Consider the following 219,311-nt stretch of genomic DNA (forward strand, 5'->3'; position numbering starts at 1 on the left):
GATCAAGACGGCGAAGGCGCCCATCGAGGCGACCATCAGCCTTCGGCGCAGCGAATAGGGCCGACGCCCGCTTGCATGGGCCGGGATGGCGCCGGAAGGCCGCGCCCGGCTCATCGCCGCCATCCGGCGGGAAGCCGCGCCGCGTTGACTACAGCCGCCCTCGGCTGCCGATCCGGTTTCGTCTCGCCCATCGTCAGTCGTCGCGAATGCTGGCGATGTAGCCGAGACCGCGGATCGTGCGGATCGCGACGGGCGAGCCGTCCAGCTTCTTGCGCAGCCGGGTCATCGTCTGTTCGACGGCATTGAGGCTCGGCGCCTCGTCGAAGCTGTAGATCCGGTCGGCGACCTCGTCCTTGGTCAGCACCCGCCCGAGCTGGCCGAGGAAGAGCTCCAGCACCTGCACCTCGCGGTGGCGCAGCTCGAGATCGACGCCGGCGAGCAGCGCGCGCCGCGCCCCGCGATCGAACTCGAAGGCGCCCTGGACGAAGACGTTGCTGGCCTCGCCCGAGCGCCGCCTGACCAGCGCCCGGCAGCGCGCCGATATCTCCCGGAAGTCGAACGGCTTCACCATGTAGTCGTCGGCCCCGACATCGAGCCCGACGATCCGGTCGTCGATCTCCGAGCGGGCCGTCAGCACCAGCACCGGCGTGCGGTCGCCCCTCGCGCGCATCGCCCGCAGCACGTCGTAGCCGTTCATCGAGGGAAGATTGATGTCGAGGATCACCACGTCGAAGCTGGCGTGACGCAACAGCGCTTCCGCCTCGGCACCGTCGGTTTCGAGGTCGATCGCATGGCCCTCGCCGCGGAACCGTTCGAGAAGGGCTTCGGAGAGGTCGCGGCTGTCTTCGACAAGGAGAATCCGCATGGTCGAAAAGGCTTAGCCGGGCGGCAAGCGTTTGAGAAGCGCGGGAATGTGACGCGCCGCAGCATGTCCTGCGCCAAGCATCGGTGTCAGCTTCGTGTCAGTTTCGGGTCAAGTCGCCGTCAGTGCCGGCTTCTAAGTGCACGGTGGGAGAGGAATGGTGCTGCCCTAGATCACGGATTGCACTTGCATGGACGGCACGGTGGAAAAACCAGCGGCCGGACCTGGCGGACATCTCTCGCCAAACTGGAAAATCGATGGGAGGACCCTCAATGACATTTGCCAAGACCGCATCCGCTCTGCTGCTGACGAGCTTCCTCGTCTCCCCGGCCTTCGCCCAGGAGATCGACCGGCCGGAATGCGTGGCCCCGGCCAAGCCGGGCGGCGGCTTCGACCTCACTTGCCGCATCGCCCAGCAGGGTCTTGAGAAGCAGTTCGACGGCCCGATGCAGGTGACCTTCATGCCCGGCGGCATCGGCGCCGTGGCGATCAACCTGTTCAACACCACCCGCACGGACGATCCGAACGCCATCGTCGCCTTCTCGTCCGGCTCGCTGCTCAACATGGCCACCGGCAAATACGGCCAGTGGGGCGCCGGTGACGTCCGGTTCCTGGCGACCGCAGGCACCGACTACGGCGCCGTGATCGTCCGCGACGACAGCCCCTACAAGACCCTCAAGGACGTCATGGACGCCCTGAAGGAGAATCCGGGCGGCGTAGTCATGGGCGCCGGCGGCTCGGTCGGCTCGCAGGACTGGATGAAGGCCGCGATCCTGATGAAGTCGGAGGATCTCGATCCGCGCCAGATGCGCTACGTCGCCTTCGACGGCGGCGGCGACGCGATCGCCGGCCTGCTCGGCGGTTCGATCCAGGTCTATACCGGCGACGTCGGCGAGATGGTGTCGCATCTCGGCACCGGCGAGATGCGCATCCTCGCCGCCATGAGCGACGAGCGTCTTCCCGCGCCCTTCGCCGACATCCCGACCGCCAAGGAAGCCGGCTACGACGCCGTCTGGCCGATCGTTCGCGGCTACTACATGGGCAAGAACGTGCCGGACGAGGCCTACAACAAGTGGGTCGAGGCCTTCCAGGCGGCCTACAAGACCGACGAATGGGCCGCTCTCGTCAAGGACAAGGGCCTTCTCCCGCTCGACCTCTCCGGCAAGGAGATGGACGCCGACATGAAGAAGCGCGTCGAGCGCATGACCGGGATCGCCAAGGAAGCCGGTCTGATCCAGTAGTCCTCCCGGACTGATGCAGGGGCTGTGCCGGTCGTCCGACGATCGGCGCAGCCCGTGCCGCGTCATCATTCCGCCTTCACCCGCGAGGCGTCGTCCGCCCGGTGCGGCGGCGCTCTTTGCGCATCGTTCTCGGAGCATTTCATGGCCGACCGGATTTTTGCCGGCGTGCTTCTCCTGGTGGCGATCGGCTATACGATCATCGCCTTCACGGTGATTCACGCCCCGTTCCAATATGACCCGCTCGGGCCCGAGAGCTGGCCGCGCATCCTCGGCATCGTCGCGATCCCCTGCATCCTGTTCGTCCTCGCCAAACCCGACGTCGCCAGCCTCGGCGTGCCGGCGAAGACCTGGGGCCGCCTCGCCGCACTCGTGATGATGCTGTTCGCCTATGCCTATCTGTTCCAGCCGCTCGGCTTCATCCTCGCCACCTTCGCCTTCTGCATGGCGCTGTCGCTGATGCTCGGTTCGAGGCTGTTGCCGGCCCTCGCCTTCAGCGCCGGGATCGGCGTCGCCGGATATTTTCTCTGCACCAAGCTGCTCGAACTCAACCTGCCGGCTGGCGTCCTGACGATCTTTAGGTGAGCTGAACCATGGACGCTGTATTCTCCGGTCTTGCTTCCGGCTTCGAAGTCGCGCTCGACCCCTTCAATCTCTTCCTGGTGCTCGGCGGCTGCTTCGTCGGCACGTTGATCGGCGCGCTGCCGGGCATCGGCCCGATCAACGGTGTGGCGATCCTCTTGCCCATCGCCTACGGCCTCGGCTTCAAGCCGGAATCGGCGATCATCCTTCTCGCCGGCATCTATTACGGCGCCGAATATGGCGGCCGCATCTCCTCGATCCTGCTCAACGTGCCGGGCGACGCCGGCGCGGTGATGACCACCCTCGACGGCAACCCGATGGCGCGCAACGGCGAGGCGGGCAAGGCCCTGTCGCTGTCCGCCGTCGCGTCCTTCGTCGGTGGCACCTTCTCGGTCATCCTGATGAGCTTCTTCGGCCCGGCGCTGGCCTCCTACGCGATCCACTTCTCGCCGTCGGACTACGTGGCGCTGATGGTCTTCGCCTTCGCCTCGCTGGCTTCGCTGGTCGGCTCGAACCCGGTGAAGACCCTGCTGGCCGCCCTCATCGGACTGATGCTCGCCTCGATCGGCATCGACGCCAATACCGGCGTCGCGCGCTACACCTTCGGCATTCCCGACATCCTCGCCGGCATCGACTTCCTGGTGGTGGTGATCGGCCTCTTCGGCATGGCCGAGCTGATCCATCTCGTCGAGCAGCAGGCCGCCGGCACGCTGAAGACACTGAAGATCGACAAGAGCTTCGTCACGCTGAAGGATCTCGCCTTCGTCAAGTGGACGATCCTGCGCGGCTCGCTGATCGGCTTCTTCATCGGCATCCTGCCGGGCACCGGCGCCTCCGTCGCCTCGGCCGTCGCCTATGGCACGGAGAAGCGCTCGGCCCGCGACTCCTCGAAATTCGGCCAGGGCGACATGCGCGGGCTTGCAGCGCCCGAGGCGGCCAACAACGCGTCGGCCGGCGGCGCCATGGTGCCGATGCTGACCCTCGGCATTCCCGGCTCCGGCACCACCGCGATCCTGCTGGGCGCGCTGCTGCTGTTCAACGTCACGCCCGGTCCGCTGATGTTCCAGCAGCGCCCGGAGATCGCCTGGGGCCTGATCGCCTCGATGTATATCGGCAACGTGGCGCTTCTGATCATCAACCTGCCGCTGGTCGGGCTGTTTGCCCGCATGCTGACGATCCCGCAGCAGTTCCTGACCCCGCTGATCGCGGTCCTCGCCTTCATCGGCGTCTATTCGGTCGTCTCCAATCCGCACGATCTCTACATGATCACCGCGCTCGGCGTCTTCGGCTGGTTCCTGCGCAAGCTCGACTTCTCGCTTGCACCGGTGATTCTCGGCTTCGTGCTCGGCGGCCTATTCGAGGACAATCTGCGCCGCGCCCTGTCGATTTCCGGTGGCGACTGGACGATCCTCGTGACGTCCTGGAACAGCGTCGCGCTCTACGTGCTGGCGCTGCTGGTCGTCGCCGTGCCGGTCGTGGTCGGTCGGCGCCGGCGCGCCCGGGCAGAGGACGCATCACCGAAGGCGCCTGCATGATTGCTGCATACCGGCCGGTGTTTCTGGCCATCGGCGCCGCGCTCTGCGGCGCCGCTCTGTTTCAGGCCCTCGGCGTTCCCGCCGGGCCGCTCGTCGGCTCCACTGTCGCCGTCACGGCGCTCTCGGCCGCCGGCCTGTCGCCGAAAGTCCCGCCGACGCTGCGCAATCTCGGCTTCACCGCCATCGGCGTGACGCTCGGTGCCGGCGTCACCACGCATTTCCTCACCGACGTGCTGCGCTTTCCCTTGAGCCTTCTCGCACTGACGATCACCATGATTGCGGTGATGCTGATCTCGTCGACGGTGCTGAAGCGGTTCTTCGGCGCTTCGGGCGGCACCGCCGTCCTCGCCACCTCGCCGGGCGCCCTCTCCTACAGCCTGTCGCTCGCGGCCGATCGCCCGGCAGCGCAGATCGACATTCCCTTCGTCATGGTGCTGCAGAGCCTCAGGCTTTTGGTCATCACCATCGCGCTGCCGCCGCTCGTCGCGCTGGTCGAGGCGGGCAGCGGCGGCCACGGCATCGCTCTCGCCAGCCATGCGCTGAGCTTTCCGGTCAGCATCGTCCTGATCGCGATCGCCGCCGCGGGTGGCTACCTGTTCGATCGGCTCAGCATTCCCGCCGCCTTTCTTCTCGCCGGCGTCGTCATCAGCGGACTGGGACACGGGGTCGGCTGGCTGGAAGGCCGCCCCTCGCCGATCCTGACCTTCATCGGCTTCTCGCTGGCCGGCGCCGTCATCGGCGCGAGATTCGCCTCGGTCACGCGGGCGCAGCTGCGCGACCTCTTCGTCGCCGGCCTGGTGGTCACGACGATCGCCCTGGCGCTCTCCGGTCTCGTCAGCTTCTTCGTCGCGGAGCTTCTCGGCCTGCCCTTCGGCCAGGTCTGGGTGTCCTTCGCGCCGGGCGGCGTCGAGGGGATGAGCGCCATGGCCCTGTCGCTCGGCTACGACCCGGCCTATGTCGCGACCCACCACATCTTCCGGCTGCTGTTGCTGATCGCCATCCTGCCGACCTTCATGCGTGCGCCCCAGCCTGATCCGTAGGAAATCGACCTCGGCTGCTCGCTGAAACAGCGTGAGCTCGGGGCTTCAGTCTCCGGATGTGCTGGAAAGAGCCTTGGCGAGCAGGATGAGCTGGCGGTCGCGCTCCGCATTGAGCGCGTCGACGCTTCTGCCACCCGCCTCGTCGAGCGTCTCCGCAATCAGCTTTTCGCGAAGCGGCCTGTCCAGCGTCGGGGTCCCGAGATCCTCCCAGCGCCGTTGCTGGCTGTCGCCCAGATGATCGAGATAGTGGCGGATGCCGCCCTCGCCTCCCCCGAGATGATAGGCCATGTGCGGACCGACCGTCGCCCATCTGCGGCCGGGACCGTCGCGGACCGCCGCGTCGATGTCGGCGGCGGACGCCACTCCCTCGGCGACGAGATGCACCGCCTCGCGGTAGAGCGCTGCGCTGAGGCGGCCGGCGATATGACCCTGCACCGCCTTCTTCAGCCGCACCGGCGACTTCCCGAGAGAGCCATAGAACGCCACCACGCGGTCGAGCACCGCCGGGTCGGTCATCGGCCCGCCGGACACTTCGACCAATGGCAGGAGATGCGGCGGGTTGAAGGGATGGCCGGCAACGCAGCGCTCCGGATGGGCACAGGCAGTCTGGATGTCGCCGATCAGCAGTGCCGAGGTCGAGGAGGCGAGAATGGCGTTTGGCGAGACGAAGCGCTCGATCTCGGCAAAGAGCGCGCGCTTCACGTCGAGCTTTTCCGGCGCGTTCTCCTGAACCAGCTGGATGTCGGCAAGGTCGGGGCCAGGCGAGGCGGCAAAGCGCAGCCGATCGAGCTCCGGCTCGCCAGCCGCCTGGCCGAGTTCCTGAAGGGCCGGCCACATCGAACGGATCGTCGCGACGAGCCTGTCTCTGGCGCCGGCTGCGGGGTCGATCGCGACGACGTCCAGCCCGCGGGCGAGAAACGCCGCCGCCCAGCCCGCGCCGATCAGGCCCGAACCGATCACCGCCACCCGTTCGATCGGCTGCTCCGCCAGCAGCTGTACGGACTGCGTCATGGGCGCACCTCGCCGGTCTTTGCTCGTGACAGTGCGACGGCGGCGCTCGACGTGCCGGCCATCGCCTTGGCCTTCTGGCCGCCTGCGAAGAAGGCGGCGGCAAAGACGCCGGCTGCGACGATGGGCAGGCCGACGATCGGCACGAAGGCGAGCGCGATGACCAGGAGATAGATGGCGATGTCGAGGACGCGCTGGCCGAACAGCGGCATCCGGCCGAGCAGGCAGGGAATCGCGATCGTCAGGACGAGCCCGGTCATCACCGCGTCCACCACCGCCATCGCACCGCCATTCCCGATCATGCCGGGATAGAGCAGCAGAAGGAACGGCACGACATAGGTCATCGCGCCGAGCCGCACCGCCTCGCGCGCGGCCGGCAGCCAGTTGGTCTGGGCGATGCCGGCGGCGACGAAGACGGCGACGCAGACCGGCGGCGTGATCACCGAGATCGTCGCGAAATAGAAGACGAACATATGCGCGGCGAGCGGCTCGACGCCGACGGAGGTCAGCGCCGGCGCAAGCACCGCGGCGACGAGCACATAGGCCGCAGTGGTCGGCAGGCCCATGCCGATGATCAGGCAGATGACGCCGACGATGAGCGCGATCAGGACCATCGAATTGCCGGCGATGGCGACGATCAGCGACGACAGGGTCACGCCGATGCCGGTGAGGTTGATCATCGCGACGAGGATCTGCGCACCGGCAAGCAGCACGCCGATGATGACGAGGCCGCGGCCGGCATCGTCGAGCGAGGCGACGAGCTGGTGGCCCATCCGTTTCAGCGGGATTTGGCCGAGGCTGACGGCGAGATAGGCGACGAACAGGCCGGCGATCCCGTAGAAGGCGGCGGTCTGCACGGAGCGGCCGGCGAAGATGCCGAAGAACAGCCCGCCAAGCGCCGCAACGATCGGCAGGACGCGCCGCCATTTCACGATCGTCGCCCAGCTCGGGATCTCGCTCTCGTCGACGATGCGCATGTTGCGCCGGACCGAGACGACGTGGACCGTCATGAACACCGACAGATAGAAGAACAGCGCCGGGAGGACCGCCGCGACCATCACGTCCACATACGAGATGCCGAGGATCTCGGCCATGACGAAGGCCGCCGCTCCCATGATCGGCGGTGCCAGCTGGCCGCCGGTGGACGCCACCGCCTCGACCGCGGCGGCAAAGGGCGCCGGATAGTTCAGCCGCTTCATCAGGGGAATGGTGAAGTTGCCGGTGGTCGCGACATTGGCGACGGCGCTGCCGGAGACCATTCCGAAGAGGCCCGAAGCGATGGTCGCCATCTTCGCCGCGCCGCCCGGGCTCTTGCCGCCGAGCCGCATGGCGAGATCCATGAAGGTCTGGCCACCGCCGGTGTTGAGGAGAAACGCGCCGAAGAGCACGAAGGCGGCGATCACCGTCGCCGCGACGCTGGTAAGCGAGCCCCAGATGCCAAGATCGCCGAGGAACAGCGTCTCGGTGACGAAATAGGCGTCGAACTGCCGGTGACCGAGGACGCCGGGAATGAGGTGCCCGAACAGCGCATAGGCGAGGCCCACGACGACGAGGGCCGGAAAGATGACGCCGACGACCCGCCGGCCGACCTCCAGGACGACGACGACAAGGCCGATCGTCATGGCGAGGTCATAGCCCGTCGCCCAGGGCAGGCTGTTCATGATCTCGTCGTAGTGGAGAACGATATAGCCGCAGGCGATCCAGGCGACGATCGCGGCGCCGAGGTCGAAGACCATGCCGGGAACGCGGAAGCGCGTGTCCTTGCCGAGCGGATAGAGAAGCAGGCCGAGCGTGATCACCAGCGCCAGGAAGACCGCGCGCTGGACGAGACTCTCGAACGGCCCGAAGGCCGAGGTGTAGAGAACGAATAGCCCCGTCAGAACGGCGAGGATCCTGGCTGCCGTGTCGCGCATCGCTCCGCCTCCCGAAGATGTCTGAAGTTTTGCCGCCAGGCGGCGGCAGCACCCGGCCGGAGGAGTTCCCCGGCCGGGTGCATCGGTCTTACTGCGCTTCCGGCAGAAGCCGTTCGGGGATGTCGATCCCCTGCTCCTTGAAGTAGCGCGCGGCCCCCGGATGCAGCGGGACGGTGGCATATTGCATGGTCAGCTTGGCGAGATCGACGCCCTTCAGCGAGGCGAGCGCGTTGGCCTGGACGGTCTTGTCCTCCATCGCGGCCTTGGTGATCTGGTAGGCCGTCTCCTCGTCCATGTCGGGGCTGGCGGAGACGGCGAGCGCGAAGCTCCAGGTCTTGTAGGGGGCAATCCCCTCGCCAGCCTTCTCGATGTCGACGACGGAGATGTCCTTCATCTTCTGCTTCAGCGTTTCCGCCTGCTCGTCGGACAAAGAGACGACCGTGATCGGCGTGAAGGTGTTGATGTCGAGCGACGATGCGTCGAGCTTCTCGCCGGCCCCGGACTTCACATAGCCGACGAGCCGGTTGTCCTTGACCTGGTCGACGACGTCGGTCGTCGAGCCGCGGACATAGTCCGGCTCGATGCCGAGGGTCTTGAACACGGCTTCGGCAGTCGCCTCGGTCGCCGAACCGCGGATGCCCGGATTGAAGCGCTTGCCGGCGAGGTCTTCGAGCGTCGAGACTTCGGCATCCTTGCGTATCACCACGTTCTGCGGCGCCGGCGAATAGACGAAGAGGATCGGCGCCTCCTGCGCATGGCCGTCGAATTCCTGCGTGCCCTCCCAGGCATGCTGGACGACGTTGGTGGTGACGAGGCCGAGATCGACCTGGCCGCGCTGCATGCGCCGCAGATTGTCGAGCGTCGCGCCGGTCTCGGCGACCGAGCTGGTGACGCCGGGCACCTTGTCGTTGATCAGCTGGCCGAGCGCGACGAAATAGCCGTACTGGCTCGACGAGGCCGAGGTCGAGCCGATCAGGAGCCGCTTGTTCTGGGCGCTTGCCGGGCTGGCGAGCGCCAGCGAAAGGGCCGCCAGCGCGACGGCGAAGATGGTGCGTTTCATGGTTTCTCCTCCCTGAGATGGTCGATCTGTCCGATCGTTTCCGCCCCGACCTCGATCTCCAGTTCGAGCAGGCGGAACGACAGGCTTTTTCCATGGCCGTCGAGGTTGAGGCTGGCATTGACGCCGCCACCCAGAACCGCATCGATCACGAAATTGAGGGCGCCGAGGCGCGGCAGTTCATAGCGGACGATCCCGGCCGGCCGGCGCTCGGCGAAGAGCTCGCGCACCCGCTCGACGGTCACGGCCCGGGCGATCAGCGGGTAGAATTCCGGCCGGTAGGCGATGACCGAAACATTCAGCCGATCGCCCTTGTCGCCGGCCCTTCCATGGGCAATCGCATGAAGCAGAATCGTGTGGCTGCGCGTGCCGACCGTATCCATCAGGCGCTCCCGAGGAACTGGAGCGACGGCGAGACGAATTGGCGCGGAACCAGCACCGAACCCGTCGAGATCCGCGAGCGAACGCTGGTCCGCACGCCGGCGCCGCCGGCCGGCCCGCACGTATAGAGCGCACCGACCTCGTAGACGGCAGCTTCCACGGCGGCTCGTTCCACTGCTGCGACCGCGACCCGCAACCGGACGTCCGAGGTCGGCGGCAGACGTGCCTCCTCGGCGATGAAGCGCCCGTCGTCGTCGGCGAACAGGCTGGCAGACCCGATCAGATCGGCGCGCAGTCTCAGCGCCGGGTCGACACGCCGGCGAATGGTCTCCATCGCAGCCTTCGCCCTGGCAAGGGCGTTCGGTCCGGCATAGGAAATCTCGCCTTCCCCGATGTAGCCGCCGTCGTAGCAGACGGTGGCCTTGAGCGTCTCCGGCCGTGGCTTGCCGCGCGCCCCCGCCACCTGGACACGGTCTCGGCCGATCTGCGAGACCTCCACCGCGGTCAGATCGAGGACGACGTCCGGAGTCAGATAGGCCGACGGATCGTGGATCTCGTAGAGCAGCTGTTCCTTGACCGTCCGCGCGTTGACGCAGCCGCCGGTCGCTTCCGGCTTGGTGATCACCAGGGATCCGTCGCCACTGACCTCGCAGATCGGAAAACCGATCGCCTCGAGCCCGTCGACGTCCTTGAAGCCGGGGTCGCAGTAATAACCGCCGGTCACCTGCGCTCCGCATTCGAGGAGATGGCCCGCCATGGTGGCCGCGGCGATCCGGTCGTGATCGTCGAAATCCCAGCCGAAATGCGAAACGATCGGCCCGACGGCGAGCGCCGGATCGGCGACCCTGCCGGTGACGACCACGTCGGCACCCCCGGTCAGCGCGGCGGCGATCTCGCGGGCGCCGAGATAGGCGTTGGCGCTGATCACCCGCTCGCCGGCCGGAACGCCCGTTGCCAGAAGCGCGGCAAGATCGGCGTCGTCGCGGCCGGAAACGAGATCGTCGCCGGAGACGATGGCGATCTTCGGCACGCGGCAGCCAAGCCGGTCCGCAAGGCCGGCAATGGCTCTCGCCGCGCCCTCGGGATCGGCACAGCCGAAATTGCCGACGATGGCGATCCGGTGATCGAGACAGTTTTTCAGAACGGGAGCAAGACGGTCGACGAGATGGGCGTCGTAGCCGATCCGGCCGGCCTTGCGTTCGAGCTGCGCCAGGGCGAGCGTGCGCTCCGCCAGCGTCTCGAACATCAGGCACGCCGGACCGCCCGCCTCGGCAAGCGCCGCGACGACGGGAACGGCGGCATCGAGCCGGTCACCGCCAAAGCCTGCACCACAGCCGATCCGAAAGACGGATTGCGCCACCGGTCTCCTCCCATGCCCGCTCGGGCGATCGGCCCGAACGTCTCCTCGCTTTCAACCTCGCGCGAGCTGGTCTATTTGTCGAATTGAATGATCAAATAGTTCGATTTGCTGAATCAATGACCATGCAGATGCGTCAGGTGCGCGCCTTTCTCGAACTGTCCGAAACACTGAGCTTCAGCGAGGCGTCGAGCCGGGTCGGCCTGTCACAGCCGGCCTTCAGCCTGTCCATCCAGAAGCTCGAGGAAGCGCTCGGAACGAGACTCTTCGACCGGACGTCCCGCACCGTCTCGCTGACCCGCGAAGGCGAGGCCTTTCTGCCGCTGGCACGACGCCTCGCAGCCACCTGGGACGAGACGGTCGAGGAGATGGCCGATCTCGTCGCGGTCCGCCGCGGGCGCGTCGCGCTCGCCGCGTTGCCCTCGCTCGCCGCGCGCATCCTGCCCGATGCCGTCGCCCGCTTCGCCGCCTCGCATCCGGACGTCTCCATCCGCATCGCCGACGTTCTGCACGGCACCGTCGTCGATCTCGTCCTTGCCGGCCGGGTCGACTACGGCTTTTCGGTCGAACCGGAGAGCCAGGACGAGCTGAGTTTCACGCCCCTGGTCAGCGACAGGTTCGTCGCGGTCCTGCGCGACGACGACTCGCTGGCAGGTCGCGCCCGCCTGACATGGAATGATCTCCTGTCCGAGCCGCTGATTTCGATGACCGGCATCACCAGCGTCCGTCGCCGCCTCGATGCCGCGCTGGCGGGCCGGAAGGCGCCGCGCCTCGTCGGCGAAGTCAATCAGCTGGCAACGGTCTCGGGCCTCGTCCTTGCCGGCCTCGGCGTCTCGGCGTTGCCAGCGCTCTGCCTACCGGTGGTGATGCGGCCCGGGCTCACATGGCGGCCTCTCGACGAGCCGGTAGCCGAGCGCACTCTCGGCCTCGTCCACCGCCGCAAGCAGAGCTTTTCGCTGGCCGCCAGGGCTTTTCTCAGTGAGCTTCGCAGCCTGCCGGACAGCCCGATGCTCTCCGGTCTCGGCGACGAGATCCGGTTCGAGCCGTTTCCAGGCAGCGCTTGACGATCCACCGGCGCGTGGGCGACTTGCGGAGAGGACCGCGGCGCTCGCCGCACCGGCAATCACGGCCGACGCAAAGGACCTCGCCATGGCAAAACGACCGATCGACCTCGACGAAACCGCCCTCACCCCGGCCCAGCAGGTGGTCTTCGACGCCATCGCCTCCGGCCCGCGCGGCATCGTCGAAGGTCCGCTGAGGGTCTGGCTGCAATCGCCGGAGCTTGCCGAGAAAGCGCAGGCGCTCGGCGCTTTCTGCCGATACGGCACGCGCCTGCCGCCGAAACTCTCCGAACTTGCGATCCTCGTCACCGGCGCATTCTGGCGCTCCGGCTTCGAATGGGCGGTGCATGCGCCGATCGCGGTCAGGGAAGGATTGTCCTCTACAGTCGTCGAGGCGATCAGGATCGGCGAGCGGCCGGAATTTTCAGATCCGGCCGAGGCGGCAGTCTACGATTTTGCCGACGAACTCCACCGCGAGCATCGCGTCACTGACGCGACCTATGCCAGGATCACCGGCCTCTTCGGCGAGGAGGGAGCAGTCGAGCTGACCGGGATCCTCGGCTATTACACGCTGATTTCTATGACGATCAACGCCTTCGCGGTTCCCCTGCCCGACGGTGCGGCGGATCCGTTCTGAGCGTCGGCGAAGGGCGTTTGCCGTGCAGGACTCGAGCCTGCGTGGCTCGAGCCCCTCTGGTAACGGCGATCGCAACAACGATCCGGCTCAGTCGGAATTTGTCGACAGCCGGCGTGATCGGCGTATACACCTCGTCCATGGACACCGACCTTCCCGCCTCAGGATCACGGCCACAGATCAACCAGTCCGGCAAGGCCTATCGCGCGGTCTACGAGCTGATCCGCCGGCGGGAGCTGCGCGGCGGCGAGGTCATCATCGAGACCAAGCTCGCCGATACGCTTGGGCTGTCGCGGACCCCCTTGCGCGAGGCCCTGCAGCGGCTCGAGGGCGAAGGCCTGATCGTCAAGGAGGCGGGCCGCTCCTTTGCCGTGCGGCATGTGGATCTCGCCGAATATCTGCACAGCCTGAAGGTCCGCGAGATCCTCGAAGGCGAGGCCGCGGCACTGGCCGCGGGACAGGTGCCGAAGGGTCTCCTGGGCGATGCCCGGGCAGAGATCGAGGCGCTCGGCGATGCCTCCGGCCAGCACACCTATGCCCACTGGCAGTCGGACGACCATGTCCACGGCCTTTATATCGACGCCTGCGGCAATCCGATCCTCGCAAAGATCATCCGCTCGCTCCGGGTGACGACCCGGCTCTTCGAGGTCGCCCGGCTCGCCGATCGCGTCGCCCCCGACAATGCCGAGCACCTCGCCATCATCGACGCGCTGGAGGCCGAGGAGGCCAGGCGCGCCAAGCGCGCCGCGCAGACCCATATCCGAAGCCTCCTGCGCTTTTCCCTGAAAAGCGTCTCCTGAACATCAGGAACGCGCCGAGGCCGGAGCGGCTTCGCCGGCTCCGATCGCGACCCCGGCCAGGGCTCAGTGCCGTAGGATCTTCGAGACGAACTCCCGGGTCCGCGTCTCCTGCGGCGTCTCGAAGACCTCGCCCGGCGTCCCCGTCTCGACGATGCGGCCATCCGCCATGAACACCACGCGCGATGAAAGTTCGCGCACGAAGCCCATTTCGTGGCTGACGATCAGCATGGTCATGCCCTCGGCAGCGAGCAGCCGGATCGTATCGAGCACTTCGCTGACGAGTTCGGGATCGAGCGAGGCGGTCACCTCGTCGAGAAGCAGGATCTCCGGCTTCAGCGCCAGCGCCCGGGCGATCGCCACGCGCTGCTGCTGGCCCCCGGAGAGCTCGTCGGGATAGGCGTTTAACTTTTCCCCGAGGCCGACCTTTCGCAGCAGCTCCTTTGCCTCCTCGCGCACCTCGCCCTTCGCCCGCTTCTTGATCTTCACTGGCGCGATGGTGACGTTCTCGAGCACCGTCATGTTCTGGAAGAGGTTGAACTGCTGGAAGACGATCGCCAGGCGGTCGCGGACGGCACGGACCTCGGCCGCCTTCCCGAAATCGACGGGGCGACCGTCGATCGCGATGGTGCCGGCGGTCGGCTTCAGGAGACCGACGAGGACGCGCAGGAGCGTGCTTTTGCCGGAGCCGGACGGGCCGATCAGGCCGATGATCTCGCCCTTCTCGACGGCGAGCGACACCGATTTCAGCACCGCCAGCTTGCCGTAGGTCGCGCTAAGATTGTCGATTGCGAGTTGCGGCAAGTCTGGCCTCCAGGCGCGCGCCGATGAGCGACAGCGGATATGACAGTAGGAAGTAGAACAGAAGCACGGTCCCGAAGCTGAGCGTTGCGGAGAAGCCGCGATTGTTCAGCACCTTGCCGGCGAAGGTCAGTTCGGTGACGCCGATCTGCGAGGCGAGCGCGGTGTCCTTGATGAACAGCACGAAGAAGCCGAAGGCCGGCGGCAGGATGATGCGCCAGGCCTGCGGCAGGATCACATGGAAGATGGTCTGGCCGAGGGAGAAGTTCATCGCCGCTGCCGCATCCCATTGATTGTGATGCACGGAGAGAAGGCCGCTGCGGATGATCTCGGCGAGATAGGCCGCGGCGATGAGGAAGACGCTCATTGCCGCGATCGCAAAGAGCGGCCACTCGTTGCCGCTCATCTGCGAGACGAAGAACACCAGCATCAAGGTGACGAGGAACGGCACGCGGCGGAAGAACTCGGTGACGACGATCGCCAGGATCCGCACCGGCAGCAGGACGCCGCCGCGGGTCATCCGCGTCACCGCAAGAACGAAGCCGACCAGCGCCCCGAACACCGAACCCGTCACCGACAGAGCCAGCGTCGTCAGCGCCGCCTCGACGAAGAAGCGCAGGTTCCAGTAGGTGAAGAAGCGCGGCGCTTCCTCGACGAGGCGGTCCCACATCATAGGATCCGCATCCTCGCCCGAAAGGCCAGCCGCCCGATCAGCGCCAGAGCCAGCGTCGCGGCGAAGGTGATGACCACGTAGAACACCGCGACGAGGGAGAAGATCTCCACCGAGCGGAACGTCTCGGCATTGACGTTGAAGGCGCGACCGGTCAGCTCCTCGACGCCGAAGACGGCGGCCATGGACGTGCCGAGGGTCATCAGGATGTACTGGTTGGCCAGCGGCGGAAACAGCACCTTGGCGATATGCGGCAGGATCACGTAGCGGATCTGCTGCCAGCGCGAGAAGCCGAGCACCTCGGCCGCCTCCATCTCCGTCTGGCGCCGCGACAGGAAGCCGGCGCGCTGGATCTCGGTGAGATACGCCCCGGCATTCAGCGTCATGCCGATCAGCACCGCCTGATACGAGCTGAGCAGGATGCCGGCGTCCGGCAGTGCGAAATAGAGGAAATAGATCTGGACGAGCTGCGGCGTGTTGGTGAAGGCCGTGACATAAACCTTCACCAGGACCCGCAGCGGCCGCGGCCCGAAAGCTGTGACCGATGCGAAACCGGTCCCGATGACGAGACCGCCGCAGAACGAAAGGAAGGCGATCTGCAACGACAACAGCGCGCCGCCGGCAAAGTAGCCGAGATAGGGCAGCACCTGCCCATATTGCAGCGTGTAGTTCATCGCCTGCGCATCGCCCTGGTCGCTTTCACCGTGACGGAACGGACAGACCGTCCCGTCGCCCGGCTGCCTCAGAAATACGGGTTCAGCGGGATCGGATAGGTCATGTCGAGGCCGAACCACTTCTTCCACAATTCGCCCCGCTTGCCGGAGCGCTCGAGCTCGAAGGCGGCGATGTCGAGCCAGTCCTTCAGCGAGGAATTGCCCTTGGCAACGCCCATGCAGTCATAGTCGACATCGACGGGCATCGAGGTCACCTGCCATTCGACGCCGGTGTAGGTCTTGGTATAGGAGCCGAGATAGTCGACGACGTCGATGATCGTGTTGCCGCGGCCCTGCGCCAGCGCGCGCACCGCATCCGGATAGTTGTCGAGCAGGGTCAGCTGCGCCTTCGGCAGCGTCTCCTTGATGAAGCTGACGGGCGTCGTGCCGCGCACCTCGACGAGCTTGGTGTCCGGCGTATTGAGTTCGTTCCAGCTCTTCGGCTTGGTGCCACCGGTCTGCAGGACGCTGAGGCCCTCGGTATAAACCGGCACCGTGAAGTCGATGACCTTGGCGCGCTCGGAATTGCGGGTCATGCCGCCGAGGACGAAGTCGACGCGGTCCGAGGTGACGAAGGGGATGCGGTCGGGCGAACCGACCGACACGACTTCGAGCTTCACCCCCAGCTTGTCGGCGATCTCCTTCGCATATTCGACGTCGAAGCCGGAGATCTCGTTCTTGTCGTCATAGGTCCCGAGCGGCGGCAGCGTCGGGTTCACGCCGACCCGGATGCTTCCCGACTTGATGATGGCGTCGAGGCTGCGGGCCTCGGAGGGCGGGGCGGCGAGCAGCGCGGTGGCCAGAAACCCCGCGGCTGCGACCCAGGCGGACTTCAGCATGTCGATCGATCCTTTGCTCGAGGGAGATGTCGGGCGTCTTCAAGGCGGTTCCCGTCGGCGACGAGCTTGCACCGACTGTCTATAGACTGTATACAAAATTGCGACTTGTAAAGCGGGATATCCGAGTTTCCATCGCAACGCACATACCCCCTTCCTCACCCATTCCGGCTGCTGTCGGCATTCCGGTGCAGCGCCAGGGGCGGCGGCCGGCGGCCTGACGCGGGCCGCCGCGAAAGGGGATGGTGCCGCGGAAAGACTGGTGCGATCCGAGCATATCGAACGACAGGAAGACAGTGCCCACACAGCCCATCCGAGAGCGCCTCAGGGGAATCCACGCCGCGACCGTCACCCCGCTGACGGCGGCCTTCGCCGTGGACGAGGCGGCGCTTGCCGACCATGTCGCGCCGCTCGCGAGAACCCCCGGCATCCGCGGTCTGCTTGTCAACGGTCATGCGGGCGAGAATTTCACGCTGCCACGCGGCGAAAAGGCCAAGGCACTCGGCATCGTGCGCGAAACGGTCCCCGCCGACTGCCTGATCGTCGCCGGGGTCAACGCCGAATCGAGCCTCGATGCCGCCGACCAGGCGCGGGACGCCGAAGCCATGGGCGCCGATGCGATCCTGGTGTTTCCGCCGAACAGCTGGGCGCTCACCCAGGACCCGGACGTGATCCTCGCCCATCACCGGATCGTCGAGACCGCGACCGGCCTGCCGATCCTGCTCTACCAGGCGCCGGTCGGCGCCGGGCGAATGGCCTATGCCAAAGGGGTGATCGAGGCGCTGATCGCCTCGCCGCGGGTCGTCGGGGTGAAGGAAGGCAGCTGGGAAATCGCCACCTATGAGGAGAACGCCCGGCTGATCCGCGCGCGCCGCCCGGACATCGCCGTGCTCGGTTCGGGCGACGAGCATCTCCTGACGAGCTATCTGATCGGCACCGACGGCAGCCAAGTGAGCCTTGCGGCCGTGGTGCCGGAGCAGATCGTCGCGCTCTTCGCGGCGGCGGAGGCACAGGATTGGGCGCGCGCCCGGGCTGTCCACGAGGCGCTCTATCCCCTCGCCGCGGCCGTCTATCGCCGTGCGCCGACCGGACGGGCGACCGCGCGGCTGAAGACCTGCCTGAAGCTGCTCGGGCGGCTGGCGAGCGACCGGGTCTGCCCGCCGATGGTCTCGCCCTCGCCGGCCGAAATCGCCGAACTCGAGGCGGCGCTCGCCGTCGCCCGAGCCGCTTGAAGCGCGCCCGGCCGTTCCGATCCGCCGTTGCAGCGCCGCTTGCCTGAGGCGGGCAAGCGGCAGCGCCTGCGCCAAAACGGTTGCCGCCTGCTTCCGGAGGGCTGAGAGACGGGTTTCGGCCGCTTCCGGGCTCCCAACGATTCGATTGCATCGACATAGGACCACGACATGACCAAGCTCAAGATCACCGCCGGCCCGTTCACCTTCGACGCACGGCTGGAGACCGAAAAGGCGCCGCAGACCTGCGCGGCCTTCCAGAAGGTGCTGCCCTTCGAAAGTCAGATCGTCCATGTCCGCTGGAGCGGCGAAGGCGTCTGGATCCCGCTCGGCGACACCGACTTTTCCGTCGGCTACGAGAACCACACGAGCTACCCGGCGCCGGGCCAGATCATCCTCTATCCCGGCGGCATCAGCGAAACCGAGATCCTGCTCGCCTATGGCGGCGTGCACTTCGCCTCGAAGATGGGCCAGCTCGCCGGCAATCATTTCATCACCCTGACCTCCGATCTCGACAAGCTCGCCGAACTCGGCCCCTACGTCCTCTACAAGGGTGCCCAGCCGATCCGCTTCGAACTCGCCGAAGCGGCCTGACGACGATGGCGCCGGTGGCCGATCCAACGCGGGACTTCGACGTCGTCATCGTCGGTGCCGGCATCGCCGGGCTCGCCGCCGCGCGCCGCCTCAGGCATCGCAGGCTGCTCGTCCTGGAAGCGTCGGAGAGGGTGGGCGGGCGCATCCTGTCGGAGCCCCGCGGCGACTACTGGCTGAATTTCGGCGCCCATCTCTTCGGCGACGACGCATCTCCCGCCGGCCGGCTGGCCGGGGAGATGGGGCTCGAAGCCCTGCCGATCCCGGGCGATCGCGCCGGCCTTGCCTTCCATGGCCGCATCATCGCCGGCGCGAGGGCCGAGACCTATCCGCTCCGCCTGCCGCTCGGCCTTTCCGGCCGGGCGTCGCTGGTGAAGATGGGACTGAGGCTGCGCAGCGGCGTGAAACGGCTGCTGGACGTGCAGCGCGCCGTTCAGGGCGAAAGCGCGGCGGCACGGCGGATGCGTCAGCTCGGCTTCGACAACAGCCGCACGCTCGCCGACCTTGTCGGGCCGCTGCATCCGGACGTCGAACTGATGCTGACGACGATCACCGAGCGCACCTCGGCCGCGCCGTCCGCGATGGCCGCCGGATATGGCCTCACCTCATTCGCGCAGGTGTGGAGCAAGCATTCCTTCGGCCGCAACCTTTTCGGCGGCTCGGCCAGTCTGCCACAGGCGATCGCGGCGGATCTCGGGGCAAGGGTGTCGCTCGGGGCGACGGTCGAGACGGTCCAGGCGACCGGAGACGGGGTCGTGGTGAGCTATCGCCAGGGCGGCGAAACGCACCGGGTCACGGCCCGGCAGGCGATCGTCGCGGCGCCGGCGGATGTCGCCGCAGCCATCATCAGCGGGATCGCCGACGAGACCCTCGCGGCCCTGAGGCAGATCCGCTACGGCCCGTTCCTTTCGGCCGCCGTCGCGACCGCCGAGACCGGGCCGATGCCCTATGACGACATCTACGCCCTGGCGACACCCGGCCTATCCTTCGGGGTCTTCTTCAATCAGGCGAGCACGCTGCGCTTCGGTCCGCGTCGCCCGGGCGGCGGCCTGATGCTGTTTCGCGGGGCGGCCGGCGCCGCCGAACTGATGCGCGGCTCCGACCAGGACATCGAGGCGGCGTTCCTCGCCGATCTCGACCGGCTCTATCCGGGCACCCGGACCATCGTGCGCGAGATCCGCGTCCAGCGATGGGTGAAGGGCGCACCCTACGCCTTCGTCGGCCGCGCCGCCCTCCAGCCGGCGCTCACAAGGGCGAACGGGCCGGTCCATCTGGCCGGCGACTATCTGGAATTTCCCTGCATGGATGCGGCGATCGCCACCGGCGAAGAGGCGGCCGGGCGCGTCGAGGCAGCACTCGGGCCGGGCGTAGCGCAGGAAATGGCAACGGACAGGCCCTGAACGGACGGGGCCCGGCTCGGACTACAGTGTCGGCCCGCCCACACCTCTCGACGCACAGCCCGCCCGCACGAAAAGGGGCGCCGGATCGCTCCGACGCCCCCCTTTTTCTGATGCCGCTCGCGGGTTCTCAAGGCGCGACCGGCAGCGATCCGATCGGATCGCGCCTCAGAAGTCGTAGCGGATGCCGGCGACGCCCTTGTAGTTCTGGTAGTCGTCCTCGCCGAACTGGGCGTTGAACTTGGCAAAGCCGCTGGCGCCGGTCTCGCCGGTCTTCATCAGGTTCACCCCGGCCGACACCTCGCCGATGGTCTGGTCGATCTTCTCCGCCGCGACCACCTCGAGGCCGTTGCTGACCACCTTGGCGGTGTTGTCGCCGAGGAACTCCTGCCAGACGCTGACACCGAGGAACGGTTCGACCCGGACGCTGGCGGCGTCGAAGGAGGTCCCGACCCGCAGGCCGAGACGGCCGCGCAGGCTCTCGCCGTCGTCGAACGCGACGGTCTCGCCGAAGATGCCGAGGTCGTCGATGTTGCTGCTGACATAGGACAAGGTCGCGCCGGGCTCGATGAAGACGTTGCCGGCGAGCGCGTAGCGATAGCCCGCGTCGATCGTGGCGCCGACGGAGGTGAAGTCGGTGTCCTGATCCTCGACGAAGATGCCCGAGACCGACTTGTAGTTCGCCGTACCGATCTGGGCGATCAGCGCCGCGTCGACGAAAAGGCCGCCATTCAGATAGTTGGCATAGGCGCCGACGACACCGGCATCGTACTCGACCTCGGTCTGCGACCCGTCGAAGGTGAGGTCGGAGTTCACATAGCCGCCGAGCGCACCGAGGACGAAGCTGCCCTCGCCCGCCTGCCAGGCCGTGTCGACACCGCCGAGGAAGCCGTAGGTGTCCTGGTCCTTCCGGATGTCGAAGGCGAGGTTCTTGTTGAGGAGGACGAATTCCTGCCTCTGATCGCTGTGCCGGGTGGAGGCGCCGAGCGCCTTCGCCCAGATCCCCGGCCCGCTCGACGTCACCGGGCATGCAGGGTCCTTCAGACCGCTCACGCAGGGTTCGCCGAGGGCGCCGCGAAGATCGGCGGTGCGGTCCTGCCAGACGCCGGCAGTGTCGTGCCACATCTGCTGGGCGCCGGTGACGATCCCCGGCAGTTCGAAGAAGGTCTGGTTCGGCGCGCTCGCCAGCACCCAGTCCTTGTTCGCCTCGTCGAGGAAGATGTCGAAGCTGAACAGACCCTTGTCGATCGGCCCGCCATTCAGCACGAAGGCGTCGTCGTCGGTCTGATCGAGGAAGCTCGCAAAGATCACGCCTTGCGGATTGAAGCCGGCCGGCACGTCGGCGAGGAGGTCGTTGACGTTAACGCCGGTGGTCTCGCGGAAGTTCTCGGCGGTGAGGAGATCGGCAAGATCGGCGCCGCTTTCATCGCCGAGTTCGGCATCGATGGCCAGCGTGCTGTCGGCGCTGTCAGCCGCGCCGACGAAGTCGCCATCGATATTGGTGGTGCCGAAGGCGCCGTCACCGAGCTGCATGTTGAGCAGGCCGCCGGCATTGTTGAAGGTCTCGAGGCCGAAGAAGTTGGTGACTTCGAAGGCGTTGACGACGCCGGTATTGTTGACCACGTCCTCGTCGCCGCCGAAGAGGTTGTCGCCGCCGACATTCCACAGGCCGCTGTTGTCGAGGGTCGCGCCGTCGGCGGCGTTGAGCTCGACATTGCCGATCAGGATGCCGGCGTTGTCGAAGGTGATGTCGGCACCCGTCGAGGACGCGAAGACGACCCGCTCGAAGACCCCTGCGATGGCCTCCTGATCGGCGACATTGGTCTGGATGAGACCGGTGTTGTCGATGGCGACCGCGCCCTCGGCATCGGCTTCGATGGCGATGTCGCCCTGGATCAGCGCAGTGCCGGCCTCCGTCGAGAGGTTTGCGATGGCGATGGTCCCGCCCGCTTCGGCATGAACGCCGACACGCCCGCCCTTGACCGTGGCGGTGTTGGCGACGGCGACGTTGCCGAGGGCGGCAGATGCGTCGATGCCGGCCTCGAGGCCGTCGATGGATCCGTCATTCGTCACGGCGACGTTGCCGGTGCCGTTCGCGGAGGCGAGGACGCCGTTTTCCGCGCCTTCGATCGTCGCGCCGGCAAGGTTGTCGATCGCGACGTTGCCAGCTCCGTCGGATTCGGCGTCGATGCCGTTGCCGAGCGCGGTGATCGTGCCGGCATTGGCCGCGGCGACGTTGCCGTCGCCATTGGCGTCGAGCTCGAAGCCGTTGTCGCCGGCATCGATGGTCGCTCCGGCAAGATTGGCGACGATGAGGTCGCCGATGCCGTCGGTCGCAGCGTCGATGCCGTCTGCGCCAGCGAGGATCGTGCCGGCATTGGTCGCCGTCACGGCGCCGTCGCCATTGGCATCCGCCTCGATGCCGTCCGCACCGGCATCGATGACGGCGCCGGCGAGGTTTTCGGCGACGATGTCACCGGCACCGTCCGTTGCGAGATCCATCCCGTCGTCACCGGCGAGGATCGTGCCGGCATTGGTCGCCGCTACGCTGCCGTCGCCGTTGGCATCCGCCTCGATGCCGTCTCCATCGACATCGATGACCGCGCCGGCGAGGTTTTCGGCGACGATGTCACCGTCACCGTCCGTTGCGAGATCCATCCCGTCGTCACCGGCGAGGATCGTGCCGGCATTGGTCGCCGCTACGCTGCCGTCGCCGTTGGCATCCGCCTCGATGCCATCTCCCTCGACATCGATGACCGCGCCGGCGAGGTTTTCGGCGACGATGTCACCGTCACCGTCCGTTGCGAGATCCATCCCGTCGTCACCGGCGAGGATGGTGCCGGCATTGGTCGCCGCTACGCTGCCGTCGCCAGTCGCCTCAGCCACGATACCGTCCCCACCGGCGTCGATGAGCGCGGCGGCAAGGTTGTCGGCGATGATGTTGCCGGCTCCGGACGTCGCCGCGTTGATGCCGTCGCTGCCGGCGGTGATCGACCCGCCATTCGTCGCGGTGACGGTTCCGTCGACGGCGCTGCCGCGCAGGCCGACCAGCCCTGCAACGATGAAGCCGCCGTCCTCGTTTTCGATCGTCACCGCCCCGAAGCCACCGGTCGCTGCGGCGATGCCATCGCTGTCGGCGGTGATCAGGCCGCCGGCGAAATTCGTCGCGGTGACGTTGCCGGCCGTGCCGCGAAGATCCATGCCGTTCGCGCCGACGTCGATCTCGCCGCGGTTCTCCGCCACGATCTCGCCGGCGCCTGCGGCCTCGGCATCGATGCCGTTGTTGGCGGCAAGGACGGTGCCGGCGTTCGTCGCTGTGATGTTGCCGTTGCCATTGGCTCCGAGCTCGAAGCCGTTGTCTCCGGCATCGATCGTCGCCCCGGCGAGGTTGTCGGCAACGATATTGCCGGCACCCGCGGTCTCGGCGTCGATGCCGTCCGCGCCGGCGACGATGGTGCCGGCATTGGCCGCCGTCACGCTGCCTTCGCCATTGGCGTCGAGCTCGAAACCGTCGCTTCCGGCCTCGATCGTCGCCCCGGCGAGGTTGTCGGCGACGATATTGCCGGCACCCTCGGTCTCGGCGTCGACGCCGTCAATGCCGGCGAGGACCGTGCCGGCATTGGTCGCGGAAACGTTGCCGTCGCCATTGGCATCGAGCTCGAAGCCGTTGTCGTCGACATCCATCGTCGCGCCGGCAAGGTTGGTGGCGGTCACATCGCCATTGCCGTTTGTCGCGGCGTCGATGCCGTCGTCACCGGCGAGGATCGTGCCCGCATTGGTGGCCGTCACGGCGCCGTCGCCACTGGCATCGGCCTCGATCCCGTAACCATCGGCGTCGATGACGGCCCCGGCAAGATTGTCCGCGACGATGTCGCCGTCTTCCGAGGACAGGTCCATGCCGTCGTCGCCGGCCTCGATCGTGCCGGCATTCGTCGCCGTGACAGTGCCGTCATTGGCCGCATCGCCGACGAGGCCGTCGCCGCCCGCCGTGATGGTCTGGTCGGGATCGTTCTGGACGATGACGTCGCCATCGGTGGATGCGGCGTCGATGCCATTGCCGCCGGCCGTGATCGTTCCGGCATTGATCGCCGTGACGTCGCCGCCGGCATCCACCGTGATGCCGTTGTCGTCGGCCTCGATGGTGGCGCCGTCGAGATTTTCGGCGATCACGTCGCCACTGACGGTCGAAAGCACCATGCCGTCGTTGCCTGCGAGGATCGTGCCGGCGTTCGCCGTCCTGACGTCGCCGCCGTCGGTGCCGAGCGCAAAGCCGTTGCCGTCGGCATCGATCAGCGCTTCGGCGAGATTCATCGCGACGATGTCGCCGGCTTCCGTATCCGCATTGATCCCGTCTTCGCCGGCAAGAATCGTCCCCGCATTCGCAGCCGTGATCGCGCCGTTGCCGGAGACATCGGCCTCGATGCCGTTGTCGTCGGCGTCGATGACGCCCCCGGCGACGTTCTCGGCGACGATGTCGCCGTCGACGGAGGAGAGATCCATGCCGTCGTCGCCAGCGGTGATCGTGCCGGCATTGGTGGCGGTTACGGTGCCGTCGGCCGCCGCGTCCGCCACGATGCCGTCGCCGCCGGCGTCGATCGTGTCGCCGGCATTGTTCACGGCGACGATGTCGCCGCCGGCCGCTGACAGATCCATGCCGTCCGCTTCGGCGGTGATTGTACCGTCATTCGTGGCGGTGACGTTGCCGGTGCCGGTCGCATCCGCATGGATACCGTCTTCGTCGGCCTGGATCCGGGCATGGGAGAGGTTCTTGGCGACGATGTCGCCGGCGCCGGCCGTCGCGAGATTCATGCCGTTGTTGCCAGCATAGATCGTGCCGTCATTCGCCGCGGTCACCTGGCCGGCGCCATTGGCCGAAAGATCGAAGCCGTCGCCGCCGACATCAATCAGCGAGCCGCGCAGATTGTCCGCGGTGATCGAGCCGTCGCCGAGGGTCAGAGCGAAGATGCCGTCGTCGCCGGCATTAATCGTTCCCTCGTTGGCGGCGATGATCTTGCCGTCGCCGGTGGTCTGAAGGTTGAAGCCGTCACCGCCGGCATCGAACTGGCCGGCGTTGATGGTGGCGCCGGCAAAGTTCGTCGCGGTGAGATTGCCGTCGACGCTCGCTGCGGTGGCGCCGTTGGCCCCGGCATTGATCGTGCCGGCATTGGTGACGATCGCGGTTCCGGCGCCGGTGGTGGTCGCCAGCATGCCGTCCGCCGTCGTCGAGGCGAGCGTCCCACCGTCGAGGTTGCGCGCCGCGACATTGCCGCCGGCCGCAGTCGCGACCATGCCCTCGGCATTGGCATTGACGGTGCCGCCATTGCCGAGCTGGACGTTGCCGAGCCCGATGGCGGTGGCGTCGATGCCGCGATTGGCGTTGGAGGTAATGGTGCCGCCGGAGGCGTTCGTCACCGTGATGTTGCCGTCGACGGAGTCGGCGACGATGCCCGTGTCGAAACTCGTGATCAGGCCACCATTGGTCGCCGTGATGATGCCCGCGGCGGTGACGCCGAGGTCGAAGCCGTTGCCGGTGGTCGCGAAGATCGATCCGCCCGAAAGGTTGTTGGCGGAAATGTTGCCGCCGCCGATGGCGTCCGCTTCGATGCCGCTGTCGGCCGCGGTGATCGTGCCGCCGTTCACCGCCGAGATGATGCCGGTGCCGACCGTCGTCAGCTTGAAGCCGTCGCCACCGGCGTTCTGCTGGCCGGCGGTGATCGTGCCGCCTGCCAGATTCGTGGCGGTGATGTTGCCATTGCCGTTGGCGACGGCTTCGACGCCGTTGTCGCCGGCGATGATGACGCCGCCATTGGTGGCGGAGATCAGGCCGTTGCCGGCGCTCACCGCCTCGATGCCGTCGTCGGCGGCGTTGATCGTGCCCTGATTGCTGGCAATGACATTGCCGTTGCCGCCGGCCGAAAGCTGGAAGCCGTCGCCGGTCGCATTGGCCTGACCCGCATTGATCACGCCGCCCTGGAGCTGGGCGACCGAGACGCTGCCGTCGCCGAGCGTCACCGCCCTGACGCCGGATGCACCGGCGGTGACCGAACCGGCGGTGGTGACGGTGACGCTGCCGGCCCCGGCGGCGGCCAGGTCGAAGCCGTCGCCGTTCACATTGGCCTGGCCGGCATTGATCGTCGCGCCCTGGAGATGGTTGACCGAAATATTGCCGTCGACGCTTACCGCATTGACGCCGTCGTCGGCGGCAAGGATCGTCCCGCCATTGGTGACGGTGACGAGCCCGGCCGCGGCCGCCGACAGCGACAGGCCGTCGCCGTCGACATTGTTCTGGCCGGCGGTGATCTGGCCGCCGAGATATTGCGTGACGGAAACGTTGCCGCCGCCGGTCGCCGCGGCGTTGACGCCGGCCGCCGCCGCGGTGATCGCGCCGCCGGAATTGACGGTGACGCTGCCGGTCCCGTTGGTCGTCAGCTGCATCCCGTCGCCGGTCGCATTGGTCTGGCCGGCATTGATCGTGCCGCCCTGGAGATGGGTGATGGTGATGTTGCCGTCAGCAGCGACGGCATCGATGCCGTCGTCGGCCGCGGTGATGGCTCCGCCATTGATGGCGGTCACGGTGCCTGCCGCTTCGGTCTGCAGCTGCAGGCCGTCGCCGTCGATGCTGTTGAGGCCGGCGACGATGTCGGCGCCGAGGAGCTGCGAGAAGTAGACGTTGCCGCCCCCGGCGACGGCGATGACGCCCTCGCCGCCGGCGCTGATCGAGCCGCCGTTGAGCGCGGTGATGTTGCCGGCCCCCGCGGCCCGCAGCTCCATGCCGTCCTCACCTGCGGTGATGGCGCCGCCGGCAAGGTTGTTGGCGAGGATGTTGCCGTCGACCGCCGAGAGATCCATGCCGTCCTCGCCGGCGGTGATCGTGCCGGCATTGGTGGCGGTGACATTGCCGGCACTCTGCGCAGCCGCGGCAATGCCGTCGCCGCCGACCGTGATGGTATCGCCCGCCCCGTTGTCGACGACGACGTCGCCGGCGGCCGCGGCGAGCGCCATGCCGTTGCCGGCGGCGGTGATCGCGCCTCCATTGTTCGCCGTGACGTTGCCGGCACCGAGGGCGCTGGCATCGATGCCGTCCTCGCCGAGGCTGGCGTCGAGCGTCCCGGCATTCGTCGCGGTGATCGCGCCATCTCCGGTCGCAACGAGGCTGAAGCCGTCCGCGCCGGCCGTGACCGTGGCGCCGGTGCCGTTGGTGACGGTGATGTTGGCGGTTTCGCTGGTGGTCAGCGCGACGCCGTCACCGGCGCCCTCGACGGTCGAACCGGCGGCCGTGTCGAGGAAGATCTCGCCGTTCGACTGGACGTTGAAGGCGTCGCCCTGATTGAGATTGAGGTCGAGATTCTGCACCGTCGCATTGGCGAGAACGTCGATGTCGAAGGTCAGGTTCGCATCCGCATTGACGTCGGCGAAGCCGTCGAGATCCTGGGCGTCGCAGTCAACGTCGATGATGGCGCCATTGTCGTTCCGCACACAATCCGCCAGGGCAGGCGAAGCGAAAACGGCAGCAATGGCGAGCGCGCTGGCGCTCGCGAAGAATGTCCTGGCCATAGTGATCCCCTCTCTTGGCGACCGGACGTTACTTTTGCTGCCGATTTCCCGCTTCAGAGGAACCTATGACAAACTGACCGTAAGCTTGCGTTCCGACTGGCCCTCCCGGCCAATCGCAAGGCAGTGTTACAATTTTGCACCATGTAGTGGCGGCGCGAGCCGGTGCATCAGGGCGACCAGTTCGCTCTGGCGGGAAACGCCCGTCTTGCCGAAGATCCGGGTGAGATGGGTGCGGATCGTTCCCTCGCTGATGCCGAGCGCCTTGGCCGCCTCGATCGAGCTCTGGCCGCTGGCGAGAGCCTCGGCGACACGTTGCTCGGCGGCCGTCAGCTCATAGACCCGGGCGAGGAGCTGGGCCCTCGGCCCGCCGGACTGTTCGCTGGCATCCGAAGTGAGAAGAACGGCAGCGGCGGCGACATCCTCGGGATGATGCTTCACGCCATCATTGATCAGCGGCAGGACGTGGGCGACCGCAAAGCCGGTCTCGATGCTGCCGAGAATGACGGAGGTGTCGGGATTGTCCTTCGGCGACGCTGCGGCCGACCGGATGGCCGCGATCAGCGCATCCCCCTGCCGGGGGCGGACGGCGCCGAGGCGGCCTTCCCGCTCGTGAATGAACCGCGGATGGGCGAAGTGGCTTCGCGCCGCCTTGTTCGCCTCGAGGATCGCGCCGGTGCGGGTTACGAGGATCGTCGGGGTCGACAGGTTGCGGACGATCGAGCGCAGGCCATGGGTCCAGGATTTCTGCATCTCGAACAGCCGCGACAGGGCGAGCGCCCGACTGAGATGCGGCTGCAGCAGCGTCGCCATGGCGATCTCGTCGTCGCCGAAGGGACCATGGCTCTCGCGCCGGCCGAAGCAGATCGCGCCGCTCCGCCCGTCGTCGGTCGCGAACGGGATCTGCATGATGTCGACGAGCCCCTGGGTCTTCAGCCAGTCGAGATGCGACGGGCTGTCGACGTAGCGCTCGCGCGGGACGTCGCGGGAGAGAAGCCGCGGCGTCGCGTGGGGCAGCGAGGCGAAGAGCTCGCTCGTCACCACCATGACCTCCCCCGGCCGCGACGGAGCGGCGGCGTCCGCGCCGTTGATCCGGAAGCAGCGATGGAGCGCGATGGTCTGGGTGACGGGATCGAGGATGTAGAGAAAGGCGCAGGTGAAGCGTCCGCGCCGGCAGACCCTGTCGAGGGCGAGCCGCCATTTGCGCGGCGACGTTGCACAATCGTAGATCTCGGCGACGAGTTCGCCGAACTCGTCCGGGCGGAAGGCCGCGAAGGGTGCGGCGGGGCCGGCCTCGCCCGCGGAGGGGTCTTGGTTACGCATGGATACAGTCCAGAACAATCGGGGTTGCGTGCGCCGCTTCGAACCATCGCGACGACGGGGAGCCCCGTTTCCTCGGAAAGAGACCCGCGCCGCATTGCCGATGTAGCCAATCCGAACCGCCCGCCCGTGTGATCTGCAGCACTCTCCGGACGGTCCGGTCAGCCGCCGACTGGAGGAGATCGGGTCGCTCCTATTAATACAACCATACTTTTTTGACAGCTCAAAGGAACCTCGGGTGCTGCGCATTCCATCCACTGAGATTGCAAAGGAAGGCCCCCGGCGGAGGCTCGATGACAATGTGCCGCATTCCCCGTAAAGCCTTCTCGCCGCAGCAGAGAAGACCGATCGGACGCCGACACCCAGCAGCAAAGATCGGCCCCACGGACAAGGCAGGGCCGCAAGGCCGATCGCGTGTCGTTGCAACCGGCCGGCGTCCCATCTTGCAAAGAGAGTTAAGAGGAGATGACCGCCTCCACCTCCAAAGGACCGGCGATTCTGCTACGGTCTTGTTCTGGCCATGCGTGGATGCTGGAAGTCACCGGACAGCTTTCTGGAGCACACGAAGATGGCTCGACCATCCGGCCGCCGGACCGTTCCCTCGCCCGGCGCGCTTACCCTTGTTGCGATGGGTCTCGCCGTCGCTGCCATCGTTTTTCAGAGCCAGCCCGCGGCGGCCCATCCGCATGTCTTCGTGACCGCGTCAGTGCAGTTCGTCGGGGACGAGAACGGCGACCTCGCCGCGATCAGGAGCGGCTGGGTGTTCGACGAGATGTTCTCGTCCTCGCTGCTCTTCGACTTCGACGAGAATGCCGACGGCAAGCTCGACGAGGAGGAACTGAACGCGGTGGCAGGCACGGTGCTTGGCTCGGCAAAGGACTATCAGTTCTTCACCTTCCTGAAGGAGGCCGGCGTGCCGGTGGAGCTGTCGCCGCCAGACCGGTTCCGCGCGCGCTTCGAGAAGGGCCACCTCGTCATCTTCACGCAGATGCATCCGGCGGCGCAGGTGAAGCTCGCCGGCGCTGAGCTGACGCTGTCGATCTACGATCCGAGCTACTACGTCTCCTTCGACGTCGGCCGCAACGAACAGGTCGGGCTGACCGACCTTCCCGCCGCCTGCCGCGCGACGCTCGACGCCACCCATCCGGACGAGGGCGCGACTGCCTGGATGAAGCAGGTCGCCGGCCTCGGCAAGTCGCAGAGCATTCCTGCCGACGGCATAAACTATGCCGAACTCCTGTCGACGCGGATCGCCCTCGACTGCCGCTGAACCCGTCATGCGGGATCCCTGCGATGGCAGGGTCCAGCCAGCGTAACGTCAGAACTGGTAGGTCACGGTCGCCCTGACGCTGCGCCCCGGCTCGGTGTAGTAGTCCTTCGGTCGGCTGGCGCTGTCGGGTATGTCGAGCGTGTCGTAATAGGTCTCGTCGAAGACGTTGTAGAGCCCGGCCTGAAGCTTCAGGTTCTCGACCTGCGTCGGCCGCCACCAGGCGGTCAAATCGACCAGCGCATAGCCCGGCGTCTCAGAGATCTCGTTCTCGACGTCGCGCCGCGCCGCGGCGAGGGTCAGATAGGCGTCGGCGCCCCAGACGCCGTTGCCGTAGCCGAAGTTGAGGATGCCCTTGGCGGCGGGAATGGTGTTCAGATGCTCGTCGGTGTCGAGATCGCGGCCCTGGTAGCTCGCCAGCGACAGGGCGCTGTGCCAGACATCGGTCATCTGCCATTTCGCATTCGCCTCGATGCCGTAGATCTCGACATTCGCCCGGTTGAAGGAGCGGGTGATGCCGAACGGATAGTCGCCAGGGGAAAGGCCGACCTCCGAGGGATCGACGGATTCGGTGTCGATGAAGTTCTTGTATCGGTTGTAGAAGGCAGAGACGCCCCAGTCGAAACCGGCCTGTTCCGCCCGCAGACCGACCTCGTAGCCGTTGCTCGTCTCGGCCTCGAGATCGGGATTGCCGATGGAAAGATAGGTGCCGGGCCCGCCATAGCTGAGATAGAGCTCGGTCGCCGACGGGGCGCGGAAGCCCTGTGCCCACTGGGCATAGACCGTCGCCCGTTCGGTGACGTCGAACTCGGCCCGCAGCTTCGGCGAGACGGCGCTGTCGCTCGACGCATCCGGCAGGCCCCGATAGGTGGGGTTGAGGGTGAAGGCCTCGGTCTCCTGCGGGTTCTCTTCGTAGTAGTCGAAGCGCAGGCCCGGAGTGAGCCGGAACCGGTCGGTCAGCGAGATCTCGTCCTCGACGAACAGCCCGACGCTCGCGCCGTGGACTTCGGGCATGTCGGCCTGGTTGGTGTGCAGGAAATTGCAGTTGTAATAGTACCAGTAGTAGTATGGCCCCGGCGGGCAGGTGTCCTCGCCGCTCGCCATCTGGCTGGTGCGGTTGCCGTAGACCTCGCCACCGAGGCTGAGCTTGTGGTCCAGCCCGGCAAGGTCGAAATGCTTCATGACGCTGCCGTTGACGCCGAAGGTCGTCTCCTCGATGTCGCTGAGGCGGGAATAGGCACCGGCCGGCTCTGACAGGCGCTCGCCGTCGAAATCCTCCGAAAGCTCCTGGCGCTGCCAGTAGACGACCGCATCGGCAGCATCGAGCCAGGCATCGGCGCCCGCGCCGAGTTCGTAGTGTCCGGAGATCCTCTCGCGCTTTTCGACCTTGTCGCGGTAGGCCGAACCCGCCTCATAGGTCGCAGTCGACGCCGAGAACTCGTCGATATTCTCGTCACGGTCGTAGATCTCGCCGGTAATGCCGAAGACCTGATCGACGCCGACATGCTGGCGAAGCTTCACGAGCAGGTTCTTCCGGTCGTAGTCGAGCGGATCGGGCTCGCTTCTCTCGCTGCCATAGCCGCCGACATCGCCCCGGTTGTCGCGCTCCTCCCCGAAGCGATAGCCGCCTTCGAGAAGCATGTAGGTGTCGCCGAGCCTGGCCGCGAGCGCCTGGTCGATGCCGAAGCTCTGGTCCTCGCTGTTGTAGGTGCCGCGCGTCAGCCCGCCGAAGGTCTTGTCGCCGGGCAGCAGATCCTCCGGGTTCAGCGTGCGCACAGCGACGACGCCGCCAAGGGCCCCGGCGCCGAAGACGCTGGAATCGCTGCCCTTGACGATGTCGAGCGACGACAGCGTGTCGAAGTCGAAGGTCGTGCCGCCGCCGTTGACGCCGCGGGCGCCGTCGTCCAGCCAGGGCAGGCGAACGCCGTCGATGGTGGTCAGCACCCGATTGGAATCGAGCCCGCGAATGATGAAGCTGCCATTCAGCGCATTGTAGCCGACGCCGGGATCGATGCGGTCGATGTCCTGCGGATCGAAGACCTCGGCCGCGTCGAGTTCGGCGCGGGTGACGCGCTCGGTGAGCACGGTTTCGGCGCGGGTCGCGGTCTGGTTTTCCGGCGCATCGCCGTCGCCCTCCCCGCCGATATAGACCGGCTCGAGCAGGATCGAACCGTCGCCGGTGACGCTCGCCTGTTGAGCGTTTGCGGAAATTCCCAGTGCAAGTGAAATTGCAATGCCGGACGCAGCGCCGGCCAGGTGGCGCAGATGACGAGCCATGACGAGTCCCCCTCGGTCGATGTGAGATGACGGACCTGGCTGGCTTGCGCGATGCGCGCGGTCTGGCTTGCTAACGTCCCCGGATGGCGGCGGAACCCCCTTGGTCGTCGCCGCTGCCATTGACCTCCCTATTTAATATGATAATCAGAGTCAACTTATATCACTCTGAAAACGCTAGAGAATTATAGGTCTTCTAAAGTGCAAGACGACGCCGGCGATGCCATTGCCGAAGCCGCGACCCCAATGCCGGACGGCAGGCTGGTCCTGCGGGCCGACCGCCTGTTCGGAACGCGGCAGGAGGTCGAGATCCATGTCGGCGCCATCGTCTATCGTCTGCGGCTGACCAAGGCCGGCAAACTCATCCTCACCAAGTGAAGCTCCCGCGATGAAAACAGCCACACCCTTCCGTTCCGCCCTCGCCACGGCATGGTCCGTTCTTCTGGCAGCGCTTCTGGCACTGACGGCCCTCGCCGGCCCCGCCGACGCCGAAAGCCCCGCCCCCCGGCGGATCGTCGCCATCGGCGGCGCCGTCACCGAGACGCTTTACGCCCTCGGCGCAAAGGACCGGATCGTCGCGGTCGACACCACGGCGGTCTATCCGCCAGAGGCGCGGCGGAAGCCGAATGTCGGCTATATGCGCGCCCTGTCGGCCGAGGGCGTTCTGGCTCAGTCCCCCGATCTCGTGCTGATGGAGGACGGCGCCGGCCCGCCGCAGGCGATCGAGCTCCTCGAGGCCTCGGGCGTTGCGATCACGACAGTGCCGAAGGGCCAGAGTCTCGCGACGATCGGCGAGAAGATCGCCGTCATCGCCGATGCGGTTGGCGAGGCCGAAAAGGGCAAGGAACTCGCCGCCGGCATCGAACGGGACCTGCAGCGCCTCGAGAGCGATCTTGCGAAAATCGGCGAGCGCAAGCGCGTCCTCTTCCTGCTGTCGATCGTCGACGGCCGGCCGATGGCGGCAGGCTCCGGCACCGCTGCCGACGCGATGATCGGCCTTGCCGGCGGGGTGAACGTCTTTGCCGGGACGACGGGCTACAAGACCCTCTCGACGGAGGTCGCGACCGAACTCGCCCCGGACGTCGTGGTGATGATGACCGGCGCCGGACCGGGCCATGGCAGCGCCGATCCGTTTGCGATCTTGGCACTGAAGGCGACGCCTGCCGGCCAGAGGAATGCGATCATCAGGATGGACGGCGCCTATCTCCTCGGCTTCGGCCCCCGCGTCGCGAACGCCGCACGGGACTTTGCCGCGCGGCTCTATCCGGGCGAGATCGCGCCGGTGCAATGACCGACCTTTCGGAAACGACCGTATCCCCCCGCTCGCTCGGCGATCGCTCGCATGACCAGGCGGTCGCGATCGCGATCCTGGCGGCGGCCGTCGTCGTCGCCGGCATCGTCGCGCTCGGCGTCGGGCCGGCGTCGCTCCCCCCGTCGCGTGTCGTCGCCATCCTCGCCGCAGGGCCGCAGGCGACGGATTATCCCTTGGGCGAAACCGTCATCGTCTGGCAGATCCGCCTGCCGCGGGTCCTTTTGGGCGGCCTGATCGGCGCGGCCCTCGCTCTGGCTGGCGCGGTGATGCAGGGGCTGTTCCGCAATCCCCTCGCCGATCCCGGCATCGTCGGCGTCTCGTCCGGAGCGGCGCTCGGCGCGGTGGCGATGATCGTTCTTGGCTCGGGCCTCCTGTCGCCTTTCGCCATGCTGCTCGGCGCCTTCGCCCTTCCCGCCGCGGCATTTGCGGGTGCTCTCGCCGCGACCGTCGTTCTCTATGTCATCGCAACACGCGACGGTATGACCTCGGTCGCCACCATGCTCCTCGCGGGCATCGCGCTTGCCGCCTTCGCCGCCGCGATCACCGGCTTCCTGATCTTTCGGAGCGACGACACCCAGCTCCGCGACATCACCTTCTGGACCCTCGGCGGCCTCGGCGGCACGACCTGGGAGAAGCTCGCCGCGACGGGACCGATCATGCTGGCGGTGCTCGTTGCGGCGCCGTTCCTCGCGCGCGGGCTCGACGCCCTGGCGCTCGGCGAGGCGGAGGCCTTTCACATGGGACTGAAGGTCGAGAGGCTGAAGCGGCTGGCGATCTTCCTCGTCGCCGCGGCGACCGGCGCAGCGGTCGCGGTGTCGGGGATCATCGGCTTTGTCGGCATCGTCGTCCCGCATCTCTTGCGGCTCGCGGTCGGCGCCGATCATCGCTTCCTGCTGCCGGCGTCGGCATTCGGCGGAGCGCTGCTGCTGCTCCTCGCCGACATGGCGGCACGCACCCTCGTCGCGCCGGCGGAACTGCCGATCGGCATCATCACCGCCGCGCTCGGCGCGCCGTTCTTCCTGTGGCTGCTCCTGAAGCGTCGCGACTTCGATGGGGTCTGACGCGATGACTATGGCGCTCGACGGTGTGGAGGTCGTCGCCGGCGGGCGGCGGATCCTCGGTCCGGTTTCGTTCGACCTTGAGCCCGGCAGCCTCACCGCCGTGGTCGGACCCAATGGTGCCGGCAAGTCGACGCTGGTGCGAGCAATGAGCGGCGAGCGGCGGCTCACGGCGGGAAATGTCAGGCTGCATGGCGAGGAGGTCGGGCAGACGTCGCCGGGGCTTCTCGCGGCCCGTCGCGCGGTGCTGCCCCAGGCAACGACGATCGCCTTCCCCTTCACGGTCTTCGAGATCGTCGGCCTCGGCCTGCGGACGCGGCCGGGACTGACCGCGGCAAGGCGCCGGGCGATCGTCGCAGAAGCGCTCGCAGCGGTCGATCTCGGCGATTTCGGTCCCCGCCCCTATCCGCAGCTCTCCGGCGGCGAAAAGCAGCGGGTGCAGCTTGCCCGCGTCCTCTGCCAGATCGGCGCACCGGTGGAAGACGGCCGGTCGAAACTGCTGATCCTCGACGAGCCGACATCGAGCCTCGACGTGCGCCACCAGATCGACGTTCTGGCGATCGCCCGGCGGTTTGCCGACGAGGGCGGCACCGTCGTCGCCGTGCTCCACGATCTCAATCTGGCGGCGGGCTTTTCCGACCGGATGATCGTGCTCGATTCGGGACTTGTCGTCGCCGACGGCGATCCGGCGGAGCTGTTGCCGTCGGATGTGCTGCCCCGGACCTTCGGGGCCAAGATGGCGGTGCTGCATCCGCCGGGATGGCGCTCGCCGGTGGTCCTGCCGGAGATCCTCGGGCGAGCCCGGGTCGATCAGCGGCCCCGATCCGGATCGCCGGGGTGAAAAACAGCACCCCGGCCATCCGGCATGCGTCTGTTACTTGGCCGCGGAGATGACGACCTCGATGAGAACGTCCTTGCCGAGTTCGGCGACGCCGATGGTCGCGCGGGTCGGCAGGTGCTCGGCCGGGATCCATTCGAGCCAGGCTTCGTTCATGCCGTCCTTCTGGGCAAAGTCGGAAATGTAGATCATCGCGGTCAGGAGCTTCTCTTTCGAGGAGCCGACCTTGGCCAGGAGATCGTCGAGCTTGGCGCAGATCTCGGCGGTCTGACCCTTCATGTCCTTGGATTTGTCGTCGGCGACGAGGCCGCCGAAATAGAGGACGCCGTTGTGCTCGACGACGCGGTGATTGATCTTGGTCTGGATGTGGCGGGTGATCACGCGGAAATTCCTTGGCTATGCGTGGGAGATGATCCGGAGGCGCCTGCCTCCGGGGCGAAACGGGTGATCGAGAACGGCGCGATCGGCGCATTGGTGCGGCCGGTGGCGATGAGTTCGCCCATGATCTCGCCGACGCCCGGCCCGAGCTGGAAGCCATGGGAGGAAAAGCCGAAGGCGTGGTAGGCGCCCTCTTCCGTCGAGGACGGCGAGATCACCGGAATGCCGTCCGGCATGCGGCCCTCGATGCCGGCCCAGGAGCGCACGATCGTCGCGCCGCGCATGATCGGAAAGACCGCCATCGCCGTCGCGGCGGTCTGGCGCAGCTCCGAGAAGATCAATTCCGAAACGTTGGTTTCGGGGTTCGGCCGGCCGCGCCGTCCTCCGCCGATGACGACCGTGCCGTTCTGCATCTGCTTGAAGGAGAGCGGTCGCGTCTCGTTGCCGACCACCGCCGTGCAGAAGCGCGGCATGCGGGAGGTGACGATCATCATCGGCGCGGTCGCCGCGACCTCGACCGGTTCGCCGAGCTGGCGGGCGATCTGGCCGGCCCAGGCGCCGCCGCAATTCAAGAGCTTGCGCGAGGTGAAGACACCGCGCTCGGTCGTCACCTTGAAGTCGCGGCCGACCCGTTCGACGGTCTCGGCCCGGCAGTTCTCCTCGAAGCGCACGCCGAGCGAGCGGGCCTTGCGCTGGAAGGCGAAGGTCGTCTGGTAGGGCAGTGCGAAACCGTCGCCGAGGCTGGCGAGCGCCCCGACGCAGTGATCCGAGACGGCCGGGAGGTGTTCGCGCATCTGGGCACGGTCGAGCACCACCTCGTGGTCGAAGCCCATGGCGCGGAGATCCGCGGCGCGGGCCTTCAGCCGGTCGAGATCCGCCTCGGTCTCGGCCACCTTGATCTGCGGCGCCCGCTGGAAGCCGCAGTCGTCGTCGAGGAGTTCCTCGATGCGGTACCAGATCTCCATCGAGCGCTGGGAGATCGGCACTTCGGCATAGTCGCGGCCGAGCCGGCGCACGCCGCCGGCATTCACGCCGGAGGCATGGCGGGCGACCGTGTCCTTCTCGATCACCACCACCTCGAGCCCGCGCATCGCGGCATGCAGCGCCGCCGAGCAGCCGTGTATGCCCCCGCCAATGACGAGGAGGTCGACCGTGCGGTTTGCCATGGATGGGCCCTTCTCTCTGGCGCGCCGCGGCTATTCGGCGGCTTGCCGCGGTGCCTCTTCGGCGCCGAAGTCGGCGAGTTCGGACAACAGCAGCGGCTTCAGCGGCGGCCGGATGCGGTAGTAGTCGACGCTCGAGGGCTCCTCGCCCTTCGCCGCGGCGATGATCTCGCTGACGGCGAGACCGCACATGCGGCCCTGGCAGGGGCCCATGCCGGCACGCAGGAAGGATTTGACCTGGTTCGGGCCCGGCGCGCCGAGCGCCACCGCCTCGCGGATCTGGCCGGCGGTGATCTCCTCGCAGCGGCAGACCAGCGTCGAATCGGCCGGCGACAGGGTATCCTCGGAGGGTGCGTAGAGCGTCTCGAGCAGCGGGCGGACGGCAGCGTCCTTCCGGAGCGCCGCCTTCAACGTCTCGCGCTCCCCGGAAACCGGCCTGCCGGCCTTCTCCGCAACGCGCATGGCGACGAGGCGGCCGCGCATGGCGGCGGATTTCGCCCCGCCGATGCCGGCGCCGTCGCCGGCAACGAAGACGTTATCGACCGACGTCTCGAAATGCTCGTCGAGAACCGGCAGGAAAGCCCGCTGGCTCTTGTCGAAGCGATGCCGGCAGTTCATCAGCCGGGTGATCTGCTGGTTCGGCACGACACCCTGATGCAGCGCCACATGGGCCGTCTCGATCCGCTGCCGCTTGCCGCCGCTCACAAAGCTGACGGCGCTCGCCGCCGTCTCGCCTTCGATGACGATCTCCTCGGCATCGCGGTGGACCGGCACGCCGGCGCGCTTCACCTCCCGCATCATCGCAAAACCCTTGGCGAGGTAGCGCCAGCCGGGCAGTGCCTTGCCGAGGTGCTTCGCCGCCTCGCGGTAGCGGGCCGCCGGCACCGTCTCGACGATGGCCTTCGGCGGCGTGCGGGCGGCGATCAGCTGGGTGGCCGCCAGCCAGAGCAGCGGGCCGGAGCCGACCATCACGAGATCCTCCATGACGACGCCGGAGGTCTTCAGGAGAATCTGCACCGCGCCGACCGTGGTGACGCCGGGCAGCGTCCAGCCGGGCATCGGCGTCGGCCGCTCGATGGCGCCGGTGGCGACGACGATGGTCGCCGCCTTGACGCTCCTGGAGCCGCCACCCGCGGAGAAGTCGATCTGCTTCTCGCTGTCGATGTTCCAGACGACGGCACCCGGCAGATATTCGGCCGTCGAGGCGCGCAGGCCGGACGCGAGATGCGCGCCGGCCTCGTAGTCCTTGCCGAGGATGCCGCGACGCCCGGAGTCGCTCGCCTCGATGTCGCGATAGATCTGGCCGCCCGGCCGCGGCTGCTCGTCGAGGACGAGGGTCGAAAGCCCCGCTCGGCTCGCCTCTGTCGCGCAGGCCATGCCGGCCGGGCCGGCGCCGATGACGACGACGTCGTATGCCGGAAGGGTGGCGGTCTTCGGTTCGGTCTTCATGCCGCCACCTCGTCGGCCTTCTGGAGGCTCACCGCGATGCCGGGTTCGACCGCGATCATGCAGGCCTGCCGGTTCGGCACGCCGTCGATCTCGACCAGGCATTCGAAGCAGACGCCCATCATGCAGAACGGGCCGCGCGGCGCGCCGGAGACCACCGACTCGCGCGTCGTCGTTTCGCCAGCGGCGATCAGCGCCGCGGCGATGGTCTCGCCGGCACGCGCCGCGATCTCCCGTCCCTCGAAGGTGAAGCGGACCGTCTCGCCGCTCCCGTCAATTCGCTGGGGCATCGAACCTCCTTGCAGAAAATGCCGACAGCTCTTCGCCGAGTTCGCCCTTGGCGATCATCGGCGCGAGCGCCAGTGCGTGGGAACCGGCGAGAGTGACGCCGGAATGGCAGTTGACCGAGAAGATCCCCGGATGGGTCTCGGACTGCTGGTAGATCGGATAGCCGTCCGGGCTCATGATCCTGAGCGCCGCCCATGAGCGGACGATCCGAAGGTCCGTCAGGAACGGGAACATGCGGATCGCCCTTGCGGCGAGCATCGCCATCACGTCCGAGGAGGAGGAGACGTCGAAGCCGACGTCCTCGTGGCTGTCGCCGATCATGATCGAGCCCTCGCCGGTCTGACGGACGACGTGGGTGGGCATGTCGAGGCGCGGCCGGGTGCGCTCGGTGACGAGGATCTGCCCCTTGAGGGGCGCAATCGAGAGGTTCAGCCCGACCTTCTCGCCGAGCGGCTTGTTGCCGAGGCCGGCGGCGAGAACGATGCGCTCGGAACGGAACGTCCCGGCGGGCGTCGTGACCGCGTAGCCGTCGCCGTCACGGCTGATGTCCCTTGCGCCGGCATCGGCGACGATCCTGCCGCCGCGACGCTTCAGCCCGTCATGCAAAGCGCGCAGCAGGTAGAGCGGGCTCGCATGGCCGTCGTGCTCGCAATAGGTGCCGCCGACGACATCCGGCCCGAGGCCCGGCATCATCGCATGCACCTCCTGACGGTCGAGCACCCTGGCACCGTAATTGGCCGCGCCATGAACGTTGTGCAGCCGGGCGATCAGCGCCTTGCGGTTCTCGAGCTCTTCCTCCGACAGGCAGAAATGCAGCCCGCCCGGCTTCTGATAGGCGGTGGAGACGCCGGTCTCGTCCTTCAGCATGGCATCGAGGCCAGGCCAGAGGTCGGCGCTCTTGCGGGTCCAGATCGCATAGTCCGGATAACCGTCGCCCTTCGACTGCACCCAGACGAGGCCGAAATTGCCCCGCGACGCACGGAAGGCGACGTCGCCCTCGTCGAGAACGGTGACGGTGAGGCCCTCGCGGGCCAAACCATAGGCGGTGGCGGCGCCGACGAGGCCGCCGCCGATGACGATCGCATCGCTCTGCATCAGCGCGATCCTTCTCCGATGAGCAGACGGTCGAGCCCGTAGATCCGGTCGACGATCAGCATCAGCGCGACCGTGAACAGGATGGCGACCGTCGAGACCGACGCGACCAGCGGGTCGGTGGTCTGGGTGATGTGGGAAAACAGCTTGACCGGCAGCGTCGTCGTCGCCGGGTTGACGATGAACACCGTGACGGTGAGTTCGTCGAAGCTGGTGATGAAGGCGAGCACCCAACCGCCGACGACGCCGGGGATGATCGCCGGCAGGGTGATCCGCCGGAAGACGGTCCAGTCGCTGGCGCCGAGCGAGGTGGCGGCCCGGGCGATCGACGGGTCGAGACCGGTCACCGAGGCGAGGACGAGGCGCAAAACGAAAGGCACGATGATGACGACGTGGCAGAAGACCAGCCCCCAGAACGTGCCGTTCAGGCCCATCATCGAGAGGAACCGCAGAAAGGCGATGCCGAGCACCACGGTCGGCACCGTCAGCGGCGACAGGAACAGCGCCTGCAGCGCGTCGCGGCCGGCGAAGCGCCCGCTGCCGATGGCGAGCGCCGCCGGAATGCAGATCACGGTCGCGATGGTCGCGGAGGCGACGCCGAGCTGAACGCTCATGATCGCCGCCTCGATGAAGTCCGGATTGTCGAGGATCGCCCGGAACCAGCGCAGCGAGATGCCGCTCGGCGGAAATTCCAGGAAGCCCTCCGGCGTGAAGGAGACGCCGATGACGACCACCAGCGGCGCCAGCATGAAGACCGCGAAGACGATGCTGAAGAGCTTGGCAAAGAGGCCGTTCCGGATCATTGGAACACTCCCGCAAAGCGCTTCTCGACCAGCCGGTTCCAGGCGACCATGATGGCGAGGACGGCGACGAGCAGGATGATCGCGATGGCGGCGCCGAGCGGCCAGTTCAGCGTGTTGAGGAACTCGTCATAGACGGTGGTGGACGCGACCTTCACCCGGCGCCCGCCGAGGATCGCCGGCGTCGCAAACGCGCTCGCCGAAAGCGAGAAGACGATCAGCGAGCCGGAGAGGATGCCGGGCATCGCCTGCGGCAGGACGATCCGGCGGAACACCGTGAATGGCCCCGCCCCGAGGGATTCGGCGGCCTTCTCGGTCGCCGGATCCTGGCGCTGCAGCGCCGCCCAGACGGCGAGGATCATGAACGGCACCATCACGTGCACCAGCGCCAGCACGATGCCGCCCGAGGTGTACATCATCTTGATCGGCCGCTCAATCATGTCGAAGCGCCGCAGTGCCTCGTTGATGACGCCGTTGTTGCCGAGCAGAATCGCCCAGCCGAGGGTCCTGACCACCACCGAGATCAGCAGCGGCCCGAGCACGACGAGGATCATCACCGAGCGCCAGAACGGATGCATCCGCAGCATGAAATAGGCCTGCGGCGTGCCGATCAGCGCCGCGATCACCGTCGTCACCAGCGCGATCATGAAGGTGCGGCCGAAGATCTCGTAGAAATAGGAATCGCTGAGCACGTCGGCATAGTTGCCGAGACCGAAGGTCGGCTTGATGCCGCCATAGAAGTCGAAGCTGTTGAAGGAGAGCACCGCCGTCATGATCAGCGGCGTCACCAGCATGACGAGGAAGAGCACCAGCGCCGGCGCGCTGAGGAGCCATGGACGCGTGCCGATCATTCGGCGCTCTCCGCCGAAAGCACGCGCAGGTGTTCGGCCTGCCAGAAGAGATGCACGGCCTCGCCGACCTCGGGTTCTCGGCGGCCGCTGTTGCGGCGAACGACGAGAAGCTCGCCGAGCCCGGTCTCGACCTTGAACAGCCACTTGTCGCCGAGGAAGATCCGCTCCGATACGCGGCCGGCGACGATGCCCTCGGCCTCGCCGGTGAACTCGATGCGTTCGGGGCGCAGCGAGATCAGCACCGGACCGGGCGTCTCGCCCGAGGCGGGGCCGTCGAGGGTCAGTTCGCGGCAGCGCAGCTTCGTGCCGGCGGCGCCGCCTTCCAGATGCCCGGGAATGGCGTTGCTCTTGCCGAGGAAGGAGGAGACGAAGCCGTTGGCCGGCCGGTCATAGGCGTCGAAGGGCGAGGCTTCCTGGATCAGCCGGCCGCCCTGCATCACCGCGATGCGGTCCGAAAGCGCCATCGCCTCGGACTGGTCGTGGGTGACGAGAAGCGTGGTGACGCCGGCCTCCTGCTGAATGCGGCGAAGTTCCAGCTGCATCTCCTCGCGCAGCTTCGCGTCGAGATTGGAGAGCGGCTCGTCGAGCAGCAGGAGTTCCGGCTCGATGACGAGGGCTCTTGCGAGCGCCACGCGCTGGCGCTGGCCGCCGGACATCTGCCGCGGATAGCGGCCGGAAAGATGCGACAGATGGACGAGATCGAGGGTCTGGGCGATCCGGCGCCTGCGCTCGTCCGCCGGCACCTTGCGCATTTCCAGGCCGAAGCCGACATTCTCCTCGACCGTCATGTGGGGGAAGAGCGCATAGGTCTGGAAGACGATGCCGAGGCCGCGCGCCCGCGCCGGCACCTTGGCGAGATCGCGCCCGTTGAGGAGGATCGTGCCGCCCGACGGCGTCTCGAAGCCGGCGATCATCTGCAGCGTCGTCGTCTTGCCGCAGCCGGAGGGCCCGAGCAGCGAGACGAATTCGCCCTTTTCCACCGACAGCGTGAAGCGATCGACCGCGACGGTCTCGCCGAAGCGCTTGGTCAGATCGCGAAGTTCCAGAATTGCCATGGGGTTCGTTCGTTCCGTCGCGCATTCGCCGCGGGATCGGAGCGGGCCGGAGCCCGCCCCCGTTGATGCTCAGCTAAGAGGTCGCGCTCAGCGCTCGACCTCGCGGGCCCAGCGCTGGGTCCATTCCTGGCGGTTCTGGTTGATCGTGTCCCAGTCGACCTTGACCAGCTTGGAGATCTTCTCCGGGCCGTAGGGCAGCGTCTCGGCGAGTTCCGGCGGCAGCTTGGTCTTCTTGTTGACCGGGCCGGACCCCATGGCATCGCCGAGCTTCACCTGGATCTCCGGGTCGAGGAGATATTTGATGAACTCCTGCGCCGCCTCGGGCGCGTCGCTCTCGACCACCGGGCAGGCGGCGAGCATCAGCGCGACGGCGCCTTCCTTCGGATAGGCGAACTTCGCCGGGAAGCCGGTGTCGGCGAGGGACTTGGTGCGGCCCGAGCCCCAGATCGACAGGGCGATCTCCTTCGACTGAAAGAGCTCCGACATCTTGCCCGAGGACGGCTCGAAGACGAGGACATTGGGCGCGACGTCGTCGGCCATGGCGGTGAAGCCGGGGTCGATGTCCTTCTCGCCGCCACCATTGAGACGGGCCATCATCACCAGGGCATGCAGGCCATAGGTGTTGGAGATCGGCGGGATGGAGAGGATCTGCTCGTATTTCGGATCTTCCAGATCCTTCCAGCTCGACGGCGGCTCCCAGCCCTTCTCCTTGAACCAGTCGGCATTGTAGGTGAAGCCGGTGGCGACGAAGCCGACGCCGATCGAATCCGGGCCGATCTTGGCAAGGTCGTAGATATCGTCGGAGGCGACGTCCTTGGCGAGCGGCGCGCAGAAGCCCAGCGCGTCGGCCTGGTACATCGGGCCGTCGTCGAGGATGACGACGTCGAGTTCCTGGTTGCCCTTCTGGGCCTGCAGCCGGGCGAGGTTCTCGGTCGAGTTGCCGGCGACGAACTGGATCTTGACGTCGTGGGCCTTCTCGAATTCGGGAATGATGAGTTCCTTCATCAGCGTCTCGAAGGACCCGCCGTAGCCGCCGACGGTCAGCGTCTTGGTCTGCGCCTGGGCGCTGACAGCCGCCAGGAGCGAGCCCGCCGCGGCGAGCATGAGGATGTGTTTCTTCATGAAGATCCCTGCCGATACCAGTTTTTGAGCAGGGTCACCTTTTAGGCGTTTCACATTCCATGCAAATGAAATTAAAGGATGGACTCATTCCAATGAGTTATCCGGTCGGGAGCAATGGCACCGCTCAACATCCGTCAGTTGTCCGCCTTCAACGCCGTGATGAAGGCCGGCTCGGTCACCGAGGCGGCGGAGCGGCTGCATGTCAGTCAGCCGGCGGTGACCAAGCTGCTCAAGGGCTTCGAGGAGTCCTGCGGGCTGAGGCTGTTCGAGCGCGGCCAGGGCCGGGTTAAACCGACCAGCGAGGCCCGCCAGCTCTTCGCCGAGACCGAGAAGCTCGAGGCGGGAATGATCCGCGTCGGCAAGCTTGCCGAGTCGATCCGCAATGTCGAACGTGGCGAGGTCTCGACCGTCACCTTCCCGGGGCTGAGCATGCATGTCGCGCCGCAGGCGGCGGCGGCGCTGCTCGACCGCGCGCCGGGTGTCTTCGTCCAGCTGTTCAGCCGCACCTCGCGCAGCATCGAGGATTCGATGGTGACCGGAAAGGCCGATTTCGGCATCAGCCTGCGGCCCTCGACGGCGCCGTCGCTGAATGCCGAAAGGTTCGAGGAGCTCGATTTCGTCGCTGCCCTTCCCGCCCGGCATCCCCTTGCGGCGAAGGAGGTCGTCAGCATCGCCGATCTCGACGGCGAGCGCTTCATCGCGCTTGGTCGTGACGATCTGTCCTATCCGCTGACCGAGGCCGCCTTCCAGCGGGCCGGCGCGCGGATGAACGCCATTGCCGAGGTGCACATGGCGGATGCCGTCTGCGCCATGGTCTCCGCAGGAGCGGGCGTCGCCATTGTGCTGTCGATCACCAATGCCGGCAAGGAGGACAGCCGGCTGGTGTTCCGGCCCCTGCGCGAAGCCTTCACCATGACATCGTGGCTGATCACCCCCCGCGGCGAGCCGATGTCGCTCCTGGCGGTGAGCCTGCTCGACGAGATCAGGCGGCGGGTCCGCCGGCTCCGCAGCCGGACTGACTTGCCGCAGCCGGGCGCCGGATAGCGGAAACGTCGGGTCGAGGACGCGCTGCCTCGAAGGACGGTCAGGCAGCCGGGAGCATCACGAGGTCGTCGCGGTTCCAGCGGAGCTCGACGGGCCTGCCGATCTCGATCGCGGTGCCGCCGCCACGCTGGACGACGGACTTGATCTCCTTGCCCCCGCAGTCGACCACATAGGTGCTGAGGCTGCCGGAGAAGCTCCGGCGCTTGACGACGCCCTGCAGCTGGCCCCCAGCCGTCGCCGCGTCCGGGAGGGCGCTGAGATGGACGCGCTCGGGGCGGATCGCGCAGCGGAAATCGCCGGCGACGGTGCCACCTTCCGGCGGCAGATCGATCGCGAGACCGTTGTCCAGTCGCAGCCTGCCGTTCTCGGCTGTCCCAGAGAGGATGTTCGCCTCGCCGAGGAAGGTTGCGGCGAATTCGCTGGCCGGCCGGTCGTAGATCTCTTCGGGGGCGCCTTCCTGGACGATCCTGCCGTCCTTCAGGATGCCGATCCGGTCGGAGATCGACAACGCCTCTTCCTGATCGTGGGTGACGAAGATGGTGGTGACGCCGACCTCGCGCTGGATGCGCTTGAGTTCGACCTGCATGTCGGTCCTCAGCGCCTTGTCGAGGGCCGAGAGCGGCTCGTCGAGAAGCAGCACGCGTGGTTTGGTCACAATGGCCCTGGCCAGCGCGACGCGCTGGCGCTGGCCGCCGGAAAGCTGGTGCGGCCGGCGCTTGGCGAGGGCCCCGAGTTGCACGAGGTCAAGCGCATCGGCGACCTCGCGGCGGAGGGTCTCGCCCTTCTCGCCGCGCACCTCGAGGCCGAAGGCGACGTTGTCGGCGACACTCATGTTGGGGAACAGGGCGTAGTTCTGGAACACCATGCCGATGCGGCGCTTGTTGACCGGGACGTTCTCCACCGCCTCGCCGTCGATGCGGATCGAGCCCGTGTCTGGAAACTCGAAGCCGGCGATCATCCTCAGAAGCGTCGTCTTGCCGGAACCCGACGGTCCGAGGAGGGCGTAGAAGCCGCCGTCCTCGAAGGCGATCGACACGTCGTCGACGGCCTTGTGGACACCGAAGGTGAGGCTGACGTTCTGAACTTCGACGCGCGCCATTACTGATCGCCTCCAAAGCGGAAAAACCGGGATACGACGAACATCAGGCTCATGGAGAACACGATGATGATCGTCGAGACGGCATTGATTTCGGGTGTGAAGCCCTTGCGGATCGCCGCATAGATCTCGACCGGCAGGGTCGTCTGGCCGGGCGTCGCCAGGAAATAGGAAACGACGAACTGGTCGAAGGAGACGGCGAAGGCGAACAGCCCGCCGGCGACGATGCCCGGCGCGATGCAGGGCAGCGTCACCTTGCGCGTCGTCTGCCAGGCGCTGGCGCCGAGGGAATAGGCGGCGTCCTCGAGGTCCTTCGAAAAGGTCGCCAGCCGCGCCGAGACGACGATGATCACGTAAGGCAAAGCCAGCGCGACATGGCCGAGCAGGATCGCATGCAGCCCGCGGCCGACGCCGGTGCCGAAGAAGAAGATCAGCATCGCCGTGCCTGAGATCAGCCAGGGAATGGCGATCGGCGGGAAGAGCAGCGCCTGCAGCACCCGCTTGCCGGCAAAGTCGTAGCGGAAGAGCGCCAGCGAGGCGGCGGTGCCGAGGATCGTCGCGATGATGGTGGTCATCACGGCGATCTCCAGCGAGTTCAGCGTCGCGGCGATCAGACCGTCATTGTCCGACAGCGCCACGTACCATTCCGTCGTCCATTCGAAGGGCAGCTGGTAGAAGGGCGAGACGTTGAAGGACATCGCCGCCATGATGACCAGCGGCAGATAGAGGAAGACGAGGACGAGGCCGATATAGAAACGGCCGAGCCCCGACAGGAAGGCGGGAGCGCGGATCATGCGGCTTTCCTCAGGACCGGCGCCGAGACGAGCAGGATCACCAGCACGACGGCGAGGAGGATGAAGGACAGAGCGGCGCCGAGCGGCCAGTTGTAGACGGCGGTGAACTGGTCCTCGATGACCGTGCCGTAGAGCGTGCCACCGTGCCCGCCGAGAATGCGCGGCTCCATGAAGGAGCCGACGACGGGGATGAAGATCAGCGCCGAGCCGGCGAGAACGCCCGGCAGCGCCAGCGGCGCGATCACCCGGCGCAGCGTCGTGAAGCGCGAGGCGCCGAGCGAGCGGGCAGCCTCGATCAGCGCGTCGTCGATCGCCTGCAGGCTGAGATAGCAGGTCAGCACCATATAGGGCAGATAGGAGTGGACGAGGCCGATGATGACGGCCGGATAGGAATACATCAGGTCGAAGGTGACCTTGAACGGCAGGATGGCATTCAGCGCCGTATCGAGGATGCCGCCCTCGCGCAGCACCATCGACCAGGAGAACACCCGCACCAGCGAGTTGCTCCAGAACGGCAGAATCACCAGGAGAAAGATCGCCTCGCGGGCGCGGCCCTTGAAGATCTTGGCGAGCACATAGGCCGCCGGAAAGCCGATCAGGACGCAGACCAGCGTGACGATCAGCCCGAGTTCCAGCGAACGCACCAGCAGCGTCGCATAGAGCGGGTCGGAAAAGAACGTCGCGTAGTTGCCGAGCGTCAGCGTCGCCGACTGGCCGCTTGGCGACATCGAGGTCAGCAGCGAGAAATAGACCATGGCCGACAGCGGCAGGAAGATCGCCAGTGTCAGCCAGGCATAGGCGGGCAGGAGAAGCGGCATCGCCTTCACCAGGCCGCTGTCTCGCCTCTTGCCGGTCATTGCCATGATCCTGTTCCCTGCCCCGGAGCGACGTGCGTCCGACGGGACGCCCGAAGGCCGCTCCACCTCTTTGAGCAGACGCATCGTGCCGCCCGAACATCCATTCCGATGTTCGGGCCGGTGCAGCGCCGCTTCCGCCTCATTCGTCGTTCGCCCCGGCCGCTCTTTCGGTCCGCCTGCGGCCGGGGCGAAGCCGCCTCAGTTCGCGCCGACCTTCAGGCTCTGCCAGACCTTGAGATAGTCCTCGCGCTGCTGGTCGGTGATCGGCTCCTGGAACTGGACCCGCTCGGCGACTTCCGGCGCGCCCATGACCTTGCGGTTGAAGCTGTCCTCGGGGAGTGCGGCGACGGCGCGCTTGCTGGCCGAGACCGGAGCGCCGACCGTTTCGTCCCACTCCTTGTAGAACTCCGGCGAGATCATGTAGTTGATGAACTTCTCGGCGCCCTCGACATTGGTCGAGCCGACCGGAATGGCGAAGCTGTCGAGCCAGCCGACGGCCCCTTCCTCGGGCACTGCGAGCGAGACCGGCAGGTTGAACTTGGTCTTCGCCCGGCCGGCCGAGCCGGACCAGTAGGTGCCGAGGTCGATCTGGTTGGAGGCGACCATCTGGTTCCAGTCGTTCTCCGACGACCAGAAGGTGCGGATGTTCGGCAGGAGCTCGGAAAGCGACTGCTTGACCGCGTCCATGTCCTTGACGTCGTTGATGCTCTGCCCGGTGGCGAGCGCCCCCAGCTGGATCGCCTCGACGGCGTCGTCGCGGATCGTCACGCGGCCCTTGTGGTCTTCCTTCCACATCTCCTTGATCGATGTCGGCGCGGTGTCGAAGGCCTTGTCGTTGACGGCGATGGTCGTCAGGCCCCAGGTCCAGGGCACGCCGTAGGTCTTGCCGTCGACATTCAGCATCTTCGACTGGGCCTGCGCCTCGTCGAGATCGCCGTAGTTCTGGATCGTCGCGGTGTCGATCGGCTGGACGAGCTTCTCGCCCAGCGCCTGTTGCATGAAGGCGGCGTTGATCATCACGACGTCGTAGAGGCCGGGATTGGTCCTCAGCTTGGTCAGCATTTCCTGTTCGGAATTGAAGAAGTCGTTGACGACCTTGTCGCCCGTCATCTCCTCGAAGGCCTTCGTGGCGAAGGGCTCGTCGGCGCCGTAGCCCTTCCAGTTGAGGACGTGGAGGTCCTTCGCCATGGCGGAGCTGGCGGTCAGAAGCAGGCCGAGGCCCGCAAGAATTGCCGTGGTCTTGTTCATCGCGTTTTCCTTTCGGCCGTGCTGCCGGTTCAATGAGCCGTTTTCGTCGCGCCGGTTCTCTGCCGGCCTTGGTCCCGATGGGACAGGAAGCGAATGATCTCTTCGTGTGAAGGCCCCGAGGCGCCGCCGGCCCGCGTGACCGAGACGGCGGAGGCGGCATTGGCGTAGCGAACCGCCTCGACCGGCGAGAGGCCGCGGGCGAGCGCTCCGACGAAGGCGCCGAGATGGGTGTCGCCGGCTCCATTGGTGTCGATCGCATCCACCGTGAAGCCCGGCACCGCGACGGGTGCAGCCCCGCGGGCGAGAAGATGCGCGCCCTTCTCGCCGTCGCGCAGAACGATGCCCTCGGCGACCGGCATGCGGCGCGCGAGAATGCCGGCGGCGGCATCGAGGTCGGCTGCGCCGGAGATGATGGCGATCTCGCGCATATTGGCGCTCATCCAGTGCGTCCGGGCGAGGATGCGTTCGAGGGCCTCGGCCGGAACGTCGGCGATCACCGGCGCCGGGTCGAAGATCACGCGGACATCGGGATCGAGCGTCTCGACCAGCGCCAGGATCGCCTCGCGGCAAGCCGGATAGGAGAGGACATAGCCGCTGACGGCGAGCCAGTCGCCGGCCGAGAGCCTGTCCGCAAGGCCGGCGAAACCGTCCGCCCTAGCCTCGGCGCCAGGCCAAGAGATGAAGGAGCGCTCGGCGTCCGGCGTGACGAGAACGGTGCAGTTGCCGCTGTCGATGTCGGCGAGGGGCGGCAGCAGCACTTCGATGCTCTCGGCACTCAGAAACGCCCGCAGCGCGTCGCCGTCCGGCCCGGTACCGAGATGGCCGCCGCAGGCGGTCGCAAGGCCGGTGCGCCGCGCCGCGACCATCATGTTGACGGCGCCGCCCGGCAGCCGCGCAAAGCTGGCGGCCATCAGTTCGGCCGCCCGCTCCGGCAGCGCGGGGACGCGATAGACATAGTCCATCACCGCTCCGCCGAGATGGACGAGCCGCGCCATGGTCAGGCCGCTTCCGTCGTCGGGGCGGCAGCGTTTCGCAGGGCGAGCAGGCCTTTCGCGAGGTCGCCGGCGTGCCCGAGGTCGAAGCCGCGCAGTTCGGCGATCCTGTCGGCGGGAAGCTCCGACTGGCCGGTCGCGGCGCCGGCCATCGCTCCGGCAATCGCGCCGATCGTATCGGTGTCGCCGCCGAGATTGGCGGAGATCACCGCCGCGCGCCAGGGATCGCCATTGGCGGCGGCGACCACGGCGAAGGCTGCCGGGATCGATTCCTGCGAGGCGACGGAGGTGCCGACGAGATCGACGATCGCCGAGATCGCCTCCTGCTCGTTGGCCCCCGAGACGAGCCCCCTCGCCCATTCGATCCGGGCGGCGATGTCCGGCCCCGCCGACCAGGCGCCGACATGGCGGGCGGCGCGGGCCGCCTCGATGCCGCGCTCGGCGGCGTCGTTCCAGGCGTGACCGTCGATCGCCGCGCTGATCGCGGCGGCGACGGCGGCCGCCGAGGAAATCGCGATCGTCGTCGCATGGGTGGCCGCGCAGGTCTCCTCGATGCGCGCGACGAGCCGCTCGAGCGGATCGACCGGCGTCGCGATGGCGACCGGCGCGATGCGCATCGCCGCGCCGTTGGTCGTTCCCTCGCGGCCGGCCTCCTGGGCCGGCGTGCCGGAGCGGATCAGATCGATCGCCCGCTTGGTCGAGGGGCCGAGGAGGTCGTAGCTGCCCCGCGCCTTGACATCGATCTCCCAGGCAAGCAGCCGCTCGACCCAGGCCGCGTGATCGAAGCGCTCGGGGCTTGCCAGCAGCTGCTCGGCGAGAAGCAGCGTCTGCTCGGTGTCGTCGGTGATCATCCCGGCGGGCAGGCCACGCGAGACCGGATGGTCGTCGGTCGGCGTCACGAAACGATCGACATGGCCGTAGCCGCGGCGGATCTCGTCGGCGGACAGAAGCTGCGTCGGCATGCCGAGCGCGTCGCCGAGCGCCCCGCCGACAAGCGCCCCCATGGCGCGATCGAATTGCCGGTCTTCAGTTGCGGCCATGTTCTAGAACTCTCGATGCAATGCGAAATGGGACGGGTTGAGCAGGCTGGTGATGTGTTCCATCACACGCCCCTCCTGCGTGCGAATGACACGGCGGGTGCGCAGGAACATCGTCCCCGGCTCGCAGCGCATGATCTCGGCCTCTTCGGCGGCGAGCGCGACGACGTCGATCCACTCCTCGCCATGGTCCGGAAAGAGCCCGGCCTCGCGCAAGGTCGCGTGAAGCGAGCCGTCCCGCAGCCCCTTGACCGGAAGGTTCTCGATCTCCGGCATCATCGGGATCCGCGAATGCTCGATCGAGATCGCATGGCCGTCGCGGGCGTCGGTGCGGGCGCGGTCGAGGGCGATGAATTCGCTGCCGTCGAGGCCGAGCTTTTCGGCCAGCGCCGCGTCCTCGACGATCTCGAGCCGCAGCGTCCGGGTGACGGCGTTGGCGCCGGCCTTTTCCAGCGCCTTGGTCCAGCCCGCCTCGTCGGCGACGACATTGCCGTCGAAGGTCACGAAGGAACCGATGCCGACGCTGGTCTTGATGAGGCCGCGCCTGGACAGTTCGCTGAGGCTCTTGCGGACGGTCGAGCGGCTGACCGAAAAGCGCCGCACCAGCTGGTTCTCGCTCTGCAGCTGATCGCCATGGGCGAGCTGGCCTGAGCGGATCTCCCGTTCGAGAATCCGGACGATCTTTTCCGGCTTGCCGGCCGCTATCGCAGAAGAATCCTCGGATCTTGCCACTGTCTGGACCTGTCCATCAAACCTGTCTGTACCTGTATCTTTCCGAAATTCGACGACCGTGTCAATGGCCTGATCGACGGCCCGAGCCGGAGCGCAGTTTATATTTTCCCCGGACGGTGGGGCATCCGGGTCAGGCTCGATATTCGGCAGGCTGGGTCGTCTCATCTGAACGGTCTGACGGGAACGGAACGGCCTGCGGAGAGCGGGCCGAACGGCCGGCACGCCCCCGAAACGCTGATGCCGCCCTTCGGCAAGCGTTCAGAGCGTGTCGAGAAACGTCCCGATCGCCGCGACGAGACTTCGCGTCAGGGCCTGGGCCTCGCCCGGGCAACTGGAGGTGCTCGCGGTGAATGTCCGGTCCGGATCTTCGAAGCGTTGCCGGGCGACAAGCTGGCTGCCGAAGCGCAGCCCGTGCTGGCGGGGTGCTCCCGGCACCGGGCAGCGCCCGACGAGGATGTCAGCAGCTTCCAGCTCGGCCATGATCCGTCTGGTCATATCGAGGTCGCCGACGGGAACCACGACCTGATGGGTCCTGGCGGGTTCGTCCGGCAGCAGCACCGGCAGCCCGGCAGCGACGAAGTTGCGCTTCAGCCGGTCGGCGAGGTCGACCGTCAAAGCCGCATAGGCGCCGGTCTCGGCAAATTCGGCGAGGACGCCGCAGAGCGGGCCGAGCCGCGCGGCGTTCTGATTGGCGAGCAGCGCCATATCGAGGAAATCGGCAAAGCGCGCGCCGTGGCTTTCGTCGCGGCCGAGGACGATCGCCCCGGTCGGGCCGGCGAGGGTCTTGTAGGTCGAGGTCGTCATCAGGTCGACGCCGGCCTCGAACGGATTCGCAAAGACGCCGCCGGCGATGAGGCCCGCGACATGCGAGGCATCGTAGAGCGACAGGGCGCCGACGTCCCGGCAGGCCGAGACCACCGGTTCGAGATCGTCCGGGCCGAGGATGACGCTCCGGCCGAGAACGACGAGGGCCGGCCGTAGCCGCCGGATGTCCCTCGCTGCCGCCTCGCTGTCGAGCCGCTGGCAACCCGTATCGAAGGGCAGATCCTCGACCGCCAGCCCGAGCACGGTCGGCGTGCCGCCCCGTCGCTGGCTGAGATGGCCGCCGTCGGCGGCGGCGGGGGCGAGGACGAGATCGCCCCGCGCGGCGAAACAGGCGAAGGCGGCGAGATTGGCGATGGTGCAGCTCGGCAGCCGGCAGTCGGCCCAGCCTGCCTTGAAGACCTTGCAGGCCAGCCGCGAAGCGAGCGCCTCCAGCGAAGCGACGAAATCGCTGCCAGGCTGCTCCTTATCCTCGGGCGGCCCCATCGCCGGCATCAGGCTGAGGGCCGGATCGAAGGCGGCGGCGATGTCGGCGGTCAGGATGTTCGCGCCGGCATAAAGGATCAGGCGCTCCTCCCGCAGCCCGCGGGCATGGCGGGCGACCCTCGCGGCGAGTTCCGCCTTGAGGCCGTCGCCGCCGAGCCCGTCGAGATCGTCGAAGAGGTCCGTCCGCGTCACGGACCGGATCGGGGAGACGCAGCGCGAACCGCTCCGCTTTCGACCATGCGGCCGATCTCCTCCTCCGAATAGCCGCTCTCGGAAAGGATCTCGCGGCTGTGCTCGCCGAGCAGCGGCGCGTGCCGCCCGACCTTTCCGGGTGTCTCGGAAAACTTGATCGGCAGGCCGATCGCCTTCACCTCACCCGCCACCGGATGCGTCGTCTCGACGATCATCTCGCGGGCGAGCGCCTGCGGGTCGGCATGCATCTCGCGGATACTCAGCACCGGCCCGGCGGGAACGCCGGCCGCCTCGAGGCGGGCGAGCCAGGCCTCGGAGGTGTCCTTGACGAAGTACTCGTTGAGGATCGCCTCGAGCGCCGGCAGATTGATCATCCGGCCGTGATTGGTCAGGAAGCGTTCGTCGTCCTTGAGCTCCTCGGCACCGATCACCGTCAGCATCCGCTCCCAGTTCTTCTGGTTCGCGGCACCGAGATTGATCCAGCCGTCGCTGGTGCGAAACGCCTGGTAGGGCGCGTTGAGGGGATGGGCCGAGCCGAGCGGCTCCGGCGAATTGCCCGTCGCAAAGGCGATCGCCGATTGCCAGTAGGTATGGGTGATCCCGGCCTCGAAGAGCGAGGTGTCGACCTTCTGCCCCTCGCCGGTCTTCAGCTTCCGTGTATAGGCGGCGACGCAGCCGAGGGCGCCGAGAATGCCGGCGGTGATGTCGGAGACCGGCGCGCCGGATTTCACCGGCGGGCGCCCTGGCCCCTCGCCGGTGATTGACATCAGCCCGCTCATGCCCTGGGCGATCAGGTCGAAGCCGCCGCGCGAGGCATAGGGGCCGGTGCGGCCGAAGCCGGAGATCTCGCAATAGATGAGGCCCGGATTGACCTTCTTCAGCTCCTCATAGCCGAGGCCGAGCTTCTCCATCGTCCCCATGCGGTAGTTCTCGATGACGACGTCGGCGCTCTCCAGCATGCGCCTCAGCGCCGCCTTGCCATCCTCGCTCTTGAGGTCGATGACGATGCCGCGCTTATTGCGGTTCATCATCATGAAGGCGGCGGATTCGCCCTTAATGTCCGGCGGCAGGAAGCGGCGGGTATCGTCGCCCTCGGGCTTTTCCACCTTGACGACGTCGGCCCCCATGTCGGCGAGCATCATGCCGCAGACCGGGCCGGCCATGATGTGGGCGAGCTCGACGACCTTCATGCCGGCGAGCGGTCCGAAGCTCTCCGCCATCACCTGCCGCTCCACTGAGGCTTGCGCTTGCCGAGAAAGGCCTCGAGCCCCTCCTTGAAGTCCTCGCTCATATAGGCGGCGAGCACGAGGTCGCGGTCGCTGGCCGAGGCGCCCTCGGTGCGCAGGCGCCGCAGCGCCTCCTTGGTGGTGCGAAGGGTGATCGGCGCGTGGCCGGTCAGCGTCGTCGCGAGCTCTGCCGCCCGGGCGATCAGCGCCGGATGATCGGCGACGATATCGGAGATCAGCCCGACCGCCTTCGCCTCCTCGGCCCCGACCAGCCGGGCGGTGAAGATGACGTCCTTGACCCGCCCCGCCCCCATCAGGGCGGAAAGCCGCGAGAGATTGGCGATCGACAGGCAGTTGCCGAGGGTGCGGGCGATCGGGAAGCCGAAGCGCAGATCGGCGGTGGCGATGCGGATGTCGCAGGCCGCCGCGATACCGGCCCCGCCGCCGGTGCAGGCGCCGGAAATCGCCGCGATGGTGGGGATCGGGCATGCCTCGACCGCACTGAGGACGGTGTCGATCCGGTGTTCGTAGTCGAGCGCGTCCTGATCCGTCGAAAAGCCGCGGAACTGGGTCATGTCGGTACCCGCCGCAAAGGCCTTCTCGCCGGCGCCGGTGACGACGAGGCATCTGACGTCGCCCGGCTCCCGGCAGATCCCGGCCAGCCGGTCGTACATCGCGAAGGTCAGGGCGTTGCGTGCCTGCGGCCGGTTGAGGGTGATCCAGCCGACGCCGTCCCTCGCCTCGTAGAGAAGTTCCGTCTCGGACATCGCATCACCTGTAGAAGAAGTCGACGAGGAACATCGGGATTGCCGGCACATAGGTGCAGAGCATCAGCACGAAGAGAAGCACGCCGACGAAGGGCAGGTTCCACTTCGACACCTCCCATATGTTCGCCTTGGCGATCGAACAGGCGGTGATCAGCACCGAGGCCACCGGCGGGGTTTGCTGGCCGATGGCAAGGTTGAGCGTCACCACCAGGCCGAAATGCACCGGGTCGATGCCGGCCTGATTGATCAGCGGCACGATGATCGGGACGACGAGGATGATCGCCGCCGAGGAATGCAGGAAGAAGCCGATCACCAGGAAGAAGATGTTGAGGATCAGAAGGATCAGGTACTGATTGGTCGTCAGGTCCAGGATCGCCGAGGCAAGCGCCTGCGGCACCCGCGCCGTCGTCAGGTAGGAGCCCATCAGGATCGAGGCTGCCACCAGCAGCATCACCACGGCGGTCTGGATGCCGCCTTCGAGGGTCGCTTCCTTCAGCTGCTTCCAGTCGATCTCGCGATACCAGAGGCCGACGAGGATCGCCGCGACGACGGCAAGGCCCGCACCCTCCGTCGCGGTGACGACGCCGCCGAAGATGCCGCCGAGGATGATCACCGGCAGGGCGAAGCAGGGCAGCGCCTCGACGAAACTCTTGCGCAGCCGCGCCAGATTGAAGGCGGCCTCGGTCGGAAAATCGTAGCGCCGGGCGAAGTAGTAGGCGGTGCCCATCAGTCCGGCGGCGCCGATCAGGCCCGGCACGACGCCGGCGACGAAGAGCTGCTCGATCGACGCGCCGGAAGCGACGCCGTAGAGGATCATCGGGATCGATGGCGGGATGATGATCGCCAGCGAGGCCGCCGAGGAGGTCACCGCCGCGGCGAACGGCGCCGGATAGCCGCGCTTCTTCATTTCCGGAATGAGGATCGAGCCGATCGCCGCGACGTCGGCGACGGCCGAGCCGGAGATCTCGGCGAAAAACAGCGAGACGCCGATATTGACCATCGACAGGCCGCCGCGAACGAAGCCGACGATCGCCGAGACGAAGGCGATGAGCCGCCTGGTGATGCCGGTGGCGTTCATGATCGCGCCGGCGAAGACGAACATCGGGATGGCGATCAGCGAGAAGCTCTTGGCCCCGGCATACATGTCGAGCGCGATGGTGACGAGCGCGCCGGTGCCGTCGGTGATCGCGATGGCGAGCACCGCCGAGAGGGCGAGCGCCACGGCGATCGGCACGTTGATGCAAACCATCGCGACGAGGGCGAGGAAGATCGCGAGCAGCATCAGCCCTGCCCTCCGTTCGAGGAAGGTCGTTCGGGCGTCGCGTCATGCGCCATCACCGCGTGCTCCGTCGAATGGCCGGACATCACCAGCCGCCAGTAGTCCGGCAGGCTGAGAAGCTCGCAGACGATGAACAGGACGGCGCCGATCGGAATGACCGACTGGGTCAGCGAGACCGGCACCCAGGTGAGGCTGACGAGGGTCTCGCCCTGAAGGATCGTCAGCACCGTGTAGCCCGCCCAGGCGAGTAGGGCGAAAAAGAACAGCACGAGGAACTCGGCGACGATCACCGCGACCTTGCGGGCCGGGATCGGCAGCGACAGGAGCACGTCGTCGAAGCCGATATGGCCGCGTTTCAGGGCGGCGAGTGCCGCGCCGTAATAGGTGATCCAGGCGAGCAGGACCGAAGCCACCTCGTCATACCAGGAGAGCGACGCCCCCGCCTTGCGATAGATCACCGCGACGATGACGACCGTCGTCAGCACCACCATCAGGCCGATCACCACCCAGGTGAGGATCTCTCCCAGAAACTTCGCCGCTTGGCGCACAAATCCCTCCCACGCCCCCGACGATGGGGGCGGCTGCCGTCCTCGATCGTCCCGATTGCCGGCGGGGCGCCCCTCCCGGACAGCCCCGCCGCGATAGTCCCGCAGATCGCCGGGCAGCGCCAGCATGGCGCGGCCCGGACGCCGTCTGCGTCAGGAGCCCTTGGCGAGCGCCTGGATGTCGTCGATCAGCTTCTGGCCGCCCTCGACCTCTTCGCCGAACTGCTTGTAGATCGGCTTCGAAGCCTCGATGAAGGCGTCCTTGTCGGCCTCGTTGACCGCCGTGTCGGCGGCCTCGATCTTGCTGACCAGATCCTCGTCCATCTGGGCCGAGGTCTTGTAGGCGAAGTCGCTCGACTTGGTGGCGCAGTCCTGCACCGCCGTCTTCACCTCGTCGTCCCAGCCGTCCCAGTTGCGCGAGGAGGTGGCGAGGAAGGCCGGCGAATAGACGTGGCCGGTCATCGAGAGGTACTTCTGCACCTCCTGGAACTTGCCGGAATAGATCTGGGCGAGCGGGTTTTCCTGGCCGTCGATGACGCCGGTCTTCAGCGCGGTGAAGACCTCCGAGAAGGACATCGGCGTCGGGTTGGCGCCGTAGCTCTGGAACATCTTGACGCGCCATTCGCCCTTCGGGGTGCGCAGCTTGACGCCCTTCAGATCCGCCGGGACGTTGATCGGCCGGACATTGTTGGTGATGTTGCGGAAGCCGTTCTCCCAGAAGCCGAGGATCTGGTAGCCCTTCTCCTTGGCCGCATCGACGAAGGTGCCGCGCATCTTGTCGCGCACCCGCCGCATGTGGTCGCGGTCCTTGATCAGATAGGGCATCTCGAAGACGCCGAAGGTCGGCGACACCGAGCTCATGATCGACGACGGCAGCGAGAACGCGATCTGCCCGAGCTTCAGCTTCTGCAGCATCTCCTCGTCACTACCGAGCTGCGACGAGCCATAGGTCTCGACGGTGGCGACACCGGTATCGTTGACGCATTTGGCGAAGTTGTTGGCGGTCGCCTCGTAGAGCGAGCCGGGATCGCCGACATGGCCGAGCTTCAGGGTCGGCCCGGCCTCGGCGGCCGTGGCGGAAAGCGCGAGCGCCGCGGCGCCCAGCATCAGTTTGCGCAGTTTCATGGTCTTCCTCCCAGGTTTCGTTGATCGAAGGGCGGCTCCTCTTCCGCCCGTCCTTGCTTCTATTCGGCCGCCTGACGCGCCTCCTTCGCGGTTGCCGAGACGAGCACCGCCATGGCAGCGTCGACACCACCCTTTTGATGCGGAACGCCGCTGGCCTCCAGCCCCATCTCGACGCCTCCCAGCGTTCCGATCAGGGTGAGATCGTTGAAGTCGCCGAGATGGCCGATCCGGAAGATCTTGTCGGCGAGCTTCGACAGGCCGGCACCGAGCGACATGTCGAAGCGCTCAAGGATCGTCTTTCGCAGCGCGTCGGCGCCCGTCTCGCCGGGCATCAGCACGGCGGTCAGCGACCCGGAGTGATGGGCCGGCTCGGCGCACAGCACCTCGAGGCCCCAGGCCTCGACGGCCGCCCGCGTCGCCGCCCCGTGCCGCTGGTGGCGGGCAAAGACGTTGGCAAGGCCCTCCTCGTGCAGCATTTCGATCGCGGCATCGAGGCCGTAGAGGAGATTGGTCGCCGGCGTGAAGGGAAAGAAGCCCTTGTCGTTCATCGCCAGCATCTCGTCCCAGGCCCAGTAGGACCTTGCCAGAGAGGCGGTCTTCGAGGCTTCGATCGCCTTGTTCGAAATGGCGTTGAAGGAGAGCCCCGGCGGCAGCATCAGCCCCTTCTGCGAGCCGCCGACGGTGACGTCGACGCCCCAGGCGTCGTGGCGGTAGTCGAGCGAGCCGAGCGAGGAGATGGTGTCGACCATCAGGAGCGCCGGATGGCCCGCCGCGTCGATCGCCTTGCGCACCTCGCCGATCTGCGACACGCAGCCGGTGGAGGTCTCGTTGTGGACGACGCAGACCGCCTTGATCTCGTGGCCGGCATCCTTCTTCAGCCGCTCGCCGATCGCGGCGGAATCGGCACCGTGACGCCAGTCGCCGGCGATGAACTCGGTTTTCAGTCCGAGTTTTTCGGCAAGCTTCTTCCACAGGCTGGCGAAGTGGCCGGTCTCGTACATCAGGACGAGATCGCCCGGCGACAGCGTGTTGACGAGGGCGGCCTCCCAGGCGCCGGTGCCGGAGGCCGGATAGATGATCACCGGATTTTCGGTCTGGAAGATCGTCCTGATTCCGGTGAGGACGCGCTTCGCCATCGCCTGGAATTCCGGGCCGCGATGATCCATCGTCGGCATGTCCATGGCCCGCAGCACGCGGTCCGGCACGTTGGTGGGGCCGGGGATCTGCAGGAAGTGGCGGCCGGCATGATAGGTCACGTGAGCGTCTCCCGTTCACCGCGCAGCGCCCCTCTCGAACGCCCGCTGGTCGTCTCGCGCTCTTGTCGGCGCGCTGGTTTTCGGCTCCAATTGGATTATGAATTCATTATTCAGTCAAGCAGCTAGAACAAAAACTGCGTCTCGGGAGGGCGTGAACTGATGTCGGAAACGATCCGCCCCGGCCTGTCCCGGCGGCTTTCGCGGGAGATTGCCGGCGAGGTCCTGTTCGACCGGTTTTCCCGGGGCCGCTATGCCACGGATGCCTCGATCTACCAGATGATGCCGGCCGGCGTGGTCGTCGCGAAGGGCGCCGACGACGTCGCCGCGGCGCTCGACGCCGCCCGGGAGGAAGGCATCGCCCTGACCATGCGCGGCGGCGGCACCTCGCAATGCGGCCAGACGGTCAATTCCGGCCTGATCGTCGACACGTCGAAGCACATGAACCGGCTGATCGAGCTCGACGTTGCCGGCCGGCGCGCGCTGGTCGAGCCGGGCATCGTCCTCGACGATCTCAACCGGCTCCTGAAACCGCACGGCCTGTGGTTCCCGGTCGACGTCTCCACCGCCTCGCGTGCGACGATCGGCGGCATGGCGGGCAACAATTCCTGCGGCTCGCGCTCGCTGCGCTACGGCACCATGCGCGACAACGTCATCGCCATCGACGCGATTCTCGCCGACGGCACGAAGGGCCGATTCGCGACGCTGGAGCAGGCGGCGCGGGGCGAGCCGCCGCGCGACCTGATCACCGCCATGCTGGCGCTCGGCCGGCGCGAAGCCGAAGAGATCGCCGCGCGCTTTCCGAAGGTGCAGCGCCGGGTCGGCGGCTACAATCTCGATGCCCTCGTCGAGGACGATGCACCGGTCAATCTCGCCCATCTGCTCGTCGGCTCGGAGGGAACGCTCGGCATCTCGACCGCCGTCGAGATCAGGCTGTCGCCGCTGCCGAAAGCGTCGAAGCTTCTCGGCGTCTGCCATTTTCCGACCTTCCGGGCGGCGATGGAGGCGGCGCAGCACATCGTCGCGCTGAAGCCGACCTCGGTCGAACTGGTGGATTCGACGATGATCGGCCTTGCCCGCGACATCCCGATGTTCCGGCCGACCCTCGAGGCCTTCGTCGAAGGCCGGCCGGCGGCGCTGCTCCTCACCGAATTTGCCGACGAGCCGGAGGAGAACGCCGAAAGCATCGAGCGGCTCGAAGCGGTGATGAGCGATCTCGGCTACGGCTTTTCGCGAGGCGGAGCCCATGAGGGCGGCGTCGTGACGGTGTCCGATCCAAAACTCCAGAGCGCCATCGCCGAACTGCGGGCCGCCGGCCTCAACATCATGATGTCGATGAAGGAGGCGGGAAAGCCGGTCTCCTTCGTCGAGGACTGCGCCGTGCCGCTGGAGCATCTTGCCGACTACACAGACAGGCTGACCGCGATCTTCGAGGGGCACGGGACCCGCGGCACCTGGTACGCCCACGCCTCGGAAGGCTGCCTGCACGTGCGCCCGGTCCTGAACGTCAAGCTCGAGAACGACGTCAGGACCATGCGGGCGATCGCCGAGGAGGCCTTCGCCATGGTCCGCGAATACAAGGGCTCGCATTCCGGCGAGCATGGCGACGGCATCGTGCGCTCGGAGTTCCACGAGGCGATGTTCGGCGCCCGGATCGTCGGCGCTTTCAAGGAGGTGAAGACCGCCTTCGATCCGTCGAACCTCCTCAATCCCGGCAAGATCGTCGATCCGCCGAAGATGGATGACCGCAGCCTGATGCGCTATCCGCCGGGCTATGCCGGCGAAGACTTTGCCACCGTCTTCGACTGGTCGTCCTGGACCGGTTCGGCCGGCGGTTTCCAGGGCGCCGTCGAGATGTGCAACAACAACGGCGCCTGCCGGAAATCCGCCGGCGCGGTGATGTGCCCGAGCTACCGCGTCACCCGTAACGAGCGGGACGTCACCCGCGGCCGGGCGAACACCCTCAGGCTGGCGATCTCCGGCCAGCTCGGGCCGGAAGCGCTCCATTCCGACGAGATGGCCGAGACGCTGAAACTCTGCGTCTCCTGCAAGGCCTGCCGGCGGGAATGCCCGACCGGCGTCGACATGGCGAAGATGAAGGCCGAGGTCCTCTATCAGCGCGGCAGGAAGCGCGGCTTTTCGGCCAAGGACCGGCTGATCGCCAACCTGCCGCTGACGGCGCCGCTCGCCGCCCGGATCGGCGGTGCCCTCGGCCTGCGCGACAAGGTCGGCACCTTCGCCGGCCTCTCGGAAAAGCTGTTCGGCTTCTCCGCCAGGCGCTCGCTGCCGAAATTCCGGCGCGATCATTTTCGCGACGCGGAGGGCGACGTTCCGGCCGGTGCTCGGGCGCACGGCACCGCCGAGGGCTCGGCCGAAAAGCCCGGCGTCGTCCTTCTCGCCGACACCTTCGGGCGCTGGTTCGATCCGCAGACCCTGCGGGCCGCGGTCAAGGTGCTGGGCGCGGCCAGATACGCCGTCGAAACCGCCCGCCCCCTCTCCGGCAGGCGGCCGCTCTGCTGCGGCCGCACCTATGTCGCGAGCGGCATGGCCGACCGCGCGAAAGAGGAGGCCGAGCGGACCATCGCCGCATTGCTTCCGCATGTTCGGGCCGGCCGGCTGATCGTCGGTCTCGAACCCTCCTGCCTCTTGACGCTGCGCGACGAGTTTCCCGCCCTCGTCCCCGGTAAGGAGTCCGCGGAAATTGCATCCGCAGCGCTGCTCTTCGAGGAGTTCCTCGCCCGCGAGATCAAGGCTGAGCGGCTGTCGCTGCCGCTGGCGCCGCTCGGCCGCAAAGCCTATCTTCACGGCCATTGCCACCAGAAGGCCTTCGGCGCCATGCCGGCCGTCGAGGCAGCGCTGCGGCTGATCCCGGACATCGACCTCGTCACGATCGAAAGCTCGTGCTGCGGCATGGCCGGCGCCTTCGGCTACGACGCCGAGACGATCGACGTGTCGCTGGCGATGGGCGAGGCCTCGCTGTTGCCGGCGGTGCGCGCCGCGCCCGAAGATGCGCTGATCGTCGCGGACGGCACCTCCTGCCGCCACCAGATCCACGACGGCGCAGATCGCCAGGCGGTGCATGTCGCCGAGGTGCTCGCCGGCGCTTTGGCGTCCGGCGATGGTTGAGGCTAAGACTTTTCGCGGGGCAGCCCACGGGTCTGCCGCCGCTCGCCGGCCGCCCCCGAACCGCGCGGATTGAACGTCAAATGGCAGACACAGCGATGAGCCTACTCGATCTCGAAAAACCCCTGGTTCGCCCGGCGCTGTCGGTGGAGATCACCGACCGGATGCGGCGGATGATCATGGAGGGGGAGCTGAAGCCCGGCGAAAAGGTGCCGGAAAAGGCCCTGACCGAGCATTTCGGCGTCTCCCGCACGCCGATCCGCGAAGCGGTGAAGATCCTTGCCCATGAAGGCCTCGTCGAACTCGTGCAGAACCGCGGCGCCATCGTCGCGCCTCAGACGGCCGACGAGCTGCGCGAGCTCTTCCCCGTCATCGCTGCGCTGGAAGGCGCGGCCGGCGAGCTCGCCGCGGGCCATGCGAGCGACGCGGCGATCGCGGCGCTCGGCGAGCGCTGCGTCGCGATGCGGGCGGCCTATGAATCCGGCGACCGGCCGACCTATTTCGACATCAACCAGCAGATCCATGCCGGCATCCTGAAGGCCGCCGGCAATCCGACCATCATGCGTCACCATGCGGCGCTGGCGAGCCGTGTCTTCCGGGCGCGCTACCAGGCCAATCTCTCAGGCGACCGCTGGCATGCCGCGACGCTGGAGCACGAGGCGATCCAGGCGGCGCTCGAGGCACGCGACGGCAAGCGGCTCGGCGAGTTGATGCGCGAACACCTCATGCACAAGCTGGAATCTTTGACGCGCACTCTCCTTCCCGAATGACGGCAGGGTTTTGCCAACAAATTCCGTTGTCGCCTCCGCCACCGGATGGCAGACCACGCAGATGACCATCCTCGCCTATTTCGGGGCGGCCATCGCCGAGATCGCCGGATGTTTCGGCTTCTGGGCGTGGCTGCGGCTCGGCCGGACAGCTTTGTGGCTGGTCCCGGCCGCGGCCTCGCTCTGCCTGTTCGCCTATCTCCTGACACTCGTCGAGGCGGACCAGGCGGGCCGCGCCTATGCCGCCTATGGGGGCGTCTATATCGCCGCCTCGCTCGGCTGGCTCTGGCTGATCGAGGGCAGCCGGCCCGACCGCTGGGACCTTTGCGGCGCGGCGATCTGCCTTGCCGGCGCCGCCGTCATCATCTGGGGACCGCGCGGCGCGTAACAAAGGCTCACCAGAAGTCCCGGTGGACCTCGGCCGATTCCGCCTCGATCAGAGGGCCCACGACCTCGACCTGCCGCTGGCCGGCGGCGAACACCGTTCGGCAGGGAAGGTCCATCGTGAGGTTTTCCGGATTCGGGCCAATCAGTTCCTTCAGGCCCTTTTCGCCGAGGCCGTAGACGACCCGCCCGAGCCCCGCCCAATAGGCGGAGCCGGCGCACATCGCGCAGGGCTCGGCATTGGCGACCATCGTGCAGCGCGACAGGAACGCCGCGTCATAGGCCAGCGAGGCGTCGGTCATCAGGTTGCGCTCGGCATGGCCGGTCCTGTCGCCCCTGGTGCCGCCGGTGTTCATCGCCTCCATCAGCTTCTCGCCGTTGGGCCCGAGAAGGATCGCGGCAAAGGGATGATCGCCCCGCTCGCGGCTCTTCCAGGCGAGCGCGATGGTCTCGCGGACCCATTCGACGTCGGATTTTCCGGCCATGTGATCGATCGCCCTTTCGCGCTCCGATTCCCTTTTCCGCAGGGTGCAGGCGGCTTACCCCGGCCGCAATGGCCCGACGCGATGAAGATTTGCGCGCTGCTGCTTCATCATTGAGCATTTAGCAATCGCGCCCCGCAAGCGGCGCCCCGAGAGGCCGACGGAGCCGCCCCCGATGCGGCTGGCACGGCCTTTGCATCGTCACCGCCGAGTAGAAGCGGTCAGGCGGTTTCCGCCGGGACATTGCTCAGTTGGGCGTACCGACACCGGTCCGTGGCCCGCTGATCCGCTTTTGCCGCGATCCACGGACAACGCCCACTCTGATGCCACAAGGCGCGCCGCTCCGGCCCGCCCAAACGGAGCTGAAGGGCATGGCACGAAACGATCTTCTCCCGCGTCTCATCGGCGGTCTTTTCGCCGGCTGCGCGCTTCTTGCCGCCGGCAGCGCCAGCGCCGCCGACAAGGTCGCCTACCAGCTCGACTGGCTGCCCGGCGGCGACAAGGCGCCGATCTATGTCTGCGTCGACAAGGGGTTCTGCGCCGATGCCGGGCTCGACGTCTCGATCGTCCCGGGCCGCGGCTCCTCCGAGGCGATCACCAAGATCGCCACCGGTGCGTCGGATATCGGCTCCGCCGACATCGGCGCGCTGATGGCCGCCCGCGTCAACGAGAGCGTGCCGGTCATCGCCGTCATGTCGATCTTCAACAAGGGCCCGCACGCCTTCTACACGCTGGAGGGCAGCGGCGTCGAAACCATCACCGACGTCAAGGGCAAGACGGTCGCGACCTCGCCCTTCACCTCCTCCAACGTCTTCCTGCCGCTGGTCCTCAAGGATGTCGGCCTCACCGAGGACGACATCACCCTCACCAAGGCCGATCCCGGCGCCCTCGGCCCGATGCTGATGACCGGCGCCAGCGACGTCATCATCGCCTGGATGACCGACGTCTCCCGCTATACCGGCCAAGCGAAGAATGCCGGCAAGACGATCAAGGTGTTTCCCTGGTCGGCGGCCGGGCTCGAGCTCTATTCGGCATCGCTGATCGCCAATGAGGGCTTCCTGAAGGACCGCCCGGACGTCGCCAGACGCTTCATCGCCGCCTTCAGGAAATCCGTCGAGTTCTGCATCGCCAATCCGCAGGAAGCCGCCGAGTCGGTCTCCCACATCGTGCCGGAGCTCACCGCCGAGAACGTCCTCGGCTCGCTCAAGGACACGCTCGTCCTCGTCGACAACGACGTCACCGAGAAGGACGGGCTCGGCGTCTTCGAGCCGAAGCGTCTCGCCGCCACCTGGGAGCGGGTTTCCGCCGCCCAGCAGCTCGACAAGGACGTCCTCGATCCCGAGACGGTGGTCGATCGCGCCTTCGTTCCAGGCGCCACCCAGTGACCCCGGCCAACGATCGGCCGGGCGACCCGGCGATCGTCTTCGACGGCCTTGGCCAGGTGTTCCACACCCGGTCGGGCCGCACCCACGCGCTCGACCATGTGGATTTCACCGTGGCGCGGCACCAGTTCGTCGCCGTGCTCGGGCCGTCGGGCTGCGGCAAGTCGACCCTCTTGCGGATGATCGCCGGGCTGCTGCAGCCGACATCGGGCGAGGTCCGCGTCTTCGGCCTCAAGGTCGCCGAGCCGCGCGACGACGTCGGCATCGTCTTCCAGAAGCCGACGCTGCTGCCCTGGGCGAGCGCCGAGGACAACGTCGTCTTCCCGCTCCGCCACAAGACCGGACGGGTCGACGCCGCCGACTGGGAACGGGCCCGCGCACTGCTGACCACGGTCGGTCTCGGCGGCTTCGAAGAGCGGCTGCCGGCAGAGCTTTCCGGCGGCATGCAGCAGCGCGTCGGCATCGCCCGGGCGCTCTTCATGGAGCCGGACATCCTGTTGATGGACGAGCCGTTCTCGGCCCTCGACGCGCTGACCCGCGAGGAGATGGGCTTCGAGCTCGTCCGGGTCTGGGAGGCCCAGCCGAAGACCGTCGTCTTCATCACCCATTCGATCTCCGAGGCGCTGCTCCTCGCCGACCGCATCGTCGTCATGAGCCCGCGCCCGGGCCGGGTGATCGAGGACCTGATCGTTCCCCTCTCCCGGCCGCGCGCCGGCGAGACGGGATTTCAAAACGCCGGAAAGATCCATGAGCTCTCAGGACATCTCCGCAGCCTCCTCGTCCAGCGCGCGGCCTAGGCCGGCGGCAAGGCAACCGGGGCCGGGCTTAGCGGCCCGCGCCCTCGCCGCGCCCGGCCTCGTTCCGGTCGCGACCTTCGTGGCGATCCTCCTCGTCTGGGAGATCGCCTGCCGGGTCTTCGCCATACCCTCCTTCGTGCTGCCGGCGCCGAGCCGCATCGTCGAGGGGTTCGGTGCCGTCAGCCTCGGACGCTGGATCGAACATATCTGGGCGACCCTCAGCGTCGCGCTGATGGGTTTCGCTCTGTCGATCGCCATCGCGATCCCGATCGCCGTCTTGCTGGCGCGCTCCGAGACCCTGTCGCGGGCGCTCTATCCGATCCTCGTCGTCATCCAGTCGACGCCGATCGTCGCGGTCGCGCCCATCATCATCGTCGTGATGGGCGCCGGCGACGCGCCGCGGGTCGCCATCACCTGCCTGATCACCTTCTTCCCGCTCGTCGTCTCCACCACCACCGGCCTGATGGCGACGCCGCCGGAACTCATCGAACTGTCGCGCTCGCTGCGCGCGCCGGCGATCCGCGAGATCACCCAGATCCGCTTGCCCTATGCGGTGCCCTTCATCTTCTCGGCGCTGAAGATCTCGGTCACCCTCGCGGTCATCGGCGCCGTGGTGGCCGAGTTCGTCGCGGCGGAAAAGGGCGTCGGCTACTTCATCCAGTTCTCGACCTCGATGTTCCAGATCCAGCAGGCCTGGTCGGGCCTCGTCGTCCTCGTCCTGATGTCGCTGGCGCTGTTCCAGCTCGTCAATCTGGCGCAGAGGCTGTTCTTCCCCTGGAGCCTGTCGGAGAAGGGCCGATGACGAGCTTCCTCGTCACCGGCGCCGTCGGCATCCTCACCGGTCTTCCCGGCGAGGCGGCGCGCGCTGCCGGCGACATCCGCGTCGAGGCCGGCACCATCACCGAACTCGGCGATCTGGCCGCCCGCCCCGGCGAGCGGATCGTCGACGCCTCCGGCTGCGTCGTCACGCCCGGCCTCGTCAACACCCACCACCATCTCTTCCAGAGCGTGCTCAAGGCCGTGCCCGCCGGCATGAACGAGCCGCTGGCGCCCTGGCTGCGGCTGGTGCCGTACTCCTACTGGCATCTCATCGACGATGAGGCGCTGCGGGTCGCGGCCCGCATCGGCCTCGCCGAGCTGATGCTCTCCGGCGCGACCACCGTCGCCGATCATCACTATTTCTACTCCGACCGCTTCGACTACGATCCGAGCGCCGTCCTTTTCGAGGAAGCCGAGAGGCTGGGCATCCGTTTCGCGCTGCTGCGCGGCGGCGCCACCAAGGCCAGGCGTTTCGACGGGACCGACATGGTGCCGCTGCCGACCGAGAGCTTTTCGGCGATGACGGCCGCCGTCGAGCGCGACGTCGCGCGCTTCCACGATCCGGCGCCGGGTGCCATGCGCCGCGTCGTCTTCGCGCCGACGACGCCGACCTATTCGCTGCACCCCCACGAACTGGTCGAGGCGGCGCGCTTTGCCCGTTCTCTCGGCATCAGGCTGCATTCGCATCTGTCGGAGGATACCGGCTACGCCGCCTTCACCCTTGCCGAATATGGCGCCCGACCGGTGGAGTGGCTGGCCGGCCACGAATGGCTCGGCGACGACGTCTGGTTCGCCCATCTCGTCGACCTGTCCGAGCGCGAGATCGCCCTTCTCGCCGAGACCGGCACCGGCATGGCCCATTGCCCGCAGGCGAACGCTCGGCTCGGCTCGGGGATCGCGCCTGCGCCGGAGCTTGCGGCACGCGGCGGCGCGGTGTCGCTGGCGGTCGACGGCGCGGCAGCCAACGAGGCGGCGGATATGGCGAGCGCGCTCTTTGCGGCCTTTTCGCTGCACCGGGCCGCGAAGGGCGCGAAGGCGGTGCGCACCGAAGAGATCATGCGCTGGGCGACGGCAGGCGGCGCCCAGGTTCTCGGCCTTCCGGCCATCGGCACGATCGCGGTCGGCAAGCAGGCAGACCTTGCCCTCTTCGATATGTCCAACCCCCGCTACCTCGGCCAGCACGACGCGGTTCTGGGGCCCGTCATCTCGGGCGGTCAGGCACAAATCCGCGCAAGTTTCGTCGCCGGCAAGGAGATCGTCGTGGACGGCCGCATCCCCGGCCTCGACCTCGGCGAACTCGGCGCGGCGGCGACCCGCGTCGTCGCGCGCATCAAGCAGCGCGCAAAGAAGGGAGGCGCCCTGGCCGCTTGAGGGTCGCCAGCCCGACAGGATGCATCGGACCCCGGGAGTAGAAGCAGTCAGCGCTCGATCGTCGGCGCCGGTCATTGCTCCTTCGGAACGCGGCGACGGCCGCCTTTGATCGAAACGGAGAACTGAAAATGACGGCAACCGCAACGCCCACCACGCCCTATGGCCTCGCCGAGCTCGAAAAGGAGCGCGGCTTCGGCGGCATGGGCACCACCAAGGCCCGCAACGTCCCGCAGATCGACATGAGCGACTTTGCCGCCCGCAAGGCCGAGATCGCCGATCAGCTCTGGGACGCCTCCACCGAGATCGGCTTCTTCCAGCTCGTCAATCACGGCATCCCGCAGGCGCAGATCGACGAGGCCTTCGCCATGGCCGAGCGCTTCTTCGACCTCAAGGAAGCGACCAAGGCGCAATATCCGCTTCTGAAGGGCACCAATGCCGGCTGGGAATACAAGAGCCAGGTGCGCCCCTCGACCGGCACCGCCGACAACAAGGAGAGCTACCAGATCACCCTGCCCCGCATGGAAAAGCTCTGGCCGACCGGCGAGGAGCTTTCCGGCTTCAAGGTGGTGATGCTGGCCTTCGAGCGCGCCAACTGGGCGCTCGGCATGAAGGTCCTGTCCTGTTTTGCCATGAAGCTCGGCTTTCCCGCCGACTTCTTCACCGACGCCCACGACCCGCTGCAGCCGGACTATCAGTCGACGCTGCGGCTGATCCACTATCTCCCCATGGTCGGCGCCAAGCCCGAGGACTTCACCGGCTGGCGCGCCGGCGCCCACACCGACTTCGACTGCCTGACGCTGCTTCACCAGAAGGTCGGTCAGGGCGGGCTGCAGCTCTGCCCGGGGCGCGAGGCAAGCGGCGAACTCGCATGGACCGATGTCGAGCCGAAGCCCGGCGTCGTCACCTGCAATATCGGCGACATGCTGATGCGCTGGAGCGACGACAGGCTGCAGTCGACGCTGCACCGGGTGCGGATGCCGCGAGAGGACGAGTATCTCGGGCCCCGCTATTCGCTGCCGTTCTTCTGCCAGGCGAACAAGGGCGCGATGATCCAGGGGCCGGAGAAGAAATACCAGCCGATCACCGCCCACGACTACCTGCAGCAGCGGATCGCGGCGAACTTCGCCAAGTGACCCGCGGTGCCCCGCATGGCCGGGCGCCTCGTCGCGCCCGGCAGCCGTCACGCGCTTTCAGCAGAACAGACGCGCTTGCCTGACGTCATCGAGCAGACGCACGAAGCCCGCCGCCTGATGGTCGGCGATCGCCCTGCCCTTTTCGGCGGTCGCGGCGGACGCGTCGCCGACGGTGCCCTTGCCGTTGAGGTCGCTGGCGATCCAGGCATAGGCGTGGGTGCCGGTCGGGCGCAGAAGCTCGAAGTCCCGTTCGAAATCGGTGGCGGTGGAGACGAAATTCTCCGCCTTCGCCATGTCGACCGCCTCCGGCCGGAAATGCAGCATCAGCGAGGTCTCGGCGTCGCCGCCATGGATGCCGTGGCGTTTCTCCAGGTCGTCGATCATTCCCTCGGGCGAGCCGAAGCGCGACCAGGACGTCTTCACCACCAGCATCTTGGCGCGGACGCGGAGCTCGCGGGCGACGATGCCCATGATCTCCTCGTTGCCGCCATGGGAGTTGACCATCACCAGCTTGCGGATTCCGGCCCGGGCGACGGAGAGGCCGAGTTCGCTCCAGGCCTCGATCAGAAGCGCCGGCGGCAGCGTCAGCGTGCCGGGCGCATGGAGATGCTCGTTCGACTTGCCGACCGCCTGGATCGGCAGGATGCGCAGGTCGAGATCGCCCGGCAGCCTCTCGATCACCGTGTGCAGCATGCCGTGATTGATCACGGTGTCGGTGCCGACGGGAAGATGCGGCCCGTGCTGCTCGACCGCGGCGATCGGCAGGACGGCGATCGTCGCCATCGGGTCGAGATTTTCGAAGGCGGTGGTCGGAAAGTCGGACCACCAGACAGGTCGCCGGGCTTGGCTCATTGCGTCTCTCCTCTTGCGCATCCGAAGCGTCCGTCACGCGGCGGCGACTACCTCGATCTCGACCACGAATTCTTCCCTGGCAAAGCCTGTGACGATCATCAGCGTCGAGGCCGGATAGGGCGCCGGAAACAGCCGGTCGCGCACCGCCATGTATGGCTTCAGATGCTCGCGCCCGGTCACATAGGCGTTGATCCGCACGACGTTTGCGAGCGTCATGCCGGCATCGGCGAGGATCGCCGCGACATTGGCGAAACAGCGCTCCGCCTGAGCGCCGCAGCCTTCGGGGATCGTGCCGTCGGCATCGATGCCGAGCTGGCCGGAGAGAAAGACGGTTCGCGCCCCGGGCGGCACTTCGATGCCGTGGGAATAGGCCGCAAACGGCGGATGGATGGTCTCGGCGCGAAGGGTCTTCATCCCGCTCTCCCGGATTGGCTCGACCGAGCCTTAGCCGCTGTGATCACGGAAATAAATGTTGCCGCCGCAATTAAATGCCTTGCAACTGGGCGTGCCTCAAAAATAGACTTTTTGCGGATGCGAGATCGTTCCCACCCCTCGTCGAAACGCGCGCCGACGCGTCGCCGACCTCTGCGAAGGATTGACGACATGATGCCGACTTCCCCTACCCTGACGGCGATCGCCTTCGCCCTGCTTCTCGGCTCCGCCGGGGCTGCCATGGCCGATGACAGCGAGCCGGTCGCCGTCTCCTTCGGCACCAACTGGCTCGCCCAGGCCGAGCACGGAGGCTACTACCAGGCGCTCGCCGACGGCACCTACAAGAAATACGGGCTCGACGTGACGATCCGCCAGGGCGGCCCGCAGGCGGCCAACCGCAACCTCCTGATCGCCGGGCAGATCGACTTCTACATGGGCGGCACCCTCGGCTCCTTCGACGCGGTCAAGCAGGGCGTTCCGCTGATCACCGTCGCGGCGATCTTCCAGAAGGATCCGCAGATGCTGATGGCCCATCCGGACCAGGGCATCGACGATTTCGCCGACCTCGCCAAGCTGCCGACGATCTTCATGGGGAAGGAGGGCTTCATCACCTACTTTTCCTGGATGAAGGCGAATTACGAGGGCTTCTCCGACGCCCAGTTCAAGCCGTACCAGTTCAATCCCGCCCCCTTCATCGCCGACCCGAAGTCGGCCCAGCAGGGCTACATCACCTCCGAACCCTACGAGGTCGAGAAACAGGCCGGCTGGGCGCCGAAGACCTTCCTCCTCGCCGACCAGGGCTTCGATCCCTATTCGACGACGATCGAGACCCAGCGCTCGATGGTCGAGGAGAAGCCCGAGGTGGTCCAGAAGTTCGTCGATGCCACGATCATCGGCTGGTACAACTATCTGAACGGCGACAATTCGGCCGCCAACGAATTGATCAAGAAAGACAATCCGGAAATGACCGACGAGCAGCTCGCCTTCTCGCTGGCGAAGATGAAGGAGACCGGCATCGTCGTCTCCGGCGCCGCCGAGGAGAAGGGCATCGGCTGCATGACCGACGAGCGCTACAAGGACTTCTTCGACAAGATGGTGGCGATCGACGTGGTCGACGCCTCGCTCGACTACAAGAGCGCCTACACCCTCGACTTCGTCTGCAAGGGCGTCGGCATGAAGGCCGCCGGCAAATGACGCCGGCGCTTGCTCGCCCCGCCCGCTGAACCAACCGGAACCCGCCATGTCCAGCGCCGCCGTCGCCGAAAGGCCGGCCGCCAGCACGCGCCAACGGCCCGTGGTCTCGGCCCGCAACGTCTCCAAGCGCTTCTCCAACGGAACGCTGGCCCTGTCGGACATGACGCTCGACATCATGCCGGGGGAGTTCGTCAGCCTGCTCGGCCCGTCGGGCTGCGGCAAGTCGACGGCGCTGCGCATCATTGCCAGCCTCGGCGAGGCGACCACCGGCACGATCGACTGGCCGACCTCGCGGATCGACAGCCGCGGCAAGCCGGCCTCCAGCATCGGCTTCGTCTTCCAGGAGCCGACGCTGATGCCCTGGCGCACGGTGTTTGGCAATGTCTACCTGCCGCTCCGGCTGAAGGGCCAGTCGAAGTCTGCCTCCCGCGAGCGCATCATGGCGGCACTGGAAACCGTCGGGCTCGGGGACTTCGCCAAAGCCTATCCGCGCGAACTCTCGGGCGGCATGAAGATGCGCGTCTCGATCGCCCGCGCCCTCGTCACCGAACCTGCCATCCTGTTGATGGACGAGCCCTTCGGCGCCCTCGACGAGATCACCCGCCAGAAGCTCAATGACGACGTCCTGAGGCTCTGGCACGAGGCCGGCCTCACCGTCGTCTTCGTCACCCATTCCGTCTACGAGGCCGCCTATCTGTCGAGCCGCATCATCGTCATGGGCTCGCGGCCGGGCCGCGTCGTCACCGACATGCCGATCGACAGTCCCTGGCCCCGCGACGAGGGCTTCCGCTCGAGCGAGGACTACGCGGCGCTGAGCCGCAAGGTGTCGGACGCCCTCCAGCATGCGATCCACCAGACGGGAGAAGCCGCATGAGCGATCTTCCCGCCACCAGCGCCGTCGCCGCTCCCGCTGAAGACGAAGCGAAGGAACTCGCCGTTCGCGGCAGGCAGGAGCCCCGCGAGATCAGCGCCAGGGCGGACCTGGTGCTGCGGATCGCCGTTCCGACCTTTGTCCTGCTTTTGACCGTTCTCGCCTGGCAGCTCTATGTCGTTTTCGCCGAGGTGCCGGCCTACATCCTGCCGAGCCCGGTCGCCGTCGCCACAGCGCTCTGGACCGACTGGGGCACGCTCTATCCGGCGCTGCTCGTCACCCTGAAGATCACCTTCACCGCGCTGATCCTGGCGCTCGCCGGCGGCGTCGCGCTCGCGGTGCTGCTGGTCCAGTCGCGCTGGATCGAGCTTGCCCTCTATCCCTATGCGGTGATCATGCAGGTGACGCCGATCGTCGCCATCGCGCCGCTGCTCCTCGTCTACGTCTCCTCGACCCAGACGGCGCTCTTGATCTGCGCCTTCATCGTCGCCTTCTTCCCGATCCTGTCGAACATGGTCCAGGGCCTGAAGAGCGTCGACCACAACCTCCTCAACCTCTTCGACCTGTACGGTGCTTCGCGGATGCAGACGCTGTGGCTTTTGAAGCTGCCGGCCGCGCTACCCTATTTCATGGCGGGGCTGAAGATCGGCGGCGGTCTCGCGCTCATCGCCGCGGTGGTCGCCGAATTTGCCGCCGGCTCGGCGGGCGCCGGTTCCGGCCTCGCCTTCCGCCTGCTCGAATCCCAGTACCGCCTCAACATCCCGCGCCTCTTCGCCGCGCTGATCCTGTTGTCGGTGACCGGCGTCGCGATCTTCGGCCTGACCTCGCTGATCTCCTGGCTTTCGCTCCGCCGCTGGCACGAGAGCGCGCTGAAACGGGAGAACTGAGCCATGAGCATCATCGAGGAAGCAGCGGGGGGCGAACGCCGGCTGCGGAGTGCCACCCTGCCGCAGGCTTTGACGCCGGCAGGCGGCACCGGCCTCAACCTGGTCGACATCGACATTTCGGACGGGCGCATCGCCGCGATCGCCCCGGCCGGCACCCTCCCCGAGCGGCCGGGCGCTGCCCTCCACGATTGCGACGGCGGCCTCGTCTTTCCCGCCTTCATCGACCTCCACACCCATCTCGACAAGGGTCATATCTGGCCGCGCAAACCCAATCCCGACGGCAGCTTCATGAGCGCCCTCAACGCAGTGATGGCCGACCGCGAGGCAAGCTGGAGCGCTGCCGACGTCGAGCGGCGGATGGATTTCGCCTTGCGCTGCGCCTATGCCCACGGCACGGCGGCGATCCGCACCCACATCGATTCCGCCCCGCCCCAGCACGAGATCTCCTGGCCGGTCCTTGGAGCGATGCGCGAGCGCTGGGCCGGCCGGATCGAGTTGCAGGGCGTCGCCCTCCTCGGCCCCGACCACCTTCTCGACCCGGGCCTGCTCGAGCGGGTCGCTTCGACCGCCAGGGCCGCCGGCGGCAGGCTCGGCGGCGCGATCTCGGTCTTCGACAGGGCCAGGGAAGCGATCGCAGCGGCGGTCGAGGCCGCCGGGCGCCACGGGCTCGATCTCGACCTTCATATCGACGAGAGCGAGGAGACCGCCTCGCGCTCGCTGGCGATCCTCGCCGAGACCGTCATTGAGACCGGCTTCTCCGGCAAGGTGGTCGCCGGGCACTGCTGCTCGCTCGCCGTCCACGACGAGACCTTCGCGAGGGAAACCATCGAGCGTGTCGCCGAGGCCGGCATCGCCATCGTCTCGCTGCCGATGTGCAACCTCTACCTCCAGGACCGGCACGGCGAGAACGGCCCGCGCACGCCGCGCTGGCGGGGCGTCACCCTCGTCAACGAGCTGCGCGCGGCCGGCGTCGCGGTCAGCCTCGCCTCGGACAACACCCGCGATCCGTTCTACGCCTATGGCGACCTCGACGGGCTCGAGGTGCTGCGGGAAGCGGCGCGGATCGCCCATCTCGACCATCCCGCCGACGAGGCGTTCTCCTGGGCCCGGGCGGTGACGTCGACGCCCTCTGAGGTCGGCGAGTTTTCCTGGCGCGGCGAGATCGCCGTCGGCGCGCCGGCGGACTGCATCCTCTTTCGCGCCCGCAGCTGGACCGAGCTGATGGCGCGGCCGCAATCCGACCGCATCGTGCTGCGCGCCGGCCGGCCGATCGACCGGACCCTCCCCGACTATCGCGAGCTCGACAACCTGATGGGCGCGCCCCAGCCATGACGAGGACAGCCCCCTTGGACATCGACGCCTTCCGCCGTGATCTCGGCGACATTCCGGTCGAGGACAATCCCAAGCTCGTCCTGCAGAAGAGCCGGGACTTCTACTGGTATTCGCCGGTCCTGAAGCGCCAGCTCGATCATGTGACCGCCGACCTCGTGGTCACTCCGCGGACCATCGACGACGTGGTGACGACCCTCGCCAGCGCCCATCGCCACGGCGTGCCGGTGACGCCGCGCGGTGCCGGGACCGGCAATTACGGCCAGGCGATGCCGCTCTCCGGCGGCGCCGTCCTCAACCTCGCCGGTCTGACCAAAGTCGTCGCGTCGAGCCCGATGACGGTGCGCGCCGAGGCCGGCGCCATCCTTGCCAGGATCGACGAGGAGACACGGGCGGCCCATGGCGCCGAGATGCGCTTCCACCCCTCGACCTATCGCACCGCGACGATCGGCGGCTTCGTCGCCGGCGGCTCGGGCGGCGTCGGATCGATCCGCTGGGGCGGCCTTCGCAACTTCGGCAACATCATCTCGCTGAAGGTGGTGACCTGCGAGGCGAGCCCGCGCATCCTCGACATCGAGGGCACCGACATTCTGAAGGTCGCCCACGCCTACGGCACCAACGGCATCATCGTCGAGGCGGAAGTGCCGCTGACGGCCGGCTACGACTGGGTCGACGTCCTTGCCGGCTTCGACACGATCGAAGACGCCGTGCGCTTTGCCCGCAACGTCGCCCTGCAGGACGGGATGCTGCTGAAGGAGATCGCGCCGATCGCGGCGCCCGTTCCCCACGACTATTTCGTCCGGCACCAGAAGTTCATCCGCAAGGATCAGTCGGTCGTCGTGATGATGGCCGCGCCGCAGGCGATGGCCGCGCTGTCGATCTTCCTCGCCCACGAGAAGGGCGAGATGCTCTACCGTTCTGACGCGGCGAGCGAAGAGGACTTGAAGCGCCTGCCGCCGGCCTACGAGCTCGCCTGGAACCACACGACGCTGCGCGGCCTCAAGGTCGATCCGTCGATCACCTATCTGCAGACGCAATATCCCGATCTGGAGACTCTCAAGAAGATCATCGCGCTCCTCGGCGACGAGATGCCGATGCACAACGAGATGATCCGCTTCGACGGGCGGGTGGTCTTTTCCGGCCTGCCGATCGTGCGCTTCTCCACCGAGGAGCGGCTGGAGGAGATCATCCGGATCCACGAGGACAATGGCTGTCTCGTCTTCAATCCGCACCGCTACACGCTGGAGGAAGGCGGCATGAAGCGCTCCGATCCCGGCCAGCTCGCCTTCAAGCGCGAGGCCGATCCGAAGGGCATCCTCAACCCCGGCAAGATGATCGCCTGGGAGAATCCCGACTTCGACTTCGCCTCCGGCAAGGCCTGGCTGTTCTCCGGCCTGCAGAGCGCGGGGGCGGACTGAGCCGATGCGCGTTCTCGTGGTCCACGCCCATCCGGTCGAGACGAGCTACAGCGCGGCGCTCAACACCATCGTTCTCGACGAACTGGCGAAGGCCGGGCATGCGGTCGATCACCTCAGCCTCTATGGCGAGGGCTTCGATGCCGTCCTCTCCCGCGAGGAGCGGCTCGCCTATCACGATGTCCCGGACAACCTGACCGACGCCATCCGCCCTTACGTCGAGAGGGTCAAGGCGGCGGACGCCCTGGTCTTCGTTTATCCGGTGTGGAACTTCGGCCTGCCGGCGATCCTGAAGGGCTTTTTCGACCGGGTCTTCGTGCCAGGCGTCGCCTTCGAGATGCGCGGCGGCCAGCTGGTACGGGTGCTGCCGCCGAAGAAGAAGATCGCCGTCGTCACCACCTATGGCGGCGACCGGCTGCGGGCGCTTCTGATGGGCGATCCGCCCCGCAAGGTCGCCTGCCGGGTGTTTTGGACGGTGTTCCGCCCGCGCCGCCCCGTCCAGTATCTCGCTCTCTACGACATGAACAACAACGGCCCCGGAAAGCTCGACGCCTTCAAGGCGCGGGTCGCCCGGGCGATGGCGCGGTTCTGAGCCGCGCCGGCGGGATGCGCCGAAAATATCCAAGCCTTAGTTGAAGGACCCTTCACATGCGAAACCCGAGACGACTGCCGGCCCTCATCCTCGCCGCGGCCAGCGCCGCCTTTGCCACTGCCCCGGCCGCCCGGGCCGCCGAGGCGATCACCTTCGGCCTCAACTGGCTCGCCGAGACCGAGCATTGCGGCTTCTACCAGGCGAAGGCCGCCGGGCTCTATGATGAAGCCGGTCTCGACGTGACGCTGGTGCCGGGCGGGCCGGACGCCAATGTCCCGCTGCTGGTCGCCTCCGGCAAGTACCAGCTCGGCATGGGGTCGAGCTTCACGACGCTGAACCTCCTCGCCCAGGACATTCCGGCAAAGACCGTCGCGGCCTTCCTGAAGAAGGACCCGCAGACGCTGGTTGCCCATCCCGGCCAGGGCGTCGAGACGCTGGAGGACCTGAAGGGCAGGACGATCATGATCGCCAAGTTCTCCCAGCAGGAGTTCTGGCAGTTTCTGAAGACCAGATACGGCTTTTCCGACGAGCAGCTGAAACCCTACACCTATTCCGCGGCGCCCTTCCTCGCCGACCCGAAGGCGGTTCAGCAGGGCTACATCACCGAGGACGCCTATCTCCTCGGCAAGGAGATGCCCGAGCCGCCGGTCTCGCTGCTGCTTGCCGACTACGGCTACCAGAACTACGCCTCGACGGTGTTTGGCCGCAGCGACTGGATCGACGCGCACAAGGATGCCGTCAGGGCTTTCGTCGAGGCGACGGCGAAGGGCTACCAGGCCTGCCTCGACGGCAAGGCGAGCGCCGGCGAGGAGGCGATCCTGACCGCCAATCCCGACCACACCAAGGGCCTCTACGACTTCAAGCTGAAGCAGATGAAGGAGCGCAACATGGTGACCGGCGAGGACGGCGGGCCGATCGGCCAGATGACCGACGAGCGATGGAAGGACTTCTTCGACACGATGGTCGCGTCGGGCGTCTACGCGAAAGACCTCGACTACAAGGCCGCCTACGACCTGTCCTTCGTCGACGGCGAATAAGGAGATCTGCCATGGCCGAGATCGCGCTTCCCCTCGTCGACCTCTCCTCCTTCATCGGCGGCGACGCCGCGGCCCGGGCGAACGTCGCCAGGGAGTTCACAAAGGCATTCGAGACGGTCGGTTTTGCCGTCGTCGTCGGCCACGGCATTCCCGAGCCGCTGATCGACGAAACCTATGCCGCGATGACCGCCTTCTTCGACGCGAGCTTCGAGGCAAAGAGCGCCTATACCCCGCCGGAAAAGGCCAAGGGCCGCGGCTATCTGCCAATGGGGATCGAGAGCGTCGGCAAGACGCTCGCCGGCGAGACGCCGCCCGACCTCTGCGAGGCGCTGGTCTTCGGCGCGCCGCACCGCGAGGGCCGGCCGGGCCACCGGCCGAACTTCTATCCGGAACAGCCGCCGGAACTCGCCGGGCTGGTCAAGCGCTACAGCGCCGAGATCCTGAAGCTCAACGCCCATCTGGTGCAGCTGATGGCGCTGGCGCTCGACATGGAGGAGGACGCGCTCGACCCCCTCCACACCGATCCCGCTCTGACCCTGCGCTTCGTCAACTATCCCGACCAGGTGGAGGAGCCGAAGCCCGGCCAGCTTCGCTACGGCGAGCATCACGACTACGGCACACTGACGATCCTCAGGCAGGACGCCGCCCCCGGCGGCCTGGAGATCCGCGATTTCGACGGCGTCTGGAAGGAAGCGACGGTGGTGCCGGGCTCCTTCGTCATCAATGTCGGCGATCTCCTCGCCCGCTGGACCAACGACCGCTGGCGCTCGACGCTGCACCGGGTGTCGAACCCGCCGCGCGGGCTCACCGGCTCGACGAAACGGCTGTCGATGGTCGCCTTCACCGGGCCGAACGAGGACGCCGAGATCACCGTGCTGCCGACCTGCAGAAGCGAGGATGCGCCGGCGAAATATCCGCCGGTCAAAGCGGGCGAATACATCCTGTCGAAGATCGCCGCGAGCCACGAGATCAAGGCGGACTGAGAACGGGGTTTGGCCGACCGTCACGGCCTCAGCGCAGCAGGTCGGCCACGCGCCGGATCTCGCCGGGCGCAAGGCCGCAATCGGCGAGATAGCCCTCGGCGCCGCCCCAGCGCTCGCGCAGCAAGTTGAGCGCCGGGCTCAGCATCTCGACCTTCGCGGCGTAGACCTGATTGGCGGCGGCGCGGCCCGTCGGATCGTGGCTTTCGCGCAGGCGCTTCAAGAGCGCCGCGCCGGCGGTCTCGGTCAGCGCATAATCGGCGAGGATGTCGGTTTCAGAGACCCCCGCGGCACCAAGCACCAGCGCCGCGACGAGACCGGTGCGGTCCTTGCCGGCGGTGCAATGGACGAGCAGCGGCGCCTTGCTTTTCGCGATCGCCCGGAAGACGCTGGCGAAGGCCGGACCGCAGGTCTCGAAGGCGGCAACGTAACGGTCGGCCATCGAGAAGCTTCGGCCCGCCGCCATCGCCGCCAGCGGCTGCAGGCGGGCAAACAGCGGGATGTGCCGGTAGTCGATGCCGGTACGGCCGAGGAGGCGGGCCGGATCGCGGCCGAGTTCGTCCTCGGTGCGCAGGTCGATGACGAGGCCGAGGCCGGTGGCGGCGAGCGCCTCGAGCCCCGCCGCATCGAGGCCGTGCTGGCCGCAGCCACGGAACACCCGGCCAAAGGCGGTGGTGCCGCCGGACGCCACCGCATAGCCGCCGAGATCGCGGATATTGTGGACGCCGCCAAGCGGCAGGAGCCGCGTCATTTCAGTCCCGAGCGCATGAAGCTGTCGATGATCTGCCGGTGCAGGACGAGATAGAGCGCCAGGATCGGCAGCGACGCCAGCGTCGCGGCCGCCATCATCGGTCCCCATTGATTGCCCTCCTGGCTCATGAACATTTCCAGCCCGATCTGCACCACCGCATTCTCGATGTGCCGGGTCAGAAGCAGCGGCCAGAAATACTCGTTCCAGGCCGAGATGAAGGCGAGCACGGTGAGTGCCGCAAGTGCCGGACGCATGTTCGGCGCGACGATCTGCCAGAGGATCCGCGAGGCCCCTGCCCCGTCCATCCGCGCCGCCTCGATCACCTCCTTCGGGAAGGAGCGCATGGCATTGTAAAAAACGATGACGGCGAAGGCGGCGGCGGCATTCGGGATGACGAGGCCGGCGATGGTGTCGCGCAGGCCGAGTTCGGTGGCGAGGACATAGTTCGGGATCATCGTCACCTGGAAGGGCACCAGCCAGGACAGGCCGATCACCGCCTGGGCCAGCTTCACCCCCGGAAACGGCCAGCGGACCAGCGCATAGGCCGCCAGGAGGCCCGTCAGCACCTGCGCGGCGGCGGTGGCCGAAGCCATCAGCGCGGTGTTCCAGAGGATGCGCAGCATCGGGATCGCCTCGAGGACGTAGCCGAAATTCTCGAGCGACGGCGCCTTGGGCCAGAGCGCTGTCGAGAAGATTTCGGTCTCCGGCTTCAGCGCCGTGACGATCATCCAGTAGACCGGGAACAGCGCGAGGACCGACAGGACGATCATCATCGCGTGGACGGGGAGTTGGCGCGGCCTATTCGTCATAGACGGCGAGCCTCTTCATCAGCCGCAGCATGAGGAGCGCGACGGCCGCCAGCGTGACGAAGGTGAGGATGCCGGCGGCGGCACTCCAGCCGGCCGACAGCGTCTTGAAGCCGTAGTCCCACATCAGGAAGAAGACGTTGGTGGTCGATTTCAGCGGCCCGCCGCCGGTCAGGACGTTGACGTAGATGAAGCTCCACTGCGCCCCGAACAGCGCCGTCATCATCGTCAGGAGCAGGATCGTCGGCGACAGCAGCGGCAGCCGGATGTCGCGGATCACCTGCCAGCGGCTGGCGCCGTCCATCCGCGCCGCCTCGATGTAGCTCGGCGCGATGGTCGCATTGGCGGCCGAGAGCAGCAGCGTCGAAAAGCCGATCAGCTTCCAGCCGGTGATCCAGACGAGGGTCCAGAGCGCGATGTCCGGATCCTGCAGGAAGCCCACCGGGCCGAAGCCGAGCACTTCGAGCCCGGCATTGACGAGGCCGTGGGTGTCGTTGAGGAGCCAGCGCCAGAGGATCGCGGCGACCACCGGCGCAACGATCATCGGCACGAAGATCAGCGAGCGGTAGATGCCGCGGGCGCGGCCGGTCATGTCCTGGGTGAGGATCGCGACGGCGAGCGGGATCAGCACCGAAAGCGGCAGCAGCCCGACGATGTAGAGAACGGTGTTCAGCGCCGCCCGGCTCATGTCGGGCAGCGTCAGGAGGTTGCGGTAGTTGTCCCAGCCGACGAAGCGCTGCGGCGAGGTCGGCAGCATGTTCCACTGGTAGAAGGAGAGCTTCGCCGCCTCGATCAGCGGCAGGTAGATCCAGACCAGCGTGATCAGCAGCGCCGGGGCGAGATAGGCCCAGGGCAGCGCTGCCGAGCGGAGCCGCGGCAGGGCAAGTCCGGTGGGAGCAAAGATCTCGGCAATCGCAGTCATGGCAGGTCCCGGGCAAGCGGGCGCTCCAGGGGAGCGCCCGGATCGTTCGGCGGTCAGGACGACGGCATCAGCGGCTGGGCCTGGTCCTGGGCGGCCTTCAGGACGGCGCGCGGATCGCCGTGACCGAAGACCGCCTCGACCACGGCGTCCTTCATCATGTTCTCGACCTGGCGGTAGTTGGGCCCCGGAAAGGCGACGTTCGGCGTCAGGTTCTGCAGCTGTTCGAGGTTCGGCTGCAGCATCGGATGGGCCTCGACATAGCCCTTGAGGTATTTCGGGTCGTCGATGATGTCGAGGCGCAGCGGCAGATAGCCGATCTCGCTGGTGATGATCGTATAGGCCTCCTTGGAGGTCAGATACTTCATCAGCTCCCATGCGGCCCGCTGCTTGACCGGATCCTTCGACAGAAGGAACAGCGCCGAGCCGGAATTGGTCGGCGCGGTCGGCTTGTCGCCGAAGGACGGCATCTTGGCGAGGCGCATCTCGAACTTGCCGGCGGTGGATTTCTCGAAACGCGACATCACCGCGCTGGTGAACAGGAACATGCCGAGTTCGCCTGCCTGGAAGGTGTCCATGTGGCTCGCCGGATCGATCCGCGCGTGCGAGCCCTCGTCCATCGCCTCGCGCAGCATCACCACCGCGTCGGCGGCGCCGTCGTCGGCGAAGGTCAGCTTGTTGCCCTCGCGGACCATGCCACCGTTCGACATGGCGATCGCCTGATAGACGAAGGTGCCGTCGATCGGGCCGTAGGCGCCGGGGAAGAAGCCGCCCTTGCCGGTCTTTTCGTGGATCGCCTTGCCGGCGGCGCGCACCTCGTCCCAGGTCCGCGGCGGATTTTCGGGATCGAGTCCCGCGGCGCGGAACAGATCGGCATTGATGAACAGCACCGGCGTCGAGAAGGTGAAGGCGAGGCCGTAGGTCTTGCCGTCGACCTTGCCGAGGTCGAGGCCCTTCGGCGCCATGCCTCTGGCATGTTCGGCCAGCTCCTCGCCGGCCAGGTCCTCCAGCGCTTCGGCGCCGAGGTCGCGGGCGATGTAGATCAGGTCGCGGAAGACCAGCTGGGCGAGATCCGGCTGGTCGCCGGCGACGAGATCGGCCTGGACGCGGCTGAGGATCTCGTTCGACTGGGCGGCGATCGCATCGACCTTGATCAGCGGATGGGCCTTCATGAAGCCGGCGATCAGCTTTTCCGTCGCCTCCTTGCCGAGGCCGGCGGAAGCCAGATTGTAGTCGTAGAAGCTGATGGTGACCGGCTCGGTGATCTCGCCGGCCATCGTCGCGTGGGCAAGGCGCGGCGCCAGCGGGGCGAGAAGCGCGGCGGCCGAAGCCGTGGCCAGGAAGTCTCTGCGGTTCATGGTCCTGTCTCCTTGGAAGGGCGTCATTCGGCGGCCCTGGCGGCGCGTTCGCGCAGCATCGCCAGCGGATAGCGGTTGAGTTCGGCTCTGTCGGAGGGCAGCGGCACCAGCGCCATGGTGAGGCCGGAGGGCCGGATCGTGCCGATGCCGAAGCCCGCGCCCCGCACCATCCGCAGTTCCTCGGTGGCGAGGATGTCGGTGGCGGCGTGCTGGCCGATGCCGACGACCAGAAGCATGCCGTGCCAGGAGGAGACGCGGTCGTGATGGATGTGGCCGGAAAGGATGCCGACGACGCCCTTGTCCTTCAGCATCGCCGCGAGCTTTGCCGACTGCTCGGGGTTCACCATCCGCCAGGGCGTGCCGCCGTCGTCCTCGCCGAGGGCCGGCGGGTGATGGATCACCAGGAGCTTCGGCAGATCGGTGTGCCTTGCCAGCGCCTCGCCCAGCCAGGCGAACTGCTCCGGCTCGATGCTGCCGCCGATGGCGCCGGGAATGGTGGAATCGATGGTGACGATGTGGATCCCGGCAATCACCGTGTCATGGTCGTAGGGAGCGGAGAGGTCGTCGCTCCGTCCCAGCATCCCTTCGTAGAAGCCTGCCCGGGTATCGTGATTGCCGATCGCATAGACGACAGGCAGCCCGGTCTCCTCCATCACCGCCTTCAGCCGCCGATAGCTCGCCGCTTCGCCGCGGTTCGACAGATCGCCGCTCGCCACGATGAAGGCAGGCGCCGGATCGATGGTGGCGACGAGGGCGAGGATCTCGCCGAGCGTCGCGTCGGTGTCGCTGAAGAGATGGGCATCGTCCGGATCGCCGAGATGGAGGTCGGTCAGATGGACGAATGTCGTCTCGCGTCCCATGCGGGGGCTCCTTGCCTGAGAGTTTCGGCGGCGTCCGGCTCGATCCTCAGACCGGTCTCGGCGTCGAAGAGATGGACGGCCCGCGGCGGGATCGCGACCGCGAAGCTGGTGTCGATCGGCGGCGCGTCGGCATGACGCTGCAGGATGAGGTCGATGCCCTCGCCGCGGGCGTGGACGTGGATCTCGGTGCCGAGATCCTCGACGAGATCGGCGGTGAAGACCGGCCCCCCGCCGGCAGGAGGCATTGGTGCGAGCGCGTCGGGGCGTACGCCGAGATGGACCGCGCGCCCGGCCGCCGCCCGGAAGCGCAGACCGTCGCAGGGGCGCCAGCCACCGACCGCCAGCGTCCCTTCCGCGGTGACCGCGGCATCGATCAGGTTCATCCGCGGTGCGCCGATGAAGCCGGCGACGAAGCGGCTCGCCGGGCGGCGGAAGACGTCTGCGGGCGGGCCGACCTGCTCGACCCTGCCGGCATTCATCACCACCAGCCTATCGGCCATGCCCATCGCCTCCACCTGGTCGTGGGTGACGAAGACCGAGGTGGTGCGCAGCTCGCGGTGGAGGCGCTTGATCTCGCCGCGCATCTGCTGGCGGAGGATGGCGTCGAGATTCGACAAGGGCTCGTCGAACAGGAACACCCGCGGATTGCGGATCATCGCGCGGCCCATGGCGACGCGCTGGCGCTGGCCGCCAGACAGTGCCGCAGGCCGGCGATCGAGCAGCGTCTCGATGTCCAGCATCGCCGCGGTGCTGCGCACGCGGGCCTCCCGCTCGCGTTTCGGCACGCCGGCGACGCGCAGCCCATAGCCGATGTTCTCCGCGACCGTCATATGCGGATAGAGCGCGTAGTTCTGGAACACCATGGCGCAGCCGCGCCGGCCCGGCTCGACACCGTTCATCGGGACGCCGTCGAGGCTGACGGTTCCGGCCGAAACCGCCTCGAGACCGGCGATCATGCGGAGAAGGGTCGACTTGCCGCAGCCGGACGGGCCGAGGATGACGACGAATTCGCCCGAGGCGATCGCAAGGTCGACGCCGCGGACCGCGTGGCTCTCGCCGAAGCGTTTCTCGATTCCCGCAAGTTCGATCGCCGCCATGTGTTCCCCTTTGCGGGGGACCGTCTACGCCGGCTTTGTTGCCTGCTCGCGACGCTTCTCGAACGTTGTTCGAATCGCGGCATCGAGGGTCGGCGGCGCGAACATCGGCGCAATGGCCGCGACGGTCTCGCGGATCAGCGCCTCGGGATCGTCGAGGTCCATGGCATTGCGGGTCAGCACGGCGGTCCGCTCGCGCTGGCGGGTGATCTGGGTCCTGACGCCGAGGGCGCAGCTGAGCCGGAAGCCGATCTCGACCTCGTCGAACCAGGGGGCGATCTCCGCCAGGCAGCGGATGAAGACGCGGTGATGCTCCACCGTCTCGATCACCGGGCGATACTGGTCGGGATGGTGCGACATCACCGACAGGCGATGAAAGAACAGCATCACCGGATAAGCGCTGGCCGGATCGAGGCTCCAGCGGATCGACGCCCCGACGAGGGCGGCGAGCACCTCGTCGATCTCGGGCGGATACGGGCTCGCCCTGTCGCGGGCCCTCTGCAGCGCATCGAGCCGCTCGGCGTTGATGCGCCGGTAGACGAGCTTGGTCGTCTCGGCGACCAGCCCCTCCATCGAGCCGAAATGATAGTTGATCGCGCCGAGATTGGTGCCCGCGACGGCGACGATGCGGCGCACCGACACCTCGCGGAAATCGTCGGCGCTGCAGATCACCTCCTGGCAGGCGGCGATCAGTTTGGTGCGGGCATCCTGCATGGTCTCTTCGGGGCCGGGTGGAACGCCGGATTGTACAGGCTGCGAGGCGTCAGCCGCATGACAGTCTTCGGGCGGGCGTGTCGGGCCCCACCCTCGCAAGGCGCCACGCAGTGGAGACTGCGCGATACGGGAGGGCGATCGTGTGGCCGCGGCTTTGCCGTTGACGGCCCGTGGCCCTGGATGTATCCGGACCCTGCAGCCGAGGCTGCCGTAGGCGTTACCGTCATCCAACGCATCCATGTCGAGAGGGCCCGGGCTCGGAAATCTCGATTGTTCGGATGCAGCGGTCGCCACTCCTTTCGCCCGTCGTTTCGATCCCGACGCCTCCGGCCTTGCCGCCGGACCGTGCGGATCTGCGAGCCGATTGCGGCAACGGCCCCGGCATCCTTCACGCGATGAAGGAAAGTCACGCATGAACATCACAGGCAACACGGTTCTCGTCGCCGGCGGCAGCAGCGGGATCGGCCGCGGCATCGCCGAGACCCTCCACGACCGCGGCAACCGGGTGATCGTCGCCGGCAGACGATCGGGGCAAATGGCGGAGATGGCGCGGCTGAGACCCGGCCTCTCCTGGCTGGAACTCGACGTCACCGACCCGGCCTCGGTGAGCCGCATGGCCCGGCAGCTCTCGGAGGAATTCCCGCAGACCAATGTCGTCTTCGCCAATGCCGGCGTCTCACGCACCGAAGACCTGACCGGCACCGGCTGGACGGCGGAAGCTGCGCAGGCGGTGGTCGAGACCAACATCCTCGGCGTGATCCGGCTGATCGGCGCCCTGATCCCACTGCTGGCGGCCCAGGACCATGCGACGCTGGTCGCGACCGGCTCGGCCCTCGCTTTCGTGCCGCGGGCGGATTTTCCGAGCTATTGCGCCAGCAAGGCATTCCTCCACTCCTGGCTCCTGTCGCTGCGCCATCAGCTTCGCGGGCACAAGATCGAGGTGCTGGAACTCTCGCCGCCCTATGTGCAGACGAGCCTGACGGGCGAGGCGCAGGCCAGCGATCCGCGGGCGATGCCGCTCGCAGGCTATGTCGCCGCGGTGATGGAAAAGCTCGAGGCCGGCGACCATCCGAACGGCGAGATCCTTCTCGACGTCGATCTCCCACGCCGCCATGCGGAGCGTGACGGCCGCTTTGCCGAAGTCTTCGCACGGCTGAACCCGGCCTGACACGAGGGGCGGGCGTCACCGGCACCCGCCCATGGCAACGCCGGCGAAGATGTCTCGGGGGATCCGCGGCTGAACCGCCCGGAGCCTCGACGGACGACCGCCTCACGTCGCTTCGCCGGTCGCTCGGGCGATCCCGCCCGAACCGCCCACCGCGGATCCGGCGGCGAGCGCAATTTCCTTGCATGACTGGTCGATGATATATCATATGTCAAATGATGAAACGGATGGAGAGCCGGTCATGAGCCTCGACCGCACCAACTCGCTGGACAGCCGCCTTCGCGAGAGAGCCCGACAGGTGATCCCCGGCGGCATGTTCGGCCACCTCCACGCCAAGGGCCTGCCCGAGGGCTATCCGCAATTCTTCCGCTCGGGTCAGGGCTGCCGCCTGACCGACGTCGATGGCCGCGAATATCTCGATTTCATGTGCAGCTGGGGGCCGAACGTCCTCGGCCATCGCCATCCGGAGGTCGAGGAGGCGGTGCGCCGCCAGCTCGATCTCGGCGACTGCCTGAACGGGCCGACCGAGCACATGGTGACGCTCGCCGAGCGCTTCGTCGATCTCCTGCCCCATGCCGCCTGGGCGCTGTTCCAGAAGAACGGCACCGACGCCACCACCACCTGCGTGACGCTGTCTCGCGCCAAGACCGGTCGCCGCAAGATCCTCGTCGCGGCCGAGGCCTATCACGGCGCGGTGCCCTGGTGCTCGCCCTCGCTGCTTGGCGTCACCGCCGAGGACCGCGCCCATATCGGCACTTATGTCTATAACGACGTCGCCAGCCTCGAGGCGGCGGTGGAGCGGGCGTCCGGCGATCTTGCGGCGATCCTCGTCTCGCCGTTCAAGCACGACTACGGCAAGGAACAGGCGTTGCCGACGCCGGAATTCGCCGCCGCCGCGCGCCGGCTCGCCGACGCCGAGGATGCGGCGCTCGTCCTCGACGAGGTGCGCTGCGGCTTCCGGCTGTCGATGCAGGGCAGCTGGCACGCCCTCGGCGTCGAGCCTGACCTCTGCTCCTGGAGCAAGGCCATCGCCAACGGCTATCCGCTGGCGGCTGTGACCGGCGGCGAGGCGTTCCGGCAGGCGGCGTCCGAACTCTTCGTCACCGGTTCGTTCTGGTGCGGCGGCGCGGCGATGGCCGCCTCGGTGGCAACGCTCGCCGTGCTGGAGCGCGAGGACGGGCCGGGCCACATGCGAAGGATGGGCCAGCGCCTTCGCGACGGCATCGCGGCGCAGGCGGCGACCCACGGCGTCGACCTCGTCAACAGCGGCCCGCCGCAGATGCCGCTGATCCTCTTTGCCGATGACGTGGACTACCGGAAGGGCGAGTTGTTCGCCCGCGAGACCCTGGCGCGCGGCGTCTACATGCATCCGCGTCACAACATGTTCCTCTCGCTGGCGCATACCGAAGCCGACATCGACGAGGCGCTGGAAGCGACGGACGCCGCCCTTGCGGCGGTGGCGCAGCACGGCGCCTGATGCCGGCCGCGCCGTCCCCGGGGCAATCGGCGGATTTGCCGAATCGGCCTTCGCCCCGCATCGTGGAAGCGGCGCGGCTCGTCCGCCGGCCCGGCCGGGCGCGGCGGGAGGCGGCGGGAGGAGCGGAAGGGCCGGACGAATGTCGAGCGTGAAGGTGATCGGCCTCGAGCCGGTCGGCAGTGCCAGTCTCAGCGACCAGATCTACGGACAGCTGCGGGACGAACTGATGAGCGGCCGGCTGAAGCCGCACCAGCGGCTGCGGATCCGCGACCTTGCCCAGTCTCTCGGGACCAGCGAGACGCCTGTGCGCGAGGCGGTGTTTCAGCTGGTGCGTGACGGCGCGCTGGAGCTGAAGGCGCGGCACTACATCCGCGTCCGTGGCCTGACGCTCGGCGAATATATGGAAAACCGCGACATCCGCCTGCTGCTCGAGCCGCTCGCCGGCGAGCGGGCGATGCCGCTGATCGGTGCCGAGGGCATCGCCGAGCTCGCCGAGATCCATCGCAGCCTGATCGAGGCCGAGGACTCCGGCGACTGGCCGACCGCGATCAACGCGAACTACGCCTTCCATTTCGGCCTCTACCGGCATTCCGGCCTGCCGACGCTGACCGAGGCGCTGGTGCGGCTGTGGCTGCGGCTCGGCCCGATGCTGAACCATCTCTATCCGCATGGCCATCCCCGCTATAGCGGCCGGCACCAGCACGAGAACATCCTCGACGCGCTGCGGCGCAGGGACGGCGCCGATCTCGCCGCGTCGATCCGTGATGACATGCTGGAGGGCGGCCGCGGCTTCGTGCGGCGGCTGGAGGAGATCGAGCAGGACACCGAGTTCGAGGGCGACTGATCGCCGGCAAGTCAGTCCGCCTGGGCCGGCGAGCGGATCGCGGGTAGCTTGGCGCAGCCACCGACCGGCTCGCCATCCTTGCCCAGCCTGAGGGCAACTGCCCAGAATTTTAGCACTCCTTCCGGCAGCGCGAAAAACCACCAGGGGACGCTTGACACGACCCGCCCCGGCAGCCTGATATATTGTGTATCAGCCGAGAGAGGTGAACCCATGACCAGCCCGATCCGCCGCACCGCCCTTGCCCGCCTGCTTCTCGCGACAGCTCTCGCAGCCTCCGTCGGCGGCTTCGCCGGTCCGGCAGCTGCCGCCGAGGACACGCCGATCGTGGTGGCCCGGAACATGGACGTGAACTCGCTCGATCCCGCCCGCGGCTTCTGCGACACCTGCCAGATCTACCTCACCGCCGTCTACGACACGCTGCTGACCCTCGGCGACGACAACAAGACGCTGGTGCCGAAGCTCGCCACGAGCTGGGAGGCGAATGACGACCAGACCGCCTTCACCTTCCACATCGCGCCGAACGCCACCTTCGCCGACGGTTCGCCGGTCACCTCCGAGGACGTCGCCTGGACGCTGCAGCGGCTGAAGAACATCAAGGGCGACCCGTCCTTCCTGATGGACTCCCTCGCCTCGATCGAGACTCCCGACGACAAGACGGTGGTCATCCACACCAGCGAGCCCAATTCGGAGTTCCTCGGCATTCTCGCCGCCTCCTACACCGGCATCATCAACAAGAAGCTCGCCGAGGCGAACGGCGCCACTGCCGGCGAGGACGCGGCCACCGCCGACCAGGCCGATACGTGGTTCTTCGCCAATTCCGCCGGCGGCGGCGCCTACGAGCTCGACAGCTACCGGACCGGCGACGAATTGCGGCTCAAGGCCAATCCGAACTACTGGGACAAGAAGCCGGCGATCTCCGAGGTCATCATCAAGCAGGTCGAGGACGCGGTCACCCAAGCGCAGATGCTGCAGACCGGCGACGCCGACATCGCCATGCAGATCGACCCCGACACCGCCGCGACGATCAGCGATCCGGAGATCGTCGTTGACACCGTGCCGAGCTTCAACTTCCTTTATATCGCCGTCAGCCCCGGCGCGAAGGGCAACAGCGTGCCGCTGACCAAGCCGGTGCGCGAGGCGATCGCCGACGCCATCGACTACGAGGGCATGATCGACTTCACCGTCGGCGGCAAGGGCAAGCTTCAGCCGGTGGCGATCCCCAACGGCTTCCCCGGCACCGACGACCTGCCGATGCCGAAGCAGGACCTCGACAAGGCCAAGTCGCTGCTCGCCGAGGCCGGGCTCTCCGACGGCTTCACCATCGAGGCGCACTATCCGGCGGTGAACGCCTATGGCGTCGACATCTCGCTGATGATGCAGAAGGTGCAGCAGGACCTCTCGCGGGTGAACATCTCGCTGAACCTCACCCCGACGACCTTCGCCGTCTGGCGCGAGGAGGTCGGCGGCGACGGCATTCCGATGACCGCGGTCTACTATGCTCCGGACTATTTCGGCTCGGCCCAGTACGTCCAGTACTTTTCGATGATCCCCGGCCAGCCCTGGGCGAAGCGCGCCGGCGTCGGCAAGGTCGAGGATCTCGGGAATGGCGAGAAGGAAGCCGAGCTGCTGAAGAAAGCGATGGCCTCCTCCGGTGACGCGATGGTCGGGGCCTATCACGACATCGCCTTGCAGATGATCGACGACAAGGTGATCATCCCGCTGGTCAGCCCCGATCTCGTCCTCGCCTCGCGCAAGGGCATCGAGGGCGTGCGCTACAGTGCCTGCTGCAACCTCGCCCTCGGCCAGCTGAGCCGCGACTGAGGGCGCCGACCGCCCGCGACCGACGCAAGGCCCGCGATGACCCGTACGCTCATCCGTCGCATCCTGATGATGCCGTTCCTCGTGCTCGGCATCGTCACGGTCGCCTTCATGCTGTCGCAGATCACCCGCGGCGATCCGCTCGCCGCGCTGATCGGCGAAAGGCAGATGGGCAATCCGACCATCGTCGCCGCCGCCAAGGCGAAATGGGGCCTCGATCGCTCGCTGCCGGAGCGCTACGCCATCTATCTCGGCAATCTCGTCCAGGGCGACATGGGGACCTCCTTCCGCACCCGCCAGCCGGTGGCGAGCGACCTCTCCCGCCGCCTGCCGGCGACTCTCGAACTGGTGGTCGCGGCGGTGCTGATCGGCGGCGTCACCGGCGTCTTTCTCGGCGTCCTCGCCGCGAAATACCGCGACACGATCGTCGACACGGTGGTGCGGCTCCTGGCGCTGACCGGCTCGTCGGTGCCGATGTTCTGGCTGGGGCTCCTCGTCCTCTTCATCTTCTCGGTCCGGCTCGGCATCCTGCCCGGCCCGGGGCGGCTCGACACACGGACGGCGGCGCCGGAATTCGTCACCGGCTTCTTCACCATCGACAGCCTTCTCGCCGGCCAGTTCGCCAAGTTCCGCGAGGCGCTGGCGCATCTCGTCCTGCCGGCCTCGGTTCTCGGCTGGACGGTCACCGGCATCGTCGCGCGGCTGGTGCGCGCCAGCATGATCGACGTGATGTCGCAGGATTTCGTGCTGGCGGCGCGGGCCAAGGGGGCCGGCGCCTGGCGCGTCCTCCTCAATCACGGCCTGCGCAACGCCCTCATCCCGACCCTGACGATCCTCGGCTTCACCTTCGCCTATCTGATCACCGGCGCCGTCCTCACCGAGACGATCTTCTCCTGGCCCGGCATCGGCTCCTATGCCGTCGACGCGGCGCGCTCGCTCGACTATCCCGCGATCATCGGCGTCACCATCGTCGGCGGCTTCGCCTTTCTCATCGCCAACCTTCTGACCGACATCGCCTATGCGATCGTCGATCCGCGGGTGCGGACGGGCGGCGCATGAGCCGGCAGGAGCTGGCCCTGGCGCTTCCGCCCGGCCGTCCGGCGCGGCGCTGGCGCGCCCGCTGGATGTCGGTCCCGGTGCTCTGCGGCCTTGCGGTCGTCGCCGCCTGGCTGATCGTCGGCCTCACCGTCCACCTCTGGGCGCCCTACGACCCGGTGATGCTCGCCGGCCGCCGCCTGCAGCCGCCGAGCGCCGCCCACTGGCTCGGCACCGATGCGCTCGGCCGCGACGTCCTCGTGCGCACCCTCTACGGCGTGCGCTATTCGCTGCCGATCGCCGCCGCGGTGCTGGCAGTCGCCGTCGCCATCGGCTGCGCCCTCGGCGCCGTCGCCGGTTTCTTCGGCACGCTCGTCGACGGCATCATCATGCGCCTCGCCGACATCACCCTGTCCTTCCCGCCGATGCTGCTCGCCATGGCGATCGCCGCATCGCTCGGGCCGGGCCTCGTCAATGCCGGCCTTGCCATGGTGATCGTCTGGTGGCCGATCTATGCCCGCCTGATGCGCGCCCAGGTCTTGAGCATCCGCGCGCTCGATCATGTCGAGGCGGCCGTCGCCGGCGGCGCCAAGCCCGGGCGGGTGCTGATCAAGCACATCGTGCCGCTCTGCTGGAGCCCGATCCTCGTCAATGCGACGATCGACGTCGGCCAGGTCGTGCTCTTGATCGCCGGCCTCAGCTTCATCGGCCTCGGCGCCAAGCCCCCGACGCCGGAATGGGGCCAGATGATCGCCGAAGGCGCCTCGAGCTTCTATCACTGGTGGATCGCCACCGGGCCGGGCGTTGCGATCTTCTCGCTGTCGCTCGCCTTCAGCTTCATCGGCGACGGCATCCGCGACCTCCTCGATCCGCGGACGATGCAGGAATGACGCCGCCCCGGCTTCTCGACATTCGCGGTCTGACGATCACGCTGCCCCAGCGCGACAGGCGGATCACCGCGGTGAGCGGCGTCGATCTCGAGGTCGAGCGCGGCGAGATCCTCGGGCTGGTCGGCGAATCCGGCTCGGGCAAGAGCCTGTCGATGCTGGCGGTGCTCGGCCTCCTGCCGCGCTCGGCGAAGGTCGGCGGGTCGGTCCGGCTCGACGGCGAGGAGATCCTCGGCGCGCCGGAGCGACGGCTGCGCAAGCTGCGCGGCAAGCGCGTCGGCATGGTGTTCCAGGACCCGATGACGGCGCTCGACCCGGTGATGACCGTCGGCGCCCAGCTGATCGAGACCCTGCGCATCCACGAGCCGGGCCTCTCGCGCTCGCTGGCCCGGCGCCGCGCGATCGACCTCCTCGGCCAGGTGGCGATCGCCGCGCCCGAACAGCGCATCGACCAGTATCCGCACGAATTTTCCGGCGGCATGCGCCAGCGCGTCGTCATCGCCATGGCCATCGCCAACGATCCGGAGCTGCTGATCGCCGACGAGCCCACCACGGCGCTCGACGTCACCATCCAGGCGCAGATCGTCGAGCTTCTGGAACGGCTGCGGCGCGAGCGCAATCTCGGCCTGGTGCTGATCACCCACGATCTCGGCCTGATCGCCGGCCTCGCCGACAAGGTGACGATCCTCTATTCCGGCGCGATCGTCGAGCGCGGGCCGGTCTTCGACATCTTCGCCAATTCCCATCATCCCTATACCCGCGGCCTCCTGCGGGCGATGCCGGGCGCCGAGGCGGAGGGCGAGCGGCTCGTTGCCATCCCCGGAACGCCGCCCTCGCCGGCAAGCCGGCCGGAGGGCTGCCCCTTCCATCCGCGCTGCCGGCTGGCGGTGCCGCGCTGCTCTGCCGAGGCTCCGGCCTTCCGCTGGTTCGGCCAGTCGATGGCCGCCTGCCACCTTGCCGAAGAGGCGGCACGAATGGAGCTACGGGAGACGGCCCATGGCGTCTGACAGCGCGGCCGCCCAGCCGGCCGCCCTGCCCGCCGCCGAACCGGTGCTGTCGGTGCGCGGCCTCAGCGTCGCCTTTCCGGTGCGCAAGGGCATCGTCTTCGAGCGCACCGTCGGCGCAGTGCAGGCAGTCGCAGACGTCAGCTTCGATCTTGCCCGCGGCGAGACCCTCGGCCTCGTCGGCGAATCCGGTTGCGGCAAGTCGACCCTTGCCCGCAGCATCCTGCGGCTGGTGGCGCCGACCGGCGGCGAGATCGTCTTCGACGGCACCGATCTGGCGAGCCTCTCGCTCGAGGCGATGCGCGAGCGGCGCCGGCACCTGCAGATCGTCTTCCAGAACCCTTACGCTTCGCTGCATCCGCGCATGACCGCCGGGCAGATCCTCGCCGAACCCTTGCGCAACCTGCCGCTGCCCCAGGCGGAAAAGCAGAAGCGCATCCGCGAGGCGATGCTGCGCGTCGGGCTGCTGCCCGAGCATCTCGAACGCTACCCCTTCGCCTTTTCCGGCGGCCAGCGCCAGCGCATCGGCATCGCCCGCGCGCTGGTGCTCGATCCGCAGGTCATCGTCCTCGACGAGCCGGTCTCGGCCCTCGACGTCTCGATCCAGGCCGGCATCATCAACCTCTTGAAGGACCTGCAGGAGGAGCGCGGCCTCTCCTACCTGTTCATCGCACACAATCTCTCGGTGGTCCGCAACATCTCCCACCGGGTGGCGGTGATGTATCTCGGCAGGATCGTCGAGGTCGCCGACCGTCAGACCCTCTACGACCGTCCGGCGCATCCCTATACGGCGGCGCTGCTCTCGGCGGCGCCGGTCAACGATCCGGTGCGCGAGCGTGCCCGCAGTCGCATCGTCCTCGAGGGCGAGGTGCCCTCGCCGGCGAGCCCCCCCTCCGGCTGCCGCTTCCGCACCCGCTGTCCGCGCGCGCAGGCGCTCTGCGCCGAGGTCGAGCCGGAGCTGACGCCGCGATCCCCCTCGCACCGTTTCGCCTGCCATTTCCCGCTGACAGAAGCCTGAGCCCCGTCGGCCAAGCGCGCGGTCCGGAAACGCCCCTCCCCCGACCGGGCCCCGCGACCACGGGCACCGCATCACGACCCGGCGAGCGGTGCCGCGCCCGCGGGCAACGCATCACGACCCGGCGAGCGGCCCCGCGGCTCGCTTCCTGCGGTCATTCTCGTCAGATATGCTTAGTACCGGCGTGGCCCCTTCCGGCGGCCGCGTCTTTGTTATTGGCAAACGATCGTTCACCGAAGGGATCAAGCCATGCCATTTGCCACCACCAGGGACGGCGTCGAGATTTTCTACAAGGACTGGGGTCCGAAGGACGCGCCGGCGATCATGTTCCACCACGGATGGCCGCTTTCGGCCGACGACTGGGACACGCAGATGCTGTTCTTCCTCGCCAATGGCTACCGGGTCGTCGCCCATGACAGGCGCGGACACGGCCGCTCGTCGCAGGTCTGGGACGGGCACACGATGGACAATTACGCGGCCGACGCCTTCGCCGTGGTCGAGGCGCTCGACCTTCGCGGCGTCGTCCATATTGGCCATTCGACCGGCGGCGGCGAGGTGGCGCGCTATGTCGCGAAATTCGGCGAGCCGGCCGGCCGGGTGGCCAAGGCGGTGCTGGTCAGCGCGGTGCCGCCGCTGATGGTGAAGACCGAGGCGAACCCCGGCGGCCTGCCGATCGAGGTCTTCGACGGCTTCCGCAAGGCGCTCGCCGACAACCGCGCGCAGTTCTTCCTCGACGTGCCGACCGGCCCCTTCTACGGCTACAATCGCGAGGGCGCGAAGATCGATGAGGGCGTCATCCAGAACTGGTGGCGGCAGGGGATGATGGGCAGCGCCAAGGCCCATTACGACGGCATCAAGGCGTTTTCCGAGACCGACCAGAGCGAGGATCTGAAGGCGATCAGCGTGCCGACGCTGGTGCTGCACGGCGAGGACGACCAGATCGTGCCGATCGGCGCCAGTGCGCGGGAATCGATCAAGCTTCTCCCGAGCGGCACGCTGAAGACCTATCCCGGCTTCGGCCACGGCATGCTGACGGTGAACGCCGACATCCTCAACGCCGACCTCCTCGCCTTCGTGAAGAGCTGACGCAGACATCCGGAAGGCGGGCTGCCCGCGGGCGACCCGCCTCCCCTTCGAGCGTGCCCCGTTCGAAATGCCCCGGTCAGGCGTGCGGCGGCAGCGGCGCGCCAGCCGCTTTTGCCGAGAGCCAGTCGCGGGCGCGGTGATAGCGCAGTGAGAGCTGCGGCCCGAAGCCCATGTAGAAGGGTGCCGAGCGCTGAGGCTCCAGCCGCAGCGAGAGCTCCTTCTCCGGGACGCCCATCGCCCATTCGGACAGGATGCCGCCGAGCATCGAGCCGGTCGGCACCCCCCGGCCGGAGAGGCCCGTCAGGCCGACGACGCCGGGCGCGAGGTCGTAGAGCCGCGGCACCGTGCGATACTGCATGTCGAGTTCGCCGAACCAGAGATACTCCCAACGGATCTCCTCGCCAATGTCCGGATGCAGCCATTTGAGCCGATCAGTCAGGACTTGTCGCGTATAGGCGATATCCCGGCCGCGCCGGCCCATTGGGAACATCGAGGCGACGATCCTGCCCTCGTGATTGTACTTGTAGACAAAGATGTCGCCGCGTCCGTCATGCATCGTCGTGTTGCGCGGCAGGACCTTGCGGCGCGTCTCTTCCGACAGGGGTTGCGTCGCGGCGACGAAGACGCGAATGATCTTGAACGTCTGGTCGAGCTTCGGCCAGCCGTCGACCGTGTAGGCGCCCGTCGCGAAGATCACCTTGTCGGCCGATACCGCGCCGTTCGGCGTTGCGACCCGCCATTTGCCCTCCTCGCGCTCGACCGATTTTGCTGGCGAGGCGGTATGGAGCCGGGCCCCTTCCTGGATGACGGCACGGGCGAGCCCCCTCGCATAGCCGAGCGGATTGAGGTGGCCGCCCTCCTCGTGCAGCCAGCCGGCCATCAGGCGCGGCGAGCCGGTGATCTCGCGGGCTTCGTCGGCATCGATCAGTCGTGTCCGGGCACCGACCGCGTTGTATTCGGCGACCTTCTGTTCGAGCGTGCGGTGCGTCGAAGGCTGCAGCGCGCCCATGACATAGCCGTTCTGCTGCCACTCGCAGGCGATCTGATAGTCTCGGATCATCGCCGCGACCCGGTCGTTGGCGCGGGTCTGGCGCTGGATCAGCCGTTCGGCCCAGGGCTCGCCGAGCATACTGCGCAACTCGCCGAGGGAGTAGTGGGTGAAGGTCGGTGTGCAGTGGCCGGCGTTGCGACCGGAGCCGCCGAAGCCGGCTTCCATGGCTTCCAGCACGACGACCGAGACGCCTTGTCTGGCAAGCTCCAGCGCCGTCGTCAGCCCGGTATAGCCGGCTCCGACGATGCAGACGTCGGCGGCAACGGTCTCCTCGAGCTCCCGTGTCTCGGGCGCCTTTTCGGCGGTGGCGTACCAAAGGGAGGTCTCGAAAGGCGAGAAACGGTTCATGGCGTCGCCCTCAGCTGATGTCGCTGCGGGCGTCGAGCGCATCGCGCAAGCCGTCGCCGACGAAGTTGAAGCCGGTCACGGCAAGGGTGATCGCGACGCCCGGCACGATTGCCAGCCAGGGCGCCGAGGCGAGATATTGTTGGGCGCCGTTGAGCATGTTGCCCCAGCTCGGCAGCGGCGGCTGGATGCCGTAGCCGAGGAAGCTGACATAGGCTTCGAGGAGGATCGCCCGCGCCACGGTCAGCGTCGCCGCGACGATGATCGGGCCGACGGCATTCGGCAGGAGCTCGCGGAACATGATCTGGCTGTTCGACAGGCCGAGGGTGCGCGCCGCCATGATGAAGTCGCGGTCGCGCAGCGACTTGATCTCCGCCTCGACGATGCGGGTGATTTCCATCCAGCTCGTCGCCGCGATGATCAGGGTGATCATCATCGGGCTCGGCTTGATGAAGGCGGCGAGCGCCAACAGCAGGAAGATGCTCGGAAACGACAGCATCGCGTCGACGAAGCGCATCAGGACAGCGCCGATCTTGCCGCCGTAATAACCGGCAACGATGCCGATCAGGCTGCCGAAGACCGTCGAGATCAGCATTGCGGCAAAGCCGACGAGAAGCGAGATGCGCCCGGCCATGAACAGCCGTGCGGCAAGATCCCGGCCGAGCGGATCGGTTCCGAAGATATGCGGACCGGAGAAGGGCGGCGAAAAGCGTGCTCGCAAGTCGATATAGAGATCGTCGAAGGGGAGGAGATACGGCCCGAAGACACAGCAAAGCACCAGGACGACGATGATCGCCAGGCCGAACAGCGCCAGCCTGTGGCGCAGGAAGCGCTTGACCGCGCGCCGCTGCCACCAGCGCTGGACGGGGGCGGGATCGACCTTGAAAGCCATGTCGGTCATGTCGCGCCCCCTCAGCCGAGCCTGATGCGCGGATCGATGATCGCCACCGCGATATCCGCCATGAGATTGCCGATGAGGACGAGGATCGCCGACAGCATCAGGAGACCCATCACCACCGGATAGTCGCTGTAACCGAGGCTATCGAGGAACAGCCGGCCCATGCCGGGCCAGGTGAACACCGTCTCCGTCACCAGTGCGCCGCCGAGAATGGTCGGCAGCTGCAGGCCGAGCAGCGTGATCATCGGCACCAGGGCGTTGCGCAGGATGTGGCGCATCAGCACCGCGAAGCGGGTGAGGCCCTTGGCCCGCGCCGTTCGGACGAAGTCCTGGTTCATCACGTCGAGGACGGCCGTGCGCATGTAACGGCTCCAGACGGCGACGTTGACGAGGGCAAGGACGAGGCTCGGCATGATCAGGTGGACGGCATAGTCGAGCATCGAGCCGTCGCCGATCGTGTACATGTTGCCGGCCGGCAGCCAGCCGAGACGCAGCGAGAACAGGTAGATGGCGATCAGGCCGAACCAGAAGGTGGGGATCGACAGCGCCACCATCGCGCCGACCGTCGCGGCATAGTCGAAGACCGAATATCGGCGGATGGCACCGAGAACCCCGACCCAGGTCCCGATCAGCACCGAGATAAGCGTCGAGGTGCCCATCAGGAGAAGCGTCGCCCAGAGATGGCTGCCGATGACCGCGAGCACGGGCTGGTTGTCGCGATAGGAGCGTCCCCAGTCGCCCTGCAGGAGGCGGGTGAACCACTCCCAGTACTGCACGGGAAGCGGGCGATCGAGGCCCATCTGGTGGGCGATGCGGGCGAGCTGCGCCTGCGTCATGCCCGGCGTCAGGGCAAATTGCGACAGCGGCCCGCCGGGCGCGAGGTTCAACACGGCAAAGCCGATCACCGAGACGATGACAAGAAGGATGAGGCTCTGCCAGAGCCGGCCGAACAGAAAGCGCAGCATCGTCGGATTCGCTTCCTCATGGTCCGCCCCGGCGGGCGGACGCCGGGCGGCGGTTGCGAGAATCTGTGCGAAAGCGCCACGGCCGGCAGGTCACCGGCCGCGGCTGCAGGAGCCTACTTGTCCCAGTACCAGGTAGCGACGTCCCAGCTGTCGATGCGCACGTTGATGTTCGGCACGACGCCTTCGACACCTTCCTTGTGGCCACGGACCGTGGCGTACTGGAACATCGGAAGGAACGGCAGGTCGTTGCGCACCACCTCCTGCAGCTTCACATAGACGGACTTGCGCTCCTCGGCGGCGAAGGTGGATCCGCCCTCCTTCAGAAGCTTGCCGACCTCGTCGTTCTCATACTGCCAGGTATTCTGGCCGGCGCCACCCTTGGCGGGGATCGAGGTGGGGGCGAGATAGTTCGACACGTCCGGGTCGGAACCGGTGAGGAAGTTGATGCCGACGACGACGGAATCGAATTTCGACATCATCCAGTAGTCGCCCCACATCACCGCCGGCGGCAGGTTGGAGATCGACATGTCGACGCCGATGTCCTTGAAGGACTGCTGGATGAACTGCTGGGCCTGCTCGCGAATGTGGTTGCCGGCGGTTGTCGAGTTGGTGAAGGCGAGCTTCACCCCGTCCTTCTCGCGGATGCCGTCGCTGCCGGGTGTCCAGCCGGCCTCGTCGAGCAGGCTCTTGGCCTTTTCCGGGTCGTATTCATGCTTCGGCAGGTCGGCATTGTAGTAGGCCGACTGCTGCGGCATGAAGGTCTCGGTCGGCGTCGGCAATCCGTAATAGAGCGCGTCGATGATGGTCTGCTTGTCGAGCGCGTAATAGAGCGCCTGACGGACCTTCGGATCCTGGAACTGTGGTCGACCCATATTGAAGGACAGCGACTCCACCGTCGCGCCGGGGACCACTTCGACGGCTTTGCCCGGAAGGTCCTTGGCCTCCTCGTATTTGTCCGGCGTGATCCACTGCAGCCCGACGACGTCGATGTCGCCGGTCTTGAACTGGGTGTAGAGGACGGTGAGATCGGGAATGTACTTGTAGATCAGCCGTTCGAGATACGGCCCGTCGCCGAAATAGTCCTTGTTGGCGTCGAGGGTGATGTGATCGCCGGCCATGCGCTCGGCCCATTTGAACGGGCCCGTGCCGATCGGGGCGTTGTTGAACGGCGCATTGTTCGGGTCGATGTCGGCAAAAGCGTGCTTCGGCACGATGAAGGTCGCAGCCAGGATCGACGGATAGGGCGCGTAGGGGCTCTTCAGGTCGAAGGTCAGTTCCGTCGGCGAGACGACCTTAATGTTCTCGACGAGCTCGTGGCCGTCGCGCCGCCAGCTCTTGAAGTCGGGATCGACCAGGAGCTCGATGGTGAACTTGACGTCCTCGGCGGTGAAGGGCTCGCCGTCGTGCCATTTGACGCCGTCGCGCAGCTTGATCTTCCAGTGCAGGCCGTCCTTGGAGATGCCACCATTCTCGGCGCTCGGCACTTCCGTCGCCAGCGCCGGCTGGAACTCGCCCTTCTCGTCGACGATGAACAGCGGATCGAAGACGGAGAAGTGGATGCCCTCGTCCACCTCGATATGCGGCATGTGCGGGTTGAAGACGGTCGGCTCCTGCGAGAAACCGACGATCACCTGCCCGGTCGGCTCGGAGGGCGGCGCGGCCAATGCCGAGCCTCGGCCGAGAAGCCCGGGAGCGACGAGGCCCGCAGCCGATGCTCCCATCAGGGTGAGGACGCGCCGCCGCGACGGGCGGAACCACGAGGAGATATGATCGTCTGCCATGTCCTTGATCCTTTCGGTTGCTGAAATTGTCTGCCTTCAGATCCTAGAAGCCGCTGATCGGGCGCACCTTCGAGCCGTCGGTAAAGCGGGAGAAGCGGAACTCGCCCGGGTCGACGACCGGCGTGCGGTTGGTCACGATGTCGGCCATCAGTCGTCCGGCCCCGGGGCCGATGCCGAAGCCGTGGCCGGAAAAGCCGGTGGCGACATGGAAGCCGGGAATCTCGTCGATGGCTGAGATCACCGGGATGGCGTCGGGTGTGACGTCGATCCGGCCGCCCCAGTGCTGCTCGATCTCGGCCTTGGCGAAGGCCGGGAAGGCGCGGCTCAGCTCGGCGAGCGCCTTTTCGGTCATGCGCTTTTCCGGCTTCGGATCGAGCACCCGGCAATATTCGAAGGGGCTCGCCTCATCGAGCGACCATCTTTTCGGCGTGCGGGCCTCCTCGAAGAATCGTGAGGAGAGCCGGAAATTCAGGGAATTCCAGTCCTCGCGCAGCGCCGGGAGAAAGCGCCGGGCGTAGCGGAAGGAGTTCGGCACGATGTCGACGACGTTCTCGTGGCCGCAGGCGATGGTGTAGCCGCCGTCCCTGCGCTTGCGGCAGGCAAAGTCCATCGCCCAGATCGCCTGGTCAGGACCGCCCTCCAGCGGTTTCGTCCTCAAGACAGAGGCCAGCACCGTCAGCTGCGGCAGGTCGAGACCGTAGAGCCCGCAGAAGAGGTTCGACCAAGCGCCACCGGCCAGCACCACCGATGAACAGGCGATGCGGCCGCGCTCGGTGACGACGCCCGACACCCGGCCGCCGCTCGTCTCGACGCCCCTGACGGCGCATTCGGTGAGGATCGCCGCGCCCTTGTCGCGGGCCGCCTCGGCAATCGCCGGGGCGGCGATCTGCGGCTCCGCCCGCCCGTCGGCGGGTGTATAGAGCGCGCCCTTCACCTTGAACTGCGCCTCGGGGAACATCGCCTCGAATTCCGAGGCGCTGAGCATGCGCGCCTCGATCTGCCAGGGTTCGAGATGGCGCATCCAGTTGGTGTAGTTCTGAACGTCCTTGTCGCTCGCGCAGGTGAAGACGATGCCGGAGCGGGCGTAGCCGGTCTCGCGGCCGGTGCGCCGGTCGAGGTCGCGCCAGATGCGCAGGGCCTCGGCCATCAGCGGCACCTCGCGCGGGTCGCGCCGCGAGATGCGCACCCAGCCCCAGTTGCGGCTCGACTGCTCCTGGCCAATTCCGCCCTTCTCGCAAAGCGCGACACTGACACCGCGCTCGGCGAGTTCGAGCGCCGTCGAGACACCGACGATGCCGCCGCCGATGACCACCACATCGACGGCCGCGGGCAGGTCGAGATCGCCATGGACAGGGGTTACGAATGGACCGGGCATCGTCAGTACTGTTCCTCGAGCTGGCAGTTCACGGCGAATTCGGCGACGCTCGCCGTGTTCGACAGGCCGATCAGCATGGCGACGACGTCGGCAAGTTCGGCCGGGTCGGTCATCGCCGCGTCGTCACGATCGGTGATCTGCCGCGCCATGTCGGTGGCAACGAAGCCGGGGCAGACGGCGGTGGCGCGGATGCCCCGGTCGTAGCCCGCCTGGCGGATCGCATGGGACAGCGCCACGGCCGCGAATTTGGTCATCGAGTAGAGACCGGATTTTGCCGATTTCACCCGCTTGCCGGACAGCGAGGCGAGGATGATCACCCGGCCGCGGCCGGTTGCTGCCAGCGGCTCGAAGGCCGCCTTCACCATCCGGCGGGGCGCCTTGACGTTGACGGCGAACATCGCGTCGAGATCGTCGTCCTCGGCCTCGATGACCGACTTCGGGATCATCACGCCGGCATTGGCGACCACCGCGTCGATGCGGCCGAAGCGCTCCGTCACCTCCGCCACCCAGGCGGCCTCGCTCGACGCGAGCGCGTCGTATTCGAAGGGATGCGTGTGCTCCGGATCGACGCCCTCGGGCATCACGGCGTGGCGCATGCCAAGCGAGAGCGCCCAACCATCCTGCGACAGCCGCCGGGCGACGGCGAGGCCGATGCCGCGGCTGGCGCCGGAAATCATCGCGACCGGTCTTTCGCTCACGCCGTCATCCCTTCTGCTGGTTGCTCTTGACGACACGCCAGTAGATCCCGCGCAGAAGATCGATGACCTGGGTGTATTCCTCATCGGAGATGTCGTGGAAGAAGTCCCGGGACTGACGGACGATCGCGCGAACGTCCTCCGCCAGTCTCTCGCCCTTTTCGGTCAGATGCAGCGCCTGGACACGGCCGTCGGCGATGTCGGCCTCGCGGCGGATGAGACCCTGCTTCTCCATGTCGCCGAGGACCCGCGCCATTGCTGAACGGTCCTTCATCGCCGCCGCGGCGATCACCGACGGGCGGATGCCCGGATGCCGGCCGATCAGGAACAAGGCAGTGATCTTGCCGGTCCCGTGCGCGACCTCCATCCCCTCCAGCCGTGCCTCGAGATCGCGGGTCACGGCAAGGTTGAGGGCGCGAACGAAGAAGCTCAGCGTGTCGTCGAGAACGCCGAGATCGACATCTTCGACACGCGTCACCGCAGCGCTCGGATCGCTTTTGCCAGCCGTCATCACGGCTCCGGAAAACTGGAGAAGATGGTGCGCCGGGTGCCCTGCCCGGCTGCGTCTGGATCGATTGCTTTCGACACGAACTATCAAAAATATGATGGACGATGTCAATCAGTTTTGCTGCCTATTTCGGCGTTCTGCGAAATGCTCAGGCTTTGTGCAATGCGGAATCGGAAAGGGCACAGGTCGAGTGAGCAGGCCTGCTCACAAAGGCGGTTCAGCCGCGCGAACAGGCTCCGGCGCAACAGATCGCGCTGCAAAAGCGAACGGCCCGAGGGTCGGCAGGCCTAATCGCGTAGAGGCAGTCGCTTGCAACGGACTTGAACGGTCGGCTTTTGCCGGTCAGGCGGCGTTTTCCCAGCGCCCACCGGGGATCGCCGCGACCAGCGTGCGGGTGTAGTCGTGATGCGGGTTGCGGAAGACCTGCGCCGGCGGGCCCGCCTCCACCATGCGGCCGTTCTGCATGACGACGATCTCGTCACAGATCCGGCTGGCGATGCGCAAATCGTGGGTGATGAAGATCATCGCGAGCTTCATCTCTTCCTGGACCTCGGCGAGGAGATCGAGGATCTGCGCCTGCACCGAGACGTCGAGGGCCGAGACGGCCTCGTCGGCGATGATTAGCTGCGGATCGAACATCAGCGCCCTGGCGATGCCGACGCGCTGCCGCTGGCCGCCGGAAAATTCATGCGGATAGCGCTCGAATGCCGAGGGATCGAGCCCCACCCGCGACAGGAGCCGATGGGCCCGCGACTTCGCCTCTCGAAAGGAGACGCCGTGCGCCATGGGGCCCGAGATCAGGATGCGTCCGACCGTCTGGCGCGGATTGAGCGAAGCGAAGGGATCCTGGAACACCATCTGGATCAGCGGGCGATGGCGGCGGAACTCGGCCTCCGGCATGCCGGCGATCTCCTGGCCGTTGAAGGTGATCGAGCCGCCGTCGGCATCGAGGATCTTCATCAGGAGACGGCCGAGCGTCGATTTGCCAGAGCCGGATTCGCCGACGATACCGACCGTCTCGCCCTTGCGGACGGTGAGGCTGACGTCGTCGACGGCATTGATGGTGCGCGGCGGCTTGAGAAAGGCGCCGGGTAGCCGGAACACCTTCTTCAGACCGTTCGCTTCGATAACCACCGAGGCTTCCTTGGCGGCGAGCGCCTCGGCTTCGCTCATCCGCGGCACCGCGGCGATGAGGCGCTGGGTATAGGGATGGCTCGGGGCGCCGAGAACCTCGCTCGCCGGGCCCTCTTCAACCAGCCGCCCCTTTTCCATGACGATGACCCGGTCGGCGATGTCGGCGACGACCCCGAAATCGTGGGTGATGAACATCACCCCCATGCCTTCCTTGCGCTGGATGTCGCGGATGAGATCGAGGATCTGCGCCTGGGTGGTGACGTCGAGGGCCGTTGTCGGCTCGTCCGCAATCAGCACCGCCGGCTCGAGCGCCAACGCCATGGCGATCATCACCCGCTGGCGTTGGCCGCCCGATAGGCGGAACGGATACTGCTTGCGGATGATCTCCGGGTCGGGGAGGCCGACCTCGGCGAGAAGCTCGAGAACCCGGGCCTTCGGGTCGATCGTCCCGCGCAGCCGGTGCGCGTCGATCACCTCGGCGATCTGGTCGCCGATGGTCATCAGCGGATTGAGCGCCGACAGCGGATCCTGAAAGACGATCGAGACGATCCGCCCGCGCAGGTCCCGCAGCTCGGCGGCGGCCATTCCGAGAAGGTCTTTTCCCCGAAGCAGGATGCGGCCGCCCATGACAGTCAGGGCATCTGGCAGGAGACCCATGATGGCATTGGCGGTGACCGACTTGCCGGAGCCGGATTCGCCGACGATGCAAAGGATCTCGCCGGAGGCGAGGTCGAAGGAGACCTCCTCGACGGCGAAATCGCGATCCATTCCCGCTGGCAGCGATACGGTGAGGTTTTCGACACGCAGCAGCGGTTCGGCTTGGGCTTCCAACATCGCGCTCATTCGGCTCTCGTTTTCCGAGGATCGTCTCAGCTCGCCGATCAAAAGGCAAATTCCGTACCAGCCGCACGGATGTCGGGCGCGGGACTTCGCCGCCTGCACGAACACGCCCGTCGCCAGCGCTTCGTCGCGATCTGCGACGCCAAGGGTGTGCGGCGACGCGGACGTGTGGCGGCCCGCCGGGCAATCTCGATCAGACGAGCCGGCAAGCGGGGGCAGCGGGCTGGCTGTTGCGCTGCAAGATCATGCGGCATCTTGACAAGCTGCCCATCTCCCGCGCAACATCTTCAATAATGGAGCTTATTACCGAATAAAGGAATATGCCATGAAGAAGACCCTGACTTTCGCGCTGGCTGCGGCGCTCGCCGCCATCGCCCCTCCGGCGATGGCCAAGGACGTCATCAACGTCGCCATCGTCGGCGAGCCGGATACGCTCGATCCGATGGTTTCCACCAAGGACGTCGTCTCGATCGTCACCCAGCACGTGGTCGAAACGCTCTACACCTTCGACGGCTCCTGGAACGTTGCGCCCCTCCTCGCCGAGGATCTTCCGAAGATTTCCGACGACGGCAAGACCTACGACATCAAGCTGCGCGAGGGCATCACCTTCTCCGACGGCTCGAAGCTCGATTCCGCCGACGTCGTCGCCTCGCTCGAGCGCTGGATGAAAATCGCCTCGCGCGGCAAGACCGTTGCCGACAAGGTCACCTCGGTGACCGCCAAGGGCCCGAACGCGATCGAGATCAAGATGAGCGCGCCCTATGCGCCGCTGCTGTCGCTTCTCGCCTTCTCCAATTCCGCCGCGGCGATTTATCCCTCGGAGATCATTCCCGAAGGCGACGGCCAGATCGACAAGGTGATCGGCACCGGCCCCTACGAATATGGCGAGCACGTGCCTGACCAGTATCTGCAGCTGGTGCCCTTCAAGGGCTTCGTGCCGCGCGACGAGCCGGCCAATGGCGGCGCCGGCAAACGCGGCCAGGCGCCCGACGAGATCCGCTTCATCCCGGTTCCCGATCCGAACACCCGCGTCGAGGGCCTCGTCTCAGGCCAGTTCGACTTCGCCGACTCCCTGCCTGCCGAAAGCTACGACCGCATCGAACAGAGCGACAAGGCGAAGCCCGTCCTGCTGCAGGATTTCGGCTGGCCGGTCTGGGCGATCAACCACAAGGCCGGCCTCCTCACCGACAGGAAGATCCGCCAGGCGCTGCTGGCCGCCCTGCCCTTCGACGACATGCTGTTCGCAGCCTTCGGCGACGACAAGTTCTTCAAGGTCGACGGCGCGCTCTATCCGGAAGGCTGGGCCTGGCATAGCGAAGAGGGCGCCGACCTCTACAATCAGAACGACCCGTCCAGGGCCGGCGAGCTTCTGGAGGAGGCCGGCTACGACGGCACGCCGCTGCGCATCCTCACCTCGCGGCAATACGAGTTCCACTACAAGATGGCGGAGGTCGCCAAGCAGGCGCTGGAAGCGGCCGGCTTCAAGGTCGAGATGGACGTCGTCGACTGGGCGACCCTCGGCCAGCGGCGCAACGATCCGGCGCTCTGGGACATCTACATCTCCCACTCGCCCTTCCTGCCGGAGCCGGCGCTGACCGACATGTGGTTCCCCTCCTCGCGCATCGGCTGGGCGAACCCCGACAAGGACAAGATCGCCGACGCCTTCGTCTCGGAGACCGATCCGAAGAAGCGCGCGGAGTTGTTCGCCAAGATGCAGAAGGCCAATCTCGAGGATGTCGGCTTTATCAAGGTCGGCAACTTCAATGCCCTTCTCGGCGAGGCAAAGAGCCTTGAGGGCGTGCCGCCCTCGCCCTGGCCGTATTTCTGGAACGCCACGAAGAAGTAGCGTGCGCCGTCGGCGCGGGGTGGGCGGCGTTGGGGCGTCCGCCCACCCCGTGCCGGCCGTGCCAAAACCCTTCTGCAGACACACGGCACCATCTTGCCGGCGGTGCCGCCGACCCGTCCTCGATGCGGCGACACGATGCTGAAATACGTTCTCAATCGCCTGTTCGGCATGGTGGTGGTGCTGTTCCTGGTGCTAACCATCACCTTCGTCATCGTCCGCGTCGCGCCGGGCGATCCGGCGGCGCTGATGCTCGGCCCCGACGCGACGCCGCAGGATGCCGCGGCGCTGCGCATCGAACTCGGCCTCGACCAGCCGATCCTCGTGCAGTACGGAAAATTCCTCCTCAGCGCCGCCGCCGGCGATCTCGGCCAGTCGCTGTTCTTCCACCGGCCGGTGCTGTCGGTGCTCGCAGAAAGGGCCGAGCCGACCGCCTTCCTCGCTCTGTTCTCGCTGATCTTCTCGATCGTCATCGCGGTGCCGATCGGCATCTATGTCGCCTATCGGCGTGGCGGCGCGGCCGACCAGGGAGCCGTCTCGGCGGCGATGCTCGCAGCCTCGGTGCCTTCCTTCTGGACCGGCCTCGTCCTGCAGCGATGGCTCGCCTCCGATCTCGGCTGGTTTCCCGCCTCCGGCTATGGCGGCCCCGGCGCCGGCTTTTTCGACCGCATGGGTTACCTGATCCTGCCGTCGATCGTCCTCGGCATCGTCAATTCGGCCCTGATCCTGCGCTTCACCAGAGCCTCGATGCTCGACGTCCTCGGCGAGGACTACATCCGTACCGCCCGCTCGAAGGGCATGTCGGAGGGCCGCGTCGTCCTCAGGCACGCCCTGAAGAACGCCGCGATCCCGATCGTCACGGTGGTCGGCCTGACCTTCGCGCTGCTCGTCTCCGGCGCCGTCGTCACCGAGCGGGTGTTCAACATTCCCGGCATGGGCAGCCTCGTGGTGGGGGCCGTGCTGCGGCGCGACTATCCGATCATCCAGGGGACGCTGATCGTCGTCGCGGCGCTCTACATCCTGATCAATCTCTGCACCGATCTCCTCTATCTGCTGATCGACAAGCGGGTGCGCTACTGATGGCCGCCGCAACGTTTTCCGACGAACCCGGCCTATTCCGCAGCCTGACGGCCAGGCCGGCGGTGCTCGCAGCCCTCGTCGTCTTCGGGCTGATCCTCGTCGCCGCGCTGCTGGCGCCGTGGATCTCACCGGCCGATCCGGCCCGCATGTCGGTGCGCGCGCGCCTCAGTCCACCCTTCGGCGGGGCCTATCTCCTAGGCGCCGACGCCTTCGGCCGCGACGTCCTCTCGCGCCTGCTCTTTGCCGGGCGGGTGTCGCTGTCGATCGGCCTCGGCGTCGCCGTCGTCTCGACCGCGCTCGGCATCCTCATCGGCCTTGCCGCCGGCTTCTTCCGCAGGCTCGACGCGCCGCTCTCGCGGCTGATCGATGCGATGATGGCGTTTCCCGACATCCTCCTCGCCATCGCCCTCGTCGCGATCCTCGGCGGCTCGATCCTCAACGTCATCCTGGCCCTGTCGATCGTCTACACGCCGCGCATCGCCCGCATCGTCAGGGCGGCGACGCTGGTAATCCGCGAACTGCCCTTCGTCGAGGCCGCCCGGGCGCTCGGCTCGTCGAACCTTTCGATCATGGCCTGGCACGTCCTGCCGAACATCGTCTCGCCGGTGACGGTGCAGGCGACCTTCATCTTCGCCTATGCGATGCTCGCCGAGGCCGGCCTCTCCTTCCTCGGCGTCGGCGTCGATCCGTCGATCCCGACCTGGGGAACCATGGTCAACGAGGGCCGGCAATATCTCGACCAGGCGCTCTACCTCATCCTGTTTCCGGGCATTGCGATCTCGCTCGCCGTCCTCAGCCTGCAGCTGATCGGCGACGGGCTGCGCGATGCGCTCGACCCCCGCCTCGCAAAGGACGTCTGACCTCAAATGGCCTTCACCCTCACCAATTTTCGGCCGATCGGCTTTGCGGCGTCGCCTGCCGCCGTTCATGTCAGCGACGACGGTCTCATCGCCGGTGCGGCGCCTGCCGGCGCCGGGGCGATCGACTGCGGCGGCGCCTTTCTCTCCCCCGGCTGGTGCGATCTCCATGTCCATGTCTGGCACGGCGGCACCGATATCTCCGTGCGCGCCTCGCAGGCCGGGCGTTCGACGGGCGTCACCGCCATGGCCGATGCCGGCAGCGCCGGCGAGGCGAATTTCCACGGCCTGCGCGAATACGTCATCCAACCGGCCTCGGAGACCATCCGGGCCTTCCTCAACATCGGCTCGATCGGCCTCGTCGCCTGCAACCGGGTGCCGGAACTCATCGACATGCGCTCGATCGACGTCGACCGGACGCTGGCGGTGATCGAGGCCAATCGCGACGTCATCTGCGGGGTCAAGGTGCGCGCTTCCGGCGTCATCGTCGGCGGCTGGGGCATCACCCCGGCGAAGATCGCCAAGCGCGTCGCCGAGATCGTCAACCTGCCGCTGATGGTGCATGTCGGCGAGCCGCCGCCGCTGATCGACGAGGTCTTCGACATCCTCACCGAGGGCGACATCGTCACCCATTGCTTCAACGGCAAGAAGGCCGGCTCGATCGCCGACACCGAAAAGCTCTGGGAACATGCGATCCGCCTTGCCGGCGAGGGCATCCGCATGGATGTCGGCCATGGCGCCGCCTCCTTCGACTTCGCCGTCGCCCGCAGGGCGATCGAGCGGGGGCTGAAGCCCTGGTCGATCTCCACCGACCTTCATCTCAACAACATTCGCGGGCCGGTCCACGACATGGCGACGACGATCGCCAAGCTCCTCGCCGTCGGCCTGCCCCTGGAGGACTGCATCGCCGCCGTGACCGCGCGGCCACGCTCGCTGCTCGGTCTTTCCTCCGGTCTGGAAGCCGGCGCCAAGGCCGACTTCACCCTCTTCGATCTCGTCGATTCAAAGGTCGAGGCCGTCGATTCCATGGGCAATTGCCTCAGCCTCGCGACAATGGTGGAGCCGCGCCGCACCGTCATCGGCGCGAGCGTCATGGACGCCGCGCGGCGCTTGCCATGAACAGGGCACCGATCCTCTCCGTCGACGGCCTGCGCGTCGCCTTCCGCTCCCGCGGGCGGCAGGTGACGGCGCTGCGCGACGTCGACTTCTCGATCGAGGCGGGGCGCACCCTCGCCCTCGTCGGCGAGAGCGGATCGGGAAAGTCGGTGACCTCGCTTGCCCTGCTCGGCCTCCTGCCGCCCAACGGCAAGGTGACGGGCGGCCGGGCGACCTACCGCAGCCGCAACGGCGCGACGCTCGACCTTGCCGGCCTCCCGGCAAAGCAGTTTCGCAAGGTGCGCGGCCGCGAAATCGCGATGATCTTCCAGGAGCCGATGTCCTCGCTGAACCCGCTGTTTTCGATCGGCGAGCAGATCGGCGAGATGCTGAAGCTGCACGAGGATCTCGATGCCGCCGCCCGCCGCAGGCGCGTCGTCGAGATGCTCGAACTCGTCGAGATTCCCGCCGCCGCCTCGCGGCTCGACGACTATCCGCATGAGCTTTCCGGCGGCATGCGCCAGCGGGTGATGATCGCCTTGGCTCTCGTCTGCGCGCCGCAGCTTCTCATCGCCGACGAGCCGACGACGGCCCTCGACGTCACCGTCCAGGCGCAAATCCTCGACCTGATGCGACGGCTGCAGCGGGAAATGGGCATGTCGATCCTGTTCATCACCCACGACATGGGCGTCGTCGCCGAAATGGCCGACGACGTCGCGGTGATGTATGCCGGCGCGATCGTCGAGGAGGCTGGCGTCGAGGCGCTGTTCGCCCGGCCGGCCCATCCCTATACGCGCGGGCTGCTTGCCTCGATTCCGCGGCCGGACCGGCCGGAGGGCGAGCGGCTGAAGGCCATTCCCGGCGCCGTGCCGCCGCTTACCGCGCTGCCCCCCGGCTGCGCCTTCGCGCCGCGCTGTCCCCATGCGCTGCCCGCTTGCGATCAGCCGGTGGCGCTCGAAGCGGTGCTGCCGGCCCATCGCGCCGCATGTATCCGGGCAAGCGAGGTGATGGCCGATGCCTGAGCCCCTCACCACCGAAGCCACCGAAGCCGCCCGGGCACTCAGGGCCGAAGCGGCGCTGCTGTCCATCCGCGGCCTGTCGAAGCGCTACCACGCGCCGCGCGGCACGGTTCACGCCGTCGAGAATGTCAGTCTCGACATTCCGCGCGGCTCGATCACCGGCCTCGTCGGCGAGAGCGGTTCCGGCAAGACGACCCTTGGGCGCACGCTTCTGCGTCTCGTCGAACCGAGTGCCGGGTCGATCCGTTTTGCCGGCGAGGAGCTGACGTCCCTATCCGACCGGCAGATGACGGCGATGCGCCGGCGCATGCAGATCATCTTCCAGGACCCGGTATCCTCGCTCAATCCGCGGCTGAAGGTGAAGCACATCGTCGCGGAGGGTCTTCGCGCCCACGGCATCGGCAGCGGCAGCGAGCGGCGCGAACGCGTCGCAGCGCTGCTCGAGGAAGTCGGCCTGTCGCCCGACCAGATGACCCGATATCCGCATGAATTTTCCGGCGGCCAGCGCCAGCGGATCGGAATTGCGCGGGCGCTCGCGCTGGAACCGGAATTCATCGTCGCCGACGAGAGCGTCTCGGCGCTCGACGTGTCGATCCAGGCGCAGGTTCTCAACCTTCTGCTCGACATCCGGGCAAAGCGCGATCTGACAATGCTGTTCATCGCCCACGACCTCTCCGTCGTCGACTATCTCTGCGACCGGATCGCGGTGATGTATCTCGGCAAGATCGTCGAGACCGGGCCTGCCCGCAGGCTGGTCCGCCACCCCGCTCATCCCTACACGCGGGCCCTCCTGTCGGCGGTGCCGCAGCCGGACCCGCTGGCAAGCCGCGACCGCGAGGTGCTCGAAGGCTCGATCCCGAGCCCGCTCGACCCGCCGTCGGGCTGCGTCTTCCGCACCCGCTGCCCGCGCGCGCTGCCCGGTTGCGCCACGGAATTTCCCCCGCCCGTCGCCGCCGGCGACGGGCATATCGCGCATTGTATCAATCTCTGAGGTTCCATGACTTCGATGCCAACCCCGACACGCCAGGACGGCGAGACCCCGGAATCGCGCCTCGTCGCGGCGAAGATCGCGCTGCCCTCGGCGCCGCCGACGCCGATCGGCGCCTTCGCGAATGTTCGCGAGCACCGGGGGCTGCTCTACGTCTCCGGCCAGGGCCCGGTGCTGGAAGACGGCAGCCTGATGCGCGGCAAGGTCGGCGGCGACGTCGAGGCCGAGGTCGCGCGCCAGCATGCCGAGATCGTCGCGCTCAACATCCTTGCCGCGCTGCGCGGCCATTGCGGCAGCCTCGATGCCGTCGGCGGGGTGGTGAAGCTGCTCGGTCTCGTCAATGCGACGCCGGAATTCGACCGCCATTCCTTCGTCATCGACGGCGCCTCGAACCTCCTCGCCGCCGTCTTCGGACCGGCCGGCATCCACGCCCGCTCGTCCTTCGGCGTCGTCTCGCTGCCGAACAACATCACCGTCGAGGTGGAGGCGATCTTCGAGCGTGCCTGATCCCGCCGCCCAGCGACCTGTCGGATCGACGCGCGGATCAGCGGCCGAGCGAGCGCTCCACCGCGGCGGCAGCGCCCCTGACGGCGCTGGCGAGTTCCTCCTGCCGTTCCTCGGCCTTGCGGTCGGGCAGGACGATCGAGATCGTAGCAATGCAGGCGCCGGTCTCGTCGCGGATCGGCGCGGCGATGCAGGCGACGGAATATTCGCTGGCGTTGAACTGCACGGCGAGGCGGTTCTCGAAGTCGTGCCGGGCCTGGGCCGACAGCTTGACCGGATCGGTCTCGGCCATCCCCGTCGCCGACGGGCGGGCCGAACTCGCAAAGGCCGCGTAGCGCTCCTCGTCGCCGAGATGGCCGAGCAGCAGCCGGCCGGACGCCGTCCAGTTCAGCGGCACGCGGGTGCCGACCTTCGAGGCGACCTGGAAGTGTCCCGGCCCCTCCTCCATCGCCACCACTAGCATCATGCCGTCGTCGCGGGCGCAGATCTGCACTGTCTCGCCGGTCGCCGCCACCAGATGCTGCATCTCCTGCTCGGCCTGGACGAAGGCGTCCATCCGCTGGCGATAGACGAGGCCGTAGCGCATCAGCCGGGCGCCGAGCCAGACGGCATTGTCCGGCCCGCGCGACAGCATCTCGCGCTCGACCAGCTCGTCGACAAGCCGGTAGATCGTCGAGATCGGCGCGCCGACGCTTTTCGCAAGGTCGTAGGCCGACATCGGCACGCGCCGCTCCGCCAGCATGTCCATGACCTGCAGCGTCCGGTCGATGCCGCTGGTCCGGCTCCGGGTCGTTTCGCTCATTGCACCCTGTCTTCGATTTTCTTCCGTAATATGGGACGCGGCAGCAGCGTCAAGCCGGCTCTGCCGATCCCCTCCCCTTTGGTCCGGTCGGGATTCCGGCGCTTCTTCGACGATTCCAATCGTTCCTGCCCATCGCCACGTCACCCGAAGATTTTGCCTTGCATTTGGTCTCCCTTGGGATAGCATATCCCCTTATAAGGGAGAATATTCCATTATAACAGAAAACTGAAGAGCAGGTCGGTCAACACGCTTGAAGGGGATACGCAAATGGCGACGATGCGACGGGACTTTCTGAAATTCGGTGCGGTGGGAGCCGCTGCAGCGGGCATCGCGGCAGGAGCGCAAGTGCTATCGGCGCGCGAGGCGGCCGCCCAGTCGGCGCCCGACAGCCTGCTCCGCAAGGTCATCGATCGCGGCAAGGTCCTCGTCGGCACCGGCTCGACCAATGCGCCGTGGCACTTCGAGGACGAATCCGGCAAGCTCGTCGGCATGGACGTTACCATGGGCCACATCCTCGCCAAGGCGCTGTTCGACGATCCCGAAGCCGTCGAGTTCGTCCTCCAGGATCCGGCCCAGCGCATCCCGAACGTCAATACCGGCAAGGTCGATATCGTCGTCCAGTTCATGACCATGAGCGGCCAGCGGGCGCAGCTCGTCAACTTCTCGCGGCCCTATTACGTCGAGGGCGTCGCGCTGATCTCGACGCCGGGCACCGAGAACAACGACTTCGCCAAGCTGAAGGCCGCAGGCTCCGGCGCGAGGGTCGCGGTGCTGCAGAATGTCGGCGCCGAGGACACGGTGCACGAGGTCCTGCCCGAGGCGACGGTCATGCAGCTCGACACCCAGGCCAACGTCCTTCAGGCGGTCGATGCCAAGCGTGCCGATGCGGCGGTGGTCGATCTCTCGACGGTGCGCTGGCTGGTGAAGCGCAATCCCGACCGCTACTTCGATTCCGGCAAGACCTGGCACAGCCAGCTCTATGGCGCGGCGATGAAGCAGGGCGATCTCGACTGGCTGCATTTCGTCGACACGGTCTTCACCATCGCGATGTTCGGCCACGAGACCGAACTCTACGACGCCGCTTTCGAGGAATATTTCGGCGAGACGCCGCCGGCACGCGTGCCGGGCTTTCCGAAGATCTGAGGCCGGACGGCGCGGTGGCGGTGGTTCCGCCGCCGCGCCATGCGGAAGGCGCCGATGGGCTACAGTCTGAACTTCTCCGTCGTCTGGCGAAATTTCGACAAGCTGTGGGGCGGCCTCGTCCTCAGCCTCGAACTCGCCGTCGTCTCGCTGGCGATCGGCGTCGTCATCGGCCTGGTGCTGGCGGTCGTTCATGTCTCCGGCGGCCGTTTCACCCGCATGGCGATTGCCGTCTATGTCGAGGCGTTCCGCAACACGCCGCTGATCCTCCTCGTCTATCTCGTCTTCTACGGCTTGCCGCAGGTGGTCGATCTTCGCTACGACGCCACCACCTCCTTCGTCGCGACGCTCTCGGTCTATGCCGGGGCCTATCTTGTCGAGGTCTTCCGCTCCGGCCTCGAGGCGATCCCGCGCGGCCAGATCGACGCCGGTCGGGCGATCGGGCTGACCCCGGCGCAGCGGCTGTTCCACGTGCGGCTGCCGGCGATGATCCGGATCACGCTGCCTGCCCTGTCGAACACCTTCATCTCGCTGTTCAAGGACACCTCGGTCGCCTCGGTCATCGCGGTCCCGGAGCTCACCTGGGGCGCCCAGTGGATCAATCTCAACACCTTCCGGATCGTCGAGGCCTATCTCATGGCGACGGCGATGTATCTGGCGACCGGCTACGTCATGCTGTTCTCGCTGCGGCTCGTCGAGCGACGCTTCAGGGTGGGGCGCAATGCTTGACGCGATGATCTACGCTTTGCCCTTCCTGCTGGAAGGGCTGTGGATCACGGTGGTGGTCTCGATCCTCACCGTATCGATCTCACTGGTCGCCGGTCTCGCCCTCGGCTGCGCCCTCGTCTACGGGCCGCTGCCGCTCAGGCTGCTGGTGCGGATCTTCTCCGACACCATCCGCGGCATTCCGATCCTCGTCCTGATCTTCTTCGTCTATTACGGCTTCCCGGCCATCGGCATCGATTTCGACTCCTTCTGGGCCGCGGTCACCGCCCTGACGCTGTTCAAGACCGCCCAGGTCATCGAATATGTCCGCGGCGCCGTGGCCTCGATCCCGCGCGGCCAGAGCGAGGCGGCGATGGCGATCGGCCTGACCTTTTCCGAGCGCCTCGTCAGCGTGATCTTCCCGCAGGCGCTGCGCCGCTTCCTGCCGCCCTGGATCAACGGCGTCACCGATGCGGTGAAGGGCTCGGCGCTGGTCTCGCTGCTCGGCGTCACCGACCTGATGTATGCGATCAACCAGGTGATCGGGCGCACCTACGAGGCGATGCCGCTCTACGTTCTCGGGGCGGTCATCTACTTCGTCATCAACTTCTCCCTGTCGACGCTGTCGCGCCGGCTCGAACGCCGCTTCTCCTTCGTGCAGGCCTGATCGATGAACCCACCGCTTCTGACGATCCGCGATCTCAGAAAATCCTTCGGCAAGACCGAGGTGCTGAAATCCGTCGATCTCGATGTCGGCCGCGGCGAGGTCGTCGCCGTGATCGGCCCGTCAGGCAGCGGCAAGACGACTCTGCTTCGCTGCATCAACTTCCTCGAAGCCTATGACGGCGGGTCGATCCGCATCGACGACAGCGAGGTCGGCTACAACGATGCCCGCAAGCGCCGCGGCGAACGGGCGCTGGCGCGCATGCGGGCGGAAACCGGCATGGTGTTCCAGAGCTTCAACCTCTTTCCGCACCTCACCGCAGCGGGCAACATCATGCTCGGCCTCACCAAGGTGCGCCGCAAGAGCCGCTCGGAAGCCCGCGACATCGCCAAGGTCTGGCTCGAGCGCGTCGGCCTCGGCCACAAGGCCGACGCCCTGCCGTCGGAACTGTCCGGCGGCCAGCAGCAGCGCGTCGGCATCGCCCGGGCCGTGGCGATGGAGCCGAAGATCCTGCTCCTCGACGAGATCACCTCGGCGCTGGACCCTGAGCTCGTCGGCGAGGTGCTGGAAGTGGTGCGCGGACTTGCCGCCGAGGGCATGACGATGCTGATGGTGACCCATGAGATCGCCTTTGCCCGCGATGCCTCCTCCCGCCTCGTCTTCATGGCCGACGGCGCGGTCGCGGCGGAGGGCCCGCCGGCCGATCTGATCGCCTCGGCAGAGGCCAATCCACGCCTCAATTCCTTTCTCGCCCGCTTCAGGGCATCGAACTTCTGACAGTCTGGAACATCTGCGATGAGCGCACCCCTCAACCACAATGCCGACTACCGCGCCCGCCACGGCCTTCGCCCGGTGATCAACGTCTCCGGCACGATGACCTCGCTCGGCGCCTCGATCATCCATGACGACGCCATCGCGGCGATGGCCGAGATCGCTCCGCAATGGGTGGAGATGGACGACCTGCAGCGGCGGGCGAGCGCCGTCATCTCCCGCCTCACCGGCGGCGAGACCGGCTTCGTCACCGCCTGCTGCGCCGCCGGCATCACCATGAGCGTCGCCGGCGCGATGACCGGCACCGACATGCTCGCCATCGAGCAACTGCCGAGCCGCACCGACGGCCTGAAGAACGAGGTGATCCTGCAGCTCGGCCATGCGGTGAACTACGGCGCGCCGGTCGACCAGTCGATCCGCCTCGCAGGCGCCACCCCGGTGCTCGCCGGCACGGCGACGCAGGTGATGCCATACCACGTCGAGAACGCGATCAACGACAGGACCGCGGCGCTGCTCTTCGTCGTCAGCCATCATACGGTGCAGTTCGGCCAGCTGAGTCTGGAGGAGGTCGTCGAGATCTGCCGGCCGCGCGGCGTTCCGGTGATCGTCGACGCGGCTTCGGAATACGATCTCACGGGCTTTCTCGCCCGCGGCGCCGACCTCGTCATCTATTCCGGCCACAAGTTCCTTTCCGGCCCGACCAGCGGCATCGTCGCCGGGCGCAAGGATCTCGTGCGCGCCGCCTATCTGCAGAACAAGGGGATCGGCCGGGGCATGAAGGTCGGCAAGGAGTCGATCGCCGGCGTCATGGCGGCGCTGGAGGCGTGGGAAAAGCGCGACCATGCCGGCATCAGGGCCCGCGAACAGGCGGCTCTCGATCTCTGGAAGACCACCGTCGACGCCATGCCCGGCCTTTATGGTAAGATCATGCCGGACCCGACGAACAACCCGCTCGACCGGCTGGAGGTCCACGTCCTGCCGGAAAGCGGCTTCACCGCGACCGGCCTGGCCAAGGCGCTGGCGGCGGGCGATCCGCCGGTCATCGTGCGTGACCACGAGGCCGAACTCGGCTTCTTCTTCCTCGACCCCTGCAATCTCCATCCGGGCGAGGCGGAAATCGTCGCAAAGGCGCTGACGGCGGTGATGAACGCCCCTCGGCCGGAAAACGCCATGGCATTGCCGCGCCACAGCGTCGAGAAGGCGCTGCGCTGGCCCGACTGAACGTCGGGGATGCCGGCGGCGGCAGCGTTCTCTGCCGCCTAGTCCGCCTCGCCGATGTCGGCGATCTTCCGCAAGGTATGCAGCAGCGCCAGGCGCTCGGCCGGATTGAGGGGCCCGAGCGTATCCTCGCTCGAGCGGATGGCGCAGGGGGTCATCGCCGTCAGCGCCTCCCGTCCCGCCTCGGTGATGGTGATGATCACCTTGCGGCCGTCGCCCGGGTCCTTCGACAATGAAATCAGGTCGCGGGCCTTCAGCCGCTCGACGATGCCGCGGATCGTCGCCTGGTCGACGCCGGTCGCCTTGACCAGCTCGACCTGCGATCGGCTGACCCCGTCGTCGAGGGCGCAGAGCGTCGAGAACTGCACCGCCGTCAGCCCCTCGATAGCGGCGTTGCCCTGGAAAATCGCGAGATGCCGCTGATAGGCCCGGCGCAGCAGGTAGCCCACCTGTTCGGTGAAGACATAGTCCATGCCGGCGGTCAGCGACCGGGCGGCCTGCGGACGCGGCGCCAATCCTGAACCGTTCGCCTGTGCCTCACCGTCATGCGCCGGGCCGAAATCGCCAGTTCTGCCGTAGGGATCGTTCGCCATCGCACCGCTCATGGCTCGACGCTTCCGAGCGCCTCGGCCCGCGGCGTGCGGGCGAGCACCAGATAGGCGGCGACCGCAGCCAGGACGACGCCGAGCGCCGAGACGAGATAGCTCGGCGTGAACATCAAGAGCCCGCCGATGAAAATCAGCCCGCGCTCGGCCCGTCCGAGCGTGCGGCGCAGGAACCCCTCCGCGCCGATCGCCAGGAACACCGTGCCGAGGCAGACGGTGACGATCTGGATGATGGTGTTCGCCTCGAGGCCCGGCTCGAGGATGCTCGGCGCATAGACGAAGGCGAAGGGCAGCACGAAGGCGGCGAGCGACAGCTTGCAGGCGCTGAGCGCGATGCCGATCGGATTGGCGTCGGAGATCGCGGCCGCCGCATAGGCGGCGACGGCGACCGGCGGCGTCATCGCCGAGAGGACGGCGAAATACATCAGGAAGAGATGGGCGTTGAGCAGCGGGATGTGGAAGTCGTTGACGAGGGTCGGGCCGATCAGCACCGCCGCGAGGACATAGGCGCTCGGCGTCGGCATGCCGAGGCCGAGAAGGATGGTGACGGCGGCACTGAGGAGCAGCGCGATCGCCATGTTGTCGCCGGCGAGCGCAAAGGTGATGAAGGAGAACTTCATCGCAAGGCCGGTCATGGTGATGCCGCCGATGACGAGGCCCGCGGCCGCGCAGGCGCCGGTGACGCCGAGCATACGGATCGTCGTCGCCGCCAGCCCCTCATAGATGCCGACGGGGCCGAGCCGGTGCCCGGCGCGGAACCACGAGGCGACGACGACCGAGACCGTCGCGAAGACCGCGACGCGGGTCGGCGAATAGCCTTGGACCAGCGCGATGACCAGCACGACCAGCGGCACGATATAGACCCAGCCCTCGCGCAGCGTCGTCGACAGCGGCGGCACCTCCTCGCGGGAAAGGCCGGTCAGAGCGAGACGCTCGGAGCGCAGATGCACCTGCATCATGATGCAGGCATAGTAGAGGATCGCCGGGATGATCGAGGCGACGACGATGGTGATGTAGCTGATGCCGGTATACTCGGCCATGATGAAGGCCGCCGAGCCCATCACCGGCGGCAGGATGCTGCCGCCGGTCGAGGCGGCGACCTCAACGGCCGAGGCGAGCCGCGGCGAATAGTTCAGCCGCTTCATCATCGGGATGGTGATCGAGCCGGTGGTGACGACGTCGGAGGTCGGGCTGCCGGACATGGTGCCGAACAGCGCCGAGGAGATCACCGCGATCTTCGCCGGCCCGCCGTGGGAGCGGCCGGCGATCGCCGCCGCGACGCGGAAGAAGAACTCGCCGCCGCCGGCCTTTTCCAGGAACGTCCCGAACATCACGAACAGGAACACGTAGGTCGCCGCGACGCGCACCGGCACGCCGAACAGGCCGTCGCCGGTGAAGACGTTGACGTCGAGAAAGTGGTTGAGGCTGATATAGCCGTGGCCGAGCGGGCCGGAGATCAGGTGGCCGAAGAGATTGTAGGCGGTAAAGGCGACGACGATCAGCATCAGGAAGACGCCGACGGTCCGCCGGGTGATCTCGAGGGCGAGGAGCACGATCGCCAGCGCAGCGACGGTCTGGACGGTCGTCAGCGGCAGGAACAGGCTGATCCGGGTGGCGATCACCTCGGTCTGCGAGACGAAGTAGCCGGCAGTCACCAGGCTGACCGCCACCAGGGCCCAGTCGTACCAGGGAACGCTGGTCTCGCTCGCATGGGTGCCGGCGCGCACCATGACGAAGGACGGCGGCAGGATCAGGCAGAGGAACACCGCCGTCGCGGCCAGCGCGTCGACCCGGCCGAAGGACGATTCCCACAGGACCCACACCCCGACCGCGGCCGCATAGGCCTTGACGATCATCGCCAGCGGCCCGGCGAGGTCGCGACGCCCGCCGACATTGAACAGGCTGTTGATGAAACCCATCATTGCAGTCGACTCCGAAAGGGCAGCGGGCTCGCCAGTCCTAGCGTCTTGGTGCGAGCGTGTTGATGCTGAGGGGTATGGAGGGGACGGCGGGCAATCCCGCCGTCCCAAGGTCGAAGCAGGCGCCGTGGTTTACTGGCCGGCCGACTTGTAGGCGGCGAGCGCGCCCTCGTGATAGGGCAGGCTCTTTGCCGACTGCATGATCTCGGGCGTCAGCGCCTTCATCGAGGAATGGACGTTCTGCAGCTCGGCGATGTGGTCGAGCAGCGCCTTGGTCAGCTTCTCGACCTTTTCCGGCGAGTCGGACTTCGGCACGATCAGAGCGGCCTGGGCGCCATAGGTCTTGATCTCCTTCTTCTGCCAGTCATAGCTGCCGGCCGGGATCGTGTAGGGGACCGAGCCATAGGTCTCGCTCATGTAGTCGATGACGTCGTCCGGCACCGACAGCAGCCGCAGATTGACGCTCTCGGCGATCGAGCCGATCGAGCCGGTGCCGATGAACATCGCATTGGTCCAGACGTCGCCTCGCCCGTCCTTCATCAGTTCCTCCGCGGTCTGCGAGCCCTGATACTGGATCGAGCCGCCATTCGCCTCGATGTCGGAGAAGCTGATGCCGAGCTTCTTCAGCGACGCCTCGGCGAGGATGCTCGGCAGGATGCCCTTCTTGTTGACGATCAGATTGACCGGAGCGCCCTTGAAGTCGGCGATCGAGTTGATGTTGTGCTCTTCGGCGAACTTGTCGTTCATCAGCCACTGCATCGGCGCCCAGTTGTAGAGCACGGCGACGACGGCGAAGTCCTGCATCGGCTCCTGGAAGGGCGGCTCGCCCTTCGAGGCGATCACCGCCTCGCCGAGATGGACGATCGACATGTCGCAATTGCCCTGGGCCATCTGGACGATGTTGGCAAAGCCGCCGCTCGAGGTCTGATAGGTGACGGCCGAGCCCGGCTCTTCCTTCTTCACCGCGGTGTCGATGCCGGCGCCGAGGAGCGCCCACAGGCCGCCGGGGCTCGCACCGCACAGGGTGTAGTTTTCCGCCTTGGCGGCGCTCGCCGAGAGGCTGGCCGCAACGATGCCCGCAACCACGACCGCGGACTTCAGGATGGAGTTTGGCATGTCGATGAACTTTTCCTGTTGGTGGAGTGACGGCAGACGAGGCAGTGTGCGGGAGGCCCCTGCGGCGGAACGGTGCCGCAGTTTCTCGTCGTGTCACGGTCGGGCTTGCGGAACCTCCCGGGGGTCGAAGCGGATCTGCGGCGGCCTCGAGCCGCCGGAGGCAAGGCTGATGCCGGTGTCAGGCGTCGCCGCGGCGGCGGCCCGCTCGAGGCTGGCGACGTCACCGGCATGGACGACGAACAGGGGATCGCCGGCAAACACCTCGTCGCCCGGAGCGACCTTCAGATCGACGCCGGCCGACTTGTCGTGGGGCGCGCCGGCGCGCCGGGCGATGCCGGCGACATGCCAGCCGTCGACCCTCTCGACGGTCCCGTCACGGGGCGCCCTGACGGTCCTGGTGAACGTGCCGGGCATGACCGGACTGCGGGCGCCCTGAGCCTCGGCGATCTCGTCCAGCTTCTGACGCGCACGGCCCGAAGCAAGGATCGCCCCGGCGGTGGCGCGCGCCTCGGCGAGGCTGCCGTGCTCGGGAGAAAAGCTGAGGATCTCGCTGGCGAAGAACAGCGCCTTTTCCCTGAGATCGGCGGGCGCGTCCGGCGCATTATCGAGCACCTTCATCACGTCGCGCAGTTCCAGCGCCGGCCCGATGCCGTGGCCGATGGCATTGCTGCCGTCGGTGGCAAAGGCCCTGACCGTCATGCCGAGGCCGGCGCCGACCCGCTCGAACACCCGTCCGAGTTCGTTGGCCTCGGCCCTGGTCTTCAGCTTGGCGTTCGGCCCGTAGGGCATGTCGATGACGACATGGGTCGAGCCGGCGGTCCATTTCTTCGACAGGATCGAGGCGACCGACCAGGTGTTGCTGTCGAGGGCGAGCGGCCGGGTGATGGCGTTGACGACGTCGTCGAGGACGGAGTGGTTGAGCCGGCCGTTCCAGGCGATGCAGCCGCCGGTCTGGCGCACGACACGGTCGACATCGGCAAAGGAAAGGTCGATCCGGCAGAGCGCCTCCATCACGTCGGCGGTGCCGGAGGCCGAGGTGATGGCGCGCGACGAGGTCTTCGGCATCAACAGCCCGGCGGCCGCGACGATCGGCACGACGATCAGGGTGATGCGGCTTCCCGGGATGCCGCCGAGCGAATGCTTGTCGACGACGATCGGCGAGCCCCAGTCGATGCGCGGGCCGAAGCGGCAACGCGCCCGGGCCACCGCGATCGCCTCCTCGTCGTCGAGGGACTGGATCGCCTTCAGCAGAAACGCCGCCGTCTCGCCATCCGGATAGCGGCCGTCGACGATGTCGCCGAACAGCGTTTCGTAGTCGTCGGCCTTCAGCCTTGCGCCGGCGATCTTGCGCCTCAGGATCCTGCGGCTGTCCGGCGAGGGCGTCCGGGCGATCGACACCAGCGAGCCGTCGCTGAGGCCGAGCGCCTCGAAGGCCTCGCGCGACAGGCCGATCTCGTCGGCGCGCAGCATGTCGCAGGGCTCGACGAGATCGAGGTCGGCGCGAACGCCGCCGTCGGCATGGGTGACCTCGATCCGCCCTGCCCCGGCGAAGGCGGCGGCATCGACCAGCGGATTGTCCTCGCGCAGATAGGCGGTCCGCCGCGTCCCCGAGGCGATCGGCAGGCGGACGAGCGACAGCCGGGAGGCACGCTGATCGAGGGCCGCGACCAGCCGGGCGACCGCATCCTCCAGGCTGGTGTCGTTGACGATGGTGACGACGTCGCGGCTCGCCGGCAGCGGCTCGGTGATGCGGGCGAGACGCTGCTCGATCTCCTCGGCGCTCTCGCGGCCGCGTGCCTTGAGCCGCTGGCGGACGATCTCGGGCGGCGCGGTGATCTCGACGATGACGAAGCGGTCGACCGTGCCGGCGAGATCGGGAATGGCGCCGCGCGACCCGTTGGCGATGACGTTCCGCCCGGCCGCAAGGTCATCGAGGATGCCGATCGGCAGTCCGTAGCTCAGCCCGTGGGCCTGCCAGTGATGCAGGAACCGGCTGTCTTCCACCATCGCGGCGAAGGTCTCGGCATCCGCCGGCTGGTGGTCCTCGCCGATCCCGGCCGGCCGGGTGATCACCCGGCGGACCTGGACGTAGCGGCCGGACGGGCCGAGCGCCTTCATCGCCTCGGACATCAGCGTGTCCTTGCCGACACCGCTCGGTCCGACGACGTAGAAGAGGGTTCCGGTCTGCATCGCTCGGCTCCGGCCGTTTTCAGGCGGCGTCGTCGAGGCCGATGTCGACGGCCGGCGCCGACTGGAACGGCCGGCTGGTGGACACGAAGTCGACGCCGGTCTCGGCCTTGCCGGCGATCGTGTCGAGCCGGATGCCACCGGATGCCTCGAGCAGCGCCTTGCCGGCGACGATCTCGACAGATTCTGCCATCGCGGCGTTTTCCATATTGTCGAGCATGATGACGTCGGCGCCGGCGGCGAGCGCCTCGCGGACCTGCTCGATGCGGTCGCATTCCACCTCGATCTTGGTCAGCGCCGGAACGTGCTTGCGGGCCATCTCGACGGCCTTGGCGATGCTGCCGCAGACCGAGATGTGGTTGTCCTTGAGCATCACGCCGTTGTCGAGACCGAGCCGGTGGTTCAAGGCACCGCCGCAGACGGCGGCGTGCTTTTCCAGCATGCGCAAGCCGGGCGTGGTCTTGCGGGTGTCAAGCAGCCTGGCCTTGGTGTGGGCGATGGCGTCGACATACTTGGCGGTTTCCGTGGCGATGCCGGAAAGCCGCTGGGCGATGTTGAGCGCGGTACGCTCGGCAGTGAGCAGCGCCTGCCCGGGGCCCGAGACAACGAGCAGCACGGCGCCCTTCTCCACCCGGTCGCCGTCGGCAGCGCGCATCTCGACCCGGCACTCGGGCTCGTAGTGGCGGAAGACTTCCGCCGCGACCTCGATGCCGGCCAGGGTCATCGGCTCGCGGGCGTTCATGTAGAAGGTCGCACGCGAGGCCGGATCGACCATCAGCTGGGCGGTCAGATCGAAGCAGCCGATATCCTCGATCAGCCACTGGTCGATCAGCTTTCGCGCGACAAAACGATCATACATTGAGGGAAGTCTCCGGGACGTTCTTTGACAGGAACGGAAGCTTGCCGCGCCGCCATGACTGGCCGGGGCGAGGCAATGAAAGGATTGCCGCAGAGGCAGATGCGAGGTCGCCGCCGCGATTTTGTGTTGCGGCGCGATCTACAGTGACTACGCTATTAATCCACACGCGAGCGGGAACAGCAAGAGCGATATCTGATCATTCTTTTCGCTTTTGCAGCGCAAAAATCGGTCTTTCTGCGGATTTTGTGTGCTTTCGCACCTTTCAGGTGCAACGGGTCTGAAGATATACCGAGCGTATGCGCTGTATTCTCCGGAGCTTCCGCGTTACTCTCCATTCGCCTTGGCGGTGTCGCCCGGACGTCGTGTCGGCCGGTATCGGCGCCACGCAGCGCCGCCGCCCTGGCGGCGGTCCGGCAAGGCGGGCGGCGACGGTTGGAATCCTTGAAGGAACGCCGTAACCCTGTCCGTGCCGCCGCGCCTCACCGCGGCGGGCCGCCCGACCCGATCGAAAGGACCGCGATGCAGACCGTCTTCGTCAGCACCTGGGCGGAACTCCAGGAGCAGCTGTTCGGCGACATGTGGGACGGCGATCTCGGCCGGTTCCGCTCGCCCTTCCTGTTTCGCGGCGTCGGCCAGCGGGAATTCGACCTGATCCCGTCGCTGAAGCGGCTCGGCGGGCGCTACTGGGAGCTCGAGCGGCACGTCCTCAGGAACTTCCGCAAATACGCCCATCGCAGCACCGTGCCCCACGACGACGACTGGAACTGGCTGGCCCTCGGCCAGCATCACGGCCTGCCCACCCGCCTTCTCGACTGGACCTATTCGCCTTATGTCGCGCTGCACTTTGCGACGGCGGAAGTCTCCCTCTACGATCGCGACGGCGCGATCATCATGGCCAACTACCGGCGCATCGCCCAGTCGCTGCCGCAAGGCCTGCAGCATCCGCTGACGCGCGACGGGTCGCATGTGCTGACGGCCGAACTCCTCCGGGAATATGCCGGCTCGCTGCAGGAGCTCGACCAGAAGTCGGGCCTGCACGGCGCCGAATGGGTGTGCTTCTTCGAGCCGCCCTCCCTCGACGACCGGATCACCAACCAGTTCGCGGTGTTTTCGATGACCTCGACGGCGCGGCTCGATCTGGCTGCCTGGTTCGCCGAACGGCCGGAACTCGCCCGCAAGCTGGTCATCGACCGCCGGCTGAAATGGGAGATCCGCGACAAGCTCGACCAGGCCAACGTCACCGAGCGGGTGCTGTTTCCCGGCCTCGACGGCCTCAGTCGCTGGCTCGCACGCCACTATATGAGTCCCGAAAACGCCCATCTGCGGGCCAACGACGCCGGCTGGAGCGCACAACAGCAGATCCCGCCCAATCAAGACTGATCGGGCAAGACTGATCGGACGAGATCGCGGTGTTTTCACCGGTCGCCGGATTGGCGGCGACCGCGCAGAGCAGACGTGGCGGAAACGTCGTCAGCCGAGGGCGACGGTCATCGGGTCATAGGCATAGACCCAGGCCGGATCTTCCGGCTCCTTCAGCCAGGTATTGGCGTTGGAGATCGTCTGCACCTTGGTGGCGCGCTCGCGTCGCGCCGCTTCATACATGCGGAAGGCGTCGGCATAGCCGGTCTCGCCGGTCTCGGTGAGGCAGCGGCTCAGCACCGCCGCGTCCTCGATCGCCATGCAGGCGCCCTGCGCCATATGCGGGCGCATCGGATGGCAGGCATCGCCGAGGAGGCACAGACGGCCGCGGCTCCACAGGTTCAGCGGGTCGCGGTTCCAGAACGGCCATTTGGTGACCTCTTCCGTCGCGGCGATCAGGGCGTTCACCTCGGGATGCGAATTGCCGAAGATCGCTTCCATTTCCTCGCGGGAGGATTCGACGAAGGGGGCGTCGTGCTCCCAGCCGTCCACCGGCACGCCGGTGACGTAGTAATATTCCGAGCCGTCGCGCTTGGTGTCGTAGGCCATGATGTGGCGGGAGGCTTCCCACCACCATTTGACGCAGGCCTCGAACTCTAGGCCCGAAGCCCGCAGCTTGTCGACATTGACCAGGGCGCGATGGCCGATCCAGCCGGAAAAGCGCGGCTTTTCAGGGCCGAGCAGCTTTTCGCGGATCGCCGAATTGATGCCGTCGGCGCCGATCACCAGGCCGGCGGCGATCTTTTCGCCGTTCTCGAAGGTCAGCAGCACGTCGCCGTCGCGCTCGACGATGTCGGTGAGCTTGTAGCCGAAATGCACCCGGTCCTGCGGCAGCGCCTCGATCTGCACCGCGTGCATGTCGCCGCGATGGATGGTGATGTAGGGCGCGCCGTATTCCTTGAGGGCGAAGTCGCCGAGCCGGATCCGCGACAGATACTCGCCGGTATTGCCGTCGCGCGAGAACCAGTGGTCGGGATGCGAGCCGATCGAGGCAAGCCGGTCCTCGAGGCCGATCTCGCGGAAGATCTTCATCACGTTCGGGCCGATATGGATGCCGGCGCCGAGACGGGTGAATTCGGGCGCCTGCTCGAATGTGTGGACGGAAAAGCCCGCCTGATCGAGAAGCGCCATGGCGGCCGCCCCGCCGAGGCCCGCGCCGATGACCGCGATGTCGACCCGTTCGATGGAAGTCATGGATCCGTCCTGCCGTTGATATTTGTTTGTGTACTAACAATTATGAGAGCCATGTCAAGCCTCGCATGGCACCATCACGATGGATTCGACGCATATCGCGCCCGGACATAGGCGGCGAGGTCGTCGATCTGCTTGTCGCTGAGTTCGCCGGCAAAGCCCGGCATGTCGCGGGTCTTCAGCGACAGTGGCGCCTCGATCCCGTTCCGGATGACGGTTCGCAGCGCCTCGGCGTCGGACGAGCGCACCGCCGGCGATCGCGACAGCGGCACTCGCGCCGCCGTCGCGAGATTGCCGAGCGCCGGCTCGTGGCAGGCGCCGCAGGCGCTGTCGAACAGCCGCTGCGTCGCATCCGGCAGGGCTGCCAACCCGGTGGCCTTCGCCGCAACCGCAGCAGCATCCACCGTCGTCGGCGATGCCTGGCCCTCGGCGCCGCCCTCCGACAGCGAGGCGAGATAGACGGCCATCGCCCGGATGTCGGCGTCCGGCAACTCCTTCAGATTGTCGACGACCTCGGCCATCGGCCCCGACGCTGCGGCGATGTCGCCGGCAATGCCGGTCCGCAGATAGTCGTAGAAGCCCGCCTCGCTCCAGCCGAAGCTCGCGGCGGCAGCGCCCGCGATCGGCGGCGCGTACCAGCCCTTGACCGGCGCGCCGGACAACGCGTCGGCACCGGCCCTTTCGGCGCCGAGGGCGTTTCGCGGGCTGTGGCAGGCGCTGCAATGGCCCGTCGCCTCGACGAGGTAGCGGCCGCGGTTCCAGGCCTCGCTCCTGCTCTCGTACGGCGCGAGCGGCCCTGTCTCCAGGTGCAGCGCGTTCCAGGCGGCATTGAGCGGCCGCAGGTTGAACGGCACGGCCATCTCGGCCGGCGGCGTCTCCTGCCTTACCGGTTCGAGCGTCTGCAGGAAGGCGTAGAGGGCGAACATGTCGTCGCCGCTCATCTTCGCGAAGGAGGTGTAGGGAAAGGCGGGATAGAGATTGCTGCCGTCGCGGGAGATGCCCCTGCGCATCGCCCGGTCGAACGCCGTGTAGCTCCAGCTGCCGAGCCCGGTGTCCTTGTCCGGGGTGATGTTGGAGCTGTAGATCGTCCCGAACGGCGTCTCGACGGCGAGACCGCCGGCATTCGCCGCCCCGCCGGGCACGGTGTGGCATGTCGCGCAATTGCCGGCGGCAAAGACCTCCCTGCCCCTGGCGAGCAGCTCCGGCGAGAAGTTCGACGCCTGCGGCGCATTGGTCGGGGCGATCGCCCGGTGGATCGGCAGCGCCATCGCGGCGGCCGTCAGCGACCCGCCGAGAAGCGCCGCCAGGCCGACGCCCTTCGCCCCGATCCGGCGGCCGTCCCGCGGCCCGAAGAGCCGCTCGCGCCAGCCCTCCTTCCGTGCCGGCCCGGCGATCGCCGCAGGCAGGGCGTCGCCGGTTATGCCGAGCGCGGCACGCATGCGCTCCGGCGTGAACGGCGCCTCGCGCATCCGGACCCCGGTCGCGTCGAAGATGGCGTTGGCGATCGCCGCCGCCGCCGGCACCGCGGCGCTCTCGCCGACACCGAGGGCCGGATCGCCCGAGCGCTCGACCAGCATCGTCTCGATCTCGGGCGTCTCGGGAAAGGTCTGCAGCGGATAGGTCGCCCAGCTCTGCGGCGTGACGGCGATCTCGTCGAAGCTGAGATCTTCCTTCAGAACCCGCCCTGCCGTCTGGTTGACGTTGCCGTGGATCTGGTGGCGCACGCCGTCGGGATTGATGACGAGGCCCTGGTCCTGGCCGACGAAGACGCGGGTGAGCTTCACCTCGCCGGTCTCCATATCGACGGCGACGTCGCAGACCCAGGCGGAGGCCGCCGCGGCGACGCCCGGAAAGGCGCCGTGGACATAGGTCGCGAAGGCGAAGCCCTGGCCATAGGCCATGCGCCCCTCGCGCCGCCGCCGCGGGCCGGTGCGCGGTTGCCAGCTGCCCTTCTCGGCGCTCTCGCGGATGAGATGGGCAGTGCGCGGGTCGTCGATATGGGCGAGCCGGAAGCTTACCGGGTCCTCGCCCGCTTCCGCCGCCAGCTCGTCGACGAAGCATTCGTGGGCGAAGGTGTTGGGCAGCGCCGAGACCCCGCGCATCCAGGCGGCGCGGACGATCGGCGCCATGTCGTGGACGGTGACCCGCTTGTGGGGGATACGGTAGGGCGGGATGATCGTCCGGTCGCCCATGTCGGAGGGGCGCGGCTCCGGCGTGATCCTGCCGGTGAGGAGCAGCGCCAGATTCGGCCCGCGATTGGAAGGATACCAGCTGTCGATGCGGTAGGCGTGGAAGGCGCCGCCCTTCAGGCCGCCCTCGACGTCCATCACCTGCGCGGCGCCCTTCGGCTCCCACAGATGCTCCTGGGACCGCGTCAGCTGCACACGCACCGGACGGCCGACGGCTTCCGAAAGGATCAGCGCGTCGCCGCAGACGTCGTCGGCGCAGTTGCGGCCGTAGCAGCCGGCCGCCTGATAGCGGCGGACGTCGATCCGCTCCTCGGCGAGCTGCATCAGATTGGCAAGGTCGGCGCGCAACATGTGGGGGTTCTGCGAGCCCGACCAGACGATCGGCTCGCCGCCGTTCCAGTCGGCGATCGCGCAGGACGGGCCGATCGAGCCGTGCATGTGATAGGGCCAGACATAGCTGCGCCGCAGCCGTGTGTCGCAGTCGTCGATGGCGCGGGCGAAGTCGCCCGTCGCGTCGCAGATCCGCGGCGTGGAGGGCTGGTCGCGGATGGTGTCCGCAAGGCTCGCCATGTCCGGCAGCGCCGGCGGCATCAGCCATTCGACCGGCAGGCTCTTGGCGATCGCCTGGGCCTGATCGGCGCGGCTTGCGACGACGCCCAGGAAATCGCCTCTGCGCACGACGGCGATGAAGCCCGGCATCTGCCGCACCGCCGCCTCGTCGAAGGAGACGAGGCTGTGACCGATGAAGGCGCCGCTGTCGCGGCCGTGATAGGGCGGCCGGATGACGTGGCCGTGGACCATCGCCTCGACGAAGACGTCGTGGATATAGGGGTGGCTGCCGGTGACCTTGGCCGGCAGGTCGACCCGCGCCGTCGAGCGGCCGACGACCTTGTAGTCCTTCGCCGGCTTGACCGGTGCTTCGAGATCGAGCCGCAGCGCGATGTCCTCGCCGGCGATCAGGCTTTCATAGGCGACCTTCGCCTCGTCCCAGCGCACCTCGCCGCTCTCGAGCGAGACCTCCCGCACCGGCGCGTTCAGCCGCCGCGCGCCGCGGATCATCAGCTCGCGGCGGATCTGGGCGCCGGCGTGGCGCAGCGGCACGGCGGTGATCTGGATCGTCTCCGATGCGATCGTCGGGCCCTGATTCGGCGTCCTCGACGTGTCGCCGAGGATCATCCGCACCCGGTCGAGGGGCAGGTCGAGCTCTTCGGCGACGATCTGCGACAGCGCCGTCTCGATGCCGGTGCCGAGGTCGACATGGCCGTTGAAGCCGACCGCGACGCCGAAGGTGTCGAAGGTCAGGAAAACCTCGCGGCCGCCTGCGGCGTCGCGAAAGACGGTGATGCGTCCGTAGTCGAGGCTCACGCGGATGCCTCGCTGGCCTGGGAAGCAGCCTCGCCCATCAGCTCGGCCGCCCGCAGGACCGAGGCGACGATCTCCTTGTGCGTCCCGCAGCGGCAGAGATTGTGCCGCAGCGCCTCGCGCACCTCCTGCTCGCAAGGGTTCGGATTGGCCTTGAGGAGGGCGACGGTGGTCATGATCATGCCGTTCAGACAATAGCCGCACTGGGCGCCGGCGGCGTCGACGAAACCCTGCTGCACCGGATGGAGGGTGCCGGCCGAGGGGTCGGCGAGGCCTTCCAGCGTGGTGATCGCCGCGCCGTCCGCCTTGGCCGCGCGCAGCACGCAGGCGCGCGCCGGGTCGCCGTCGACGAGAACCGTGCAGGCGCCGCACTGGGCGAGGCCGCAGCCATATTTCGGCCCGGTCACGGCGAGGTCCGAGCGCAGGACGTCGAGCAGCGTCCGGCGGTCGTCGACGAGGAGCTTTCGGGTCTGGCCATTCACGGCGATCTCGATCGCTCGGTCCATGAGGGGCATCCCTGTTGGCGCGTTGGTCCGGCGCACTCGCCGGAACGTCCGGCGAAGATGGCACAAGAAATCACTTGTACACAAACAGTTTTGGCGAGAAAAGAGACAACAGCCCGCCGTGCAAGGATAACGGGCAGGGACAAAGAGGCGACCGCCACGTTCTGCGACGCTTGTCGCATTCTTCCGAACGTGGCAACCAGCGATGACGACGGACAACGAGGAAAGGCCTTGCGACGTGGCGACAAGCAACGGTGGTGACGAGCCCTTCCTTGGCTACGTACTCGACGAGCAAGTCGGCTTTCTGCTGCGCAAGGCCTATCAGCGGCACATGACGATCTTCGCCCGCTCGATGATCGGCGGGCTGACCCCCACCCAGTTCTCGACGCTGTTCCGGCTGTTCGCCGAGCCCGGACCGATTTCCCAGAACGCTCTCGGCCGCCTCGTGGCGATGGACGCCGCGACCACCAAGGGCGTCATCTCGCGGCTGGAAAAGCAGGGCCTGATCACCACCGAGCGCGACACCGAGGACAAGCGGCGCTACGTCCTGCAATCGACCGCCAAGGGCCAGCAACTGATCCGCGAGGCGATCCCGGTGGTCAAGGGAATCACCGAAGCGACCCTCGACCCGTTGACGAAATCCGAGCGCGAGATGTTCCTCAAGCTGCTCGCAAAGCTCTGCTGACAGGGCACGCTGTCCGCCGGATTTCCGTCCGGATGCGACCGCGGCGCCGACGACCGGCATCGGCGCAGAGGATGCCCGGCGCCCGTCCTCGTATCATTCTGCTCGAAATTTCCGCACTTTTCCCACGACGGAGGCGGGAAACAGGCTCTCGATCACCGGCAACCCCTTGATCTGCCTGCAAATGAAAAAAATCTGGGCGCACAACTTGTTTCTATACAAACAATTAGCGTAGCATCGCCGGATCGGAATTTTAGAAGATGGCGCCCATGAAACCGATCCGCATTGGCCAGATCGTGCCGAGTTCCAACGTGACGATGGAGACCGAGATCCCGGCGCTCCTGCGGCTGCGCGAGACGATCGCGCCGGAGCGCTTCACGTTTCATTCGTCCCGCATGCGGATGAAGCACGTGACCAAGGAAGAGCTCGCGGCGATGGACGGCGAGAGCGACCGCTGCGCCCTCGAACTCTCCGATGCCAGGGTCGACGTGATGGGCTATGCCTGCCTCGTCGCGATCATGTCGATGGGCCACGGCTACCACAACCAGTCGGCCAGGCGGCTGCATCAGGTGACGGTGGACAACGGCAATCCGGCTCCGGTCGTCACCTCGGCCGGCGCGCTCTGCGAGGGCATCAAGGCGATCGGCGCGAAGAAGGTCGCGGTGGTCGCGCCCTATATGAAGCCGCTGACCGCCATGGTGGTCGACTACATTGCCAACGAGGGCATCGAGGTCTCGACCTCGCGGGCGCTGGAGATTTCCGACAATCTCGCGGTCGCCGCCCATGACACCGGCAAGCTTCCCGGCATCGTCTCCGAACTCGAGGTCGGCGACGTCGACGCGGTGGTCCTGTCGGCCTGCGTCCAGATGCCGTCGCTCGCCGCCGTCTCGATGGTCGAGGCGATGACCCGCAAGCCGGTCCTGACGGCGGCGATCGCCACGACATGGTCGATGCTGAAGGCGCTCGACCTCGACACCCGCGTTCCCGGCGGCGGCACGCTGCTCTCCGGGCTCTACTGATCGCGGCCGCGCCCCGAGCCCCAGCAAGGAGAACGCCCATGGCCTTCGGCTACAACGTTCACGCCAACGGCATTCGCCAGCATCTGATCCGCTATGCCGGCCCCGGCGAGACGATGCTGCTCATCCCCGGCATCACCTCGCCGGCGGTCACCTGGGGCTTCGTCGCGGAACGGCTGGCGGAACGCTTCGACGTCCATGTCCTCGACGTGCGCGGCCGCGGCCTCTCCCAGGCCGGCGAGCTCGACTATTCGCTGGACGCCATGGCAGCGGACGCCATTGAAGTCGCGAAGGCCGCCGGGCTCGGCAGGCCGGTCGTCCTCGGTCATTCGATGGGCGCCCGCAACGCCATCCGTGCCGCCCGGCTCGCCACGGACGCCTTTGCCGGCCTTGTCCTGGCCGATCCGCCGGTCTCCGGCCCGGGACGGCGGGACTATCCGTCAAAATGGGCCTGGTACGAGGATTCGATCCTGATGGCCGACAAGGGCTGTTCGGCCGAGGACATGAAGGAATTCTGCCCGACATGGACCGAGGAGCAGCGGGCGCTTCGCGCCGAATGGCTGCACACCTGCCAGCTCGACGCCATCGAGACCGCCTTCCAGGGCTTCCACAGCGACGATATCCATCAGGACCTGCCGCGTCTGACCCTGCCGATGCGCCTCGTCGTCGCCGGCGCGGCGCCGGTGATCGGCGAGGCGGACGTCGCCGAGATCCGGCAGCTCGCCCCTTCGATCGAGGTTCGCACCGTCGAGGGTGCCGGGCATATGATCCCCTGGGACAATCTCGACGGCTTCCTCGACGCCGTGATGGATTTTTCGCCCGCCTGACTGGCCGTCCGGCCGCTTCAGAGTTGCAACATCGCCCCGTCCGGGGCCCTTCGACAAGGAAGGACGTAGAGAATGGATCTGTTCAGCTTCACCGAGATCTGCCTGCATCAGCTGAAGATGTCGGGCGTCCATGAAGGCGAGAAGCTCGTCGTCCTGACCCAAGGCTCCGAGCGCCTCGACTACGCCGACGCCTTCATGGCCGCCGGCCAGCGGCTCGGCGCCAGGATGTATCACATGCGCCTTCCCGCCGTGCCGCCGACGGGCGCCTGGGCGGTCGGCCAGACCGGACTTGCGGCGATGCCCGACGCCGTCGACGCGCTGAAGAAAGCCGACATGCTGATCGACTGCATCTTCCTCCTGTTCTCCCCCGAGCAGATGGCGATCCAGGCCGCCGGCACCCGCATCCTCACCGCCGTCGAGCCGCCGGAGCTGCTCGCCCGCATGCTGCCGACCAGGGAGATCCGCGAGAAGGTCGAGATCGGCGGCGAGATGATGGCCAGGGCGAAGGTGATGCGGATCACCTCGCCGCACGGCACCGACGTCACCTACAAGCTCAACACCTATCCGACGATCACCGAATATGCCTGCACCGACGAGCCGGGCCGCTGGGACCACTGGCCCTCGGGCTTCGTCTTCACCGGCGGCGACGACGATGGCGTCGACGGCCAGATCGTCGTCGCGCCCGGCGACATCCTGTTGCCCCAGAACATGTATGTGCGCGATCCGATCACCTACACGATCGAGAAGGGCTGGGTCACCGACATCCGCGGCGGCCTCGATGCCGAACTGGTCAAGAGCTACATGGCGGCCTTCAACGATCCGCGCGGCATGGGCATGAGCCATGTCGGCTGGGGCATGAACCCGCATGCCAAGTGGCACGGCATGGTGCCCGGCGAGTTCCCCGGCGGCATGGGGATGGAGCCGCGCTCCTTCTATGGCAACGTGATGTTCTCCACCGGCCCGAACAACGAGCTCGGCGGCCCCAACGACACGCCCTGCCACCTCGACATCCCGATGCGCGGCTGCTCGCTGTTCCTCGACGACGAGCCGGTGGTCATCGACGGCGACATCGTCGTCAAGGAACTGCAGATGGAGCGCCACTGACGCGTCCTGACCTCGCGCCGCGATCGACCGACGGTCGCGGCGCCATTGCCTCATCCGTGATCTTCGCCAGAGCCGCCGGAACGCCCGCATGACCCAGGAAACCGTCTACAAGGATGCCGGCTTCGGCGCGAACGTGCCGCGCGGGCAAAAGCCTGCGATCCTCGTCGTCGACTACAGCTACGGCTTCACGGATACGCAGTATCCGACCGCTGCCGACATGAGCGCCGAGATCGCCGCGACGCGGAAACTCACTGATTTCGCCCGCAGCGCCGGCATGCCGGTGATCTACACGACCATCGCCTATACGCCGCTCGAGGCCAAAAGCCTGCCCTGGCTGAAGAAGGCGACCGGCATGGCGGCGCTGATGGTCGGCAGCCGCCTCGTCGAGATCGATGCGGCCTGCGGCATGACCGAGAAGGACGCGCTGATCGTCAAGCACGGCGCCTCGGCCTTCTTCGGCACCAATCTCGCGGCGATCCTCACCGGCGCCGGCGTCGATACCCTCGTCGTCACCGGGGCGACGACCTCCGGCTGCGTCAGGGCGAGCGTCGTCGACGCGGTGCAGTCGGGCTTCAACACCCTCGTGCCGGCCGATTGCTGCGCCGACCGGGCAAAAGCCCCGCACGACGCCAATCTCTACGACATCGGCCAGAAATACGCCGACGTCACCGATTCGGCCGACATCCTCGCCTGGCTCGAGAGCCTCGCGAAACGCTAGATTTCTCCGGCCCGGGCGCCGCGCAAGAGCGACGTCCGACGGAATTCACGGAACGCCGGCTCGCCGGCCAGAATAGCCCGGCGCCGGCCCGACCGGCGGAGGGCCAAGCCTTGTCATCCGACACCTTTGAAATCCGCCTCATGGAGGGAACGCCTTGCTGCGAAAGCTCAGTCTGGGACTCATGGTGCTGCTGATCGCAGCCTGCTACTTCGTGCCCTACGGCATGCTCGGAGATGTCGCGAGCTGGAAGGGCGCCTTCCTGTTCTGGACCATCGCCGGCCTCCTGGTGATCGGCGTCAACGCCATGGCCACCGCCAGCTTCGGGGGTGAGGAGAAATGAGCACCACCCTCATCCTCGTCGGCATCGCGATCTACATCGTCGCCTCGCTCGTCGTCGCCTACATGTCGCGGGCCGGGACGGCCTCGACCATGTCGGACTATTTCATCGGCGGCCGCTCGATGGGCGGCCTCGTCTCCGCCCTCTCCTATTCCGCGACAACCTATTCGGCCTTCATGATGGTCGGCCTTGCCGGCCTCACCTACAAGGGCGGCGTCGGCGCCCTCGGTTTCGAGATCGTCTATTTCGCCGGCGTCTCGCTGGTGGCGATCTTCGGCCCGCGCTTCTGGGCCGTCGGCAAGAAATACGGCTTCGTCACGCCGTCCGAAATGCTCGGAGCGCGCTACGGCAGCCGTGCGGTGGCGATCGCCGCGGCGGTCGCCAGCTGCATCTTCCTGATCCCCTATTCGGCGGTGCAGCTCGCCGGCGTCGGCTATCTCCTCTCGGGCATGAGCGGCGGGGCGATCTCCTTCGGTGCCGGCATCGTCGTCGCGACCATCCTCGCCATCGCCTTTTCCTACATTGCCGGCATTCGCTCGGTGATGTGGACCGACAGCCTGCAGGCGGTGGTGATGATCGTCGCCTCGGTCGCGGTGGTGGGCTTCGTCGTCTCCGAACTCGGCGGCTTCTCGGCGCTGTTCGGCGCCGTCGCCGAGCGCAATCCGGCGATGCTGACGGTGCCAGGGCCTGGCCTGTTCTCCTTCACCACCTTCCTCGGCCTGACGATCCCGTGGTTCTTCTTCGCGATCTCCAATCCGCAGGTCTCCCAGCGGCTGTTCATGCCGGCCTCGCTCGGCGCGCTCCGGCGCATGCTGATGATCTTCCTGGTCTTCGGCTTCATCTACACGCTGGTCTCGGTGCTCTGGGGCTTCTCCGCCTTCGTCGCCTTCCCGGACCTTGCCAACGCCGATCTGGCGACCTCGACCCTGCTCGCCTCGGACTATGTCCCGACGGTGCTCGGCGTGATCGTGATGATCGGCATCCTGGCAGCGGCGGTCTCGACGATCGACTCGATCCTCCTGACGCTCTCCTCGATGGTCGCCCGCGACGTCTACGCCAATGTCGGCGCCGGCGGCGACGACCATCGCCAGCTGATGGTCGGCAAGATCATCATCCCGATCATCTCGCTGGTCGCGCTCGGCTTCGCCGCAATGCAGTTCAGCCTCATCGCGGTGCTTGCGGTCGCGGCGTCGACCGGGCTCGTGGTGATCGTGCCGGCGATCGTAGGGGCGTTCTTCTGGAAGCGCGGGACGGCGGCCGGGGCGCTCGCCTCGATCGTCGGCGGCGGCGCCTTCGTCGTCGTGATGTATCTCACCGGCAATGCCATCTTCGGGCTGAATGCCGGCATTCTCGGCTTCCCGGTCGCGGCAATCCTGTTCGTGGCCGTCAGCCTCGCCACGCGCAGCCGCAGCGACCTCGCGGAGGACTTCATCGCCACCGCCGATGCCTCGCTTCGCGGCGGCAAGCCGGTGGGGCGGACGGCCGCCGCCTGAGCCTCGAACGAAAGAAACCCGGCGCCGGCAGGCAAAGCTGACCTGCCGGCGCCGATCATGCGGATCGCGATGTCGGCCGTCTCAGCCGCCGAGGAATTCCGCCAGCCGGCCGAGGCGGGACTGTTCTTCCCGCCTTGCCGCCAGCGCGCCCTCCATGTCGATCGACTGGAAGCGCACCGGCTGATGCGGCTGCAACTGGCCGATCAGGTCCATGTCGGCCGAGATCACCGTGCCGACCATGAAATAGCCGCCGCCCGACACCGCGTCGCGGTGGAGAACGATCGGCTCGGTGCCGCCTGGCACTTGGATCGAACCATAGGGATAGCAGCTGTCGACGATGTTCGACGGATCGGAGCCGGCGCCGAAGGGCGGCTCGCGCGGCACAAAGTCGAGGCTCTTGCCGCCCTTGAAGCGGTAGCCGATGCGATCGGCCTCGGGCGCGACCTTCCAGGTGTCCTCGAAGAACGAGCCCTGCGAATCCTCGGTGATGCGGTGCCAGTAGAGGCCCGGCATCGTCCGCAGCACCGTGCCGCTCGCCGGCGGAATGCGCCGCAGCTCCTCGGGAACGGTGACGCCGAGCTTTGCCGAGCCGGAAGCCGCCGCGAACTTCACCTGGTCGCCGGCCTGAAGCGCCCTGCCCTCGAAGCCGCCGAGGCCGCCGAGCGCGTAGGTGGAACGCGAGCCCTTGATCTCCGGCACGTCGATGCCGCCGGCAATCGCGATATAGATGCGCGCACCGCCCTTCAGCGTGCCGAAGGAGAGCTCCTGCCCGGCCGAAACCGCAAAGGCCGTCCAGCCCGGCTGCTCGACCCCGTCGAGCTTCGGCGCCATCGTCGCGCCGGTGACCGCGACCACGGCATCGGCGGCAAATTTCAGGCTCGGGCCGAGGAACACCGCTTCGAGCCCCGCCGCGCCGTCGGGATTGCCGACCAGCCGGTTGGCGGCGATCAGCGCGAAGCGGTCCATCGCGCCGGAAATCGGCAGGCCGAGATGGTAGAACCCCGGCCGGCCGAGGTCCTGCACCGTCGTCGACAGGCCGGGCTTCACGACTTCGAACATTGCGGCACCGTCAGCCATCGAGCGCCTCCAGGAGCTTGGCGTTGAAGCCTTCGGGATCGGCGTTGAAGGCGTCGAGGGAGAAGTGGGCGGCGGCGATCTTCGGCTGGTAGCGGCCGGACTCGACCTCGGCGAGCGTCGCGTCATAGGTCTCGCGATCGATCGGCTTGAAGCGGATGAGGTCGCCCGGCCGAAACAGGAACAGCTCCTTCAGATAGCTCTGCTCGCCCTTCGGATCGTAGATCGGCATTGGCGTGATGCCGAACATCTGGTAGCCGCCGGCTCCCCGGACCGAATAGACGCAGCCGAAGCAGCCGCCATAGCCGACCGTCTGCTTGGGCGTGTCGGTGCGGGGCCGCAGATATTTCGGCACCTCGATCTGCCGCGAGCGCTCGACCAGTTGGTAGGTGAAGGGAAGCCCCGCAACGAAGCCGACCATCGAGACGAACCACGGCGCGCCGGAATGCGCCGCGATGAAGGATTCGACGCTGTCATAGCCGTTGATCCTGGCGGCATATTCGAGATCGGTCGACTGCGGATCCTGGTGGCGTTCGCGAAACCGCATCAGCGTCTCGTGGGTCCAGGGATCGTTGTAGAGAACCGGCATCTCGATGATGCGCGTGTCGATGGTCTTCTCGGCGTTCTCGGCCACCGCCTCGAAGCCCTTCAGTCTGCCGAGGAGATCGTCGGGGGCGATCACGTCCGGGTCGAACTTCACCTGGAAGGAGGCGTTGGCCGGGCAGATCTCGGTGATCCCGTCGATCTCAGCGTCGCGGATCGCCGTCGTCATCGACAGGCTCTTGAAGAAAGCCTCGAGCGACATTTCCTCGTCGACCTCGACGAAGATGTGCTCGTCACCGCCGAAAGAATAGCGCGTCTTCATCGGACCTCACTCTCTGTTCCGGGTTGTCCCTCTGCGAGCGGACGGCTTTTCAGCCACTCCTCCAGCCAGCCGGTATGGAAGTTGCCGCTCTTGACCGCCGCGGCCGCGGCGAGCGCCAGATGCAGCGGCGCCGTCGTCGGCAGGCCTTCGACCTTCAACTCGCCGAGGGCGCGCGCAAGCCGCGCGATCGCCGCCTCGCGGCTTTCGGCATGGGCGATCAGCTTGCCGAGGAGGGAATCGTAAAAGGGCGGCACCTGATAGCCCGGATAGAGCATCGTATCGAAGCGCACGCCCATGCCGCCCGGCACTTCCAGCGCCGTCACCGTGCCCGGATGCGGGCGGAAGTCGGCGGCCGGATCCTCGGCATTGATGCGCGCCTCGACCGCGTGGCCGGTGAGGCTGATGTCGTCCTGCGAAAGGCCGAGCGGCTCGCCGCCGGCGATGCGGATCATCCAGCGCAACAGATCGACGCCCGTCACCATCTCGGTCACCGGATGCTCGACCTGGATGCGGGTGTTCATCTCGATGAAGAAGAACTCGCCGGTGGTCTCGTCGAAGAGATATTCGAGCGTGCCGGCGCCGCGATAGTTTACCCGCTCGGCGAGCTTCACCGCCGAGGAGCAGAGCGCCTCGCGCTGCTCCGGCGTCAGGCAGGCGGCGGGCGCCTCCTCCCAGACCTTCTGGCGCCGGCGCTGCAGCGAGCATTCGCGTTCGAAAAGATGGATCGCCCGCTCGCCGTCGCCGAGGATCTGCACCTCGACATGCCTCGCGCGTCTGACGAAGCGTTCCAGATAGAGGCCGCCATCGCCGAAGGCGGCCTTCGCCTCGGCGCTCGCCTGCGGGATCAGCGCCGCCAGGTCGCCGGCGTTCTCGGCAATGCGGATGCCCCGCCCGCCGCCGCCGGCCGCCGCCTTGATCATCACCGGATAGCCGACCGCGTCTGCCGCAGCCGCGGCCTCGGCGACATCCTTCACGATGCCCTCGGAGCCCGGAACGGTCGGCACGCCGGCAAGGCCGGCCTCGCGCCGTGCCATCGCCTTGTCGCCCATCTTGCGGATGGTCTCCGGCTTCGGGCCGATGAAGACCAGGCCCGCCGCCTCGACCTTGGCGGCGAAATCGGCGTTTTCGGACAGGAAGCCGTAGCCGGGATGCACCGCATCGCAGCCGGTTTCGAGCGCCGCGGCAATCAGCGCATCGGCGTTGAGATAGGATTTCGACGCATGCGGCGGGCCGACCTTCGCCACCTCGTCGGCGAGCCGCGCGGCCAGCATCGTCTCGTCGGCTGCGCTGACCGCCTGGACCGTCGCGATGCCGAGTTCTTTGGCGGCACGGACGATCCTGACGGCGATCTCGCCGCGATTGGCGACGAAGATCTTTGCGAGCGCCATCGGTCAGCCTTCGAGATCGTAGAGCGGCTGGCCGGCCATCACCGGCTCCTCGTTCTCGACATGGAAGGCGACGAGCGTGCCCGCGGCCTCCGCGACGACGGGGGTGAAGGACTTCATCACCTCGATCAGCCCGACCGTGTCGCCGATCGCCACGGCATCCCCCTCGTTCTTGAAGACCGGCTCCTGCGGTGACGGCGCGCGGTAGAAGGTGCCGGGGATCGGGGCCTCGATGGTCGTCTTGGTCATGCTGTCACCGCCTGTCGACTGGATCGGATGGTCTCGAAGCCTTGCAAAACTTCGTGGCGGCGTAAAATTGCAAATCAGAAAGCCGGCCATCGAAAAAACAGATGGCCCTTTCGGAGCGGTATCCGGGCAGCGCCTGCGACCGCAGGAGGCACTGCTGGCCGTGTGGTTTCAGGGTCCGGGTCGACGCGAAGCCGGCCGCCACGCCGGCTGACGAGGGGAACGGGACGTGTCGATATCTCTGAAGCAGATCCGCTATTTCGTCGCCGCCGCCGAGACCGGCCGGATCAGCCGCGCGGCCGTCGAGCTCAATGTCTCCCAGTCGGCGGTGACGACGGCGATCCAGCAGCTCGAGGCGCTGCTCGGCGCGCCGCTGCTCGAGCGCACGCCGCAGGGCGTCAGGGTGACCATCGAGGGCGGCCGCTTCCTGCCGCAGGCCCGGCAGATCCTCTCCTCCGTCGCCGAGGCGATCCGCAGCCCGCACATGACCGGCGACCGGGTCGTCGGGCGGCTGCGGGTCGGCGTTACCTACACCGTCTCCGGCTATTTCCTGCCGCAGCATCTGACCCGCTTCTACGCCAATTTCCCGGGCGTCGCGCTGGAGCTTTTCGAGGCGCCGCGCACGGTGCTGGAGCAGGCGATCGTCGACGGCGCGCTGGACGTTGCGGTGATGCTGGTCTCGAACCTCGAAAACCGCCGCGAGATCGCCAGCGAGATCCTCGAGCGCTCGCCGCGCCGGCTCTGGCTCGCCCCCGGCCACCCGCTCACCCGCGCCGAGCGGGTCTCGCTCGCCGACATCGAGCCGCATCCGTTCCTGATGCTCACCGTCGACGAGGCGAAGGTGACGGCGATGCGCTACTGGACCGTCGCCGAACTCGAACCGAAGGTGATCTTCCGCACGGCTTCGGTCGAGGCGGTGCGCTCGATGGTCGCCGGCGGCATCGGCGTGACCATCCTCTCCGATCTCGTCTACCGGCCCTGGTCGCTGGACGGCCAGAGGATTGAGACGCGGGTGATCGAGGAGGGCGTGCCGAGCATGGATGTCGGCCTTGCCTGGAAGCGGGACGCGGCGGGCGACGCAGCCTTCGAGGCGTTCTGCGACTTCATGCGCTATGCCGCGGCGGGAGACGCGCCGCATCGCCCCGGCCCCGTCGTCGCATGATTGGCCGTCACAGCGGTTGATTGTCGAAGAAATCCTTGGCGCAGGGCCATCGATTTTGCAGATATCCGGCCGCGATTTATTCAATTTGACGCCGTGTCCCGATCCCGTCCACGCTCCAAACACAAGGATCACAGGCAGTTCCAGCAAGGGGCGGGAGCATTGGGCGTCACCATCAATTGCGATATGGGTGAAGGCTTCAGCCTCTACCAATGCGGCGACGATGCCGGGCTGATGCCCCATGTCGACATCGCCAACGTCGCCTGCGGCTTCCATGCCTCGGACCCTTCGGTGATGCGCGCGACGGTGGCGCTCGCGGCCGAGCACGGCGTCGCGGTCGGCGCCCATCCGTCCTTTCCCGACCGCCAGGGCTTCGGGCGGCGGGAGATGGCCATGGAGAGGGACGAGCTCGCCGCCTGCCTGATCTATCAGATCGGCGCCCTCAAGGGTTTCCTCGACGCCGCGAAATTGCCGCTCAACCACATCAAGCCGCATGGCGCGCTCTATGGCGCGGCGATGCGCCACGAACATGTCGCCAACGCCATCGCCGATGCGGCCGAGGTGTTCGGCGCGCCGCTCCTGTGCATGCGCGGTACGCTGCAGGAGGAGGTCTACAGCGCCCGCGGCGTGCCCTTCCTCGCCGAATATTATGCCGACCTCGACTATGACGGCGCCGGCAAGCTGATCATCACCCGCAAGCACGACGCCCGCGATCCCGACGAGGCGGCGCGGCGGGTGAAGCGGGTGCTTGCCGAGAACAAGGCGACCACCATCGAGGGCACGCTGATCGACATGCGGGCCGATACGATCTGCGTCCATTCCGACACGCCGAACGCCGTGGAACTCGCCAGCGCCGTGCGGCAGGCAGTGCGCGAGGCAGCCTAGATCACGACCGCAGATGGATGGACAAGTCCCCGGCCCATCGCATCCACTGACAGTCAGGGGCCGCAACCAAAAAGCATCCGACACCGGCAAACGGGAGGCAGACGTCCGCGCCGCAATTCTCGACGACAACGGGAGTGAGTGGAAATGCAGTCGAGTTACTCCACCCGCGAACTTGCGCCGCAGCAGCGCCGCCAGGCGTGGCAGAACGCCATTGCGGAAATCTACTTTCCCCTCGAACTCGCCTTCCTCGGTTCGCGGATCTTCGAGGGGACCCTCGAGGCCTGGCGGCTCGGCCCCGTCTCGATCTCGCGCAACTGTTCCAACGGCCTGCTCTATCGTCGCCACGAGCATCACCTTGTCGAGGAGCGCGACGAAAGCTTCCTGATCACCGTGCCGGAGATCTCCGAGGTCCGCTTCGTCCAGGACGGCCAGGACGTCTCCTGCCAGCCCGGCGGCTTCCTCATCGAGCGCAGCCACCTCCCCTATGAGTTCAGCCACCGCGAGCCAGCCTCGCTCTGGGTGCTGAAGGTTCCCCGCGACGTCCTCGAAGCCCGGATCAGCCGGCCGGAGCGGCTGGCGACCCTGCGCTTCGACGCGCGCTCGGGCGCCGGCGCGCTGTTCGTCGACATGCTGCGGATCGCCGTCGCGCGGATCGAGGAGTTCGACGATGCCGCCCGGCATCTCATCGGCGGCCAGCTCGTCGAGCTCCTCGCCGCATCGGTGACGTCCGACAGGCGGGTTCTGTCCGGCAGCTCCAGCCCGGTGAAGAACGCCCATCTCTACCGCGCCGAGGAGATCATCCGCAGCCGCCTCGGCGAGCCTGACCTCACCCCCCAGAGCGTCGCCGACGCCTGCGGCATCTCGCTTCGCTACCTGCAGCAGATCTTCGAGGCGGAAAACACCACCGTCGGCGGCCACATCCGCAGCCAGCGTCTGGCGCTCTGCGACCAGCGGCTGCGCGATCCCCGCTTCCGCGGCTCGATCTCCGAGATCGCCTATGACTGCGGCTTCGGCGACCAGGCGCAGTTCAGCCGCACCTATCGGGCCCGCTTCGGCCGCACGCCGAGCGAAGCGCGCGCCGAAGCCCGCCGCGCCGGCTGATGGCGGGCGGGGCGAAACCCATCCCGGAAAATTCGTTGCCGCAACGCGGTTCCCCGGCATGCTGCGCAGCAAACAGGCACTTTTCGCGGTCGCAAAAATTTCGGGCCGAAGATTCGCTCAAGCACAAGGTTTCGCGCGCCAATCGTCAAGAAGCGCCCCGCAAATCCTGTTTAGCTCGGGTCCATACGCCCCATGGCCGCGGCCGTTCCGCAAGAACGGCGCGGCTCAGCACCGGGAACGAGACCGTGCAGAATCTCCGCGTGGCCGTCGATGTCGGCGGCACCTTCACCGACATGTGCATCATGGACGAGGCGACCGGCCTCATCCGGATCGAGAAGACCTCTTCGACCGCCGATCCGATCGAGGGGATCATGACCGGCGTCGCCAGGGCCGGCATCGACCTTGCCGAAGTCGCGCTGTTCTCCCACGGCACGACGGTGGCGACCAATGCGCTGATCACCCGCCGGCTGCCGCGCACCGCCCTCGTCTCGACCAAGGGCTTTCGCGACGTCATCGAGATCCGCCGGGCCAACAAGGAAGACCTCTGGGACGCCTACAAGGACGTCGTGCGGCCCTACATCCCGCGCCGCGACCGGCTGACGGTGCCCGAGCGCGTCGATGCCGCCGGCACGATCATCGAGCCGCTCGACCTCGATGCCGCCCGGGAGGTCGCCCGGATCCTGAAACGCCGCGGCGTCGAGGCGATCGCCGTCTGCTTCATGAACGCCTATCTCAACGGCGACAACGAGCGGGCGATGCGCGACATCCTCGTCGAGGCGATGCCGAACATCCCGGTCTCGATCTCCTCGCAGGTGCTGCCCGAGATCTTCGAGCACGAGCGCTTCTCGACGACGGTCGTCAATGCCGCGCTGAGCCCGGTGGTGGTCGACTACACCAAGCGGCTGGGGGACCGGCTCGCCGAGGACGGCTACACCCGCGACCTCCTCCTTCTTCACACCGGCGGCGGCGTGATGACGCCGGGAAGCGTCAAGGATTTCGCCGCACGGCTCGCCGGTTCGGGCATCGCCGCCGGCGCCATCGCCAGCCGTCACATCGCCGGCCTTTGCGGCTTTCCCAACGCCATCGGCCTCGACATGGGCGGCACCTCCACCGACGTGTCGCTCGCCTATGAGGGCCAGTCGCGGGTCACCAAGGACTGGTACATCGAATTCGGCTATCCGATCCGCTTCTCCTCGATCGAGGTGATGACCATCGGTGCCGGCGGCGGCTCGCTCGCCTGGACCGACGAGGCAGGCTCGCTGCGCAACGGCCCGCAATCGGCCGGCGCCTATCCCGGCCCCGCCTGCTACGGCAACGGCAACGAGCAGCCGACCAACACCGATGCCAACGTCACCCTCGGCCGGCTCGGCACCAGCCTTGCCGGCGGCTCGGTCAGGCTCGACGCGGGCCTTGCCCGCAAGGCCGTCGAGAGCGGCGTCGCGAAAGCCTTCGACCTCACCGTCGAGGAGGCCGCCGAGGCGATCATCAAGGTCGCCAACGCCAACATGTCGGACGCGGTGCGGCTGATTTCGATCAGCCGCGGCTACGATCCGCGCGACTTCGCCCTCGTCGCCTTCGGCGGTGCCGGCGCGCTGCACGGCGCGGCGGTCGCCCGCGAACTCGCCATCCCCGTCGTCATCGTGCCGACCAATCCCGGCGTCACCTCGGCGCTCGGCTGCCTGCTCGTCGACATGCAGCACGACTTTTCCGAAAACTGCATGATCGAGGCAGCGGCAGCCGATCCGGAGGCGATCGAGGCGCAGTTCGCCCGCATCGAGGCCGAAGCCCTCGACCGCCTGACCCACGAGGGCGTCAGGGCCGAGGACATCGTCTTCCAGCGCTCGATCGACATGATGTATCGCGGCCAGTGGCGCTCCCTCGCCGTCACCGCGCCGAGCCCGATCCGCTCGATCGACGCCTTGGTCGAGGATTTCCACCGCGAGCACGACCGGGAATACAATTTCCGCCGCGACGACACGCCGGTCAGCCTGTTCCGGGTCAATCTGAAGGCGATCGGCGTCGTGCCGAAGGCCGACCTCCTCGTCCACGAGCCGACCGGCGAGAGCCCGCCGCCCGCCGGCAGGCGGACCGTCTGGTTCGACGGCGAGCCGCACGAGACGCCGATCTACGACCGCGCGGTCCTGCCGGCAGGCTTTGCCATCGAAGGTCCGGCGGTCGTCGAACAGGTGGATTCCACCACCGTCGTGCCGCCCTGGGCGAAGGCCGAGGTCGACAAGTATCTCAACATCATCATCCGCGCGAAGGGCTGAGACGATGGCGGCCGAACAGCTCGATCCGGTGACCTTCGAGGTCCTGAAGAACTCCTTCATCACCGCCGTCGACCAGATGGGCGAGCAGGTGCTGAGGACCTGCTATTCCTTCGTGATCTACAATCACGACTTCTCCAGCGGCCTGCACGACGCCAAGGGCGAATGCGCCGCACAGGGCAACCAGGACATCGCCGTCCATGTCGGCACCCTGCATTTCACCTGCCAGGACGTCATGCGCCACTTCGAGGGCGACATGCACGAGGGCGACGTCTACGCCATCAACGACCCCTATGCCGGCGGCACGCATTTTTCCGACGTCCGGCTGGTGCGGCCGATCTTCGCCGACGGCAAGGTCATCGCCTATGCCCAGTCGAACGGCCACTGGTCGGATGTCGGCGGCTCGGTACCGGGCTCCTTCGACGTCTCGGCGCGCGAGATGTTCCGCGAGGGCCTGCGCATCACCCCGGTCCGGCTGTTCTCGAAGAACGAGTTGCACAGGGACGTCGCCGGGCTGATCGCCCACAACACCCGCGATCCGGCCTCGATCATCGGTGACATGCAGGCCCAGGCCCAGGCGACTCGGGTCTGCGAGCGCGAGATCCTCCGGCTCGTCGGCAAATACGGCCGCGATACCATCGAGACCGGGCTTTCGGCGGTGCAGGACTATGTCGAGCGGGCGGTGCGCCAGCGCATCGCCGCAATGCCCGACGGCGAGTGGGAGACGGTGGACTTCATCGACCGCGATCCCGCCGGCGGCGAAGGCATGATCCCGATCCGGATCAAGATGACCATCAAGGGCGACAAGGTCATCTACGACTTCACCGGCAGCCATCCGGTGATCGGCTCGATCTACAATTCCGCCTTCGGCACGACCTTCTCCGGCGTCGCCGCCGGGATGAAGACCTTCTTCCCCGACGTGCCGCTGAATTCCGGCTTCTACCGCGCCTTCGAGATCATCGCCCCGGAAGGCTCGATCGTCGACGCCAGGTGGCCGGTCGCCGTCACCGGCTTCCTGATGCCCTTCGAGAAGATCATGAACTCGATCTACGAGATGTGGTCCAGGCTGATGCCGGAGCGGGCGCTCGCCTGCGCCTTCAACCTCGAATATCTGCTCACCGGCGGCTGGGACGCCAGAGCCGCCGACAAGTCGATCTTCATGTTCTACGACTGGCTGCCCGGCGGCTGGGGCGGTCGCAACGGCAAGGACGGGAACAACTGCACCACCGCCTCCTTCGGCACCGGCATGAACGCCCAGCCGGTGGAGGGCCAGGAGCGGGCCAATCCGATCCTCTGCACCGAGATGGAGATCGTCACAGACTCTCCCGGCCCGGGCAAATGGCGTGGCGGCGCCGGCCTCGTGAAGACCTCGCGCATGCTCGAAAGCGAGGACGTCGTCATCTCCTATATCTGCGACCGCGAGCGAGCCGTCGTCTGGGGCATCGAGGGCGGCCTGCCCTCCATGCCCCACGGCCTGACCCTGACGCGGGCCGGCGGCGACCGCGACGAGCGGCTCGGCGCGATCTTCTCCGACGTCACCATCCGCGAGGGCGACGTCTTCACCCGCCCGACCGCCGGCGGCGGCGGCTTCGGCGATCCGCTCGAGCGCGACCCGAAACGCGTCCTCGAGGACGTCGTCGACGACTATGTCTCGGTCGATCGCGCCGCCAAGGACTATGGCGTCGTCATCCGCACCATCGACGCCGAACTCTGCGAATACGAGATCGACGAGGCCGCGACCGCGGCCCTGCGCGAGGAGATCCGGGCAAGCCGCGTCGCCTGGGCGCGGGTCGACCCCGAAGAGGTCGCCGCCCGCTACCGGTCCGGCGAGATCGACGCCTTCGACGTCATCCGCCGGCACGCCGTGATCCTCGAATGGGACAGCGGCGCGCTGCTGCCGGAATCCACCCGCCAGTTCCGCGAAGTGTTCGAACGACGATCGGTCGGCGAATGGGCGAAGGCCTGAACCCCGCCCTCCCCCCGAATGACATATTACCCGCAACCCCGCGCCCGAGACCCCAGGCCCGAAACCCCCAAGGAAGGACTGCCGAAGATGACCGCCAGACTGACCAGCCGCATCGCCCTTGCCACCGCGACGTCCCTCGCCGTCCTCGCCGCCGCGGCCGGCCCTGCCGCCGCAGAGGATTCCGCGTCCTGGTGGCCCTTCCCCGTCTATGACGCCTCCTCGGGCACGCCGACCGAGGCCGAATACACCCCGCTCGAAAAGGCCGACAAGGCCTACAACATCTGCGTCCTCTTCCCGCACATGAAGGACAGCTTCTGGGTCGCCGTCGCCTACGGCATCGTCACCCAGGCGAAGGCCGAGAACGTCAACATGAACCTCTACGAGGCCGGCGGCTACGAGAACCTGCCGAAGCAGATCTCGCAGTTCGACGACTGCATGGCGAGCGGCGCCGACGCCATCGTCGTCGGGGCGATCTCCGGCGCCGGCCTCACCCAGAAATTCGCCGAGGCGGCGGAGAAGAAGATCCCCGTCGTCGGCGTCACCAACCCGCTGCCGAAGGACGCGCTGCCGGCCGCCAACTATGTCGACTTCGTCGCCATGGGCGGCGTCACCGCCAAGGGCCTCCTCTCGGCGATCGGCGACGAGGAGGCCAATGTCGTGACCTTCCCCGGGCCGGCCGGCTCCGGCTGGGCCGAGGACTTCAACAAGGGCTTCAAGGACACCGTCGAAGGGCACGACAACGTCAAGATCCTCGACGAGAAGTTCGGCGACAGTGGCGTCGCGGTGCAGCTGAAGCTGATCCAGGACGCCCTGCAGACCTATCCCGAGATGAACGTCATCTGGGGTACGGCGCCGACCGCCGAGGCGGCCATCGGCGCGGTCCAGCTCGCCGGGCGGCCGGACATCAAGATCATCTCCTCCTACGAGAACCAGGCGATGCTCGACGCGCTGAACGGCGGCCAGATCCTCGCTTTCGCGACCCAGTATCCGGTCGCCGAGGGCGCCATGGCCATCGACCAGGCGGTGCGGCTGATCGAGGGCAAGGACGTCATGAAGCTCGCCCAGCCGAAGGCCGACGTCATCGACGAGACGACGGCGAAGGACCTCAACATGGACCTCGTCCTCGCTCCCGCCGACTGGAACCCCGAATATTCGGTGAAAGCGAAGTAAGCCGCTTCGCAGTGACATGGCGAACGGGCCCCGGCCCGTTCGCCTCGTCCTTTCAGGAGAAGCAATGGAACCGGCCGCAACCAGCACGACGCCGCGCAACGAGACCGCCGAGCCGCTGCTCGTCCTGTCGGGCGTGACCAAGCGGTTCCCGGGCGTGCTCGCCCTCGACGACGTCGATCTCGACGTCAAGGCGGGCGAATTGCACGTCCTTTTCGGCGAGAACGGCGCCGGCAAGTCGACGCTGATCAACGTCATATCCGGCACCTTCCCGCCGACCAGCGGCAGCTTCCGCTTCGGCGGCGAGGAGATGGCCGAGCTGACGCCGCACAAGGCCCGCGCCATCGGCATCAGCCCGGTGTTCCAGGAATTTTCGCTGGTGCCGAGCCTCACCGTCGAGGAAAACCTGTTTCTCGGCCGCGAGCGCTCGGCCGCCGGCATTCTCGACGCCGGCGGGATGCGCCGCCGGGCCCGCGAGCTGATCGCCGAACTCGGCTTCGACCTCGATCCCAAGGCGCGGGTCGACAAGCTCGACCGCGCCCACCAGCAGATGGCCGAGATCGCCAAGGCGCTCCTCGGCAAGGTCCGCCTGCTGATCCTCGACGAGCCGACCGCCTCGCTCACCGAGCGCGAGACCGGCCGGCTGTTCGAACTCATCGCCAGGCTGAAGAGCCAGGGCGTCGGCATCATCTACGTCTCGCATCGCATGCGCGAGATCCGGGCGCTCGCCGACCGCGTCACCGTGCTTCGCGACGGCCGGCACATCAAGACTCTCGACGCCGCGACCGTCACCGACAGCGAGCTGGTCGAGCTGATGACCGGCCGCAAGATCGACGTCCTGTTCCCGGCGATCACCCACCGACCAGGCGAGGTCGCGATCGCCGTCGAGAAGCTCGCCACCGCCGACGGCCAGGTCGCCGATGTCGACTTCTTCGCCCGGGCCGGCGAGATCACCGGCGTCGCCGGGCTGGTCGGCTGCGGCAAGTCCGAACTCGTCAGGGCCATCTACGGCATCGAGCCGATCGCCTCCGGCAGCGTCACGCTGCGCGGCGAGACGGTCACCGCGCTCGACCCGCGCTCGAGCCTCAGGCGCGGCGTTGCCTATTTCCCCGCCAATCGCGGCGTCGAGGGCCTCGCTTTGTCACGGCCGATCCGCGAGAACGTCTCGATGGCGGCCCTCGACCTTGGCCGCTACCAGCGCCGAGGCATCATCCGCCGCACCGCCGAGCGTTCGCTGATCGGGCCGATCATGGAAACGCTGAAGCTTCGGCCGCCCAATATCGAGCGCGCCGTCGGCAATCTCTCCGGCGGCAACCGCCAGAAGGTCATGCTCGGCCGGGCGATGGCCCGCGACCTCGACATCTTCCTGTTCGACGAGCCGAGCGTCGGCATCGATGTCGGCGCCAAGGTCGAGGTCTACGAATTCATCAAGCGGCTGGTCGAGGCGGGCGCCGCCGTCGTCGTCGTCTCCTCCGAGCTGCCGGAGGTGCTGGCGCTGTCGAACCGGCTCTACGTCATGCATCACGGCCGCATCGCCGCGCTGCTCGAGGGCGAGGCGATGACCGAGCAGAACGTCCTGTCGAGCTTCTTCGAGGAAGAAGCCCGGGAGAAGGCCGCATGAGCACCACCGCGACCCTTCCCGGCGGGCCCGGGCGCCAGTCCGGCCAGGACATTCTCAACCTCGTCCTCACCGTCGGCCTGCTGCCGGTCCTGATGGCGATCGTCATCATCGGCACGTCGCTGATGTCGCCGTATTTCCTCGGCTGGATGAACGTCGTCAACATCCTGCGCATGGCCTCCTTCCTGGCGATCATCGCCTGCGGCCAGGCGATGGTGATCATCGCCGGCGGCTTCGACCTGTCGGTCGGCGCCGTCGTCGCGCTTGCCAGCGTCGTCACAGCGAAGGCCATGGCCGCGGCCGCCTCCGCCATCGGCGGGCCGGACATCCTCGCCATCGTCATCGGCATTGCTGCCGGTCTCGGATCGGGCCTCGCCGTCGGCCTCTTCAACGGGCTCTGCGTCGCCAGGCTGAAGGTGTCCGGCTTCGTCGTCACCCTCGGCACCATGTCGGCGACGGCAGGCATCGGCCTGCTTCTCACCAACGGCATCCCGGTCTACGGCATGCCGAAGGGCTTCGTGCAGGCGATCGGCCGCTCGCAGATCCTCGGCTTCCCGTTGGCAATCTACATCGCCCTCGCCGTCGTCCTCGCCATGGCCTTCGTCCAGCGGCGCACCCTCTTCGGCCGCTACGTCTACGCCATCGGCGGCAATCAGGAGGCCGCCGTCGTCTCCGGCGTCTCGATCCGGCGCCATCTCGTCGGCACCTATGTCCTGTCGGGCGGGCTTGCGGCGACGGTCGGCATCCTCCTCACCGCCCTCGTCGGCTCGGGCCAGGCGAGCCTCGGCGGCGACGCGATGATGCTGCAGTCGATCGCCGCCGCGGTGATCGGCGGCGTCAGCCTGCGCGGCGGCATCGGCCGGGTGGAGGTGGTCGCCGTCGCGGCGCTGTTCCTCACCATCCTCGGCAACGCCCTCAACCTCCTCCACATCGACTCCCGCCTGCAGCCGATCTTCCTCGGCCTGATCATGGTCCTCGCCGTCGCCCTCGACGAGTTCAGCCGCCGGAGAATGTCCCGTGTCTGACGCCGACCTCGCCGCCCCCGCCAAGCCGGCCGCCATCGACGCACGCGGCAGCCGCATCCTGCAGGGCACCGGATGGGCGCGACAGCTTGCCCTGCCGATCGCCCTCGTCCTCCTCCTCGCCGGCTTCGGCCTTGCCGACGACCGGGTGCTGACGACCTACAACCTTCTGAACATCGCCCAGCAGACGAGCTATCTGGCGCTCTTCGCCATGGCCCAGATGGTGGTCATCCTCACCCGCGGCTTCGACCTGTCGCTCGGCCCGACCGTCTCGATGGTCTCCGTCGCAGCGGCCCTCGCCATGGCCGGGATCGGCGGCGCCGATGCCAACGGCATCGTCGCGGTGCTCGCAGCGATCGCCGCCGGCTTCGCGCTCGCCGCCGCATGCGGCCTCTTCAACGGCGTCGTCGTCTCGATCCTCGGCGTCAGCCCGCTGGTCGCGACGCTCGGCAGCATGAACATCGCCATCGGCGTCGCCACCACCATCTCCGACGGCCGGCCGGTCCAGGGCGTCCCTGCGGCCTTCGCCGATCTCTTCTATCGCGGCTCGATCCTCGGGCTGCCGATCGCCATCGTCATCGCGATCCTTGTCGGCGGCGTCCTCGCCTTCGTCCTGTCCCGAACGGTGTTCGGGCGCTCGCTCTACATCATCGGCACCAATCCGCAGGCGGCGGCCGTCGCCGGCATCCCGGTGAAGCGCCTCCTCGTCTACGCCTATGTGCTCTGCTCGGCCCTCGCCGCCCTCGGCGCGCTGATGATGACCGCGCGCACCGGCTCGGGCGAACCCAATCTCGGCGGCACGCTGTCGCTGCAGTCGATCGCGGCAGCCGTCGTCGGCGGCACCAGCCTTGCCGGCGGGAGGGGCGGCGTCGGCTCGGCGGCGCTCGGCGCCCTGTTCATCACCATCCTGTCGAACGGCATGAATCTGACCCGGATCGACGGCTACGTGCAGATGATCGTCCTCGGCGCGATCGTCATTCTCGGCGTCGTGCTCGACCGGCTGCGCCTCGACGGCCGCTGACGGCGAAATCGCCGCCGGGACCGAAGCGTCCGCATCCGACCAGTTCAAGGGAGCCTGGACCATGCGTCCGGAAACACCGCCCGAAATCCTGCTGCCGGCGACCCTCGGCGAGGCGCTGGCGTCGCTTGGCGAGCGGGCCGCGGCGCCGCTTGCCGGCGGCACCTGGGTGATGCGGGCGCCGCTGCGGCGCGAGCCCTTCGCGCCAGCCTATGTCGGCCTGTCGCGGATCCCCGAACTGTCGCTCGTCGAGGTAACGGACGATGCGATCGCGATCGGTGCCGCGGTCACCCACGCCGATCTCGCCAACGCCCTTGCCGGCTTTCCGGAATTTGCCGGGCTGCGTCTGGCGGCCGGCAGCTCCGCCAACCCGGCCGTGCGCTCCGCAGCGACCGTCGGCGGCAATCTCTGCACGGCGGATTTCGCCGCCGCCGACCTGGTCCCGGCGCTCCTCTGCCTCGATGCTACGGTGGAGCTTGCCGGGCCAGCCGGTTCCCGCCTGATCCCGCTCGCCGATTTCCTCGCCCAGCGGACCGGCCTCCTGCCGGGGCATATCCTGACGAAGGTGGTCGTCGCCCGCACCGGCCAGCGCACCGCCCATGCGCGGCTGCCGCTCCGAAAGGCCGGCGACTATCCGGTGGCGATCGTCTCCGTCGCGATGCGGGTCGATGCGATGGAGCGGATCGGGGCAGCGCGGATCGCCGTCGGTTCCGTCGAGGCGACGGCCCGGCGCTGGACCGGGCTGGAGGACGCCCTTTTGGGCGAGCCGCTCGACGGGGCGAGGACCACCGGGATCGCCGGTTCGCTGCTTGCCTCCTTCAACGGCCGCGACGGTGTCGAGGCCCCCGGCTGGTACCGCGTCCGGGTGCTGCCCGCCCTCGCCGGCCGCGCCGTCGCAAGCCTCGTCGCCGCGTGAAGGAAGGGCCCGGCTCCATGACCATCCGACTGACCGTCAATGGCGAGACGCGGGAGTTCGCCGCCGCGCCGATGACGCCGCTCGTCGATGTCCTTCGCGACGGCTTGCATCTCACCGGGGCAAAGCCGGTCTGCCGCGAAGGCTTCTGCGGCGCCTGCATGGTGCTCGTCGATGCTGTCCCGACCGTCGCCTGCCTGACGCCGGTGGCGCTGGTCGAGGGTCGCGACATCGAGACCGTCGAGGGCCTCACTTCGGGCGAGTCGCCGACACCGGTGCAGGCGGCACTGGAAGAGCACGACGCCGTCCAGTGCGGCATGTGCTTCCCCGGCATGGTCGTGGCGCTCACCCACCTCACCACCTCCGGCACCTGCGAGCCGAACCGGGCGGCGGTGAAGGAAGCGCTCGTCGGCAATGTCTGCCGCTGCACCGGCTACGAGCGGATCGTCGACGCCGCCCTCGCCGTGATGGAGGCCGGGCATGAGTGAGACCGCGGAAAAGGCCGTTCAGGACTTTCGCCGCCGCGACGCCCGGGACAAGCTGCTCGGCCGCACCCGCTACACCATCGATCGCGGCGCGGCTGGCATGCTTCACGCCGCGCTGCTGAGGTCCGACGTGCCGAGCGGGCGCATCGCCCGCCTCGACGTCTCGGCCGCGGCGCGCATGCCGGGCGTTCGCGCCGTCGTCACGCACGAGGACGCACCCGGCCGCGCCGGCCTCGGCATCGCCGACCACCCGCTGTTTGCGACCGACGTTGTGCGCTATTGCGGCGAGCCGATCGCCGCCGTCGCGGCCGAGAGCGAGGCCGAGGCTCGGGCGGCCCTTGCCGCGATCACCGTCGATATCGAGCCGCTCCCCGCCGTGCTCGACATGGGAGCGTCCCTCGCGGAGGACGCGCCGCTCGTCCATCCGGGCTGGCAGGGCTACGAGGTCCTGACGCAAGGCGGCGCGCGGGGCGGCAATGTCGCCTGGGAGGCGAGCGTCGATCGCGGCGACGTCGACGCGGCGTTCGCCCGCAGCGACGTGACGGTCGTCGAGAGTTCGTTCCGCGTCGGCCGGCAGAACCACCTCTCCCTCGAGCCGCGCGCCGTCGTCGCAAACTATGAGGACGGCCGCTACCACATCGAGACGTCGACGCAGGTGCCCTGGACGGTCCGCAACACCACCGCCACGCTGCTCGGCGTGCCGGCCTCGGCGATCCGGGTGACGGTGCCGCCGGTCGGCGGCGGCTTCGGGCTGAAGTTCGACTGCGCGCTGGAACCCTTTGCCGCGCTCCTCGCCCGGAAGAGCGGCCGAACCGTCCGCCTGGTCAACAGCCGCGAGGAGGAGATGCTCACCTGCCTGTTCCGGGAAAATGCCGAGATCCGGATCCGCTCGGCGGTCGCCCCGGACGGCTCGATCGCCGGAAGAGAGGCGGTGGTGCTGATGGATTGCGGCGCCTATGGCGGCGAGCAGGTGTTTCTGACGACGATGACCGCCCACACACTCGGCGGAAACTATCGGCTGGGCGCGGTGCGGATCGTCTCGCGCGCCGTCTACACCAATACCGCGCCGAACGGCGCCTTCCGGGCCTGCAACGGCGTCTACAACACCTTCGCGCTGGAGCGGCACACCGACGAGATCGCCGCGGCAATCGGCATGGCGCCGGAGGCGTTCCGCTTCAAGAACGTCATCGGCGACGGCGATCTCGGCGCGACGGGTCAGGTCTTCGAGGGCGACGTGCTGGCGCCAATGCTGGAGAAGATGGCGGCACTGCGCGCCAAGGATCCGTCGCCGCAACTTACCGACGGGCGGCTTTCCGGCCGCGCCACCACCGTCGGAACCTGGTTCGTCTTCACCGGCCCCTCCGCCGCGACCGTCAACATGAATGCCGACGGCAGCGCCACCCTCGTCACCTCCGGCGTCGAGATCGGCTCAGGCTCGATGATGCAGGCGCTGCCGCAGATCGTCGCGGCGACCCTCGGCCTGACGCCGGACAAGGTGGTGGTCCGTGCCGCCGACACCGATGCCGCCGGCTACGACGTCGGCGTCGGCGGCGGCCGCACCACCGTCTCGCTCGGCGCGGCCAGCCGCACGGCGGCGATCGAGGTCCGCACCAAGCTCCTGAAGGTCGCGAGCGACATGCTGGAAGCGGCCGCCGAGGATCTCGTCATCGCCGACGGACGGATCGAGATCGCCGGTGCCAAGGGCTCCGGCGCGACCATCGCCGAGGTCGCCTCCCATGGGCAGATGAGGTTCGGCCCGCTCTCAGGCACCGGCTCCTTCGCCGCCGCCGGAACGCCGGCCATGGCCGGCTGCTGCGCCGGCCATTTCATCGAGGCGCTCGACATCCCGGTCTTCGCCGTCCACGACTGCGACGTCGCCGTCGATCCCCTGACCGGCCATGTCGAGGTGCTCGCCTATCGCGTGGTGCAGGACGTCGGCCGGGCGCTGAACCCCAGCGCCATCTTCGGCCAGATCCAGGGCGGCGTCGTTCAGGGCCTCGGCTACGCCCTCCACGAAGAGGCCGATGTCGGGCCGGACGGCCATATCCGGCAGAAGAGCTTCGAGACCTATCGCGTGCCGCTCGCCGGTGACGTCGTCCCCGTCGCGATCGAACTCCACGAGGGCGCGCCCTCGATCGGCCCGCTCGGCACCAAGGGCGCCGGCGAGGTGCCGATCCTCAATGTCGGCGCCACCGTCGCCTGCGCCGTCGCCAATGCCACCGGCAAGACCGTCAGCGAACTGCCGCTGACGCCGCCGCGGGTGCTGGCGCTGCTCATCGACGAGGCGCAAGCGCCAGTCTTCCCGCACATCCGCGACCGTCACGCCGACAATCTCACAGCACCCGGCCGATAGCGCCGTCAGGGCCGCTGCCCGCCGAACCGCGACACAGGAGGAGCCACGTCATGAACGACATTCCGAACTCGATCGAGGCCCGCGACCGGGCCTACCAGCTGCATCCGCTGGTCGACCTCAGGAAACACGAGACGACCGGCTCGCTGGTGATCGACCGCGGCGAAGGCGTCTATGTCTTCGACATCGAGGGCAAGCGCTATTTCGAGGGGCTCGCCGGCCTGTGGTCGGTCGCGGTCGGCTTCGGCGAAAAGCGCCTCGCCGAGGTCGCCAAGGCGCAGATGGAGAAGCTGCCCTATTATCACATCTTCTCCCACAAGACCCACGGCCCCTCCGTGGAGCTTGCCGAGAAGCTGATCCAGATGGCGCCGGTGCCGATGTCGAAGGTGCATTTCACCTCGTCGGGCTCGGAAGCCAACGACCTCGTCGTCAAGCTCTGCTGGTATCGTTCGAACGCGCTGGGCAGGCCGGACAAGAAGAAGATCATCGGCCGGGTGAAGGGCTATCACGGCGTCACCATCGCCGCCGGCTCGATCACCGGCCTTGCCCGCAACCATGCCAGCTTCGACCTGCCGCTCGACCGCATGCGCCATACCAACTGCCCGGACTACGGCTCGGCCGCCCTCCCCGGCGAGAGCGAGGCGGCGTTTTCGAAGCGCATGGCCGACGATCTGGAAAAGCTGATCCTCGAGGAGGGACCGGACACGGTCGCCGCCTTCTTCGGCGAGCCGGTGATGGCGTCTGGCGGCGTCTATGTGCCGCCGGAAAACTACTGGCAGGAGATCCAGCGGGTCCTGAAGAAATACGACATCCTGCTGGTCGCCGACGAGGTGATCACCGGCTTCGGCCGGACCGGCAACATGTTCGGCTGCCAGACCTACGGCATCAAGCCCGACGTGATGGTGATCTCCAAGCAGATGGCCTCCTCCTACATGCCGATCGCCGGGATCTTGATGAGCGAGGACTTCTACGCGCCGATCGCCGATGAGTCCTCGCGGCTCGGCGTCTTCGGCCACGGCTACACCGCCTCCGGCCACCCGGTGGCGACCGCCGTCGCGCTGGAGAATCTGAAGATCATTGAGGAGCGCGACCTCCTCGGCAATTGCCGGGCGCGGTCGCCGGGCTTCATTGCCCATCTCGACGAACTGTCCCGACACGAGCGGGTTAAAACCTGGCGCGGCGTCGGGCTGCTCGGCGCGCTCGAGCTTCACCCGACCGGCGAGCCGGGCGAGGCCGGCGCGGCGATGGCGGCGGCGGCGCTCGAGGAAGGCGTGATCGCCCGAGCGGTCGGCGATGCCTTCTGCCTCTGCCCGCCGCTGATCATCACCGAGGCCGAGATCGACGAGATGTTCGCCGCCGTCGGCCGGGCGCTTGACCGGCTCGGCTGACCGCGGCGCGGCTTCGCAGCCACAGCACCGGCGCAAAATCGCGATCGATCATCGGTCGCCCCGGCACGGAAATGCAACGCCTTGGAGCGTCCGTGCGGCGTTCGACGGGGCACCGGTGCCGTAAAGCGCCGCTTCGACACAAGTGCCGTGAGGAACGGCGCAGTTGCCGCGGCGCTCCACCTGACGCCGCGTCATCAATGCGAGACTTGAGGGCCCGCGCTATATGGTGCATACGCAGTTTCATATCCGAGGAACTATAAACGAGCGTTACGATGCCCCGTCCGACCAATCGCATCCTCCGGTTCTTTGCGGCGTCTCAGCCGATGACGTTTATCGAAACCGGAACCTTCCACGGCGCCGGCATCAAGGCTGCCCTGATGACCGGGTTCGACCGCGTCGTCAGCATCGAATGCGTGCGTGAATTCCACGACGAGTGCAGCGGCCGGTTCGCGAGCGAGATCGGCGAGAAGAAGGTCGAGCTGCGGCTCGGCGACAGCGCCGAGGAACTGCCCGCGATGGTCCCCTCGATGAAGGGCCCGCGGCTCTACTGGCTGGACGCCCATTTCCAGGGCGTCGACGGCGAGTTCGAAGCCGCGAACTGCCCGCTCACGGCCGAGATCGAAGCGGTGATCGCCAGCCGCCACCCCGACGACGTGATCATGATCGACGACATGCGGCTCTTGCGCAGGCCGGCCGCCTGGCGTGGCCACAAGGTGGAGATCGACGCGGTTCTCGGCCGGCTGATGAACGCCTACACCGACCACGTGGCGCTGTTCCTCGATGCGGCGAACCAGAGCGAGCACACCCGCCGGGACATCTTCACGCTGTTCCCCGCCCATCTCGCCGGCCAGTTCTTCGCGAAGTTCCCCGGCGGCCGGGACGAGGCCGCCATCAAGGCCAAGGCAGAGCGGGAACTCGCCGCGACCGCCTAATCCAGGAGCGCATAGCCGGGCCAGATGGCCCGCATCCGCTCGGCACCGTAGGTTTCGGCCAGATGGTCGTAGATCGGCCGGTAGTGGCGGGCGACGTCCCGGCGCAGATCCTCGTCCACGACGGTCTCGGCCCCGGTCGACGAATTGACCCTGGTCGAGAACTCGGCCTCCTCGTAAGGCAGGCCGACGACCCCGCAGAGGCGCTCGACCTCGCCTCGCGAAAACATCTCCTCGTAAAATCCGACGAAGACCTCGTCCTTGTCGAACGCCTGTTCGATGGACTTAAGGACGTCCGCATACCAGCTCGGCGCCCGGTGCTGCGGCCGCGCACGGGCGTTGATCGTGGCGCTCTTGTCCCGGCGCTTCAGCTTCAGTTCCCTGTAGCGCACGGCCGAGACGAAGCGGTCGACGGGATCGCGCATCAGGAAGACCGGCCTGACCCTGATCCCGCGCGGCGCGAAAGCCTCCTTCAGGCGAAGCATCTGCGCCGGCGGCATGTTCCAGTTCGCCGGCGTCAGGTCGCCGGTGATCCTCGGCCCGTCCTGCCGCGACACCAGCGACGAGAAATAGTCGTAATAGGCGTTGAGATCGGACATGAAGGAGAGCTTGCGCCAGAGATGGTCGTTCCGCCTCAGCGGCTGATCCTGGGTTTCCAGCGCATGCCGGACCATCCGCTTCATGCGCTCGACCTGCCTGGTCTGCTCCCGCCCGAACAGCGCGTCGAAGATGTGGTATTCCTTCTTGGCACCGAAATCGACGACGCCGCTTCGCGAGGCGAGATAGCTGTAGAGCCAGGTGGTGCCGCATCGCGGCGCGCCGAGGCCGAGGATGAAGGTCCGTTCGTTCAAATCGGAAATCCGCCTTGCTGGATTGCGTTCGGTGTCTTCGCCCTGGCCGTGAGCGAACGTCGCGCCCGATGCCCCGAGCGGACAATCAGTCGAGATAGGCATATCCCGGCCAGATCTGCCGCATCCGTTCGCTGCCATAGGTCTCGGCCATGAAGTCGTAGGTCGGTCGGTAATAGTTCGCCGCCCGCACCTTCAGCGCTTCGTCTGCGCCAAGCGTCGCGGTCGATGACGAATTCACCCGGGTCTCGAAGTCGGGCGTGGCATAGGGCAGACCGAGCGTGGCGCAGAGCCTTGCCACCTCCGCCTCGCTGAACAGCGTCTCGTAGAAGCCGACAAAGCCGGTGTTCTCGCCGAAGACGTCCGTGATCCGCTGGAGGATCTCCGGATACCAGCTGCGCGAACGGTATCTCGACGTCTCGGCGCCCTCCTGCCGGAGATCGAGAAGCGGATCGGTGGGGTCGATGTGCCGGCGCTGCACCTCGGTGTGCCGCAGGCTGGAGATCAGCCGCTCCACCGGATCGCGCATCAGGAAGACCGGCACGACCCGGACGCCGCGGCTGGCGAAGGCCTCGGCCAGCGCCGCCATGTGCCTTGCCGGCAGGATCCAGTTGGCTGGCGTCAGGTCGCCCGTCACCTGCGGGCCGCCGGGCCGGGAGATCAGCCCGGAGAAATAGTCCGGATAGGCGTTCGGATCGGAGAGAAAGGCGAGCTTGCGCCAGAGCCGCTGGTTGCGCCGGATCGGATCGTCCTGCGTCATCACCCCTTCGACCGTCTCGCGCAGGGTCTGCAGGCGCTCCTTCGCCCGCTTGCCGTAAAGCGTGTCGAAGTGATGGTATTCCTTGGCAAAACCGAGATCGACCTCGCCCTTGCGGCTCGACAGATAGCTGTGCAGCCAGGTCGTGCCGGAACGCGGCGCGCCCAGGCCGAGGATGAAGACACGGTCGGTCATGTGGCCATGGTCCAGATGAAGGTCCGGTTCGAGAAGCCGATCGGTCGCAAGACGCCGAGACCATCGGGGAGACCGACGATCCATCCCATGGCTAGCATCGGTGCCGGGCTGTCGCCAACCGCTTTGTGGCATCGGCGCGGCGAGGTCCGGCACGGGTCGGGGGGCGGTCACGGCGGCGACCATGGCAGTCCCGGCCGCCCGCGCGGGAGGCCCGTCTCTCGAGGGACGGGCTTCAGCCGATGCGTCTTCAGGCGACGAGGCCGGCCATCGGTCTGACGCCGAGGCTGCCGGGGAAGATGTCGGTGGCAAGGCTGCGCTCGGAAAGGCCGAGATGGTCCTTCAACACGCCCTTCAGCACAGCGCGCAGATCCGTCGTCGGCTTCAGGTCGCGGCCTTCGAAGAGATCGGCCTCGCGCAGTCCCGGCCAGTCGGCGATCACCCGCCCGCCCTTCACCGCGCCGCCCATCAGGAAGGCCGTCGTCGCCGTGCCGTGGTCGGTGCCGCCGCCGCCATTGCCCCAGGCGGTGCGGCCGAATTCGGTGACCACCGCCACCACCGTGTCCTTCCAGGCCGGGCCGAGCGTTTCGGCAAGATCGTCGAGGGCAAGGTCGAGAGCGGAAAGGTTCTTGGCGAGGCGGCCGTTGTCGGCGCCCTCCTGGACATGGGTGTCCCAGCCCTCGTAGCTGATCGCCGCAAGGCGCGGGCCGTCTTCCTCGGCGAGCAGCTTGGCGGCGCCGTTGGCGAGAATGCGGAAGGCTCTGGCCGGCCCCTTCTCGATGTCGAAGGCGGAATTCGCCATCATCCGGTCGGTCTCGAGCCCCTCGGTCAGAAGCTTTGCGAGCTCCTGGTCGCTCTCGCCATAGAGCGAAGCAAGCCGCAGCGCGGTGTCCTCGACGGCCGGCTGGAAGGTCTGCGGCGACCAGGTGAGGGTTCCCGCCGGGCCGGCGAGGATCAAGGGGATCGTCGGGCCGATGGCAAGGCCCGGCTGCGTCCCGACCCGCTCGCCGGCGGGCAGAGCGACGGCGACCCGGTTCAGCCAGCCGTCCTGGGTGCCCGACGGGCCTTCGAGGCCGCTTTCGAGGACGTTCTGGCCGTCGAAATGCGAGCGGCTGCGATAGGGCGTCGCCGCGGCATGGACGACCAGTGCCTCGCCCTTGGCAAAGCGTCCGTGCAGCTTCGGCATGGCGTCGTTGAGGGCAAAGAAGCTGCCGGCCAGAGGCAGGACGTCCTTGCCGCCCTCGCCGAGCGCCAAAGCGCCGCGCAGCGGGCGGTAGTTCGGATCGCCGACCGGCGCGACGGCGGCGAGGCCGTCCAGCGCGCCGCGCAACAGGACGACGACGAAGCGCGGATCGCGGGTGCCGGCAAACCCCGCCTTCGGCATCATCGACCAGGCGGCGAAGACACCGGTTCCAGCCAGGAACCGGCGGCGCGTCAGGGCCGTGTAGTTGCATCGCTCCACGAGGTTACCTCCGCTGGAACTCCGGGCTCATCAGAAGCAGGGCATAGGCCTGCCCCGGGCTTTCTGCCCTGGCGATCGCCTCCCTGGTCGGGGCCGACAGGAGATCGCCGAGCATCGCTTCCGCCACGGCGCGAGGATCGCCCGACTTGCTGCGCGCCCCGAGATATTGCGCGACATCCAGACGGTTGGTCATCGCATCGGCCGCCAGCCAGTAGCGGGAATCGCCGGGAAAGCCGGCGGGCGACGTCGGCCGCCACATGGCCTGGCCGAGCACCGTCAGGGTGCGGCGCACCTCGCCCGCCTTGATGGGAACGTTCAGCGCCCGGGCCGAGGCAAACAGGAACTCCTGCGGGCTGCGCAGCTTGGTGCGCGGCGCCTCCCAGCTCTTCGGCGCGGTGACGAGTTCCTTGGCGAGGGCGAAGAGGTCGCCGTCGCTCGCAAGGTAAACCTTCGCCAGCTGCTCGACGAGTTCTGGCTGCGGCTCGTCGGCGACGAAGGACTGGACGAGCTTGCGGGACAGGTGACGGGCCGTCGCCGGATGGCGGGCGAGATCGGCGATGATCGCCTTCGCCTGATCCTCCCCCTTCTGCGGATAGGTCTTGCCCATCACCGTCACCGGGCCGGGCTCGTGCATCCGCTCGGTAAAGGCGAAGACCCCGACCTTGTCCGGCTGCCGCGGATTGAGCCCGAAGGTCCATCCCGACAGGGCATTGGCGAGGGCCCGCACGTCGTCCTGATCGTAGCCGCCGTCGACGCCGACCGTGTGCAACTCGAGCATCTCGCGGCCGAAATTCTCGTTCAGCCCGAAACGGCTGTTGCGCTCCACCAGCTGGCTGTTGACGCCGAAGGAGATGCGGTTGTCGAGATAGGTCAGCATCGCCGGGTGGCGGGCGACGGCGAGCAGCATGTCCTCGAAGCGGCCGAGGACGTGCGGACGGATCGCCTCGCGCTCATAGGCGCCGGTGGTCGCGAGGGTGATCGCGTTCTTGCCGAGCTCGACCGCGAAATGGTTCGACCAGAAATCGACCAGCCGCTCGAAATAGCCGATCGGGGCGTTCTGGAGCTGCGCCGATTTCGCTGCGAGATCGGCCCGGTAGAAGGCCCCCTGCGGCGGCTTCTTCTCCTCCATGGAGGCCTTCGTCGCACCAGACTTCATCTTCGCCGGCGAGCCGTCCGCCATGGCCCCGCTCTCCATGGCCTGGCTCTCCATGGCCCTGCTTTCCATGGCCATTGCGGAACTGCCGGCATCGTCGGACGACATCGCCGCCTCGCTCGCCTTCTTGCGGGCACGGCCGGACAACCCGGTCGCAGCGAGGCGCTCTGCCCGCGCGGCCTGGAACTCCCGCATGGCCAGAAGGATCTCGGACGCCGGCTTCAAGGTCTTGCCGCGTGCGAGGGGCTTGGGATTTTCGATGTCGCCGAGGAGCGCCGCGAGCGGATCGCGTCCCATGGCATCGGCATCGTCACGCCTGAGACCGAGGCCGAAGCGCGAAGCGGCGAAGGCTGCCGACGGTTTGTTCATCACACATCACCCGGCACGAAAAAAGCGCGCTTGCAGCGGAGCAAAACGAATATTGTCAGTCTGGATTCGCCTGTCAAGCTGACGGTCGATACCTGAAAGATCAAAGACTTAAACCATGCCGGCCGGCGATCCGGCCTTGGAAGCGCCGCGATCGGCGTCCAGCGAGCGGAGACCGCGAACGGCCGTCAGAAGCGATGGCGCGGCGACGCCGGCATCCCGCGCGAACGCCGTCTCGCCGCTCCCCGCACGGGGCGTTCGGGCATCGGTCCTTTCTTTTGAGACGATGGCCCGAAGATGTGCCAAACTCCTTCCCGGCTACGCGTTGGGGTTGCCGGGAACATCTCGGCGCAGCAAGTCTTTTCAAGGGATTCGGCCGCTATTGCCGAATCGTCGCAGACCTCTTGGAACCCTTGCGGGCCATGCATAAGCTAGGTATCTGGAAGAAGTATCGAGTCTCGAAACAGCTGCAATTCAATTGTCACTCCGGCGCAATTAAGCTGACAGTCGACTTGACGATACGACATGATTACGGCCTGCGGCGGCAGGTAGGGAAGCAATGACCAAGCTCAATATCCATTTCGGCTATCCCAAGACCGGAACAACCAGTCTTCAGAACATGCTGGCCAGGTCGAGAAAGTCTCTGGATGCCCACAGAGTTCTGTTCCCCGAGACGATCGACAATCGCCATCGCGTCTTGCAGCTGATCGGGTCTGACGGCACCAATCAGAATCTCAACAAGAGGCTCAACGTTTCATCGAGCGACGAGCGCAAGTCCCGTATCGACAGCTGGGTTGCCGGTCTTGCCGAAGTCGCGGCCGACTACGACAGTGTGATTCTCTCCGAAGAAACTCTGGCGACCCGGGCCCCGGAGGAGCTCGCCGAGATCCATTCCGTGCTCGCCCCGCATTTCAGCGAAGTCCATGTCTATGTCGGATTCCGGCAACATGAGAGCTTTGCCATCAGCGACTACATGCAGCGCGTCAAGGCGACCTTCAATCACGCCTCGTTCCGGCACTATGTGCGCAATCTCGCCAGCAAGGACTTCATGCTGTATTCCCAGGTCCTGGAGAGGTTCGACACGATCTTCGGCCCGGAAAACGTCCATCCGATCGTCTACGACGCCGCCAACAGCCACGACTTCAACAAGAACCTTTTGGCTTCCATGGGTGTCGAGGCCGAATGGCTGGAAACGCCGACCGAGCTCTACAACAAAATGCCGAATATCGAAGTCCTGTTCCTGAAGCAGTTTTTCAATCGTCGCATGGAACAGATGATGAAGGACTTCGACGGCAAGGCCAATGGTGCCGTTCACGACGCGATCATCGACGCACTCGGCACGGTCGTCTCGGCTGCGAAAATCACCCTTCCCACCAAGGCCGATCTTCTGGACTCGATCCCGCGCAATACCAAGCGCCAGTGGGACGACGACTGGACGGCACTGCAGGCCTCGCTGGATTCGCGCTCCTGATCCTTCGGCATTGCTGAGGAAGACCTTCGGCTGTGCCGCCACGCCTCGCCGATCCACGGAACCGGCGGTGTCGCCGATGGCACAGCGCCGTTACGTCAGCGCCGACCGCCGGCGGCATGCCAAAAAGACACTGGATTGCGGCACGAGCCTATGCTTTGTGACGCGGGTACGGGGTTTTCCGTGCGCACCATTCACGCTCCAGAGGAAGGCGACCAATGCCGGTCATTGAGGTTCAAAGTACCGATCGACGGAAGGCCGAGAGCACCTTTCTTCTCAACAACGCCAAGAACGTCCATTCGCAGAACGGCGAAGACGGCATTCTCGGCGCCCTTTACGATCTGATCGGCACCAAGAACAAGTGGTGCGTCGAGTTCGGTGCCTGGGACGGCGTCCATCTCAGCAACACCTGCGACCTGATCCGCTCGCATGGCTGGTACGCCGTGCAGATCGAGGGCAACGGCAAGAAGTTCGAGACCCTCAAGGAGAACTTCAAGGACAACGATCGCGTCCGCCAGATCCACGCCATGGTCGGCTACGAGCCGGGCGTCAACACCCTCGAGGATTACCTCGCGACGACCGAGATCCCGGAGGACTTCGATCTCCTGAGCATCGATATCGACGGCAACGACTGGTACATCTGGGAATCGGTGAAGAAGTACCGACCGCGGGTCGTCGTCATCGAGTTCAACCCGACCGTCCCCAACGAGGTGGTGTTCATCCAGGACAAGGACATGAGCATCAACGAGGGATGCTCGCTGGCCGCGCTGATCAAGCTCGGCAAGGAAAAGGGCTACGAACTCGCCTGCGTCACCAAGGTCAATGGCATCTTCGTGCGCTCGGACGAGTTCCCCAAACTCGGCATCAAGGACAACAGCATCGACGCGATGCATCGGAAGGATGCCGCCTACATCTTCCAGGGCTACAACGGCAAGATCTACCAGACGATGGGCCGCGGCTACTGGCGCCTGCGCAATACCGAGCTCGGCCAGCCGGATTCGCTGCAGATCCTGCCCGAGCGCTCGCGGCAGTATCAGGACCGCGTCAAGACGCCGACCGACGAGGACAAGTGAATTGAAAAAGGCCCGGGCCGCATCGCGGCCCGGACCTTTTCTCTCTGAAATCCGCTCGTCGCCCGCGACGGGCGAAAGCCTCTGCCCTTCGGTCCCAGATCAGGCGTTGGCGGGCTGGTATTCCCGGCTGAAGGTCTCGTAGACGGCGGCGATGCCGTCGTCGAGCGCGATCCTCGGCTGCCAGCCCAGCGCCCGCAGCTTGCCCGCATCCATCAGCTTGCGCGGTGTCCCGTCGGGCTTCGTCAGATCGTGCTTCAGCTCGGCCTTGAGGCCGACCACCCGGCACACCGTCTCGGCAAGCTCGTTGATCGTGACGTCCTCGCCCGAGCCGACATTGACATGGGTGTCGTCGGAATAGTGCTTCATCAGATGGACCAGCGCGTCGGCGCAATCGTCGACATGCAGGAATTCGCGGCGCGGCGTGCCGGAGCCCCAGAGCATCAGCTCGCGCTCGCCGGCGAGCTTGGCCTCGTGCGCCTTGCGGATCAGCGCCGGCAGCACGTGGCTGCCCTTCAGATCGAAATTGTCGCCCGGCCCGTAGAGGTTCGTCGGCATCGCCGAGACGAAGTCCGCGCCATGCTGGCGCCGATAGGCCTGGCAGAGCTTGATGCCGGCGATCTTGGCGATGGCGTACCACTCGTTGGTCGGCTCGAGCGGCCCGGTGAGAAGCGCTTCCTCCTTGATCGGCTGCTCGGCGAATTTCGGATAGATGCAGCTCGATCCGAGGAACAGGAGCTTTTCGACGCCGACCTCGTGGGCCGCCTGGATGATGTTCGCCTCGATCATCAGGTTGTCGTAGAGAAAATCGGCCGGATAGGTGTCGTTGGCAAGGATGCCTCCGACCTTCGCCGCGGCGAGGAAGATCGCGTCGGGGCGCTTCTCGGCGAGCCAGCGCTGCACCGCGTCCTGGCGCTTGAGGTCGACCTCCTGGCGGGAGGCGGTGAGGACCTCGCAGCCCTCCGGGGCCAGCCGGCGCACGATGGCCGAGCCGACCATGCCGCGATGGCCGGCGACCCAGACCCGCTTGCCTTTGAGGTCGTAGAGAAGCTCAGGCATGGACGAGCCCCATATTCGGCTTGTCGCGCGGCTCGACCTCGGCCATCACCTTGAGGTCCTCCCGCACCATCTCGCTGACCAGCGACTGCAGGCTGGTCTCGTGCTGCCAGCCGAGCCTCTCGCGGGCCTTGGCCGGATTTCCGATCAGGAGGTCCACCTCGGTCGGGCGGAAATAGCGCGGATCGACCTCGATGAGCAGCCGCCCGCTGGCGGCGTCGTAGCCCTTCTCCTCGACCCCCTCGCCACGCCACTCGATCTCGACGCCGACCTCGCGGAAGGCCATCTCGACGAAGCTGCGGACGAGATGCGTCTCGCCGGTGGCGAGCACGTAGTCGTCGGGCTCGTCCTGCTGCAGCATCATCCACATGCCGCGGACATAGTCCCGCGCATGGCCCCAGTCGCGCTTGGCGTCGAGATTGCCGAGATAGAGCCGGTCCTGCAGGCCGAGCTTGATCGCCGCGACGGCGCGGGTGATCTTGCGGGTGACGAAGGTCTCGCCGCGCCGCGGGCTCTCGTGGTTGAAGAGGATGCCGTTGGAGGCGTGGATGCCGTAGGCCTCGCGGTAGTTGACGACGATCCAGTAGGCATAGAGCTTCGCCGCGGCGTAGGGGCTGCGCGGATAGAACGGCGTCGTCTCGTCCTGCGGCACGGCCTGCACCTTGCCGTAAAGCTCCGAGGTCGAGGCCTGGTAGAAGCGCGTCTTGTCCTTCAGGCCGAGCAGCCGGATCGCCTCGAGCAGCCGCAGCGTGCCGATGCCGTCGGCATTGGCCGTGTATTCGGCGGTCTCGAAGCTCACCTGCACATGGCTCTGGGCGGCGAGATTGTAGATCTCGTCGGGCTGCGTCTCCTGGACGATGCGGATGAGGTTGGTCGCATCCGTGAGGTCGCCATAATGCAGGATGAAGCGCGGATCCTCCACATGCGGATCCTCGTAGAGATGCTCGACGCGGGCGGTGTTGAACGACGAGGAGCGCCGCTTCAGACCGTGGACCACGTAGCCCTTGCTGAGCAGGAGCTCCGACAGATAGGCGCCGTCCTGACCGGTCACGCCGGTGATGAAGGCGACTTTGCGGCTATCACCCATGGGCTGCACTAAGCTCCTGTTGCCATGTCGATGTCGAAGGGGAAGCCCGCAGAACGGGGCCGTCTCGAGGCGTCGCCGTCGCAGCGGCAGCGATCAGTCCGACACCGTTCGCGGTCAGGGCCGCCAGTTCCGGCATCAAGATACGCAGAAACTTCCGAAGGGGCAGTCACCGTTCGTCGTACCACTGACACGCCACAACTTCGAAAACCGACGTCCCGCCCCGAAGAGACGAGGGGATGCTTCGCCAGCGAACGCGAAGACCTGCCCGATGTCAAACCGTCCGGCATCACCTATCCTCTATCCGCCGCCCCTGCAACCATTGCCCCCGGCGCCTTTCGCCGGTGCCGGGAGCGCCTGCCGCTAGCCCTCGCGGGCCTGGACCTTGGTCTCCCAGGACCTCAGCCTTGCATCCTGAGGCCACTTCTCCTGGGCGCTGGAGAGCGCCTTGCGGGCGGCTGGAATCCGGCCCGCGCTGAGATCGATGCCGACGATCCGCAGGATCGCCCGAATGTCGTCGAGCCCGGCCGCGTCGATATCCGCCACCATCCCGGCCGCAGGCTCGGTCTTGCCGGCCTGGGAGAGATAGTGGGCGTGGAGGATGCGGAGGTCCTCGTCGTCGCCGCCGGACCAGCGCAGCTTCGCGACGGTTTCGGCCGCCTCGGTGAACCGCTTGCGCCAGGCCAGGACGGTGGCGCGCTGCCGGACGAAGACCGGCGCGTCGGAGACGCCGCCTTCCTCGGCAAGGACCGCTTCGGCCTCCTCGTAGCCATGGGCATCGAGCAGGCGCTGGACGAAGAAGGCCCGCAGCAGGGGATGGCCGGGCTCCATCCGGAAGGCCTTGCGGGCGATCGGCACAGCGGCCTCGCGGTCCTTCGTCACAGAGCGCTGGGCGGCGGCATGGGCGGCGATGAAGGGCGACGGCCATTCCCGTGCCGTGAGCGACTCCATGCTCGGCGTGTGGAAGACGTTCGGCCGGCCGAAGAACTCGGGAAGCAGCCGGCCGTTGCGCTCGAAATAGGCCTCGGCGCTGGCGCGGAACTCGGTCTCCGCCGACGGCAGATCGCCCGCCGCGATGAACGCCATGGCGCGCAGGTGACGATAGGTCCAGTTGGTCGGATCGAAGGAGGACGCAGCTTCCAGAAGCTCGATCTTCAGGCCGTTGTCCATCGCGGCGGGAAGCTCGTCCACCGCCCACTGCAGTTCCTTGGCCTTTTCGAGATCGGTGGTGCCGAGTTCGCCCGCCCGCCGGGTCAGGTGGTCGCGCAGGAGGATCGACTGGTAGAAGGTCACCGGATCCTCGATGCCATCGGTGCCGATCGTGTTGGCTAGGTTGGCGAAGGCGGAGTTGCGGGCCAGAAGGACCGAGCATTTCGACATCGACATGATGTCGAAGAAGGACTTCTGCAGCTCGCCCTCGACGCCGAACCGCTCATAGAAGGACTGGATGCCGACGACGACGTCGCCGGTCTCGTAGCGGCGGATGAATGCCCCGTCATTGCTGAACAGGACGATCTGCTTGTTGCGCGCCTTGAAGTCATTGATCAGGCCGTCAGCGACGGCGACCGGCGTGTATTTGCCGTTATAGAGGGCGAGACGGTTCATCCCTTCGAGGATGTCGCCGCGCCGCACATGCAGCCCGACGTCGAAATCCGGAAACCCTGCGGCATGGCGCCAGCGCAGGTCTTCGAGATGGTCGACGAACTCGATCCGGTTCCAGTAATGGGCGAATTTGCGCCGGTTGAACCGCGTCGCGCCGACCGCCGCCATCCGCTTGTAGACGTTGAGCGACAGGCCTTCCGGACCGCCCGGCTGATCGAGCCGCTGCAGCACCTTCTTCGGGATCTCCGGCAGGCGGATCGTGATGTAGCGGCTCTCGTCATATTCGGCGAGGAAGTGCCGGTCGATGAACGACCGGCTGAAGATCTGCTCCGGCCCCTCCACCTGGTGGAAGGTCTTGTCGGTGTAGATTCCCGGCCAGAAGAACTTGAACTCGAAGCCGAGTTCGTCGGCGACGTACATCGCATTGATGACGGCCATGAGCCGGGCGCCCAGACCGTCACGACGGGACGCGACAACAGATTTCGTCATACCCAAGCTCCGCTCACCCTCACGAAATTCCCTACTCACTGCGCGGCCTTGGGACCGTCTCGTGTCGTCTGCTCGTCATCCCCGGCGACGGACCGAAGCCGGCCCGCCCCCACCGGCGCGGCATGGATGCGCCGCGGACCCGGCAGCAGACGCGCCGCCGCCCGATCAGGGATAGGCGACGTGGTTCATGCCCTTCAGGGATTCCACCCGGTAGCCGAGCTCCTTCAAAAGCCCGCGCACGGCCGGCTTGTTGCGGCCGGAGATCTCGATGATCATCGTCGGCCGGTGCTTTTCGAGGAGCGGCTTCATTGTCGACAGCACCTCGAATTCGTGGCCTTCGACGTCGATCTTCAGGGCGCCGAAGCTGCCGAGCTCGACCTCCTTGGCGAAGGTCTGGAACGAGCGGACATAGGCCAGCGTCTTGTCGGCCAGCGGCTTGTTCGTCTTCATGTCGATCGAATTGCCGGTGCCGAGGAAGTCCTGGCCGCGCGGCATGTGCAGGTCGATGACGCTGTCCTCGTTCGACAGGCCGAAGGGATGCAGCTGGATCTTCTTCTCGAGCCCGTTGGCAAGGACGTTGATCTTGGCGCGTTCCACGGTGCGCGGCACGATCTCGAAGGCATGCACCTCGTTGCCGTTCATCGCCGCGACCAGCGAGAACAGGCCGGTATAGGCGCCGATGTCGAGCGCCACCTTGGTCTTGCTGGTCACCTCGTACCAGAGATCGAGAATGTCCTTCTCGTAGTCGCCCATCCAGAAATAGTTCCAGGCGACGACGTCGTCATTGGCGGAGAACATGATCGGCGTCAGCGGACCGACCGGGCAGCCGACGAAGCCGTGGAAGGGAAACTGATGCTTCAGCTTGTTGTGGGCGGCCCGGCGCTCGGCGGGCGGCATCCGCTCGGCGCGAAACGCCTTCTGCCGCTCCAGAGCGAGCCGGTTGCCTTCAAGGATCGCCGGATGCGTCTCGCCGAGATTGGCGAACATCAGCATTGCGCTGGGCTCTTGCGTCATACCTGCTCCAACTCCACTGGCCGCGTCTGCCTACTTGACGAATAGGGCAGGCGCAAGCTTGCAGCGACGCCGGCAGGCCGCATGGGAGAACGGCGTTGCAGGCATCACCCGATTTTCCGTCATCCGCGGCCGAAAAGCCTGCGGCGCGGCCGCGCCGCAGCGGCATGGTTGCGCGGATGGACTGTCGAATTTGTGACAGGCGGAATGTTCATGAGCTAGCCGAAAGATGCGGCATCTGACATGCGGCCGGCGTCGACCAGCCTTCGCAGCTCTTCGCCGTCCGCATGGGCGATGGCGTCGAGGACGCTGAGGCCCGGCAGGAATGATGCGCCATTCTGGTCGTAGGGCAACAGGTCGGGGGCGAGGAACAGAAGCCTGATCCCGGCATCGGCGAAGCTTCGCCCGTCATAGAGCTGCCGGCCGCCCTCCATGTTGAGATATTCGCTCGTGCCGATCTCGCGACAGGCGGCGATGATCCGGTCCTGCCCGGTCAAGGCAGGATCGAGGCGAAGCTCGGAGATGCGCCTGATCGGCGCTCCGACCGCGAGGATTTCGAAGCTGCGCGCCAGAGCGAATTCGGTGAGCCGGGTAAAATCCAGATCCAGATGCTCGAACGCCGCCGCCACCGAAGCGACCAGCCCGAGCGCGCGATTCCGGTGAGGAGCACGGGCATAGCCCTGCTCAATGCGGCGATGGAGTTTCGTCAGTGCCGCCCGTGCCTTCGGATGGAAGCGCCGCTGGCTGATCGGCGCATCGTGGGCGGCAGCCGCCACCGGCAGGGTGAAGAGGCCCCGCTCGGCCCCGGCCCTCAGCGTGTTGCGGTTCATCCAGCCCTGTTCGATGAACGGCACCGTGTCGAGCAGCCAGAACTCGTCAACCTTCCGGGCCAGCTGGAAATAGCCGAGATAGGGAAAGAGATAGGGCTGCATGATCGCGATGCGACGCGGCACTCACGCCTCCTTTCCCGACAACTCCTCGGGCGCGAGGCGCGGCAGCGCGCGCATCTTGCCGACCAGCCGCGACCAGGCCTCGAAGCGGGCCCGCTCGGTCTCCGGCAGTTCCAGATAGGCCGGCTTGTCATGGGGCTCGACCGCAGCAAGCGCCGCATGGAGCGATGCGAAGTCGGGATACGAGCCGAAGGCCGGGAGGCCGGGCCTCGCGCTCTCGTAGCCGAGCGCTGCAAGCAGCGGCCCGGCGACGGCCTCGATGAGAGCGATCTGGTCGTCGTCGAGCGCCGCACGGAACTTGCCGGCATTGTCCGAGAGCAGCGGCTTGCCGAGGTTCGACCACATGGCCGAGCGTCCGGCATCCACCGCCGCCGAGCGGCTGCGCTCGGAAAAGCCCAGCATGTCGGCGGAAAATTCGAGATCGAGATTGCCGCAGACCCGGCGCAGCTCGCTCTCCGGATCCGCCAGCAGATCCTCGTATCTCAGCGCCGCGGCTTTCATTCCGGCTGGACGGCCGGCGAGCGCATCAAGCGATCCGGTCTGGTCCTTGATCCAGCGCTCGGCGGCGCGGACGACGCCGCCGCGCATCACCGGGCCCTTCGTCCAGGAGACCGCCATGTCCCGCGGATCGCGCACCATGAACAGAAACCGCGGCGACGTGGCGGTGCCGAGGATCGCCGGAAGAAAGGCGAAGGCGGAATTCTCCTTCAACAGGACGTGGCGCTTGCCCGCCGCCCGCGCCTCGGCGGCGTAGAGTGCGGCGGCCATCTCCGGAGCGCTGTTGCATTCGGCAAGGCAGGCCGCGCGCTCCGCCTCGGTCCAGGCATCGATCGCCCATGAGCTGATCTTGGCATCGAACAGCTCCAGCGTCGCCTGCCGCAATGCCTTGCTGCCGCGGCGATAGCGGGAGGCGCATTCCATCATGATCCGGAAGAGATGCGCCGCGCCCGGCGCGGCGACGGCGGGATGGGCGTCGAAGATCTTGGCGATCAGATTGCTTCCCGAGCGCTCCGAGCAGAGGAGGATGATCGGCGCGTCGAGAGGGGTCACCGACCCGCCCTCACCATCCGCTGCACCTGGTCGATGATCTCACCATTGGCGACAAGACGCATCTCCGGCGCGTTCGACAGGCTGAAGATCCGGGCATAGAGATCGTCGGCGACGGGTGTCGGCAGCGGATGTGTCGCGGCGGTGCGGAGCGGGCGATAATATTTGCGGAGCGTCACCGGCCCCGCAGCGGCATGGATGTCGACCGGCCAGGGCGCCAGGAAGGCCGTGTGAGCGCGCGGCGAGCGCACCCTCGACAGGCCGCCGAAGGGCTCAATGCCGAGATCGGCATCGATCATCAGCGACTTCATCCGCCGCTCCTGCAACGCATAGAGCCGGCCCCAGTCGGCCATCCGCTCGAGCCGGTCGAGGATCGCCGCGGCGGCAAGATCGCTGAGCTTGGCGTTCTGGGCAGAAGCTGCCGTCGAGGGATCGAGCCGAGCGGAGAAATTCGCCAGATTGCGGATCGTCTCGGCCTGATCTTCATCGCAGACGACAAAACCGCCCTCGCCGACGCCCCAGGGCTTGGTGTGGTGGGCGGAGACGACCTCCAGCGGGGCCTTGTCGAGGAGCGCGCTCTTCGGCCGGTCGAGGAGCCCGGTGGCATTGTCGACGACCAAGGCCTTCCCGGCCCGGCGGCAGAATTTCGCCACCCTGTCCCAGTTCGCCTGCTGGGCGAAGACGTTGGTGTAGACCACGCCGTCATAGCTGTCCCTGGGCAGTGCCTTCAGCGCGTCGAGGTCGAAGCGCCCGTCGGCGTCGCAATCAAGGACCAGCGTTTCCGCGAGCGGACCGATGCCGGCGGAGAAGAAGTTGAAGGCACTGGTCACCCAGCGCGTCGCGCCGCTGGTGACGCGGTGCCAGCCGCAGGAAAGATGCAGCCCCGCGGTGCCGCTCGACACGGCGACGACCCGGCGCGTTTCCGGCAGCCCCATCACCGTTTCCACCGCCCGCTCCAGCAGCCGGACCAGCGGGCCACCATTGGCGTGATGGTTCTCCGCGACCGAGAGCGCCAGGAATTCGCCGAGCCGCGAATGGTCGTAGGTCTTGTTCTCGATGAACGGGATGGGCAATTCCGGCACCGGCGCCAGCACCTCGTCCCGGCGCTTCGGCCCCGACACGCCGGCATCGCGGGCAAGCGCCAAGAGGGCGGTATCGCGGCGGCTCGCTTTCGGCCGAAGGGCCGGCGGCACCCGGGGCGCGACGGCGGGAATCCGCGCCAGGCTTTCGGCGATCTGGCGGCGGTAGAGAACGATCCAGTTGGTCTTCGCCGTCTCCCGGTGGAACGCCGCCATCGCGCCGCCGAGATCGATGAAATGCAGCCGCGCGAACCGCTCCCAGGCCTGGAAGGCCAACCAGGTCGACATCGCGCCGCCGGCGCTGGCGAGCACCACGGGCGGCCGGGGCGCATCCTGCCTGAGTGCGATCGCCGCAAACAGCCGCTCGCGGATGTCGTCGCGATCGAGCCTGGCCTCCTTCGGATGAACGTCGATGACGTCGACGCTGGCCGGCTCCAGCACGTCGATGAAGGCGCGGTTCTGGGCATTGCTCATGACGATCACCTGCCGGCCCTTCAGCGCGTCGAGGAGACGCGCGATGCCGCCGGTGATGATCGCCACCTTCAGCTCGTGGCCGCTGAAGCCTGCAGCGGCGAGATCGGCGAGATGCCCGGCGGGAACGAATGCGCGGATCAGGCTCTCGCAGGTCGCCCGATGCTCCATCGGCGTGCCTTCGATGCGGTCGGCATTCGGCCAGGGTTCGAGGCTCGGCACGAAGCAGAGGCCACGGCGAAGATCCGGCTTGTCGGCCATCCAGGCGAGGAGATCGGCCACCATGCCGCCCTCGGCGAAGCGGCTGCCCTCGATGCCGAGGATCCGGTCGAGTTCGGCGCCGTCGGCGGTCGCGAAATCGGCCCGGCCGATCCCGAGACGCTCCAGCCGTGCGAGGCGCTCCCAGAAGCCGTGGTTGATCTTGCAGAAAGTGAAGGGCGCATCCCCGGCCAGCCCCTCCAGCACTCTGCCATAGCCCGGCTGATCGGCGGTGATCCACGGCACCGACCGAAACTCCTGCGCGACGTCCGGCAGGCGGTTTCCAGGCAGCGGCGGGACCGCGCCCTGCGATGTTCCCGTGATTGACGTTGGAATCAGCTGCATGGATTGCGGTCGTGTCGCCCATTTGGATCGGTCAGGCGGCAAGCTTTCATACCCGCCGGTGGAAGGCAACGCGCGGCTTGCCGGACGATACGGTGCGCCCCGAACGCCAACCGGCGGACCGAGCCGTCCGGCGATCGTCCCGGCGCGCCTGCGTCCGGACGCTGACTTGACACCCGACTCGGAAAAGGGACGCCGAAACAACTGCTGGGACATCGCGAAACTTGGCGGTCTGCGGACTGGACGAGCAGGCCTGCCTTCGTATCTGATGAGCTACACATCGCCGCAGGACAGGCTGGAGCGAATCCCGCCGGTTTCAGGCAGCCCAACCGCGAAGACCAGGCTCGCAGCCCTTGTCTGCTTGGAATCGAGTCGTTGACATAACGGAAATGCCCATGCATGCGGGTTCGCTGCCAGATCGCCGCTCGACGAGCAAATGCCCCGCCAACTTGCGACCCGCCTGATGCCCGAACTTCATCTTCACATCGGATATCCCAAGACCGGCACCACGAGCCTGCAGTCGACCCTTGAGAAATCCCGCAAGTCTCTGGCCGGCCACGGTATTCTGTTTCCCGCGACGATCGACAACCGGCATCGTGTCCTGCAGGCGATCGGCTCGCCAGTCCAGAACAAGAAGATCGACCAGAAGCTGCAGGTCAGCTCGGACAGCGAACGGGCCGACGCCATCCGGAAATGGCTGGATGGTCTGGCCGAGGAAGCGACCTCCTATCACACCGTGATCCTCTCGGAAGAGACGGTGGCCACCCGTCCCCTCGAGGAGATCGCGGCGATCAGGGACAGTCTCGTGCCGCGCTTCGACGAGGTGCATGTCCATGTCGGCTTTCGCGAGCATATCAGCTTCGCCCTCAGCAACTACATGCAGAGGGTCCGGGCGACGTTCTACCATGTGCCGTTCCGGCAATATGCCAACAGCATGGCCGACAAGCCCTTCATGTCCTATTCGACGGTTCTTGCGGCGCTCAGGGAGCAGTTCGGCGCGGCCCGCGTCCACCCGCTCATCTACGATTCGCAGAACAACAGCGCCTATAACGAGACGCTGATGAAAGCGATGGGCGTCGAGGGCGGCACGATCGAACTGGTCGAGGAGGAGTTCCGCAACAAGACCCCCGACATCGGCCTGCTGCGCCTGAAACAGGCGCTGAACCGGCAGTTCGACAGGGTGATTCGGGAGTTCGGCGGCCAGCCGGGCTCGGCGGTGCACGACACGATGGTCGACGCGCTCGCCAACATCGCCATCGCAGCCAAGCTGCCGCTGGCGACGAGGGACGATCTGCTGGACCTCATCCCGCAGCCAACGAAGCGCGCTTGGGCGCGCGACTGGGCGAAGCTTCAGGAAGCGGTGCGCGTCCCGGCCTGAGAGGCCCGGGCCGCAGTCAAAAAGCGGCGCGCGCCCTGCCTACATCATCTTTTCGAGCAGGTTGCGAACGCCCTCATACTCGTTGTCGAGGTCGAGTTCCTTGGCCCGCAGATAGGCCTTCTGCCGCATCTCGAAGGCTTCGCCGGTCCAGTTGTCGACACACCAGCGCAGCGCCTCGAGGTAGCTCGCATGGTCGCGCCAGCCGGCATGCAGGCAGTTGTCGCCGAAATCGCAGTAGAAGCGGTTGCCGACGGCGTCCGGCGTGATCACCAGATGGCCGGCGGCCATCGCCTCGAGACCCGGCAGATAGAGCCCCTCCTCCGCCAGCGGCGTCGCCAGGAAGACCGATGAGTCGCGATAGTTGTCGCGCAGCTTCTCCCAGGTGATGCCGTTGCCGGACTTGATGACGGCGTCGATGATCCCTTCGGCCTCCGCCTGCTCGGCAACATCGCGGCCGAACGGGCCCTTGAACATGTTGAAGTTGACGATCAGCGGATCGTCGCGCTGCGGCGCCTTGTCGAAGGCCTGGAAATCGAAGCCGTGCTCGATCAGGTGCAGCTCGTCGCGGTTCTCGACCAGCGGGTGGACGGCGTCGAAGACTTCCTGGGTGATGCAGACCCGGCGCACCGGCTTCGACAGCAGCCGGAACGAATAGCCGTTGTCGAAGGCCATGTTCGAGACGCGGACATTCTGCAGAAGGTGCAGGAAGGCGAGCGGATTCTTGCCGTTCGATGCGTAGTGCTGGAAGAGGATGCGGTGCGAGGACGGCAGCGTGAACACCACGACGTCGTCGTCGGATGCCTCGAAGCTCGGCAGTTCGCAGACCTCGATCCCCTCCCCATGGGCCTCGAAATAAGGCTTCTGGAACAGCCGCGACGGGTCGGAACTGGTGAAGTTGTTGCAGCAGAACACCACCCGGTGGTCCGCCCGCCGCGCATGGACGGCATAATCGAGGAGCTTGGCGATACCTCCGACCGGCTTGTCGGAGGGGACGAAAAACACGACGCGAGGTTCCATGCTCTCAACCTAAGCCAGCGAACAGCGCCGTGTCGGAGAGTATCCCCTCGTTCCAGGCGGCTGCGTCCTTGAGCGCGGGGGCGTACTCGCCCGAGCGGGCGGCATCCACGAAATGCGAGATCTTCTCGAGCGTCGGCGGCTCGTCGGAGGTCTCGCCGGGAAAGTCGCGCCAGTAATGCACCAGCGCGGTGACGTTGGTGAAGACCGCACACCCTGCCGCGACGGCCTGGATCATCCGCGTCGATGTCGAATAGGGCCGCTCGCTGCGCGGCCGCGACCAGTCGATCGCCGCGTAGCACTGCGACAGGAGCGCCATATGCGCGGTGTAGGACAGCGAATTGACGATCCGGACATTGGGGAGAAGTGAAAGCCGCGAGACGAAGCGGCTCTCGGGATCCTCGTGCCGTTTTTCCGGGGTGAGGAGATAGGCGACGATGTCCGGTCGCTTGCCGAGGAAGTCGCACATCACCTCGAGCAGCGGCGAGTTGTCGGTCCACAGCTGGCTGCTGCCGAAGAACAGCAGCTTGTCGCGCTCGCGCGGCGAGGTCGGCGTCGAAAGCGGGCAGAGCGGGTTGTTCATCACCTGCTCGCGGCGCTCGAAATGCTCCCTGTAGTGCTCGATGGTCTTCGGGCCGTTGACGAAGACGCGCTCGGCCCGCTCCGACATCAGATAGTGGCGATATTTCACCAGATTGACGTTGTCGACGTCCTTGCCGGCTTCCTCGAATTCGAGCTCGCGGGGCGCCAGCACGTCGTAGACGACGGTGTGATTCTGGCGCGCGGCATCGAAGAACGGCTCGAACTCCACCTGGGTGAAGACGAAGGTGGAGCGCGGGATGCGGTTCAGGAAGCGCTCAAGAAAGACATCGTGGATGACGATGAAGTCGGGGCTGGCGTCGAGATTCCAGCCGTCGGCGAGCTGCCGGCTCAGCATGTCGAAGCGCGTCTTCAGCATCAGGTAGTAGACGCGATCGAAATGCTTGCGGGCCTGGTGGGCCAGTTGCTCGGCGCGAAGGCCGGGGGCCCTGACGACGTTCGAGACGCTCGGCGGAAAGGTGTTGCAGACGATATAGCAGTCCATGGCCGCCTTACCCGATCTCGAAGACAAGTGCGCCGACGCGGCCAGCCGGCACCGCGTGGCAGGCCATCGCCTTCGCCAGGGTGACGGGCTTGGGGCATCTCGCCCGCAGCCGCACGGAGATGCTCTCGACGGTCTCCTCCGCCCGCGTCACCGTCGGGACGATGATGAAGCGCGGCAGCGGGTCGAGATCGGTCACCAGATCAATGCTGCCCGCATCGATGCAATGGATGTCGACCGGCAGCTTCTCGGCTGCGGCGCAAAGCGTCTTCGTCGGCTCGATGAGCGAACCGACGAGATGGGTGCAGGCCGGCGTTGCCGCGACGACGGGCGAATAGGGGGTGAGCTGCAGCGGGTGCATCGCCTCGGCGAGCTTCAGGTAGACCGACTTCGGCAGGCCCGCAAAACCGGCCGGCAACGGGCCGTTCATGCCGTCGGCGGCGATGAACTCCTGCGCTTCGCCGGCGCTGCAGAAATAGCGTGCCGCCCAGGGCCGCGCGAAGGTGAAGACGTCCTCGTCGCCATTCGCCGCGACGAGCCGGTCGAACGGCGTCAGCTGCAGGCGGCCCTGATAGAGGTGCATCGTCAGATGCGCCATGTCCACCTGGTTGGTCATGACATAGACCGTCGGCCGGTGGTTCAGGAGGAAGATGTCGTGATCTTGGACGTGCCGCAGTCCGCCGACGACGAAACCCCGCGCGCCGCGAGCCGCCATCTGGACGTTGTCGAGCGCAAAGCTCGGCATCGAGCCGAGAGAGCCTGCGGCCGCACCCACATCCCCGATCTGGACCCAGCCGCCGACGCGACGATCCTCCGATCCCTCGCTGCCTTCCGGCGAGCGCGGTGGTTCAACCTCCCTGAGAAGCGAACCGTCTGGGAAGTCGCCGTTCATCATCTACCTCGTCATGCCCAATCGGTCGCCACCCCTCGTCCAAATCCGGCCGGTCAACGGCCCTTGCCTGCCGCAAGATCTGCGGCAGAGCGGATTTCCTCGGCGCTGAGCGCCCCGATCTTTACGCATGCCGTCAGCAGCAGGACAAGATCATCGGCCGTCAGCTGCCCCAGGAGAAGCTCGCGCAGCTTGTCGGCTTCCGGATTGCTGCGATCCTGCATCCGCCGCATGAACTCGGAGGCCAGAGCGTCGGACGGGACCTTCGCCATCTCCTTCTGCAGGTCGAAGCTGTGAACCAGCCTCTCGCCCTGCAGCTTCACCACGATGTCGCGGTTCGACGACGCGGCCGCCAGCAGCAGGCGCGACGTCGGATCGATGACGGGAATGACGAATTCGCCGATGTCGTCGGATGCTTTGGTCATGCGCTGGCCTTGAGGGTTTCGGCGTCGGTGGAATAGAGGCACAGTTCGCCCCATAACCTTTCGGCATATTCGAGCAACCACGGGCTCACGTCTACGGTGGATTTCGTGGCTTTCTTGTAGATGCTCGGATCGAAGGTCTGCCCGATGGTGATCGGCGTCAGGTCGATGTGGAAGCGCTGGTTCATCAGCGAGGACAGCGAGAAGGTCGGGTCGAGACGCTCCACCTCAATGGCGATGCATTTGTCGCTGTGATGCCTGAGCAGACGCAGGACGTTGCTCATATAGACGCACCAGTTCATGCAGATCGCATCGTGGTTGAAGGCTTCGGCGGCGAGAATGGCGGCGGCCCTCTCCCTTGCCCCGTAGACGTCCTTCAGGCCCCGGCGCACGACGGATTCGATGCAGCCGCGATAATGCCTGAGGCAGATCAGATAGCGCGGATCGGGCAGGACGGAGTTCCAGAAGTCGAGGAGCACGCAGACGCGCGGGTCCTTGAAGCCCCAGAACTCGTATTCCGCGTCCCGCTTGGCGATCATGTCGGAGGCCACCGTCCGCATCTTGCGGGGGATCACCGGCACGAATTCCGAGGACAGGTACCAGCCCTCGTAATTCAGCTGAAGCAGCGCCTGGTTGATCGAGACGAAATCGGTGTCTTCGAAATGACCGTAGATGTTGGTGGTGCTGGCGGCCAGAAGGTTCTCGCCGAGAAACATCGAGGCCGCGTGGCAGTTCTGGGCCATCGCGGACGTGCCGCTGCGGTGATACCCGACGATCAGGATCTGCCGGCTCATATGCTCACCCTCTCGCTCGTCTTCAGCGGGACTGATCGTTGAACACGATTAGGGCGCCCGAGTGGTCGGTCCGCACGTCGTGGATCTTGTAGTCGGAGAGCGCGTGGCGAACCGCAGGGCCTGCATCCCCCGGCGCATAGAAGAGCAGGAACCCCGCCCCGCCTGCCCCGAGCAGCTTGCCGCCCCGTGCCCCTGCAGCCCTTGCCCGCTCGTAGATGGCATCGATCTCCGGTGTCGAGACCGACGAGGAGAAGCGCTTCTTGCGCTCCCAGCCCTCGTGCAGATAGTCGCCGAGGACATCCACGTCGCGGGTGATCTCCAGCGCCAGGTCCTCGGCCTGCTTCGCCATCGTCTTCAGATTGTCGATCAGGGATGGGGAGGCCTCGATATTGCGGCGCTGGCCGGCGAGCTGTGCCGAGGCCGATCGTGAGCCGCCGCAATAGACCAGAAGCAGTCCCTCTTCAACACGCTGGCGCTGGGCCGGCTTGAGAAAGATCGGCTCGACCACGACGGTGTCGTCCGGCATGAAGCGGATCTTCTTCAGGCCGCCGATCGCCGCGCCATACTGGTCCTGCTTGCCGATCGGCTCGCCGAGGCGATTGATTTCCACGTCGCAGGCCATTTCGGCGACACTCGCCTGCGAGCGCTGCCTGCCGGTATAGGCGTCGCAAAGCGTGATCAGCGCCGCGGTGAAGGACGAGGAGGAGCCGAGCCCCGTGCCGGCCGGAATATCGGCCGCGCTCGAGAAGTCGACGCCGGAAATACCATAGGAGCTGAACACCTCCCGGATGATCGGGTGCTGGATCTTCTCGACCGCGTCGACCCGCTCTGTCTGGGAATACTTCACCAGATAGCCGGTATCGAAGAAGTACCGGTGCATCGAGAGATAGAAATACTCCTGGATCGACATCGACACGACGCAGCCGCCATGTTCGCGGTAAAAATAGGCAAGGTCGGTCCCGCCGCCGACGAAGCTGATGCGGAACGGGGAGCGCGAAATGATCATGACGCCTCTTCACAAATGTACCGCCAAGCGTCGACGATATTGGGTGCTACGTGGTCGATTCCGGCCCGCTTCTGGCCGTCGGCCGGCGGCGCGGCGGTGCTGCTGCCGTTTTCCATGAAGATCGTGGTGGCCCCGACGGCCTTGCCCGCCGCCATGTCAGACATGCGGTCGCCGAGGAAGAAAGACGCGGAGAGGTCGATATTCAGCTCTTCGGCCGCCCGATGGAGCATGCCCGGCCTTGGCTTGCGGCAGTCGCAGTCGACCTTAAGCTCCGCAACCTCGCCCGCAAAGCCACGCTCCGGATGGTGCGGGCAGAAATAGACCGCGTCGAGATAGGCGCCCTGCGCGGCCAGCTGCCGCTCGAGCTCGGCATGGACGAGATCGAGATCCTCGAAGCCGAAGAAGCCCTTGGCAAGGTCCGGCTGGTTGGTGATCACCACCGACAGGAATTGCGACGCGTTGATCGCATGGACGACCTCGCCGACGCCGTCGAGAAGTTCCAGCGCCGCCGGCTCGTGGACGCCGTCGATCTCGCGGTTGAGGACACCGTCGCGGTCGAAGAACACCGCCCGCTGGCGGCTGCGCAGCGAACGCTTTTCGACGAGGCCCGTCGTCACCGCCCGCTCGGCCTTCGCCAGCCTGTCGGGCGTGCCGATGTCCTTGATGTATTCGCTGGTCTTGTAGGCGTGCAGTTGCTTGCCGCCGCCGACCGCAAGACCGAAGACGTCCCGCCCCCAGTCCCAGAGATCCGCCCCGTCGGGGATCGCGTCGAAGAGCGTCGGGCGCATGTAGTAGAGACCGGCATTCACCAGGTTGCGGGCGAGAAGCCCCGGCGGATGCGGCTTGGAGCGAAAGGCGGTGATGCGGCCGGCAAGATCCGTCACCACGAGGTCGCTGTCGAAGGGGTGGTCGTTGGGGTGGACGAGCAGTGTCCCGTCGCCGCCATTGGCGCGCCCGGCCTTCACCAGCCGCGCGAGATCGACGTCGAAGACGGTGTCGCCGTAGAGGAGAACGAACTCGTCGCCGAGCAACTCGACCGCTGCAGCCGTGGCGCGGGCGGTGCCGAGCGGCTCGCTCTCGTGGGAATAGGCGATGCTGACGCCGAAGCGGCTGCCGTCGCCGAAATGATCGGCAATGACATTACCGAGATGGCCGGTCAGAAAGACGAGATTGGTGAAACCCTGGTTGCGCAGCACCGCGACGGTGCGTTCGAGCAGCGGCCGGCCGAGGAACTCGACCATCGGCTTCGGACGATCGGTCAGGCCGAGCCGGACGCCGCGGCCGCCGAGCAGGATCGCGACAGGAACGTTTCGAGGAACACCGGACATTTCGCTCTCGCGTCGCCTCTGCATTTCAGGGCGTCCGCGAACGCGGTCGCCCCAACGATCCGCGCAAATCAGCTGCGGCCGTCTCTCTCATTGCCGATCATTTGGACGATTGCGTGGAGGAGCGCCTGATGCGCATCCTCGACCACGCCGTAATTGTCCACCGCCACGTGAAGCGGGATGTCGGCCGTCTCCTTCAGGCGCCCGCCGCCGAAGCCCGACAGACCGATGGTCGAGAGACCCTTCTCCTTCGCCGCGACGACGGCGCGGATGATGTTCTCGCTCTTGCCCGATGAGGACACCGCGATCAAAACGTCGTTCGGCCGCCCCCTCGCGCTGATCTGCCAGGAGAAGGCGTCCTCGAAGCCGAAGTCGTTGGCGACGGCGGTGTAGATCGCGACGTTCTCGGTCAGCGACACCGCCAGGACAGGCTTGTGTTCGGGATGGAAGGTGCCCTTGACGAGATCGCAGACGAGATGGTCGCAGATCGCCGCCGAGCCGCCATTGCCGACGAGATAGACCGTGCCGCCGGTCTCGGCGCAGGTCTTTACCGCAGCGCACGCACGCGCCAGCATTTCTCCGTCGACTGAGGAAAGGCCCCGCGCCAGCGATTCTGCGTAATCACGCAAGAATCCGGCGGCCGACGTCGCGTCGAAGACCTTGTTCTGCAATCTTGGATCGAGCACTGCGGGCTTCCTACTTCAAACGAGACAGGCATTCATCGCTATAGCCGAGCGAATAACCGGAGGACAATACGCACTGTTCGAATTTGTTACGATCGCCCGGCCGGCGAAATCACGGCGCACGTTCCTCTGACGCCCCTAACCCTGCGAAACCATATGACTTTGGGCATTGTGCGGTGCGAGGCGACTGAGCAATTGATATCCGTCCCGTTGCGCGCTGCAGCATGACTGCAACACCATGAACCGCCCACGCCGTCCGTCCCGCCAGCCGATCGTGGCAGGAGTGAGGCACAGCTTTGACAAAACCGGCCGGAAGATTCACAAAGGGGCTTGCGGAACACAACTAGAACAGATAGGTTTGTTCAGGTTTTGTTTTTAGAGGTTCCTCATGCTCACGCGCAAACAGCACGACCTTTTGTCGTTCATCCATGAACGGCTGAAGGAGAGCGGCGTGCCCCCCTCCTTCGACGAAATGAAGGATGCGCTGGAACTGAGGTCGAAATCCGGCATCCACCGTCTGATCACGGCGCTCGAAGAGCGCGGCTTCATCCGGCGCCTGCCCAACCGGGCGCGGGCACTCGAGGTATTGAAGCTGCCGGAATCGATGCGTGGCGGGCGCCCGCAGCAGGCCGCTGCCGGCGGTTTCACGCCGAGCGTCATCGACGGCGGCAGTCGCTCTGCCGCCGCCACACGGCCCGAGCCGTCCGAGCGAGCCGCCACGACGGCACGGCGGCCGACTGCCGTTTCGACCCCGCCCCGGCCGGCGCAGCCGGCTGCTCGCGACAGCGCGGTCTCGGTGCCCGTCATGGGCCGGATCGCCGCCGGCGTGCCGATTTCGGCTATCCAGACCAACACCCATTCCATTCAGGTGCCGCCCGAAATGCTCGGCGCGGGCGAACATTTCGCCCTCGACGTCAAGGGCGACTCGATGGTCGAGGCGGGAATCCTCGACGGCGACACCGTGGTGATCCGCAAGATCGACACGGCGACGCCCGGCGACATCGTCGTGGCGCTGGTCGACGACGAGGAGGCGACGCTGAAGCGCTTTCGCCGCCGCGGCGACACGATCGCCCTGGAGGCCGCCAATCCGGCCTACGAGACCCGCATCTTCGGGGCCGACCGGGTGAAGGTGCAGGGCCGGCTGGTCGGGCTGATCCGGCGCTACTGACCGCCGGGCCCGGCCTGCCCTCGAGGGTCGCCAGAGGGTGAGCCTGCCGGAGTTTCGGCTTGGACCGCCGCTTGTCCGGCGGCGGGGTCATTTCGGCGAAGCGGCGAAGCCTTGGCTGCGGCGTCGCCCTTTTTCGGCATGGCCGGGGTTCTCGGCAGGTTTTCGCCAATATTCCGGCCAGGGCGCCAGCCTGTGCCGGTTCCAGGCCTGCCGATCGGCGGCGACGGAGGGAACCGCGACCGCCCGGCCGGTGTCGCCGTCGCGCAGGATTGCCAGGGAGCCGGTGCGGCGCAGGGTCCGAAGCGTGACGAGCAGGGCGCCGGACTGGCATTCTGTAAGACGGATCGCGCGGGCGACGATCGCGACATCGCCGCCGTCGCAGGCCTCGCCGGTCCGCTCGTAGTCGCTGGTCCAGACGATGCGCAGTCCGTCGCGGGTTTCGAAGCGGCAGAAGTCCGTGTCGCAAGCGGGCACGATGCGCCGGAGCTGGCCCGCGCCAGAAATTTCGGCAGACACGGGCGACCGGCCGCCGGCGGCCGATGTCGCGCGGCGAGGCTCGCTCTCGCTCGGGCCGGCCGCCTCGTCGGCCCCGGGCAGTCTCGGCTCGGCTTGCGAGCGGTCTGCGCGGGACAGGTCGCCGGCAGCAGCACCTTCGGAGGGCTCGCCAGCGGCATCGGGCGCTGGCGCGCCGTCAGGCGTCAGCGGAACGTTCGGCGCCAGCGGGCTGACGGGTAGCATCAGGTCGACGCCGGTGCTGCGCTCCCACTGGTCGGTGACGAAGCGCTTCGGCCGCTCGCCGAGAAGCGCGAGGGTGCCGTCGCCGGCGAAGGCGGCGATGGTCTTGCCGTCCTCGTAGACGAGCAGTTGCGGCATCGCGCCGGTATCGCGGATGGCGAGGAGGCCGGCGAGCGCCAGGGGCGCCGCGATCCAGCGAAACTGGCTGGCGAAGTAAGCGACGGCGAGCAGCGCTGCGGCAAGAAGCACGACGCCGCTGCCGGCGATCGGCCCGGTGCCGCGGTCTGGCAGCAGTTCGTAGAGCCGCTCGGAGATGAGGAGGACGAGATCGAGTGCCCATCCCATCAACCGGAAGCACCAGGCGTCGAGCCCGAAGGGCATCAGGAGCGAGCCGATCAAGCCGAGTGGCATGATGATCAGGGTGAAGAGCGGCAGGGTGAGAACGTTGGCGACAAGGCCGAAGGGCGCGACGCGGTGAAAGTGATAGGCCGCGAATGGCGCCGTCGCGGTGCCGGCGATGATCGAGCTTGCGACGATGCCGAGGATGGTCGCGCCGACGAGCCGCGCCGCTTGTTGGAAGAGCGGCCGGTCGGCCCGCTGCGGCCTGCCTCCCCGCCACCTTGCGAATGCGCCGTAGCCGGCGACGAGGGCGAGCGTCGCGGCAAAGCTCATCTGGAAGCTCGCCGTCGTCACCGCGTGAGGCGAGACGGCCACGACGACGAGGGCGGCGATCGAGACGTTGCGAAGGGTGATGGCCGGCCGGTCGGCGATGACTGCGGCGAGCATCACCGCCAGCATGACGAAGGCGCGCTCCGTGGCGACGTTGCTGCCCGAGAGGAAAAGATAGAGCGCTGCAACGAGGAGAGCCGCCAATGCGGCGATCTTCTTCACCGGATAGTTCAGCGCCAGCGCCGGAAAGAGGGCGAGGCAGCCGCGCAGGAGCAGGAGGGCCGAGCCCGCGACGATGGCAAGATGTAGGCCCGAGATCGACAGGACATGGGCGAGACCGACGCCGCGCAGCCAGGTTTCCGCATCGTCGGAGATGCCGGCGCGCTCGCCGGTGACGAGCGCCGCGGCGATGGCCCCGGCCTCGCCGCCGCCGGCCGCCTCGGTGATGCGCGCCGTCATCGCCGTGCGGATGCGTTCAAGACCGATCGCCAGACGGCCGGAGAGGTTTGGCAAGGGAGGCGGCGTCAGGCCTTCGGTGGGGGCTTCGTCCGGGGCTCCCAGCGCGAAGCCGAGGGCTCCGACGCCGTCGAAATAGGGCTGATAGGCAAAGTCGTGGCTGCCGGGCGCCGCCGGACCGGAGGGCGGGCCAAGCCGCACGAGGCCGTAGAAGGGATCGCCCGGCGCCCTCTCGTCGTGCCGCGCGCTGACGAGGATGCGCGCCCGCTGCGGCGGCCGGGAAAGCACCGGCCGCGTCGTACCGGTGATCGCGACGAGATAGCGCATGCGGCCCTTCTCGTCGCGCGAGGCGCCGATCACCGTGCCGGCGATGCGGGTCGTCGCGGTGCCGGAGATGATGGTCGTGCCGGTCGTCTCGGCCTCGCCTGTCGCAAGAAGCGCGCCGCACAGGACGCCGGCAAGGCCGAAGAGCGCGGCGCGCAGGGGCGGCAGCGCAGCGGCACGAAGGCCAAGCAGCGTCAGCAGCGCGGCGGCGACAAGGGTCGCGATGAGATCCGGGCGCCAGTCGACGGCGAACACCGCCGCGGCGCCGGCGATCAGCGAGACCGGTAGGACATGGAAGCCGGAGCGGCGGGCCGTCTCGACTTCGACTTGCCGGGCAAACCAGCGCCGCGCCCGCTCGGGCCAGGCCGCCGCCTCGGCAAAGCCATCGTCGAGGTCGTCGTCCTGCCGGTAGGCCCGGCCATTTCCCGGGCCGCGCAGCCGCGCGACGAAGCGGCCGAACTCGGCCTTTCGCAATGGTCTTGCCCGGTCCTGGCCTTCCGGCATCCGCGGCAACTGACCCCGCGCCTCCGCTTGCCTCTCGGTCCGCCTATGCTACACAGCCGGCGAGCGAAAGCGACGGTTTCTTCGCCGCGCATCGCAACCAATCGAACAGACCGGAGCCATAATGGCGGACACCGTCGTCACCCGCTTTGCCCCCTCGCCGACCGGCTTCCTGCATATCGGCGGCGCCCGCACGGCGCTGTTCAACTGGCTCTATGCCCGGGCCCGCGGCGGCAAGATGCTGCTGAGAATCGAGGACACCGACCGCGCCCGCTCCACCGAGGAGGCCGTCCAGGCGATCATCGACGGTCTCGACTGGCTCGGCCTTTCGGCCGACGAACCGCCGGTGTCGCAGTTTCAGCGGGCCGAGCGCCATCGCCAGGTCGTCGAGGAGATGCTGGCCAAGGGCGCGGCCTATCGCTGCTATGCCTCGCAGGCCGAACTCGACGAGATGCGCGAGACGGCGAAGGCCGAAAAGCGCCCGCCGCGCTATGACGGCCGCTGGCGCGACCGCGACCCTTCCGAAGCGCCCGCCGGGGTTGCGCCGGTCATCCGCCTGCGCGCGCCGCTCGAAGGCGAGACCGTGGTGGAGGATGAGGTTCAGGGAACAGTGCGTTTCCCAAACAAGGACCTCGACGATTTCGTGCTGCTGCGCTCGGACGGCTCGCCCACCTATATGCTCGCGGTCGTTGTGGACGATCACGACATGGGCGTCACCCACATCATCCGCGGCGACGATCACCTGACCAATGCCGGCCGCCAGACGCTGATCTACCGGGCGATGGGCTGGGATGTGCCGGTGATGGCGCATATCCCGCTGATCCACGGGCCCGACGGCGCCAAGCTGTCGAAGCGCCACGGCGCCCTCGGCGTCGATGCCTACCGGGCGATGGGCTATCTGCCGGTGGCGCTCAGGAACTATCTCGTGCGTCTCGGCTGGGCCCATGGCGACGAGGAGATCATCCCGACCGAGAAGATGATCGAGTGGTTCGACCTGCCGCAGATCAACAAGGGCGCCGCCCGCTTCGACTTCAAGAAGCTCGAGGCGATCAACGGTCACTGGATCCGCGCCAGCACCGACGCCGACCTCGTCGACGCACTGATGGCGAGCCGCGACATCCTGCCGAATGGCGGGATCCTGAAGCAGGCCGACGAGGCGACCACGCGGGAGAGGCTCGCCGAGGCGATGCCGGGCCTGAAGGATCGGGCAAAGACGCTGGTCGAGCTCGCCGATGGCGCCGCCTTCCTCTTCGCGGCGCGCCCGCTGGCGATGGAAGAGAAGGCCGAAGCCATTCTGGCGGACGGCGGCCGACAGGTGGTCGCCGATCTGCTGCCGCTTTTCCAGGCAGTCGAGCCGTGGAGCGCCGAGGCCCTCGAAGCCATTGTGCGGGACTATGCCGAAACGGCAGGAATCAAGCTCGGCAAGGCGGCGCAGCCGCTCCGCGCGGCCCTTACCGGCCGCACCACTTCGCCGGGTGTCTTCGACGTTCTCGCGGTTCTCGGCAAATCGGAATCGCTTGCCCGGCTTTCCGATCAGACCGGCTGATCCCGCCGCGTCATATTGCGCCGCAGCAGGCTTGGGAGCATAACTTGTCGTGCTCCAGCCTTTGGAGTAGGCAGATGGTGGCTGAAACGTGTGCGCTGCGAAAGCGCGTCCGTAGCCGCGATTCATGAAAGGACGACGCATGACAGAACAGTCGGCGAAACTCAATTTCGGATCGACGAATGCCGGTCTGGCAATGCGGAGCGGCACACTCGGCCCCGACGTGATCGACGTCACCACGCTCTACAAGCAGGGCGGCGTCTTCACCTACGATCCCGGGTTTTCCTCGACGGCGTCTTGCGAATCGAAGATCACCTACATCGACGGTGACGAAGGCATCCTGCTCCACCGCGGCTACCCGATCGACCAGCTGGCCGAGAAGGGCGACTATCTCGAGACCTGCTACCTGCTGCTTTACGGCGAGCTGCCGACCCCGCGGGAAAAGGAAGATTTCGTCTACCGCGTCACGCGGCACACGATGATCCACGAGCAGATGAGCCGCTTCTTCACCGGCTTCCGCCGTGACGCCCACCCGATGGCGGTGATGTGCGGCTCGGTCGGCGCGCTCTCGGCCTTCTATCACGACTCTACCGACATCGCCGATCCGCACCAGCGGATGGTGGCGAGCCTGCGGATGGTCGCCAAGATGCCGACCATCGCCGCGATGGCCTACAAGTATCACATCGGCCAGCCCTTCGTTTATCCGCGCAACGACCTCTCCTACGCGGAAAACTTCCTGCATATGTGCTTCGCCGTGCCCTGCGAGCCCTACCGGATCAACCCGGTGCTCGCCCGTGCGATGGACCGGATCTTCATCCTCCACGCCGATCACGAGCAGAACGCCTCGACCTCGACGGTCCGGCTCGCCGGGTCGTCGGGCGCCAATCCGTTCGCCTGCGTCGCGGCGGGCATCGCCTGCCTCTGGGGCCCGGCCCATGGCGGCGCCAACGAGGCGGCGCTGAACATGCTGATGGAGATCGGCTCGAAGGACCGCATCCCGGAATTCATCGCACGCGCCAAGGACAAGAACGATCCGTTCCGCCTGATGGGCTTCGGCCACCGGGTCTACAAGAACTACGATCCGCGCGCCAAGATCATGCAGCAGACCTGCCACGAGGTGCTCGACGAGCTCGGCATCAAGGACGATCCGCTGTTGGAAGTGGCGATGGAACTCGAGCGCATCGCGCTGACCGACGAGTACTTCATCGAGAAGAAGCTCTATCCCAACGTCGACTTCTATTCCGGCATCACGCTGAAGGCGCTCGGCTTCCCGACCACGATGTTCACGGTGCTGTTCGCCGTGGCGCGCACCGTCGGCTGGATCGCCCAGTGGAAGGAGATGATCGAGGATCCGCATCAGCGCATCGGCCGTCCGCGCCAGCTCTACACCGGCGCCCCGATGCGCGACTATCTGGCGGCCGACGAGCGCGGCTGAGCCCCGCCGCCGATCCGGATTTTTCGTCATGACAGCAAAAGGCCCCGCCACTCGGCGGGGCCTTGCGCTATCTGGCACTGGAAGACGACGCCAAAGCGCCGCGAAACGAGGGAGGGACGACGAATGAAAATCTGGGGCAGGGACAATTCCGCCAATGTCCGCAAGGTGGTCTGGTGCGCCGAGGAACTCGGCCTCGACTACCAGCGGGTCGATGCCGGCGGCGCCTTCGGCATCGTCGACACGCCGGACTATCTGGCGCTGAATCCCAATGGCCGCGTGCCGACGCTTCAGGACGGCGGGCTGACCTTGTGGGAATCGAACGCCATCGTCCGCTACCTCGCCCGCAGATACGGTAGCGCGCCCTTCGCGCCAGAGGATCCGGGGCTGTTCGCCGCGGCCGACAAGTGGATGGACTGGACCTCCTTCACCTTGGGCGGGCCGTTCCGCGACGTCTTCTGGAACACCGTGCGGATGACGCCCGAGACCCGCGACAATGATGCCGTCGCCAGGAGCCTCGAGGCCTGCGGCAAGCTGCTCGACATTCCCGAGGCCGAGCTTGGGGCCAAACCCTATCTCTCCGGCGAGGATCTCGGCATCGGCGACATTCCGCTCGGCTGTATCGCCTATGCCTGGTTCGAGATGCCGATCGCCCGACCGGACCATCCCAACCTCTTTGCCTGGTACGGGCGGCTGAAACAGCGTGCGGCCTATCGCAAGGGCGTGATGACGCCGCTGACCTGAGGAGGATCGAAGATGAAACGCTCGAGGGTCAACGAGATCATCCGCGAGGCGGACGCGTTCTTCCGCTCCTTCGGCTATGTGCTGCCGCCCTTCGCATGGCTCTCGCCGCAGGAGATGCGCGAGCGCCGGCAGGAGATCGCCGGCATCACCGAGGCACGGCTCGGCTGGGACGTCACCGATTATGGCGAGGGCCGCTTCGACGAGCTCGGCCTGTTCCTCTTCACGGTCCGCAACGGCCGGGCCGAGGACCTCACCCGCGGCCGCGGCATGCTCTATGCCGAAAAGGCGATGATCACCCGCAAGGACCAGCTTTCGCCGATGCACCGGCACGTGGTGAAGGCCGAGGACATCATCAATCGCGGCGGCGGCACCCTCGTCATCGAGCTCTTCATGTCGGATGCCAGGGGCGACGTCGACGAGAGCGCCGAGGTCGTCGTTCCGACCGACGGCATCCTGCGCAGGATGCCGGCCGGCAGCCACCTGAAGCTCATGCCCGGCGAGAGCGTGACGCTGATGCCCGGCGTCTGGCATGCCTTTTGGGCGGAGAATGCGGACGTCTTCATCGGCGAAGTCTCGACGGTCAACGACGATGCGACCGACAATGTCTTCCGCGAGCCGATCGGCCGGTTTTCCACGATCGAAGAGGACGAGCCGCCGGTTCATCTCCTGGTTTCCGACTACGAGCGATTCCTCGACTGACTTGTAGAGCCGCCAATATTGGAACTGCTCTAAACAATAGTCTCACTCGCTGAGCGAAATTGGCGCACAACCCGGATTTTGTTATCCGGAATCGGCCCGTTGCTGGCTCAATTCGCGCGCATTAAGTTGACGAAGATCATCACCTTTCCATAAAGGAGACGGGAGGAACGGGGCAGCGCGGCAGACATCGCCGCCGACGGCCCCGCGCACCGCAACACTCCCGGATGATGGTCAGCCACATGCGCTTCAGCAAAGTCACGATTTTCCGGCCGGCCACGGTTTCGCTTCTGCTTGCCCTGTCGGTGCCCCCCCTGGCTCCCGCGCTCGCCCAGTCGGCAGGCGATACCGCAGCCCCGGCAACGCAGGACGCCTCCCCCACCGGCGGGCGGGTAGCCCCGTCCGAGCCTTCCGCTCCCGCCGCCGCGACGCCAGCGGCTCCCGAAACTCCCGCCGACACCGGCGTTCCGGCAGATGCCGCACCCGCCGGCACCGCTGCGCCTGCCGCGACGCCGCAGTCCTCAGTCGGCGCAACGCCTCCCGCAGCCACTGAAAGCCCGGCCGCATCGCAATCGGCAGACGGCGCCGCCGTTCCAGCAGCCGACGCGAGCGCAGCTGCGGGCGACGACGACGCCTCCGACGTCGTCTTCCAGGAGCCACGGGACGCCAAGCTGCCCCACGATCTCTCGCCGCTCGGCATGTTCCTCGCCGCCGACTGGGTGGTGAAGGGCGTGATGATCGGCCTCGCCCTCGCCTCGCTCGCCACCTGGACGATCCTTCTGGTCAAGAGCTTCGAGGTCGCTTCCGCCAAATGGCGGGCCCGCTCCGGCGTGCGCCGGCTCGCCCGTTCCGCCTCCCTCGGCGAGGCGCTCGGCGACGAGCGCGCCGCCAGCCGCTGGCGCGGCCCGGTCGGCAGCCTGGCGCGCTCGGCCGAAGCCGAGCGTCAGCGCTCGGCCGAGCTGACCGCCGAGGGCATCAAGGAGCGGGTGGCGATCGGCCTCAACCGCATCGAGGCGAATGCCGCGCGCTCGATCAACCGCGGCACCGGCATTCTCGCGACGATCGGCTCGATCGCGCCCTTTGTCGGCCTGTTCGGCACGGTCTGGGGCATCATGAATTCCTTCATCGGCATCTCCGAAGCGAACACCACCAACCTCGCGGTCGTCGCGCCGGGCATCGCCGAGGCGCTGCTCGCCACCGCCATCGGCCTCGTCGCGGCGATCCCGGCCGTCGTCGTCTACAACGTCTTCGCCCGTTCGATCGCCGGCTACCGGGCGATCCTCTCGGACGGCTCGGCCTTGGTGATGCAGCATCTGTCGCGTGATCTGGAACGCGTCGCGGCCGGCGGCCGGCGCGCCGCCCCGCTCGCCGAAGCGGCGGAGTAGGCGTCATGGCGGTCAAGCTCGACAGCGGCGGCGAAGAGAGCGGCGGCGAGGTCTCCGAGATCAACGTCACGCCCTTCATCGACGTGATGCTGGTGCTGTTGATCATCTTCATGGTGGCGGCGCCGCTCTCGACGGTCGACGTGCCGGTGGACCTGCCGACCTCCAATGCCGTGCCGCAGGAGCGGCCAGACGAGCCGGTCTATCTCACCATCCAGGAAGATCTTTCGCTCAGCCTCGGCGAAGACAGGATCAGCCGCGACGGGCTCGGCGCCGGCCTCGACGCGAAGACCGGGAGCAATCGCGACGAGCGCATCTTCCTGCGCGCCGACGGCTCGGTGCCCTATTCCGACATCATGGACGTGATGAACACGCTTCGCAGCGCCGGCTATCTGAAGATCGGCCTTGTCGGCCTCGAGGATCCTGCCCGCGCCGAGGCGGCGGCAAATGCCGCGTCGGGCGCCGCCGGACAATAGGCACGGAGATGGCGCCCCCGAAACACGCCGATCCCTTCGCCGGGAGTTCGCGTCGCGGCAGCGGCGAGCGCTGGCTCGTCGCCGGCCTCGTGGTGCTTCTCGCCCATGGCACCGCCGCCTATGCGCTGATGACCAACATGCCGAAGACGCCGCCGAAGGGGGCGCAGGAAGCGCCGGTGCTGATCGATCTCGCACCGCCCGCCGAATCGAAGGCGAGCGATTCCCTCGACGACGCCGCGCCCGCCCCGGAAACCGTCGACGCACCGGATCCGACGCCCAGCGAGGAAGAGGCCCCGGAGGTGGAGACACCACCGGAACCCGAGCCGGCCCCTGAGCCCGAGCCGGCCCCTGAGCCCGAACCCGAGCCTGTGCCCCAACCGGAACCGCAGCCCGTCGAGCCGCCGCCGCCGGAAGCGGTCGAGCCGGAGCCGGTGCAGCCACCCGAGGAAGCCGCGCCGGAACCCGAACCGCAGCCGGTCGAGCAGCCGGAGCCTCAACCCGAGCCGGAGCCTGAACCACAGCCGGTCGAGCAACCCGCGCCGGAACCGGACCCCGTTCCGGAGCCGGAGCCCGTCCAGGAGGAGGCGTCCTCGCCCAATCCGGATGCCGTGCCGCTGCCCTTGCCCTCCCCCCAGCTGGAGGAGCCCGAGGAGCCGACCACGACGGCCGAGCAGCCCGAAGCGGACACCGCGGCGCTTCCCGACGTCGTGCCGCTGCCGACGGCGCGGCCGGAGCCGCCGAAGCCGGTGCGCCAGGCAGTCCGCGAAACGCCGAAAGAGCAGCCAAAGGCCCGCAAGCCGGCGCCGCCGAAGAAGCAGGCGACCCGCCAGCGGCGATCGTCAGAGGCCTCCGTCGCCTCGCAGGGCAGGCCCCGGCGTGAAGCCTCGCAGGGCGCGCAGGTCTCGCGCGCCGACATCTCCCGCTGGCAGTCGCAGGTGCAGGCGCGGCTCAACCGCTTCTCCCGCAGCTTCTCCGGCCGCGGTTCGGGCACCGCACGCATCGCCTTCAGCATGTCGGGCAATGGCAGCGTCTCGGGCGTGCGCGTCGTCGGGTCGAGCGGCAACCGGACGCTCGACGGGCTGGCCGTGCAGCTGGTGCGCCGGGCGAGCCCTTTCCCCGCCCCGCCATCCGGCAAGGGGGTGTCGCTCACCGTGCCGGTGCGCATCCGCTGACGATGCTTGGCTAAATCCCCGGCAGAGCGATTCGCCGCCCGCGCAGCCGACACCGAGCCGGCATGGCGATGCTCGGCGCCGCGCCTCGCCGGCAGCGGCGACACCGGTTCGGCCGTGTCGATGTCTGAAAATCTGGAGCCGGGCGCCGGTCAGCGGACCTGGTCGAGCAGCCGCTTGCATTCCAGGAGGTCGAGAAGCACCTGGTCGAGGGTCTGGACGCTGTCGCGCGGCAGCTTGAGGCCTTCCCCGACGGTGTCGCGCTCGCGCCTGAGGAAGCCACCGAGGGCGCGCGGACGAGGCTTGGCGCCGGACGCCGCCGGCTCGTCCACCGGGGCGACGGGCTCGCTGGCGGCGGCGGCTTCCGGCTCGGGATGGATCAAGTCGAGATCGTCGACATGGGCTTCCGCCGCCTCGTCCTCGTCGCCGGACGTGTCCGGCGAAGCGGCGAGATTGTCGAGGCCGGCGAGATCGCCAGATCCGATGGCCATCACGAAGCGGCTGCCGTTCTCCTTCAGGAGGCGCTGCACGCCCTTGATGGTGAAACCCTTGACGTAGAGGAGATAGCGGATGCCGCGCAGGAGCTCGACGTCGTCGGGCCGATAGTAGCGTCGCCCGCCGCCGCGCTTCAGCGGCCGGATCTGCGCAAAGCGGGATTCCCAGAAACGCAGGACATGCTGCGGAAGATCGAGGTCTCCAGCGACCTCGGAGATCGTCCGGAACGCATCCTCACCCTTGTCGGACATCAATGCACCGATGCTTCATGCGGAGCGAGCGCGCCTATTCGGCGGCACGCATCATTTCCAGACCGGAGGAGGCAGCGGCGCGCTTGCTGTGCGCCTCCAGGATGCGGTCCTTGAGGACGTTGGAAGGCTTGAACACGGCGACGCGGCGGGGCGAGATCGGCACTTCCTCGCCGGTCTTCGGATTGCGGCCGACACGCTCGTTCTTGTCGCGGACCAGGAAGGAGCCGAAGGACGAGACCTTGACCGATTCACCCTTGGCGATGGTCGAACAGATTTCCTCGAGCACCATCTCGACGAGTTGCGCCGATTCGGTCCGGGACAATCCGATCTTGCGGAACACCGCTTCGGCGAGATCGGCCCTGGTAAGTGTCCTGTCCCCCATCGCTCGTCCCCTGATCGGTGCCCGAAAGCTCACCCGCGCCAATTGGCCGCGTCCAGCATCTTACTTTTTCGTTACTTTACCGAAAGCGCCATATGAATCAAGCGCCGTCTACCATCTGACGAGGATCGCGCCCCAGGTGAAGCCGCCGCCCATGGCTTCCAGCAGAACCAGGTCGCCGGGCTTGATCCGGCCGTCCCTGACAGCGGCGTCGAGAGCCAGCGGGATCGAGGCCGCGGAGGTGTTTCCGTGGCGATCGACGGTGACGACGACCTTGGCGAGATCGATGCCGAGCTTCTTGGCGGAGGCGTCGATGATGCGCCGGTTGGCCTGGTGCGGGATGAACCAGTCGATATCCTCCGGGCCGATCCCGGCCGCCTCGAAACAGGCCTCGATCACGTCGCTGATCATGCCGACGGCGTGCTTGAAGACCTCGCGGCCCTGCATTCTCAGATGGCCGACGGTGCCGGTGGTCGAGGGCCCGCCGTCGACATAGAGCTTGTCCATATGGGCGCCGTCGGAGCGCAGCTTGGCGACGAGGATGCCCTTCTCGCCGTCGCGCTCGCCCTTCGTCACGCCTTCCATCACCACGGCGCCGGCGCCGTCGCCGAAGAGGACGCAGGTCGTCCTGTCCTCCCAGTCGAGGATGCGCGAGAAGGTCTCCGCGCCGATCACCAGCACGCGCCGTGCCTGGCCCGAGCGCAGATACATGTCCGCCGTGGTCAAGGCGTAGAGGAAGCCGCTGCAGACGGCGTGGACGTCGAAGGCGAAGCCGCCGGTGATGCCGAGCCGGTGCTGCACCTGCACGGCGGAAGCCGGGAAGGTGTTGTCGGGCGTCGCCGTCGCGAGGATGATCAGGTCGATGTCGGCCGGCGCGAGGCCAGCGGCGTCCAGCGCCCGGCGCGCCGCGGTCTCGGCGAGCGAGACGGTGGTCTCCCCCTCGCCGGCGATGTGGCGCTGCTCGATGCCCGTGCGCTGGCGGATCCACTCGTCCGAGGTCTCGACGACGCCGGCGAAATCCTGGTTGCGCATGACCCGCTCCGGCAGGACCGAGCCGGTCCCGCGGACGACGGAGACGATCTTCTCACTCATGACACACTGCTTTCGGGAACACTCGCAGCCTCCTCGGAGATGCGGCGATGATAATTGGCAAGGTCGGCCTCGATCTTTTCGCGCAGGCCCGCGCGGGCGACGGTGTGCGCGAGGTCGATGGCGGCGGCGATGCCCTCGGCGTCGGTGCCGCCATGGCTCTTGATGACGATGCCGTTGAGGCCGAGAAACACCCCGCCATTGACCTTGCGGGGATCCATCTTGTCGCGCAGCCGGTCGAAGGCGCTCTTCGCCAGCACGTAGCCGGCGCGGGCGAGCCAGGTCCGCGACATCGCCGCCCTCAGATAGGCGGCGATCTGCTTGGCGGTGCCCTCGGCGGTCTTCAGGGCGATGTTGCCGGTGAAGCCCTCGGTGACGACGACGTCCACCGTGCCCTGGCCGAGATCGTCGCCCTCGACGAAGCCTCGATATTCGATGCCCGGCAGCGGCGTCTCCTTGAGCAGCCGCCCGGCCTCGCGGATGTCGTCCTGGCCCTTGACCTCCTCGACGCCGATATTGAGGAGGCCCACGGTTGGGCATTCGAGGCCGAACAGGGCCCGCGCCATGGCGCCGCCCATCATCGAGAAGTCGATCAGCTGCTGGGCGTCGGCGCCGATCGTCGCGCCGACGTCGAGGACGATGCTCTCGCCGCGCAGGGTCGGCCAGATCGCCGCGATCGCCGGGCGCTCGATATTCGCCATGGTGCGCAGGCAGAATTTCGCCATCGCCATCAGCGCGCCGGTGTTGCCGGCCGAGACCGCGACATGCGCCTCGCCGGTCTTCACCGCGTCGATGGCGCGCCACATTGACGACTTGTAGCGGCCTTGGCGCAGCGCCTGGGACGGCTTGTCGTCCATCCGCACCGACATCTCGCAGTGGTGGAAGGCCGATGCCGCCTGCAGTTCGGGATATTTGGCGAGGACCGGCAGCACTTCCGCCTCCTCGCCGAAAAGCGCGAAGCGCGTGTCGGGCCGCCGCTGCAGGGCGATCGCCGCGCCTGCCAGAACCACGGTCGGTCCGTGATCGCCGCCCATCGCGTCGAGCGAAATCGTAATGCCGGAGTTTGAGGTCAACTCGTTCTCGCTTTTGTCCGTCGGGGCCTGAGGGCCGCCCGGCGCGGCGCGAAAATATCGAATTCCCCGCCACATACAACCGGCGTCTTCGCCTTCCGCGCTATCCGTTCCGCTCAGGCTTGCGGAAATCGGCGAGGGCCGCGAAGGGCGATGGCACGTCGTCGTCCTCGTCCTCGTCGGCAGCCGCCGCGCCGAAACTCTCGCCCGGGCGCCGCGGATAGGGATCGAGCGCCAGCACCAGCGTCTCGAACAGCTTGGCGCCGAGATCGATCTTGTCGCCGACGAAGCTCTCCGGCGGGTCCTCGGCCTCCGGATCGACGATGATCTCGGCGGTCTCTGCCTGCTGGCGCCGCGGCGCCTTCGCCTCGCGCACGAAGGTCGCCTCGAAGGGCTCGTCGATGCTCTGGATCACCGGCTCGAGGGTGACGACGCTCTTCTGGACGAGAATCGCCGCGATCCGCCCGGTCACCCTCGCCCCGTCCTTGCGGAATGGCCGCGCCAGGAGCTCTGCGGTGACATTCCGGGCCGTCTCGATCTGAAGTGCCGCGGCAATGGCCGTCAGCTCTTCGGGGGTCGCCGCGTAGTCGATCCGGCGGCCGTCCTGGGGCAGCGTCGCGACGGGCAGGAAAAGCTGAAGCGGCGTCGTGCGGTCTCCGTCCATCGGTCAATCTCCAAGCTTCAGCGAACCGGACAGGATGTCCTCGGCCGAGACCGCCGCCATCCGGTCGCTCATCGCCAGAATGTAGGAAACCAGCCGCCCGACCGCATCCTCCGGCACCGTCTCGGCGAGCGCCCGGCCGACGACCGCCGCCCGCAGCGCGTTGGGCTTTGCCTCGGCATCGAAGGCCGCGTCATAGACCTTGACGCGCTCGTAGAAGACGCCGGTGAGCTTGCGCATGCGTTTGGGCACCGACTGGTCGCCGACGCCGAGTTCGCGGATCGAGGCGTCGACGTCGAGGATGAAGCGGTCGACGACGTCCTGGGCGAAGGCGTCGAGCGAGGCATCGCCCCGGCAGCGGCGCAGGAACAGGAACATGTGGATGGCGAGCGCCTCGAAGCGGCCGGAGAACGTGTCGGCAAGGCCGCAATGCTCGTAGAGCCGCGGGTCGCGGGTGAGCGTGACGAGTGCCTGGTAGACGCGCTCGACGATGGCGCGGTTCTTCCTGGCGATCCTCCAACGTTTCAGCATCATCGATCCGCGGTTGATCGCCTCGGGGCCGCCTGCTTCGGCGCCCTCGCCGGCCATGCCCTTCGACCGCCCATTTCGCTCCGGGCGCCGCAGCTCCTGCTGCATCGCCTTGGGGCCGGCCATCGGGCGGGCGACACACGCCTTGCCCATCTTCTGCCAGAAACATCGCGGACGAGCATGTGGTCGGCAGCGGGTGCCACAGCTTGGGGCCGATTGCAACGGCGCCTGAGGTGGATTACCAACGCCCGGGCGCGGCGTCTGCCGCGATATGGCCGCGCGAGACGGGCATATGACAACGAGAACACATCGACCGGCTGGAACGGGAGTAGGAAAAGCGTGAGCAAGAAGACGCGTCTGACGCTGGCGTTCGCCCTGGGCACAGCAGCCCTCGCAATGTCCTCACTGTCGGCCTGTTCGACCAGCGAAGTGCTCAATCAGGGCTATATCGTCGATCCGAAGTCGCTCGAACTGGTGCCGCCGGGCTCCTCCAAGGAGCAGGTGCTTCTCGCCCTCGGCTCGCCCTCGACCAAGGCGACCTTCGACAACGAGGTCTTCTACTACATCTCGCAGAAGCGGGTCCGCCCCGTCGCCTTCCTGCAGCCGCAGCTCGTCGACCAGCGCATTCTCGCGGTCTATTTCGACAAGGACGAGCGGGTCGAGCGCATCGCCGACTACGGCCTCAAGGACGGCCGGGTGTTCGACTTCATCTCCCGCACCACGCCGACCGGCGGCAAGGATGCGAGCTTCCTCGGCCAGGTGCTGAGCGACACGGTCTCCGACACCGGCGGCCCCACCAGCCATTTCTAGAGCCCCGCGCGTCCGATCGGACGCGCCAGTCCGGCGCCGCTCTCAGGGGCGATTGACGATGCCGCCGGCCATCGGCCGCGGCACGCCGGTGGTCAGCGGAAAGCTGATCGCCAGCCCCTCCAGCGCCCGCAGCGCGAGATAGGCGAAGCACTCCGCCTCGACGGCGTCGCCCCGGAGGCCGCAGTCGTCGGCATCCTCCACGGCGACCTTCGCCCGCGCCGCGAGCGCCGCCATGATCGCCGGATTGCGCCGGCCGCCGCCGCAGACGACGAGCCGTGTCGGCCGCACCGGCAAAAGGTCGAGCGCCCTGCCGACCGCGCCGGCGGTGAACGCCGTCAGCGTCGCCGCGCCGTCCTTCAGCGACAGGCCCTCTGCCATCGCCTGGCGGAAACTGAACCGGTCGAGGGACTTCGGATAGGGCGCCGACAGCCAGTGATGGGAGAGGAGGCCGGCGAGCCGCGGCTCGTCCACCGTTCCCTCCAGCGCCAGTCGGCCGTCGCGATCCATCTCGCCGGCGTCATGCGCCTTGATCCAGTCGTTGATCGGGGCGTTGGCCGGGCCGGTGTCGAAGGCAATCAGCGTCTCGCCGTCGAAATAGGAGAGATTGGCGACTCCGCCGAGATTGAGCACCGCCGTCTCGGGCCCGGCGCCGATCCGCGCCAGCATCGCCCTGTGATAGATCGCCGAGAGCGGCGCCCCCTGCCCGCCCGCCGCGACATCGGCGGTGCGGAAATCATGCACCACGGTGAGGCCGAGCATCTTCGCCATCAGCGCCCCGTCGCCAAGCTGGCGGGTACGGCCGGCAACGCCCGCCTGCGGCGGCCGGTGGAGCACCGTCTGGCCGTGAAAGCCGACGGCGGAGACCTCGCGCGACAGGCCGTGCCGCTCGCAGAAACCCGCCACCGCCTCCGCCTGGGCTTCGGTCAGGCACCTTTCCGCGACGGCGAAGCTTTCAGGCTCGTCGCCGGAAAACTGCCATTCCAGCGCATCGGCGACGGCCGCCTCGATCAGCGGCGTCACGTCGCTGCCATAGGGCACCAGCTCGCAGGGTCCGAATTCGGCGATCGTCTCGCCGTCGCTGCGGATCGCCGCGACGTCGATATTGCCGTCGAGCACGGTTCCGGTCATCAGGCCGATGGCCCAGCGGCTTTCTGCCATGATCGTCTCTCCAGGGGCGAAGGCGCCCGCTTCTCTCCGGCGGCCTTGTCGGGCCTGCCTCTGCGGCGATCTTAAAGCGGCGAAGGCATCAGGCAAATCGCCAGGCCGAGGGCGCCGAGGAGCGCCCTTTTCCACGGCGGCGATGGCGAGATCAGCCCGAAGGACAGGCACCAGAGGCCGATGGCGATCTGCAGGAAGGCTGCGAAGGCGGCGAGCGGGCGGTCGGCGAGATGGATGATCGACGGATTGAAGATCATCGCCAGCGGAATGACGTAGAGCCCGACCCCGAGCCGCATCGCCGAGGCGGCGACCTTCAGCCAGTTTTCCCCGGCCATGCCGGCGGCGATGAACACGGCGCCGCAGACCGGCGGCGTGATGGTCGAGAGCAGCGCGAACCAGAAGACGAAGAGATGGGCGAGCAGCGGCTCGATGCCGAGATGCTGGAGCGCCGGCCCGGCCACGGTGACGCAGATGACATAGGCGGCGGTGGTCGGCACCTCCATGCCGAGAAGGATGCAGGCGAGCGCCGTCAGGAGCAGCGCCGGGACGAGCGATTCGCCGGCAAGCGCCAGGATCGCCGAGGTCACCTTCACCCCGAGCCCGGTCATGCCGAGGACGCCGACGACGATCGAGGCGCAGATGATGATCGCGGCGATCACCGCGATCTGCCGCCCCGCCTCCATCGCGGCGACCGCCGCCCGCTGAAGGAAGCGCCGCGGCGAAAAGCTGAAGGCCGCATCGAAGAACAGCAGGATCACGCCTGCGAGGATGGCGAGACAGGCAGCATATTGCGGCGTCACGCCGGCGCCGAACATTGCATAGAGGAGGACGCTGAAGGGCACCAGGAAGAACAGCGTGGTGATCACCACCAGCCGCGGCTTCGGCCGGTCGGCATCCTCCATCGCCGCGAGGTCGTAGCGCCGGGCGAAGAGATCGATGCCGATCCAGACCGTCAGGAAATAGAGGATCGCCGCCGGCAGCGCCGCGAGGATGATCTCGCCATAGGGCGTGCCGGTGAGCTCCACCATGACGAAGGCGCCGGCGCCCATCAGCGGCGGCATGATCTGGCCGCCCGAGGAGGCGACCGCCTCGACGGCGCCCGCCAGCGCCTTCGGATAGCCGAGCCGCTTCATCGCCGGGATGGTGACGGCGCCGGTCGAGGCGACGTTCGCCGAGGCCGAGCCGGAGATCGAGCCGAACATCGCCGAGGAGAGCACCGAGACCTTGCCCGCGCCGCCCCTCAGGCGCCCGGCCGCCGCCGAGGCGAGGTTCATGAAGCCCTGCCCCGCCTCGCCGGCATTCAGCACCGCGCCGAGAATGACGAAGATCGCGACGATCGACACCGACACCCCGGTGAGCGAGCCCCAGAGGCCGCCCTCGGTGATGGTCATCGTCCCGAGGAAGCTGGCGAGCGGAAAGCCGGGATGGCCGTATTCGCCGGGAATGTACTGGCCGAACAGGCCATAGGCGAGGCAGGTCGCGGCCACCAGCGGCAGCGGCCAGCCGATCGAGCGGCGGGCGGCCTCCAGAGCGACGGCGACAAGCGCGATGGCGATGGCGAGCTGCAGCGGCGTGTCGAGAAAGCCGTACTGGTCCGACAGAGCGTCGGCATTCAGCGCCACATATAGGCAGCCGATCTCGCCGATGGCGAGGAACAGCCAGCCGGAGAGAGCGTCGAGCCGCGAGCGGGCGGCGAAGACGAACAGCCAGGGCAGCGCCAGCGCCATGTGCAGCGGCCGGGCGACCAGCGCCGGCACCAGCCCGGAAAACACCAGCGCCAGATGGAAGGCGACGGAGACGACGCCGAGCCCCTGCCAGACGAGGCGCCGGGGCGCCGAAACCCCGGCGTCGGCGGTTGTGAGACTCATGCCGCCGCTCCGGGGCTGAATTCAGCCCGGACGCACCGGGAAGGCGCCGGTCGGCAGGGGTCGAAGGTGCGGAAGAGGAACACGGGCGGACGGGTACGCGGCAATGTGAGGAATGGCAGGTCGCCCCGCCCGATTCGATGGTCACCGGCATGGCGGCGGAACGACGCCCGCCGCCATGCGAAAGCTTACTGTTTCAGCGTGTCCGGCACGGCGACGCCCGCCTCCTCGTAATAGCGAAGGGCGCCCGGGTGAAGCTTCACCCCGCCCTCGGCGAGGAGTTCCGGATCGACCGCTTTCCACCAGCGCGATTCGCCGGCGAGCGCTGCCTTTTCCTCCCAGAATGTCTTGGTCAGGAGATAGGCGGTGTCGTCGCTCATCGCCGTCGTCGAGAAGGCGAAGACCGGCAGCGAGGTGGTGACCGTGTCGGTATCGACCCCGGCATAGGTGCCGGCGGGGATGACCTGGCGGCTGCGGCCGGTCTTCTCGACCTCGGCGTCGCTCAGGGACAGAAGCGCGATCGAGCCGCCGGCGGACGCCTCGATGACGTTCGGCGCCGGGAAGGATCCGGCGGTGACGAAGCCGTCGATCTGGCCGTTCTTCAGCGCATCGGCGGCATTGCCGAGTTCGGCGTCGGCGACGGTGACGGAATCCTTCAGGCCGAAGAGATCGAGATATTTCTCACCCTCGGTGGCGCCGAAGCTGCCCTTGCCGAGAAGGATGGTCTTGCCCTTGAGGGCGGAGAGGTCGTGCGCCTCGCCGCCACCGGCGACGATGAAATGCATGGTCAGCGACGGGATCGGGAACAGCGCCCGGATCTCGGCAAAGCGCGGATTGGGCCGCTTTTCGAAGGGGCCCTTGCCGGCAGCCGCCGCCGAGACCAGCCCCGGCGGGGCGGTGAAGACGTAGTTGCCGGCGCGCGCCGCGGCTTCCATGACGTTCTGGACCGAGCCCTGGCTCTCCTCGACGGTGAGGATCGCCTCGCCCTTGCTGCCTGCCTTCACCGCATTGGCGAGCTCGACGCCCATCTGGTAGTAGGACGTGCCGCTTTTCGCCGATTTGTAGGCGATGCGCTCCTCGGCGCCGGCGGTTCCGCCGAGCGCGACGAGGACGGCGAGACTGGCCGCAAGGCCCGCGACGATCGTTGTCTTCATTTTCTGGTTTCCTCCCCCTGATGCCGCGGCTTCGGGCCGCCTTTCGAGAGCGCCGCGCCCAAAGGACGCGCGAAGGACGCTCCAACTCCTTGGATCGACGCATCCAGCGGTTCGAAAATCGATTCCGATTGTCCGGCCGATGCCGTCGTGCCGCCCTGTCTCGGCGGCGCGCCCCGGCTTGTCAATCCTTTGGCGGCTGCCGGCGGGCGCCGACAAGCCCCCCGGCGCCCGGCTGCTCGCTGGGCGCGATCAAGTCCGGGTCGCTCGCCGCCATTCGCCGCGACCGTGGCCCGGCGCGCCGGCCATGTCATCCGCCGGCCGGTGGGCAGCGAAGCCACCCACTCCCGACGGCATCGGCCCGAAATCGGAATCGATTTTCGGAAAGCACGATGCGGTGAATGAGCTGGCGCGGTCTTTATGCGTCCTGCCGGACCTAAGACGCGCCAGCCGGCCGGCGCGCCGGCCACTTCGAGCCCGCAGCATTTTGGCGCAGAGCAGCCGCGGGGCAGGCAGGGCTTCGAGACGGCCGGATGCCGGAAGATTGCAGATCGATGACGAAAGGGTGCTTGCAATCGCAGCCTCGAGCGGCTACCTAGCGCGCCAACGAGGACGGCCATTCGATCGTCGCTCGCTTCAAGGGCGCCCGTAGCTCAGCTGGATAGAGCACCAGACTACGAATCTGGGGGTCAGAGGTTCGAATCCTTTCGGGCGCGCCATTCTTTTCAATGACTTGATGCGATACCATGCAGCCTGCGCAGCCTGATGGGCTGCGGCGGCATTCCGCCGAACGTCGGGAGCAAGTCCCGTCGGCTGGCGCGCCGCCTTACTGCCGGCGAAACATCCCTGGTCTCGACAGGCACCGGGAAAGACCGGTGACCCTTTCGCGCAGATGGCGCACGAGACCGGTGCAACGCAGTCACCGGGCGGCCCTCTCGGGGCGACCTTTACGCGAGGGAATTTCTTCGACGTCGCAGCCAACTCGCTGAAGCAGCCAGTTCACCGAGCGAGCTCGGCGCCCTTTCCGGCACGCCCTTGAATAAGCCGTATGGCGTGTGGCGGACGTCTTTGACGTCAGCCAGTCTGGGCGTCTATCGTTCTATAAGATGATTATCTTTCTACCATATGATTCCCGGTCGCGTCGGGCCGGCGGACCTCACCTTGCAGATCGCGCAGATCGCCGCTTCCCGACAATCTGCACAGTCCCTCGCCCGGCGAGTGATGCACGACACAGCGCGCCGCGACGGGCGGCCGTACATCTGATCCAGCATTCACCGGGACAGCTTGGCCCGGTGCCGGGCCCGAGACGCGGGCCTGCCGCCAAGACGCCGTGGCTTCGGCCACACCGCCCGATCCGGCTTGCCGGACCAGATCTCGTCAGCTCACTTGCAGAGGAACCCGTCCCATGAACTACAGCGCACCGTCCTACATCGACGTTGGCCGCGATGGCGAAGCCATCAGCGACGCTCGGCTCAGCTTCATCGACGCATGGCCCGAGGAGGATCCCCGCCTTCAGCCCCAGAGGTCGCGGCCGGCCGGACCGGAAGACGAGAAGATGGTCGCCGAATGCGTCCATATCCGCCGCCTCGACTGGGAGGCCTTCCAGAAGAAGACCGCCGACAAGCCGGTTCACGAGCGCGTCTTCGACCTGATCAACCACCGCACGATCCAGTTCAACTCCCGCAGCCGCTTCGCCGAGAGCGAGATCTGGAAGGGCCGGATCCAGGACGCGGTCGAGAAGGGCGAGCCGGTCTCGATCCTGCTGCCGGTCTTCTGCGTCATCCGCAATCCGGTGAAGCGGCTGCAGCTCACGGTGCCGACGACTGCCGAGGAGGTCTCGCTCCGGCACATGGCGAACATCGCCGAGATGATCCGCCAGATCTATCCGGCGGGAGCCGTCTTCCATCTGATCACCGACAGCACCTTCTACGGCCTGCCCTTCGGCGTCACCGCGGTCGAGGCGCTCCACTATGTCGAGCTTCTGCGCAAGATGGTCGAGAAGATCGGCTGCACCGACACGATCAAGCTCTACGACATGGCGCAGATCCTGTCCGGCCGCTTCGAGGAGTTCCAGCAAAGCTTCGAGCACTGGTCGGCGCGCTTTCACGCCGATCCCTTCGCCGACGGGCTCAGCCCGGAATCCTACGACGTCTGGCTGGCCAGCATGGCGGCGAGCATCAACACCGCCAAGCGCCAGCTGGACTATGACGCGCTTCGCCAGCAGTTCAGCGGTTCGGGCGCCGGCGAGGCGACCGACGAGCTGCAGCGCAGGGCGCGGGCGGGGCTCGCCGAATATAGGGCGCTGAAGGCCGCCGCGGCGGACCTGAAATGGGAGGAGCAGTTCTTCCCCAATTCGGTGCGCGCGACGATCCACACCAAGGGCATCCCCGTCCTCGGCCTGCGGCTCTATCCGGAGTACAAGCTCAGATCGAACCTCCTGCCCTATCACGGCATCGGCGTCGTCCGCTTCGGCCCGAAATACCAGCTGCACTACATGACCGTCGAACCCGAGATGTTCGTCTGCGGCCGCAGCGAGTTCACCCGCATCACCGACGAAAACGGCTACACGCTGCATTATCTGGAAGACCGCCCCGCGTGACGGAGCATGGGGACGGCGGGCGGCCGCAGCTGCCGCCCGCGTTTGGACCTCCCACCAAAATTCCCGTGCCTCCGCTCGCCCCCGCCGGCTCCCCCGGCGGGGGCTTCGGCTTGTCGGCCGCCTGCCGCGACGCCGCCACCGCCGATCAACGGCGCGGGCGCTACAGCATCGGCCTGAAATCGGGATCAGGCTTTCAGCTCAAGTCCTTTGTTTACGCAGCGGATTTTACGAAAACCGACATCCGCTTTTCGATCCGATGCTCTATGAGGCGGCGTCGTGGTGGCGCGCGATCAGACGATCCTGGACGTGCTGCAGATGCCGGCGCATGGCGTTCGCCGCCGCCACCAGGTTGCGGTCTTCGATGGCGTCGACGATGGCGTCGTGATCGGCGAAGCTGTGATGGTCGGGCGGCGGAACGGTCTGTTCGCTGCGCAGCCGGCCCCAGACCACCGTGCGCCGCACCGCGTTGATCGTGTCGAACACGGCGAGCAGCAGGGCGTTGCCGCCGGCCTCGGCGATCGCCCGGTGCAATCGGTTGTCCCAGTTCTCGTAGTGGCGCCAGGTCTCGGCGAGGCGGGAATTCTCGGCGCAGTGCCGCAAGGTGGCGATGTCCTCCGCCGTCGCGTGCAGCGCCGCCTCCCGCGCCAGTTCCGGCTCGATCACCAGCCGCGCCCGCATCACCTCGGCCGGATTGGTCTGCTTGGCGATGACCGCGACGCTGTCGATCTCCGCGACCGGGCGGGTGCCGGTGAAGGTGCCCTTGCCGACATGGCGCCACAGCTCCCCCTGCTCCTCCAGGACGGCCAGCGCCTTGCGCAGGTCGCCGCGCGAAACGCCGAGGCTTTCGCAGAGATCGCGCTCCGGCGGCAGGCGCGAATTGGCCGCATAGTCCTGCTGCGCCAGGAACGCCCGCAGCTGGACGAGGGCGCTGCGGCCGCCGTCGCGCTCGTCGGCGGCATGGCCCGCCTGCCGGTCTTCACCGCCGCCAGCGGCGAAGTCGAGCGATGCCGGGCTAGGCGATGCTGAATTGGACAATTGTCGATTCCACCTTGATCATTGAACCAATATGCCTTAACCAATTCGACATTGGCAAGAGAACGACCCGTCAAGAGGTCGATTGAGGCACCCCTCGAATCGAACGCCATTGGGAGGAACATCATGGGTATATTGGAGCGCGCGGCAAAGGCCGTCGCGACGGGGCTCGTCGTCGCGACGATCGGTCTCGGCAGCAGTGCCGCCTTGGCGCAGGAAAAGGTTCGCGTCGCCCTCGGCGACGTCGTCAGCGTCGAGACGCTGGCCTTTCTGGTCGCCCTCGACCGGGCCAAGGACAAGGGGCTCGACTACGAGCTGACCTCCTTCGCCGAGGAGGAGCTGGCGATCCAGGCGCTGGTCGGCGGCCAGGCGGATATCGGCGTCGGCACCCCCTACACCATCATCCAGAAGGCCAAGGTGCCGCTGCGCGCGGTGTTCCAGATGTCGCGGCTGGTGTTCTTCCCGGTCGCCGCCAACAAATACCAGAGCTGGAAGGATCTGGACGGCCAGCCCTTCACCTTCCATGCGCGGGGCACCGGGACCGAGGCGATCGGCGACATCATCGCCGCCAAGGAGGGCATCAGCTTCGGCCAGCGCTCCTACGTGCCGGGATCGGAAAACCGCATCATCGCGATGATGAACGGCACGATCGACGCCACCATCGTCGATCTCGCCAACAAGAACCTCTTGATGGCAAAGGCCGGCGACAAGTTCCATGTCCTGCCCGGCCTCGACGCCAAGCCGAGCGACGAGTTGGTCTTCGCCTCGCAGAAATGGCTGGACGAGAATTCCGACAAGGCGGACATCCTCGTTACCGAACTTCTGCGCACCTGGCAGGAGATGAACGACGATCCCTCGATCATCGAGACCGAGCGCGAGAAGCGCAATCTTCTCGCCGACCAGCCGAAGGAGATCCTCGACGAGGTGACGCCCTTCTACAAGGAAGGCGTCGAGAACGGCCTGTTCGATCCGCAGGGCGGCATGGACGCCGCTAAGGCCGACTTCGACTTCTACACCAAGGCGGGGCAGCTCGAAGGGCCGGCCGACAGCCTGAAGGTCGAGGACTTCTGGGATCTCGAACCCCTGAAGCACGCCGCAGAGCAGCTCGGTGGCTGAGCATCCGAACCAGCTTGAGGTGGAGCCGGCAGGCTTCGCCCTTGCCCGGGAGCGATCTGCCGGAGGGCCGTCCCGCAAGGGGGCCCTCCTCGATCGCAGGCCGGGCGCCGCCACCCGCTTCTTCACCCATCCGGTGACGCTTCGGATCGTCTCGGCGGCGGCGCTCTGCCTCGCCTGGCAGTGGGCGGGAACGGTACCGATCAGCCCGGCCTTTCCGACCTTCACCGAGACCATGGCCGCCCTCTGGGCGATGCTCGCCGACGGCTCGCTCTTCGCCGCCTTCGCCATCACCCTGCAGCCGCTCCTCATCGGCCTGGTCGTCTCGGCGATCCTCGGCGTCGCGGTCGGCGTCGCGATGGGTCTCGACGAAAGGGCGGAATGGTTCGCCTCGCCGATCTTCATCGTCGCCCAGGCGGCGCCCCTCGCCGCGCTGATTCCGCTGATCGTCTTCGCCTACGGCATCGGGCTGACCTCGAAGACGCTGGTCGTCTGCATCATGGCGATGCCGGTGATCGTCCTGAACTCCTTCGCGGCGGTCCGCCATACGCCGGTCTCTTTGACCGAGATGGGCCGCTCGTTCCTGGCGCCCCGCCGCAAGGTGATCAGCCGGATCATCCTGCCGGCGGCGAGCCCGGTGATCTTCGCCGGCCTTCGTCTCGGCTGCGCCTCCGGCTTCATCGGCGCGATCCTCGCCGAACTGCTGATCACGCCGACCGGCGTCGGCGATATCATCACCTACAGCCGCTCGATCGCCGACTACCCGTCGATGTATGCGGCAATCCTCTCGATCATCGTCTTCTCCGTCGTCTTCATCGAGGCGATCGAACAGGCGGAAGTCATCCTGTTTCGTCCCGAAAAGCGAGCTTCGCCGTGAACGCCCCCATCGCCCTCACCGCGGCACGCCCGGTCACCGATTCCGTCGTCGAGGTCCGCAACCTCGACAAGATCTACGCCGGCACGGTGCAGGCGCTGAAGGACATTACCGTCGACTTCCCGCGCGGCCAGCTGACCTCGCTGCTCGGTCCCTCCGGTTGCGGCAAGACCACCCTGCTCAAGATCATCGCCGGCCTGTTGCCGGCGAGCGCCGGCGAGGTGCGGGTCAACGGCAAGGTCGTCTCCGGCCCCGGCCCGGAACGCGCCTTCGTCTTCCAGGACTTCGCGCTGATGCCCTGGGCGAGCGTCATCAAGAACGTCACCTTCGGCCTCGAGATGCGCGGCATGGCCAAGGCCGAACGCGAGGAGATCGCCCGCCGCTCGATCGCCAGGGTCGGGCTCGCCGGCTTCGAGAACCGCTATCCGCACGAACTCTCCGGCGGCATGCGCCAGCGCGTCGGGCTCGCCCGGGCACTTTGCGTCGATGCCGACGTGGTGATGATGGACGAGCCCTTCTCGGCCGTCGACGAGCAGAACCGCCGCAAGTTCCAGGAGGAGCTGCTCACCCTCGTCGCGCAGGAGAAGAAGACCTTCATCTTCGTCACCCATTCGATCGAGGAGGCGGTCTACGTCTCCGACCGGATCGTGCTGCTGTCGCCGCGTCCGGGGCGCATCGCCGAGATCATCGAGCCGGACATCAACCGCGATGGCGACACCGAGGCGATCCGGCGCCATCCGGTCTATCTCGATACCGTCGATGCCATCTGGTACTCGCTCAAAACCTATCTGGACTGAGGCCGCCATGATCGTTTTCGGACGCCGTATCCCGATGGTCGCCTCGCTCCTTCTGTGGGCGATCCTCTGGGAAATCATCGGCCAGTTGCAGGTCACCATCCTGCTGCCGCCGCTGTCGAGTGTCGTCATGCGGCTCTTCGAGATCGTGCCGACGGCCTCCTTCATGTCGGCGCTCGGCGTGACGGCCTACGCATTCATCGTCGGAAACGTCATCGCGATCGCCGTCGGTGTTCCCCTCGGCATCCTGATGGGCCGCTCGGTGATCGCCGACCGGCTGTTCCTGCCCTGGGTGAACCTCTTCCTTTCGGCACCGCTCACCGCTCTGGTGCCGGTGATCATGGTGATCTTCGGCCTCGGCCAGACGACGATCATCCTGACCGTCGTCCTGTTCGCGATCTGGATCATCGTCCTCGACGCCCGGGCCGGCGTGCGCTCGATCTCGCCCTCGCTGGTCGAGATGGCGCACAGCTTCGGGGCGAACCGTCTCCAGGCCTTCACCCGGATCTATCTCTGGGCGGCGCTGCCGGAGATCCTCGCCGGCATCAGGCTCGGCGTCATCCGGGCGGTCAAGGGCGTCATCATCGGCCAGCTCCTCGTCTCCATCGTCGGCTTCGGCGCGCTGTTCAAGCTCTACGGCTCGCGCTTCCTGATGGAGCATTTCTGGACGGCGCTGCTCGTCCTCTTCGCCCTCGCCTTCATCCTCGCGGAAAGCCTCGCCTGGCTCGAGCGCCGCGTCGACTTCTATGCCGCAAGCCGCGGCTGACCCTTCACCACGACAAGAGGAATCGATAGCACGATGTCACACGTCTTCACGCCGGCGCCGGTCCCCGCCATCAAGGTCCGCGGCACGAGCGACACCTTCCCGGTAAGGCGCGTCTACTGCGTCGGGCGCAACTATGCCGACCACGCCATCGAGATGGGCCACGACCCCGACAAGGAGCCGCCCTTCTTCTTCCAGAAGAACCCGGACAATCTCACCACCGACGGCGTCTTTCCCTATCCGACGCAGAGCTCGGACGTCCATTTCGAGATCGAACTCGTCGTCTGTCTCGGCAAGGGCGGCGCCGACATTTCCACCGAGGACGCGCTCGACCACGTCTACGGCTACGCCGTCGGCCTCGACATGACCCGCCGCGACCTGCAGGGCGTCGCCAAGAAGATGGGCCGCCCCTGGGAGATCGGTAAGGCGTTCGAGAAATCCGCTCCGATCTCCGAGATCGTGCCGGCCAGCGAGATCGGTCATCCGGATGCCGGTGCGATCTGGCTGAAGGTGAATGGCGAGACCCGCCAGGACGGCGACCTCAACCAGATGATCTGGAAGACCGCCGAGGCGATCTCCTATCTCTCGACCCTCTTCACCCTCGCCCCCGGCGACGTGATCATGACCGGCACCCCCGCGGGCGTCGGCGCGGTCACCAGGGGCGACAAGCTCGAAGGGCATGTCGACGGGATCGGCGACCTCTCCGTCACCGTCGCCTGACGGCGGCCGCCGCGGCGGCTCAGGCAGGGCGGTCAGGCAGGGCGGTCCGCGGCATTCCCGCCGCTGTCCTGCCCGACCGGCGCCGCCCGCGGCTACAGCGTCCGCGGCAGTATCCGCGGCCGCCGATGGCCGTGGTCGCTCCTTCGACTCCGACGCGAAACGAGGCGAAAACGCTTCCCCTCTGGCACGAAACTTGATTGTATCAGGTTCGAACCAATCGGGGGTCGACGCCATGTCTCGCATCATCAGGCATCTTGATCAGTGGCGGCTCGGCCGCACCGATCTTGAGAACCACGTCATCGACGAATTGTTGGGCGGCCGGCTCGATCGCCGCTCGTTTCTGCGGCATGGCAGCCGGGTCGGCCTCTCCCTGGCAGTGATGGCCGCGGCGCTGAAGACCACCGGCCTCGATCCGATCGGCCGCGCCATGGCGCAGACCGGCAAGCCCGGCGGCACCGCCCGCATCGCACTGATCGCCCCCTCCGGCAGGATCGACCCTGTCACCGTCGCCGACCAGTACGGCCTCCTCGTGCTGCAGCAGGTCGGCGACTTCCTCGTCCTCGACGGGCCGGATCTCGTCCTGAAGCCGATGCTCGCCACCGAATGGTCGCCGAACGACGACGGCACGGTGTGGACCTTCAAGCTGCGCGACGACGCCAAGTTCCACGACGGCCGGACGATGACGGCGGACGACGTCGTCGCCTCGATCGACCGGCTCGCCGACCCCGCCAACGGCTCCAACGCCCTCTCGGCCTTCAAGGGTGTCCTGTCGAAGGGCGGCGCGAAGAAGGTCGACGACCACACCGTCGAGTTCCATCTCGACGCGCCGAACGGCAACTTCCCCTATTACGTCTCCTCCGACAATTACAACGCCATCATCCTGCCGGCGGACTATTCCGGCGACTTCGAAACGAAGATGAACGCCACCGGCCCCTTCATCCTCGAGAAATACACCCCGAAGGTCGGCGCCAGCTTCGTCAGGAATCCCGACTACTGGGGCGGCGCGCCGCTGCTCGACCGGGTCGAGCTCAGCTTCTACGCCGACCAGCAGCCGCAGGTGCTGGCGCTGCTCGGCGGCCAGGTCGACATCGTCCAGCAGGTCACCGTCCAGGGCTCCCAGAGCCTGTTCGACAATCCCGCGGTCGAGATCATCCGGCTCGCCTCGAACGCCCATCGCGAGATCCACATGAAGTGCCAGTCGGGGCCGTTTGCCGACAAGCGGGTGCGCCAGGCGATGGCGCTCACCCTCGACCGGCCACGGCTGGTGCAGGGCCTCTTCCGCGGCATGGCCGAGGTCGGCAACGACTCGCCCTTCGCGCCGATCTTTCCCTCCACCGACAAGACCGTCGAGCAGCGGGCGAAGGACATCGAAAAGGCCAAGCAGCTGATGGGCGAGGCCGGAACGAGCGGCTTCGACGTCACCTTCACGACGATGCAGATCCAGGAACTGCCGGCGCTGGCGAGCCTGATCAAGAACGCCGCCGCCGAAATCGGCATCAATGTGACGCTGAAGATCGAGGATTCCGGCGCCTATTACGGCGATGCGGTTCCCGGCAAGTCGGACTGGCTGGACTCCGAATTCGGCATGACCGACTACGGCCATCGCGGCGTTCCCAACGTCTTCCTCGCCGCGCCGCTGAAGAGCGACGGCACCTGGAACGCCGCGAATTTCCAGAATGCCGACTACGACAAGCTCGCCTCGGACTATGTCGCGGCGCTCGATCTCGACGCCCAGAAGGAGGTCGCCGGCAAGATCCAGCGCCTGCTCCTCGACGAGACGCCGATCATCTACCCGTATTTCTACGACTATCTGACGGCCGCCTCGCCCAACATGAAGAATGTCCAGCCGACGGCGATGGGGCAGATCTTCCTGCAGACCGCCTCCGTCGGCTGAGTCCCGTGAAGTCGGCATTCGGCCGCTTCCTGCTGCGTCGGCTGGGCCTCAGCCTGCTAACGCTGTGGCTGGTCAGCGTCGTGGTCTTTCTCGGCGCGCAGGTCCTGCCCGGCGATCCCGGCCGGGCGATCCTCGGGCCGCTCGCCGATGCGCGGGCGGTCGCGGCGCTGAATGCCGAGCTCGGTGCCGACCGCCCGCCGGTGGAGGTCTACGTCTCCTGGGTCGGCAACATGCTCGAGGGCGACATGGGCCAGTCCTATTCCTATCGCGCCCCTGTCGCCCCCTTCGTCGGCGATGCCCTCGTCAAGTCGCTGAAGCTCGTCGCGGTGATCTTCGTCATCGTTGTGCCGCTCGGCATCGGCGGCGGCGTCCTCGCGGCGCTGAATGCCGGCAGGCCGCTCGACAGGATCATCTCGGTGGCGAGCCTTTCCCTCACCGTCATTCCGGAATTCGTCTCGGCGATCGCCCTGATCCTCGTCTTCGCGGTGATCCTCAGGTGGCTGCCGCTCTCGGCCACCTGGCCGGACGGCGCCGGCCCGCTCGTCCAGATCGAGCATCTGATCCTGCCGGCGCTGCCGCTGGTGATCGTGCTCTTCGGCTACATCGCCCGGATGGCCCGTGCCGGCACCATCGAGGCGCTGTCCTCGGACTACACCCGCACCGCGATCCTCAAGGGCCTGCCCTGGCGGACCGTGCTGACCCGCCACGTCCTGCGCAACGCGCTGGTGCCGACGATCGCGGTGGTCGCGGCGCAGACCGGCTATGCCCTCGGCGGCCTCGTCGTCGTCGAGACGCTGTTCCGCTATCAGGGGATCGGCAATCTCGTCCTCGGAGCGGCGAAAGCGAAGGACTTCGCCATGCTGCAGGCCGGCATCCTGACCATCGGCGCCTTCTTCATCGTCGCGACCTTCGTCGCCGACTGCCTGACGGTGATGCTCAATCCGCGGCTGCGGGCGGAGCTCGCCCGGTGAGCGCCGCCCCGCAAACCGCCGCCTCGGATCCAGCGGCCATGGAAACCGCTGCGCCGGCGCCCGCCATCTCCAAGGAACACTCGACGCTCGGCCTGCTCCTGCGCAGCCCGACCTTCCTCACCGGGGCGGCGATCGTCCTCTTCTGGGCCTTCTGCGCCGCCTTCGCGCCGTCCTTCGTGCCCTATGATCCGCTCGCCGACGATCTTCTCAACACCCTCGCCCCGCCCTCAGCCGAACACTGGTTCGGCACCGACCAGATCGGCCGCGACGTGTTCTCCCGCGTCCTCGTCGGAGCCCGCGACATCCTCACCGTGGCGCCGCTGGCGACCCTGCTCGGCACCGCGCTCGGCACCGCCGTCGGCCTCCTCATGGGCTATTTCGGCGGCTGGACCGATGCCATCATCGGCCGGCTGATCGAGGTGATGCTGTCGCTGCCGCTGATCATCGTCGCGCTGATGGTGCTCGTCGCCCTCGGCCCCTCGACGCCGACGGTGGTCGTCGTCGTCGGCCTCGTCTTCACCCCGCTCGTCGCCCGCACGGTGCGCGCCGCGGTGCTGTCGGAGCGCCATCTCGACTATGTGCCGGCGGCGGCGGTGCGCGGCGAAGGCTGGCTGCACGTCATGTTCGTCGAGATCCTGCCGAATATCTGGCCGCCGATCATCGTCGAGACCACGGTCCGGCTCGGCTATGCGATCTTCACCATCGCCTCGCTCTCCTTCCTAGGCTTCGGCGTCCAGCCGCCCTCGCCCGACTGGGGCCTTGCCATCGCCGAGAATTACGGCGTCCTCGTCGGCGGCTTCTGGTGGACGGTGGTGCCGGCGACGGTCGCCACCGCCTCGCTGGTGGTCGGGGTAAACCTCGCCGCCGAAGGCCTGCAGCGGGCGCTGGCCGAATGAGCGCGCTCGCCGAAGCCCCGCACCAAGAGGCCGCGTCTGGCGCCTCCCCGGCCCTCGAACTCGGCGGCCTCAGCGTCACATATCGGGTCAGGGGCCGCGACCTGCCGGTGCTCTCCGACGTCAGCCTGACCATCGCCCGCGGCGAGGCCTATGGCCTCGTCGGCGAATCCGGCTCCGGCAAGTCGACCGTCGCCCTCGCCGTCCAGCGCGTGCTGCCGCCGAACGGCCGGATCTCGGCCGGTCATGCCAGCATTGCCGGCAAAGACGTCGCCACCCTCGGCGCGGCGGCGCTCCGCCAGATGCGCGCCCACGACGTCGCCATGGTGTTTCAGGATCCCGGCAAGGCGCTCAACCCCTCGCTCACCATCGGCCGCCAGATCGCCGAGGTGTTCGAGCTCCTCGGCGCCTCGCGCTCCGAGGCCCTGGAGCGCGGCGAGGCGATGCTCGGTCGGGTGCGGATCTCCGATCCGTCCCGCGTGATGGCGAGCTTTCCCCATCAGCTCTCCGGCGGCATGCAGCAGCGCGTCGTCATCGCCATGGCGCTGGCCAAGGATCCGGCGCTGCTGATCCTCGACGAGCCGACCACCGGCCTCGACGCCACCATCGAGGCCGAGGTGCTCGACCTCGTCGATTCGCTGCGCCAGGAATTCGGCGCCGCGGTCCTGTTCATCAGCCACAACCTCGCGGCCGTCGCTTCGCTCTGCAACCGCGTCGGCGTGCTCTATGCCGGCAAGCTCGTCGAGGAGGGGCCGGCCCGGGCGCTGTTTTCCGAGCCCCGCCACCCCTATACCGCAGGGCTCCTGCGCTGCCTGCCGCGGGCGGGCTTCAAGGGCGGCCCGGCGCTCGACAACATTCCGGGCTTTCCGCCGGTTCCCGGCTCGATCACCGCCGGCTGCGTCTTCGCCCCGCGCTGCGGCCTCGCCGAGGAGCGCTGCCGAACCGAGGCTCCGCCGCTCTCCGACGTCGGGCCGGGGCGCGGCAGCCGCTGCCATTTCCACGACCGGGTGGACGCGCTGCCGCGGATGAGCGAGGCGCCGCCGGTCACCACCCCCGAGCGTGGACCGGACGTCGAGCCGGTGCTGGCGATCGAGCATCTGTCGAAGACCTACCAGCTGCCCGGCAACCGCCGCGTCCAGGCGCTGCGCGACGTCTCCCTCAGCCTCGCTCCTGGCGAGACACTCGGCCTCGTCGGCGAGAGCGGCTCCGGCAAGTCGACCCTCGCCAATCTCATCCTCGGCCTTGTCGAACACGATGCCGGCGGCGCGATCCGGCTCGACGGGGCGGAGATTCCGGCAAGCGTCCACCAGCGGCCGCGGGATGTCGTCAAGGCGATCCAGATCATCTTCCAGAACCCGGATTCGGCGCTGAACCGCGCCCATACGGTGAAGCACCTCATCGGTCGGGCCGTCGAGCGGCTCGCCGGCCTCAGCGGCAAGGCGCGGACGGCCCGCGTCACCCAGCTGCTCGAGGCGGTCCGCCTGACGAAGCGCCAGCTTCCCGCCAGGCCGCGCCAGCTTTCCGGCGGCATGAAGCAGCGCGTCGCTGTGGCCCGAGCGTTTGCCGCCGATCCGCGGGTCATCGTCTGCGACGAGCCGACCTCGGCTCTCGACGTCTCGGTGCAGTCGGCGATCCTCAACCTCCTCACCGAGCTCCAGGCCGAGCGGCAGGTGAGCTACATCCTGATCTCCCACGATCTCGGCGTCGTCCGGCATCTGTCGGACCGGATCGCGGTGATGTATCTCGGCCGGCTGATGGAGATCGGCGCGGCTAAGAGCGTCCTGAAGGGCCCGCATCACCCCTATACCGAGGCGCTGCTCTCGGCGGCGCCCACGGTGACCGGCGAGCGCGGCACGCGCATCCGGCTGGAGGGCCAGATTCCGAGCCCGGTCAATCCGCCGACCGGCTGCGTCTTCAACACCCGCTGTCCCCGCAAGTTCGGGCCGATCTGCGAGACCGACGAACCGCCGCTCCTCGACGATCCCGACGGCCACGCCATCCGCTGCCACCTGCCGAGGGACAGGCTCGGCCACGCGGCGGCTGGCGCGGCGTAAGGCGAAAGAGCATCGATATCGACAGAGCGGCACGGCCGCTCCCGAGACATCCGCGCGAAGCTGGCGCCCTGTCACCCCCTCTGTCCTGCCGGACATCTCCCCCTCAAGGGCAGGCGAATCGCATATGGCCGGCGGTGATTTGAAGCTGATCGGGCTTGCGGTTTTGGCTCTGATTGATTCTGGAAGCATCCATGGAGATGTCCCGTGGAGGCGAAGATGG

General features: G+C 67.2%; 195 protein-coding genes and 1 tRNA gene (1 of these 196 cut by a window edge). 98 read left to right on the forward strand and 98 right to left on the reverse strand.

The features are described from left to right. A protein-coding gene (locus tag E3C22_RS12060) for a sensor histidine kinase (RefSeq protein WP_167591743.1) crosses the window boundary here: on the reverse strand, positions 1 to 114 show its 5' portion. The gene continues 1,344 nt to the left of window position 1, outside the view; 114 of the gene's 1,458 nt are visible here — the first part of the coding sequence; the start codon lies at positions 112 to 114; its stop codon lies beyond the left edge, outside the window. 79 nt (positions 115 to 193) lie between these two features. Further along, positions 194 to 865 (reverse strand): response regulator transcription factor, encoded by a 672-nt coding sequence (locus E3C22_RS12065; protein WP_134762267.1) that lies wholly within the window; start codon positions 863 to 865, stop codon positions 194 to 196. A 269-nt stretch (positions 866 to 1,134) separates the two neighbouring features. Between E3C22_RS12065 and E3C22_RS12070 the strand changes: the two genes are divergently transcribed. The 4 genes from E3C22_RS12070 to E3C22_RS12085 all read left to right on the forward strand — a co-directional run bounded on the left by E3C22_RS12070 (position 1,135) and on the right by E3C22_RS12085 (position 5,257). Beyond that, positions 1,135 to 2,103: a Bug family tripartite tricarboxylate transporter substrate binding protein gene (locus tag E3C22_RS12070; RefSeq protein ID WP_134762268.1), complete on the forward strand. Its 969-nt coding sequence runs from the start codon at positions 1,135 to 1,137 to the stop codon at positions 2,101 to 2,103. Positions 2,104 to 2,244: 141 nt separating this feature from the next. Continuing rightward, complete coding sequence (locus E3C22_RS12075) at positions 2,245 to 2,685, forward strand: tripartite tricarboxylate transporter TctB family protein (protein WP_134762269.1); 441 nt, start codon at positions 2,245 to 2,247, stop codon at positions 2,683 to 2,685. Between the two features lie 8 nt (positions 2,686 to 2,693). Next, positions 2,694 to 4,217, forward strand: a complete 1,524-nt coding sequence (locus tag E3C22_RS12080; protein WP_134762270.1) for a tripartite tricarboxylate transporter permease — start codon at positions 2,694 to 2,696, stop codon at positions 4,215 to 4,217. Further along, positions 4,214 to 5,257, forward strand: a complete 1,044-nt coding sequence (locus tag E3C22_RS12085) for an AbrB family transcriptional regulator (RefSeq protein ID WP_134762271.1) — start codon at positions 4,214 to 4,216, stop codon at positions 5,255 to 5,257. The genes E3C22_RS12080 and E3C22_RS12085 overlap by 4 nt, the downstream gene beginning before the upstream one ends. 45 nt (positions 5,258 to 5,302) lie before the next feature. Here E3C22_RS12085 and E3C22_RS12090 read toward each other — a convergent pair whose 3' ends face one another. From E3C22_RS12090 to E3C22_RS12110, 5 genes are all read right to left on the reverse strand, one after another. After that, positions 5,303 to 6,268 (reverse strand): 3-hydroxyacyl-CoA dehydrogenase NAD-binding domain-containing protein, encoded by a 966-nt coding sequence (locus tag E3C22_RS12090; protein WP_134762272.1) that lies wholly within the window; start codon positions 6,266 to 6,268, stop codon positions 5,303 to 5,305. Continuing rightward, complete coding sequence (locus E3C22_RS12095; RefSeq protein WP_134762273.1) at positions 6,265 to 8,178, reverse strand: TRAP transporter permease; 1,914 nt, start codon at positions 8,176 to 8,178, stop codon at positions 6,265 to 6,267. Before E3C22_RS12095 ends, E3C22_RS12090 begins: the two co-directional genes overlap by 4 nt. A gap of 88 nt (positions 8,179 to 8,266) precedes the next feature. Continuing rightward, entirely contained in the window at positions 8,267 to 9,238 is a 972-nt protein-coding gene (locus E3C22_RS12100; RefSeq protein WP_134762274.1) for a TAXI family TRAP transporter solute-binding subunit, read from the reverse strand. Further along, positions 9,235 to 9,618, reverse strand: a complete 384-nt coding sequence (locus E3C22_RS12105) for an AtuA-related protein (protein WP_134762275.1) — start codon at positions 9,616 to 9,618, stop codon at positions 9,235 to 9,237. Before E3C22_RS12105 ends, E3C22_RS12100 begins: the two co-directional genes overlap by 4 nt. Continuing rightward, complete coding sequence (locus tag E3C22_RS12110; RefSeq protein ID WP_134762276.1) at positions 9,618 to 10,976, reverse strand: acyclic terpene utilization AtuA family protein; 1,359 nt, start codon at positions 10,974 to 10,976, stop codon at positions 9,618 to 9,620. Before E3C22_RS12110 ends, E3C22_RS12105 begins: the two co-directional genes overlap by 1 nt. A 122-nt stretch (positions 10,977 to 11,098) precedes the next feature. Here E3C22_RS12110 and E3C22_RS12115 point away from each other — a divergent pair, with 122 nt between their 5' ends. The 3 genes from E3C22_RS12115 (at position 11,099) to E3C22_RS12125 (ending at position 13,468) form a co-directional block, all read left to right on the forward strand. Further along, positions 11,099 to 12,037, forward strand: a complete 939-nt coding sequence (locus E3C22_RS12115; RefSeq protein ID WP_167591744.1) for a LysR family transcriptional regulator — start codon at positions 11,099 to 11,101, stop codon at positions 12,035 to 12,037. 85 nt (positions 12,038 to 12,122) lie between these two features. Next, entirely contained in the window at positions 12,123 to 12,671 is a 549-nt protein-coding gene (locus E3C22_RS12120) for a carboxymuconolactone decarboxylase family protein (RefSeq protein WP_134762278.1), read from the forward strand. A 113-nt stretch (positions 12,672 to 12,784) separates the two neighbouring features. Continuing rightward, the gene (locus E3C22_RS12125; RefSeq protein ID WP_245514948.1) at positions 12,785 to 13,468 is read left to right on the forward strand and encodes a GntR family transcriptional regulator; all 684 of its coding nucleotides are present in this window, start codon (positions 12,785 to 12,787) and stop codon (positions 13,466 to 13,468) included. Between the two features lie 63 nt (positions 13,469 to 13,531). Here the strand turns inward: E3C22_RS12125 and E3C22_RS12130 are convergent, their stop codons facing one another. The 4 genes from E3C22_RS12130 to E3C22_RS12145 all read right to left on the reverse strand — a co-directional run bounded on the left by E3C22_RS12130 (position 13,532) and on the right by E3C22_RS12145 (position 16,488). Beyond that, a complete protein-coding gene (locus E3C22_RS12130) occupies positions 13,532 to 14,269 on the reverse strand; it encodes an amino acid ABC transporter ATP-binding protein (RefSeq protein ID WP_134762279.1) in 738 nt (245 codons plus the stop codon). Continuing rightward, a complete protein-coding gene (locus tag E3C22_RS12135) occupies positions 14,241 to 14,939 on the reverse strand; it encodes an amino acid ABC transporter permease (protein WP_245514950.1) in 699 nt (232 codons plus the stop codon). The genes E3C22_RS12130 and E3C22_RS12135 overlap by 29 nt, the downstream gene beginning before the upstream one ends. Further along, positions 14,936 to 15,610: an amino acid ABC transporter permease gene (locus E3C22_RS12140; RefSeq protein ID WP_134762280.1), complete on the reverse strand. Its 675-nt coding sequence runs from the start codon at positions 15,608 to 15,610 to the stop codon at positions 14,936 to 14,938. The genes E3C22_RS12135 and E3C22_RS12140 overlap by 4 nt, the downstream gene beginning before the upstream one ends. A 68-nt stretch (positions 15,611 to 15,678) precedes the next feature. After that, entirely contained in the window at positions 15,679 to 16,488 is an 810-nt protein-coding gene (locus E3C22_RS12145; protein ID WP_134762281.1) for a transporter substrate-binding domain-containing protein, read from the reverse strand. A 293-nt stretch (positions 16,489 to 16,781) separates the two neighbouring features. Here E3C22_RS12145 and E3C22_RS12150 point away from each other — a divergent pair, with 293 nt between their 5' ends. From E3C22_RS12150 to E3C22_RS12160, 3 genes are all read left to right on the forward strand, one after another. Continuing rightward, a complete protein-coding gene (locus E3C22_RS12150) occupies positions 16,782 to 17,717 on the forward strand; it encodes a dihydrodipicolinate synthase family protein (RefSeq protein WP_245514952.1) in 936 nt (311 codons plus the stop codon). 168 nt (positions 17,718 to 17,885) lie between these two features. Further along, the gene (locus E3C22_RS12155) at positions 17,886 to 18,308 is read left to right on the forward strand and encodes a DUF3830 family protein (RefSeq protein WP_134762283.1); all 423 of its coding nucleotides are present in this window, start codon (positions 17,886 to 17,888) and stop codon (positions 18,306 to 18,308) included. Positions 18,309 to 18,322: 14 nt separating this feature from the next. Next, positions 18,323 to 19,705: an FAD-dependent oxidoreductase gene (locus E3C22_RS12160; protein ID WP_167591745.1), complete on the forward strand. Its 1,383-nt coding sequence runs from the start codon at positions 18,323 to 18,325 to the stop codon at positions 19,703 to 19,705. Positions 19,706 to 19,870: 165 nt separating this feature from the next. Here the strand turns inward: E3C22_RS12160 and E3C22_RS12165 are convergent, their stop codons facing one another. After that, the gene (locus E3C22_RS12165; protein ID WP_134762285.1) at positions 19,871 to 27,256 is read right to left on the reverse strand and encodes a hypothetical protein; all 7,386 of its coding nucleotides are present in this window, start codon (positions 27,254 to 27,256) and stop codon (positions 19,871 to 19,873) included. 126 nt (positions 27,257 to 27,382) lie between these two features. Beyond that, positions 27,383 to 28,576: a helix-turn-helix transcriptional regulator gene (locus E3C22_RS12170; RefSeq protein WP_167591746.1), complete on the reverse strand. Its 1,194-nt coding sequence runs from the start codon at positions 28,574 to 28,576 to the stop codon at positions 27,383 to 27,385. A 565-nt stretch (positions 28,577 to 29,141) separates the two neighbouring features. On the opposite strand from E3C22_RS12170, the gene E3C22_RS12175 reads away from it, so the two are divergent. Beyond that, positions 29,142 to 29,843 carry a DUF1007 family protein gene (locus tag E3C22_RS12175; protein ID WP_167591747.1) on the forward strand — a complete coding sequence of 234 codons (702 nt, stop codon included), beginning with the start codon at positions 29,142 to 29,144 and terminating at the stop codon, positions 29,841 to 29,843. A 48-nt stretch (positions 29,844 to 29,891) separates the two neighbouring features. Here E3C22_RS12175 and E3C22_RS12180 read toward each other — a convergent pair whose 3' ends face one another. Beyond that, positions 29,892 to 32,117: a TonB-dependent hemoglobin/transferrin/lactoferrin family receptor gene (locus E3C22_RS12180; protein WP_167591748.1), complete on the reverse strand. Its 2,226-nt coding sequence runs from the start codon at positions 32,115 to 32,117 to the stop codon at positions 29,892 to 29,894. A gap of 198 nt (positions 32,118 to 32,315) precedes the next feature. Between E3C22_RS12180 and hemP the strand changes: the two genes are divergently transcribed. Genes hemP through E3C22_RS12200 form a run of 4 tightly spaced genes read left to right on the forward strand, consistent with a single transcriptional unit; the run spans position 32,316 to position 35,325 of the window. After that, on the forward strand, positions 32,316 to 32,492 hold the full coding sequence (gene hemP / locus E3C22_RS12185) for a hemin uptake protein HemP (RefSeq protein ID WP_245514954.1): 177 nt from the start codon (positions 32,316 to 32,318) through the stop codon (positions 32,490 to 32,492). Between the two features lie 10 nt (positions 32,493 to 32,502). After that, on the forward strand, positions 32,503 to 33,405 hold the full coding sequence (locus tag E3C22_RS12190; RefSeq protein WP_134762289.1) for a heme/hemin ABC transporter substrate-binding protein: 903 nt from the start codon (positions 32,503 to 32,505) through the stop codon (positions 33,403 to 33,405). Further along, positions 33,402 to 34,487: a FecCD family ABC transporter permease gene (locus E3C22_RS12195; protein ID WP_134762290.1), complete on the forward strand. Its 1,086-nt coding sequence runs from the start codon at positions 33,402 to 33,404 to the stop codon at positions 34,485 to 34,487. The genes E3C22_RS12190 and E3C22_RS12195 overlap by 4 nt, the downstream gene beginning before the upstream one ends. 4 nt (positions 34,488 to 34,491) lie before the next feature. Next, entirely contained in the window at positions 34,492 to 35,325 is an 834-nt protein-coding gene (locus E3C22_RS12200) for a heme ABC transporter ATP-binding protein (RefSeq protein ID WP_134762291.1), read from the forward strand. Positions 35,326 to 35,358: 33 nt separating this feature from the next. On the opposite strand, the gene E3C22_RS12205 is transcribed toward E3C22_RS12200, so the two are convergent. From E3C22_RS12205 to E3C22_RS12245, 9 genes are all read right to left on the reverse strand, one after another. Further along, positions 35,359 to 35,703 carry a RidA family protein gene (locus E3C22_RS12205; RefSeq protein ID WP_134762292.1) on the reverse strand — a complete coding sequence of 115 codons (345 nt, stop codon included), beginning with the start codon at positions 35,701 to 35,703 and terminating at the stop codon, positions 35,359 to 35,361. Next, a complete protein-coding gene (locus tag E3C22_RS12210; RefSeq protein WP_134762293.1) occupies positions 35,700 to 36,866 on the reverse strand; it encodes an NAD(P)/FAD-dependent oxidoreductase in 1,167 nt (388 codons plus the stop codon). Before E3C22_RS12210 ends, E3C22_RS12205 begins: the two co-directional genes overlap by 4 nt. A gap of 30 nt (positions 36,867 to 36,896) precedes the next feature. Next, on the reverse strand, positions 36,897 to 38,312 hold the full coding sequence (locus tag E3C22_RS12215; protein WP_134762294.1) for an FAD/NAD(P)-dependent oxidoreductase: 1,416 nt from the start codon (positions 38,310 to 38,312) through the stop codon (positions 36,897 to 36,899). Continuing rightward, on the reverse strand, positions 38,309 to 38,599 hold the full coding sequence (locus E3C22_RS12220; RefSeq protein WP_134762295.1) for a (2Fe-2S)-binding protein: 291 nt from the start codon (positions 38,597 to 38,599) through the stop codon (positions 38,309 to 38,311). The genes E3C22_RS12215 and E3C22_RS12220 overlap by 4 nt, the downstream gene beginning before the upstream one ends. Next, positions 38,583 to 39,692 (reverse strand): NAD(P)/FAD-dependent oxidoreductase, encoded by a 1,110-nt coding sequence (locus tag E3C22_RS12225; protein ID WP_134762296.1) that lies wholly within the window; start codon positions 39,690 to 39,692, stop codon positions 38,583 to 38,585. Before E3C22_RS12225 ends, E3C22_RS12220 begins: the two co-directional genes overlap by 17 nt. Continuing rightward, on the reverse strand, positions 39,692 to 40,492 hold the full coding sequence (locus E3C22_RS12230; RefSeq protein ID WP_134762297.1) for an ABC transporter permease: 801 nt from the start codon (positions 40,490 to 40,492) through the stop codon (positions 39,692 to 39,694). The genes E3C22_RS12225 and E3C22_RS12230 overlap by 1 nt, the downstream gene beginning before the upstream one ends. After that, a complete protein-coding gene (locus E3C22_RS12235) occupies positions 40,489 to 41,340 on the reverse strand; it encodes an ABC transporter permease (RefSeq protein ID WP_134762298.1) in 852 nt (283 codons plus the stop codon). The genes E3C22_RS12230 and E3C22_RS12235 overlap by 4 nt, the downstream gene beginning before the upstream one ends. Next, a complete protein-coding gene (locus E3C22_RS12240) occupies positions 41,337 to 42,395 on the reverse strand; it encodes an ABC transporter ATP-binding protein (protein WP_134762299.1) in 1,059 nt (352 codons plus the stop codon). Before E3C22_RS12240 ends, E3C22_RS12235 begins: the two co-directional genes overlap by 4 nt. An 87-nt stretch (positions 42,396 to 42,482) precedes the next feature. Continuing rightward, positions 42,483 to 43,517 carry an ABC transporter substrate-binding protein gene (locus E3C22_RS12245; RefSeq protein ID WP_134762300.1) on the reverse strand — a complete coding sequence of 345 codons (1,035 nt, stop codon included), beginning with the start codon at positions 43,515 to 43,517 and terminating at the stop codon, positions 42,483 to 42,485. A gap of 114 nt (positions 43,518 to 43,631) precedes the next feature. Between E3C22_RS12245 and E3C22_RS12250 the strand changes: the two genes are divergently transcribed. Next, positions 43,632 to 44,561: a LysR substrate-binding domain-containing protein gene (locus tag E3C22_RS12250; protein WP_134762301.1), complete on the forward strand. Its 930-nt coding sequence runs from the start codon at positions 43,632 to 43,634 to the stop codon at positions 44,559 to 44,561. A 40-nt stretch (positions 44,562 to 44,601) separates the two neighbouring features. Here E3C22_RS12250 and E3C22_RS12255 read toward each other — a convergent pair whose 3' ends face one another. The 14 genes from E3C22_RS12255 to E3C22_RS12320 all read right to left on the reverse strand — a co-directional run bounded on the left by E3C22_RS12255 (position 44,602) and on the right by E3C22_RS12320 (position 59,015). Beyond that, positions 44,602 to 45,660 (reverse strand): ABC transporter ATP-binding protein, encoded by a 1,059-nt coding sequence (locus E3C22_RS12255; RefSeq protein ID WP_134762302.1) that lies wholly within the window; start codon positions 45,658 to 45,660, stop codon positions 44,602 to 44,604. Further along, positions 45,660 to 46,451: an ABC transporter permease gene (locus E3C22_RS12260; RefSeq protein WP_134762303.1), complete on the reverse strand. Its 792-nt coding sequence runs from the start codon at positions 46,449 to 46,451 to the stop codon at positions 45,660 to 45,662. Before E3C22_RS12260 ends, E3C22_RS12255 begins: the two co-directional genes overlap by 1 nt. Beyond that, positions 46,448 to 47,308 (reverse strand): ABC transporter permease, encoded by an 861-nt coding sequence (locus E3C22_RS12265; RefSeq protein ID WP_425364972.1) that lies wholly within the window; start codon positions 47,306 to 47,308, stop codon positions 46,448 to 46,450. The genes E3C22_RS12260 and E3C22_RS12265 overlap by 4 nt, the downstream gene beginning before the upstream one ends. A gap of 198 nt (positions 47,309 to 47,506) precedes the next feature. Then, on the reverse strand, positions 47,507 to 48,556 hold the full coding sequence (locus E3C22_RS12270; RefSeq protein ID WP_134762305.1) for an ABC transporter substrate-binding protein: 1,050 nt from the start codon (positions 48,554 to 48,556) through the stop codon (positions 47,507 to 47,509). Between the two features lie 29 nt (positions 48,557 to 48,585). Then, a complete protein-coding gene (locus tag E3C22_RS12275; protein ID WP_134762306.1) occupies positions 48,586 to 49,551 on the reverse strand; it encodes a PfkB family carbohydrate kinase in 966 nt (321 codons plus the stop codon). Positions 49,552 to 49,553: 2 nt separating this feature from the next. Continuing rightward, entirely contained in the window at positions 49,554 to 50,588 is a 1,035-nt protein-coding gene (locus tag E3C22_RS12280) for an ADP-ribosylglycohydrolase family protein (RefSeq protein ID WP_134762307.1), read from the reverse strand. Between the two features lie 3 nt (positions 50,589 to 50,591). Beyond that, positions 50,592 to 51,317 (reverse strand): GntR family transcriptional regulator, encoded by a 726-nt coding sequence (locus E3C22_RS12285; RefSeq protein WP_245514956.1) that lies wholly within the window; start codon positions 51,315 to 51,317, stop codon positions 50,592 to 50,594. A gap of 258 nt (positions 51,318 to 51,575) precedes the next feature. Further along, positions 51,576 to 52,817, reverse strand: a complete 1,242-nt coding sequence (locus E3C22_RS12290) for a glycine hydroxymethyltransferase (RefSeq protein ID WP_167591749.1) — start codon at positions 52,815 to 52,817, stop codon at positions 51,576 to 51,578. After that, a complete protein-coding gene (locus E3C22_RS12295; RefSeq protein ID WP_134762310.1) occupies positions 52,814 to 54,037 on the reverse strand; it encodes a CaiB/BaiF CoA transferase family protein in 1,224 nt (407 codons plus the stop codon). Before E3C22_RS12295 ends, E3C22_RS12290 begins: the two co-directional genes overlap by 4 nt. After that, positions 54,037 to 54,810 carry an enoyl-CoA hydratase/isomerase family protein gene (locus tag E3C22_RS12300; protein WP_134762311.1) on the reverse strand — a complete coding sequence of 258 codons (774 nt, stop codon included), beginning with the start codon at positions 54,808 to 54,810 and terminating at the stop codon, positions 54,037 to 54,039. The genes E3C22_RS12295 and E3C22_RS12300 overlap by 1 nt, the downstream gene beginning before the upstream one ends. 4 nt (positions 54,811 to 54,814) lie before the next feature. Then, the gene (locus tag E3C22_RS12305) at positions 54,815 to 56,092 is read right to left on the reverse strand and encodes a TRAP transporter large permease (RefSeq protein ID WP_425364973.1); all 1,278 of its coding nucleotides are present in this window, start codon (positions 56,090 to 56,092) and stop codon (positions 54,815 to 54,817) included. Then, positions 56,092 to 56,637 carry a TRAP transporter small permease gene (locus E3C22_RS12310; RefSeq protein ID WP_206026946.1) on the reverse strand — a complete coding sequence of 182 codons (546 nt, stop codon included), beginning with the start codon at positions 56,635 to 56,637 and terminating at the stop codon, positions 56,092 to 56,094. The genes E3C22_RS12305 and E3C22_RS12310 overlap by 1 nt, the downstream gene beginning before the upstream one ends. A gap of 150 nt (positions 56,638 to 56,787) precedes the next feature. Further along, positions 56,788 to 57,759, reverse strand: a complete 972-nt coding sequence (locus E3C22_RS12315) for a TRAP transporter substrate-binding protein (RefSeq protein ID WP_134762314.1) — start codon at positions 57,757 to 57,759, stop codon at positions 56,788 to 56,790. Positions 57,760 to 57,818: 59 nt separating this feature from the next. After that, positions 57,819 to 59,015, reverse strand: coding sequence for a pyridoxal-phosphate-dependent aminotransferase family protein (locus E3C22_RS12320; protein ID WP_134762315.1), 1,197 nt, complete (start codon positions 59,013 to 59,015; stop codon positions 57,819 to 57,821). 159 nt (positions 59,016 to 59,174) lie between these two features. On the opposite strand from E3C22_RS12320, the gene E3C22_RS12325 reads away from it, so the two are divergent. The 3 genes from E3C22_RS12325 (at position 59,175) to E3C22_RS12335 (ending at position 63,290) form a co-directional block, all read left to right on the forward strand. Then, a complete protein-coding gene (locus E3C22_RS12325; RefSeq protein ID WP_134762316.1) occupies positions 59,175 to 62,138 on the forward strand; it encodes an FAD-binding and (Fe-S)-binding domain-containing protein in 2,964 nt (987 codons plus the stop codon). An 80-nt stretch (positions 62,139 to 62,218) separates the two neighbouring features. Beyond that, the gene (locus E3C22_RS12330) at positions 62,219 to 62,905 is read left to right on the forward strand and encodes a GntR family transcriptional regulator (RefSeq protein ID WP_245514958.1); all 687 of its coding nucleotides are present in this window, start codon (positions 62,219 to 62,221) and stop codon (positions 62,903 to 62,905) included. Positions 62,906 to 62,966: 61 nt separating this feature from the next. After that, entirely contained in the window at positions 62,967 to 63,290 is a 324-nt protein-coding gene (locus E3C22_RS12335; RefSeq protein WP_134762317.1) for a YnfA family protein, read from the forward strand. A gap of 7 nt (positions 63,291 to 63,297) precedes the next feature. Here the strand turns inward: E3C22_RS12335 and E3C22_RS12340 are convergent, their stop codons facing one another. Next, positions 63,298 to 63,771: a nucleoside deaminase gene (locus E3C22_RS12340; protein WP_134762318.1), complete on the reverse strand. Its 474-nt coding sequence runs from the start codon at positions 63,769 to 63,771 to the stop codon at positions 63,298 to 63,300. A gap of 368 nt (positions 63,772 to 64,139) precedes the next feature. Here E3C22_RS12340 and E3C22_RS12345 point away from each other — a divergent pair, with 368 nt between their 5' ends. The 5 genes from E3C22_RS12345 (at position 64,140) to E3C22_RS12365 (ending at position 69,270) form a co-directional block, all read left to right on the forward strand. After that, complete coding sequence (locus tag E3C22_RS12345; protein ID WP_134762319.1) at positions 64,140 to 65,153, forward strand: ABC transporter substrate-binding protein; 1,014 nt, start codon at positions 64,140 to 64,142, stop codon at positions 65,151 to 65,153. Continuing rightward, complete coding sequence (locus tag E3C22_RS12350) at positions 65,150 to 65,947, forward strand: ABC transporter ATP-binding protein (RefSeq protein WP_134762320.1); 798 nt, start codon at positions 65,150 to 65,152, stop codon at positions 65,945 to 65,947. The genes E3C22_RS12345 and E3C22_RS12350 overlap by 4 nt, the downstream gene beginning before the upstream one ends. After that, a complete protein-coding gene (locus tag E3C22_RS12355) occupies positions 65,898 to 66,749 on the forward strand; it encodes an ABC transporter permease (protein WP_134762321.1) in 852 nt (283 codons plus the stop codon). The genes E3C22_RS12350 and E3C22_RS12355 overlap by 50 nt, the downstream gene beginning before the upstream one ends. Then, entirely contained in the window at positions 66,746 to 68,137 is a 1,392-nt protein-coding gene (locus E3C22_RS12360; protein WP_134762322.1) for an amidohydrolase family protein, read from the forward strand. Before E3C22_RS12355 ends, E3C22_RS12360 begins: the two co-directional genes overlap by 4 nt. A gap of 128 nt (positions 68,138 to 68,265) precedes the next feature. Next, positions 68,266 to 69,270, forward strand: a complete 1,005-nt coding sequence (locus tag E3C22_RS12365) for an isopenicillin N synthase family dioxygenase (protein ID WP_134762323.1) — start codon at positions 68,266 to 68,268, stop codon at positions 69,268 to 69,270. 57 nt (positions 69,271 to 69,327) lie between these two features. Here the strand turns inward: E3C22_RS12365 and E3C22_RS12370 are convergent, their stop codons facing one another. Beyond that, on the reverse strand, positions 69,328 to 70,122 hold the full coding sequence (locus E3C22_RS12370; protein WP_134762324.1) for a creatininase family protein: 795 nt from the start codon (positions 70,120 to 70,122) through the stop codon (positions 69,328 to 69,330). Positions 70,123 to 70,155: 33 nt separating this feature from the next. Continuing rightward, positions 70,156 to 70,536, reverse strand: coding sequence for a RidA family protein (locus E3C22_RS12375; RefSeq protein ID WP_134762325.1), 381 nt, complete (start codon positions 70,534 to 70,536; stop codon positions 70,156 to 70,158). Between the two features lie 189 nt (positions 70,537 to 70,725). On the opposite strand from E3C22_RS12375, the gene E3C22_RS12380 reads away from it, so the two are divergent. Genes E3C22_RS12380 through E3C22_RS12415 form a run of 8 tightly spaced genes read left to right on the forward strand, consistent with a single transcriptional unit; the run spans position 70,726 to position 78,862 of the window. Further along, a complete protein-coding gene (locus E3C22_RS12380) occupies positions 70,726 to 71,748 on the forward strand; it encodes an ABC transporter substrate-binding protein (RefSeq protein ID WP_425364974.1) in 1,023 nt (340 codons plus the stop codon). Between the two features lie 46 nt (positions 71,749 to 71,794). Beyond that, on the forward strand, positions 71,795 to 72,622 hold the full coding sequence (locus E3C22_RS12385) for an ABC transporter ATP-binding protein (RefSeq protein WP_134762326.1): 828 nt from the start codon (positions 71,795 to 71,797) through the stop codon (positions 72,620 to 72,622). Further along, on the forward strand, positions 72,619 to 73,506 hold the full coding sequence (locus E3C22_RS12390) for an ABC transporter permease (protein WP_134762327.1): 888 nt from the start codon (positions 72,619 to 72,621) through the stop codon (positions 73,504 to 73,506). Before E3C22_RS12385 ends, E3C22_RS12390 begins: the two co-directional genes overlap by 4 nt. A 3-nt stretch (positions 73,507 to 73,509) precedes the next feature. Then, complete coding sequence (locus tag E3C22_RS12395) at positions 73,510 to 74,838, forward strand: cytosine deaminase (protein WP_134762328.1); 1,329 nt, start codon at positions 73,510 to 73,512, stop codon at positions 74,836 to 74,838. A 14-nt stretch (positions 74,839 to 74,852) separates the two neighbouring features. Then, on the forward strand, positions 74,853 to 76,253 hold the full coding sequence (locus E3C22_RS12400) for an FAD-binding oxidoreductase (RefSeq protein ID WP_245514960.1): 1,401 nt from the start codon (positions 74,853 to 74,855) through the stop codon (positions 76,251 to 76,253). Positions 76,254 to 76,257: 4 nt separating this feature from the next. After that, positions 76,258 to 76,842 (forward strand): NAD(P)H-dependent oxidoreductase, encoded by a 585-nt coding sequence (locus E3C22_RS12405; protein WP_134762330.1) that lies wholly within the window; start codon positions 76,258 to 76,260, stop codon positions 76,840 to 76,842. A 56-nt stretch (positions 76,843 to 76,898) separates the two neighbouring features. Next, complete coding sequence (locus E3C22_RS12410; RefSeq protein WP_134762331.1) at positions 76,899 to 77,879, forward strand: ABC transporter substrate-binding protein; 981 nt, start codon at positions 76,899 to 76,901, stop codon at positions 77,877 to 77,879. 11 nt (positions 77,880 to 77,890) lie between these two features. Further along, positions 77,891 to 78,862, forward strand: coding sequence for an isopenicillin N synthase family dioxygenase (locus E3C22_RS12415; RefSeq protein WP_134762332.1), 972 nt, complete (start codon positions 77,891 to 77,893; stop codon positions 78,860 to 78,862). A gap of 28 nt (positions 78,863 to 78,890) precedes the next feature. Here the strand turns inward: E3C22_RS12415 and E3C22_RS12420 are convergent, their stop codons facing one another. The 7 genes from E3C22_RS12420 to E3C22_RS12450 are packed head-to-tail and all read right to left on the reverse strand — an operon-like array spanning position 78,891 to position 85,361. Further along, a complete protein-coding gene (locus E3C22_RS12420) occupies positions 78,891 to 79,610 on the reverse strand; it encodes a tyrosine-protein phosphatase (RefSeq protein ID WP_167591750.1) in 720 nt (239 codons plus the stop codon). Then, positions 79,607 to 80,419 (reverse strand): carbohydrate ABC transporter permease, encoded by an 813-nt coding sequence (locus E3C22_RS12425; RefSeq protein WP_134762334.1) that lies wholly within the window; start codon positions 80,417 to 80,419, stop codon positions 79,607 to 79,609. Before E3C22_RS12425 ends, E3C22_RS12420 begins: the two co-directional genes overlap by 4 nt. Next, on the reverse strand, positions 80,409 to 81,338 hold the full coding sequence (locus E3C22_RS12430) for a carbohydrate ABC transporter permease (protein ID WP_134762335.1): 930 nt from the start codon (positions 81,336 to 81,338) through the stop codon (positions 80,409 to 80,411). The genes E3C22_RS12425 and E3C22_RS12430 overlap by 11 nt, the downstream gene beginning before the upstream one ends. A gap of 53 nt (positions 81,339 to 81,391) precedes the next feature. Next, on the reverse strand, positions 81,392 to 82,693 hold the full coding sequence (locus E3C22_RS12435; protein ID WP_134762336.1) for an ABC transporter substrate-binding protein: 1,302 nt from the start codon (positions 82,691 to 82,693) through the stop codon (positions 81,392 to 81,394). A 23-nt stretch (positions 82,694 to 82,716) separates the two neighbouring features. Further along, positions 82,717 to 83,553, reverse strand: coding sequence for a metallophosphoesterase (locus E3C22_RS12440; protein ID WP_134762337.1), 837 nt, complete (start codon positions 83,551 to 83,553; stop codon positions 82,717 to 82,719). After that, positions 83,523 to 84,650: an ABC transporter ATP-binding protein gene (locus E3C22_RS12445; RefSeq protein ID WP_134762338.1), complete on the reverse strand. Its 1,128-nt coding sequence runs from the start codon at positions 84,648 to 84,650 to the stop codon at positions 83,523 to 83,525. The genes E3C22_RS12440 and E3C22_RS12445 overlap by 31 nt, the downstream gene beginning before the upstream one ends. Before the next feature lie 24 nt (positions 84,651 to 84,674). After that, a complete protein-coding gene (locus E3C22_RS12450) occupies positions 84,675 to 85,361 on the reverse strand; it encodes a TetR family transcriptional regulator (protein WP_134762339.1) in 687 nt (228 codons plus the stop codon). 412 nt (positions 85,362 to 85,773) lie between these two features. On the opposite strand from E3C22_RS12450, the gene E3C22_RS12455 reads away from it, so the two are divergent. The 9 genes from E3C22_RS12455 (at position 85,774) to E3C22_RS12495 (ending at position 95,692) form a co-directional block, all read left to right on the forward strand. Further along, positions 85,774 to 86,529: an SDR family oxidoreductase gene (locus tag E3C22_RS12455; RefSeq protein WP_134762340.1), complete on the forward strand. Its 756-nt coding sequence runs from the start codon at positions 85,774 to 85,776 to the stop codon at positions 86,527 to 86,529. A gap of 238 nt (positions 86,530 to 86,767) precedes the next feature. Next, complete coding sequence (locus E3C22_RS12460; RefSeq protein WP_245514962.1) at positions 86,768 to 88,003, forward strand: aminotransferase class III-fold pyridoxal phosphate-dependent enzyme; 1,236 nt, start codon at positions 86,768 to 86,770, stop codon at positions 88,001 to 88,003. A gap of 139 nt (positions 88,004 to 88,142) precedes the next feature. Further along, positions 88,143 to 88,847, forward strand: a complete 705-nt coding sequence (locus E3C22_RS12465; protein WP_134762341.1) for a GntR family transcriptional regulator — start codon at positions 88,143 to 88,145, stop codon at positions 88,845 to 88,847. Positions 88,848 to 89,057: 210 nt separating this feature from the next. Beyond that, positions 89,058 to 90,668 (forward strand): ABC transporter substrate-binding protein, encoded by a 1,611-nt coding sequence (locus tag E3C22_RS12470; RefSeq protein WP_134762342.1) that lies wholly within the window; start codon positions 89,058 to 89,060, stop codon positions 90,666 to 90,668. Between the two features lie 36 nt (positions 90,669 to 90,704). After that, positions 90,705 to 91,724, forward strand: a complete 1,020-nt coding sequence (locus E3C22_RS12475) for an ABC transporter permease (protein ID WP_134762343.1) — start codon at positions 90,705 to 90,707, stop codon at positions 91,722 to 91,724. A gap of 65 nt (positions 91,725 to 91,789) precedes the next feature. Beyond that, on the forward strand, positions 91,790 to 92,590 hold the full coding sequence (locus E3C22_RS12480) for an ABC transporter permease (protein WP_425364979.1): 801 nt from the start codon (positions 91,790 to 91,792) through the stop codon (positions 92,588 to 92,590). Continuing rightward, complete coding sequence (locus E3C22_RS12485; RefSeq protein ID WP_134762345.1) at positions 92,587 to 93,594, forward strand: ABC transporter ATP-binding protein; 1,008 nt, start codon at positions 92,587 to 92,589, stop codon at positions 93,592 to 93,594. The genes E3C22_RS12480 and E3C22_RS12485 overlap by 4 nt, the downstream gene beginning before the upstream one ends. Then, positions 93,584 to 94,609, forward strand: a complete 1,026-nt coding sequence (locus tag E3C22_RS12490; protein WP_134762346.1) for an ABC transporter ATP-binding protein — start codon at positions 93,584 to 93,586, stop codon at positions 94,607 to 94,609. The genes E3C22_RS12485 and E3C22_RS12490 overlap by 11 nt, the downstream gene beginning before the upstream one ends. Positions 94,610 to 94,855: 246 nt before the next feature. Further along, on the forward strand, positions 94,856 to 95,692 hold the full coding sequence (locus E3C22_RS12495) for an alpha/beta fold hydrolase (protein ID WP_134762347.1): 837 nt from the start codon (positions 94,856 to 94,858) through the stop codon (positions 95,690 to 95,692). A 76-nt stretch (positions 95,693 to 95,768) separates the two neighbouring features. Here E3C22_RS12495 and E3C22_RS12500 read toward each other — a convergent pair whose 3' ends face one another. The 8 genes from E3C22_RS12500 to E3C22_RS12535 all read right to left on the reverse strand — a co-directional run bounded on the left by E3C22_RS12500 (position 95,769) and on the right by E3C22_RS12535 (position 105,287). Beyond that, positions 95,769 to 97,091, reverse strand: coding sequence for an NAD(P)/FAD-dependent oxidoreductase (locus E3C22_RS12500; protein ID WP_134762348.1), 1,323 nt, complete (start codon positions 97,089 to 97,091; stop codon positions 95,769 to 95,771). A 10-nt stretch (positions 97,092 to 97,101) separates the two neighbouring features. Beyond that, positions 97,102 to 97,989, reverse strand: coding sequence for an ABC transporter permease (locus E3C22_RS12505; protein ID WP_134762349.1), 888 nt, complete (start codon positions 97,987 to 97,989; stop codon positions 97,102 to 97,104). Positions 97,990 to 98,000: 11 nt separating this feature from the next. Continuing rightward, positions 98,001 to 98,951, reverse strand: coding sequence for an ABC transporter permease (locus tag E3C22_RS12510; RefSeq protein WP_134762350.1), 951 nt, complete (start codon positions 98,949 to 98,951; stop codon positions 98,001 to 98,003). A gap of 113 nt (positions 98,952 to 99,064) precedes the next feature. Further along, positions 99,065 to 100,672 carry a peptide ABC transporter substrate-binding protein gene (locus E3C22_RS12515; RefSeq protein ID WP_425364980.1) on the reverse strand — a complete coding sequence of 536 codons (1,608 nt, stop codon included), beginning with the start codon at positions 100,670 to 100,672 and terminating at the stop codon, positions 99,065 to 99,067. Between the two features lie 103 nt (positions 100,673 to 100,775). Next, complete coding sequence (locus E3C22_RS12520; RefSeq protein WP_134762352.1) at positions 100,776 to 102,107, reverse strand: NAD(P)/FAD-dependent oxidoreductase; 1,332 nt, start codon at positions 102,105 to 102,107, stop codon at positions 100,776 to 100,778. 2 nt (positions 102,108 to 102,109) lie between these two features. Next, complete coding sequence (locus tag E3C22_RS12525) at positions 102,110 to 102,805, reverse strand: SDR family NAD(P)-dependent oxidoreductase (RefSeq protein WP_167591752.1); 696 nt, start codon at positions 102,803 to 102,805, stop codon at positions 102,110 to 102,112. Between the two features lie 4 nt (positions 102,806 to 102,809). After that, complete coding sequence (locus tag E3C22_RS12530) at positions 102,810 to 103,313, reverse strand: MarR family winged helix-turn-helix transcriptional regulator (RefSeq protein WP_134762353.1); 504 nt, start codon at positions 103,311 to 103,313, stop codon at positions 102,810 to 102,812. A gap of 339 nt (positions 103,314 to 103,652) precedes the next feature. Beyond that, positions 103,653 to 105,287, reverse strand: a complete 1,635-nt coding sequence (locus E3C22_RS12535) for an ABC transporter ATP-binding protein (RefSeq protein WP_167591753.1) — start codon at positions 105,285 to 105,287, stop codon at positions 103,653 to 103,655. Between the two features lie 322 nt (positions 105,288 to 105,609). Here E3C22_RS12535 and E3C22_RS12540 point away from each other — a divergent pair, with 322 nt between their 5' ends. From E3C22_RS12540 to E3C22_RS12570, 7 genes are all read left to right on the forward strand, one after another. Beyond that, the gene (locus E3C22_RS12540) at positions 105,610 to 107,130 is read left to right on the forward strand and encodes an ABC transporter substrate-binding protein (RefSeq protein ID WP_134762355.1); all 1,521 of its coding nucleotides are present in this window, start codon (positions 105,610 to 105,612) and stop codon (positions 107,128 to 107,130) included. A 135-nt stretch (positions 107,131 to 107,265) separates the two neighbouring features. Further along, positions 107,266 to 108,207 (forward strand): ABC transporter permease, encoded by a 942-nt coding sequence (locus E3C22_RS12545; RefSeq protein WP_134762356.1) that lies wholly within the window; start codon positions 107,266 to 107,268, stop codon positions 108,205 to 108,207. After that, a complete protein-coding gene (locus E3C22_RS12550) occupies positions 108,207 to 109,067 on the forward strand; it encodes an ABC transporter permease (RefSeq protein ID WP_134762357.1) in 861 nt (286 codons plus the stop codon). Before E3C22_RS12545 ends, E3C22_RS12550 begins: the two co-directional genes overlap by 1 nt. 6 nt (positions 109,068 to 109,073) lie before the next feature. Beyond that, the gene (locus E3C22_RS12555) at positions 109,074 to 110,183 is read left to right on the forward strand and encodes an amidohydrolase family protein (RefSeq protein WP_134762358.1); all 1,110 of its coding nucleotides are present in this window, start codon (positions 109,074 to 109,076) and stop codon (positions 110,181 to 110,183) included. Further along, positions 110,180 to 111,181 carry an ABC transporter ATP-binding protein gene (locus E3C22_RS12560; protein WP_134762359.1) on the forward strand — a complete coding sequence of 334 codons (1,002 nt, stop codon included), beginning with the start codon at positions 110,180 to 110,182 and terminating at the stop codon, positions 111,179 to 111,181. The genes E3C22_RS12555 and E3C22_RS12560 overlap by 4 nt, the downstream gene beginning before the upstream one ends. Further along, positions 111,174 to 112,169 carry an ABC transporter ATP-binding protein gene (locus tag E3C22_RS12565; RefSeq protein WP_134762360.1) on the forward strand — a complete coding sequence of 332 codons (996 nt, stop codon included), beginning with the start codon at positions 111,174 to 111,176 and terminating at the stop codon, positions 112,167 to 112,169. The genes E3C22_RS12560 and E3C22_RS12565 overlap by 8 nt, the downstream gene beginning before the upstream one ends. 6 nt (positions 112,170 to 112,175) lie before the next feature. Then, positions 112,176 to 112,673, forward strand: coding sequence for a RidA family protein (locus E3C22_RS12570; RefSeq protein ID WP_134762361.1), 498 nt, complete (start codon positions 112,176 to 112,178; stop codon positions 112,671 to 112,673). Between the two features lie 37 nt (positions 112,674 to 112,710). On the opposite strand, the gene E3C22_RS12575 is transcribed toward E3C22_RS12570, so the two are convergent. Further along, complete coding sequence (locus E3C22_RS12575; protein WP_134762362.1) at positions 112,711 to 113,472, reverse strand: IclR family transcriptional regulator; 762 nt, start codon at positions 113,470 to 113,472, stop codon at positions 112,711 to 112,713. Positions 113,473 to 113,739: 267 nt separating this feature from the next. Here E3C22_RS12575 and E3C22_RS12580 point away from each other — a divergent pair, with 267 nt between their 5' ends. The 5 genes from E3C22_RS12580 to E3C22_RS12600 are packed head-to-tail and all read left to right on the forward strand — an operon-like array spanning position 113,740 to position 117,973. Further along, on the forward strand, positions 113,740 to 114,615 hold the full coding sequence (locus tag E3C22_RS12580; protein ID WP_134762363.1) for a transporter substrate-binding domain-containing protein: 876 nt from the start codon (positions 113,740 to 113,742) through the stop codon (positions 114,613 to 114,615). A gap of 54 nt (positions 114,616 to 114,669) precedes the next feature. Continuing rightward, on the forward strand, positions 114,670 to 115,341 hold the full coding sequence (locus E3C22_RS12585) for an amino acid ABC transporter permease (protein ID WP_134762364.1): 672 nt from the start codon (positions 114,670 to 114,672) through the stop codon (positions 115,339 to 115,341). Beyond that, complete coding sequence (locus tag E3C22_RS12590) at positions 115,334 to 115,984, forward strand: amino acid ABC transporter permease (RefSeq protein ID WP_134762365.1); 651 nt, start codon at positions 115,334 to 115,336, stop codon at positions 115,982 to 115,984. The genes E3C22_RS12585 and E3C22_RS12590 overlap by 8 nt, the downstream gene beginning before the upstream one ends. Positions 115,985 to 115,987: 3 nt before the next feature. Then, positions 115,988 to 116,758, forward strand: coding sequence for an amino acid ABC transporter ATP-binding protein (locus tag E3C22_RS12595; RefSeq protein ID WP_134762366.1), 771 nt, complete (start codon positions 115,988 to 115,990; stop codon positions 116,756 to 116,758). Between the two features lie 18 nt (positions 116,759 to 116,776). Next, the gene (locus E3C22_RS12600) at positions 116,777 to 117,973 is read left to right on the forward strand and encodes an aminotransferase class V-fold PLP-dependent enzyme (RefSeq protein WP_134762367.1); all 1,197 of its coding nucleotides are present in this window, start codon (positions 116,777 to 116,779) and stop codon (positions 117,971 to 117,973) included. A 38-nt stretch (positions 117,974 to 118,011) separates the two neighbouring features. On the opposite strand, the gene E3C22_RS12605 is transcribed toward E3C22_RS12600, so the two are convergent. The 5 genes from E3C22_RS12605 to nadC all read right to left on the reverse strand — a co-directional run bounded on the left by E3C22_RS12605 (position 118,012) and on the right by nadC (position 124,656). Beyond that, positions 118,012 to 118,443, reverse strand: coding sequence for a MarR family winged helix-turn-helix transcriptional regulator (locus tag E3C22_RS12605; protein ID WP_134762493.1), 432 nt, complete (start codon positions 118,441 to 118,443; stop codon positions 118,012 to 118,014). A 128-nt stretch (positions 118,444 to 118,571) separates the two neighbouring features. Further along, positions 118,572 to 120,497, reverse strand: coding sequence for a TRAP transporter permease (locus E3C22_RS12610; protein ID WP_134762368.1), 1,926 nt, complete (start codon positions 120,495 to 120,497; stop codon positions 118,572 to 118,574). A 129-nt stretch (positions 120,498 to 120,626) separates the two neighbouring features. Then, complete coding sequence (locus tag E3C22_RS12615) at positions 120,627 to 121,610, reverse strand: TAXI family TRAP transporter solute-binding subunit (protein ID WP_134762369.1); 984 nt, start codon at positions 121,608 to 121,610, stop codon at positions 120,627 to 120,629. Positions 121,611 to 121,703: 93 nt separating this feature from the next. Continuing rightward, positions 121,704 to 123,800 (reverse strand): phosphonate metabolism protein/1,5-bisphosphokinase (PRPP-forming) PhnN, encoded by a 2,097-nt coding sequence (phnN, locus tag E3C22_RS12620; RefSeq protein ID WP_134762370.1) that lies wholly within the window; start codon positions 123,798 to 123,800, stop codon positions 121,704 to 121,706. 19 nt (positions 123,801 to 123,819) lie between these two features. Continuing rightward, positions 123,820 to 124,656 (reverse strand): carboxylating nicotinate-nucleotide diphosphorylase, encoded by an 837-nt coding sequence (gene nadC, locus E3C22_RS12625; RefSeq protein WP_134762371.1) that lies wholly within the window; start codon positions 124,654 to 124,656, stop codon positions 123,820 to 123,822. 519 nt (positions 124,657 to 125,175) lie between these two features. On the opposite strand from nadC, the gene E3C22_RS12630 reads away from it, so the two are divergent. Continuing rightward, positions 125,176 to 126,036, forward strand: coding sequence for an FRG domain-containing protein (locus E3C22_RS12630; RefSeq protein WP_134762372.1), 861 nt, complete (start codon positions 125,176 to 125,178; stop codon positions 126,034 to 126,036). 90 nt (positions 126,037 to 126,126) lie between these two features. On the opposite strand, the gene E3C22_RS12635 is transcribed toward E3C22_RS12630, so the two are convergent. The 3 genes from E3C22_RS12635 to E3C22_RS12645 form a co-directional block, all read right to left on the reverse strand. Further along, positions 126,127 to 127,269, reverse strand: coding sequence for an FAD-dependent monooxygenase (locus tag E3C22_RS12635; RefSeq protein ID WP_134762373.1), 1,143 nt, complete (start codon positions 127,267 to 127,269; stop codon positions 126,127 to 126,129). Positions 127,270 to 127,343: 74 nt separating this feature from the next. Then, positions 127,344 to 130,820 carry a molybdopterin cofactor-binding domain-containing protein gene (locus tag E3C22_RS12640; RefSeq protein WP_206026948.1) on the reverse strand — a complete coding sequence of 1,159 codons (3,477 nt, stop codon included), beginning with the start codon at positions 130,818 to 130,820 and terminating at the stop codon, positions 127,344 to 127,346. Further along, complete coding sequence (locus E3C22_RS12645; protein WP_134762374.1) at positions 130,817 to 131,323, reverse strand: (2Fe-2S)-binding protein; 507 nt, start codon at positions 131,321 to 131,323, stop codon at positions 130,817 to 130,819. Before E3C22_RS12645 ends, E3C22_RS12640 begins: the two co-directional genes overlap by 4 nt. Before the next feature lie 235 nt (positions 131,324 to 131,558). Between E3C22_RS12645 and E3C22_RS12650 the strand changes: the two genes are divergently transcribed. The 7 genes from E3C22_RS12650 (at position 131,559) to E3C22_RS12675 (ending at position 137,497) form a co-directional block, all read left to right on the forward strand. Continuing rightward, entirely contained in the window at positions 131,559 to 132,005 is a 447-nt protein-coding gene (locus E3C22_RS12650; protein WP_245514964.1) for a MarR family winged helix-turn-helix transcriptional regulator, read from the forward strand. Positions 132,006 to 132,271: 266 nt separating this feature from the next. Beyond that, positions 132,272 to 133,021 (forward strand): maleate cis-trans isomerase family protein, encoded by a 750-nt coding sequence (locus E3C22_RS12655; protein ID WP_483466316.1) that lies wholly within the window; start codon positions 132,272 to 132,274, stop codon positions 133,019 to 133,021. Positions 133,022 to 133,059: 38 nt separating this feature from the next. Further along, on the forward strand, positions 133,060 to 133,845 hold the full coding sequence (locus E3C22_RS12660) for an alpha/beta fold hydrolase (RefSeq protein ID WP_134762376.1): 786 nt from the start codon (positions 133,060 to 133,062) through the stop codon (positions 133,843 to 133,845). Between the two features lie 72 nt (positions 133,846 to 133,917). Continuing rightward, a complete protein-coding gene (locus tag E3C22_RS12665; RefSeq protein ID WP_134762377.1) occupies positions 133,918 to 134,949 on the forward strand; it encodes a 2,5-dihydroxypyridine 5,6-dioxygenase NicX family protein in 1,032 nt (343 codons plus the stop codon). An 88-nt stretch (positions 134,950 to 135,037) separates the two neighbouring features. Then, a complete protein-coding gene (locus E3C22_RS12670) occupies positions 135,038 to 135,667 on the forward strand; it encodes an isochorismatase family protein (RefSeq protein ID WP_134762378.1) in 630 nt (209 codons plus the stop codon). Positions 135,668 to 135,848: 181 nt separating this feature from the next. Continuing rightward, entirely contained in the window at positions 135,849 to 136,007 is a 159-nt protein-coding gene (locus E3C22_RS24490) for a hypothetical protein (RefSeq protein WP_167591754.1), read from the forward strand. Beyond that, positions 136,004 to 137,497 carry a sodium:solute symporter family protein gene (locus E3C22_RS12675; RefSeq protein ID WP_134762379.1) on the forward strand — a complete coding sequence of 498 codons (1,494 nt, stop codon included), beginning with the start codon at positions 136,004 to 136,006 and terminating at the stop codon, positions 137,495 to 137,497. Before E3C22_RS24490 ends, E3C22_RS12675 begins: the two co-directional genes overlap by 4 nt. A gap of 81 nt (positions 137,498 to 137,578) precedes the next feature. Here E3C22_RS12675 and E3C22_RS12680 read toward each other — a convergent pair whose 3' ends face one another. Genes E3C22_RS12680 through E3C22_RS12695 form a run of 4 tightly spaced genes read right to left on the reverse strand, consistent with a single transcriptional unit; the run spans position 137,579 to position 141,070 of the window. After that, positions 137,579 to 138,574, reverse strand: a complete 996-nt coding sequence (locus E3C22_RS12680; protein ID WP_134762380.1) for a 5-oxoprolinase subunit C family protein — start codon at positions 138,572 to 138,574, stop codon at positions 137,579 to 137,581. Next, positions 138,567 to 139,436 carry a 5-oxoprolinase subunit B family protein gene (locus E3C22_RS12685; protein ID WP_134762381.1) on the reverse strand — a complete coding sequence of 290 codons (870 nt, stop codon included), beginning with the start codon at positions 139,434 to 139,436 and terminating at the stop codon, positions 138,567 to 138,569. Before E3C22_RS12685 ends, E3C22_RS12680 begins: the two co-directional genes overlap by 8 nt. Continuing rightward, positions 139,433 to 140,824: an acetyl-CoA carboxylase biotin carboxylase subunit gene (locus tag E3C22_RS12690; protein WP_134762382.1), complete on the reverse strand. Its 1,392-nt coding sequence runs from the start codon at positions 140,822 to 140,824 to the stop codon at positions 139,433 to 139,435. The genes E3C22_RS12685 and E3C22_RS12690 overlap by 4 nt, the downstream gene beginning before the upstream one ends. Before the next feature lie 3 nt (positions 140,825 to 140,827). Then, entirely contained in the window at positions 140,828 to 141,070 is a 243-nt protein-coding gene (locus tag E3C22_RS12695) for an acetyl-CoA carboxylase (protein ID WP_134762383.1), read from the reverse strand. Positions 141,071 to 141,296: 226 nt separating this feature from the next. Here E3C22_RS12695 and E3C22_RS12700 point away from each other — a divergent pair, with 226 nt between their 5' ends. From E3C22_RS12700 to E3C22_RS12765, 14 genes are all read left to right on the forward strand, one after another. Further along, the gene (locus E3C22_RS12700; protein ID WP_134762384.1) at positions 141,297 to 142,229 is read left to right on the forward strand and encodes a LysR family transcriptional regulator; all 933 of its coding nucleotides are present in this window, start codon (positions 141,297 to 141,299) and stop codon (positions 142,227 to 142,229) included. Positions 142,230 to 142,388: 159 nt separating this feature from the next. Further along, on the forward strand, positions 142,389 to 143,111 hold the full coding sequence (locus tag E3C22_RS12705) for a LamB/YcsF family protein (protein WP_134762385.1): 723 nt from the start codon (positions 142,389 to 142,391) through the stop codon (positions 143,109 to 143,111). 144 nt (positions 143,112 to 143,255) lie between these two features. After that, entirely contained in the window at positions 143,256 to 144,212 is a 957-nt protein-coding gene (locus E3C22_RS12710) for an AraC-like ligand-binding domain-containing protein (RefSeq protein WP_134762386.1), read from the forward strand. A gap of 245 nt (positions 144,213 to 144,457) precedes the next feature. After that, positions 144,458 to 146,482, forward strand: a complete 2,025-nt coding sequence (locus E3C22_RS12715; protein ID WP_134762387.1) for a hydantoinase/oxoprolinase family protein — start codon at positions 144,458 to 144,460, stop codon at positions 146,480 to 146,482. 4 nt (positions 146,483 to 146,486) lie between these two features. Continuing rightward, positions 146,487 to 148,445, forward strand: a complete 1,959-nt coding sequence (locus E3C22_RS12720; RefSeq protein WP_134762388.1) for a hydantoinase B/oxoprolinase family protein — start codon at positions 146,487 to 146,489, stop codon at positions 148,443 to 148,445. An 87-nt stretch (positions 148,446 to 148,532) separates the two neighbouring features. Next, positions 148,533 to 149,615, forward strand: a complete 1,083-nt coding sequence (gene torT / locus E3C22_RS12725; RefSeq protein ID WP_134762389.1) for a TMAO reductase system periplasmic protein TorT — start codon at positions 148,533 to 148,535, stop codon at positions 149,613 to 149,615. Between the two features lie 64 nt (positions 149,616 to 149,679). Then, the gene (locus tag E3C22_RS12730) at positions 149,680 to 151,233 is read left to right on the forward strand and encodes a sugar ABC transporter ATP-binding protein (protein WP_134762390.1); all 1,554 of its coding nucleotides are present in this window, start codon (positions 149,680 to 149,682) and stop codon (positions 151,231 to 151,233) included. Next, the gene (locus E3C22_RS12735) at positions 151,230 to 152,255 is read left to right on the forward strand and encodes an ABC transporter permease (RefSeq protein ID WP_134762391.1); all 1,026 of its coding nucleotides are present in this window, start codon (positions 151,230 to 151,232) and stop codon (positions 152,253 to 152,255) included. Before E3C22_RS12730 ends, E3C22_RS12735 begins: the two co-directional genes overlap by 4 nt. After that, positions 152,248 to 153,273 (forward strand): ABC transporter permease, encoded by a 1,026-nt coding sequence (locus E3C22_RS12740; RefSeq protein ID WP_134762392.1) that lies wholly within the window; start codon positions 152,248 to 152,250, stop codon positions 153,271 to 153,273. Before E3C22_RS12735 ends, E3C22_RS12740 begins: the two co-directional genes overlap by 8 nt. A gap of 61 nt (positions 153,274 to 153,334) precedes the next feature. Next, positions 153,335 to 154,186, forward strand: a complete 852-nt coding sequence (locus E3C22_RS12745) for an FAD binding domain-containing protein (RefSeq protein WP_134762393.1) — start codon at positions 153,335 to 153,337, stop codon at positions 154,184 to 154,186. Between the two features lie 17 nt (positions 154,187 to 154,203). After that, a complete protein-coding gene (locus E3C22_RS12750; RefSeq protein ID WP_134762394.1) occupies positions 154,204 to 154,671 on the forward strand; it encodes a (2Fe-2S)-binding protein in 468 nt (155 codons plus the stop codon). Beyond that, positions 154,664 to 157,021, forward strand: coding sequence for a xanthine dehydrogenase family protein molybdopterin-binding subunit (locus E3C22_RS12755; protein ID WP_134762395.1), 2,358 nt, complete (start codon positions 154,664 to 154,666; stop codon positions 157,019 to 157,021). Before E3C22_RS12750 ends, E3C22_RS12755 begins: the two co-directional genes overlap by 8 nt. A 50-nt stretch (positions 157,022 to 157,071) precedes the next feature. After that, positions 157,072 to 158,406: an aspartate aminotransferase family protein gene (locus E3C22_RS12760; RefSeq protein WP_134762396.1), complete on the forward strand. Its 1,335-nt coding sequence runs from the start codon at positions 157,072 to 157,074 to the stop codon at positions 158,404 to 158,406. Positions 158,407 to 158,729: 323 nt separating this feature from the next. After that, positions 158,730 to 159,338 (forward strand): hypothetical protein, encoded by a 609-nt coding sequence (locus E3C22_RS12765; protein ID WP_134762397.1) that lies wholly within the window; start codon positions 158,730 to 158,732, stop codon positions 159,336 to 159,338. On the opposite strand, the gene E3C22_RS12770 is transcribed toward E3C22_RS12765, so the two are convergent. From E3C22_RS12770 to E3C22_RS12785, 4 genes are all read right to left on the reverse strand, one after another. Beyond that, the gene (locus tag E3C22_RS12770) at positions 159,335 to 160,186 is read right to left on the reverse strand and encodes a sulfotransferase (RefSeq protein WP_167591755.1); all 852 of its coding nucleotides are present in this window, start codon (positions 160,184 to 160,186) and stop codon (positions 159,335 to 159,337) included. The two genes, E3C22_RS12765 and E3C22_RS12770, sit on opposite strands and share 4 nt — an antisense overlap. Before the next feature lie 85 nt (positions 160,187 to 160,271). Continuing rightward, positions 160,272 to 161,135, reverse strand: coding sequence for a sulfotransferase (locus E3C22_RS12775; RefSeq protein WP_167591756.1), 864 nt, complete (start codon positions 161,133 to 161,135; stop codon positions 160,272 to 160,274). A gap of 247 nt (positions 161,136 to 161,382) precedes the next feature. After that, entirely contained in the window at positions 161,383 to 162,594 is a 1,212-nt protein-coding gene (locus E3C22_RS12780; protein WP_245514965.1) for a DUF1501 domain-containing protein, read from the reverse strand. Positions 162,595 to 162,598: 4 nt separating this feature from the next. Further along, a complete protein-coding gene (locus E3C22_RS12785; protein ID WP_134762400.1) occupies positions 162,599 to 164,116 on the reverse strand; it encodes a DUF1800 domain-containing protein in 1,518 nt (505 codons plus the stop codon). A 556-nt stretch (positions 164,117 to 164,672) separates the two neighbouring features. On the opposite strand from E3C22_RS12785, the gene E3C22_RS12790 reads away from it, so the two are divergent. Continuing rightward, the gene (locus E3C22_RS12790) at positions 164,673 to 165,584 is read left to right on the forward strand and encodes a hypothetical protein (protein WP_134762401.1); all 912 of its coding nucleotides are present in this window, start codon (positions 164,673 to 164,675) and stop codon (positions 165,582 to 165,584) included. A gap of 215 nt (positions 165,585 to 165,799) precedes the next feature. Then, the gene (locus E3C22_RS12795; RefSeq protein ID WP_134762402.1) at positions 165,800 to 166,654 is read left to right on the forward strand and encodes an FkbM family methyltransferase; all 855 of its coding nucleotides are present in this window, start codon (positions 165,800 to 165,802) and stop codon (positions 166,652 to 166,654) included. Positions 166,655 to 166,753: 99 nt separating this feature from the next. Here E3C22_RS12795 and fcl read toward each other — a convergent pair whose 3' ends face one another. The 7 genes from fcl to E3C22_RS12830 all read right to left on the reverse strand — a co-directional run bounded on the left by fcl (position 166,754) and on the right by E3C22_RS12830 (position 175,944). Beyond that, positions 166,754 to 167,710, reverse strand: coding sequence for a GDP-L-fucose synthase (fcl, locus tag E3C22_RS12800; protein WP_134762403.1), 957 nt, complete (start codon positions 167,708 to 167,710; stop codon positions 166,754 to 166,756). Continuing rightward, positions 167,703 to 168,794, reverse strand: a complete 1,092-nt coding sequence (gene gmd, locus E3C22_RS12805) for a GDP-mannose 4,6-dehydratase (RefSeq protein ID WP_134762404.1) — start codon at positions 168,792 to 168,794, stop codon at positions 167,703 to 167,705. The genes fcl and gmd overlap by 8 nt, the downstream gene beginning before the upstream one ends. A 360-nt stretch (positions 168,795 to 169,154) precedes the next feature. Beyond that, a complete protein-coding gene (locus tag E3C22_RS12810; protein ID WP_134762405.1) occupies positions 169,155 to 170,831 on the reverse strand; it encodes an O-fucosyltransferase family protein in 1,677 nt (558 codons plus the stop codon). A gap of 216 nt (positions 170,832 to 171,047) precedes the next feature. Next, positions 171,048 to 171,896 (reverse strand): FkbM family methyltransferase, encoded by an 849-nt coding sequence (locus E3C22_RS12815; RefSeq protein ID WP_134762406.1) that lies wholly within the window; start codon positions 171,894 to 171,896, stop codon positions 171,048 to 171,050. A 215-nt stretch (positions 171,897 to 172,111) separates the two neighbouring features. After that, a complete protein-coding gene (locus E3C22_RS12820; protein WP_134762407.1) occupies positions 172,112 to 172,846 on the reverse strand; it encodes a WbqC family protein in 735 nt (244 codons plus the stop codon). Next, the gene (locus E3C22_RS12825) at positions 172,847 to 173,893 is read right to left on the reverse strand and encodes a sulfotransferase family protein (protein WP_134762408.1); all 1,047 of its coding nucleotides are present in this window, start codon (positions 173,891 to 173,893) and stop codon (positions 172,847 to 172,849) included. Then, the gene (locus E3C22_RS12830) at positions 173,890 to 175,944 is read right to left on the reverse strand and encodes a DegT/DnrJ/EryC1/StrS family aminotransferase (protein WP_134762409.1); all 2,055 of its coding nucleotides are present in this window, start codon (positions 175,942 to 175,944) and stop codon (positions 173,890 to 173,892) included. Before E3C22_RS12830 ends, E3C22_RS12825 begins: the two co-directional genes overlap by 4 nt. Before the next feature lie 559 nt (positions 175,945 to 176,503). Between E3C22_RS12830 and E3C22_RS12835 the strand changes: the two genes are divergently transcribed. Beyond that, positions 176,504 to 177,418, forward strand: a complete 915-nt coding sequence (locus tag E3C22_RS12835) for a hypothetical protein (protein ID WP_167591757.1) — start codon at positions 176,504 to 176,506, stop codon at positions 177,416 to 177,418. 39 nt (positions 177,419 to 177,457) lie between these two features. Here E3C22_RS12835 and E3C22_RS12840 read toward each other — a convergent pair whose 3' ends face one another. The 8 genes from E3C22_RS12840 to E3C22_RS12875 are packed head-to-tail and all read right to left on the reverse strand — an operon-like array spanning position 177,458 to position 184,635. Next, the gene (locus tag E3C22_RS12840; RefSeq protein ID WP_134762411.1) at positions 177,458 to 178,435 is read right to left on the reverse strand and encodes a glycosyltransferase family protein; all 978 of its coding nucleotides are present in this window, start codon (positions 178,433 to 178,435) and stop codon (positions 177,458 to 177,460) included. A gap of 4 nt (positions 178,436 to 178,439) precedes the next feature. Beyond that, entirely contained in the window at positions 178,440 to 179,516 is a 1,077-nt protein-coding gene (locus E3C22_RS12845) for a hypothetical protein (RefSeq protein WP_134762412.1), read from the reverse strand. A 7-nt stretch (positions 179,517 to 179,523) separates the two neighbouring features. After that, positions 179,524 to 180,405, reverse strand: coding sequence for a hypothetical protein (locus tag E3C22_RS12850; protein ID WP_134762413.1), 882 nt, complete (start codon positions 180,403 to 180,405; stop codon positions 179,524 to 179,526). 53 nt (positions 180,406 to 180,458) lie between these two features. Further along, positions 180,459 to 180,827 carry a hypothetical protein gene (locus tag E3C22_RS12855; RefSeq protein ID WP_134762414.1) on the reverse strand — a complete coding sequence of 123 codons (369 nt, stop codon included), beginning with the start codon at positions 180,825 to 180,827 and terminating at the stop codon, positions 180,459 to 180,461. Then, positions 180,824 to 181,618, reverse strand: a complete 795-nt coding sequence (locus tag E3C22_RS12860) for a sulfotransferase (protein WP_134762415.1) — start codon at positions 181,616 to 181,618, stop codon at positions 180,824 to 180,826. Before E3C22_RS12860 ends, E3C22_RS12855 begins: the two co-directional genes overlap by 4 nt. Positions 181,619 to 181,640: 22 nt before the next feature. Further along, positions 181,641 to 182,624 (reverse strand): GHMP family kinase ATP-binding protein, encoded by a 984-nt coding sequence (locus tag E3C22_RS12865; protein WP_134762416.1) that lies wholly within the window; start codon positions 182,622 to 182,624, stop codon positions 181,641 to 181,643. After that, positions 182,621 to 183,976, reverse strand: coding sequence for an HAD-IIIA family hydrolase (locus E3C22_RS12870; RefSeq protein WP_134762417.1), 1,356 nt, complete (start codon positions 183,974 to 183,976; stop codon positions 182,621 to 182,623). The genes E3C22_RS12865 and E3C22_RS12870 overlap by 4 nt, the downstream gene beginning before the upstream one ends. Before the next feature lie 44 nt (positions 183,977 to 184,020). Continuing rightward, entirely contained in the window at positions 184,021 to 184,635 is a 615-nt protein-coding gene (locus E3C22_RS12875) for a D-sedoheptulose-7-phosphate isomerase (RefSeq protein WP_280987686.1), read from the reverse strand. A gap of 385 nt (positions 184,636 to 185,020) precedes the next feature. On the opposite strand from E3C22_RS12875, the gene lexA reads away from it, so the two are divergent. Beyond that, positions 185,021 to 185,800 (forward strand): transcriptional repressor LexA, encoded by a 780-nt coding sequence (gene lexA, locus E3C22_RS12880; RefSeq protein ID WP_134762419.1) that lies wholly within the window; start codon positions 185,021 to 185,023, stop codon positions 185,798 to 185,800. 87 nt (positions 185,801 to 185,887) lie between these two features. Here lexA and E3C22_RS12885 read toward each other — a convergent pair whose 3' ends face one another. After that, positions 185,888 to 188,488, reverse strand: a complete 2,601-nt coding sequence (locus tag E3C22_RS12885) for a ComEC/Rec2 family competence protein (RefSeq protein ID WP_167591759.1) — start codon at positions 188,486 to 188,488, stop codon at positions 185,888 to 185,890. A gap of 121 nt (positions 188,489 to 188,609) precedes the next feature. Between E3C22_RS12885 and gltX the strand changes: the two genes are divergently transcribed. The 7 genes from gltX (at position 188,610) to E3C22_RS12920 (ending at position 195,930) form a co-directional block, all read left to right on the forward strand. Then, positions 188,610 to 190,031, forward strand: a complete 1,422-nt coding sequence (gene gltX / locus E3C22_RS12890) for a glutamate--tRNA ligase (protein ID WP_134762421.1) — start codon at positions 188,610 to 188,612, stop codon at positions 190,029 to 190,031. Positions 190,032 to 190,170: 139 nt separating this feature from the next. Continuing rightward, entirely contained in the window at positions 190,171 to 191,463 is a 1,293-nt protein-coding gene (gene gltA / locus E3C22_RS12895; protein ID WP_134762422.1) for a citrate synthase, read from the forward strand. 123 nt (positions 191,464 to 191,586) lie between these two features. Further along, positions 191,587 to 192,204 carry a glutathione S-transferase family protein gene (locus tag E3C22_RS12900; RefSeq protein ID WP_134762423.1) on the forward strand — a complete coding sequence of 206 codons (618 nt, stop codon included), beginning with the start codon at positions 191,587 to 191,589 and terminating at the stop codon, positions 192,202 to 192,204. A gap of 12 nt (positions 192,205 to 192,216) precedes the next feature. Next, on the forward strand, positions 192,217 to 192,903 hold the full coding sequence (locus tag E3C22_RS12905; RefSeq protein ID WP_134762424.1) for a D-lyxose/D-mannose family sugar isomerase: 687 nt from the start codon (positions 192,217 to 192,219) through the stop codon (positions 192,901 to 192,903). 239 nt (positions 192,904 to 193,142) lie between these two features. Beyond that, positions 193,143 to 194,285 carry a tonB-system energizer ExbB gene (exbB, locus tag E3C22_RS12910; RefSeq protein WP_134762425.1) on the forward strand — a complete coding sequence of 381 codons (1,143 nt, stop codon included), beginning with the start codon at positions 193,143 to 193,145 and terminating at the stop codon, positions 194,283 to 194,285. A 5-nt stretch (positions 194,286 to 194,290) separates the two neighbouring features. Continuing rightward, positions 194,291 to 194,758: a TonB system transport protein ExbD gene (gene exbD / locus E3C22_RS12915; RefSeq protein ID WP_134762426.1), complete on the forward strand. Its 468-nt coding sequence runs from the start codon at positions 194,291 to 194,293 to the stop codon at positions 194,756 to 194,758. Positions 194,759 to 194,766: 8 nt separating this feature from the next. After that, positions 194,767 to 195,930, forward strand: coding sequence for an energy transducer TonB family protein (locus tag E3C22_RS12920; RefSeq protein ID WP_134762427.1), 1,164 nt, complete (start codon positions 194,767 to 194,769; stop codon positions 195,928 to 195,930). A 149-nt stretch (positions 195,931 to 196,079) separates the two neighbouring features. On the opposite strand, the gene E3C22_RS12925 is transcribed toward E3C22_RS12920, so the two are convergent. The 6 genes from E3C22_RS12925 to E3C22_RS12950 all read right to left on the reverse strand — a co-directional run bounded on the left by E3C22_RS12925 (position 196,080) and on the right by E3C22_RS12950 (position 200,553). After that, positions 196,080 to 196,673, reverse strand: coding sequence for a MerR family transcriptional regulator (locus E3C22_RS12925; RefSeq protein ID WP_134762428.1), 594 nt, complete (start codon positions 196,671 to 196,673; stop codon positions 196,080 to 196,082). Between the two features lie 34 nt (positions 196,674 to 196,707). Further along, positions 196,708 to 197,055, reverse strand: a complete 348-nt coding sequence (locus E3C22_RS12930; RefSeq protein ID WP_134762429.1) for an integration host factor subunit alpha — start codon at positions 197,053 to 197,055, stop codon at positions 196,708 to 196,710. Between the two features lie 108 nt (positions 197,056 to 197,163). Further along, positions 197,164 to 198,144 carry a beta-ketoacyl-ACP synthase III gene (locus tag E3C22_RS12935; RefSeq protein ID WP_134762430.1) on the reverse strand — a complete coding sequence of 327 codons (981 nt, stop codon included), beginning with the start codon at positions 198,142 to 198,144 and terminating at the stop codon, positions 197,164 to 197,166. After that, positions 198,141 to 199,214: a phosphate acyltransferase PlsX gene (gene plsX, locus E3C22_RS12940; RefSeq protein WP_280987688.1), complete on the reverse strand. Its 1,074-nt coding sequence runs from the start codon at positions 199,212 to 199,214 to the stop codon at positions 198,141 to 198,143. The genes E3C22_RS12935 and plsX overlap by 4 nt, the downstream gene beginning before the upstream one ends. A gap of 100 nt (positions 199,215 to 199,314) precedes the next feature. Then, a complete protein-coding gene (locus E3C22_RS12945; RefSeq protein WP_134762432.1) occupies positions 199,315 to 199,875 on the reverse strand; it encodes a YceD family protein in 561 nt (186 codons plus the stop codon). Positions 199,876 to 199,878: 3 nt separating this feature from the next. Further along, complete coding sequence (locus tag E3C22_RS12950; protein ID WP_245514966.1) at positions 199,879 to 200,553, reverse strand: ubiquinol-cytochrome C chaperone family protein; 675 nt, start codon at positions 200,551 to 200,553, stop codon at positions 199,879 to 199,881. 243 nt (positions 200,554 to 200,796) lie between these two features. On the opposite strand from E3C22_RS12950, the gene E3C22_RS12955 reads away from it, so the two are divergent. Continuing rightward, positions 200,797 to 201,210 carry an outer membrane protein assembly factor BamE gene (locus tag E3C22_RS12955; RefSeq protein WP_134762498.1) on the forward strand — a complete coding sequence of 138 codons (414 nt, stop codon included), beginning with the start codon at positions 200,797 to 200,799 and terminating at the stop codon, positions 201,208 to 201,210. 42 nt (positions 201,211 to 201,252) lie between these two features. Here the strand turns inward: E3C22_RS12955 and E3C22_RS12960 are convergent, their stop codons facing one another. The 3 genes from E3C22_RS12960 to E3C22_RS12970 all read right to left on the reverse strand — a co-directional run bounded on the left by E3C22_RS12960 (position 201,253) and on the right by E3C22_RS12970 (position 205,387). Further along, entirely contained in the window at positions 201,253 to 202,368 is a 1,116-nt protein-coding gene (locus tag E3C22_RS12960; protein ID WP_134762433.1) for an anhydro-N-acetylmuramic acid kinase, read from the reverse strand. Between the two features lie 71 nt (positions 202,369 to 202,439). Next, positions 202,440 to 204,236 carry a TRAP transporter permease gene (locus E3C22_RS12965; RefSeq protein ID WP_134762434.1) on the reverse strand — a complete coding sequence of 599 codons (1,797 nt, stop codon included), beginning with the start codon at positions 204,234 to 204,236 and terminating at the stop codon, positions 202,440 to 202,442. Positions 204,237 to 204,421: 185 nt separating this feature from the next. Further along, entirely contained in the window at positions 204,422 to 205,387 is a 966-nt protein-coding gene (locus E3C22_RS12970; protein ID WP_134762435.1) for a TAXI family TRAP transporter solute-binding subunit, read from the reverse strand. 639 nt (positions 205,388 to 206,026) lie between these two features. Here E3C22_RS12970 and E3C22_RS12975 point away from each other — a divergent pair. Beyond that, a tRNA-Arg gene (locus tag E3C22_RS12975) sits at positions 206,027 to 206,103 on the forward strand. A gap of 686 nt (positions 206,104 to 206,789) precedes the next feature. Then, positions 206,790 to 207,983, forward strand: a complete 1,194-nt coding sequence (locus tag E3C22_RS12980) for an L-tyrosine/L-tryptophan isonitrile synthase family protein (RefSeq protein WP_134762436.1) — start codon at positions 206,790 to 206,792, stop codon at positions 207,981 to 207,983. A gap of 261 nt (positions 207,984 to 208,244) precedes the next feature. Here E3C22_RS12980 and E3C22_RS12985 read toward each other — a convergent pair whose 3' ends face one another. Further along, complete coding sequence (locus E3C22_RS12985; protein WP_245514977.1) at positions 208,245 to 208,898, reverse strand: FadR/GntR family transcriptional regulator; 654 nt, start codon at positions 208,896 to 208,898, stop codon at positions 208,245 to 208,247. A 243-nt stretch (positions 208,899 to 209,141) separates the two neighbouring features. Between E3C22_RS12985 and E3C22_RS12990 the strand changes: the two genes are divergently transcribed. From E3C22_RS12990 to E3C22_RS13030, 9 genes are all read left to right on the forward strand, one after another. Beyond that, positions 209,142 to 210,131, forward strand: a complete 990-nt coding sequence (locus E3C22_RS12990; RefSeq protein WP_134762438.1) for an ABC transporter substrate-binding protein — start codon at positions 209,142 to 209,144, stop codon at positions 210,129 to 210,131. After that, the gene (locus tag E3C22_RS12995; RefSeq protein WP_206026949.1) at positions 210,124 to 211,005 is read left to right on the forward strand and encodes an ABC transporter permease; all 882 of its coding nucleotides are present in this window, start codon (positions 210,124 to 210,126) and stop codon (positions 211,003 to 211,005) included. The genes E3C22_RS12990 and E3C22_RS12995 overlap by 8 nt, the downstream gene beginning before the upstream one ends. Continuing rightward, positions 211,002 to 211,799, forward strand: coding sequence for an ABC transporter ATP-binding protein (locus tag E3C22_RS13000; protein ID WP_134762439.1), 798 nt, complete (start codon positions 211,002 to 211,004; stop codon positions 211,797 to 211,799). Before E3C22_RS12995 ends, E3C22_RS13000 begins: the two co-directional genes overlap by 4 nt. Before the next feature lie 7 nt (positions 211,800 to 211,806). After that, positions 211,807 to 212,562, forward strand: a complete 756-nt coding sequence (locus tag E3C22_RS13005) for an ABC transporter permease (protein WP_134762440.1) — start codon at positions 211,807 to 211,809, stop codon at positions 212,560 to 212,562. Between the two features lie 33 nt (positions 212,563 to 212,595). Further along, positions 212,596 to 213,279, forward strand: a complete 684-nt coding sequence (locus E3C22_RS13010) for a fumarylacetoacetate hydrolase family protein (protein ID WP_134762441.1) — start codon at positions 212,596 to 212,598, stop codon at positions 213,277 to 213,279. Between the two features lie 232 nt (positions 213,280 to 213,511). After that, complete coding sequence (locus E3C22_RS13015; protein WP_134762442.1) at positions 213,512 to 215,173, forward strand: ABC transporter substrate-binding protein; 1,662 nt, start codon at positions 213,512 to 213,514, stop codon at positions 215,171 to 215,173. Positions 215,174 to 215,178: 5 nt separating this feature from the next. Continuing rightward, entirely contained in the window at positions 215,179 to 216,144 is a 966-nt protein-coding gene (locus E3C22_RS13020) for an ABC transporter permease (protein WP_280987695.1), read from the forward strand. Between the two features lie 38 nt (positions 216,145 to 216,182). Then, positions 216,183 to 217,040: an ABC transporter permease gene (locus E3C22_RS13025; protein WP_134762443.1), complete on the forward strand. Its 858-nt coding sequence runs from the start codon at positions 216,183 to 216,185 to the stop codon at positions 217,038 to 217,040. Beyond that, the gene (locus tag E3C22_RS13030) at positions 217,037 to 219,091 is read left to right on the forward strand and encodes an ABC transporter ATP-binding protein (protein ID WP_134762444.1); all 2,055 of its coding nucleotides are present in this window, start codon (positions 217,037 to 217,039) and stop codon (positions 219,089 to 219,091) included. The genes E3C22_RS13025 and E3C22_RS13030 overlap by 4 nt, the downstream gene beginning before the upstream one ends. The last annotated feature ends 220 nt before the right edge of the window (positions 219,092 to 219,311 follow it).

The sequence above is a fragment of the Jiella endophytica genome, assembly GCF_004519335.1.
Classification (GTDB): domain Bacteria; phylum Pseudomonadota; class Alphaproteobacteria; order Rhizobiales; family Rhizobiaceae; genus Jiella; species Jiella endophytica.

Excerpts from the sequence above, each read along its gene's own strand:
- E3C22_RS12155 (WP_134762283.1), top strand. The coding sequence starts at position 17,886 with ATGACCAAGCTCAAGATCACCGCCGGCCCGTTCACCTTCGACGCACGG.
- E3C22_RS12845 (WP_134762412.1), bottom strand. The coding sequence starts at position 179,516 with ATGGACTGCTATATCGTCTGCAACACCTTTCCGCCGAGCGTCTCGAAC.
- gmd (WP_134762404.1), bottom strand. The coding sequence starts at position 168,794 with ATGGGTGATAGCCGCAAAGTCGCCTTCATCACCGGCGTGACCGGTCAG.
- E3C22_RS12480 (WP_425364979.1), top strand. The coding sequence starts at position 91,790 with ATGTCGGTCCCGGTGCTCTGCGGCCTTGCGGTCGTCGCCGCCTGGCTG.
- E3C22_RS12960 (WP_134762433.1), bottom strand. The coding sequence starts at position 202,368 with ATGGCAGAAAGCCGCTGGGCCATCGGCCTGATGACCGGAACCGTGCTC.
- E3C22_RS12105 (WP_134762275.1), bottom strand. The coding sequence starts at position 9,618 with ATGGATACGGTCGGCACGCGCAGCCACACGATTCTGCTTCATGCGATT.
- fcl (WP_134762403.1), bottom strand. The coding sequence starts at position 167,710 with ATGCCTGAGCTTCTCTACGACCTCAAAGGCAAGCGGGTCTGGGTCGCC.
- E3C22_RS12100 (WP_134762274.1), bottom strand. The coding sequence starts at position 9,238 with ATGAAACGCACCATCTTCGCCGTCGCGCTGGCGGCCCTTTCGCTGGCG.
- E3C22_RS12695 (WP_134762383.1), bottom strand. The coding sequence starts at position 141,070 with ATGACCAAGACGACCATCGAGGCCCCGATCCCCGGCACCTTCTACCGC.
- E3C22_RS12885 (WP_167591759.1), bottom strand. The coding sequence starts at position 188,488 with ATGCCGGAAGGCCAGGACCGGGCAAGACCATTGCGAAAGGCCGAGTTC.
- E3C22_RS12405 (WP_134762330.1), top strand. The coding sequence starts at position 76,258 with ATGCGCGTTCTCGTGGTCCACGCCCATCCGGTCGAGACGAGCTACAGC.
- E3C22_RS12745 (WP_134762393.1), top strand. The coding sequence starts at position 153,335 with ATGCGTCCGGAAACACCGCCCGAAATCCTGCTGCCGGCGACCCTCGGC.
- E3C22_RS12080 (WP_134762270.1), top strand. The coding sequence starts at position 2,694 with ATGGACGCTGTATTCTCCGGTCTTGCTTCCGGCTTCGAAGTCGCGCTC.
- E3C22_RS12490 (WP_134762346.1), top strand. The coding sequence starts at position 93,584 with ATGGCGTCTGACAGCGCGGCCGCCCAGCCGGCCGCCCTGCCCGCCGCC.
- E3C22_RS12575 (WP_134762362.1), bottom strand. The coding sequence starts at position 113,472 with ATGAGCGAAACGACCCGGAGCCGGACCAGCGGCATCGACCGGACGCTG.
- E3C22_RS12375 (WP_134762325.1), bottom strand. The coding sequence starts at position 70,536 with ATGAAGACCCTTCGCGCCGAGACCATCCATCCGCCGTTTGCGGCCTAT.
- E3C22_RS12600 (WP_134762367.1), top strand. The coding sequence starts at position 116,777 with ATGAGCGCACCCCTCAACCACAATGCCGACTACCGCGCCCGCCACGGC.
- E3C22_RS13025 (WP_134762443.1), top strand. The coding sequence starts at position 216,183 with ATGGAAACCGCTGCGCCGGCGCCCGCCATCTCCAAGGAACACTCGACG.
- E3C22_RS12495 (WP_134762347.1), top strand. The coding sequence starts at position 94,856 with ATGCCATTTGCCACCACCAGGGACGGCGTCGAGATTTTCTACAAGGAC.
- E3C22_RS12420 (WP_167591750.1), bottom strand. The coding sequence starts at position 79,610 with ATGACGCGGCTCCTGCCGCTTGGCGGCGTCCACAATATCCGCGATCTC.
- nadC (WP_134762371.1), bottom strand. The coding sequence starts at position 124,656 with ATGTATGATCGTTTTGTCGCGCGAAAGCTGATCGACCAGTGGCTGATC.
- E3C22_RS12380 (WP_425364974.1), top strand. The coding sequence starts at position 70,726 with ATGATGCCGACTTCCCCTACCCTGACGGCGATCGCCTTCGCCCTGCTT.
- E3C22_RS12240 (WP_134762299.1), bottom strand. The coding sequence starts at position 42,395 with ATGGCAATTCTGGAACTTCGCGATCTGACCAAGCGCTTCGGCGAGACC.
- E3C22_RS12165 (WP_134762285.1), bottom strand. The coding sequence starts at position 27,256 with ATGGCCAGGACATTCTTCGCGAGCGCCAGCGCGCTCGCCATTGCTGCC.
- E3C22_RS12260 (WP_134762303.1), bottom strand. The coding sequence starts at position 46,451 with ATGATCCGCGCTCCCGCCTTCCTGTCGGGGCTCGGCCGTTTCTATATC.
- E3C22_RS12345 (WP_134762319.1), top strand. The coding sequence starts at position 64,140 with ATGGCACGAAACGATCTTCTCCCGCGTCTCATCGGCGGTCTTTTCGCC.
- E3C22_RS12520 (WP_134762352.1), bottom strand. The coding sequence starts at position 102,107 with ATGCCCGGTCCATTCGTAACCCCTGTCCATGGCGATCTCGACCTGCCC.
- E3C22_RS12720 (WP_134762388.1), top strand. The coding sequence starts at position 146,487 with ATGGCGGCCGAACAGCTCGATCCGGTGACCTTCGAGGTCCTGAAGAAC.
- E3C22_RS12555 (WP_134762358.1), top strand. The coding sequence starts at position 109,074 with ATGGCCTTCACCCTCACCAATTTTCGGCCGATCGGCTTTGCGGCGTCG.
- E3C22_RS12730 (WP_134762390.1), top strand. The coding sequence starts at position 149,680 with ATGGAACCGGCCGCAACCAGCACGACGCCGCGCAACGAGACCGCCGAG.
- E3C22_RS12990 (WP_134762438.1), top strand. The coding sequence starts at position 209,142 with ATGGGTATATTGGAGCGCGCGGCAAAGGCCGTCGCGACGGGGCTCGTC.
- E3C22_RS12090 (WP_134762272.1), bottom strand. The coding sequence starts at position 6,268 with ATGACGCAGTCCGTACAGCTGCTGGCGGAGCAGCCGATCGAACGGGTG.
- E3C22_RS12435 (WP_134762336.1), bottom strand. The coding sequence starts at position 82,693 with ATGAACCGCAGAGACTTCCTGGCCACGGCTTCGGCCGCCGCGCTTCTC.
- E3C22_RS12630 (WP_134762372.1), top strand. The coding sequence starts at position 125,176 with ATGCAGACCGTCTTCGTCAGCACCTGGGCGGAACTCCAGGAGCAGCTG.
- E3C22_RS12930 (WP_134762429.1), bottom strand. The coding sequence starts at position 197,055 with ATGGGGGACAGGACACTTACCAGGGCCGATCTCGCCGAAGCGGTGTTC.
- E3C22_RS12530 (WP_134762353.1), bottom strand. The coding sequence starts at position 103,313 with ATGACGGCTGGCAAAAGCGATCCGAGCGCTGCGGTGACGCGTGTCGAA.
- E3C22_RS12465 (WP_134762341.1), top strand. The coding sequence starts at position 88,143 with ATGTCGAGCGTGAAGGTGATCGGCCTCGAGCCGGTCGGCAGTGCCAGT.
- E3C22_RS12795 (WP_134762402.1), top strand. The coding sequence starts at position 165,800 with ATGCCGGTCATTGAGGTTCAAAGTACCGATCGACGGAAGGCCGAGAGC.
- E3C22_RS12410 (WP_134762331.1), top strand. The coding sequence starts at position 76,899 with ATGCGAAACCCGAGACGACTGCCGGCCCTCATCCTCGCCGCGGCCAGC.
- E3C22_RS12250 (WP_134762301.1), top strand. The coding sequence starts at position 43,632 with ATGGCACCGCTCAACATCCGTCAGTTGTCCGCCTTCAACGCCGTGATG.
- E3C22_RS12470 (WP_134762342.1), top strand. The coding sequence starts at position 89,058 with ATGACCAGCCCGATCCGCCGCACCGCCCTTGCCCGCCTGCTTCTCGCG.
- E3C22_RS12360 (WP_134762322.1), top strand. The coding sequence starts at position 66,746 with ATGACGAGCTTCCTCGTCACCGGCGCCGTCGGCATCCTCACCGGTCTT.
- E3C22_RS12305 (WP_425364973.1), bottom strand. The coding sequence starts at position 56,092 with ATGCTGCTCGCGATCTTCCTCGCCCTCGTCGCGATGGTTTGCATCAAC.
- E3C22_RS13015 (WP_134762442.1), top strand. The coding sequence starts at position 213,512 with ATGTCTCGCATCATCAGGCATCTTGATCAGTGGCGGCTCGGCCGCACC.
- E3C22_RS12370 (WP_134762324.1), bottom strand. The coding sequence starts at position 70,122 with ATGAGCCAAGCCCGGCGACCTGTCTGGTGGTCCGACTTTCCGACCACC.
- E3C22_RS12390 (WP_134762327.1), top strand. The coding sequence starts at position 72,619 with ATGAGCGATCTTCCCGCCACCAGCGCCGTCGCCGCTCCCGCTGAAGAC.
- E3C22_RS12485 (WP_134762345.1), top strand. The coding sequence starts at position 92,587 with ATGACGCCGCCCCGGCTTCTCGACATTCGCGGTCTGACGATCACGCTG.
- E3C22_RS12415 (WP_134762332.1), top strand. The coding sequence starts at position 77,891 with ATGGCCGAGATCGCGCTTCCCCTCGTCGACCTCTCCTCCTTCATCGGC.
- E3C22_RS12980 (WP_134762436.1), top strand. The coding sequence starts at position 206,790 with ATGAACTACAGCGCACCGTCCTACATCGACGTTGGCCGCGATGGCGAA.
- E3C22_RS12565 (WP_134762360.1), top strand. The coding sequence starts at position 111,174 with ATGCCTGAGCCCCTCACCACCGAAGCCACCGAAGCCGCCCGGGCACTC.
- E3C22_RS12145 (WP_134762281.1), bottom strand. The coding sequence starts at position 16,488 with ATGCTGAAGTCCGCCTGGGTCGCAGCCGCGGGGTTTCTGGCCACCGCG.
- E3C22_RS13010 (WP_134762441.1), top strand. The coding sequence starts at position 212,596 with ATGTCACACGTCTTCACGCCGGCGCCGGTCCCCGCCATCAAGGTCCGC.
- E3C22_RS12220 (WP_134762295.1), bottom strand. The coding sequence starts at position 38,599 with ATGCCCCAGCGAATTGACGGGAGCGGCGAGACGGTCCGCTTCACCTTC.
- E3C22_RS12835 (WP_167591757.1), top strand. The coding sequence starts at position 176,504 with ATGCCCGAACTTCATCTTCACATCGGATATCCCAAGACCGGCACCACG.
- E3C22_RS12815 (WP_134762406.1), bottom strand. The coding sequence starts at position 171,896 with ATGACGCAAGAGCCCAGCGCAATGCTGATGTTCGCCAATCTCGGCGAG.
- E3C22_RS12245 (WP_134762300.1), bottom strand. The coding sequence starts at position 43,517 with ATGAAGAAACACATCCTCATGCTCGCCGCGGCGGGCTCGCTCCTGGCG.
- E3C22_RS12440 (WP_134762337.1), bottom strand. The coding sequence starts at position 83,553 with ATGGGACGCGAGACGACATTCGTCCATCTGACCGACCTCCATCTCGGC.
- E3C22_RS12335 (WP_134762317.1), top strand. The coding sequence starts at position 62,967 with ATGACCATCCTCGCCTATTTCGGGGCGGCCATCGCCGAGATCGCCGGA.
- E3C22_RS12180 (WP_167591748.1), bottom strand. The coding sequence starts at position 32,117 with ATGGCTCGTCATCTGCGCCACCTGGCCGGCGCTGCGTCCGGCATTGCA.
- E3C22_RS12140 (WP_134762280.1), bottom strand. The coding sequence starts at position 15,610 with ATGAACTACACGCTGCAATATGGGCAGGTGCTGCCCTATCTCGGCTAC.
- E3C22_RS12215 (WP_134762294.1), bottom strand. The coding sequence starts at position 38,312 with ATGAAGACCGAACCGAAGACCGCCACCCTTCCGGCATACGACGTCGTC.
- E3C22_RS12580 (WP_134762363.1), top strand. The coding sequence starts at position 113,740 with ATGGCGACGATGCGACGGGACTTTCTGAAATTCGGTGCGGTGGGAGCC.
- E3C22_RS12315 (WP_134762314.1), bottom strand. The coding sequence starts at position 57,759 with ATGAAACTGCGCAAACTGATGCTGGGCGCCGCGGCGCTCGCGCTTTCC.
- E3C22_RS12385 (WP_134762326.1), top strand. The coding sequence starts at position 71,795 with ATGTCCAGCGCCGCCGTCGCCGAAAGGCCGGCCGCCAGCACGCGCCAA.
- E3C22_RS12295 (WP_134762310.1), bottom strand. The coding sequence starts at position 54,037 with ATGGCGGAGAGCTTCGGACCGCTCGCCGGCATGAAGGTCGTCGAGCTC.
- E3C22_RS12790 (WP_134762401.1), top strand. The coding sequence starts at position 164,673 with ATGACCAAGCTCAATATCCATTTCGGCTATCCCAAGACCGGAACAACC.
- E3C22_RS12280 (WP_134762307.1), bottom strand. The coding sequence starts at position 50,588 with ATGGCCGCAACTGAAGACCGGCAATTCGATCGCGCCATGGGGGCGCTT.
- E3C22_RS12190 (WP_134762289.1), top strand. The coding sequence starts at position 32,503 with ATGAAAACAGCCACACCCTTCCGTTCCGCCCTCGCCACGGCATGGTCC.
- E3C22_RS12925 (WP_134762428.1), bottom strand. The coding sequence starts at position 196,673 with ATGTCCGACAAGGGTGAGGATGCGTTCCGGACGATCTCCGAGGTCGCT.
- E3C22_RS12550 (WP_134762357.1), top strand. The coding sequence starts at position 108,207 with ATGGCCGCCGCAACGTTTTCCGACGAACCCGGCCTATTCCGCAGCCTG.
- E3C22_RS12395 (WP_134762328.1), top strand. The coding sequence starts at position 73,510 with ATGAGCATCATCGAGGAAGCAGCGGGGGGCGAACGCCGGCTGCGGAGT.
- E3C22_RS12865 (WP_134762416.1), bottom strand. The coding sequence starts at position 182,624 with ATGATCATTTCGCGCTCCCCGTTCCGCATCAGCTTCGTCGGCGGCGGG.
- E3C22_RS13030 (WP_134762444.1), top strand. The coding sequence starts at position 217,037 with ATGAGCGCGCTCGCCGAAGCCCCGCACCAAGAGGCCGCGTCTGGCGCC.
- E3C22_RS12500 (WP_134762348.1), bottom strand. The coding sequence starts at position 97,091 with ATGAACCGTTTCTCGCCTTTCGAGACCTCCCTTTGGTACGCCACCGCC.
- E3C22_RS12675 (WP_134762379.1), top strand. The coding sequence starts at position 136,004 with ATGAGCACCACCCTCATCCTCGTCGGCATCGCGATCTACATCGTCGCC.
- E3C22_RS12755 (WP_134762395.1), top strand. The coding sequence starts at position 154,664 with ATGAGTGAGACCGCGGAAAAGGCCGTTCAGGACTTTCGCCGCCGCGAC.
- E3C22_RS12070 (WP_134762268.1), top strand. The coding sequence starts at position 1,135 with ATGACATTTGCCAAGACCGCATCCGCTCTGCTGCTGACGAGCTTCCTC.
- E3C22_RS12945 (WP_134762432.1), bottom strand. The coding sequence starts at position 199,875 with ATGGACGGAGACCGCACGACGCCGCTTCAGCTTTTCCTGCCCGTCGCG.
- E3C22_RS12665 (WP_134762377.1), top strand. The coding sequence starts at position 133,918 with ATGGATCTGTTCAGCTTCACCGAGATCTGCCTGCATCAGCTGAAGATG.
- exbD (WP_134762426.1), top strand. The coding sequence starts at position 194,291 with ATGGCGGTCAAGCTCGACAGCGGCGGCGAAGAGAGCGGCGGCGAGGTC.
- E3C22_RS12255 (WP_134762302.1), bottom strand. The coding sequence starts at position 45,660 with ATGGCGCGCGTCGAAGTTCAGAACGTCAGCCTCACCTTCGGTGTCCAC.
- E3C22_RS12660 (WP_134762376.1), top strand. The coding sequence starts at position 133,060 with ATGGCCTTCGGCTACAACGTTCACGCCAACGGCATTCGCCAGCATCTG.
- E3C22_RS12515 (WP_425364980.1), bottom strand. The coding sequence starts at position 100,672 with ATGGGAGCATCGGCTGCGGGCCTCGTCGCTCCCGGGCTTCTCGGCCGA.
- E3C22_RS12230 (WP_134762297.1), bottom strand. The coding sequence starts at position 40,492 with ATGATCCGGAACGGCCTCTTTGCCAAGCTCTTCAGCATCGTCTTCGCG.
- E3C22_RS12810 (WP_134762405.1), bottom strand. The coding sequence starts at position 170,831 with ATGGCCGTCATCAATGCGATGTACGTCGCCGACGAACTCGGCTTCGAG.
- E3C22_RS12510 (WP_134762350.1), bottom strand. The coding sequence starts at position 98,951 with ATGCTGCGCTTTCTGTTCGGCCGGCTCTGGCAGAGCCTCATCCTTCTT.
- E3C22_RS12455 (WP_134762340.1), top strand. The coding sequence starts at position 85,774 with ATGAACATCACAGGCAACACGGTTCTCGTCGCCGGCGGCAGCAGCGGG.
- E3C22_RS12870 (WP_134762417.1), bottom strand. The coding sequence starts at position 183,976 with ATGCAGAGGCGACGCGAGAGCGAAATGTCCGGTGTTCCTCGAAACGTT.
- E3C22_RS12950 (WP_245514966.1), bottom strand. The coding sequence starts at position 200,553 with ATGGGCAAGGCGTGTGTCGCCCGCCCGATGGCCGGCCCCAAGGCGATG.
- E3C22_RS12860 (WP_134762415.1), bottom strand. The coding sequence starts at position 181,618 with ATGAGCCGGCAGATCCTGATCGTCGGGTATCACCGCAGCGGCACGTCC.
- E3C22_RS12195 (WP_134762290.1), top strand. The coding sequence starts at position 33,402 with ATGACCGACCTTTCGGAAACGACCGTATCCCCCCGCTCGCTCGGCGAT.
- E3C22_RS12085 (WP_134762271.1), top strand. The coding sequence starts at position 4,214 with ATGATTGCTGCATACCGGCCGGTGTTTCTGGCCATCGGCGCCGCGCTC.
- E3C22_RS12065 (WP_134762267.1), bottom strand. The coding sequence starts at position 865 with ATGCGGATTCTCCTTGTCGAAGACAGCCGCGACCTCTCCGAAGCCCTT.
- exbB (WP_134762425.1), top strand. The coding sequence starts at position 193,143 with ATGCGCTTCAGCAAAGTCACGATTTTCCGGCCGGCCACGGTTTCGCTT.
- E3C22_RS12235 (WP_134762298.1), bottom strand. The coding sequence starts at position 41,340 with ATGATCGGCACGCGTCCATGGCTCCTCAGCGCGCCGGCGCTGGTGCTC.
- E3C22_RS12275 (WP_134762306.1), bottom strand. The coding sequence starts at position 49,551 with ATGGCGCGGCTCGTCCATCTCGGCGGAGCGGTGATGGACTATGTCTAT.
- E3C22_RS12120 (WP_134762278.1), top strand. The coding sequence starts at position 12,123 with ATGGCAAAACGACCGATCGACCTCGACGAAACCGCCCTCACCCCGGCC.
- E3C22_RS12710 (WP_134762386.1), top strand. The coding sequence starts at position 143,256 with ATGCAGTCGAGTTACTCCACCCGCGAACTTGCGCCGCAGCAGCGCCGC.
- E3C22_RS12610 (WP_134762368.1), bottom strand. The coding sequence starts at position 120,497 with ATGATGGGTTTCATCAACAGCCTGTTCAATGTCGGCGGGCGTCGCGAC.
- E3C22_RS12970 (WP_134762435.1), bottom strand. The coding sequence starts at position 205,387 with ATGAAGACAACGATCGTCGCGGGCCTTGCGGCCAGTCTCGCCGTCCTC.
- E3C22_RS12935 (WP_134762430.1), bottom strand. The coding sequence starts at position 198,144 with ATGAGTGAGAAGATCGTCTCCGTCGTCCGCGGGACCGGCTCGGTCCTG.
- E3C22_RS12570 (WP_134762361.1), top strand. The coding sequence starts at position 112,176 with ATGACTTCGATGCCAACCCCGACACGCCAGGACGGCGAGACCCCGGAA.
- E3C22_RS12210 (WP_134762293.1), bottom strand. The coding sequence starts at position 36,866 with ATGGCAAACCGCACGGTCGACCTCCTCGTCATTGGCGGGGGCATACAC.
- E3C22_RS12840 (WP_134762411.1), bottom strand. The coding sequence starts at position 178,435 with ATGGAACCTCGCGTCGTGTTTTTCGTCCCCTCCGACAAGCCGGTCGGA.
- E3C22_RS12170 (WP_167591746.1), bottom strand. The coding sequence starts at position 28,576 with ATGCGTAACCAAGACCCCTCCGCGGGCGAGGCCGGCCCCGCCGCACCC.
- E3C22_RS12265 (WP_425364972.1), bottom strand. The coding sequence starts at position 47,308 with ATGACCGGCAAGAGGCGAGACAGCGGCCTGGTGAAGGCGATGCCGCTT.
- gltX (WP_134762421.1), top strand. The coding sequence starts at position 188,610 with ATGGCGGACACCGTCGTCACCCGCTTTGCCCCCTCGCCGACCGGCTTC.
- phnN (WP_134762370.1), bottom strand. The coding sequence starts at position 123,800 with ATGCAGACCGGAACCCTCTTCTACGTCGTCGGACCGAGCGGTGTCGGC.
- E3C22_RS12325 (WP_134762316.1), top strand. The coding sequence starts at position 59,175 with ATGTCGGAAACGATCCGCCCCGGCCTGTCCCGGCGGCTTTCGCGGGAG.
- E3C22_RS12855 (WP_134762414.1), bottom strand. The coding sequence starts at position 180,827 with ATGACCAAAGCATCCGACGACATCGGCGAATTCGTCATTCCCGTCATC.
- E3C22_RS12690 (WP_134762382.1), bottom strand. The coding sequence starts at position 140,824 with ATGGCGCTCGCAAAGATCTTCGTCGCCAATCGCGGCGAGATCGCCGTC.
- E3C22_RS12200 (WP_134762291.1), top strand. The coding sequence starts at position 34,492 with ATGACTATGGCGCTCGACGGTGTGGAGGTCGTCGCCGGCGGGCGGCGG.
- gltA (WP_134762422.1), top strand. The coding sequence starts at position 190,171 with ATGACAGAACAGTCGGCGAAACTCAATTTCGGATCGACGAATGCCGGT.
- E3C22_RS12685 (WP_134762381.1), bottom strand. The coding sequence starts at position 139,436 with ATGAAGACGCGCTATTCTTTCGGCGGTGACGAGCACATCTTCGTCGAG.
- E3C22_RS12115 (WP_167591744.1), top strand. The coding sequence starts at position 11,099 with ATGCAGATGCGTCAGGTGCGCGCCTTTCTCGAACTGTCCGAAACACTG.
- E3C22_RS12670 (WP_134762378.1), top strand. The coding sequence starts at position 135,038 with ATGACCCAGGAAACCGTCTACAAGGATGCCGGCTTCGGCGCGAACGTG.
- E3C22_RS12920 (WP_134762427.1), top strand. The coding sequence starts at position 194,767 with ATGGCGCCCCCGAAACACGCCGATCCCTTCGCCGGGAGTTCGCGTCGC.
- E3C22_RS12095 (WP_134762273.1), bottom strand. The coding sequence starts at position 8,178 with ATGCGCGACACGGCAGCCAGGATCCTCGCCGTTCTGACGGGGCTATTC.
- E3C22_RS12450 (WP_134762339.1), bottom strand. The coding sequence starts at position 85,361 with ATGCAGGATGCCCGCACCAAACTGATCGCCGCCTGCCAGGAGGTGATC.
- E3C22_RS12645 (WP_134762374.1), bottom strand. The coding sequence starts at position 131,323 with ATGGACCGAGCGATCGAGATCGCCGTGAATGGCCAGACCCGAAAGCTC.
- E3C22_RS12735 (WP_134762391.1), top strand. The coding sequence starts at position 151,230 with ATGAGCACCACCGCGACCCTTCCCGGCGGGCCCGGGCGCCAGTCCGGC.
- E3C22_RS12965 (WP_134762434.1), bottom strand. The coding sequence starts at position 204,236 with ATGAGTCTCACAACCGCCGACGCCGGGGTTTCGGCGCCCCGGCGCCTC.
- E3C22_RS12635 (WP_134762373.1), bottom strand. The coding sequence starts at position 127,269 with ATGACTTCCATCGAACGGGTCGACATCGCGGTCATCGGCGCGGGCCTC.
- E3C22_RS12300 (WP_134762311.1), bottom strand. The coding sequence starts at position 54,810 with ATGTCCGAGACGGAACTTCTCTACGAGGCGAGGGACGGCGTCGGCTGG.
- E3C22_RS12355 (WP_134762321.1), top strand. The coding sequence starts at position 65,898 with ATGAGCTCTCAGGACATCTCCGCAGCCTCCTCGTCCAGCGCGCGGCCT.
- E3C22_RS24490 (WP_167591754.1), top strand. The coding sequence starts at position 135,849 with ATGGTGCTGCTGATCGCAGCCTGCTACTTCGTGCCCTACGGCATGCTC.
- E3C22_RS12365 (WP_134762323.1), top strand. The coding sequence starts at position 68,266 with ATGACGGCAACCGCAACGCCCACCACGCCCTATGGCCTCGCCGAGCTC.
- E3C22_RS12595 (WP_134762366.1), top strand. The coding sequence starts at position 115,988 with ATGAACCCACCGCTTCTGACGATCCGCGATCTCAGAAAATCCTTCGGC.
- E3C22_RS12545 (WP_134762356.1), top strand. The coding sequence starts at position 107,266 with ATGCTGAAATACGTTCTCAATCGCCTGTTCGGCATGGTGGTGGTGCTG.
- E3C22_RS12505 (WP_134762349.1), bottom strand. The coding sequence starts at position 97,989 with ATGACCGACATGGCTTTCAAGGTCGATCCCGCCCCCGTCCAGCGCTGG.
- E3C22_RS12225 (WP_134762296.1), bottom strand. The coding sequence starts at position 39,692 with ATGCAGAGCGATGCGATCGTCATCGGCGGCGGCCTCGTCGGCGCCGCC.
- E3C22_RS12750 (WP_134762394.1), top strand. The coding sequence starts at position 154,204 with ATGACCATCCGACTGACCGTCAATGGCGAGACGCGGGAGTTCGCCGCC.
- E3C22_RS12615 (WP_134762369.1), bottom strand. The coding sequence starts at position 121,610 with ATGCCAAACTCCATCCTGAAGTCCGCGGTCGTGGTTGCGGGCATCGTT.
- lexA (WP_134762419.1), top strand. The coding sequence starts at position 185,021 with ATGCTCACGCGCAAACAGCACGACCTTTTGTCGTTCATCCATGAACGG.
- E3C22_RS13005 (WP_134762440.1), top strand. The coding sequence starts at position 211,807 with ATGATCGTTTTCGGACGCCGTATCCCGATGGTCGCCTCGCTCCTTCTG.
- E3C22_RS12075 (WP_134762269.1), top strand. The coding sequence starts at position 2,245 with ATGGCCGACCGGATTTTTGCCGGCGTGCTTCTCCTGGTGGCGATCGGC.
- E3C22_RS12175 (WP_167591747.1), top strand. The coding sequence starts at position 29,142 with ATGGCTCGACCATCCGGCCGCCGGACCGTTCCCTCGCCCGGCGCGCTT.
- E3C22_RS12905 (WP_134762424.1), top strand. The coding sequence starts at position 192,217 with ATGAAACGCTCGAGGGTCAACGAGATCATCCGCGAGGCGGACGCGTTC.
- E3C22_RS12850 (WP_134762413.1), bottom strand. The coding sequence starts at position 180,405 with ATGAACGGCGACTTCCCAGACGGTTCGCTTCTCAGGGAGGTTGAACCA.
- E3C22_RS12135 (WP_245514950.1), bottom strand. The coding sequence starts at position 14,939 with ATGATGTGGGACCGCCTCGTCGAGGAAGCGCCGCGCTTCTTCACCTAC.
- E3C22_RS12760 (WP_134762396.1), top strand. The coding sequence starts at position 157,072 with ATGAACGACATTCCGAACTCGATCGAGGCCCGCGACCGGGCCTACCAG.
- E3C22_RS12430 (WP_134762335.1), bottom strand. The coding sequence starts at position 81,338 with ATGACTGCGATTGCCGAGATCTTTGCTCCCACCGGACTTGCCCTGCCG.
- E3C22_RS12775 (WP_167591756.1), bottom strand. The coding sequence starts at position 161,135 with ATGACCGACCGTGTCTTCATCCTCGGCCTGGGCGCGCCGCGTTCCGGC.
- E3C22_RS12785 (WP_134762400.1), bottom strand. The coding sequence starts at position 164,116 with ATGAACAAACCGTCGGCAGCCTTCGCCGCTTCGCGCTTCGGCCTCGGT.
- E3C22_RS12585 (WP_134762364.1), top strand. The coding sequence starts at position 114,670 with ATGGGCTACAGTCTGAACTTCTCCGTCGTCTGGCGAAATTTCGACAAG.
- E3C22_RS12605 (WP_134762493.1), bottom strand. The coding sequence starts at position 118,443 with ATGGACTATGTCTTCACCGAACAGGTGGGCTACCTGCTGCGCCGGGCC.
- E3C22_RS12270 (WP_134762305.1), bottom strand. The coding sequence starts at position 48,556 with ATGAACAAGACCACGGCAATTCTTGCGGGCCTCGGCCTGCTTCTGACC.
- E3C22_RS12680 (WP_134762380.1), bottom strand. The coding sequence starts at position 138,574 with ATGGCTGACGGTGCCGCAATGTTCGAAGTCGTGAAGCCCGGCCTGTCG.
- E3C22_RS12655 (WP_483466316.1), top strand. The coding sequence starts at position 132,272 with ATGAAACCGATCCGCATTGGCCAGATCGTGCCGAGTTCCAACGTGACG.
- E3C22_RS12765 (WP_134762397.1), top strand. The coding sequence starts at position 158,730 with ATGACGTTTATCGAAACCGGAACCTTCCACGGCGCCGGCATCAAGGCT.
- E3C22_RS12475 (WP_134762343.1), top strand. The coding sequence starts at position 90,705 with ATGACCCGTACGCTCATCCGTCGCATCCTGATGATGCCGTTCCTCGTG.
- E3C22_RS12445 (WP_134762338.1), bottom strand. The coding sequence starts at position 84,650 with ATGGCGGCGATCGAACTTGCGGGAATCGAGAAACGCTTCGGCGAGAGC.
- torT (WP_134762389.1), top strand. The coding sequence starts at position 148,533 with ATGACCGCCAGACTGACCAGCCGCATCGCCCTTGCCACCGCGACGTCC.
- E3C22_RS12460 (WP_245514962.1), top strand. The coding sequence starts at position 86,768 with ATGAGCCTCGACCGCACCAACTCGCTGGACAGCCGCCTTCGCGAGAGA.
- E3C22_RS12900 (WP_134762423.1), top strand. The coding sequence starts at position 191,587 with ATGAAAATCTGGGGCAGGGACAATTCCGCCAATGTCCGCAAGGTGGTC.
- E3C22_RS12955 (WP_134762498.1), top strand. The coding sequence starts at position 200,797 with ATGTCCTCACTGTCGGCCTGTTCGACCAGCGAAGTGCTCAATCAGGGC.
- E3C22_RS12425 (WP_134762334.1), bottom strand. The coding sequence starts at position 80,419 with ATGACGAATAGGCCGCGCCAACTCCCCGTCCACGCGATGATGATCGTC.
- E3C22_RS12540 (WP_134762355.1), top strand. The coding sequence starts at position 105,610 with ATGAAGAAGACCCTGACTTTCGCGCTGGCTGCGGCGCTCGCCGCCATC.
- E3C22_RS12590 (WP_134762365.1), top strand. The coding sequence starts at position 115,334 with ATGCTTGACGCGATGATCTACGCTTTGCCCTTCCTGCTGGAAGGGCTG.
- E3C22_RS12330 (WP_245514958.1), top strand. The coding sequence starts at position 62,219 with ATGGCAGACACAGCGATGAGCCTACTCGATCTCGAAAAACCCCTGGTT.
- E3C22_RS12535 (WP_167591753.1), bottom strand. The coding sequence starts at position 105,287 with ATGAGCGCGATGTTGGAAGCCCAAGCCGAACCGCTGCTGCGTGTCGAA.
- E3C22_RS12340 (WP_134762318.1), bottom strand. The coding sequence starts at position 63,771 with ATGGCCGGAAAATCCGACGTCGAATGGGTCCGCGAGACCATCGCGCTC.
- E3C22_RS12560 (WP_134762359.1), top strand. The coding sequence starts at position 110,180 with ATGAACAGGGCACCGATCCTCTCCGTCGACGGCCTGCGCGTCGCCTTC.